Annotated in this window: 170 protein-coding genes, 1 tRNA gene and 1 pseudogene (1 of these 172 cut by a window edge); 97 read left to right on the forward strand and 75 right to left on the reverse strand. The window is 60.5% G+C overall.

What is annotated here, in order from left to right:
• The 9 genes from A9D60_RS16140 to A9D60_RS16180 all read right to left on the reverse strand — a co-directional run.
• A protein-coding gene (locus tag A9D60_RS16140; protein ID WP_083194234.1) for a glycosyltransferase crosses the window boundary here: on the reverse strand, positions 1-217 show its start. The gene continues 1,814 nt to the left of window position 1, outside the view; only the first 217 of its 2,031 coding nucleotides appear in the window; it begins with the start codon at positions 215-217; the stop codon falls past the left edge of the window.
• Between the two features lie 144 nt (positions 218-361).
• Positions 362-2,503: a polyribonucleotide nucleotidyltransferase gene (gene pnp, locus A9D60_RS16145; protein WP_065268542.1), complete on the reverse strand. Its 2,142-nt coding sequence runs from the start codon at positions 2,501-2,503 to the stop codon at positions 362-364.
• Between the two features lie 246 nt (positions 2,504-2,749).
• The gene (locus tag A9D60_RS16150; RefSeq protein WP_065268543.1) at positions 2,750-4,069 is read right to left on the reverse strand and encodes a M16 family metallopeptidase; all 1,320 of its coding nucleotides are present in this window, start codon (positions 4,067-4,069) and stop codon (positions 2,750-2,752) included.
• A complete protein-coding gene (locus A9D60_RS16155) occupies positions 4,066-5,409 on the reverse strand; it encodes a M16 family metallopeptidase (RefSeq protein ID WP_065268544.1) in 1,344 nt (447 codons plus the stop codon). Before A9D60_RS16155 ends, A9D60_RS16150 begins: the two co-directional genes overlap by 4 nt.
• Positions 5,410-5,584: 175 nt before the next feature.
• Positions 5,585-6,106, reverse strand: a complete 522-nt coding sequence (locus A9D60_RS16160; protein WP_065268545.1) for a DUF3035 domain-containing protein — start codon at positions 6,104-6,106, stop codon at positions 5,585-5,587.
• Between the two features lie 55 nt (positions 6,107-6,161).
• Positions 6,162-6,644, reverse strand: a complete 483-nt coding sequence (lspA, locus tag A9D60_RS16165; protein WP_065268546.1) for a signal peptidase II — start codon at positions 6,642-6,644, stop codon at positions 6,162-6,164.
• A 16-nt stretch (positions 6,645-6,660) separates the two neighbouring features.
• Positions 6,661-8,250 carry a bifunctional phosphoribosylaminoimidazolecarboxamide formyltransferase/IMP cyclohydrolase gene (purH, locus tag A9D60_RS16170; protein ID WP_065268547.1) on the reverse strand — a complete coding sequence of 530 codons (1,590 nt, stop codon included), beginning with the start codon at positions 8,248-8,250 and terminating at the stop codon, positions 6,661-6,663.
• A 24-nt stretch (positions 8,251-8,274) separates the two neighbouring features.
• Positions 8,275-10,017 carry a heparinase II/III family protein gene (locus A9D60_RS16175; protein ID WP_065268548.1) on the reverse strand — a complete coding sequence of 581 codons (1,743 nt, stop codon included), beginning with the start codon at positions 10,015-10,017 and terminating at the stop codon, positions 8,275-8,277.
• Between the two features lie 98 nt (positions 10,018-10,115).
• Positions 10,116-11,378: an RsmB/NOP family class I SAM-dependent RNA methyltransferase gene (locus A9D60_RS16180; protein WP_065268549.1), complete on the reverse strand. Its 1,263-nt coding sequence runs from the start codon at positions 11,376-11,378 to the stop codon at positions 10,116-10,118.
• A 77-nt stretch (positions 11,379-11,455) separates the two neighbouring features.
• Between A9D60_RS16180 and A9D60_RS16185 the strand changes: the two genes are divergently transcribed.
• On the forward strand, positions 11,456-11,647 hold the full coding sequence (locus tag A9D60_RS16185; protein WP_019295137.1) for a DUF1674 domain-containing protein: 192 nt from the start codon (positions 11,456-11,458) through the stop codon (positions 11,645-11,647).
• Between the two features lie 66 nt (positions 11,648-11,713).
• On the opposite strand, the gene dapB is transcribed toward A9D60_RS16185, so the two are convergent.
• Positions 11,714-12,523 carry a 4-hydroxy-tetrahydrodipicolinate reductase gene (gene dapB / locus A9D60_RS16190; RefSeq protein WP_065268550.1) on the reverse strand — a complete coding sequence of 270 codons (810 nt, stop codon included), beginning with the start codon at positions 12,521-12,523 and terminating at the stop codon, positions 11,714-11,716.
• Positions 12,524-12,609: 86 nt separating this feature from the next.
• Here dapB and rbfA point away from each other — a divergent pair, with 86 nt between their 5' ends.
• Positions 12,610-13,005 (forward strand): 30S ribosome-binding factor RbfA, encoded by a 396-nt coding sequence (gene rbfA / locus A9D60_RS16195; RefSeq protein ID WP_065268551.1) that lies wholly within the window; start codon positions 12,610-12,612, stop codon positions 13,003-13,005.
• Positions 13,002-13,751 (forward strand): phosphodiester glycosidase family protein, encoded by a 750-nt coding sequence (locus A9D60_RS16200; RefSeq protein ID WP_065268552.1) that lies wholly within the window; start codon positions 13,002-13,004, stop codon positions 13,749-13,751. The genes rbfA and A9D60_RS16200 overlap by 4 nt, the downstream gene beginning before the upstream one ends.
• Positions 13,752-13,757: 6 nt before the next feature.
• On the opposite strand, the gene rarD is transcribed toward A9D60_RS16200, so the two are convergent.
• The 6 genes from rarD to A9D60_RS16235 form a co-directional block, all read right to left on the reverse strand.
• Positions 13,758-14,660, reverse strand: coding sequence for an EamA family transporter RarD (rarD, locus tag A9D60_RS16205; protein WP_065268676.1), 903 nt, complete (start codon positions 14,658-14,660; stop codon positions 13,758-13,760).
• Positions 14,661-14,846: 186 nt separating this feature from the next.
• The gene (gene dnaA, locus A9D60_RS16210) at positions 14,847-16,253 is read right to left on the reverse strand and encodes a chromosomal replication initiator protein DnaA (protein ID WP_065268553.1); all 1,407 of its coding nucleotides are present in this window, start codon (positions 16,251-16,253) and stop codon (positions 14,847-14,849) included.
• 546 nt (positions 16,254-16,799) lie between these two features.
• A complete protein-coding gene (gene rpsT, locus A9D60_RS16220; protein ID WP_019295144.1) occupies positions 16,800-17,063 on the reverse strand; it encodes a 30S ribosomal protein S20 in 264 nt (87 codons plus the stop codon).
• Between the two features lie 211 nt (positions 17,064-17,274).
• Entirely contained in the window at positions 17,275-18,051 is a 777-nt protein-coding gene (locus tag A9D60_RS16225) for an enoyl-CoA hydratase (RefSeq protein ID WP_039184342.1), read from the reverse strand.
• Positions 18,052-18,114: 63 nt separating this feature from the next.
• Entirely contained in the window at positions 18,115-18,966 is an 852-nt protein-coding gene (mutM, locus tag A9D60_RS16230; protein WP_065268555.1) for a bifunctional DNA-formamidopyrimidine glycosylase/DNA-(apurinic or apyrimidinic site) lyase, read from the reverse strand.
• The gene (locus tag A9D60_RS16235) at positions 18,959-19,648 is read right to left on the reverse strand and encodes a hypothetical protein (RefSeq protein WP_065268556.1); all 690 of its coding nucleotides are present in this window, start codon (positions 19,646-19,648) and stop codon (positions 18,959-18,961) included. Before A9D60_RS16235 ends, mutM begins: the two co-directional genes overlap by 8 nt.
• Before the next feature lie 78 nt (positions 19,649-19,726).
• On the opposite strand from A9D60_RS16235, the gene ubiE reads away from it, so the two are divergent.
• The 5 genes from ubiE (at position 19,727) to A9D60_RS16260 (ending at position 27,329) form a co-directional block, all read left to right on the forward strand.
• Positions 19,727-20,473: a bifunctional demethylmenaquinone methyltransferase/2-methoxy-6-polyprenyl-1,4-benzoquinol methylase UbiE gene (ubiE, locus tag A9D60_RS16240; RefSeq protein WP_065268557.1), complete on the forward strand. Its 747-nt coding sequence runs from the start codon at positions 19,727-19,729 to the stop codon at positions 20,471-20,473.
• A 3-nt stretch (positions 20,474-20,476) separates the two neighbouring features.
• On the forward strand, positions 20,477-22,006 hold the full coding sequence (gene ubiB, locus A9D60_RS16245) for a 2-polyprenylphenol 6-hydroxylase (RefSeq protein ID WP_065268558.1): 1,530 nt from the start codon (positions 20,477-20,479) through the stop codon (positions 22,004-22,006).
• A gap of 321 nt (positions 22,007-22,327) precedes the next feature.
• Positions 22,328-22,717, forward strand: a complete 390-nt coding sequence (locus A9D60_RS16250) for a response regulator (protein ID WP_065268559.1) — start codon at positions 22,328-22,330, stop codon at positions 22,715-22,717.
• Between the two features lie 87 nt (positions 22,718-22,804).
• Positions 22,805-26,074 (forward strand): chemotaxis protein CheB, encoded by a 3,270-nt coding sequence (locus A9D60_RS16255; protein ID WP_254656713.1) that lies wholly within the window; start codon positions 22,805-22,807, stop codon positions 26,072-26,074.
• A 109-nt stretch (positions 26,075-26,183) separates the two neighbouring features.
• Positions 26,184-27,329, forward strand: a complete 1,146-nt coding sequence (locus tag A9D60_RS16260) for a sensor histidine kinase (RefSeq protein ID WP_065268561.1) — start codon at positions 26,184-26,186, stop codon at positions 27,327-27,329.
• Positions 27,330-27,341: 12 nt separating this feature from the next.
• On the opposite strand, the gene A9D60_RS16265 is transcribed toward A9D60_RS16260, so the two are convergent.
• Together A9D60_RS16265 and A9D60_RS16270 are read right to left on the reverse strand one after the other, a co-directional pair.
• The gene (locus A9D60_RS16265; RefSeq protein ID WP_065268562.1) at positions 27,342-27,728 is read right to left on the reverse strand and encodes a response regulator; all 387 of its coding nucleotides are present in this window, start codon (positions 27,726-27,728) and stop codon (positions 27,342-27,344) included.
• A 255-nt stretch (positions 27,729-27,983) separates the two neighbouring features.
• Positions 27,984-29,159 (reverse strand): acetyl-CoA C-acyltransferase family protein, encoded by a 1,176-nt coding sequence (locus tag A9D60_RS16270; protein ID WP_065268563.1) that lies wholly within the window; start codon positions 29,157-29,159, stop codon positions 27,984-27,986.
• Between the two features lie 198 nt (positions 29,160-29,357).
• On the opposite strand from A9D60_RS16270, the gene A9D60_RS16275 reads away from it, so the two are divergent.
• Together A9D60_RS16275 and A9D60_RS16285 are read left to right on the forward strand one after the other, a co-directional pair.
• Positions 29,358-29,924, forward strand: coding sequence for a helix-turn-helix domain-containing protein (locus A9D60_RS16275; RefSeq protein ID WP_065268564.1), 567 nt, complete (start codon positions 29,358-29,360; stop codon positions 29,922-29,924).
• A 528-nt stretch (positions 29,925-30,452) separates the two neighbouring features.
• Entirely contained in the window at positions 30,453-30,659 is a 207-nt protein-coding gene (locus tag A9D60_RS16285; protein WP_039184356.1) for a cold-shock protein, read from the forward strand.
• Between the two features lie 63 nt (positions 30,660-30,722).
• Here A9D60_RS16285 and A9D60_RS16290 read toward each other — a convergent pair whose 3' ends face one another.
• Positions 30,723-31,124, reverse strand: a complete 402-nt coding sequence (locus tag A9D60_RS16290) for a VOC family protein (protein WP_065268566.1) — start codon at positions 31,122-31,124, stop codon at positions 30,723-30,725.
• Between the two features lie 161 nt (positions 31,125-31,285).
• Between A9D60_RS16290 and A9D60_RS16295 the strand changes: the two genes are divergently transcribed.
• Both A9D60_RS16295 and tdh read left to right on the forward strand, forming a co-directional pair.
• Positions 31,286-32,470 carry a glycine C-acetyltransferase gene (locus A9D60_RS16295; protein WP_065268567.1) on the forward strand — a complete coding sequence of 395 codons (1,185 nt, stop codon included), beginning with the start codon at positions 31,286-31,288 and terminating at the stop codon, positions 32,468-32,470.
• 17 nt (positions 32,471-32,487) lie between these two features.
• Positions 32,488-33,516, forward strand: a complete 1,029-nt coding sequence (tdh, locus tag A9D60_RS16300; protein ID WP_065268568.1) for an L-threonine 3-dehydrogenase — start codon at positions 32,488-32,490, stop codon at positions 33,514-33,516.
• Positions 33,517-33,595: 79 nt separating this feature from the next.
• On the opposite strand, the gene A9D60_RS16305 is transcribed toward tdh, so the two are convergent.
• Positions 33,596-34,324, reverse strand: coding sequence for a metallophosphoesterase family protein (locus A9D60_RS16305; RefSeq protein WP_065268677.1), 729 nt, complete (start codon positions 34,322-34,324; stop codon positions 33,596-33,598).
• A 179-nt stretch (positions 34,325-34,503) separates the two neighbouring features.
• Here A9D60_RS16305 and A9D60_RS16310 point away from each other — a divergent pair, with 179 nt between their 5' ends.
• On the forward strand, positions 34,504-34,896 hold the full coding sequence (locus A9D60_RS16310; RefSeq protein WP_065268569.1) for a hypothetical protein: 393 nt from the start codon (positions 34,504-34,506) through the stop codon (positions 34,894-34,896).
• A 56-nt stretch (positions 34,897-34,952) separates the two neighbouring features.
• On the opposite strand, the gene serA is transcribed toward A9D60_RS16310, so the two are convergent.
• Together serA and A9D60_RS16320 are read right to left on the reverse strand one after the other, a co-directional pair.
• On the reverse strand, positions 34,953-36,548 hold the full coding sequence (gene serA, locus A9D60_RS16315; protein WP_065268570.1) for a phosphoglycerate dehydrogenase: 1,596 nt from the start codon (positions 36,546-36,548) through the stop codon (positions 34,953-34,955).
• 63 nt (positions 36,549-36,611) lie between these two features.
• Positions 36,612-37,766: a phosphoserine transaminase gene (locus A9D60_RS16320; RefSeq protein ID WP_065268571.1), complete on the reverse strand. Its 1,155-nt coding sequence runs from the start codon at positions 37,764-37,766 to the stop codon at positions 36,612-36,614.
• A 280-nt stretch (positions 37,767-38,046) separates the two neighbouring features.
• Between A9D60_RS16320 and serB the strand changes: the two genes are divergently transcribed.
• The 5 genes from serB to A9D60_RS16345 all read left to right on the forward strand — a co-directional run bounded on the left by serB (position 38,047) and on the right by A9D60_RS16345 (position 40,859).
• A complete protein-coding gene (gene serB, locus A9D60_RS16325) occupies positions 38,047-38,922 on the forward strand; it encodes a phosphoserine phosphatase SerB (protein ID WP_065268572.1) in 876 nt (291 codons plus the stop codon).
• An 8-nt stretch (positions 38,923-38,930) separates the two neighbouring features.
• Positions 38,931-39,689: a TSUP family transporter gene (locus A9D60_RS16330; RefSeq protein WP_065268573.1), complete on the forward strand. Its 759-nt coding sequence runs from the start codon at positions 38,931-38,933 to the stop codon at positions 39,687-39,689.
• A 65-nt stretch (positions 39,690-39,754) separates the two neighbouring features.
• Positions 39,755-40,075 carry an ArsR/SmtB family transcription factor gene (locus A9D60_RS16335; protein WP_065268574.1) on the forward strand — a complete coding sequence of 107 codons (321 nt, stop codon included), beginning with the start codon at positions 39,755-39,757 and terminating at the stop codon, positions 40,073-40,075.
• Positions 40,072-40,509, forward strand: a complete 438-nt coding sequence (locus A9D60_RS16340; RefSeq protein ID WP_065268575.1) for an SRPBCC family protein — start codon at positions 40,072-40,074, stop codon at positions 40,507-40,509. The genes A9D60_RS16335 and A9D60_RS16340 overlap by 4 nt, the downstream gene beginning before the upstream one ends.
• Positions 40,510-40,538: 29 nt before the next feature.
• A complete protein-coding gene (locus A9D60_RS16345) occupies positions 40,539-40,859 on the forward strand; it encodes a YciI family protein (protein ID WP_065268576.1) in 321 nt (106 codons plus the stop codon).
• Between the two features lie 35 nt (positions 40,860-40,894).
• Here A9D60_RS16345 and A9D60_RS16350 read toward each other — a convergent pair whose 3' ends face one another.
• The gene (locus tag A9D60_RS16350; RefSeq protein ID WP_065268577.1) at positions 40,895-41,893 is read right to left on the reverse strand and encodes an asparaginase; all 999 of its coding nucleotides are present in this window, start codon (positions 41,891-41,893) and stop codon (positions 40,895-40,897) included.
• Between the two features lie 181 nt (positions 41,894-42,074).
• Between A9D60_RS16350 and A9D60_RS16355 the strand changes: the two genes are divergently transcribed.
• The 4 genes from A9D60_RS16355 to A9D60_RS16370 all read left to right on the forward strand — a co-directional run bounded on the left by A9D60_RS16355 (position 42,075) and on the right by A9D60_RS16370 (position 44,781).
• Complete coding sequence (locus A9D60_RS16355; RefSeq protein WP_065268578.1) at positions 42,075-42,605, forward strand: invasion associated locus B family protein; 531 nt, start codon at positions 42,075-42,077, stop codon at positions 42,603-42,605.
• Between the two features lie 99 nt (positions 42,606-42,704).
• Positions 42,705-43,088 carry a lysozyme inhibitor LprI family protein gene (locus tag A9D60_RS16360; RefSeq protein ID WP_254656715.1) on the forward strand — a complete coding sequence of 128 codons (384 nt, stop codon included), beginning with the start codon at positions 42,705-42,707 and terminating at the stop codon, positions 43,086-43,088.
• A 95-nt stretch (positions 43,089-43,183) separates the two neighbouring features.
• Complete coding sequence (rlmN, locus tag A9D60_RS16365) at positions 43,184-44,371, forward strand: 23S rRNA (adenine(2503)-C(2))-methyltransferase RlmN (protein WP_065268579.1); 1,188 nt, start codon at positions 43,184-43,186, stop codon at positions 44,369-44,371.
• 200 nt (positions 44,372-44,571) lie between these two features.
• Positions 44,572-44,781: a hypothetical protein gene (locus tag A9D60_RS16370; protein WP_065268580.1), complete on the forward strand. Its 210-nt coding sequence runs from the start codon at positions 44,572-44,574 to the stop codon at positions 44,779-44,781.
• A gap of 30 nt (positions 44,782-44,811) precedes the next feature.
• Here the strand turns inward: A9D60_RS16370 and A9D60_RS16375 are convergent, their stop codons facing one another.
• Positions 44,812-45,660: a TIGR00730 family Rossman fold protein gene (locus A9D60_RS16375; protein ID WP_065268581.1), complete on the reverse strand. Its 849-nt coding sequence runs from the start codon at positions 45,658-45,660 to the stop codon at positions 44,812-44,814.
• Positions 45,661-45,808: 148 nt separating this feature from the next.
• Between A9D60_RS16375 and A9D60_RS16380 the strand changes: the two genes are divergently transcribed.
• The 4 genes from A9D60_RS16380 (at position 45,809) to A9D60_RS16395 (ending at position 49,835) form a co-directional block, all read left to right on the forward strand.
• Positions 45,809-46,729 (forward strand): threonine/serine dehydratase, encoded by a 921-nt coding sequence (locus tag A9D60_RS16380; RefSeq protein WP_065268582.1) that lies wholly within the window; start codon positions 45,809-45,811, stop codon positions 46,727-46,729.
• A gap of 38 nt (positions 46,730-46,767) precedes the next feature.
• The gene (locus A9D60_RS16385) at positions 46,768-47,367 is read left to right on the forward strand and encodes a GntR family transcriptional regulator (protein ID WP_065268583.1); all 600 of its coding nucleotides are present in this window, start codon (positions 46,768-46,770) and stop codon (positions 47,365-47,367) included.
• A 118-nt stretch (positions 47,368-47,485) separates the two neighbouring features.
• Positions 47,486-48,313 (forward strand): 2,3,4,5-tetrahydropyridine-2,6-dicarboxylate N-succinyltransferase, encoded by an 828-nt coding sequence (gene dapD / locus A9D60_RS16390; protein WP_065268584.1) that lies wholly within the window; start codon positions 47,486-47,488, stop codon positions 48,311-48,313.
• A gap of 154 nt (positions 48,314-48,467) precedes the next feature.
• The gene (locus A9D60_RS16395; RefSeq protein WP_065268585.1) at positions 48,468-49,835 is read left to right on the forward strand and encodes a formimidoylglutamate deiminase; all 1,368 of its coding nucleotides are present in this window, start codon (positions 48,468-48,470) and stop codon (positions 49,833-49,835) included.
• Here A9D60_RS16395 and A9D60_RS16400 read toward each other — a convergent pair.
• A complete protein-coding gene (locus A9D60_RS16400; RefSeq protein WP_065268586.1) occupies positions 49,832-50,365 on the reverse strand; it encodes a HutD/Ves family protein in 534 nt (177 codons plus the stop codon). The two genes, A9D60_RS16395 and A9D60_RS16400, sit on opposite strands and share 4 nt — an antisense overlap.
• 145 nt (positions 50,366-50,510) lie before the next feature.
• On the opposite strand from A9D60_RS16400, the gene A9D60_RS16405 reads away from it, so the two are divergent.
• The gene (locus tag A9D60_RS16405) at positions 50,511-50,858 is read left to right on the forward strand and encodes a hypothetical protein (protein WP_029204715.1); all 348 of its coding nucleotides are present in this window, start codon (positions 50,511-50,513) and stop codon (positions 50,856-50,858) included.
• A gap of 9 nt (positions 50,859-50,867) precedes the next feature.
• Here the strand turns inward: A9D60_RS16405 and A9D60_RS16410 are convergent, their stop codons facing one another.
• A complete protein-coding gene (locus tag A9D60_RS16410; protein WP_065268587.1) occupies positions 50,868-51,923 on the reverse strand; it encodes a transporter substrate-binding domain-containing protein in 1,056 nt (351 codons plus the stop codon).
• A 256-nt stretch (positions 51,924-52,179) separates the two neighbouring features.
• On the opposite strand from A9D60_RS16410, the gene dapE reads away from it, so the two are divergent.
• Genes dapE through rnr form a run of 4 tightly spaced genes read left to right on the forward strand, consistent with a single transcriptional unit; the run spans position 52,180 to position 56,641 of the window.
• Positions 52,180-53,325, forward strand: coding sequence for a succinyl-diaminopimelate desuccinylase (gene dapE, locus A9D60_RS16415; protein ID WP_065268588.1), 1,146 nt, complete (start codon positions 52,180-52,182; stop codon positions 53,323-53,325).
• Complete coding sequence (locus A9D60_RS16420; protein ID WP_065268589.1) at positions 53,322-53,747, forward strand: GNAT family N-acetyltransferase; 426 nt, start codon at positions 53,322-53,324, stop codon at positions 53,745-53,747. The genes dapE and A9D60_RS16420 overlap by 4 nt, the downstream gene beginning before the upstream one ends.
• Entirely contained in the window at positions 53,744-54,316 is a 573-nt protein-coding gene (locus tag A9D60_RS16425; RefSeq protein WP_065268590.1) for a TIGR04282 family arsenosugar biosynthesis glycosyltransferase, read from the forward strand. Before A9D60_RS16420 ends, A9D60_RS16425 begins: the two co-directional genes overlap by 4 nt.
• 51 nt (positions 54,317-54,367) lie before the next feature.
• Positions 54,368-56,641, forward strand: a complete 2,274-nt coding sequence (gene rnr, locus A9D60_RS16430; RefSeq protein ID WP_065268591.1) for a ribonuclease R — start codon at positions 54,368-54,370, stop codon at positions 56,639-56,641.
• A 32-nt stretch (positions 56,642-56,673) separates the two neighbouring features.
• Here the strand turns inward: rnr and A9D60_RS16435 are convergent, their stop codons facing one another.
• On the reverse strand, positions 56,674-57,096 hold the full coding sequence (locus tag A9D60_RS16435; RefSeq protein WP_065268592.1) for a DUF1801 domain-containing protein: 423 nt from the start codon (positions 57,094-57,096) through the stop codon (positions 56,674-56,676).
• Positions 57,093-57,791, reverse strand: coding sequence for a glutathione S-transferase family protein (locus A9D60_RS16440; RefSeq protein ID WP_065268593.1), 699 nt, complete (start codon positions 57,789-57,791; stop codon positions 57,093-57,095). The genes A9D60_RS16435 and A9D60_RS16440 overlap by 4 nt, the downstream gene beginning before the upstream one ends.
• Before the next feature lie 88 nt (positions 57,792-57,879).
• Here A9D60_RS16440 and A9D60_RS16445 point away from each other — a divergent pair, with 88 nt between their 5' ends.
• Together A9D60_RS16445 and A9D60_RS16450 are read left to right on the forward strand one after the other, a co-directional pair.
• On the forward strand, positions 57,880-58,584 hold the full coding sequence (locus tag A9D60_RS16445; protein WP_065268594.1) for a helix-turn-helix transcriptional regulator: 705 nt from the start codon (positions 57,880-57,882) through the stop codon (positions 58,582-58,584).
• Between the two features lie 98 nt (positions 58,585-58,682).
• Positions 58,683-60,011 (forward strand): lytic murein transglycosylase, encoded by a 1,329-nt coding sequence (locus tag A9D60_RS16450; RefSeq protein WP_065268595.1) that lies wholly within the window; start codon positions 58,683-58,685, stop codon positions 60,009-60,011.
• A 116-nt stretch (positions 60,012-60,127) separates the two neighbouring features.
• Here the strand turns inward: A9D60_RS16450 and A9D60_RS16455 are convergent.
• The 6 genes and pseudogenes from A9D60_RS16455 to A9D60_RS16480 all read right to left on the reverse strand — a co-directional run.
• Positions 60,128-60,973: pseudogene (locus A9D60_RS16455) on the reverse strand (ABC transporter permease); the annotation flags it as partial.
• Positions 60,974-60,987: 14 nt separating this feature from the next.
• Positions 60,988-62,259, reverse strand: coding sequence for an ABC transporter permease (locus A9D60_RS16460; RefSeq protein WP_065268597.1), 1,272 nt, complete (start codon positions 62,257-62,259; stop codon positions 60,988-60,990).
• An 80-nt stretch (positions 62,260-62,339) separates the two neighbouring features.
• On the reverse strand, positions 62,340-63,440 hold the full coding sequence (locus A9D60_RS16465; RefSeq protein ID WP_019295196.1) for an extracellular solute-binding protein: 1,101 nt from the start codon (positions 63,438-63,440) through the stop codon (positions 62,340-62,342).
• Positions 63,441-63,519: 79 nt separating this feature from the next.
• Positions 63,520-64,620 carry an ABC transporter ATP-binding protein gene (locus A9D60_RS16470; RefSeq protein WP_065268598.1) on the reverse strand — a complete coding sequence of 367 codons (1,101 nt, stop codon included), beginning with the start codon at positions 64,618-64,620 and terminating at the stop codon, positions 63,520-63,522.
• A gap of 354 nt (positions 64,621-64,974) precedes the next feature.
• Positions 64,975-66,369: an aspartate aminotransferase family protein gene (locus tag A9D60_RS16475; protein ID WP_065268599.1), complete on the reverse strand. Its 1,395-nt coding sequence runs from the start codon at positions 66,367-66,369 to the stop codon at positions 64,975-64,977.
• A gap of 66 nt (positions 66,370-66,435) precedes the next feature.
• A complete protein-coding gene (locus A9D60_RS16480) occupies positions 66,436-67,122 on the reverse strand; it encodes a GntR family transcriptional regulator (RefSeq protein ID WP_175392973.1) in 687 nt (228 codons plus the stop codon).
• A 142-nt stretch (positions 67,123-67,264) separates the two neighbouring features.
• On the opposite strand from A9D60_RS16480, the gene A9D60_RS16485 reads away from it, so the two are divergent.
• The 5 genes from A9D60_RS16485 (at position 67,265) to A9D60_RS16505 (ending at position 72,607) form a co-directional block, all read left to right on the forward strand.
• A complete protein-coding gene (locus tag A9D60_RS16485) occupies positions 67,265-68,353 on the forward strand; it encodes a polyamine ABC transporter substrate-binding protein (RefSeq protein WP_065268680.1) in 1,089 nt (362 codons plus the stop codon).
• Between the two features lie 114 nt (positions 68,354-68,467).
• Positions 68,468-69,595: an ABC transporter ATP-binding protein gene (locus tag A9D60_RS16490; RefSeq protein WP_065268600.1), complete on the forward strand. Its 1,128-nt coding sequence runs from the start codon at positions 68,468-68,470 to the stop codon at positions 69,593-69,595.
• Positions 69,595-70,476, forward strand: a complete 882-nt coding sequence (locus A9D60_RS16495) for an ABC transporter permease subunit (protein WP_065268681.1) — start codon at positions 69,595-69,597, stop codon at positions 70,474-70,476. Before A9D60_RS16490 ends, A9D60_RS16495 begins: the two co-directional genes overlap by 1 nt.
• Positions 70,473-71,288 carry an ABC transporter permease gene (locus A9D60_RS16500; RefSeq protein ID WP_065268601.1) on the forward strand — a complete coding sequence of 272 codons (816 nt, stop codon included), beginning with the start codon at positions 70,473-70,475 and terminating at the stop codon, positions 71,286-71,288. Before A9D60_RS16495 ends, A9D60_RS16500 begins: the two co-directional genes overlap by 4 nt.
• Positions 71,288-72,607 (forward strand): NAD(P)/FAD-dependent oxidoreductase, encoded by a 1,320-nt coding sequence (locus A9D60_RS16505; RefSeq protein WP_175392974.1) that lies wholly within the window; start codon positions 71,288-71,290, stop codon positions 72,605-72,607. Before A9D60_RS16500 ends, A9D60_RS16505 begins: the two co-directional genes overlap by 1 nt.
• Here A9D60_RS16505 and A9D60_RS16510 read toward each other — a convergent pair.
• From A9D60_RS16510 to A9D60_RS16520, 3 genes are all read right to left on the reverse strand, one after another.
• Complete coding sequence (locus A9D60_RS16510) at positions 72,580-73,395, reverse strand: phosphotransferase family protein (protein WP_254656716.1); 816 nt, start codon at positions 73,393-73,395, stop codon at positions 72,580-72,582. The genes A9D60_RS16505 and A9D60_RS16510 overlap by 28 nt on opposite strands.
• 109 nt (positions 73,396-73,504) lie before the next feature.
• Positions 73,505-74,182, reverse strand: coding sequence for a FlgD immunoglobulin-like domain containing protein (locus A9D60_RS16515; RefSeq protein ID WP_039184404.1), 678 nt, complete (start codon positions 74,180-74,182; stop codon positions 73,505-73,507).
• A 4-nt stretch (positions 74,183-74,186) separates the two neighbouring features.
• A complete protein-coding gene (locus A9D60_RS16520; RefSeq protein WP_083194236.1) occupies positions 74,187-75,923 on the reverse strand; it encodes a flagellar hook-length control protein FliK in 1,737 nt (578 codons plus the stop codon).
• 127 nt (positions 75,924-76,050) lie between these two features.
• On the opposite strand from A9D60_RS16520, the gene A9D60_RS16525 reads away from it, so the two are divergent.
• The 6 genes from A9D60_RS16525 (at position 76,051) to A9D60_RS26155 (ending at position 79,117) form a co-directional block, all read left to right on the forward strand.
• On the forward strand, positions 76,051-76,344 hold the full coding sequence (locus A9D60_RS16525; protein ID WP_083194237.1) for a rod-binding protein: 294 nt from the start codon (positions 76,051-76,053) through the stop codon (positions 76,342-76,344).
• Positions 76,337-76,696 carry a flagellar export chaperone FlgN gene (locus tag A9D60_RS16530; protein ID WP_065268605.1) on the forward strand — a complete coding sequence of 120 codons (360 nt, stop codon included), beginning with the start codon at positions 76,337-76,339 and terminating at the stop codon, positions 76,694-76,696. Before A9D60_RS16525 ends, A9D60_RS16530 begins: the two co-directional genes overlap by 8 nt.
• Positions 76,697-76,899: 203 nt before the next feature.
• Positions 76,900-77,709 (forward strand): flagellin N-terminal helical domain-containing protein, encoded by an 810-nt coding sequence (locus tag A9D60_RS16535; protein WP_039184407.1) that lies wholly within the window; start codon positions 76,900-76,902, stop codon positions 77,707-77,709.
• Between the two features lie 78 nt (positions 77,710-77,787).
• Complete coding sequence (gene flaF / locus A9D60_RS16540; RefSeq protein ID WP_019295211.1) at positions 77,788-78,159, forward strand: flagellar biosynthesis regulator FlaF; 372 nt, start codon at positions 77,788-77,790, stop codon at positions 78,157-78,159.
• 2 nt (positions 78,160-78,161) lie between these two features.
• Positions 78,162-78,566, forward strand: coding sequence for a flagellar biosynthesis repressor FlbT (gene flbT / locus A9D60_RS16545; RefSeq protein ID WP_019295212.1), 405 nt, complete (start codon positions 78,162-78,164; stop codon positions 78,564-78,566).
• Positions 78,567-78,751: 185 nt separating this feature from the next.
• Positions 78,752-79,117: a hypothetical protein gene (locus A9D60_RS26155; RefSeq protein ID WP_141117944.1), complete on the forward strand. Its 366-nt coding sequence runs from the start codon at positions 78,752-78,754 to the stop codon at positions 79,115-79,117.
• Between the two features lie 169 nt (positions 79,118-79,286).
• Here the strand turns inward: A9D60_RS26155 and A9D60_RS16555 are convergent, their stop codons facing one another.
• Positions 79,287-80,615: a FliI/YscN family ATPase gene (locus tag A9D60_RS16555; protein ID WP_065268607.1), complete on the reverse strand. Its 1,329-nt coding sequence runs from the start codon at positions 80,613-80,615 to the stop codon at positions 79,287-79,289.
• Between the two features lie 88 nt (positions 80,616-80,703).
• Here A9D60_RS16555 and A9D60_RS16560 point away from each other — a divergent pair, with 88 nt between their 5' ends.
• The 9 genes from A9D60_RS16560 to A9D60_RS16600 are packed head-to-tail and all read left to right on the forward strand — an operon-like array spanning position 80,704 to position 85,279.
• Positions 80,704-81,093 carry a FlgB family protein gene (locus A9D60_RS16560; protein WP_065268683.1) on the forward strand — a complete coding sequence of 130 codons (390 nt, stop codon included), beginning with the start codon at positions 80,704-80,706 and terminating at the stop codon, positions 81,091-81,093.
• Between the two features lie 12 nt (positions 81,094-81,105).
• Positions 81,106-81,498, forward strand: coding sequence for a flagellar basal body rod protein FlgC (gene flgC / locus A9D60_RS16565; protein ID WP_039184410.1), 393 nt, complete (start codon positions 81,106-81,108; stop codon positions 81,496-81,498).
• A gap of 31 nt (positions 81,499-81,529) precedes the next feature.
• Positions 81,530-81,826 (forward strand): flagellar hook-basal body complex protein FliE, encoded by a 297-nt coding sequence (gene fliE / locus A9D60_RS16570; protein ID WP_039184412.1) that lies wholly within the window; start codon positions 81,530-81,532, stop codon positions 81,824-81,826.
• Positions 81,827-81,829: 3 nt separating this feature from the next.
• Positions 81,830-82,102, forward strand: a complete 273-nt coding sequence (locus A9D60_RS16575; protein ID WP_039184413.1) for a flagellar biosynthetic protein FliQ — start codon at positions 81,830-81,832, stop codon at positions 82,100-82,102.
• Entirely contained in the window at positions 82,102-82,818 is a 717-nt protein-coding gene (locus A9D60_RS16580; RefSeq protein WP_065268608.1) for a flagellar hook-basal body complex protein, read from the forward strand. Before A9D60_RS16575 ends, A9D60_RS16580 begins: the two co-directional genes overlap by 1 nt.
• 10 nt (positions 82,819-82,828) lie before the next feature.
• Positions 82,829-83,614: a flagellar basal-body rod protein FlgG gene (flgG, locus tag A9D60_RS16585; RefSeq protein ID WP_039184415.1), complete on the forward strand. Its 786-nt coding sequence runs from the start codon at positions 82,829-82,831 to the stop codon at positions 83,612-83,614.
• Positions 83,614-84,036 carry a flagellar basal body P-ring formation chaperone FlgA gene (gene flgA, locus A9D60_RS16590; protein WP_065268609.1) on the forward strand — a complete coding sequence of 141 codons (423 nt, stop codon included), beginning with the start codon at positions 83,614-83,616 and terminating at the stop codon, positions 84,034-84,036. Before flgG ends, flgA begins: the two co-directional genes overlap by 1 nt.
• The gene (gene flgH / locus A9D60_RS16595) at positions 84,036-84,776 is read left to right on the forward strand and encodes a flagellar basal body L-ring protein FlgH (protein ID WP_065268610.1); all 741 of its coding nucleotides are present in this window, start codon (positions 84,036-84,038) and stop codon (positions 84,774-84,776) included. The genes flgA and flgH overlap by 1 nt, the downstream gene beginning before the upstream one ends.
• Positions 84,777-84,784: 8 nt before the next feature.
• Positions 84,785-85,279 (forward strand): flagellar basal body-associated FliL family protein, encoded by a 495-nt coding sequence (locus A9D60_RS16600; RefSeq protein WP_065268611.1) that lies wholly within the window; start codon positions 84,785-84,787, stop codon positions 85,277-85,279.
• Between the two features lie 77 nt (positions 85,280-85,356).
• On the opposite strand, the gene A9D60_RS16605 is transcribed toward A9D60_RS16600, so the two are convergent.
• The 9 genes from A9D60_RS16605 to A9D60_RS16645 all read right to left on the reverse strand — a co-directional run bounded on the left by A9D60_RS16605 (position 85,357) and on the right by A9D60_RS16645 (position 95,175).
• A complete protein-coding gene (locus A9D60_RS16605; protein ID WP_065268612.1) occupies positions 85,357-85,755 on the reverse strand; it encodes a hypothetical protein in 399 nt (132 codons plus the stop codon).
• Positions 85,752-86,843 (reverse strand): EscU/YscU/HrcU family type III secretion system export apparatus switch protein, encoded by a 1,092-nt coding sequence (locus A9D60_RS16610; RefSeq protein WP_039184420.1) that lies wholly within the window; start codon positions 86,841-86,843, stop codon positions 85,752-85,754. Before A9D60_RS16610 ends, A9D60_RS16605 begins: the two co-directional genes overlap by 4 nt.
• Positions 86,840-87,619, reverse strand: a complete 780-nt coding sequence (locus tag A9D60_RS16615) for a flagellar biosynthetic protein FliR (RefSeq protein WP_065268613.1) — start codon at positions 87,617-87,619, stop codon at positions 86,840-86,842. The genes A9D60_RS16610 and A9D60_RS16615 overlap by 4 nt, the downstream gene beginning before the upstream one ends.
• Positions 87,616-89,649 (reverse strand): flagellar biosynthesis protein FlhA, encoded by a 2,034-nt coding sequence (flhA, locus tag A9D60_RS16620; protein WP_441295059.1) that lies wholly within the window; start codon positions 89,647-89,649, stop codon positions 87,616-87,618. The genes A9D60_RS16615 and flhA overlap by 4 nt, the downstream gene beginning before the upstream one ends.
• Positions 89,650-90,152: 503 nt before the next feature.
• Positions 90,153-92,642, reverse strand: a complete 2,490-nt coding sequence (locus A9D60_RS16625) for a hypothetical protein (RefSeq protein ID WP_175392975.1) — start codon at positions 92,640-92,642, stop codon at positions 90,153-90,155.
• Positions 92,639-93,508, reverse strand: coding sequence for a flagellar motor stator protein MotA (gene motA / locus A9D60_RS16630; RefSeq protein ID WP_039184425.1), 870 nt, complete (start codon positions 93,506-93,508; stop codon positions 92,639-92,641). The genes A9D60_RS16625 and motA overlap by 4 nt, the downstream gene beginning before the upstream one ends.
• Before the next feature lie 78 nt (positions 93,509-93,586).
• Complete coding sequence (locus A9D60_RS16635) at positions 93,587-94,192, reverse strand: MotE family protein (RefSeq protein WP_065268615.1); 606 nt, start codon at positions 94,190-94,192, stop codon at positions 93,587-93,589.
• Positions 94,192-94,641: a hypothetical protein gene (locus A9D60_RS16640; RefSeq protein WP_065268616.1), complete on the reverse strand. Its 450-nt coding sequence runs from the start codon at positions 94,639-94,641 to the stop codon at positions 94,192-94,194. Before A9D60_RS16640 ends, A9D60_RS16635 begins: the two co-directional genes overlap by 1 nt.
• Before the next feature lie 9 nt (positions 94,642-94,650).
• Complete coding sequence (locus A9D60_RS16645; RefSeq protein WP_065268617.1) at positions 94,651-95,175, reverse strand: flagellar basal body-associated FliL family protein; 525 nt, start codon at positions 95,173-95,175, stop codon at positions 94,651-94,653.
• A gap of 119 nt (positions 95,176-95,294) precedes the next feature.
• On the opposite strand from A9D60_RS16645, the gene fliF reads away from it, so the two are divergent.
• From fliF to fliP, 4 genes are read left to right on the forward strand one after another with little or no spacing between them, the layout of a single operon-like run.
• Entirely contained in the window at positions 95,295-96,971 is a 1,677-nt protein-coding gene (gene fliF, locus A9D60_RS16650; protein ID WP_065268685.1) for a flagellar basal-body MS-ring/collar protein FliF, read from the forward strand.
• On the forward strand, positions 96,971-97,570 hold the full coding sequence (locus tag A9D60_RS16655) for a hypothetical protein (RefSeq protein WP_039184431.1): 600 nt from the start codon (positions 96,971-96,973) through the stop codon (positions 97,568-97,570). The genes fliF and A9D60_RS16655 overlap by 1 nt, the downstream gene beginning before the upstream one ends.
• Complete coding sequence (locus A9D60_RS16660) at positions 97,563-97,859, forward strand: FliM/FliN family flagellar motor switch protein (protein ID WP_065268618.1); 297 nt, start codon at positions 97,563-97,565, stop codon at positions 97,857-97,859. The genes A9D60_RS16655 and A9D60_RS16660 overlap by 8 nt, the downstream gene beginning before the upstream one ends.
• The gene (gene fliP / locus A9D60_RS16665; protein ID WP_065268619.1) at positions 97,856-98,599 is read left to right on the forward strand and encodes a flagellar type III secretion system pore protein FliP; all 744 of its coding nucleotides are present in this window, start codon (positions 97,856-97,858) and stop codon (positions 98,597-98,599) included. The genes A9D60_RS16660 and fliP overlap by 4 nt, the downstream gene beginning before the upstream one ends.
• Before the next feature lie 411 nt (positions 98,600-99,010).
• Here the strand turns inward: fliP and A9D60_RS16670 are convergent, their stop codons facing one another.
• The 5 genes from A9D60_RS16670 to A9D60_RS16690 form a co-directional block, all read right to left on the reverse strand.
• A complete protein-coding gene (locus A9D60_RS16670; RefSeq protein ID WP_065268620.1) occupies positions 99,011-100,117 on the reverse strand; it encodes a flagellar basal body P-ring protein FlgI in 1,107 nt (368 codons plus the stop codon).
• On the reverse strand, positions 100,114-101,121 hold the full coding sequence (locus A9D60_RS16675) for a flagellin (RefSeq protein WP_065268621.1): 1,008 nt from the start codon (positions 101,119-101,121) through the stop codon (positions 100,114-100,116). Before A9D60_RS16675 ends, A9D60_RS16670 begins: the two co-directional genes overlap by 4 nt.
• 3 nt (positions 101,122-101,124) lie before the next feature.
• Positions 101,125-102,573, reverse strand: coding sequence for a flagellar hook-associated protein FlgK (gene flgK / locus A9D60_RS16680; RefSeq protein ID WP_065268622.1), 1,449 nt, complete (start codon positions 102,571-102,573; stop codon positions 101,125-101,127).
• Between the two features lie 47 nt (positions 102,574-102,620).
• Positions 102,621-103,928: a flagellar hook protein FlgE gene (locus A9D60_RS16685; RefSeq protein WP_065268623.1), complete on the reverse strand. Its 1,308-nt coding sequence runs from the start codon at positions 103,926-103,928 to the stop codon at positions 102,621-102,623.
• A gap of 124 nt (positions 103,929-104,052) precedes the next feature.
• Entirely contained in the window at positions 104,053-104,889 is an 837-nt protein-coding gene (locus A9D60_RS16690; protein WP_065268624.1) for a flagellar motor protein MotB, read from the reverse strand.
• A gap of 295 nt (positions 104,890-105,184) precedes the next feature.
• Here A9D60_RS16690 and nirK point away from each other — a divergent pair, with 295 nt between their 5' ends.
• Entirely contained in the window at positions 105,185-106,309 is a 1,125-nt protein-coding gene (gene nirK, locus A9D60_RS16695; RefSeq protein ID WP_065268625.1) for a copper-containing nitrite reductase, read from the forward strand.
• A 75-nt stretch (positions 106,310-106,384) separates the two neighbouring features.
• Complete coding sequence (locus tag A9D60_RS16700; protein ID WP_065268626.1) at positions 106,385-107,179, forward strand: SUMF1/EgtB/PvdO family nonheme iron enzyme; 795 nt, start codon at positions 106,385-106,387, stop codon at positions 107,177-107,179.
• Positions 107,180-107,265: 86 nt separating this feature from the next.
• On the opposite strand, the gene hemN is transcribed toward A9D60_RS16700, so the two are convergent.
• Positions 107,266-108,621 carry an oxygen-independent coproporphyrinogen III oxidase gene (gene hemN / locus A9D60_RS16705; RefSeq protein WP_065268686.1) on the reverse strand — a complete coding sequence of 452 codons (1,356 nt, stop codon included), beginning with the start codon at positions 108,619-108,621 and terminating at the stop codon, positions 107,266-107,268.
• A gap of 217 nt (positions 108,622-108,838) precedes the next feature.
• Here hemN and A9D60_RS16710 point away from each other — a divergent pair.
• A tRNA-Leu gene (locus A9D60_RS16710) sits at positions 108,839-108,925 on the forward strand.
• 141 nt (positions 108,926-109,066) lie between these two features.
• Here A9D60_RS16710 and A9D60_RS16715 read toward each other — a convergent pair.
• Positions 109,067-110,542, reverse strand: a complete 1,476-nt coding sequence (locus A9D60_RS16715; RefSeq protein WP_065268687.1) for a heme biosynthesis protein HemY — start codon at positions 110,540-110,542, stop codon at positions 109,067-109,069.
• Between the two features lie 10 nt (positions 110,543-110,552).
• Positions 110,553-111,536 (reverse strand): COG4223 family protein, encoded by a 984-nt coding sequence (locus A9D60_RS16720; protein WP_141117945.1) that lies wholly within the window; start codon positions 111,534-111,536, stop codon positions 110,553-110,555.
• Positions 111,537-111,609: 73 nt separating this feature from the next.
• Here A9D60_RS16720 and A9D60_RS27025 point away from each other — a divergent pair, with 73 nt between their 5' ends.
• Entirely contained in the window at positions 111,610-111,912 is a 303-nt protein-coding gene (locus A9D60_RS27025) for a hypothetical protein (RefSeq protein ID WP_254656717.1), read from the forward strand.
• 27 nt (positions 111,913-111,939) lie between these two features.
• Here A9D60_RS27025 and A9D60_RS16725 read toward each other — a convergent pair whose 3' ends face one another.
• Complete coding sequence (locus tag A9D60_RS16725) at positions 111,940-112,665, reverse strand: uroporphyrinogen-III synthase (RefSeq protein ID WP_065268627.1); 726 nt, start codon at positions 112,663-112,665, stop codon at positions 111,940-111,942.
• 74 nt (positions 112,666-112,739) lie between these two features.
• Between A9D60_RS16725 and tsaD the strand changes: the two genes are divergently transcribed.
• The 6 genes from tsaD (at position 112,740) to A9D60_RS16755 (ending at position 116,591) form a co-directional block, all read left to right on the forward strand.
• Positions 112,740-113,837 (forward strand): tRNA (adenosine(37)-N6)-threonylcarbamoyltransferase complex transferase subunit TsaD, encoded by a 1,098-nt coding sequence (gene tsaD / locus A9D60_RS16730; protein WP_065268628.1) that lies wholly within the window; start codon positions 112,740-112,742, stop codon positions 113,835-113,837.
• A complete protein-coding gene (locus A9D60_RS16735; RefSeq protein ID WP_065268629.1) occupies positions 113,834-114,796 on the forward strand; it encodes an NAD(P)H-dependent glycerol-3-phosphate dehydrogenase in 963 nt (320 codons plus the stop codon). The genes tsaD and A9D60_RS16735 overlap by 4 nt, the downstream gene beginning before the upstream one ends.
• A gap of 1 nt (position 114,797) precedes the next feature.
• Entirely contained in the window at positions 114,798-115,070 is a 273-nt protein-coding gene (locus A9D60_RS16740; RefSeq protein ID WP_065268630.1) for a YciI family protein, read from the forward strand.
• A complete protein-coding gene (locus A9D60_RS16745; RefSeq protein ID WP_065268631.1) occupies positions 115,070-115,492 on the forward strand; it encodes an EVE domain-containing protein in 423 nt (140 codons plus the stop codon). The genes A9D60_RS16740 and A9D60_RS16745 overlap by 1 nt, the downstream gene beginning before the upstream one ends.
• A gap of 46 nt (positions 115,493-115,538) precedes the next feature.
• On the forward strand, positions 115,539-115,934 hold the full coding sequence (locus A9D60_RS16750; protein ID WP_065268688.1) for a DUF1761 domain-containing protein: 396 nt from the start codon (positions 115,539-115,541) through the stop codon (positions 115,932-115,934).
• 384 nt (positions 115,935-116,318) lie between these two features.
• Positions 116,319-116,591: a DUF4242 domain-containing protein gene (locus A9D60_RS16755; protein WP_065268632.1), complete on the forward strand. Its 273-nt coding sequence runs from the start codon at positions 116,319-116,321 to the stop codon at positions 116,589-116,591.
• Positions 116,592-116,656: 65 nt separating this feature from the next.
• Here A9D60_RS16755 and ahcY read toward each other — a convergent pair whose 3' ends face one another.
• On the reverse strand, positions 116,657-118,045 hold the full coding sequence (ahcY, locus tag A9D60_RS16760; protein ID WP_065268633.1) for an adenosylhomocysteinase: 1,389 nt from the start codon (positions 118,043-118,045) through the stop codon (positions 116,657-116,659).
• Between the two features lie 150 nt (positions 118,046-118,195).
• On the reverse strand, positions 118,196-118,510 hold the full coding sequence (locus A9D60_RS16765; protein ID WP_019295345.1) for a hypothetical protein: 315 nt from the start codon (positions 118,508-118,510) through the stop codon (positions 118,196-118,198).
• Between the two features lie 232 nt (positions 118,511-118,742).
• On the opposite strand from A9D60_RS16765, the gene A9D60_RS16770 reads away from it, so the two are divergent.
• Complete coding sequence (locus tag A9D60_RS16770) at positions 118,743-119,339, forward strand: HD domain-containing protein (protein ID WP_065268634.1); 597 nt, start codon at positions 118,743-118,745, stop codon at positions 119,337-119,339.
• A 337-nt stretch (positions 119,340-119,676) separates the two neighbouring features.
• Here A9D60_RS16770 and A9D60_RS16775 read toward each other — a convergent pair whose 3' ends face one another.
• Both A9D60_RS16775 and A9D60_RS16780 read right to left on the reverse strand, forming a co-directional pair.
• Entirely contained in the window at positions 119,677-120,231 is a 555-nt protein-coding gene (locus A9D60_RS16775; RefSeq protein ID WP_019295343.1) for an ActR/PrrA/RegA family redox response regulator transcription factor, read from the reverse strand.
• A gap of 79 nt (positions 120,232-120,310) precedes the next feature.
• Positions 120,311-120,931, reverse strand: coding sequence for an SCO family protein (locus tag A9D60_RS16780; RefSeq protein ID WP_065268635.1), 621 nt, complete (start codon positions 120,929-120,931; stop codon positions 120,311-120,313).
• A gap of 117 nt (positions 120,932-121,048) precedes the next feature.
• Between A9D60_RS16780 and regB the strand changes: the two genes are divergently transcribed.
• The 10 genes from regB (at position 121,049) to A9D60_RS16830 (ending at position 133,810) form a co-directional block, all read left to right on the forward strand.
• Positions 121,049-122,443, forward strand: a complete 1,395-nt coding sequence (regB, locus tag A9D60_RS16785) for a sensor histidine kinase RegB (RefSeq protein WP_065268636.1) — start codon at positions 121,049-121,051, stop codon at positions 122,441-122,443.
• A gap of 89 nt (positions 122,444-122,532) precedes the next feature.
• Positions 122,533-124,080, forward strand: a complete 1,548-nt coding sequence (locus A9D60_RS16790) for a PAS-domain containing protein (RefSeq protein ID WP_065268637.1) — start codon at positions 122,533-122,535, stop codon at positions 124,078-124,080.
• A gap of 49 nt (positions 124,081-124,129) precedes the next feature.
• Complete coding sequence (gene tsaE, locus A9D60_RS16795) at positions 124,130-124,606, forward strand: tRNA (adenosine(37)-N6)-threonylcarbamoyltransferase complex ATPase subunit type 1 TsaE (protein ID WP_065268638.1); 477 nt, start codon at positions 124,130-124,132, stop codon at positions 124,604-124,606.
• Positions 124,603-125,601, forward strand: coding sequence for an aminoglycoside phosphotransferase family protein (locus tag A9D60_RS16800; RefSeq protein ID WP_065268639.1), 999 nt, complete (start codon positions 124,603-124,605; stop codon positions 125,599-125,601). The genes tsaE and A9D60_RS16800 overlap by 4 nt, the downstream gene beginning before the upstream one ends.
• Positions 125,601-126,293 carry a nucleotidyltransferase family protein gene (locus A9D60_RS16805; RefSeq protein ID WP_254656718.1) on the forward strand — a complete coding sequence of 231 codons (693 nt, stop codon included), beginning with the start codon at positions 125,601-125,603 and terminating at the stop codon, positions 126,291-126,293. Before A9D60_RS16800 ends, A9D60_RS16805 begins: the two co-directional genes overlap by 1 nt.
• Positions 126,283-129,216: a double-strand break repair protein AddB gene (gene addB / locus A9D60_RS16810; RefSeq protein ID WP_175392976.1), complete on the forward strand. Its 2,934-nt coding sequence runs from the start codon at positions 126,283-126,285 to the stop codon at positions 129,214-129,216. Before A9D60_RS16805 ends, addB begins: the two co-directional genes overlap by 11 nt.
• Complete coding sequence (gene addA, locus A9D60_RS16815) at positions 129,213-132,566, forward strand: double-strand break repair helicase AddA (protein WP_065268640.1); 3,354 nt, start codon at positions 129,213-129,215, stop codon at positions 132,564-132,566. The genes addB and addA overlap by 4 nt, the downstream gene beginning before the upstream one ends.
• 62 nt (positions 132,567-132,628) lie before the next feature.
• Positions 132,629-132,949: a thioredoxin gene (gene trxA, locus A9D60_RS16820; protein WP_065268641.1), complete on the forward strand. Its 321-nt coding sequence runs from the start codon at positions 132,629-132,631 to the stop codon at positions 132,947-132,949.
• Positions 132,950-133,100: 151 nt separating this feature from the next.
• Positions 133,101-133,448 carry a Lin0512 family protein gene (locus A9D60_RS16825; RefSeq protein ID WP_039147543.1) on the forward strand — a complete coding sequence of 116 codons (348 nt, stop codon included), beginning with the start codon at positions 133,101-133,103 and terminating at the stop codon, positions 133,446-133,448.
• Entirely contained in the window at positions 133,445-133,810 is a 366-nt protein-coding gene (locus tag A9D60_RS16830; protein ID WP_065268642.1) for a Lin0512 family protein, read from the forward strand. The genes A9D60_RS16825 and A9D60_RS16830 overlap by 4 nt, the downstream gene beginning before the upstream one ends.
• 59 nt (positions 133,811-133,869) lie before the next feature.
• Here A9D60_RS16830 and A9D60_RS16835 read toward each other — a convergent pair whose 3' ends face one another.
• Positions 133,870-134,061, reverse strand: a complete 192-nt coding sequence (locus A9D60_RS16835) for a DUF1127 domain-containing protein (RefSeq protein ID WP_065268643.1) — start codon at positions 134,059-134,061, stop codon at positions 133,870-133,872.
• A gap of 232 nt (positions 134,062-134,293) precedes the next feature.
• Between A9D60_RS16835 and hslV the strand changes: the two genes are divergently transcribed.
• From hslV to A9D60_RS16855, 4 genes are all read left to right on the forward strand, one after another.
• Positions 134,294-134,857, forward strand: coding sequence for an ATP-dependent protease subunit HslV (hslV, locus tag A9D60_RS16840; RefSeq protein WP_065268644.1), 564 nt, complete (start codon positions 134,294-134,296; stop codon positions 134,855-134,857).
• 1 nt (position 134,858) lies between these two features.
• Positions 134,859-135,929: a hypothetical protein gene (locus A9D60_RS16845; RefSeq protein ID WP_065268645.1), complete on the forward strand. Its 1,071-nt coding sequence runs from the start codon at positions 134,859-134,861 to the stop codon at positions 135,927-135,929.
• A 13-nt stretch (positions 135,930-135,942) separates the two neighbouring features.
• Positions 135,943-137,256 (forward strand): ATP-dependent protease ATPase subunit HslU, encoded by a 1,314-nt coding sequence (gene hslU / locus A9D60_RS16850; RefSeq protein WP_065268646.1) that lies wholly within the window; start codon positions 135,943-135,945, stop codon positions 137,254-137,256.
• Between the two features lie 81 nt (positions 137,257-137,337).
• Positions 137,338-138,453, forward strand: coding sequence for an alpha/beta hydrolase (locus A9D60_RS16855; protein ID WP_065268647.1), 1,116 nt, complete (start codon positions 137,338-137,340; stop codon positions 138,451-138,453).
• Between the two features lie 6 nt (positions 138,454-138,459).
• Here A9D60_RS16855 and A9D60_RS16860 read toward each other — a convergent pair whose 3' ends face one another.
• The 3 genes from A9D60_RS16860 to A9D60_RS16870 are packed head-to-tail and all read right to left on the reverse strand — an operon-like array spanning position 138,460 to position 140,753.
• Complete coding sequence (locus A9D60_RS16860) at positions 138,460-139,047, reverse strand: Smr/MutS family protein (protein ID WP_065268648.1); 588 nt, start codon at positions 139,045-139,047, stop codon at positions 138,460-138,462.
• Positions 139,048-140,100, reverse strand: coding sequence for a murein transglycosylase A (gene mltA, locus A9D60_RS16865; RefSeq protein ID WP_065268649.1), 1,053 nt, complete (start codon positions 140,098-140,100; stop codon positions 139,048-139,050).
• A complete protein-coding gene (locus tag A9D60_RS16870; RefSeq protein WP_065268650.1) occupies positions 140,097-140,753 on the reverse strand; it encodes a Tim44/TimA family putative adaptor protein in 657 nt (218 codons plus the stop codon). The genes mltA and A9D60_RS16870 overlap by 4 nt, the downstream gene beginning before the upstream one ends.
• Positions 140,754-140,867: 114 nt before the next feature.
• Between A9D60_RS16870 and A9D60_RS16875 the strand changes: the two genes are divergently transcribed.
• Entirely contained in the window at positions 140,868-141,368 is a 501-nt protein-coding gene (locus A9D60_RS16875; protein WP_065268651.1) for an FxsA family protein, read from the forward strand.
• Positions 141,369-141,423: 55 nt separating this feature from the next.
• Complete coding sequence (secB, locus tag A9D60_RS16880; protein ID WP_019295322.1) at positions 141,424-141,912, forward strand: protein-export chaperone SecB; 489 nt, start codon at positions 141,424-141,426, stop codon at positions 141,910-141,912.
• A 72-nt stretch (positions 141,913-141,984) separates the two neighbouring features.
• Here the strand turns inward: secB and dnaQ are convergent, their stop codons facing one another.
• Genes dnaQ through A9D60_RS16900 form a run of 4 tightly spaced genes read right to left on the reverse strand, consistent with a single transcriptional unit; the run spans position 141,985 to position 144,725 of the window.
• Positions 141,985-142,713 carry a DNA polymerase III subunit epsilon gene (dnaQ, locus tag A9D60_RS16885; RefSeq protein WP_065268652.1) on the reverse strand — a complete coding sequence of 243 codons (729 nt, stop codon included), beginning with the start codon at positions 142,711-142,713 and terminating at the stop codon, positions 141,985-141,987.
• The gene (gene coaE / locus A9D60_RS16890) at positions 142,706-143,299 is read right to left on the reverse strand and encodes a dephospho-CoA kinase (RefSeq protein ID WP_065268653.1); all 594 of its coding nucleotides are present in this window, start codon (positions 143,297-143,299) and stop codon (positions 142,706-142,708) included. Before coaE ends, dnaQ begins: the two co-directional genes overlap by 8 nt.
• Complete coding sequence (locus A9D60_RS16895) at positions 143,296-144,129, reverse strand: shikimate dehydrogenase (protein WP_065268654.1); 834 nt, start codon at positions 144,127-144,129, stop codon at positions 143,296-143,298. Before A9D60_RS16895 ends, coaE begins: the two co-directional genes overlap by 4 nt.
• Positions 144,126-144,725: a Maf family protein gene (locus tag A9D60_RS16900; RefSeq protein ID WP_065268655.1), complete on the reverse strand. Its 600-nt coding sequence runs from the start codon at positions 144,723-144,725 to the stop codon at positions 144,126-144,128. The genes A9D60_RS16895 and A9D60_RS16900 overlap by 4 nt, the downstream gene beginning before the upstream one ends.
• Positions 144,726-145,135: 410 nt before the next feature.
• On the opposite strand from A9D60_RS16900, the gene A9D60_RS16905 reads away from it, so the two are divergent.
• From A9D60_RS16905 to A9D60_RS16935, 7 genes are all read left to right on the forward strand, one after another.
• Positions 145,136-145,591 (forward strand): CopD family protein, encoded by a 456-nt coding sequence (locus A9D60_RS16905; protein WP_065268656.1) that lies wholly within the window; start codon positions 145,136-145,138, stop codon positions 145,589-145,591.
• Between the two features lie 173 nt (positions 145,592-145,764).
• Positions 145,765-147,036 carry a transcription termination factor Rho gene (gene rho, locus A9D60_RS16910; RefSeq protein WP_065268657.1) on the forward strand — a complete coding sequence of 424 codons (1,272 nt, stop codon included), beginning with the start codon at positions 145,765-145,767 and terminating at the stop codon, positions 147,034-147,036.
• A gap of 30 nt (positions 147,037-147,066) precedes the next feature.
• The gene (gene mnmE / locus A9D60_RS16915) at positions 147,067-148,353 is read left to right on the forward strand and encodes a tRNA uridine-5-carboxymethylaminomethyl(34) synthesis GTPase MnmE (RefSeq protein ID WP_065268658.1); all 1,287 of its coding nucleotides are present in this window, start codon (positions 147,067-147,069) and stop codon (positions 148,351-148,353) included.
• Positions 148,354-148,366: 13 nt separating this feature from the next.
• The gene (gene mnmG / locus A9D60_RS16920) at positions 148,367-150,241 is read left to right on the forward strand and encodes a tRNA uridine-5-carboxymethylaminomethyl(34) synthesis enzyme MnmG (protein ID WP_065268691.1); all 1,875 of its coding nucleotides are present in this window, start codon (positions 148,367-148,369) and stop codon (positions 150,239-150,241) included.
• Positions 150,238-150,855, forward strand: coding sequence for a 16S rRNA (guanine(527)-N(7))-methyltransferase RsmG (gene rsmG / locus A9D60_RS16925; RefSeq protein WP_065268659.1), 618 nt, complete (start codon positions 150,238-150,240; stop codon positions 150,853-150,855). Before mnmG ends, rsmG begins: the two co-directional genes overlap by 4 nt.
• Complete coding sequence (locus A9D60_RS16930) at positions 150,848-151,657, forward strand: ParA family protein (protein ID WP_065268660.1); 810 nt, start codon at positions 150,848-150,850, stop codon at positions 151,655-151,657. Before rsmG ends, A9D60_RS16930 begins: the two co-directional genes overlap by 8 nt.
• A gap of 26 nt (positions 151,658-151,683) precedes the next feature.
• Positions 151,684-152,577 carry a ParB/RepB/Spo0J family partition protein gene (locus A9D60_RS16935; protein ID WP_065268661.1) on the forward strand — a complete coding sequence of 298 codons (894 nt, stop codon included), beginning with the start codon at positions 151,684-151,686 and terminating at the stop codon, positions 152,575-152,577.
• On the opposite strand, the gene A9D60_RS16940 is transcribed toward A9D60_RS16935, so the two are convergent.
• The 4 genes from A9D60_RS16940 to rph are packed head-to-tail and all read right to left on the reverse strand — an operon-like array spanning position 152,567 to position 155,396.
• Positions 152,567-152,920 carry a YbaN family protein gene (locus A9D60_RS16940; protein ID WP_065268662.1) on the reverse strand — a complete coding sequence of 118 codons (354 nt, stop codon included), beginning with the start codon at positions 152,918-152,920 and terminating at the stop codon, positions 152,567-152,569. The genes A9D60_RS16935 and A9D60_RS16940 overlap by 11 nt on opposite strands.
• A 4-nt stretch (positions 152,921-152,924) precedes the next feature.
• Positions 152,925-154,079, reverse strand: a complete 1,155-nt coding sequence (gene hemW / locus A9D60_RS16945) for a radical SAM family heme chaperone HemW (protein ID WP_065268663.1) — start codon at positions 154,077-154,079, stop codon at positions 152,925-152,927.
• Positions 154,072-154,686 (reverse strand): RdgB/HAM1 family non-canonical purine NTP pyrophosphatase, encoded by a 615-nt coding sequence (gene rdgB, locus A9D60_RS16950; protein ID WP_065268664.1) that lies wholly within the window; start codon positions 154,684-154,686, stop codon positions 154,072-154,074. Before rdgB ends, hemW begins: the two co-directional genes overlap by 8 nt.
• Complete coding sequence (gene rph / locus A9D60_RS16955; RefSeq protein ID WP_065268665.1) at positions 154,683-155,396, reverse strand: ribonuclease PH; 714 nt, start codon at positions 155,394-155,396, stop codon at positions 154,683-154,685. Before rph ends, rdgB begins: the two co-directional genes overlap by 4 nt.
• A 143-nt stretch (positions 155,397-155,539) precedes the next feature.
• Here rph and hrcA point away from each other — a divergent pair, with 143 nt between their 5' ends.
• Entirely contained in the window at positions 155,540-156,604 is a 1,065-nt protein-coding gene (gene hrcA, locus A9D60_RS16960; RefSeq protein WP_065268666.1) for a heat-inducible transcriptional repressor HrcA, read from the forward strand.
• A 9-nt stretch (positions 156,605-156,613) separates the two neighbouring features.
• Positions 156,614-157,177, forward strand: a complete 564-nt coding sequence (locus tag A9D60_RS16965) for a nucleotide exchange factor GrpE (protein ID WP_019295305.1) — start codon at positions 156,614-156,616, stop codon at positions 157,175-157,177.
• A gap of 71 nt (positions 157,178-157,248) precedes the next feature.
• Here the strand turns inward: A9D60_RS16965 and mutS are convergent, their stop codons facing one another.
• Entirely contained in the window at positions 157,249-159,879 is a 2,631-nt protein-coding gene (gene mutS / locus A9D60_RS16970; RefSeq protein WP_065268667.1) for a DNA mismatch repair protein MutS, read from the reverse strand.
• Positions 159,880-159,981: 102 nt separating this feature from the next.
• Positions 159,982-160,815 carry a flagellin gene (locus A9D60_RS16975; RefSeq protein WP_065268668.1) on the reverse strand — a complete coding sequence of 278 codons (834 nt, stop codon included), beginning with the start codon at positions 160,813-160,815 and terminating at the stop codon, positions 159,982-159,984.
• A gap of 297 nt (positions 160,816-161,112) precedes the next feature.
• On the opposite strand from A9D60_RS16975, the gene A9D60_RS16980 reads away from it, so the two are divergent.
• Complete coding sequence (locus A9D60_RS16980; protein WP_065268669.1) at positions 161,113-163,368, forward strand: NADP-dependent malic enzyme; 2,256 nt, start codon at positions 161,113-161,115, stop codon at positions 163,366-163,368.
• Between the two features lie 6 nt (positions 163,369-163,374).
• Positions 163,375-164,247, forward strand: a complete 873-nt coding sequence (locus tag A9D60_RS16985; protein WP_065268670.1) for a ribokinase — start codon at positions 163,375-163,377, stop codon at positions 164,245-164,247.
• 16 nt (positions 164,248-164,263) lie between these two features.
• Here A9D60_RS16985 and msrA read toward each other — a convergent pair whose 3' ends face one another.
• Positions 164,264-164,929, reverse strand: coding sequence for a peptide-methionine (S)-S-oxide reductase MsrA (msrA, locus tag A9D60_RS16990; RefSeq protein ID WP_065268692.1), 666 nt, complete (start codon positions 164,927-164,929; stop codon positions 164,264-164,266).
• Positions 164,930-165,077: 148 nt separating this feature from the next.
• On the opposite strand from msrA, the gene A9D60_RS16995 reads away from it, so the two are divergent.
• On the forward strand, positions 165,078-165,986 hold the full coding sequence (locus A9D60_RS16995) for a D-amino acid aminotransferase (protein ID WP_065268671.1): 909 nt from the start codon (positions 165,078-165,080) through the stop codon (positions 165,984-165,986).
• Positions 165,986-166,699: a branched-chain amino acid aminotransferase gene (locus tag A9D60_RS17000; RefSeq protein ID WP_065268672.1), complete on the forward strand. Its 714-nt coding sequence runs from the start codon at positions 165,986-165,988 to the stop codon at positions 166,697-166,699. The genes A9D60_RS16995 and A9D60_RS17000 overlap by 1 nt, the downstream gene beginning before the upstream one ends.
• Positions 166,700-166,710 lie beyond the last annotated feature (11 nt).

Genomic DNA, 166,710 nt, shown 5'->3' on the forward strand with positions numbered 1-166,710 from the left:
AAGCGCGTCCAAAGCCCAGGTTCTTCTTCGGTGTGAGCACCTTGACGGCGAGGCGGCCGCTTAAAGCTTCCAGGGCTTCCGCGTCTTCGCAGGCGTTGTCCACGATAATGACTTTTACGCCATCCGGCAGAGAGGCAATCATTCTTTCAAGAACAGGTGCGCTCTTGTAGCTGACTGAAACGACAGTCACGTTTGAAGGTGAAAAGGAAGAACTCATACGTCTTTCTCAGCTCGCTCGAAGTAGGGCAGCCGCGGCTGCGCAGGCAGAGCACGCAGAGCAGCCAATCCTTGAAAACAGTCTAAAAGAATTGCAGCGCACCCCGTTGCACGGGGTGCGCAAATTCATAGTCCGATGCCTAAATCAGGCGTCTTCGGCGTTCTTTTTCTCCGGCTGGATTTCCTCGCCGGTTTCCTGATCGACCACTTTCATCGACAGGCGGACCTTGCCGCGGTCGTCGAAGCCCAGCAGTTTCACCTTCACTTCCTGACCTTCCTTCAGAACGTCCGACGGATGGTTCAGGCGGCGGTTTTCGATCTGGGAGACGTGCACCAGGCCGTCACGCTTACCGAAGAAGTTCACGAAGGCGCCGAAATCGACGATCTTCACGACCTTGCCTGTGTAAACCTGGCCTTCTTCCGGCTCCGCCACGATCGAATAGATCATGTCATAGGCCTTCTGAATGGCGTCGCCGTTCGGGCTGGCGATCTTGATCACGCCGTCGTCGTTGATGTCGACCTTGGCGCCGGACACTTCAACGATCTCGCGGATCACCTTGCCACCGGAGCCGATCACTTCGCGGATCTTGTCGGTCGGGATCTGCATGGTTTCGATGCGCGGGGCATGGACCGAGAACTCGTTGGTCTCGGACAGCGCCTTGGCCATTTCACCCAGGATGTGCATCCGGCCGTCTTTGGCCTGCGCCAGGGCTTTCTCCATGATTTCCGGGGTGATGCCAGCCACCTTGATGTCCATCTGCAGCGAGGTGATGCCGTTTTCGGTACCCGCCACTTTGAAGTCCATGTCGCCCAGGTGGTCTTCGTCACCCAGAATGTCGGACAGGATCGCGTAGGAGCCATCGTCTTCCAGGATCAGGCCCATCGCCACACCGGCAACCGGTGCTTTCAGCGGTACACCTGCGTCCATCATCGACAGCGAGCCGCCGCAGACGGAAGCCATCGAGGAGGAGCCGTTGGATTCGGTGATCTCGGAAACCACGCGCACGGTGTAGGGGAAGTCGGTCGGCGCCGGCAGAACCGCCTGCAGCGCACGCCAGGCCAGCTTGCCATGGCCGATTTCGCGGCGGCCCGGGGAGCCGACACGGCCCACTTCGCCAACCGAGTACGGCGGGAAGTTGTAGTGCAGCAGGAAGTTGGATTTGAAGTTGCCGTGCAGCGCATCGATGAACTGCTCGTCGTCGCCGGTGCCAAGGGTGGTCACAACCAGGCCCTGGGTCTCGCCGCGGGTGAACAGGGCGGAGCCGTGGGTACGCGGCAGCAGGCCGGTTTCCGACACGATGTCGCGGATCTCGTCGGTCTTGCGGCCGTCGATACGCTTGCCGGTCTTGACCACGTCGCCGCGCAGGATGCCCGCTTCGAGCTTCTTCAGCGCGGAGCTCAGGTTGGCATCTTCCAGCTGCTCTTCGGTCAGCTTTTCCTTGATGGTCTCACGGGCAGCGGCAACAGCGGCGGTGCGCTCCTGCTTATCGGTGATCGCAAAGGCGGCGCGCATCTCGGTCTCACCTGCGGCTTTGACCGCCTCATAGAGGTCAGCGTAGTCCGGCGGGGTGAAGTCGAAGGGTTCGTTTGCGGCTTCTTCCGCCAGCGAGATGATCAGGTCGATCACCGGCTGGATCTGCTCGTGGGCGAACTTCACCGCACCCAGCATCTCGGCTTCGGACAGCTCGTAGGCTTCCGATTCAACCATCATCACCGCGTCCTTGGTGCCGGCAACAACCAGATCCAGGCGCTGCTCGGGGTTGAGGCGCAGGTCCTGCATATCGTCGACGGTCGGGTTCAAAACGTATTCGCCGTCTTCGAAGCCTACGCGCGCACCCGCGATCGGACCCATGAAGGGCGCGCCGGACAGAGTCAGCGCAGCGGAGGCCGCGATCATTGCTACGATGTCAGGGTCATTGACCAGATCGTGGCTCAGCACGGTGCACATCACCAGCACTTCGTTCTTGAAGCCTGGGACGAACAGCGGGCGGATCGGACGGTCGATCAGACGCGCGGTCAGGGTTTCTTTTTCGGTCGGGCGCGCTTCGCGCTTGAAGAAGCCGCCGGGCACCTTGCCCGCAGCATAGTATTTTTCCTGGTAGTGCACGGTCAGCGGGAAGAAGTCCTGGCCGGGCTTCTGCTGACGGGCAAAGGTCACGTTGGCCATGACCGAGGTTTCGCCCAGGGTGGCAATCACAGAGCCATCAGCCTGGCGGGCAACCTTGCCGGTTTCCAGTGTGAGCGTCTCTTCGCCCCACTGCATCGATTTTTTCGAAACGTTAAACATCTAGCGTATCCTAATTGGGAGCACTCCCGGCCCTCCGGGTCTCCCGTTTGCGTGGCGGCCCCATTGCCGCCGGCCCCATCTATCTTTCTTTCGCGTGCCGGGGCCCTGGCACATCGTCTCAGACAGGCCCGCCCATACAGGAGTTTCAGGCAAAATGAAAGAGAAAGCGGCAGGGTGCCGCCGCCGTGGGCGGCGGCGTGCTAAGCCGAGGCTGCTGGCGGAGACCCAGGCCGCGCCTGACCCGCGTCAGTTGGTGGTTTCCAGTCCTTCCGGGCGGCCTGCGATGGTGAAGTGCAGCCCGTCCGGATCCAGGAATTCCGCCGCAAAACGCTTCACATCTTCCAAGGTGACAGCGTTGATGCGGTCATTGCGGGTCTCCACATAGCTGATCGGAAGATCATCCATCTGCATTCCCGCAAGAATCGAGGCGATTTGGCTGTTGCCGTCGAACCGCAGCGGGTAGGCACCGGTCAGGTAGGTCTGGGCATCCTGCAGCTCTTTCTCCGTCACCCCTTCCTCTGCCATGCGGCGCCATTCATTGCGGATCACCTCCACCGCCTCAGCCATCTTGCCATTGGCGGAGGCCACTGACCCCATGTAAACGGCAGCGAGATCCCGCGGCACCAGATAGGAATAGACCCCGTAGGTCAGACCGCGCTTCTCCCGCACTTCGCTCATCAGCCGGGTTTCAAAGGAGCCTCCGCCCAGGATCTGGTTCATCACATAGGCGGTGAAAAAATCCGGGTGCTCGCGCTCGATCCCTTTCTGGGCGAACAATGCAACGGATTGCGGGGTTTCGAAATCGACAACGGTCACGCCGCCCTCAATCGTCACGTCGGCAGGACCCGGAATTGGCGCACCTTTTTCCGGCAGCGCGCCCAGAAGGCCATCCAGTAATCCGCCCAGTTCATCTGCCGTGATGTCACCAACGGCACTCACATAGAGCCTATCGCGGGCAAAAACGGCCTCATAGGCGTCGAAAATGTCCTGACGGCTGAGCGCGGCAACCGAGTCCAATGTCCCCTTGCCATCGCTGCCATAGGGGTGATCACCGTAGGCCATTCTGGCAAAAGCCAAACCGGCAATGTTGTTTGGGTTCTTGGCGTCGGAGCGCAGCCCGGCCAGAACCTGGGCCCGCACCCGGTCCAGCGCATCCTGGTCGAACCGTGGCTCAAACAGGGTCTGGCGCAGCAGCGCAATGGCATCATCGCGGTTTTCAGTCAGGAAGCGGGCGGAGATAGAAACCGAATCCTTGTCCGCATCATAGCTGAAGTCAGCGGCAAGGGACTCCAGCGCCCGCGCATAATCTTGCGCGCGAAGATCGCCCGAGCCCTCCTCCAGCAAACCTGTCATCAGATAGACTCCACCGCGCTTGCCCGGCGCATCCAGAGACGTGCCGCCGCGGAAACGCAGCTCAAGCGCAGAGAACGGTATCGAATGGTCCTCTACCAGCCATGCAGTGATGCCGCCGGGCGAGACCACTTCCTGGATCTCGATTTCGGCCCAGGCAGGCAGCGCCATGAAGCAAGCCACCAAAGCCCCCGCCATGTATTTCAGCATGCTCATTGGGTCACCTCCTGGCTGCGCGTCATCCAGCCTGTCACCGATGTTTCAGGGCGCAGAACTTCATTCGCGGCGGCAATGATCTCGTCCGCAGTGACTGATTGCAGGATCTTTGGCCAGTCCTGCACATCCTTCACCGTCAGCCCGATGCTGAGCGCCTGGCCATAACGGTTGGCGATCCCATTCACGTTGTCGCGGTCATAGATTTCGGCGGCGCGCAATTGCAGCTTGATCCGCTCCAGCTGGGCCTCGTCCACGCCCTCCTCCAGAAAACGGGCAAGGGTGGCGTCCAGCGCCGCCTCGGCCTGTTCCATGCTAATCCCTTCCGCAGGCACGATCAGCAGGGTAAACGACGTATCGTCCAGGGTGCTGCCCGAATAAAAGGCGCCCGTGTAAACGGCGACCTGCTGATCGAACTGCAAAGCGTTCGCCAGGAATGAGGTATTGCCCCCGCCCAAAAGCTCAGCCAGCAGGTAGAGCGCGCCGGCCTTCTGCTGATCACCGCTGTCACGCTCCGGCGCCAGATAGGACCGCTGAACATAGGGTTGCGCGACGCGCGGGTCCTCGAACGCAAGCCGGCGGGCGGCTGTTTGCGGCGGTTCCTGGCTGCGGAACCGTTCCGGCAAATCCGGGTTCGGCGGGATCGCGCCATAGTATTCTTCTGCCAGCACCTTCACCTCATCCGGCTGCACATCGCCGGACACCACCAGGATGGCGTTGTTGGGAGCATAATAAGTTCGGTAGAAGGACAGCGCGTCCTCCATATCCAGGCTTTCCATCTCATGCCGCCACCCGATCACCGGCTGGCCGTAACGGTGGTTCAGGTACTGCACTGCCCGCAGCTGCTCCCGGAACAGAGCAACTGGATCATTGTCAGTGCGCTGGTTGCGTTCTTCCAGAATGACTTCACGTTCGGTGGCAATATCCTCCTCGCTAAGGCGGAGGTTGGTCATCCGGTCGCTTTCCATCTGCATCATCAATTCCAGCCGGTCGGCAGCGACGCGCTGAAAATAGGCCGTGTAATCATAGCTGGTAAACGCGTTGTCCTGGCCGCCATTGGCGCGCACGGTGGCCGACAGCTCACCTGGTGCCAGCTTATCAGTGCCCTTGAACAGGAGGTGCTCCAGGAAATGGGCCACACCGGACTGGCCCGGCGGCTCATCCGCGGATCCCGCCCGGTACCAGACCATTTGCTGAACCACCGGTGCACGGTGATCCTCGATCACCACCACATCCATGCCATTGTCCAAGGTGAAGGCGGTAACTGCCTCGTTCTCTGCCCGTGCCGGGGCGGACAAGACAGCGCTCAGCGCCGCGGCGGCCAATGTGATCCTCTGGATCATCTGGCTTCCTCCAATTTCTGCACCTTTGCCCTTGCCCGACAGGGTGCGGTTACTGCTCTATTGTTCATTTTGATCAATGCAGCCACAATTCGCCGCCCATTGCCAGCAGAAAGACTGCTGTCAACCTACGTCGCGGCTGGCATCATGCAAGTGCGGCTGGCGGAAAAGTGAGCGTTCAGGACTCTTCTTCTGGCGGAGAAGACGGCGTTGCCGCCCCCGCCTTGCGGAACTGTTCGCTCACGGCAAACGGATCAATGCTGTGCTTGCGGTACAGCTGCTCGTAGCGGTCAACCGGCACGATCTTGATCCGGCCCAGGTGGCGGTTGCGGTGGCGGAATTTTGCATCTTCCGAGGCCAGCGTCTCCCGCACTCCCTGCTCAACCCCATACCGGCTGGAAGCGGTGACCAGCGCTGCATCGCCTGACGGCACGCCGGCAGCAGGAACAAGCGCTCCTGGCTTTCCGCCCAGAGCAGCGACAGCGTCAGCACTCGGATTGGGATCGGTCAGGTTGCTGCCGCCGGGGGTCGGTGCGGGCAGGGCCGCATAGCTGTCCGGTGTGCTCAAAGGTTTGGACGGCAAAATCAAAAACTCATCCGGGCCGGACCCTGGTTTCTGCAGGACGCGCAGCCCTTTTTGCGCGCAGCCGGACACTGCCAGCGCGCCTGCAAGAACAATCACTCCGAACGGGATCCGCATTGCCCCAAACTCCTGCCTGTTTCCCAGCGCTTTTAACGCAATTGCCTGTCGAGGTCTACGCAGGCTTTTTGCTGCGCCCGTCAAAGAAGATAAGCCCGGCCGCGCCGCCGAAAATGAAGATATCCGCGACATTGAACACAAACGGGTTCTGAATACCGCAGCAGGATGTGTTAAGGAAATCGAGAACGTAGCCGTAGAGCAGGCGGTCCACGACATTACCCAAGGCGCCGCCGATCACCAGCCCGGCCGACAACTGCATGCCTCTGGATTTGCTCTGCCCGCGCAATATCCACACGGCCAAAGCAATGCAGATCGCCACAGACAGCCCAATCAGGATCCAGCGTGCTGCCTCGTCGCCGCCACCGAACAGGCCGAAGTTGATGCCGGTGTTCTCGCCATAGCGGAAGTTGAGGAATGGCGGCAGCACGTCGATCCGGTGGCGCTGATCCAATCCCATCCAGTGGACCACCAGGTATTTACTGGCCTGGTCCGCCAGGAGGGAAAGGACCGCGCCCCAGATCATCCAACGTGCTGCCATGACTTAGCTGCCCTGCTTAGTGGCGGAAGTGGCGCATGCCGGTGAACACCATGGCGAGGCCTTTTTCGTTGGCCGCCTTGATCACCTCATCATCGCGCATCGAGCCGCCCGGCTGGATCACGCAGGCACCGCCCGCGGCGGCTGCTTCCAGCAGGCCGTCCGCGAAGGGGAAGAACGCATCCGAAGCCACCGCGCAGCCCTTGGCGAGGCTTTCTTCCAGCCCCAGTTCGGCAGCCATGCGGCCCGCCTTGGCTGCTGCCACATTGGCGCTGTCCAGACGGCTCATCTGGCCCGCACCGACACCGACCGTTGCGTTGTCCTTCACATAGACGATGGCATTGGACTTGACGTGCTTGGCGACCTTCCAGGCAAACAGCAGGTCCTGCATCTGTTCGTCAGACGGGGCCTTCTCGGTCACCACCTTCAGGTCTTCCATGCCGACGTAGCCAACATCCTTGTCCTGCACCAGCATTCCGCCTGCCACCTGCTTGTAGGCCACGATGGGCTTGCGCGGGTCCGGCAGGCCATCGGTCAGCAGCAGGCGCAGGTTCTTCTTGGCGGCAAAGATTTCCTTGGCTTCGTCAGACGCACCCGGGGCAATCACCACCTCGGTGAAGATCTCGGTGATCTTTGCAGCAGTGTCCGCATCCAGCGGCTGGTTCAGAGCCACGATACCGCCGAATGCCGAGGTGCGGTCGCAGTCAAACGCCTTCTGATAAGCTTCCGCCAGGGTTGCGCCTTTGGCAACACCGCAAGGGTTGGCGTGCTTGATGATCGCAACCGCGGGGCTGTCGGCCGGATCAAACTCCGCCACCAGTTCATAAGCTGCATCTGTGTCGTTGATGTTGTTGTAGCTCAGCTCCTTGCCCTGCAGCTGCACCGCGGTGGCAACACCCGGGCGGTTCGAACCATCAGTGTAGAAGGCCGCTTCCTGGTGGCTGTTCTCACCATAGCGCAGAGTCTGTTTCAGTTCACCGGCAAAGGCGCGGCGGCGCGGGGTCTTTTCTTCGATTGCAGAGGCCATCCAGTTTGACACCGCAGCGTCATAGGCAGCAGTGCGCGCATAAGCGGTCTGCGACAGACGCTGACGGAAGGCGTAAGAGGTCTGACCGTCATTGGCGTCCAGTTCAGCCAGCAGCGCCTCATAATCCTGGACGTCGGTCACCACGTTGACAAACAGGTGGTTTTTGGAGGCCGCGCGGATCATCGCCGGGCCGCCGATGTCGATGTTTTCGATCATCTCATCGTAATCCGCGCCGCGCGCCAGCGCTGCCTCGAACGGATAGAGGTTCACAACCAGCAGATCGATGGCGCCGATGCCATGCTCATTCATCGCAGCGACATGGGTGTCATTGTCGCGCAGCGCCAGCAGGCCGCCATGCACCATCGGGTGCAGGGTCTTCACACGGCCGTCCATCATTTCCGGAAAGCCGGTCACCTCAGAGACGTCTTTGACTGTCAGGCCTGCATCACGCAGCGCCTTGGCGGAGCCGCCGGTCGAGAGCAGCTCGACACCGCGCGCGGCCAGCGCCTGGCCCAGCTCGATCAGGCCGGTCTTGTCGGATACGGAAAGCAGCGCACGGCGTACGGGGTGAAGGTCGGTCATGGCAGGGCAGGTCCTTTTAAAGGCTCAGTCAAACGTCTCGGGTTCGTCCCGGTTCAGGTCTCGCACGGCAATGGCAGTCTCCTGCGCTTTGCTGAGCGTCCACCGGACGCGGGTGGCATATCCCATCGCCCGCCCGGATAAAACGATCTGCTTTGCCGCACGCGGCTTCAAGCGGGTCTTTTCCAGGAAAACGCTTGGCTCCAGCCGCAGATGGCAGGCGCCGTCATGACGGAACACCCAGATTTCCCCGCTCTTGAGCGCCATGGATACTGCTGCGCCGCCCAAGTCAAGGGTTGCATCCACCTCCGGGTGCAAATGCAGGCGGATATCAAAGCTGACACCGCCATCCGGGTTGTTTTTGCTGACCTTGTCAAAACGGGCCTTGGCCGCATCTTCCAGCGCCAGAAGCATGTCCTCCCCTGCCAGGGCACGGCCGTCAAAAGACAGATCGAGCGTGCGGGCATGGGTCAGGCCGAAATGCGCGGCATAACCGTTGTGGCCGCCCTGAAACCGGAAGCCGTCAGACAGTTCAGCGAGATCCAGCGGAACATCATCCGGCGCCTCAATCAGCTCCTCATGGCCGGTGGTCTTATGCGGAGCCGAAAGCCGGGCGCTGGAGTGGCCTTCGATACACAACGTGCTGTGTGAGGGCGTCGCCCGGCCGGCGCGGCGCCACTCCACACCAAAGGATTCGCCCGATCCGCAATTGACGATCAGCGGCCGCCGCCCGGAGGTCAGTTCAAAAGCCAATGTCGAGGCATGACCGTTGTACGAGGCCTTGCCCTTGGGCGGTGCCGAAGCATCCACGATAACCGAGGTCCGACGTGCCGACAGCCGGGCGAAGCCCATCGCCAAACCATCCGCATGGCGCTCAGCCACATGGCTGGCAGCCAAGGCGTGATCCAGCCGCCCCTCCAGCCCGCGGCCACCGCCGTGAAACCGCGCCAGCCCGCCATCGCTGTGGCGCAAGGTGCGCAGGGTCGGCGCGATCCGCTCGATGGCAGCAATGTGGGCAGGCGGCACCATCCGTCCCGCCTCGTGCAGGGCCGCAGCAGCCCAGGTCAGGAGGGTGAACACCTCCAGCAGTTCTTCCGGATTGCGGGTCGGCAGGCCACCCTGCTCATCGATCTGGGAGTCGCACTCCGCCGCCAGCGCCCTGACCGCCGGGTCCGCCAGTTCTTCGCGCCCCTGCAGGGCCAGACCGGCATAAATCAGCCCGCACAGCGCCTCAAACCGCGGCAGGCCCGGCGCAGCCCCTTGCCAGCGTTGCGCCAGGTACCAGGTCTGCCGCGCGAGGGAGCCATAGAAAGCCTCGGTCTCATCCTTGTCCTTGCCGCTCAGCAGGAACAGCGCGTGGTTGATCCAACGGATCACCCGGCGTCCGGTCAGATCCGGCAGCCAGGCCAGCCCGCTGCCGCGCCCGTGCTGTTCGATCCAGCCCCAGACCCACTTCTGCGCCTTTAGCCGCGCCTTGAAATCGCCAACAGCCGCCAGATCGTCGAGCCAGGCAAACCCATGCCGTTCCGCGTCAAAGGCCGTGTCTGGCGCCGCAACTTCCCACAGCCCGGTATCCGGCGATTCGACCAGGTAGCCGGCAAACAGCAGATTGCCCGCGACCAGCTGCCGCCCGCGGGCAAAACTGCCGATGGTGCGAGGCTCAGGCTGCGAGACAAAACCGGTTGCAGCCGGCTGGCTGCGTGCCCGCCAGGCATAAAACCGGTTCAGCAGCCGGGTTCCGCGGCCTGCCATTCTGTCAAAAGTGGACATGCTCTGTTGCCTCACGCCGGGTTTTCCAGGGCGTTTTGGCAGGAGCATAGCGTGGGGATTGGATCAAGTCACCGGCGAATGCCGGAGACGCCACACCGTCACGCGGATTTGCGCAGAAGGGCCATGTAGAAGCCATCCATGCCGCCGCGCTCCGGCCAGTAATCCGGGCGCAGGCGCAGGCCGCCTTCCTCGGTGATCCAGTCCGCATTGACGCCAGGCACTGTCAGCGCCTCACGGTCTGCGGCCATTTCCGGGAACATGTCCAGCGCCTCCTCGACCTGGCATTCGCCCTCATCCGGCAGCAGCGAGCAGGTGCAGAACATCAGACGTCCGCCGGGTTTCACCAATGTCCAGGCGTGAGCCAGCATCTGTGCCTGCAGCTCGATCAGCTCTCCGAATTCGCTGCCGTCTTTGGCCTGCGGCAGGTCCGGGTGGCGGCGGATCGTGCCGGTGGCTGAACAAGGCGCGTCCAGCAGCACGGCGTCATACTGGCCGGTCTGCGCCAGCGCGTCCCCCACGATCAGTTCCGCCTGCAACCCGGTGCGCTCCAGGTTTTCCTTGAGCCGGGCAACCCGGCCCTCTGAAACATCAACAGCTGTCACCTTTGCTCCGGCAGCTGCCATTTGCATGGTCTTGCCGCCCGGTGCCGCGCACAGCTCCAGCACGTTTTCTCCGGGCTGGACGTTCAGAATGGAGGCTGGGAGCGCGGCTGCGGCGTCCTGAACCCACCAATCGCCGGTCTCATAGCCCGGCAGAGCGGAAACCTGGCCCGCATTGGCGAGCCTGACAGAACCAGTTGGCAGCACCTCTCCGCCAAGCCCACCCAGGTCCGCTCCGGGCTTGCCGGTGATATCCAGCGGCGCACCGGCAAAATGCGCTGCCTCCATGCCCAGCATCACCTCAGCGCCCCAGGCCTGCACCAGGGGTTTCCGGATCCAGTTCGGCAGGCGCGGCGTGCGCAGTTTGGCCCATTCCGCCGGACCTTCGTCTGCGACCTTCCGCAGAACAGCATTGACCAGCCCCTTGAGCTGCCCGTGACGCCGGTGTTTCGAGACGATGGCCACCATAGCATTCACGACCCCATGCGCCGCGCCGCCCGAGCACAGCTCCACCGTCCCCAGCCGCAGGGTGTTCATGACGGTCAGAGGCGGCGACTTCTTCAGGTGCTTCTTCAGCACCCGGTCGGCGCGTTCCAGGCTGCGCAGGGTTTCCACAGCCAGCCGCTGCGCACGGGCGCGTTCATCCGGTGCCAGCTTTTCCAGCGCCCCGGCGGCATAGCATTCCGCCAACAGCCGCCCCTCTCCCAGCACCTGATCCAGCAGGTAGACCGCGGTGCGGCGGGCGTGGTTGGCATCTGACATGGGGTAACTCCTTAGGGCGCGCCTTGTGCACGCGGGACAGGGGCGTATATCATGCGCAAAGAATAAAGGAACCCGCGATGAGCGACGACACTGCGCCTGTGAAGAAAGACCTGCCGCCCGCCGCACAACGCGCGCTGGCGGAGGCCGAGGAACGCCGGAAAGCCGCCGAGGCTGAGGAACCGCGCCCCAAGGAGCTGGGCGGGCGCGATGGCCCTGATCCGGCACGTTACGGCGACTGGGAGAAGAAGGGAATCGCCGTCGATTTCTGATAAATCGCGGGTGCCAGCTCTCACGCTCCCCAAGGGCAGCGGCCCTTCTGGGCCGCCGTTCAGACTTTAAAGCCCCAGCACATCCACCATGTCGTACTGGCCCGGGCCCTTGTCCTGGCCCCACAGCGCGGCTTTCAGTGCGCCTCGGGCAAAGATTGCACGGTCAGTGGCCAGGTGGCGCAGCACGACGCGCTCGCCTGCTGCAGCAAACAGCACGTCATGCTCCCCCACGATGTCGCCGCCGCGGATAGCGGTGAAGCCGATGTCGCCGCGCTTGCGGGCGCCGGTAATGCCGTCCCGGCCGGAATCACGCACATCCGCCAGTTTCACACCGCGGCCCTCAGCAGCAGCTTCACCCAGCATCAGCGCGGTGCCGGAAGGCGCGTCGACCTTGTGGTGATGATGCGCCTCGATCACCTCGATGTCGAAATCCTCATCCAGCGCGGCGGCAACCGTTTTGGTCAGCTGCACCAGCAGGTTCACACCCAGGCTCATGTTGCCCGCGCGGATGATCACCGCGTGGCGGGAGGCCGGTTCCAGCTGGGCAATCTGCTCATCGGTCATGCCAGTGGTGCCGATCACATGCACCGCGCGGGCCTGCGCCGCCAGCTTGGAAAACGCCAGCGTTGCCTCGGGCGCCGTGAAGTCGATCACCGCCTGGGCCTTAGAGAATGCCTCCAGTGCGTCAGACGTCACGGTGACGCCAACCGGCGCGCCGCCCATTGCTTCGCCCACGTCGCGCCCGACCCATTCGTGGCCCTCACGCTCCACGGCTCCAGCCAGAGTGGCCTTGTCGCTCTCCAGCACTGTCTTGATCAGCATCTGCCCCATGCGGCCCGATGCGCCGGTTATCACGATCCCTGGTTTGTGAGTCATTGGCCCATTTCCTTGTTCAAGCTGGTTTTGTCCTACATCGCCGGGCAGCGCTTGGCAAAGACTGCGATCCGGCATAGATCGGAACTATGGCAAAGAACAAATTCCACGATGGCCCCGGCCCCTCCCAGCGCCAGCTTCGCGTCGGCGAACTGATCCGTCGCTCGCTCTCTGAAGTGCTGGCGCGCGGTGATGTGCATGACCCGGACCTGAACCGCATGTCGATCACGGTCGGTGAGGTCCGCACCTCCCCCGATCTGAAAATCGCAACCGCCTTTGTGCTGCCCTTGGGTGGCAAGGGGCAGGAGGACGTGCTGAAGCTGCTGGCCCGCAACAAAAGCGAACTGCGCCGGATGGTCGGCAAAAAGCTGGGCCTGAAGTTCACCCCGGACCTGCGGTTCCGCTTGGACGAAACCTTCGACCAGATGGACGAAACCCGCCGGATGCTGAGCCAGTACGCGGTGCGCCGCGACGTGGAAGAGTGATCCGCAAGGCCGCTTTTCTGCTGACAGCGCTGGGGACCGCTCCCGCGGCCGGTGCGGTCGAGTGCAGCGATGTGGCCTATGAGGGCAACCGGTACTCGATCTGCGAGGTGGACGCTGCCAAGGAACAGCTGCAGTTGTTCCTGAAGGATGGCGAAGGACAGGTTTACGGGCATTTCTCCACCTTGGAAGGGGCGCTGGCCGAGGACGGCAAATCACTGGCCTTTGCAACCAACGCGGGCATGTATCACACGGACCGCTCCCCCGTCGGGCTTTATGTCGATGAAAGCGGCGAGGCGATGCGGCTGGTGACCAATGCTGGTCCAGGCAACTTCGGCCTTCTGCCGAACGGCGTGCTGTGCATCCGTGATGGCAGGGCAGATGTGTTTGAAACCCTTGCGTTCGAGAAGGCCGCACCCGGCTGCACCTATGCCACACAGTCCGGGCCAATGCTGGTCATTGATGGCGAGCTGCATCCGCGCTTCCTGGCCGATTCCGACAGCTATTACATCCGCAACGGTGTGGGCACCTCAGCGGACGGCAGACGCGCGATCTTTGCTATCTCGCGCAACGCAGTGACGTTTCACCAGTTCGGCAGCTTGTTCCGAGACCACCTGAATCTGCCCAGCGCACTGTATTTCGACGGCAACATCTCACGCCTGCACGCGCCGCCGCTGGGCCGCAGCGACGCCGGTTTCATGATGGGCCCGATTGTGGGCGTGACCGAGGACAAGCAGCCGGCTGACTGAAACCCCTCAACCCGGGCGCTTGCGCATCTGCCGGATCATTGGCACCGAGTAGATCACCAGCGCAGCCCAGATCATCGGAAATGCAATCATCCGGGCGCGGCCGAATTCTTCGCCGAACAACAGCACCGCTGCCAGCATGATCATCGTCGGGGCAATGTATTGCAGGATCCCCATGGTCGAGAGCCGCACCAGCTTGGCGCCATTTGCATAGACGATCAGCGGCACAGCAGTCACCACGCCGCAACCTAGAAGCAGCCAGGTGTCCGTCAGCGAGACACCAAAACTGCTGCTGCCCGTGCCTGTCAGATAAGCGAAGTACCCCAGCGCCGGCGCCAAAAGGATCAGCACTTCAAGCAGAAACCCCTGGTTGGGCCCGATCGGCAGAGACTTCTTGAAGAAAGCATAAAAACCCCAGGACAGAGTCAGACCAACTGCCACCCAAGGCACCCTGCCCGCCTCCAGCGTCAGCACCAGCACTGCCGCCGCGGCCAGTGCGACGGCGGCCATTTGCGCCTTGCCAAGAGGCTCACGCAGCAGCAGCGCACCCAGCGCGATACTGAACAGCGGGTTTATGTAATAACCAAGCGCCGCATCCAGCGCCCGCCCGGCCGCGATAGACCAGACGTAGATACCCCAGTTAACAGAAATCAGTGCCGCAGTGATGCAGGCCATGCCGAGCATCCGCGGATTTTTCAACGCCGCGCGCAGGTCTTTGGTCCGGCGCAACACGATCAGCAGCGCGCCTGCCACCGGCACTGACCAGATCACCCGGTGCGTGACGATCTCAGCCGCCGGAATGTGTGAAAGCGCCTTCATGTAGAGCGGCAGGAAACCCCAAAGCAGATAGGCGGTGATGGCAAAGGCCAGCCCGCGGGGCGTATCCAAGTTCTGTGGGGTCTGATCTGTCATGCCGCGTTCCTCATCCAAGGCGCTGTTATGACCGGTTTTGCACGCAATGGAACTTCGTTTTCTGTGATACCGGGCATTCACCGCTGTTATGGGTCATCACTAGCGGCCCTGGTACACACAAAAAACGGCCCCGGAATCCGGGGCCGCAGTGCTAATTGGGGTTTGCAATTTCAGCTAACGCGGGTGTCAGGCTTCCAGAGACCGGCGCAGCATTTCGACGTCCTCGGCGATCTGGCCGTCAGTCAGCTTCAGCTCCTCGATGCGCTTCACACCATGCATCACGGTGGTGTGGTCGCGCCCGCCGAACCGGCGGCCGATCTCGGGCAGCGAGCGGCTGGTCAGCTGCTTGCACAGATACATCGCCACCTGGCGCGGGCGCGCATAGGAGCGCAGGCGCTTGGGGCCGATGATATCAGACATGCGGATGTTGTAATACTCGGAGACCTTGCGCTGGATTTCCTCGACGGTGATCTTGCGCTCGGAGGCGCGCAGAACGTCCGCCAGGCAGTCCTGGGTCAGGTCCATGTCGATCTCGCGGCCAACCAGCGAGGCAAAGGCGAACAGCCGGGTCAGCGCGCCTTCGAGAACACGCACGTTGGTTGAGATCCGGTGCGCCAGGAACTCCAGCACGCCGTCCGCAATGCGCAGGTCCGGATAGGTCTCGCGCTGCTGCTGAACCTTGGTCTGCAGGATGCCCAGACGCAGCTCGTAGTCGGTCGGGTGAAGATCCACCACCAGGCCGCACTGCAGGCGCGACTTCACCCGCTCCTCCAGATCCTTGATCTCGCCCGGCGCGCGGTCGGCAGAGATGATGATCTGCTTGTTCTGGTCCACCAGCGCGTTGAAGGTGTGGAAGAATTCTTCCTGGGTCGAATCCTTGCCGGCGATGAACTGGACGTCATCCACCATCAGCACGTCGACCGAGCGGAACAGGTGCTTGAAGTCCATCATCTTGCGCTCGCGCAGGGCCTGCACAAAGCGGTACATGAACTGTTCCGCCGACAGGTACAGCACGTTCAATGAAGGATTCTTTTCCTTCAGCTCCCAGGCGATGGCGTGCATCAGGTGGGTTTTACCCAAACCCACGCCGCCATACAGAACCAGCGGATTGAAGGTGACCGGACCACCTTCGCCAACGCGGCGCGCGGCAGCATGGGCCAGCTCGTTCGGCTTGCCGACGACAAAGCTGTCGAAGGTGAAACGCGGGTCGAGCGGTGCGGCCTGAAGGGCCTCCAAGGTGTCCTTGCCCGAGGAGGAAGAAGCCGCGGGCGCAGTCATCACGGCCACATCACCGTCAGCGCTGCCGTATGCCTCAGCCGCAGCGGCGGATTGCACCGGGCGCGCCGGGCTGTTCGCCGCCACCCGGAAGGCCAGGCGCTGCACTTGCTCGCCTGACATCGTCAGTTCATGCAGAATCAGATCTGCAAAGTTCTGGCTGACGTAGTTACCCATGAAATTGGTCGGCACTTTGAAGACGGCAACCCCACCGTCCACGGCGTCAAATTCAAGCGGCTCAATCCAGGTCGTAAAATTGTTTTGGCCGACCGTCTTCAACAGCCGGTTTCTGAGCTGTCCCCATTTTTCTTCTGTCATGCTGCGCCTCACGCATCCCCAAAAAAGCAGCGGCCCCTTTGCCGGGCCAATTCTATTCTTACCCCCAACCACCCGGGGGGCATTCACGCACAGGGTTACCGTGTACGGACCAGCAGTGGCCGCATTACCCGAAGGCATGACGTTCGCTTGGAACAGCAGAACAGACCGCAAAATGCGGCAGATTCGCCGTTACGAACAGTATCGCACACAATTGAGACAAGGCTGCTGACCATAACCGATACAGCAGTGGATCACGGCATGTTAGCGCATCAAGTACGCGTCATGCCGAGCAACTTGGCAATCTTGATGCCCGTCAAGATTGCCGCGAGCAGCCTGTCCCCCCAGCGAGTGAATCGCTGATACAGTGGTAGCAATTTGAGGGGGGCAGCGGCAACGAAACTATGATGTTGACTCTGTCTTTGGCGGCAAAGAATCTCCTGCGCCCAGCGAGTCCCGGCAAGGGTTTTCCCAAAAAACAAGGCGCTGCAATCTGCAGCGCCCTGACAACTTTTCAAAGGCCCGTGAGCCTGCTCAGCAGAGCGAATCTCAGGCCAGTGCCTTCACGCGCGCGGACAGGCGCGAGATTTTCCGGGAAGCGGTGTTTTTGTGATACACACCTTTGGTGACGCCGCGCATCAGCTCGGGCTGAGCCGCGCGCAGAGCTGCGGTTGCTGCTTCCTTATCGCCGGACGCGATGGCTTCTTCAACTTTACGCAGGAAGGTGCGGATGCGCGAACGACGGGCTTTGTTAACGGCAAAGCGCTTTTCGTTCTGACGTGCGCGCTTCTTGGCCTGGGGCGAATTTGCCATGGTGTCTGACCTTATCTTCGGGTTCTGTTTCAATCGGACGCAATGCCAGCCAGCCCCGGATCAGTCACCGGTGTGATTCTAGCCTGAGCGGGCTGCACGCGCATGTATGAGGGCGGCGTTTACCCAACTCTGCATGGAAATGCAAGTGCACCGGCCCGGAATGCAAAACGGCGGGCTGTGCAGCCCGCCGTTCCGGTTTCTGATGTGCCGCTTACTTGTCGCGGAACTGCGCTTCGCGCTTTTCCAGAAAAGCGGCCATGCCCTCTTTCTGGTCTTCGGTTGCAAACATCGAATGGAACACGCGGCGTTCGAACAGAATGCCCTCGCTCAGCGGCAGCTCATAAGAGCGGTTCACCGCCTCCTTCACTGCCATTGCAGTCAGCTGCGATTTCTCGGCGATCTTCTGTGCTGCCGCGGTGGCTTCCTCGATCAGCTTCTTCGCTGGCACCACGCGCGATACTAGGCCTGCACGCTCCGCCTCTTCGGCATTCATGAAGCGGCCGGTCAGATTCATGTCCATCGACTTGGATTTGCCCACGAACCGGGTCAGGCGCTGGGTGCCGCCGATGCCGGCCACAACACCCAGGTTGATTTCCGGCTGGCCGAACTTGGCAGTTTCGGCGGCGATGATGAAGTCGCACAGCATCGCCAGCTCGCAGCCGCCGCCCAGCGCATAACCGGCCACCGCAGCGATCACCGGTTTGCGGATCGCCGAAATGCGGTCATTGGCGTCGGCAAACAAATTGGTGGAAAACACCTCGGTGAAACTCAGTTCCGACATCTCCTTGATGTCGGCACCGGCAGCAAAGGCTTTTTCCGAGCCGGTCAGCACGATGCAGCGCACCTTGTCGCTGGCATCGGCCTCTTCCAGAGCATCGCAGAGCTCGCCAATGAGCTCCTTGTTGAGCGCGTTCATCGCCTCCGGGCGGTTCAGCTTGATAAGGCAAACGTGGTCCTGCACATCGACGGTGATCGTCTCGTAGGCCATGATTTCTCTTTCGGTTGTTCCGTTCAGATCCGAGTCCTTACCAAAAGGGTTCCTTTGATCAAGCTATCTTTGGCACTTTACACAGTAGAAGGTGGAACGCCCCGACTGGGTGATTCTGGCAATTGACCCGGCGCAACCCTCGCGGCGGCAGGCCTCGCCCTCGCGGCCGTAGGCATCGAAACTATGCTGAAAATACCCAAGTTCTCCAGAAGCTTGCCTGAAATCCTTGAGCGATGACCCGCCCGCGCGAATGGCATCCTGCAGCACGTCCCGGATGATCGGCACCAGCGCCGCCACCCGATGCGCGGCAATCTGCCCGGCCTTACGGCGTGGCGAAATTCCCGCACGGAACAGCGCTTCGCAGACGTAGATGTTACCAAGCCCTGCGATGATTCCCTGATCCAGTAATGCGGATTTCACCGGTGTGTTTCGTCCCTTGAAGGCGGCCACAAGATGATCCTCGTGGAAATCATTGCCCAAGGGCTCCGGCCCCAGCACCGACAGCAGCTTGTGGGTATCGGCGGTTGCGGTTTCCAGCAGATCCATCGCCCCGAACCGGCGCGGGTCATTGAAGGTGATGCGGGCGCCATTGTCCATGTCCAGAACAACATGGTCGTGCTTCTCCGCCTGCGGGTGCTCATGCACGAATTGCCCCAAAGGGTCGCCCGACACGGTCATACGGCCCGACATCCCGAGATGAATGAGCAGCGTCTCGTCTGTGTCGAGATCAGCCAGAATGTATTTCGACCGCCGCCTGAGGCCATTTACACGCGCCCCGGTCAGCCTCTCTGCCATCCGATCCGGGAACGGCCAGCGCAAATCCGGCCGATTCACCGCCGCCCTCACGATCACCGCCCCCTCCATCGCAGGCGCCAACCCGCGTTTCACCGTCTCGACCTCGGGGAGTTCAGGCATCGTTTACTTCCTGCATGCGGTTGCCGAACAGCTGGACCATCAGCCTTAACTTCGGATCATCCCTCGCGAGCAGTTCCAGAAGCTGGCGGTAGCCGGACATGCGCGGAACAACCCGCAGCCGCTGACCCTCGCCAAATTCAAGATAAACGCCGCCAGCAATCGTCTTGTTGATCGGGCGGACCTCTTGAAGTCGGGACAAAGGTAAAACCAGCCGTTTCCGAAAGAGAGCCTGCCGTTCGATTGTCTCGCCGTTGAAGATGATACGGGTAAAGGAAAACACGATCATCCAAAGGCTGAGAATGCTGAAACCGATCCCGACAACAACAGAAAACCAGGCCTTCCAGGACGGTTCTGGCTGCTGAAGCTCTGTCAATGCCATGAAAACTGCGCCGCCACCAAAGAAGAGCAGGCAGAAGAAGGCGATGGGCAGTAGTCTGATCGGCTTCATCACCAGCACATCCTGCTGGCCTACACCTGTGGGATGCGCCTGAGTAGCCCGCTTTGCCTCTGTGTTCCAACCTGCGTAGTTCTGCTCGTGGGAGGATCGGATGGCCCGGCCAACCAGCCGGTACTTGAGCCAAATCAACCCCAGCCCCACGGCCATGATGGCTGAAAACACGCCTGGGCTGGATTGAAATGCTGCCAAAAGGGTCATGAATTTCTGCGCGATTGCTTCAAACATCGATCCGCGTTGTTTTGTTCATTTGTCTATCCGGTCCGGACGCTATATCCCGGGCAAAAGTGAATCAAGGTGCGCCTCATGACAGAAAACAAGACCACCCATTTCGGCTTCGAAACCGTCCGCGAGGAGGAGAAGGCCGGCCGCGTGCAGGGGGTCTTCAATTCGGTCGCCTCGAAATACGACATAATGAATGACGTGATGAGCGTCGGTATTCACCGGGTCTGGAAGGACGCGATGATGGACTGGCTGGCGCCGCGTCCCGGTCAGCGGCTTTTGGATGTGGCAGGCGGCACCGGCGACATTTCCTTCCGCTTTCTGAAACGCGCAGGGTCCGGCCACTCCACCGTTCTGGATCTCACCCGCCCGATGCTGGAGGAAGGCCGCAAGCGCGCCGAAGCCGAGCAGATGGCCGACAGCCTCGACTGGGTCACCGGCGACGCTATGAAGCTGCCGTTCAAGGACAACACCTTCGACGTCTACACCATCTCCTTCGGCATCCGGAACGTGACCCGTCCGCAGGAAGCCCTGAACGAAGCTTACCGGGTGCTGCGCCCCGGGGGTCGCCTGATGGTGCTGGAGTTCTCGCAGCTGCCCAATGACGGCCTGCAGAAGCTTTATGACCTCTATTCATTCAATGTGATCCCGCGGATGGGCCAGATGATTGCGGGCGACTATGACAGCTACCAGTACCTGGTGGAATCGATCCGCAACTTCCCCGATCAGGAGACGTTTCTGAGCATGGTGAAACAGGCGGGCTTTGAGAACGCGAAGTACCGCAACCTGTCGATGGGCATTGCCTGCCTGCATTCCGGCTGGAAGATCTGACCCATGCGCGGCCCTCATAATATCCTGCGCCTGATCCGCACAGGCGCCACTTTCGAGCGCACCGGCGCCATGCATTCTGTGCTGGAGGCATTTGAGGCGCCAAAACCCCTGCGCATGCTGGCGCGTACTCTGGGCTGGCCCTTCAAGTGGCTGGGCTACAAGGGCGACCCCGCGATGCCGCCAGAGACCCGCGCGCTGAATGCGCTAGGACCGGCCTACATCAAGTTCGGCCAAGTGCTGTCGACCCGGCCTGACGTTGTGGGCAAGGATCTGGCTAACCAGCTGCGCGTGCTGCAGGATAAGCTGCCGCCATTTTCCCGCGCCCAGGCGCTGGCCGAGGTGGAAAAGGAGCTGGGCCGTCCGGTCTCCGAGATTTTCTCAGACTTCAGCGACCCGATCGCCGCCGCCTCCATCGCCCAGGTTCACCGCGCCACATTGGCAGAAACCGGCGAAGAAGTCGCCGTCAAGGTTCTCCGCCCCGGCATTGAACGCGCCTTCAACAAGGATGTGGACGCCTTCTATTTCGCGGCCCGCATCGTCGACCTTTTCGCACCCGGAGCCCGCCGCCYGAAGCCGATGGACGTGATTGAGCATTTCGATGGCGTGGTGCAGGGCGAACTGGACCTGCGGCTGGAAAGCGCCGCGGCTTCGGAATTCGCTGCCAACACAGCCAAGGACGAAGGCTTCCAGCTGCCGGAAATCCGCTGGGCCTATTCCGCCCGCCGGGTGATGACGATGGGCTGGGCAGACGGCATCCCGCTGGGCGACAATGATGCGCTGGATGCAGCCGGCCACGACCGTAAACTGCTGGCCAACCGGGTTCTGTCGTTGTTCCTGCGCCACGCGCTGCGCGACGGCTTTTTCCACGCCGACATGCACCAGGGCAACCTCAAGGTGGCAAGCAACGGTGATATCATCGCCTATGATTTCGGGATCATGGGCCACATCGACGAATACACCCGCAGGGTCTACGCCGAGATTCTCTACGGCTTTATCAAGCGCGACTACAAACGCGTGGCAGAGGTTCATTTCGAAGCCGGTTATGTACCTGCCAACCGCGATGTCGATGAATTCGCCCGTGCCCTGCGCGCCGTGGGCGAGCCGATCTTCGGCATGGACGCCTCGCAGATCTCGATGGGCCGCCTTCTGAACTACCTGTTCGAAGTCACCGAACGCTTTGGCATGGAAACCCGCACCGAGCTGATCCTGCTGCAGCGCACTATGGTGGTGGTCGAGGGCGTCGCCCGCTCGCTCGATCCGCATATCAACATCTGGGAAGCGGCCCGGCCGGTGGTAGAGGATTACATCAAGAAATCCATCGGCCCCCGCGCTGTTGTTACCGACCTGCTGGACACCGCCAAAGTGATGGCCCGCTTCGGCCCCCGCCTGCCTGCGCTGGTGGAACAGGCGCTGATCGCACAAGCCGCGCAGAATGGGGCACGGCCACGCAGCCCGCGAAGCTGGGTCGCGCCAGCGGTGCTGGGTGCAGCCGGCGCCACCGGCGTCTGCGCGGTGATTGCCTTGCTGGTCTGAACAAGAAAATCCTGACCACCATCACTTGCATCATCCCAGGCCGGGCCGGAAATCGAGCGGGCAGTCTAACGGATGCTGCGCCAATCAGTTCAGCTAATGCCCACTAGGAACTCGCCCACTGGGTGCAGATCAAGCGCTCCAGACACGTTGACCCGCAGGTTAAACATCACCATTATGAAAGCCGGAGACCTGACCGGATTTCCCGCATAAGTACTTGATGCAGCAGGAGCACTATAAAGCCCGCCAATTCATTCTTGCAGTAAGGCCGTGATGGAATGCTCTGTTCCTGACTTGAACCTGAAGCAACAACGGAACCAGTTGATGAACAACCCGCGCAAAGTTCTGCTCGTCGAAAATGACGAATTTACACGATACATGATGCGCGAGATCATCACTGCCCTTGGGGTCGAAGTCGGTATTGCAGAGAATGGCCAGACTTGCATCGACATGGTCAGCAGCGCCCCAAGCGAATACGGCCTGATCCTGATGGATCTTCACATGCCGCTGCTTTCGGGGATCGACGCAACCAAGAAGATTCGGGAAGCCCCGATGAATCCCCCCAACAATGTACCGATCATCGCGGTGACCGCAGATGCGGCGTATCACGACGAGGCGGTTGTCAAGAAGCTGGGCATGGACGGTTTTACACCTAAACCAGTTTCTCCGGGCCGGATTCTCAAAATAATCGACAAATTTTGCACTGCGGCATAGATCCCGCGCTTCACATCCCGGACAGCTTCGGGAGTGGATACATTCTTTTTGACATTTTTTCGAAGCGGCTGACGACAAATGGAAGATATGGATCAGAAGATGAGTGCTGGTACCAGCTCTGCCTCGCCGGAAGGAGAAGAGGAAAATGGCCTCCATGTGGTCGGCATCGCCGCTTCCGCCGGCGGGCTGGAGGCGCTGTCTTCCCTGGTGCAGAACCTTCCGCCGGCAGCCAACGCCATCTATGTCATCGCGCAGCACATGTCGCCCACTCACAAAAGCGTGCTGTCATCTCTGATTGCACGCGAAACCAAGCTGCCTGTCATGGAGCTGGGGCGCGAGACCCAGCCGGAAGCCGGCACAATCTACATCACACCGCCGGACACCGACGTGGTGCTGGAACATGGCGTCTTGCGGCTGCGCAATCCTGCTGGCCATCCCGCTTCCCCCAAACCCTCGGCTGACCGCCTGTTCAAGAGCATTGCCGAAGAATGCGCGGAGCGCTGCGTTGGTATCGTGCTGTCCGGAACGGGCAGCGATGGCAGCTATGGTGTGCAGGCCATCCGTGAATGCGGAGGCATCACCATTGCCCAGGATCCAGGTTCGGCAAAATACGACGGTATGCCAGTCTCTGCCATTGAAACCGGCTGCATCGACCTGAAATTGACACCGGAGCAGATCGGCCTGCAATTCGAAAAGATCCTGACCAGGCCGCGCAATCTGGCGCTGCTGCAGCCCGACGCGGATGAACCCAGCAAGCTGAGCGACCTGTTTGCCATCCTGATGGCCCGGACCCAGGTGGACTTTGCCAACTACAAGGAAAACACCATAAACCGGCGGGTGGCCCGGCGCATGACAGCGCTCGGCATTGAGAACTACGAGAGCTATGTCGACTATTGCAGATCAAATCTCGAGGAAGTCGACGCGCTGCACCGGGATCTGCTGATCTCAGTCACCCGTTTCTTCCGCGACCCGGAACAATTCCGCAAGCTGAACGACCAGTTGGAAAAGCAGCTGGCAAGTCGTGGCCCCGGCCCGATCCGGGTTTGGGTGGCCGGCTGCGCCACTGGAGAGGAAGCCTATTCAATTGCGATCCTGATCGCAGAACTGCTTGGCGGCCTGCACGCCCTGACCAAGAGCAACGTGCAGATCTTTGCAACTGACATCGACCAGAATGCTATCGAAATCGCGCGCAAAGGTATTTACCCGGCATCGGCAGTGCAGGATATTCCTTCCGCCTACCTGAAGGAATACTTCATCCTCGGTGAAGGCGACATCTCTGTCCGCCAGGAGCTGCGCAATGTCACGCTGTTTTCGCGTCACAATGTTTTCCAGGATCCCCCCTTCATCAATATCGACCTGATCACCATCCGCAACGTTCTGATCTATTTCAATCTGGCGCTGCAGGAACGCGTTCTCTCCCGGCTGCACTACTCGCTTTCCGCAAGCGGGCTGCTGTTCTTGGGAACGTCGGAAACCGTTGGTGAAATGGGCATCTACTTTGAAGCCCGGCAAGGTGCTGACAAGATTTTCGGCAAACGCCGCGGGATTTCCAGGGAACTAACGATCTCCCACAGCTCAACCGGTGGCGCCTACGCTCGATCTGCTGAGCTTCGTAAGACCGCAACGCAATCAGCGGCAGAGCAATCGGATCAGGTCAGCCTGTCGCTTGCCCGCTCTGTTGCGCCTAATGGGCTGATTTGCACCCGCAATGGTGACATCATCGAAGTACTGGGCGATATCAGTGTCTACAGCGAAATCCGCGCAGGCATGTCAACGTCGCTGAACGTTAAAATGCTGATCGATCCGCTGAGGAGCGAAGCTTCAAGCCTGATCGCGGTTGCCACACGCAAGGAAGAGCGCCGCGACGGGCGCTGGCACAATCTGTCTCTGCCCACCGGCAATCGGGTCCAATTGCAAGCCTTTCCATTCTTCAGCCACAAAGGTGGAGAACTACATTGCCTGCTGGTAATCAATTCCAAGTTTGAGGAGCAGAGGGAACTCAACCTGGAGGACATTTCAGATCGCGATCAGCGCGAATACGTTGAACGAATGGAGCAAGAGGTCCGGTCTACCCAAGAGGCGCTGCAGCAAACCATCGAAGAACTGCAGACCGCGAACGAGGAACTGCAATCCACAAATGAGGAATTGCAGTCAAACAACGAAGAATTCCAAGCCACCAATGAAGAGCTGGAAACGTCCCACGAGGAGTTGCAATCCACCAACGAAGAGCTGCTGACCGTCAACGAGGAATTGCAGATCAGTTCAGCGGAACGCCAGGCTCTGGCCTCAGAGCTGGAGGCGATGCTGGTGTCGTCGCCCTATGCGGTGGCGCTGGCGGATCAGGCGCTGATCATCCGGCGGCTTTCGCGCGTGGCACAGGACGTGCTTGGAATCGGCGAGCTTCCGCCAACCGGGCTGCACCTCAGTCAATGCCACCTGCCTGCCGGTTTCCCGGCTTTGGCGCCGATTGCAAACTCTGTGCTGCGGCTGCAGGAAACCCGACGCATTCCGGTTTTCTCAGGCAGCGAATACTACACTCTGATCCTGGCCCCAGTGCTTGATCAGCACCAGAAGCTGATCGGTATCTCGATCACCGTGTCCCGTTTCGATAACGAGCCCTTTAACCAAGTCCTGAAGCTGGTCAGCAAGGTCACCAACGTTGGTTTCTGGACGCAAAACCTGCAATCCAATGAGACTTACCTCTCCCCGGAATCCCACTCCATTCTGGGAATCGATGACTCCGAGGCAGGCCTCGATCTTGAGGAACTGCTGGCCCGGGTCCATCCGGAAGACCAGCCCCGCCTGCAAACGCGGCTGGAAAAGCTGATGAAAGAAGGAGGGTCTTTTGAGTACGAAGCCCGTTTCTTCGATGATGCGGGTAACACGCTTGGCATAGCGGGAAGCATGATGATCTTTCAGGATTCCCACGGCGAAAACTTCCAGCTGATTGGCGTGTGCTGGAACAAAGCGAAATTCGAAGAACGCAATCTGATGCTGGGGTCCAGCGCAGCAGTGCTGAACCACTTCTTAGTAGGCACTTTTTCCTTTGATGTCAGGAACAATGTGCCGCTCTGGAATGCGCCGATGTATAACCTGCTGGGGTGTGATCAGGACAAGGACGTGCCATCCGTGGAAACGCTGCTGGAGCGCCTCCATCCGGAGGATCGTGACTATGTGAACGACGGGCTGCAGGACGCGCTGACTGCAGGACAGCCCTTCCTGTACCCGATCAGGCTGAAGGGCGCAGATGGCAGCTACCAAAGCGGTGAGCTGTTTGCTCAAGCCCGTCAGGACGCAGCCGGCCGCACGACCCATGTCTTTGGCGGTATGAAGCTTTACCGGAGCGGACCAGAGTGAACCAGGCGCGCTTAAGAAAAATACGCCCGGAGCGCACGTGCGCCCGGTTTTGGCTTCGGCAGCTGTGCCTTCACTCAAAACGCCGTGAAACTTACGACGACCGGCTTTGATGCAGTTACCGGCGGGAAATGACGCCCTGAATGATGAACTTTTGGGGAGAGCCTATCTGGCCTCCCCCTACGCATCATTCATTCTCGATTGGAACGGCCGTATTCTTGTCTGCAACCGGCGGGCAGAGCGCAGCTTTGCCTCCGGCTCCCAGCCTGGCTGCGGTGCGCTGAACGGGACCTGTATCAGCGAGCTGACGACGCTGGAAGCCGAGCGCGTTGTCGAGCGGCTGCGGCATGGTACGGCCAAGGGTGCCGTAACCCTGCCCATGACTGCTGGCATCCGCACGGCAGCATCTCCGGATACGGAATTCCGCATTTCGTTGCTGCGCTCCAATGCACAGGGTGAGCGGCTGATCCTGCTGACCCACGACCAGCTCAGGGTGACCGCGAATTCCCTCCGGCAGATGAACGGGTTGCGTGGCAGGCTGACCAGCGAGCTGCACAGCGCTAAGGACGCCAACCTGAAGCTGCAGGAAACTCTGCTGTCGATGGAGGCCTTCGCCCACGCAGCCTCCCATGACCTTCGCACCCCCATCAGCACCCTCACCGGCTCTTTGCATTATTTCTGGGAGCATTACGCCGGCGACCTGCCCGAAACAGCGCGGGAGTTCCTGCGGCACATGACCCGGGCCACCCAGCAGATGGATCGGCTGACAACCGAACTGCTGGACCATTCCGTGTCGACGTCCGCCAGAATAAACTTTCAGGAAATCGCCATACGGGACGCGGTGTCTGAAGCATGCACATGCCTGACGCAGGAACTGCAAGCCTGCAGCGGGAAAATCCGTGTCAACGGTGACGGCTTCCGGCTGCATGCAGATCCGACGCTGCTGCAGCTGGTACTCATAAATCTATTGTCGAACGCAATCAAATACCGGCATCCTGACCGGCAGTTGCAGATCACAATTGATCTCAGCGGCACCAGGCGGGATCAGTGGAAAATTTCGGTTGCCGACAACGGAACCGGCTTTGATCCGCAAGACCGGCACATGATCCTTCAGCCCTTTCACCGGGCGCACCGCGAAATAGAAGGCAGCGGCATCGGGCTGTCGACTTGCGCTGAGATCTGCCGCCGCCACAACTGGCTGCTCACTGCGGATGCAGAACCCGGCAAGGGCGCAATCTTCACCATTTCTTTCGGTTAGGAAAAAACCGGCTCAGCAGGCCTCAGCTGTCACCACCTGACCGGCGACATAGTCGATCATGCTCACAAGATCAGGCAGGTTGACCGGCTTGTGCAGCACCCAGCGGATATTGCGGCTCAGTCCAAACAGTTCTCCGCCGGTGAACAGGCGGCTGCCGGTTATGCAGACAACCGGCATTTCCGGGCGCATCAGAGCAGCATAGTCAGCCACAGGCAGCGACATTTCTTCTCCAATCTTCAGGTCGAGGATCAAAATACCTGCGTCAATGTCGGAAAGCGCCGCAATCGCTTCGGCACAACTGGCAACAGGTTTTACGTCATATCCGGCGTCTTGCAGGGCCATTGTGAAGGTAAAGCGGACACCTTGGTCATCTTCCAGGAGCAGCACCTTTGTTTTCATTACGCCACCATTACCGGCCCGCTGACTGAAAGCTGGCCTTGCCTCGCCTTTTGGCTGGCATTCTCCCTACGGGGAGCAACCCAGCATTCTCATGGCAAGAAACAGGTTACTTTTGCGATTCTTGCCACATAAAAAAGCTACTTTTAATTGTATTTTCTGTATACCGCTGAACCGTAACCTGTCCGTAAAACCCCTTGCAGTTTGCCGGTTCAGGCAGGCATGGGGGCCGCTTGCCGACCCCCATGCCGTAATTCGTCAGAGGCGCTCAATTGCCAGAGCAATGCCCTGACCGCCGCCGATGCACATGGTGATCAGCCCCTTGGAGCCACCAGTGCGCTCCAGTTCATAAAGCGTTTTCAGGGTGATAATGGCACCGGTTGCGCCCACCGGGTGGCCTAGCGCGATGGCACCGCCGTTGGGGTTCACCTTGGCCGGATCCAGCCCCAGCTCCTTGTTCACAGCCAGGGCTTGGGAGGCGAAGGCCTCGTTGGATTCAATAACATCAAAATCTGCGGCGGACAGCCCGGTTTTCTCCAGGAGGTTGCGCACCGCAGGCACCGGGCCGATGCCCATCACTTCGGGCCGGACACCGGCGTGTGCATAGCCAAGAATCCGGGCCTTAGGTTTCAGCCCGGCCCGCTCAGCCGCCGCTGCGGTGGCCAGCACCATGGCCGCAGCACCATCGTTGATTCCGCTGGCATTTCCGGCAGTTACCCGGCCGTCCTTCTGGAACACCGCACGCAAGCCCGCCAGTGCCTCGGACGTGGTGGGCTTGGGGTGCTCGTCCACTTCAAACGGCACCAGATCGCGCTTCACCTTCACCTCGACCGGCGTGATCTGGGACTTGAAATACCCGGCCTCAATCGCCGCGGCAGCGCGGGTCTGGCTGGTGAGGGCAAATGCGTCCATCTGTTCGCGGGTAATACCGTGCTCATCAGCGACATTCTCTGCTGTCACGCCCATATGACCGGTGCCGAAGGGGCAGTTCAGGGCGCCAAGCATCATGTCGAGCGACTTCACATCGCCCATCTTGGCGCCCCAGCGGCTTTGCTGGATGATGTAGGGGCTGCGCGACATGTTCTCGGCGCCGCCAGCCAGGGCGAACTCCGCATCCCCCATGGCAAGCGATTGAAAAGCCGATACAATTGCCTGCACGCCAGAGCCGCAGAGGCGGTTCACATTCATCGCCGGCACAACGTCTGGCACCCCCGCCTGCATCGCCGCGACCCGGCTCAGGTACATGTCGAGGGGCTCGGTGTTGATAATGTGGCCGAACACCACATGGCCGATCTGGCCGCCTTCCACCCCGGAGCGCTCCAGCGCCGCCTTGGACACGGTGGCGGCCAGGTCGATCGGCGCGGTATTTGCCAGCGCGCCGCCAAAGGTGCCGATGGCGGTGCGGGCACCGTTCAGGATCACGATGTCTGTCATTGGTCTTACTCCTCAACTCCTGCGTTGGCACCATTATGCGCCCGCAGCATGGACCTGTCTGCCGGGACGTGCCGTCATGGAAACGCCGCGTCACTCCCCGTGCACCCCTTGTACACCCCCTGTGCACCGCCGCGGCGCAGCATCCGCGTTTTGCCGGATCAATTGACAAATGCCGCCCATCGGCGCAGAGAATCCGTCATGACGGAAAACACAGACGATATCCTGACCCTGCTGCCCGCCCGCCTGAAGGAGGCGCGCCGCGCGCAAGGCTTAAGCCTGGAGGCGGTAGCAAACCTGTCGGGCGTCAGCCGCTCGATGGTGAGCCAGATCGAGCGCGGCGAAAGCTCCCCCACCATTGCGACGCTGTGGAACCTGACGCGGGCCCTGCAGGTGGATTTTGCGGGGCTGCTGGAAGCGGGCGACATGCAGGACCGGATCGAGGTGCTGCGCGCGGGCGATGTGCCCAAGATCGAGAACATGGGCCAGGGCTGCCGCATCCGCATCCTGTCACCGCCGGAAGAGGCCGGGGGGCATGAGGTCTATGACATCCGGTTCGACCAGGGCGGCGCGCTGGTAAGCCAGCCCCACACCCGCGGCGCGGTGGAGCAGCTGACGGTGCTGGAAGGTGAGATTGCGGTCAGCTCCGGCAATGCCAGGGACCAGCTTCAGGCCGGCGACACCGCGCGCTATGCTGCCGATGTCGCCCATTCGATCACCGCACCGGAGGGGCCGGCGCGGGTGTTTTTGATTGTGAAGAATGCGTAGCAAGAATCTTGGCCTAAAAGACGTACTGTATGTATTGATTGGCTCGACGGCACATCTGCCGCTTGTGGTCATAGACTTGCTCGGAATCTTCTCGCCCTTTTGCCTTAGTGAGCCTCTCTTTTTTCTCGGCCTCTCATCCACTGCTGTTTTAATCCTCGTTGCAGCAGCATATCTTGCGGTACTTACGTTCCTGCCAGCCATTGCAGGAGCGGCGCTTCGAAGGCTGAGAATTTTCCAAGGGTAACAGCCGGTTTCATCCCCTGCTCTCGGGACCGTGCCCCATGCCTGGAAGGCCAGGCCTTTTCATGAAATTCGGAAACGGCATCCATCGGCTTAAAACCCCCACCTTGTGCCTTTTATGCACATTCCCCTTGAACGACTCGGGGGACCGGCCCATATGTGGTCCGCTAACGTTATTCTTGTCGATCCACTGTCTCCCGTTCTGCGGCGTTATCAGTCTCTCGATCCAGACCGACTACGCCAGGCTGCCGCAGTTCCGCGGGCAGCATCAAAAAGGAGACTACGGATATGGCCACCGGCACCGTAAAATGGTTCAACACCACCAAAGGCTACGGCTTCATCGCGCCCGAGGGCGGCAGCAAAGATGTGTTCGTGCACATTTCCGCTGTTGAGCGTTCCGGCCTGACCGGCCTCGCCGACAACCAGAAAGTCACTTTCGACATCGAGCCCGGCCGTGACGGCCGCGAGTCGGCGGTGAACCTGGAACTGGCATAAGCCAGACAGCTTTGCTGATTGGAAGCGCGGCTCCCCTTGGGGGCCGCGTTTTCTTTTGGGCGGTCAGCCCTTGTCCGTCTCATCCCAGAGCTTCGGCTCCCACAGCTCCACCTTGTTGCCTTCCGGGTCCATGATCCAGGCGAAGCGGCCGTTCTCATGGGTGTCCGGCCCTTTCAGGATGGCAATACCTGCGGCCTTGAGCTGCGCGATCATCCCGTCCATATCGTCGATCCGGTAGTTGATCATGAAACCCGCGGTGCTGGGGTCAAACCAGGTGCCGTCTGCGTCGGCAGTGGCCCAAACTGTGAGGCCGCCGTCCTCTGCCGTGTCGTCCTGCCAGCTCAGGACCGCACCGCCGAACTCCTGCAGGTCCAGTCCCAGATGCTCGCTGTACCACTGTGCCAGCGCCTTGGCGTCGCCGTGCGCCTTGATGAAAACCCCGCCTATTCCCGTGACTCTGGCCATGCCGTGCCCTCCCTGTTGCCGGGGCAGATAGTCCGGTTCGGCGGAATTTCACTTATGCATTCCAGTTTCACGGATTTTTTTCCGCAATGCTGAAATCCTGTATTCCGGAAACACATCCGCTATGATAGACACGCGACTCGAGACACCAAAGGAGTTTGCGCATGTCCACTGCTTTTCTGACCGACATCTCCAACACGCTGGCCCAGATTGAGGCTGAGGGGCTGTACAAGCGCGAACGAATGATCACCTCCCCGCAGGGGGGCGAGATCACCGTGGGCGACCAGCAGGTGATCAACCTGTGCGCCAACAACTATCTGGGTCTGGCCGACCACCCCGCCCTGATCAAGGCCGCCAAGGACGCGATGGAGCCGAAAGGCTTCGGCATGGCCTCTGTCCGGTTCATCTGCGGCACCCAGGACATTCACCGGGAGCTGGAGCAGCGGCTGGCGAAGTTTCTGGGCAAGGATGATGCGATCCTGTTCGCGGCCTGTTTCGACGCCAATGGCGGGCTGTTTGAGCCGCTGCTGGGGCCGGAGGATGCGATCATCTCCGACAGTCTGAACCATGCGTCGATCATCGACGGCATCCGGCTGTGCAAAGCCAAGCGCTACCGTTACCTGAACAGCGACATGAACGATCTGGAGGCCTGGCTGAAGCAGGCCCGCGAGGACGGTGCGCGGCATATCATGATCGCGACCGACGGCGTGTTCTCGATGGACGGTTACCTGGCCAAGCTGCCGGAGATCCGGGCGCTGGCGGACAAATACGATGCCATCGTGATGGTGGATGACTGCCACGCCACCGGCTTCATGGGCGCAACAGGCGCGGGCACGCCGGAGCATTTCGGGGTGGACGTTGATATCGTCACCGGGACATTGGGCAAAGCACTTGGGGGGGCCATCGGCGGTTATATCGCCGGGCCGCAGCCAGTGATCGACCTGCTGCGGCAGCGGGCGCGGCCCTATTTGTTCTCCAATTCGCTGCCGCCATCCATTGTTGCTGCCGGGCTGGAGGCGATCCGGCTGGTGGAGGAAGGGGACGGCCTGCGGGCGCAGCTGTTCGAAAATGCGAAATACTGGCGCGCGGGGCTGGAAAAGCTGGGCTTTGACCTGCTGCCGGGTGAACATCCGATCATCCCGGTGATGCTGGGCGAGGCGCAGCTGGCGCAGGACATGGCGGCGCGGCTGTTCGACGAGGGCGTCTATGTCTCCGGCTTCTTCTTCCCGGTGGTGCCGCGCGGCCAGGCGCGGATCCGCACCCAGATGAATGCGGCGCTGACGCGGGAGGAGCTGGACCGGGCATTGGCCGCCTTTGGCAAGGTGGGCAAGGAACTGGGGGTGATCTGATGAGCCGTCCGAACACGATGAAGGCGCTGGAAAAGAGCCATCCGCAGGAAGGCCTGTGGATGGTACAGGCGCCGGTGCCGGAAATCGGCCCCGACGAGGTGCTGATCAAGGTGAAGAAGACCGGCATCTGCGGCACCGATATCCATATCTGGAACTGGGACGAATGGGCGTCGCACACCGTGCCGGTGCCGATGATCACCGGCCATGAGTTTGCGGGCGAGATTGTCGAGATCGGGCGCAATGTCACTGATCTGGAGGTGGGGCAGCGCTGCTCCGGCGAGGGTCATCTGATCAAGACCGACTCGCGCCAGAGCCGGGCCGGGAAGTTCCACCTGGACCCGGGCACCCGCGGCATCGGGGTGAATGAACAGGGCGCCTTTGCCCAGTATCTGAAACTGCCGGCCTTCAACGTGGTGCCGCTGCCGGAGGATATCCCGGATGAAATCGGCGCCATCCTCGACCCGCTCGGCAATGCGGTGCATACCGCGCTGAGCTTTGACCTGCTGGGGGAGGACGTGCTGATCACCGGCGCCGGCCCCATCGGCATCATGGCGGCGGCCGTGGCGAAACATGCCGGCGCGCGGCATGTGGTGATCACCGACATCAACCCGGACCGGCTGAGCCTTGCAGAACATGTGGTGCCGGCGGTGCGTGCGCTGAACGTGGCGCAGGAAGACCTGCAGGACGTGGTGCGCGAGTTGGGCTTGAAACAGGGGTTTGACGTCGGGCTGGAGATGTCTGGTTCGCAGGCCGCGCTCGATCAGATGGTGGAGGCGCTGGTGATGGGCGGCAAGATTGCCCTGTTGGGCATTCCGCCGGGCAAATCGCCGGTCGACTGGTCGCGCATCGTGTTCAAGGCGATCACCATCAAGGGCGTCTACGGCCGCGAGATGTTCGAGACCTGGTACAAGATGATCGCGATGCTGCAGAACGGTCTGGATGTGAGCCGGGTGATCACGCACCGGTTCGGCGTCGATGATTTCGCCGAAGGCTTTGCGGCGATGAAATCCGGCTCCAGCGGCAAGGTGGTGCTGGATTGGACATGAGCGCTGCTTGAGGGGGCTTTGCCCCCTCGCGCCTTTGGCGCTCACCCCAAGAGTTCTTGTGGAAAGATGAAAAAGCGGGTCAGGGTTCTAGCGGGGCCCTGCCTGCTTCGGTCAGCAGCCAGCAGTCGCGGCCCTCGAACACCGCTGCGGTGAGCGGACGGCCGTAGCCGGCGCCGCTGTCGAGGTTGATGCGGTTGCCATAGTGGCCGGGCTTGTCCACGGGCGTATGGCCATGCACGATCAGCTTTGGATGCGCGCCGGTGTGATCGTGGAACGGCTTCCGGATCCAGACCAGATCGTTCTCATGCTGCCGGGCAAGCGGCACCCCGGGACGAATCCCAGCGTGCACGAAGGCAAGCTCCGGCGTTTCATATAGGGCTGGAAGGCTGCGCAGAAATTCGGCGTGCAGCGCAGGAATTACCTCCTTGGCCCGGGCATGAAGAGCGTCGAGCCGGGTGCGGTCCTCGAATGTCAGCCCGTAGCTGGCCAAAGTCTCCACCCCGCCGATCCGCTCATGCAGCCAATGGTAGCCGATCAGCAGATGCGGGTCGTGGCGGGGCGTGTCTTCCAGAAACCACTCAAACATCCGGTCATGGTTGCCCTTCAGGCAGATCCAGTCGCGGCCCGCGGCCTGCCCCCGCATCAGCCGTTCGATCACGCCGCGGCTGTCCGGGCCGCGGTCGGTGTAGTCGCCAAGGAACACGATGCGGGCATCCGCGCCGCCGTCGGCCTCAATCAGCGCCAGTGCCTGCTCCAGCATCTCAAGCTGGCCGTGAATGTCGCCAATGGCGTAGATCGGGGAAGTCATCACCTGTCCTTTGCTGCTGCTGTTTTGATGCCGGATCGAGCCTTGCATCTCAACCCCGCAGAAATACCCGTGCCGCCGAATTTCCCCAAAAATCAGAGAAGTATGCTAGGCTGGCACTTCGAAATCCGCGGAGTTCCGGTGATGGGAGATACGGAACCGCGTCATGGGAGGGACAAACGATGAATGGAATTGCACGGCCGTTCATGCTGATTGCAGTGGTATGCGCCCTGGGCGGTATGGTTTGGGGGATCCAGATGTCTGCAAGCCAGGATCATCTGCTGTCGCCAGCACATGGGCATCTGAATCTGCTGGGATGGGTCAGCTGCTCAATCTACGCATTTTATTATCACCTGGTGCCTGGTGCCGGTGAAGGCACGCTGCCGCGGCTGCATCTGGCTGCTACAGTGCTGTCACTGGCACTGCTGGTTCCGGGTATTCCGCTGGCTATTCTGGAGCAGACAGAGGTGCTGGCAAAAGCCGGGTCGCTGGCGGCGCTGGCGTCGATGCTCCTGTTCGGCTTTGTTGTCCTGCGCAGCCGGCCGGAAAAGGCGGCATTCGTGCACCAGAGATAATAGGAAAAGCCCCCGCAGCAATGGCGGGGGCTTCTGCAAGAGACTGTCTGAACAGGTCAGGCAACGTCGAACTGCAGCGGCTTGATCTGGTTGAACAGCCCGGTTTCCGCCAGCTTGGCGCGCACCTCTGCCGGAACCTCGTTATCCACGTAGAGAAGCGCGATGGCTTCGCCGCCGGCCTCGGACCGGCCTAGGGTGAAGTTGGCGATGTTGACGCCGTGATCGCCCATGGTGTGGCCCAGGGTGCCGATGATGCCGGGCACGTCCTCGTTGGTGGTGTACAGCATATGCGCGCCCACATCCGCCTCGATGTTGATGCCCTTGATCTGGATGAACCGCGGCTTGCCGTCGGAGAACACGGTGCCAGCCACCGAGCGTTCGCGCTTGGAGGTCACCGCGGTCACCTTGATGTAGCCGTCAAAGGAGCCGGACTTGTCCTGATTGGTGGTGGAAATCTGAACGCCGCGCTCCTTGGCAACGACCGGCGCGGAGACCAGGTTCACCTCCGGGTTGGAGCGTTTCATGATGCCGGCAATGACTGCACAGTTCAGCGCGTCCAGGTTCATGCCCGCTGCAACACCATCGTAGAGGATGTTGATCGCCTTCAGCGGCTCGTCGGTCATCTGGCCCACGAAGGAACCCAAATGGTCGGCCAGCTTGATCCAGGGGCCCATGACCTTGGCCTCCTCAGCCGTCACGCTGGGCATGTTGAGCGCGTTTTCAACGGCGCCGGTCAATAGGTAGTTGGACATCTGTTCTGCCACCTGCAGGGCGACGTTTTCCTGCGCCTCTGTGGTGGCCGCGCCCAGGTGCGGGGTGCAGACCACATTCGGGAGGCCGAACAGTGCGTTTTCCTTGGCCGGCTCGACCGAGAACACGTCAAAAGCGGCGCCTGCCACATGGCCGGAGGTCAGCAGTTCGGCAAGCGCGCCCTCGTCCACAAGGCCGCCGCGGGCGCAGTTGATGATGCGCACACCCTTCTTGGTCTTCTCCAGGTTTTCCTTGGACAGGATGTTGCGGGTCTGATCAGTCAGCGGCACGTGCAGGGTGATGAAGTCGGCACGTGCCAGCAGCTCGTCCAGTTCGACCTTCTCGACGCCCATCTTGTCGGCCTTTTCCTGGCTCAGATAGGGGTCAAAGGCCACCACCTTCATCTTGAGGCCGCGGGCGCGGTCGCAGACAATGCCGCCGATATTGCCGGCACCGATCACGCCCAGGGTCTTGGCGGTCAGTTCGACCCCCATGAACTTGGACTTTTCCCACTTGCCGGCATGGGTGGAGGCGGAGGCCTCCGGCAGCTGGCGGGCAACCGCGAACATCATCGCAATCGCATGTTCGGCGGTGGTGATCATGTTGCCGAACGGGGTGTTCATCACAATGACACCGCGCTTGGAGGCGGCTTCCTTGTCGATGTTGTCGGTGCCGATGCCGGCGCGGCCGATCACCTTGAGGTTTTCGGCGTTCTCCAGGATCTTTTCCGTCACCTTGGTGGCGGAGCGGATCGCGAGGCCGTCATACTGGCCGATGATTTCTGCCAGCTTGTCCTTGTCCTTGCCCACATCGGGCAGGAAGTCCACGTCAATGCCGCGGTCGCGGAAGATCTGGACGGCGGCCTCGGACAGTTTGTCGGAGATGAGTACTTTGGGAGCCATGTCTGTGGTCCTTGGAATGTCTGTGCTGGGACGGCGGGCGTCGCCGCCCGCCAAAAAGGTTGCTCAGGCCGCTTCGGTCTGCGCGGCGATCTCGGCCTCGAAGGCCCATTTGATCCAGGGCATCAGGGCGGCCACGTCCGCGGCCTCCACCGTGCCGCCGCACCAGATGCGCAGGCCCGGAGGTGCGTCGCGGTAGGCACCGATGTCATAGGCCACGCCTTCACCTTCCAGACGTTTGGCCAAGGCCTTGGCAAAGGCAGCGCCGTCCTGGATGCGCTCGTCGGTGAACTTGAGGCAAACAGAAGTGTTGGAGCGGTATTCCGGCTGTTCCGCCAGGAAGGCGATCCAGGGGTTGTCCTGCACAAAGCTTTGCACTGCGGCCAGGTTCGCGTAGGCGCGCTCACGCAGGCCTTCCATGCCGCCCACCGTGCGGGCCCAGTCGAGCGCCAGCAGGTAGTCCTCCACCGCAAGCATCGAGGGCGTGTTGATGGTGGCGCCCTGGAAGATGCCATCAATCAGCTTGCCGCCCTTGGTCAGGCGGAAAATCTTGGGCAGCGGCCAGGCGGGGGTGTAGCTTTCCAGCCGCTCCACTGCGCGGGGGCTGAGAATGATCATGCCGTGCGCCGCTTCGCCGCCCAGCACCTTCTGCCAGGAGAAGGTGGTTACATCCAGCTTGTCCCAGGGCAGATGCTGCGCAAAGGCGGCGGAGGTGGCGTCGCAGATGGTGAGGCCTTCGCGGTCTGCCGGGATCCAGTCGCCGTTGGGGACGCGCACACCGGAGGTGGTGCCGTTCCAGGTGAAGACGACGTCATTGGTGAAATCGACGGTGGAGAGGTCGACGATCCGGCCGTAATCAGCGGTCTTGACGGTGGCGTCCAGCTTGAGCTGTTTGACCGCGTCCGTGACCCAGCCGGAGCCGAAGCTTTCCCAGGCCAGCATCTCGACGCCGCGGGCGCCAAGCAGGTTCCACATCGCCATTTCCACCGCGCCGGTGTCGGAGGCGGGCACGATGCCGATCTTGTAACCGGCGGGGATGTTCAGGATTTCCCGGGTGCCTTCGATCGCTGCCTTCAGCTTCTCCTTGCCCACCGCAGCGCGGTGCGAGCGGCCCAGCGGCGCGCCTGCAAGTTTGCTCAGATCAAAGACGGGGGGTTTGGCGCAGGGGCCGGACGAAAAACGCGGATTGGCCGGCCGCGCGGCAGGTTGTTCAATAGCCATAAATGCTACCCTTCCAGATAAGCGCCCCTCGTTGGGGAGGGGTGTCCCGCCATCAGAGCTAGTGTGCTGCAGCGCGGCACGCAACAGAAATTTCAGAAAAATGCGGCTGTTCATCTGTTTTTTGCGACATGAATTTCCACCATCGGAAACAGCCGCGCTGAAATGGCGCAAAGGGCCGCTCCTTATGATGCCCGCTGATTTCAGCAGATTTTTGCTGTCTGGCTGTTCCCGTGGCAGGGCGTTATGACATGTGCAGATAGCGCCGGAACGGAGCCTGCCGATGTACACCGCCACCCTGCTTTGCAACCCTGCCCGTCCGGTGCTGGAACCCGCGCTGATCGAATCGCTGCGCAATGCCTGGGGTGGTGATGAGGCGGTGTGGCTGGCACTGGGGGCGGCGGCCGAGTTTCCGTTGAAGCAGATGCCGGACAACCGTTGGGACGTCTGGGCAGACCTGCAGGGGATGGGCGTGGATCTGGTCATTCAGCCCAGCGCCGGGCGGAAAAAGAAAATGCTGCTGGCCGATATGGACTCCACCATGATCCAGCAGGAATGCATCGACGAGCTGGCCGAGGAGGCAGGCGTCGGTGCGCGGGTGAAGGACATCACTGCGCGGGCGATGAACGGCGAACTGGATTTCGAGGGCGCGCTGACAGAGCGGGTCGGACTGCTGAAAGGGCTGCCGGAATCGGTGATCGCCAAGGTGCTGGAGGAACGCATCACGCTGATGCCCGGCGGCAAGCAGCTGCTGGCGACGATGAAGGCGGATGGTGCCTATGCGGCGCTGGTGTCTGGCGGGTTCACGGCGTTTACCGCACAGGTCGCGGCGGAGCTAGGCTTTGACGAGAACCGCGCCAACACGCTGCTGGCCCAGGACGGCAAGCTGACCGGCGAGGCGGGCCGGCCGATCCTGGGGCGGGAGGCCAAGGTGGAGGCGCTGGAGCAGATCAGCGCCCGGCTGGGGATCGCGGAGGCGGATGTGATTGCGGTGGGCGACGGCGCCAATGACCTGGGGATGCTGAAGCGCGCGGGCGCAGGCGTGGCGCTTCATGCCAAGCCCTCGGTTGCGGCGGAATGCGATATCCGCATCAACCACGGCGACCTGACGGCGCTCTTGTACATCCAGGGCTATGCCCAGGACGAATTCAAAGGCTGATCCTCAACATGCTGGAAGTGGGTATTGAGACCCTGCTGCTGTTGCTGGCGGCGGGGTTTGCCGCAGGGTTCATCGACGCGATTGCCGGCGGCGGCGGGCTGATCACGGTTCCGGTGCTGCTGCTGGCTGGGGCCAATCCGGTGACGGCGCTGTCGACCAACAAGATCCAGGGGCTGTTTGGCGCGGCGACGGCGGCGGCCACCTACGCGCGCGCCGGGCATGTTGACCTGAAGGCCCAGGTCGGGCCTGCTCTGATCGCCTTTGCGGCCGCAGTTGCGGGTGCGTTTCTGGTCGCCTACCTGCCCACCGAATGGATCCGGGTGATCCTGCCGGTGCTGCTGATCGGGATTGCCATTTTCTTTGCGCTGAAAAAGGGGCTGGATGATCTGGACCGGCAGCGCCGCCTGTCCCCTGCCCTGTTCACCGCCCTCATCGTTCCGCTGTGCGGGGCCTATGACGGGTTGCTGGGGCCTGGCGCGGGCAGCTTCTACATGCTCGCCTTTGTGTCGCTGGCGGGCTACGGCATCCTGCGCGCAACCGCCCATACCAAGCTGCTGAATTTCGCCTCTAATGCAGGGGGTCTGCTGGCGTTTTCCTTCGTTGCGACGCCCTGGTGGATTACCGGCCTGCTGATGGGCTGTGCCCAGATTGCCGGGGCGCGGGCAGGTGCGGGACTGGCCAAGAAGCAGGGGGCCAGGGTAATCAAGCCGCTGCTGGTGGTGACCTCTGTCTCGCTCGCCGCCAAGCTGCTGTGGGATATGATCTAAAGTCAGCTCTGGCTCCACCCTATATTTAACATTTCTATTAATTAACAATCATGCTAATAAATTGCATGACACCGATTCTGAAATCCTTTGCCGCGCTGTCGGACGAAACCCGCCTGATGATTGTGGATCAGCTGATTACTGAGGGCGAACTGCCCGCCGGTGATCTGGCCCCCGGCGCAGGCATTTCTGCGCCCGCAGTCTCGCGCCATCTGAAGGTCCTGCGCGAGGCCGGGCTGGTGACCCAGCGCGCCGAGGGCACCAAGCGGCTGTACTCCGCCTGCCCGGAAGGGCTGCGGATGATTGCTGAATGGACCCAATCACGCCGTGCCTTCTGGGAAGGGAGCCTGGACAGGCTGGAAGCGGCCCTGATGGAGGACGAGGCATGAGCGACCTGCAGCTGAAGCGGACATTTCCGGTCAGCCCGGAGAAACTGTTTGCCTGGGTGACAACGCCGGACAAGCTGCTGCAATGGTGGGGGCCGGAAGGGGTTACCATTCCGGAACATGACCTGAACCTGAGCCGCACCGGCCCCTGGTATTCGATCATGCAGAACAGCGACGGCCAGCGCTTCCATGTTTCCGGCCAGGTGACCCATGTGGATGCGCCGAAATCCGTCGGCTTCACCTGGGCCTGGCACGAAGACGACGGCAGCCGCGGTGCCGAGAGCCATGTGACCTTCACCATCGCTGCTGCTGGAGATGGCGCCCTGCTGCTGGTTGATCACCGCGATCTTGGCGACGACGGTATCGCCGCGCGCCACGAAGAGGGCTGGACCTCCACCCTGCGCAAATTGGAGGCGCTGCTAGCCGCAAAGACCTGATCCATCAACGAAACCAAGGGAGTAGATCAATGCCACAGTTCATTTTTGCCTATCACGGCGGCAAGACCCCGGAGAGCGAGGAAGAGGGGGCCAGGGTCATGCAGGCCTGGAAGGACTGGATGGGAGGTATGGGCGATGCCCTGAAGGTGCCGGGCGCCCCGGTTGGGATGTCCAAGACCGTCAGCGCCGGCGGGATTGTGGATAATGGCGGCGCCAATCCGCTGTCAGGCTATTCGGTGGTGGAAGCCGCGGATCAGGATGCCGCCTGCCAGATGGCCAAGGGCTGCCCGATGGTAGCAGACGGCAGCGGCTCAGTTGAAGTCGCTGAAATCATCGACATGGAAATGTAAGAAAATGCCCCGGTCCTGGACCGGGGCATTTGCATTTAGAACAGCAGTTCGGCGGCGGGGCGGATGGATCCGCATTCCAGCCCGCGGCGGCTGTAGAGCATTTTGTTCATGTATTTTGCGGTCTCGGGGTTATCCGCATCCAGCACGCCAAGGCTGACCATCAGCGCCGCAATGGCGCATTCGCTGGCGCGGGTACTACCATCGGAGATCTTCAGTGCGACGCCCAGTTTCTGCTCCGGCAGGATGGCGATGAACACCGCCTCAGCCCCGGTCTTGATCGCCACCTTGCCGCCCATGGCGCGCATCAGGTTGGTGCAGCAGCGGGTTTCGCCTGCAACCAGTTCGGGATGCGCGGTCATGGCCGCGACCAGCTGCTGCGCCGCCTCGGACGCTCGGTCGGAGCGGTCCGCGGCGCTGGCAAACCAGGCCATTGAGCGCGCCAGCCCGGTTACGGTAGTGGCAAAGTTCGGTGCCGAGCAGCCGTCGATGCCATAGGCCGGGCTGTCCTGACCGGTGGTTTCCTCAAACGCTGCAAGGCAGGCCTGCTGCACCGGGTGATCCACCTCGATGTATTCGGCATTGCCGCCCAGATACTGGTTCAGCGTCAGAAAACCCGCGTGCTTGCCGGAGCAGTTGTTGTGCACCTGGCAGGGGCTGCTGTCGGTCTTGATCAGCTCATTGCGGGCGGGAATGTCGTCCGGCAGCTGCGGGCCGCAGCGGAAATCGTCATCATTCATGCCCAGCTGATCCAGCCAGGCGTTGACCCGGTCGGTGTGGATATGCGCCCCGTTGTGAGAGGCACAGGCCAGCGCCAGCTGTTCCGGGTTCAGACCATAGCGCGCGGCAGCGCCGGAGGTGATCAGCGGCAGCGCCTGGATCATCTTGGCGGAGCTGCGCGGATAGATGACTGCGTCCGGATCGCCCCAGCTGCGCACCACCTGGCCGCTGTCGTCGCAGATGACGGCATGGCCCAGATGCAGGCTTTCCAGCAGCGGGCCGCGCCAGACTTCGGCCATGGGCACTGGATTCGGCATGATGTCTCCCCTCATGTTTTCTGGGCGAAATCCTGCCAAAACGCACTTTCGCCCGTGGTGCTAGTTACGTTAGTGTGCTTGTGTAGCGCAAGCGAAGGGATCGGGACCAGACAGCGGTTGAACGCTGCGGGCCCTTTGCTTGGTTTTGAGGTATGAAAGAACAGTCTTGGAGTCGGGACAAATGGCATTGAAACTCGCCCGCGTGGCCGCGGGCCTGTGTCTGGCAGCATTGGCAACCGCCGCAACAGCACAGGAAACGTCGAACAACCGGGTTGCGGCCAAGGTGGATTGGAGCGTTTTCGAGGGCAATGACCCGAACGAATGCTGGGGGGTTTCCGCACCGAAGGAGACCGTGAACACCCGCGACGGCCGCGTCGTTGCGGTGCGCCGCAGCGAGATCCAGCTGTTTGTCACCTTCCGCAGCAGCGATGCGCCCAAGGGCGAGGTGAGCTTTACCGGAGGTTATCCGTTTGCGCCGGGATCAACCGTGAACATGGCGATCGGCGAGTCCGAGTTCGAACTGTTCACCGAGGGCGAATGGGCCTGGCCGGCAACCCCTGCAGATGATGCCAAGATCGTCACCGCGATGAAGCGCGGCGCCGATGCGGTGCTGACCGCACGTTCGGCGCGCGGCACCCAGACCAAGGACACGTTCTCTTTGCTGGGGTTCACCGCAGCAGTGGAAGACGCCGAAAAGCGCTGCAGCAAGTAAGCCGCGGCAGGTGTGCAGACAGGGCAAACCCCGGCCATCGCCGGGGTTTTCTTGTTAAAGACCGGAGCGGCGCGTAACATGAGGCAGGAGGTGCCCGCCATGCTGCGCAAAGTTGCTTGTTGTTTTGCTCTGGCAGCAACGCCCGGATTTGCCGATCCCGCGCTGGAGTGCGGCGATGCCGGCTCTCAGGTGGAAATCGGCGAATGTGTTGCCGACGACGAGGAGCGTGTGGAAGCCGCATTGGCCGCGGCATTGCGTTTTGCGCTGGATGCCGCTGAAGAACTGGACAACGTCACCGAACGGGTTGTTGCGGTTCCGGCGCTTGAGGCAGGGCAAAAGGCGTGGGAAGCCTACCGTGAGGAGCATTGCGCCTTTGTCGGGGCAACATACGGCGGCGGATCCGGCACAGGCATTGCAATCCGCTCCTGCTGGACGTCGCTTGGCCGTGCAAGGGTTGATGAGCTGATGCGCTACGCCCAGTAGAGGGCTCTGCCCGCAATTTCACAGGATTCCTTTTGATCTCCGATCGAAATCCTATATAGAGCCGCATCCGCTCACCATGACCCGAGGCTTTTGCCATGACCGCCAGCGCGCCGATCACTCAGGACGTAATGACCCTGCCCCGCAAGGAGCCCGAGGGCGGCAAGATCAATCTTGTCGGCCTGACCCGCGAGCGGATGCGCGAAGTGCTGATCGAGCATGGCACGCCGGAGAAGCAGGCCAAGATGCGGGTCGGCCAGATCTGGCAGTGGATCTACCAATGGGGCAAGCGCGACTTTGCCGACATGACAAACCTGGCCAAGGCCTACCGCGCGCAGCTGGCGGAAACCTTTGAAATCCGCATCCCCGAGGTGGTGAGCAAGCAGGTGTCGACCGACGGCACCCGCAAATACCTAGTGCGGATCAACGGCGGCCACGAGGTCGAGGTGGTCTATATCCCCGAGGATGACCGCGGCACCCTGTGCATTTCCTCCCAGGTGGGCTGCACCCTGACCTGCTCCTTCTGCCATACCGGCACCCAGAAGCTGGTGCGCAACCTGACCCCGGCGGAGATTGTCGGCCAGGTGATGATGGCGCGCGACGATCTGGAGGAGTGGCCGGTGCCGGGTGCCCCAAAGGACGAGACGCGGCTGCTGTCCAACATTGTGCTGATGGGCATGGGCGAGCCGCTCTATAACTTCGACAACGTGCGCGACGCGATGAAGATTGCGATGGATCCGGAAGGCATCTCTCTGTCCCGCCGCCGGATCACCCTGTCGACCTCCGGCGTGGTGCCGGAAATTGCCCGGACAGCCGACGAAATCGGCTGCCTGCTGGCGATTTCATTCCACGCGACCACCAACGAAACCCGCGACGTGCTGGTGCCGATCAACAAGCGCTGGAACATCGACGAGCTCCTGCAGGCGCTGGCGGATTATCCGAAAGCGTCCAACTCTGAGCGGATCACTTTTGAATACGTGATGCTGGACGGGGTGAACGACAGCGATGAGGACGCGCACCGGCTGCTCGACCACATCAAGCGCTACAACATCCCGGCCAAGATCAACCTGATCCCGTTCAACGAATGGCCGGGCGCGCCCTACAAACGGTCCTCCAACAACCGCATCCGGGCCTTTGCCAATATCATCTATCAGGCGGGCTATGCCTCGCCGATCCGCAAGACCCGGGGCGATGACATCATGGCCGCCTGCGGCCAGCTGAAATCGGCCACCGAACGCGCCCGCAAAAGCCGCAAGCAGATTGAGGCCGAAGCCGGGATGAAGTGACCGATCCAGCTGTCTGCCGGCATGCCGGTAAATCTTCAGATCAGGCCGCCGCGGGCGGCCTTTTTTGTTTGCGCAGCGCGGGACCAATCCCATCCCGCAGGTTCCACCGCCCCAATTTTTCCCAATTCCAGCTCAATTTCCGCCGATTCCTGCAGACAGTTTCCAAATTACGGACAGTCAATTTCAAAAGGAATCAAAGGATGTCCCCGATGGAACAGAATACGGCCATGATCGAAGCTGGCGTGCTGGAACTGGTGCGCAGCGAACGCGAAAAAGCGCTGAGCCCGCGGGAATGGAAATTCCGCCTGCGCGGATACGGCTATGCGGTGAAAACCGTAGGCGGCGCCCAGGTTCTGACCCGGCTGACCACAGGCACGGCCCTGGGAAAACTGCCGCCGGAATTCAGCTGAACCCGGCAGCAGCAGACAGATTACCCTGACTTAGCGTTCGCGGCCCGGCAGGCTGTCGCGCGGCGGTGCGGGCTCCCAGTTTTCAATGATTTCCACCGCTTCCTGGGCGGTGTCGACCACACGAAACAGGTCCAGATCCTGATCGGAAATGGTGCCGGCATCGGCCAGCGCCTCCCAATTGACGATCTTGTTCCAGAAATCCTTGCCGAACAGCAGGAACGGCACCCGCTCCATGCGGCCGGTCTGGATCAGGGTCAGGCTCTCGAACAGCTCATCCAGGGTGCCAAAGCCGCCCGGGAACACGGTAATCGCCCGCGCCCGCATCAGGAAATGCATCTTGCGGATGGCGAAATAGTGGAAGTTGAAGCTGAGATCCGGTGTCACATAGCCGTTGGGCGCCTGCTCATGAGGCAACACAATTGACAGGCCGACAGAATGGCCGCCGGCATCCTGAGCGCCGCGGTTGCCCGCCTCCATCACACCCGGACCGCCACCGGTCACCACGACGTTATGGCGGCCGCCGCTCTCCTTGGACTTTTCGGTCATCAGCCGGGCAAACTCACGCGCTTCATCGTAGAAATGCGACAGGTCGGCCAGCGTCTGGGTGCGTGCCTTGTCCTTATGCGCGGGATCCGGAATGCGGGCGCCGCCGAACATCACGATGGTGCTTTCGATGCCATGTTCGTTCAGCATCAGCTCCGGCTTCAAAAGCTCCAGCTGCAGGCGCACCGGGCGCAGTTCATCCCGGCACAGAAACTCGTCATCCGCAAAGGCCAGCCGGTAGGCAGGCGCCTGGGTCTGCGGCGTAGCGGGCACATGTTCGGCCCGGTCCCGGTCGGAATGTGCGTCGCGGAAACGGCTGTGGCGATCTTCGGTCATTTGCAATCCAGGTAAGAAATAACAGGACTTCCTTTGTAACCCTCATTGGCCGTTAGCGCCAATCAAGAAAGCAGGAAACGCGCTGTTCCGCTTGCGCCCCGCCCCGGCGCGGCTAAGGTTCCGGCCAGGCAGGCAGGGAGGAATGCGCATGGACTGGCAAAGTGAAATCGAAGCGGCAGCAGAGCGCATCCGCCCTCACGTGCAGCAAACGCCCGTAATGGAGGCCCGCGGGTTCGGCCTGGACTACCCGGTGGAACTGAAGCTGGAGCACATGCAGCACACCGGCAGTTTCAAGGCCCGCGGTGCCTTTTACACGCTGCTGAGCCAGGAAGTGCCCGCGGCCGGGCTGGTTGCGGCCTCCGGCGGCAATCACGGGGCAGCCGTTGCCCATGCCGCGCATCAGCTGGGCCACAAGGCGCGGATTTATGTGCCCGAGATGGCAGGCCCCGCCAAGATCTCCCTGATTGAGCGCACCGGCGCCGATCTGCAAGTGGTATCCGGCGCCTATGCCAATGCGCTGGAAATGGCGCAAGCCTATGAACGGGAAACCGGGGCCATGCAGGTCCATGCCTATGATGCGCCGGCAACCGTGGCGGGCCAGGGCACCTGTTTTGCCGAGTGGCAGGCCCAGGGACTGCAAGCCGACACCCTGCTGATTGCAGTAGGCGGCGGCGGGCTGATCAGCGGTGCGCTGGCCTGGTTCCAAGGCGCCCGGAAGATCGTCGCCGTGGAGCCGGAAACCTCCTGCGCGCTGAACGCGGCGCTGGCAGCCGGGCAACCGGCGGATGTCGAGGTCTCAGGTGTGGCAGCCAACGCGCTGGGGGCAAAACGCATCGGCAGCATCTGCTTTGAGCTTGCCGCGGCGCAAGGTGTCACGTCCCTCACTGTGCCGGACAGCGCCATCACGGTGGCCCAGACAGCGCTCTGGCGTGAACGCCGGATCCTGGTGGAGCCCGCAGGCGCCACCGCGCTGGCGGCGCTTATGTGCGGCGTTTACCGTCCCGCCGCTGGAGAGCGCGTTGCAGTGCTGATCTGCGGCGGCAACATTGCCCCGGATCCTCTGGGATAACCCTTGCAGCAATCCGCAGGCAGCCCTATCGCAACACCATGTCCGCAACCATCGCCGATACAATCTATCTGAGCCTGAGCGAGCGCATCATCACCGGTGCGCTTCCGGCAGGCGAAAAGCTGCGCCAGGATCACATCGCGCGCGAGTTCGAAGCCAGCCATGTGCCGGTGCGCGAGGCGCTGTTGCGGCTGGAGGCGCACGGGCTGGCAGTTTCCGAACCGCGGCGCGGCACCAGGGTCAGCGCCCTGAACCCCGCTGAAATCCGCGAAGTGATTGAGATGCGGGTGGCGCTGGAGGTGCTGGCCCTGACCCACGCCTTCCCCCGCCTGACAGCCGAGGACATAGAAACCGCCGACGCCGCCCGCCTGGCCTGCGATGCAGCTGAGGACATGGCCAGCTGGGAACGGCTGAACCGCGCCTTTCACCGGGTCATCCTGGCGCCCTGCGCGATGCCGCGGCTGCTGGCCTCGATCGACGATCTGCATATTGCCGCTGCCCGGCATCTGTTCGCCAATTGGCAGCATCAATGGAGCCGCCGGGTGGACGCCGATCACGCCGCTATTGTTCAGGCGATGACCCGGCGCGATGCTGCCGGAGCCTGTGAAATCCTGCGCCGCCACTTGCGCCGGGTGCGCTGACCGGCAGGAACCCGGCAAAACGCCGTCAGGGGCGGCAATTTGGACGCAATCCGGACATGACCTGCAGGCAGTTTGCCGGTATGAAGCTCCGAATCTAACCAATGCCGGAGGAACATCCATGTCCAACGCCCAGCTGGAAGCAGCAATCGAAGCCGCCTGGGAGGCGCGCGACACCATCACCCCCGCCACCACCGGCGAGCAGCGTGAAGCCATCGAAGACACCCTGAACGCGCTTGACTCGGGCAAGCTGCGGGTGGCCGAGAAGCTGGAGAGCGGCGACTGGCACGTGAACCAGTGGGCCAAGAAGGCCGTGCTGCTGGGCTTCCGCATCAAGGACATGGAAATCCACGAAGGCGGCCCGCAGGCCGGCGGCTGGTGGGACAAGGTCGACAGCAAATTCAACGGCTGGGGCGAAGCTGACTGGAAATCCGCAGGCTTCCGCGCGGTGCCGAACTGCGTGGTCCGCAAATCCGCCTATATCGCGCCAGGCGCGGTGCTGATGCCCTCTTTCGTGAACCTCGGCGCCTATGTTGACGAAGGCACCATGGTGGACACCTGGGCGACCGTCGGCTCCTGCGCCCAGATCGGCAAAAACGTGCACCTGTCGGGCGGCGTCGGCATCGGCGGCGTGCTGGAACCGATGCAGGCCGGCCCCACCATCATTGAGGACAACTGCTTTATCGGCGCCCGTTCCGAGGTGGTCGAAGGCTGCATCGTGCGCGAAGGCTCGGTTCTGGGCATGGGTGTCTTCATCGGCAAATCGACCAAAATCGTCGACCGGGAAACCGGCGAAGTGATGTACGGCGAAGTGCCGCCCTACTCGGTTGTTGTCGCGGGTTCGATGCCGTCCAAGAACAACATCAGCCTCTACTGCGCGGTGATCGTGAAGCGCGTTGATGAGAAGACCCGCTCCAAGACAGGCATCAACGAGCTGCTGCGCGACTGACCCGCACCGCAAGCCTGAAGAAAAGAACGCGCCTCTTGCGGGGCGCGTTTTTCTTTTGTTTCTGGCGGCCGACGGCTTGCCCCCCAACTGCAAACCCCTTGCCGCGCAATAAACATGGCGCTAATGATATTATATCTACACATAAGAGAGTCAGATGCAGACCATTTTCGCCCAGCGCGCCCGCCTGCCCCAAGGATGGGCTGAGAACCTCCGGCTGACAGTAGACAACGGCCGGATTGCCTCAGTGGAAACCGGTGCCCAGCTGCAAGCTGGGGACGCGCAGGCAGACGTGCTTCTGCCGTCTCTGGGCAACCTGCACTCCCACAGCTTCCAGCGCGCCATGGCCGGAATGACCGAGTACCGAGCCGCCGGCAAGGACAGCTTCTGGACCTGGCGCGACCTGATGTACCGCTTTATGGACCGCATCACGCCTGATCAATACGAGGCCATTGCCGCGCTGGTGTTCATGGAGATGCTGGAGGCCGGCTACGCATCTGTCGGCGAGTTCCACTACGTCCACCACCAGCCCGGCGGTGCGCGTTTTGCGTCGGTGACAGAGCTGAGCGAGCGGGTGTTTGCGGCGGCCAGCCAGACTGGCATCGGCCTGACGCACCTGCCGGTGCTTTACACCTATGGCGGAGCAGGGAAACAGGCTCTAAGCGGGGGGCAGCAGCGGTTTGGCAATTCGGTTGGCGCGTTTTTCGAACTGGTTGAACGCGCCCGGGGCATTGCCGCGCGGGACCTGCCCCAGGATGCCCGCGTCGGCATCGCACCGCATTCGCTGCGCGCCACATGCCCGGAGGATCTGGCCGAGGTGCTGCAGATCCAGAACGGGCTGCCGGTGCACATCCACATCTCCGAGCAGCCCAAGGAAGTGGCCGACATCAGCGCCTGGCTGGGCGCGCGGCCTGTTGAATGGCTTCTGGAAAACACAGCCGTTGATGGCAAATGGTGCCTGATCCACGCCACCCATATGACCAGTGCTGAGACCATCGGCATGGCGCGCTCCGGCGCCATTGCGGGCCTCTGCCCGATCACTGAGGCCAATCTGGGCGACGGGCCGTTCAACGGGGTAGAATACTTGGCGCACGACGGGGCATTTGGGGTTGGTTCAGACTCTAATGTACGGATATCGCTGCCGGAAGAGCTGCGGACGCTGGAGTACTCCCAACGCCTGCGGGATCTGGCGCGCAATGTGCTGGTGCCGGGTGAGGGCTCGGTTGGCGAGACGTTGTACTTGGGAGCGGCAAAGGGCGGCGCGCAAGCGCTTGGGCGCGATGCCGGGCGGATCGAGGAAGGCGCGCTGGCGGATCTGGTGGCGATTGACAGCACAGTGTCGGCCCTCTGCGCGTTGAAACCGGAGCAGATGCTGGACGGTCTCTGCTTTGCGGCTGGCGATGACACTGTAACGGATGTCTGGAGCGCCGGCCGCCATGTGGTACAACAGGGCCGCCATATCGCACGGAACAGCGTGGTTGCAGCCTACAAGATGGCAATCAAGGAACTGCTGAACAGTCTCTAAACAGGCAGTATCCGCCCTTGGACAACAGTGCCGCCGCCGGTGATCAGCGCGGCGCCGGCGCCTTGTGTAACAATCCCTTCGCCGGGACCAAGCCGGCCTGTGCCCGCCGCCTCCAGGCTGCCCGAGACCACAAACAGCACGCTCAGCCCTTCGACCTCCGGCACCGGGCCATCGGTAAGAATATCAGGGGCTGCCGTCACCCGTGCCGGATCATAGATCACATTGAAGGCCTTGCAGGGCCCATCGCGCAACTGGCAGTCCAGCGCCACTCCGCCATCGAAACACAACGGATCAAGCGGCCGGGCCTCCAGCCGTACGGTTTCATTCGACAGGGTGTGTCCCGCCCCTTCGACGATGCAATGGATACGGGCGAGGCCAGGAAATGCAGAAAAAGGGCCGTTCCGGGTGATGTCTGCCAAGCTCAGCCGCCACGCCAGCTTTCCATCATCACTATGCGACGCCAGTTCCCGGGTCACGCCGCCGCCGTTCTTCCACGGCACGGGCTGGGCGGTCAGGGTAGAGAAGCGCATTGCAGGATCCTTGCAGCTGGTCGTTCAATCAAGGCATAAGTCCCGGATGCCTGGAACTGCAAGGTTTCCGTTACCCGCTCCTCCGGCCCGTGCCGCCCGCGCAATTTGATTGACCATGCCCCTGCCCCGGCGCTATGGCGGCGCCATGGAAAAGAAGAAACCCTCCCGCCAGCAAGTCTATACCCTGCTTGTCCAGATCGGACGCAAGGAGGGGGACGGCCTGCCCGATGGCGCCACCGGTGCTGCGCTGATGATTTATGCCTCTGGCATTGATGAAGCTGAGGCGGTGCGGGAAACGGTGGCGATCCTTAAACAGGCCGATACCGCACCGCTGGACGTGACCGGATACGGCACGCTGGAAGAGCGCGAGGCCGAAGGCCATGAAATCGGCGATGAGGAACGTGATCTGATGCAGCGGGCGCTGGAAGAAAACGCGGTGATTGTCGCTCAGATGACCCCGTTCTTCGACGGCGAAGAGCCGGTTTTCCACTAGCAGAAGACGTCAGTTCTGACTGCCGAACCATTTGCGGTAGAGGGCGTCATAGCTGCCGTCCTCCTGCATCGTCAGAAGCGCCTGATTAACATCCTCTACCAGCGGCGATCCGGCCGGGAAGACCAGCCCGTAATTTTCGCGCAGGAACGGCTGGCCGATGGTCTGCCCGTATTTATGCCCGCCCTGCTGCTCGTAGAACTTCAGCACCGGAGCATCGAAGACAACCGCCTTGATCTCAGACGCCTCAAACGCAGCGAGCATACCTTCCAAACCTTCGAAAGCGGCATAATCGATCTCGCGCCGGTCGAGGAACCCCGCAGCGGTGGAGCCGCCAATGGTGCCGACGGACCTGCCGTAGAGGTCATTGACTGAATTCACAGAGCCACTGATCGCCTCGACCGTCATCACCGCGGTGATCTTGGCAACAAAGATTGAAACGACGAACAACGAAGAGATCACCAGCAGCACGCCGAACATGCGTCCGACAGGCGTGCGCGGCACCCGTTCCTCAAACCCGCCATTCACCACCAGGTTCAACGCCCACCAGAAAGACGGAAACCAGGCCTCCTTCAGCGGGCGGTCGAAATAGGGCTGGGCGCGGCGTTCAAATGCCCACATCATCATGCCGCCCCCGAACAGCAGCAGAAAAGCGATGCCGATGGCGGCGGCAAGGTCCCAGGACAACAGCGCCCGCAACAGCGACGGCTCGCGGATATCATCGGCCTGCACCATGATCTGAAGGCCGCTTTCGAATATCGGATGGCTGAAGTCCATCTGGATCTCGCGGGATGCCGTGATCGAGATATTGGCCGCCGCCAGATCCGCCTCGCCGTTGCGGACGCCGTCCAGCATCTCTGCAAAGCTGCCGGTGCGGTTTATGCGGTATTCCAGATCCAGCCGCTCGGCCAGGATCTTGAACAGTTCAAGCGAGAATCCGGTGTCGCGGCCCTCTTCCACCATGGAGAACGGCGGCCGGGTCACGGTGTTGACCGTCAGAACCTGCGCAGAGAGCAATTGCCCCCAAAGCACAAAAAGGGCAGCGGTGATCAGGCGGAAGTACAGCACGGAAACGCTCGGATTGGCCTCTGATAGAGTTCCAACGTCCTTAGGCGGATCACCTTTTCCACGCAAGCGATTTGGCCGCAGAGGCAGAATTGCCGCCGGAACTGTGTCCGGCAGGCAGCCCGAGCGGCGGTTTTGAGGTACCTGGCGGCCTTCGCCTGTCTGGCGTTATCCTTCAGTTTCAGTGTCTGTGCTGTGAATTGCGCTGCGCCGCGATCCGGGCTAGGCCTGTGCCATCCGGAACCTGAGGAGCCAGCCGATGCCGCAAACCAACCCTGCCCGCCTGACCGCCGACTTGATCCGCTGCCCGTCGGTCACGCCTGAGGAGGGCGGCGCATTGGCTCTGCTGGAAAAACTGCTGAGCGAGGCAGGGTTCACCTGCACCCGCGCAGACCGGGGCGAAGTCAGCAACCTGTTTGCCCGCTGGGGGTCCAAGGCCCACGCCAGAACCTTCGGCTTCAACGGCCATACCGACGTGGTGCCGCTGGGCGATGAAGCTGCCTGGACCATGCCGCCCTTCGGCGCAGAGGAAAAGGACGGATTCATGTACGGGCGCGGCGCCACCGACATGAAATCAGGTGTTGCCGCCTTTGCTGCGGCGGCCGTGGACTTCGTGCAGGACACACCGCCGGACGGATCCATCATCCTGACCATTACTGGCGACGAAGAAGGCCCCGCCGTGGACGGCACCACCGCACTCTTGGACTATATGGACCGCGCAGGTGAACAGATGTCGGTTTGCCTGGTGGGCGAACCGACCTGCCCCGATGAGATGGGCGAGATGATCAAGATCGGCCGCCGCGGCTCCATGACGGCCTGGTTCACGGTGACCGGTGTGCAGGGGCATTCGGCCTACCCTCACCGCGCCAACAATCCGCTGAACGCAATGGCGCGGCTGATGGACCGGCTGGCAAGCCATGAGCTGGACCAAGGGACAGAGCATTTCGATGCCTCCACCCTGGCCGTAGTCACCATCGACACCGGCAATAGTGCGACCAACGTGATCCCGGCTCAGGCCACCTCTGCGGTGAATATCCGATTCAACGACGCCCATTCCGGCGCCGGCCTGACGGAGTGGCTGCAGGATGAGGCGGACAAGGTGGCAACGGAATTCGGTGTCGAAATCGGGATGGAGGTGAAAGTCTCCGGCGAGAGCTTCATTACCCCGCCGGGCGCGCTGTCTGATTTGGTCTCGAAAGCGGTTGAGGCGGAAACTGGCCGCAAGCCTGAACTGTCAACCACTGGCGGCACCTCCGACGCGCGGTTCGTGAAAAATCACTGCCCGGTGGTGGAATTCGGCCTGGTTGGCAAAACCATGCACCAGGTGGATGAACGAGTCGAGGTTGCCCAGATCCACCAGTTGAAAGCCATCTACACCCGCATCCTGCAGGATTATTTCGCATGAGCCTGAGCATTTCGATCACCGAGGAACTACAGACATGCTTTGCCTTGCGACACCAAGTGTTCGTGGAGGAGCAAGGTGTGCCGGTGGAGGAGGAGCAGGACGACCTGGACCCCTCTGCCACCCATCTTCTGGCGCTGCAGGACGGTGTGCCGGTTGGGACAGCGCGGATTGTGTTCAACGGTAACACCGCCAAGATCGGCCGGGTTTGCGTGCTGCCCTCTACCCGCGGCACCGGGCTCGGCGCCAAGCTGATCGAGGCCGCAGTGGATACCGCACGGGCGCATCCCGGCGTAACCAGGGCCAAACTTGGTGCGCAGATCCATGCGCTCAGGTTCTATGAGAAGCTTGGCTTCACCGCCCTTGGCCCGGTCTATGACGATGCCGGCATCGACCACCGGGACATGGTGCGCGATTTCACGTGAAACGCTGCCTGGTCATCATGGTCAAGGAACCGCGGCCCGGACGGGTCAAGACACGTCTGGGCCGCGACTTAGGCGTGATCCCGGCCACCTGGTGGTTCCGCCATCAATCCGCCCGGCTGATCCGGCGGCTGCGCGATCCGCGCTGGCAGATCGTGCTGGCAGTGGCGCCGGACACAGCTGTGTACTCCAAGGTCTGGCCCGCTGATTTGCCCCGCCTGGTGCAAGGGGGCGGTAATTTGGGAGAACGGATGAAGCGGATGCTGCGGTCCGTTCCTGGGCCTGTCTGCCTGATCGGCGCCGACATTCCCGGTATCACCCGCAGCCATATCTCTCGTGCGTTCTCGGCCCTCGGCAATCACGACGCAGTCTTCGGCCCAGCAGCAGACGGCGGTTATTGGCTGGTGGGCACCAATCATCCGTCCCGCCTGCCGCAAGGCATGTTTGAAAATGTCCGCTGGTCCAGCGAACATGCGCTGGCTGACACGCTGAACACCCTGCCCGGCTGGCGCATCGCGCTGACCGATACCCTGCGGGACGTCGATACCGCTGCGGATCTGCCGCGGTGCTGACGCTTCGCTTTTCACCATGACGCCGCCCCCGCGCCATGCTACGCGGGAAGTATGAGCCGTATTCCCTCCAAGGCCGAAATCCTCGACTGGATCTCCGCCAACCCGACCCATACCTCCAAGCGCGACATTGCCAAGGCCTTTGGCATCAAGGGCGCCGATCGCATCGACCTCAAGCGCATCCTGAAGGAGCTGGAGGCGGAAGGGCATTTGCAGAAGCGCAAGAAGACCTACCGCGACCCGGACCAGCTGCCGCCGGTGACGGTGCTGCAGGTGAAGGCACCGAACGAGGATGGCGACCTGTACGGGCGTCCGCTGGAATGGCATGGCGAAGGTGTAGAGCCGATCATCCTGATCCTGACCAAACCCTCGGACCCGGCACTGGGCGAGGGCGATAAGATCCTGGCCAAGCTGCAGATGGTCCCGGATCAGGACCACAATTACGAGGCGCGGCTGATCCGCCGGATCGGCACCAACCCCAAGCGGGTTCTGGGCATCTTCCGCAAAGGATCCGAAGGCGGGCGGATTGTGCCAATCGACAAGGCTGCGTCGAATGAATGGATGGTGGCGCAGGATGCGGTCAATGGCGCCAAGGACGGCGAACTGGTCGAGGCCGAGCAGGCTGGCCCCAAGGGCCGCATGGGCCTGCCGCGCGCGCGGATCGTGGAACGGCTGGGCGACCCGACCGCACCCAAGGCGGTGTCGCTTATCGCCATCCATCAGCACGGCATTCCCGACCATTTCCCCGATGCGGTGATGGCTGAGGCCGATGCGGCGAAACCGGTGGGCCTGAAGGGGCGAGAGGACCTGCGCGAGCTGCCCCTGGTCACCATCGACCCGGCAGACGCGCGCGACCATGACGACGCGTGTTTTGCCCACGCTGACGACGACCCGAAAAACCCCGGCGGCCATGTGATCTGGGTGGCAATTGCCGATGTCGCAGCCTATGTGCGCCCCGGCTCGGCGCTGGACCGCGAGGCGAAGAAGCGCGGCAACTCCAGCTATTTCCCCGACCGCGTGGTGCCGATGCTGCCGGACCGGCTGTCAGGCGACCTGTGCTCCTTGCACGAAGGCGTGCCGCGGGCCTGTATCGCTGTACGGATGCAGGTGGACGCCGAGGGAAACAAGCTGTCACACAAATTCGTGCGCGGTCTGATGCAATCTGTGGCTTCGCTCAATTACGCCGAGGTGCAGGAGGCGCAGGACGGCAATGCGAACGACAAGACCGCACCGCTGCTGGATGACGTGATCAAGCCGCTGTTTGCTGCATACCAAGCTCTAACAAAGGCAAGAGCCGCGCGGGAGCCGCTGGATCTCGACCTGCCTGAGCGCAAGATCGTGCTGGATGAGGATGGCAATGTGACCTCGGTTGCCTTCCGCGACAGGTTGGATGCGCACAAGCTGATTGAGGAGTTCATGATCCTCGCCAATGTGGCCGCAGCTGAAACGCTGATCAAGAAACGTTCGCCGCTGTTGTTTCGGGTGCATGAGGAGCCGGCACAGGAGAAACTGGAAGCTCTGCGCGAGACCGCGCAGGCAGCGGGCCTCAGCCTGGCCAAGGGTCAGGTGCTGCAGACACGGCACTTGAACGCGCTCTTGAACCAGGCAGCGGGCACGGATGATGCGGAGCTGATCAACATCTCCACCCTGCGGTCGATGCAGCAGGCCTACTACAATCCGGAGAACTTCGGGCATTTCGGCTTGGCGCTGCGCAACTACGCGCATTTCACCTCACCGATCCGCCGTTATGCCGACTTGATCGTGCACCGCTCTCTGATCTCCTCGCACGGCTGGGGGGACGACGGGCTTGATGAGGCCCAGATCGAGCGGCTGGAAGATACTGCCACCCATATTTCCGACACCGAGCGGCGCTCGATGATTGCGGAACGGGACACCACGGACCGCTATTTGGCCTCCTACCTCAGTGAGCGTGTGGGCAACGAGTTCGAAGGCCGGATCAGCGGCATCGCTCGCTTTGGCGCCTTTGTGAAGCTGGACGAGACCGGCGCCGACGGGCTGGTGCCAGTGCGCTCCATCGGGCGGGAGTTTTTCCACTTTGACGCCCAGTCCGGCACGCTGACAGGGGCGGACACCGGCATGACCCTGACTATCGGCCAGCGCGTGACGGTGCGGCTGACTCAGGCGGCGCCTGTCACCGGCGGGCTGGAACTGGAGCTGCTGGCGCTGGACGCGGTCCCGATGCCCGCAGGCGGAGGCCAGCGCGGCCGCCGCAGCCCGGCAGGCCGCACGGTGAAGCGCAAGGCGGCCAAGTCCAAGCACAAGGCTGCCAAGGTGAAGCGCAAAGTGGAGCGCAAGCGGCGCAAATAGAGTCTGCCCCGGTAGGGCAGACCTGATCGGGTCTATGCCGGAATATCCAGCGGCGCGCGGATCTTGTAGGTCAGCGCCCGCTTGATCAGCCAGCCGTGTCGCAGCGGCTCCACATCCTCCGGGTCGTTAAACAGCACGGCGCGGGTCCCCTCAAACCGGTCCCAGGCAGGGAATGCCAAGGCAAACTCAGGGATCAGGCGGCTTTGGCAATGCACGAAGAGCGCAAAGCGTGCGCCTTTCGGCACCCCCAGCCGGAGGGTGGAACCCGTCCCGGTTTCCGGCGTGACGTAAGACGGCTGACCCCAGCGCAGCACTTCCTCCACCCGACCCGCTTCCGGCGTTTCGGCGGCGGTTTCAAAGATCAGCTGCCGGAGCCTCAGCAGCCCCTCCCGCGCCAGCGGATCAGAGACCGCAAAGGCGGCCTCGATCTCTGGACTGGCAAAGGCAGGTTTCATGGCAAGGGCACCGTTTCGAACACACGGCTCAGATAGGCGCATAAAACCTTGTCGCCCCGCAAGCGTTTGCTGACTGCCGAAGCCTCAGAGGTGTGCAGCATGGAGATCAGGAACGGCGCCACGCTCAAGTCAGCAGAGGTGATGCTGCCGCCCATCAGGAACGGACGTTCACTGGCAAGCACGGAGATAGGTTTCAGGTCCTGCTCCAGCCGGTGCATCCGGTCCGCTTTGCTGAAGCGTGCGAGGCCCTGCCAGTGGAGCCCGGCCTGGATTTCCCTCCTGACCGGGGCGCTGATCTCATCACGCATGGGTTCGGGAACCGGCTGGAAGATCTGATCCCGAACCTCGGGCCAGACCGTATCGTCATTCCAGCGCATTTGCAGCAGGTGCAGGCCCAGGTGGTATTCCGCCAGCCGGACCCAGGCGCGGGCGTGGGCGCGTTCTGCGGTGTTCAGACCTGCGTCGAAATCGGCCCCCTGCCCTTCCAGCCAGTCGCGGATGCCGTCGCTGTCGGCGATCTGTCCGTCCGGGGTTGCCAATACCGGCAGTTTCCGGTGCGGCATTTCAGTGGGGTCCAGCATGTCACTGCGCTGCCAGGGCAGGCCGGACAGCTCCAGCATCATTGCAGCTTTGATGCAAAAGGGGCTCATGCTGAACAACCCGAAGCCCGCGGGGAAGGTGAGGAGGGAAAGCATTTGTCAAATCCTGTTCGTTGCGTTTGCCCGCCCTTCTCTAAACCCGCCTGATGACAGATAGTGTCAATAGGGCGTAGGATAGTCAGGCATGTCACGAACTCACCGCCTCTTCCAGCTGATGCAGGCCCTGCGCTTGGGACCCGGCCCGCATACCGCGGCGCGGCTGGGCGACGAACTGGGCGTGTCGGCCCGCAGCATCCACCGCGATATCGCCACCCTGCGCGAGATGGGGGCGGTGATTGATGGCGAGGCAGGATACGGCTTTACCCTGATCGAGGATAATGCGCTGCCGCCGATGGGGTTCCGGGACACGGAACTGGAGGCGCTGGTGCTTGGCCTGCGGGAAGTAGAGCTGATCGGCGACCCGGAGCTGGCCACCGCGGCCTCAGAAGCGTTGCGCAAGCTGCAGGCGCGGCTGCCGCCAAGGCAGGCACACCGGCTGCGCCATGCGGTGCTGGCACCTTACCGGTTTGAGCGCCCGATCCCGCCAGCAATCTCGGCGCAGGACCTGCGCCAGGCTGCCTGGGACGAGGTCGAGGTGAGTTTCGGCTATACAGACGGGTATGGTGCGGTGACCGAGCGGCAGGTGAAACCGCTAAGCGTGGTGTACTTCGACCGCTCGACCGTGCTGATCGCCTGGTGCTGTTTGCGCGACGCGGTGCGGGTGTTCCGGCTGGACCGGATGCGCGGCCTGCAAGTGACGGATCAAAGCTTTCGTCCGCACCGGGTGCCCATGCTGCGCGACGCCCTGGACCAGCTGCGGCAGGAACACAGGCAGGAGCAGCGGCAGTAGGGATGGCAGGCGGCGCCCCGCACACGCCGTGACTGGCCTCTTTACCCGGACCGCGCTGCCGCTAGACTGGGGCTGAGCAGTGAATAACGAGGTGCATCATGCGCAAATGGGTTGCCGTGTCGCTAGTGGCAGGCGGAGCAATGGCGGCAGAAGCCGCGCCAAACAAATCCCTGAGTGCCGGCGAGCAGCCAGGGGCCGTAACGCAAGAGGGGCAAGATGAAGGCTATCAGCTGGCGTCTGCCACATCCTTGAGACCTGTCGCCAGGCCAGCCGCGCTCCAGCAAGCCGCGGTGGAACAGGCTGCAGCTGAAGTCAGCTTCAAAGACTGGATCACGGAATTCAAAGACCGCGCAGGGGCACAAGGGATCAGTACGCCGGTGCTGGACAGTGCCTTTGACGGCGTGCGCTATGATCCCGACGTGATCCGCCGCGACCGCAACCAATCCGAGTTCACCAAAACGATCTGGGATTATCTGGACAGCGCAGCCTCGGACCTGCGGGTGAAGAACGGCAAGGCGGCGCTGCGCGATCAGCAGGCACGGCTGGATCAGATCGAGGCCAAATACGGCGTCGAGAAAGAGATCGTGGTTGCGATCTGGGGGCTGGAAAGCAGCTTTGGCACCTTCCGCGGCAAGATGGATGTGATCCGCTCCCTGGCAACCCTGGCCTTTGACGGGCGGCGCGGGGCGTTCTTTGAAGGCCAATTGATTGCCGCGCTGAAGATTCTGCAGGCCGGCGATGTTGCCGCCCGCAAGATGACCGGCAGCTGGGCCGGGGCGATGGGGCATACCCAGTTCATCCCGACGTCCTATCTGGACTATGCGGTGGATTTCACCGGTGATGGCAAGCGGGACATCTGGTCGGACAACCCGGCTGATGCGCTGGCATCTACTGCCGCGTATCTGAAGCAGTTCGGCTGGGTGAAAGGTCAGCCTTGGGGGGTGGAAGTGACCCTGCCCAAGGGGTTTGATTACACTCTGGCCGATCGCGACATTGAGAAATCGCCCTCCGACTGGGCAGCGCTAGGCATCAAAGGGCACGATGGGCGTACGGTAAAGGATCACGGACCTGCCTCAATCCTGCTGCCTGCAGGCAGCGAGGGCGCGGCCTTTATGATCTTCCACAACTTCGCTGTTCTGGAACGCTACAACACAGCGGATGCCTATGTGATCGGGGTCGGGCATCTGGCAGACCGGATCATGGGCGGTTCGCCGATCAAGGCGAATTGGCCGCGCGGTGACCGGGCGCTGACCCTGTCCGAACGGGAGGAAATGCAAGAGCGGCTGACAAGCGCCGGGTTTGACACAGATGGTATCGACGGAAAGATCGGGCCCAAGACCATCGGTGCAGTGCGCGCCTATCAGGTGGCAAACGGACTGACGCCGGATGGTTATGCCTCGCTGCATCTCTTGCAGCGCCTGCGGTAAAAGCGGCGGAGCGCACCCCTCCGCGGACAGGGACCAATCGCACGGCAAAATAGCTTCAGCAAAAAACAAAGGCCCCGCAGTGCGGGGCCTTCCTTGTTGATTGTTCTTTGCGGTGATCAGCTGGGAGACATCCCGCGCAGGCGCTCGGAGCGTCGGCGCAGCATTTCGACCGTGGCCAGCAGCATGATGGAGATCGCAACGAGGATCGTCGCCACCGCCAGGATGGTCGGCGAAATCTGCTCGCGCAGGCCGATGAACATCTGCCAGGGCAGCGTCTTTTGACCGGCCGAACCGACAAACAGCACCACAACCACTTCGTCGAAGGACGTGATGAAGGCAAACAGCCCGCCCGAGATCACCCCCGGCAGGATAAGCGGCATCTGCACCCGGAAGAAGGTGGTCACCGGATCAGCGCCCATGTTGGCCGCAGCGCGGGTTAGCGAGCGGTCGAAGCCCACCAGGGTTGCCGTCACCGTGATGATCACAAAGGGGATGCCCAGTGCGGCATGCGCCAGGACCACGCCGATGTAAGTCCCCTGCAGGCCGATGCGGCTGTAGAAAAAGTACATGCCGGCAGCGGAGATGATCAGCGGCACGATCATCGGCGAAATAAGGATCGCCATGATCGCCCGGCGGAACGGCACATGCGGCTGGCTGAGACCGATGGCGGCCAGCGTGCCGAAGGTGACCGAAACGATAGTCGCCATCGGCGCAATCTTCAGCGAGTTCCACATCGCAGACTGCCAGGAGTCATTGTTGAAGAAATCGCGGTAGTGCTTCAGCGAGTAGCCGTCCGGGTCCAGCCGCAGCATTTCCGGCGTGAAGGTGAAGAAATCCTGCGCGTTGAAGCTGAGCGGGATAATCACCACGATCGGTGCGATCAGGAAAAAGAAGACCAGACCGCAGATCACCCGGAAAGTGTAGTGCCAGGTGCGCTGGCCAACGGTCGCATAAGGAGGAAGTGCGCTCATATCGGTTATCCCAGCTTAACGTTGTCGATGCCGACGACCTTGTCGTAGACCCAGTAGAGGAGCAGGACGACCGCCAGAAGGATTGCACCCAGTGCCGCACCCAGGCCCCAGTTGCCGGAGGTCGAGATATGGTAGGCAATCAGGTTGGAGATGAAGGTGCCTTTGGTGCCGCCGACCAGGGCCGGGGTGATGTAGTAGCCCACAGCCAGGATGAAGACGAGGATCGAGCCTGCGCCGATGCCCGGAACGGTCTGCGGGAAGTAGACCCGCCAGAAGGCTGTCCAGTCAGTTGCGCCCAGAGATTTGGCGGCGCGCAGGTAGGACGGGTTGATGGTCTGCATCACCGAGTACATCGGCAGGATCATGAACGGCAGCAGGATGTGCGTCATAGCGATGATGGTGCCGAGCTCGTTATTGATCAGAACCAATCGGTTGGCATCATCCACCAGCCCGATCCAGACCAGCGTGTCGTTAATCACGCCCTGCTGCTGCAGCAGGATCTTCCAGGCGGAGGTCCGCACCAGCAGGGAGGTCCAGAATGGCAGCAGCACCAGGATCAGCAGAAGGTTCGCCTTGCGTGCAGGCAGGTTGGCCAGAATCCACGCCACCGGATAGCCCAGCAGGATGCAGCTGAAGGTGATGATCAGGGACATCCGCATGGTGCGGACCAGCATAGTGTTGTAGATCCGCTCGTTTTCAGGCCGGACTTCCGGGCCTTCCGCACCCAGCTGCATGTCAACTGCATTCAGGAAGTAGCCGGACGTGAAGGACCCGGAATAGGTCTTGATGGTGCGCCACAGTTCAACGTCGCCCCAGCCATCGTCAATTTCGATCAGTTTTTCACGGAACGGACCGTCGGTCGCGAGGTCCCATTTGCCGACTTTGCGGCCCGATTTGCGGAACACAGAGGACACGCCCGGGTTTTCATAGTTCAGGCGCTTGGCGACTCTGGTGTGTGTCTTTGCTTTGGCCGCAATCTGGAGGTCGGCGGCCATCGCGGCAAACACGGCCTCTTCAGGCAATTGCCCGGATGCGGGATCCCAGTCCGCCAGCGCTTCAACCGTTTGGGGCAGCGTGTCCTGGACAATCCGGTTCTCCACCGAGCGGAACAGCATGTCCGCCACCGGCAGGATGAAGGTCACAAGGATGAACAGCAGAAGCGGCGCAATCAGCATCAGCGCGCGCAATTTCTGCATCCGCAATGCCCGCGACAGGCTCCGCTTCAGCGGTGTGCCGTCCGCGGCCAGCACAGGGCCGGATTGGCTTATGTCAGTCATAGGGTTCCCCGTCGGGTCTTTATTTTTTTGGGCAAGGGGCCTGCACACAGCAGGCCCCCTGCAATCGTGGAAGGGTCAGATTAGTTTGCCAGCCATGCCTGGAACTTGGCGTCCAGATCATCGCGGTTGTCCGCCCACCATTCGTAGTCATAGACATGCACGTTGCCGGCGTTGGCCGGATCGGTCGGCATGTGCGGCGCCATGTCGATGCCCAGTTCGGCGTGCTTGCCAACCAGCGGCGCCGAGGAGGCACGGGCCGGGCCGTAGGAGATGTAGGCAGCCTGGTCAGCCAGACGCTGGGTGTCGGTTGCGAACTTCAGGAAGTCCATCACGCGGGCCTTGCGGTCCGCCGGCAGGCCTGCCGGAACAACCCAGCCGTCGAGGTCAAAGGACTGCATGTCCCAGAGCATGCCGATCGGCTGGCCCTGTTCGGCAATCGCCGAGAACAGACGGCCGTTGAAGGTTGAGCCCATCACCACTTCGCCGTCAGCCAGAAGCTGCGGGGTTTCCGCGCCTGCAGTCCACCAGACCACCTGGTCCTTGATGGTGTCGAGCTTGGCCAGAGCTTGCGCCACACCTTCGTCGGTGCCCAGAACGTCGTAGATCTCATCCTTGGCCACGCCGTCGCAGTAGAGGGCCCACTCCATGTTGTCGATCGGACGTTTCTGCAGCGAGCGCTTGCCCGGGTACTTCTCGGTGTCGAAGATCGCGCAAACCGAATCCGGCTGGTCGATCAGGTCGGTGCGGTAGCCGAAGGTGGTCGAGTAAACGATCTGCGGCACGAAGCAGTCGCTGACGATCAAGTCGCCGAAGTCTTCGGTGGCCGCGGTGCCATCCGGTGCCGCTGCCAGGTCTTCGTCATGGTTGATTTCTTCCGCCAGGCCTTCGTCGCAAAGACGCATGGAGTCGGAAGCCACAACGTCAACCAGGTCCCAGGTCACATTGCCGGCTTCGTTCATGGCGCGGATCTTGGCCACGGCTTCAGCCGAGCTTTCATCCCAAACCACCTTCACATCAGGGTTGGCCGCAATATAGGGCTCAACATAAGCCTTGTGCTGGCTGGTCTGATAGGCACCGCCCCAGGACACCAGGGTCAGCTCATTGGCCATTTCTTCGGCAAAGGCCGAAGGGGCGCAAAGGGCAGTTGTCATTGCCAATGCAGACAGTTTGCTGAGTTTCATAGAGAGTCTCTCCTTGTTGAAATTCACAGAAGTGAGGATCCCCCGGTCGTTCTTCTGCCGGGGGTTCGGCGCGCGCGGATCAGGCGTCCAGCGCGCGGCAGTCTTCCGGCAGCCAGCCGATTTCGATCTGCTGACCGGGCTGAAGACGGACTTGGTCCGGAGCGTTCCGGGTTTTGATGATGAACTCATCATTGCCGGCCACCCGCAGACGGGTGCGGAAGATGTCGCCCATGTAAATGAACTCCAGCACTTCCGCGTTAAGGGTATGCGCGCCTTCGCGCAGGCGGCTCTTGTTGTATTCCACCCGTTCAGGGCGGATCGACACACGGGTGCGCTCGCCGGGCTTGGAGACATTCACCGGCTTGCAATCAATCAGCTCGCCATCGTCCAGCTGAACCAGCGCGATGCCGTTGTTGATTTCCTTGACTGTGCCTTCGAGCGTGTTGTTTTCGCCGATGAACTGGGCCACGAAGCTGTTTTCCGGGCTTTCATACAGCTGGTCCGGCGGCGCGATCTGCTGGATGCGGCCATCGTCGAACACGGCAACGCGGTCGGACATGGTCAGCGCCTCGGTCTGGTCGTGGGTCACATAGACCACGGTGATCCCCAGACGGTGGGCGAGATGGGTGATCTCAAACTGCATCTTCTCACGCAGCTGTTTGTCCAGCGCGCCCAGCGGTTCATCCATCAGAACCAGTTCAGGTTCAAAAACCAGGGCGCGCGCCAGCGCGATCCGCTGCTGCTGGCCGCCAGAAAGCTGAGCCGGGCGGCGGCCGCCGAAGGCGCCCATTTCCACCATGTCCAGCGCCCGCTTCACCTTTTCCTCGCGCTCTGACTTGCCCATCTTGCGGACTTCCAGCGGGAAGGAGAGGTTTTCCGCAATCGTCATATGCGGAAACAGCGCGTAGTTCTGGAACACCATGCCGATGCCGCGCTTGTGCGGCGGGATGTTGTTGATTGAGGTCCCGTCCAAGCGGATATCGCCATGGGTTGCGGTTTCAAAACCAGCCAGCATCATCAAGCAGGTGGTTTTCCCGGACCCGGACGGGCCAAGCATTGTCAGGAATTCACCTTTGGGCATGGTGAGGTTGAGATCTTTGACAACGAGATTTTCGCCATCATAGCTCTTTTGGACACGTTCGAATTCAACGAACGCATCAACGTTTGACGCATCAGCCAAAGCAGGCTCCCCGTAGTTTTGTCATTCCGGCAGATTTGCTCTGCACTTATTCGAAGTTAATCACACCAACGCTACCAAGCGCTAGATATGAAAAAAATATTCTTTCACCGATGAGCGTACGAAATTCATACCTCGGCCGCCTTCAAATGGAGAAGAATACCCTAACGGAAGCCTAGTCCCGTTCCACGGCGCCTGATCGAACTTATTGCGACGCCCTTATGATATTTTGCGCCACATATGGCAAAACTCCGGCTGAAAACCGACCCATTTGAACCTGAAACCGAAGAAAAAAGGCCCGGCAAAAATGTTGCCGGGCCTATGTGAGTCGCAATGTGCGCGAGGCTCAGAAGGGAATCAGGCGCTGTGCAGCAGGTCCTGTTTCTTCAGTTCTGCGTAGCATTCATCCAGGGATTTTACGGCTCGCTCGATCAGCACATCGATCTGCTCCGGCGTGATCACCAGGGGCGGTGAGATGATCATCCGGTCGCCGACGTGGCGCATCACCAGATTGTTGGCAAAGCAGCGTTCACGGCAGATGTAACCGACAGTGCCGGCGTCAGATGCAAACGCGGCGCGGGTTTCCTTGTTCGGAGTCAAAGCAATCGAGCCCATCATGCCGGCGATCTTGGCCTCGCCCACCAGCGGGTGATCGGTCAGCGCTTCCCATTTTTGCTTCAGGTAAGGGGCCGCCACGTCGCGCACATGGTCAAGGATGTTTTCCTCCTCAAGGATACGCAAGTTTTCCAGCGCAACAGCCGCTGCCACCGGGTGGCCAGAGTAGGTGTAACCGTGGTTGAACTCATCCCCCGCGATCACTGACGCAATTTCATCGCTGACAATCGAGCCGCCGATCGGCGCATAGCCGGAGCTGAGACCCTTGGCGATGGTCATGATGTCAGGGCGGATGTTCAAGGTCTCGCAGCCAAACCAGTTGCCCGTGCGCCCGAAACCGCAGATCACCTCGTCCGCAATCAGCAGGATTTCGTACTTGTCACAGATCCGCTGGATTTCCGGCCAATAGCTGTCCGGCGCCACGATGACGCCGCCAGCACCCTGCACCGGCTCTGCTATGAAGGCTGCGACACGGTCTTCGCCGAGTTCCAGGATTGCCTCTTCCAGCTCGCGCGCACGCTGCAGGCCAAATTCTTCCGGCGGCATGTCGCCGCCTTCGGCCCACCAGTTCGGCTGATTGATATGGTGGATATCCGGGATCGGCATACCGCCTTGGGCGTGCATCCCGCTCATGCCGCCCAAAGAGCCGCTCCCGACAGAGGAACCGTGATAGGCATTCTTGCGGCTGATGATCACCGATTTCGACGGCTTGCCCTTCAGTGCCCAGTAATGGCGCACCATGCGGATGTTGGTATCGTTGGCCTCTGAGCCGGAGCCCGCAAAGAACACGTTGTTCAGATCGCCCGGCGCCAGCTCTGCAATCTTGGCGGCCAGCGCGATGGCCGGCACATGAGTTGTCTGAAAGAAAGTGTTGTAATACGGCAGCTCCCGCATCTGGCGTGCCGCCACTTCTGCCAGTTCCTCGCGGCCATAGCCGATGTTGACGCACCAAAGGCCCGCCATCGCATCGAGGATCTGATGGCCTTCGCTGTCGGTCAGGTGCACGCCATCAGCGCGGGTGATAATACGCGCGCCCTTTTGCGACAGCTCACCATTGGCAGTGAACGGATGCATGTGGTGGGCGGCGTCCAGAGCCTGCAGCTCGGCTGTCGGCATGTGATTGGTGATAACGGTCATGAGACTCGCTCCTGAGAATGACTGATTGGCACCAGAATATGATCAAATTCTCAGGTGTCAATCGAATCAGTTCGCAGCCCGCAATCCCTGAACCACATGCTCCATGCCCTCAAAAACATCCCGCTCCATCGCCAAAGCAGCCATCTCCGGGTCCTGCCGCCGCAGCGCATCAAGGATGTCCTTGTGGCGGTCCGGGAAGCTTTGCGTACCCAAGCGGCCGCTGACCACCCGGAGCGAGGGCCCGAAACGCAGCCAAAGCCGGTCGGCAATGTCGCTTAGGATGGGCGCGTTTGCGTGTGAATAGAGCGCGGTGTGGAAGCTGTAATTCTGCACCAGGTAGCCTGCGACATCGCCGGTCGCAATCGCCTTGTCCAGTGCATTATCGATGGTCACGAGCTCTTCGATATCTGCCGTGGAAATTCGCGATGTGGCCCTGCGTGCAAGCTCACATTCAATTGTTTTTCTTGCAAAAATGAGCTCCTCCAGATCCTGGGGCCCCAGCAGTGGAACTGACACCCGCCGGTTGCCCTGAAACATCAGGGCCCCATCTGAAATCAGCCGCCGGATCGCCTCGCGCACCGGTGTCATGCCGGCCTCCAGCGTCTCGACCAGACCTTGGATTGTCACGGCCTGACCCGGCACCAACTCCCCGAACAGGATCTGCGCTCTCAGCTTCTGATAAACGATCTCATGCGCAGGCAGTTTCGCCGGGTTTTCCTGCACCGCTGCGGGGGGTGAAGTGGTCTCTGTCACCTGGGGTTTTCCTCCTCGATTTTGGCCAGCTTGCACCATCCTGAGCCAAGTGAAAACATAAAGAGTATTGCCGAACGCGGCAAAACTTGATCAAATCCATTTACAGCCGGACCCGGAAGCCGGCATGCACAGGGAGAATTTCATGACACTTAAAACGATGACCATGACCGCCGTCGTTGCCATTGGCGCGGCTGCCGCCGCCACGGCGGAAGAGGTTCGCGTCTATAACTGGTCGGACTATATCGACGAAGGCCTGCTGGAGAAATTCGAGAAGGAAACCGGCATCGACCTGATCTACGACGTCTTCGACAGCAACGAGGTTCTGGAGACCAAGATGCTGGCGGGCGGTTCAGGCTATGACGTGGTGGTGCCGACCGGCTCTTTCATGGCGCGCCAGATTCAGGCCGGCGCCTTCCAGAAGCTGGACCCGTCGAAACTGCCGAACAAGGGGAACATGTGGGACGCGATCGAGGAGCGTACCGGAAAGTATGATCCCGGCAACGAATACTCCATCAACTACATGTGGGGCACCACCGGCATCGGCGTGAACGTCGCCAAGGTGAAGGAAGTTCTGGGCGATGACGCCCCGATCGACTCGCTGGAGCTGGTGTTCAACCCGGCCAATATGGAAAAGCTCTCAAGCTGCGGCGTGCATTTCCTGGATGCCCCGGATGAAATGATCCCGGCAGCGCTGAAATACATCGGCGAAGATCCCAACAGCATGGACGCGGATGTGGTCGCCAAGGCTGAACCGGTTCTGATGGGTGTGCGCCCCTACATCACCAAGTTCCACAGCTCCGAATACATCAACGCCCTGGCCAACGGAGACATTTGCGTGGCCTTTGGCTGGTCCGGCGACATTCTGCAGGCGCGTGACCGCGCGGCGGAAGCCGATAACGGTGTTGAGATCGAATACAACGCGCCCAAGGAAGGCGCGCTGATGTGGTTCGACCAGATGACCATTCCAGTTGATGCCCCGAACCCGGAAGGCGCCCACAAGTTCCTGAACTTCATCATGGACGCGCAGAACATGGCCGCTGCGTCCAACTACGTCTATTACGCGAACGGCAACAAGGCGAGCCAGGAGTTCCTGGAAGAGGACGTCATCGGCGATCCGGCGATCTACCCGAACGAAGAAACCGTCCAGAACCTGTACATCAAGGAAGGCTACCCTCCGAAAGTACAGCGCACAGCCACCCGCATGTGGACCAAGATCAAATCCGGCACCTGATCAGCAGTGCCTGACTCGCGGGGCGCTATGCCGCCCCGCTCATCCCAACGCGCCTGGGCTCTCCAAGCGCGGCCATCCAAACATCCCCGCGACACTTCGCAGAAGAGGCCCGGCTTGACTGCTTCCGTATTCGAACCCTGGAACGATCCTGAGGCTAAGCCCCTGATCCACTTTCAGAACGTCACCAAGCGCTATGGCGAGTTCACTGCCATCGACAATCTGACCATCGACATCTACGAGCGGGAATTCTACGCGCTGCTGGGTCCATCCGGCTGCGGCAAGACCACGCTGATGCGGATGCTGGCCGGGTTCGAAACTCCGACCGAGGGCAAGATTTTCCTGGCCGGGCAGGATATTGCACCGGTGCCGCCGAACAAGCGGGCGGTGAACATGATGTTCCAGTCCTACGCGCTGTTTCCGCATCTTTCGATCTGGGAAAACATCGCCTTCGGCCTGAAACGCGAAAAGATGCCTAAGCATGACATCAGTGACCGCGTTGATGAAATGCTGCGGCTGACCCGGCTGGAGAAATTCGCCCGCCGCAAGCCGCATCAGATTTCCGGCGGCCAGCGACAGCGTGTTGCCCTCGCCCGGTCGCTTGCGAAACACCCGAAGCTGCTGCTGCTTGATGAACCGCTGGGCGCGCTCGACAAGAAACTGCGCCAGGACACCCAGTTCGAATTGATGGATATTCAGGAGAAGACCGGCACCACCTTTGTGATCGTGACCCACGACCAGGAAGAGGCGATGACCGTCGCCTCCCGCGTGGCGGTGATGGATCACGGCAAGATCATCCAGGTGGCAAGTCCTGACCGGATCTATGAAAGCCCGAACTCCGTCTATGTGGCTGATTTCATTGGAGACGTGAATCTGATTGAAGGCACAGCAAAGCCCAACGGCAACGAAGCCTACGCCATGTCCTGGCACGAGGGCCACGAACCGCTGACTGTCAAATCGCCGAACGCGTTTTCCGACGGGCAAAAGTGCCATCTGGCGATCCGGCCAGAGAAAGTGGCGATCAGCGCCGAAAAGCCGGCCGACGCGGACAACGCTGTTCAGGGCCGCATTTTGGATATCGCCTATCTTGGCAACATCTCCACCTACCATGTGGAACTGCCCACCGGCGCGGTAATCAAGGCGCAAACCGCCAACACCCGCCGTATCGCCCGCCGCGCCTATACTTGGGAAGACACTGTCTGGCTGTCATGGACCGCCACGGCAGGCGTTCTGCTGGCCGACTGATGCGCCGCTTTGTCCTGATTGCCATACCATATGTCTGGCTGCTGGCGTTGTTTCTGGTGCCGTTTGCCATTGTCTTGAAAATCGCTCTGTCGGATGCCGCGGTGGCCCGGCCGCCCTACTTCCCTCAATTTGACTGGGCCGAAGGCATCGCTGCCTTCATCGCTGAGCTGGACTTTGAGAACTTCGTCTGGCTGACCGAAGATGATCTTTACTGGAAGGCCTACCTCAGTTCGCTGAAGATCGCGGTTATCTCGACCTTTTTTACACTGCTGGCCGGCTACCCGATTGCCTATGGCATGGCCCGTGCGCCCGAGGAGTGGCGCCCCACGCTGATGATGCTGGTGATTCTGCCCTTCTGGACCTCCTTCCTGATCCGCGTTTACGCGTGGATGGGGATCCTTTCGAACGAGGGGTTCTTGAACCAGTTCCTGATGTGGATCGGGGTGATCTCGGAACCGCTCACCATCCTCAACACCAATTCCGCAGTCTATATCGGCATCGTCTATACCTATCTGCCGTTCATGATCCTGCCGGTCTATTCGGCGCTCGAACGGCTGGACGGATCGCTTATCGAAGCTGCCGAGGACCTTGGCTGCTCGCGCCTCACGGCTTTCTGGCTGGTGACCATTCCGCTGTCCAAGACAGGCATCATTGCAGGCAGCTTCCTGGTCTTCATCCCGGTGCTGGGTGAATTCGTGATCCCGTCGCTGCTGGGCGGATCCGACACGCTGATGATCGGCAAGGTACTGTGGGAAGAGTTCTTCTCCAACCGAGACTGGCCGGTTGCATCCGCGGTGGCGGTGGTTCTGCTGCTGCTCCTGGTGATCCCGATTGTGCTGTTCCAGCGCAACCAGCAGAAACAGCAGGAGGCAGAGCAATGAACCGTATGAGCTGGTTTAACGCCGTATCGCTGACCCTGGGCTTCGCCTTCCTCTATATCCCGATGGTGATACTGGTGATCTTCAGCTTCAACGAAAGCAAGCTGGTCACCGTCTGGGCCGGGTTCTCAACCAAATGGTACGGCGAACTGATGCAGAACGAGGCGTTCCTGAATGCCGCCTGGGTGACCATCAAGGTGGCCGTGTTCTCCTCCACCATGGCGACTGTGCTGGGCACAATCGCGGCCTATGTGCTGGTGCGCGGCGGGCGGTTCATGGGGCGGACTTTGTTTTCGGGCATGATCTATGCGCCGCTGGTGATGCCCGAGGTAATCACCGGCCTGTCGCTGCTCCTGCTGTTCATCGGCATCGGCCTGGATCGCGGGGTGTTCACCATCGTGCTGGCTCATACCACTTTCTCCATGTGTTATGTCTCTGTGGTGGTGTCCTCCCGTCTGGTGACATTCGACCGCTCGCTGGAGGAAGCCGCACTGGATCTGGGCTGTTCGCCAGCAGAGGCATTCCGGCTGGTGACCCTGCCGATCATCGCACCTGCGGTGATTTCCGGCTGGCTGCTGGCCTTTACCCTGTCGCTCGACGACCTGGTGATTGCCTCCTTCACTTCCGGACCCTCGGCCACCACCCTGCCGATCAAGATCTTCTCTGCCGTGCGCCTGGGTGTCAGCCCCGAGATCAACGCGCTGTCGACGATCATGATCTCGATCGTCACCGTGGGCGTCATCACCGCCTCTCTTGTGACCAAGCATCAGGTGGCCCGGCAGAAGCGTGAGGAACAGGCCGCGGAGCGGGCCTGATGCGCCGGATCTTCTCCGGCTACGCCTATGGTCCCGGTCCGCGCAGCAACTGCTGGTGGGACGAGACCATCCCGGCACCTGACTGGCCCGTCCTGGAAGGAGAAACCTCCGCCGATGTAGCGATCATCGGCGGCGGCTTCACTGGAATGTCAGCGGCCCTGCATCTGGCTGAAGGCGGTGCCTCAGTAGTCCTGCTGGAAGCAGAAACTCCCGGCTGGGGCGCCTCCGGGCGCAACGGCGGGTTCTGTTGCCTTGGTGGTTCGAAACTGTCCGGCGGCACGATGCGCAGGGTATTCGGCAAGCCCGCTGCAGACACCTATGACGCCAGCGAAGTGGCCGCCGTGGGCCTTGTGAAAAAACTGCTTGAAACACACGGTATCGGCGCCGACACCCATTCGCGCGGGGAAACCCAACTCGCCCACAATGAGAAAGCCGCGCGCCGTCTGTCAGCCCTCGCAGAGGAGTTGCGGAAAACTGGTGAAGAGCCGGAGTTCCTCTCTCGTCATCAGCTGGCGGATCACGGGCTGAAAGGCCGTTTTCAGGCCGCGCTGACAACGCCGGCGGGCTTTGCGCTGAACCCGCGCAAATACCTGTTCGGCCTGGCATCTGCCGCGGCGGATGCCGGGGCAAGACTGTACCAGCGGAGCCCGGTCCTCTCTGTACGGCATGTGGGTGGCGGGCATGAAATAGAGACTAATAAAGGTCATCTGAAAGCATCCAAGGTCATCATTGCCACCAACGGCTATTCCTCGGAGGATTTGCCAGATTGGCTGGCCGGGCGGTACATGCCGGCACAATCCACGGTCATGGTGACCCGCCCCCTGACGGAAACCGAACTGCAGGCGCAGGGCTGGTTTTCGCATCAAATGGCCTATGACACCCGCAACCTGCTGCACTACTTCCGCCTGATGCCGGACAACAGGTTCCTGTTCGGGATGCGTGGCGGGCTGTTGTCTTCTCCGCGGGCCGAAGCCGGTATCCGGCGCAAGCTAAGACAGGATTTCGAGGCGATGTTCCCGGAGTGGCATCAGGTCGAAACCACCCATTGCTGGTCCGGCATGGTCTGCCTGTCACGCAACCTAGTGCCCTTCATCGGGCCGGTGCCCGGCCATCCCGGCCTGTTTGCCGGTCTCTGCTATCACGGCAACGGTGTTGCAATGGGCAGCTATGCCGGACGCCTGCTCAGTGATCTGGTGCAAGGTATTCAACCGGAGCTGCCTTATTCTCCGGCGGTGCAAAAATTGCCGCGGTTTCCATTTGGCCGCGCCCGCCGGGTCCTGATGCCGCCGGCCTATGCGGTTCTGGGCCTGATGGACTGAAGCGCTGCACGCTCCAGTTCATAGGCCTGCCAGTCCCGCACCCCGCCACGTTCTGCCCGCCACAGGCAATAGGCCGCCATCCGCCAGTGAAACCACGGCTTCAGTGCCAGGGTTCTGCCCGCAATCCGCGGATCAGGATAGGCCCGCAGAAAGCTATCTTCCTGCGATTTCGTCAGTGGCTCGCCCCGGTACATCAGCTGCATCGCCGGAGAAAGGAACAACGCGAGGTCTTCCGCCGGATCGCCGATTTGCGGACATTGCCAGTCAATCAGCGTCAGCGTGCCGTCATGCGCCAGCAGGTTGCCTGGCACCGGATCCCCGTGGATAAGCTGCGTTTGCTGCAATGGCGGAACCCTTCCTAGCGGACGCAGCTCGCCCAACGCTTTCACATCTTTACATTTTTTCAGAATACCCTGGGTCTGCCGCTCCAGTGCAGCGCTGCCGTTGACGCCGTCAGGAAGGCCAGGCGGCGCGGCCAAATCGTGCACCCGCCCCAGAAACCGCGCCACATGGGCTGTGTCTTCCTGCCATGGGCTGCCGTTGACATGCGCATAACACAGCCACTTTTTCCCTTCGAACGTCCCGGTCTGAACCAGCGGCGGCACCATTCCGGTACCGGAAAGCGCCGCCAGAATTGCCCCTTCCCGCGCTGGATCATTGGAGAACAGCGGATTGGCTCCGCCTTCCGCATACAGCTTGATAACCAGCGCCCCGGCCCGCCAGACATGGTTCGACCGCCCGCCGGTCAGACGCCGGGGGGCGGGAACATGCAGCCCGATTGCGGACAAATGCGCAAAGAAACTGGATTGGAACTGGACTGTCAGCGGTTGCAGGGCGGTCTCCGGAGTTTGGCCGCCCTGTTCTTAGACAGTTTTTCCGCCAGCGCCTACTCCCGGATTACCCGGCAGGTTCGCGCAGCGCGCTGACCGAAGAGGCCAGAACCACGGAACCGCCCGGAGTGATCAGACCCACGTCACCACCTTGCATCCGGGTCTCATTCACCTTGAAGTAGACTTCGGCATGTTCCGCAAGCAGCAGATCATCGCCTTTGCGGCTTTCAACAACAAATGTGTATTCGCCTGCTTCCAACGCATTTCCGTCATCGTCCAGCCCATTCCACTCATAGGGCTCGGCCGAGACCGGAAGTGTGACACGCTGCACTTCAGTGCCGTTTGAGTTCTTCACGACCAGTGTAACCGAATCCGCGGCTGCCGCCGGGTTAGGTGCAATAGTGACCGAGTTGCTACCGTCGAAATGGCCTGGCGCAACTGCGCGCGCCTCCATCCCGACCCAACCCGAGAGAGCTGCCATGTTAGCCAGGCCCAGCTGCGATTGCAGGCCTTCCAGAAGTGTATTGCTCTTGGTTTGCTGCTCGACCATCGAGAACTGCGCAAGCTGCGCGGCATATTCTGTCGAATCAAGCGGTTCCAAAGGATCCTGATTTGTCGCCTGCGCCGTCAGCATCTTTACGAATGTCTCGAAATCCGACGACAGCCCGGAAGTTTTCTGCGATGCCGCCGGCAACGGATTGGATTGCGCCGCGGTGCTGCCCGCGGAAGTAACTGCTGTTGTCATGTGGTCAAACCCTCATATCCACGCCGGCCGATCCAAGCCGGAGGTTTTGTGTTGTTTGCTCCCCGGCGGTCTCAGCGCTATTGGTTTGTGAACCCACTGCTCCGCCAGGTTGGCCGGCACCTTCGTCAGTGCCGTCGCCTTCTCCGCCGCTGCCCGCCTGGCCGCCGCTGAACTCGAACGAAATGTCCTCATAACCCATGCGGCGGAATTCCTCGGCCAGCTCATTGATGTGGCGGCGCATCAGATCACCGGTCTCCGGGCGCTCTGTCTGAATGATCATGGTAATTCCGGTTTCACTGGTCACCACGCGCATCTTGACGTGTCCGAGTTCCTGAGGATTCAGGCTCACCTCCACCTTCTGTTCGCCTTTGGCAGCGAAAGCTTCGGCGATCTGGGCTGCAATCATCCGGGGCATTTCCGGCCGGTGCACGGAGTGCGAGCCGAACGAAGCTTCGGTCAGAAGCTGGCTCAGCCCCGGGGCCTCTCCCGAAAGCCCAAGCGCGTGAAACGGCAAATCAGTCTCGCCGAAGGTCTCTGTCATTCCAGCAGCCAGCAGCGGCTGAAACATTACCGAAGCTTGCGGGACCGCCTGAATTGCTGGCACCATGTTGACCTGGCTGGCACGGGATGTCCCTGAACCCGGTTTTCCCTCTGCAAGAGCTTCCGCCGAAATATCCTCAGAAACCATGATGCTGACAGAGCCAAGTTCCGAATTGCGCGCTGCGTCCCGCGACGAAGACAACCCGGCTGCAAACGCCTGCACCGCGCCTTGCGCGCCAGCGGCAACAGCCCGGGTTCCGCCTTCGGGCTGCCGGACCGACAATTGTTCAACGGCCTGCTCATTTGGCTTTCCGGAAACTGTTTTGGCCGCCGAGGCTCCCTCAACGGCCTCGCCGCCAGGAACACCGCCGCTTGGGGCTCTGGTGCCCTTCTGTCCTGCAACGTCAATCTGAGAACGGCTGCCAGCACTTTCCGCAGCGGTCACCTTCTGGGCGTCAACAGTTTCCGGAACTGCCGCTGCACTGCCAGGGACAGCCGCCTTATCCTTGGCCGAATGAAGCTCATGCGGGGGGGGGCTGTTACCGGCGGTGCGCTCAGTTTCCTGAGCCTGGGCGGTTCCAGTCCTCATGTCAGGCTTCGGCGAATCGGCAGGCTGGCTGCCACCGGCCATCCGGCCTGCCGGTACTTGCTTCGCATCACCTTGCGCATCTGCTTTTGCCGTTTCGGTCCCTGTCTCGCCGGTTGGAAGGGCCGCCTGCTGGATCACTTTCTCCTGTGATGGTTGGCCGACTTCAGTGCTCTTAACGGCAATGGCATCTGCGCTTTCAGCCTTTTGTGCGGCACCGGCTGTGCGCTCAGCTTGGGCTTGGCCCGCCAATTCTGTCACGCCTGAAGCATTGGTAGCAGGCAGTTCTGGCACAGGAGCAGCAATATCGGGGGACGCTTCAGGAGCATCTTCAGAAGATGCGGGCAAGTCTGCCGTTTCTTCACCTTCAGACGAATTCTCTTTGCTGCCGGCCGTTTCAACGGGCTTCGCTTCCGCAATTTCTGCTGATTCCGATTCAGCAGATTCGCCTTCAGGCAAACGGACTGTGCCTGCCTCTTCGCTCGGCTCCGGTTCAGCCGTCATGTAATTTGAAAAATCGCTAGAACTATCTGATTTTGCTGAATTTCCTTTTGCAGAAGATGCCACATTCCCACCGGAAGCAGGTTCAATACCAAGGATCGAATTCATCATCATGTTCTGTTCCAGACATTCTATCTCGACTCGCAAAGACTTAGCCCAAAGCAGTTACGGCAATTTTAACCGGTTGCAGTGCAGTCTCGGAAAAATCGATGGAATTCGAGAGCAAACCGGAGAACCGGACATGACAGACTTGTTGCCTATCCCGCTGCAAAGCGCGTCTTCTACTGCCCCGGTGCGGCCCGTTAATAACGATCCGCTCCGCGAGGCTGCAATTGAGCTGGAAGCCTCCTTTCTTGCAGAAATGCTGAAGTCCGCCGGTCTCGGCGAAGCAAGCGAAGCCTTTGGCGGCGGTGCAGGCGAAGAGCAATTCTCCAGTTTTCTGATCCGCGAACAAGCCAACCAGATTGCCCGCTCCGGCGGCATCGGCCTGGCCGAATCACTTTATCACGCATTGAAGGAGACCGAAGGTGAGTAACCCGGACCCGCAACAACTCATTGATGATCTGGATCAGATCCTGGATCAGGAACGGACTGCCCTCATGGCAGGCGACCTAGCCAAACTGGAAGGTCTGCTCGCAAAAAAAGAAAAGATCATCGGCAAGCTGAACTCGGTTTCTGAACTCGAGCGCGAATCGCTGGAGCAGGTTCAAACCAAGCTGACACGCAACCAGGATCTCCTGGACAGCGCCATGAACGGAATCCGGTCTGTTGCAGCACGGATGGCCGAATTGCGCCGTATTCGCAAAGGCTTGGACGTCTACGATCAGTCTGGGCGCAGAACCCGCTATGGCACCCGCAGCGGCGCCAAACTGGAAAAACGGGCCTGAGAGCAATTTGGGGAAAATTCTAAAAAACCAAATTCCGCCATTAGCACTCCCTTAGCAAATCCTGCGCCAAAGTCGCCTTGCACCTGATGAAGGGTGGCGCGGAAACCGGACGGTGGAACGCACAGTCAGAAAGACGTCACACAGCGCCCCGGAGGGGCAAGTAATTCAGGGGCCAAAGCGCCCCGCAGCTAAAGGAAAAAGCTATGACCAGCATTCTGACCAACAACGGCGCAATGGTTGCTCTGCAGACCCTGAAGTCCGTGAACAACAATCTGGAAGAAACCCAGAACCAGATCTCGACCGGTAAAGAGGTCGGCATGGCGAAGGACAACTCCGCTGTCTGGGCCATCTCCAAGACCATGGAATCCGACATTCAGGCCTACGAAGCCGTGGGCGACGCCCTGAACTTCGGCGAGGCAACTGTGGCTGTCGCCTCCTCCGGCATGGAGCAGATCGTTGAAACCCTGAAGGAAATGCGTGAACTGGCTGTTGCCGGCGTTTCTCAGAACGTTGACCACGACAAGATCGAAGCTGACCTGGCCAAGAAAAAGGAACAGATCGAATCGATCATCGACTCCGCAAGCTTCAACGGTGCCAACCTGCTTGACACTGCTGTGACTTCGCAGCTCGACGTTCTCGGCGGCATCAGTGCGTCCGGCGATGTGATCACCGTTTCTGCAATCGACACCGGTGCATCCCTGGATACCAGCGACATCGACACTCTGACCTCCGCCAACGCTGCGGACGTTCTGACCCAGATCGAAGCCCTGCTGACCTTTGCGATCGACAGCGCGGCCCAGCTGGGTGCGGACAGCAACCGCCTGTCCGACCAGAACGACTTCGTGTCGAAACTGACCGACTCGCTGAAGTCCGGTGTCAGCACCATGGCAGACACCAACATGGAAGAAGCGTCGGCCCGGCTGAAAGCATTGCAGACCCAGCAGCAGCTGGCGGTGCAATCGCTCTCCATCGCCAACCAGGCGCCGCAGACCCTGCAGCAGCTGTTCCGTTAACAGCCCTTACCGGGGCGCTGATGGTGCCCCGGTCTTCCCCTCTCAGAGAACCTGAAGAATAATACGTTAGGAAAACACGTGAATGCCCTTCTGAAGGCGAAGAGTGCCTATTCGGCGGCAAAGACCCCGACCCGGACAGCTAAGAATTTCGAGTATGAAGTGATTGCCCGTATCACCCGCAGGATGATCACGGCGACGCAAAAAGGCCGCGGCGGGTTCAACGAGCTCGCGACAGCCCTGAACGACAACCGGAAACTCTGGTCTATTTTCACAGTAGACATCGCTTCGAAGGGCAATCCCCTGCCGGATGATCTCAAACAGAACTTGTTCGAACTGGGAGAATTCACGAGACAACACACCACCAAAGTGCTTCAGCGCAAGGCCGATGTCCGGCCGCTGGTGGAAATCAATACGGCCATCATGCGTGGCCTCCGCAGCGGAGCATCCTGAAAATGAGCGGACTTGTCCTGAAACTAGCCCCTAAGGAGCGCGTCCTGGTAAATGGTGCGGTGATTGAAAACGGCGACCGCCGCAGCCGCCTTTCCATTGTCACTCCAGACGCCAACATCCTGCGCCTTCGCGACGCAATCCATCCGGAAGAAGCCAATACGCCGGTGCGCCGGGTGTGCTACGCGGCACAGCTGATACTATCAGGTGATGCCGACCCCGAAGAAGAACGCCTGCCGATGCTGCGCCGGATCGAGGAGCTGAGCCAGGTCTTTACTGACCCGGACAGCCGCTCATCCATCGCCGAGGCTACTGACGCCTTGATCAGCAACAACCATTACCGCTGCCTGAAAGCTCTTCGCACATTACTGCCGCGTGAAGACCGTCTGTTTGCAGTCCGGCCGTCCTAAGTCCCGCCCGCCCCGGCAACCGATGCCAGGGCGGGTTTAAGCTTTCCTGTTTGTCCCATTCTAAAGGCAGTTTCACGCGGCAAGAAAACGTAGCTTGCCAAGGGCATAGGCAGAATTGGTGTCTAAAGCCCCGCCGGACACTCAGCAAAATTCAGGAGTTTGCAGCCTTCTGCGAACATGACATCTTGGGGGGTGCCTTCGGTCCAGCAGCAGTCCTGCCAGAAGCATTCTGCTCTGGCCAGCCGCACAACGCATCCGAATTTGGCAAGCAACGTTTTGAGGCGAACATTTGGCGCCGGATTCATGGTTCCGAACTCGCCGCCATTCAGTTTTTCCCGCAGCTATTAAAACTCCTGGCGACGCTTCACAAAGTTTCAGGCCGAGAAAAAGCCTTACGAAGTTTGCTTAAGAGATGCCGTGTCTTCCCCAAGAAATCGCCGCAGCTGGCAGAGCTGCATTTGCCGTTCAGACAAATGGCTTTAGGCGTTCCGGCTGTCGCTGCACGCCTGCTACCGACAGAACAGCTGAAGGCGATTGAGAAAGGACGGTAACTGTCGCCTCCTGGCCCGTAAACGGCCTTCGCAGACCCAAGCACACCGCGGTGTCAGTTCACTTCCGGATGGCAAATGGAGCGCAGATCGTTGGCTTGGCAGGATACACGCCACTGAAACGGTTCCTGAGCCTGACTTCGAATCATCTCTGTACGGACATGACCGAAATTCAGCGCCCGGCCTTGGCGCGGCGCAGCAAAAGCGTAAGCCGGTTGAAGCTGCTGGTGATTCCCTCTGGATCCTCGCGGCCAAAGAACGCATCCAGTTCCGGCCACAGTTTCACCGCCTGATCCAGCACAGCATCATTGCCTTCGGCATAAAGCCCGGCACGAATCATGACCTCGGACTGCTCATAGGCCCCCAGGAATTTCCGCACATCCTGAATGACTGTGTTCTCATCGGCGGAGGCCGCGGCAGGCAGGCTGCGCGAGACAGAACGGGAGACGTCAATCGCCGGAAACCGCCCGCGTTCGGCAATCTCGCGGTTCAAAACGATATGCCCGTCCAGAACACCGCGCAGGATATCGGCAATCGGTTCATCCATATCTGAACCAGCCACAAGAACACTGAAAACAGCAGTGATATCACCCTGACCATCCCCGCCCGGTCCGGCACGTTCGCAGAGACCGGTGATCAACGGGGTCACCGACGGCGGGTATCCGCGCAGTGCGGGTGCTTCGCCCGAAGCTGCGGAGATTTCCCGGTGCGCTTCTGCAAAACGGGTGACCGAGTCAGCCAGAAACAGGACGTTCTTGCCTTGGTCCCGGAAATGCTCCGCCACGGTCATCGCAGCCCAGGCGCAGCGGCGGCGAACCAAGGCAGACTGATCGGATGTTGCCGCCACCACAACAGCGCGGCGCATTCCCTCCGGTCCCAGCACTTGTTCGACAAAGTGATTCACTTCGCGCCCGCGCTCCCCGATCAGTGCCATCACAACGACATCGGCCTCCATGCTCTGAGCCAATTTGGCCAGCAGGGAGGACTTGCCGACACCGGAACCCGCAAAAAGGCCTACCCTCTGCCCCTGCACGATCGGGAGAATCGTGTTGAGTACCGCCTGGCCGGTGGCCAGCCGCTCCCCCATCGAGCGCCGTCCAGCAGCCTTGGGCGGAGGCGCCATCAGGTCGCGGGGCGTGGAGCCAGGCAGCATGGGACGGCCATCCAGCGGCTCTCCGAAGGGATCAATGACCCGTCCGATCCAATGATCACTGGGAGAAAACTCCGGCGACGGATGGAGCAAAACCGGATCACCGATGGCAGCCCCATCCGGCGCGCGATCAGGCAACATACTGATATTATTTCCACTAATTTTCAGAACTTCGCCATTCAGCGAATCCTGAGGACCGCGCCGCAACACCAGCCGATCGCCAATGCGTGCCACAGCCGCAAGCCCTGCGATCTCGATTTCCCCGCCGGAAATCCCTGTCACCCGACCGACTTGGGTTACCAGGCGTTTGCCGGCAATTTGACGGGTTAATGCTTGCAGCTCTGCTTTCATTGCAGCGGCCTCCCTTGATGTCCTGAAAACAATTTCTAAAGGAATCGGGGTTAAGCCTTGATTGAAATCGATCAAGGGAGAAGCCCTGGTGTTCACAGAATTGAACGTATTCAAAATCGCCTATTCCATGGCGACCCATGCCGGCACACGCCAGGCATTGGTTTCACAGAATATCGCCAATGCCGATACCCCGGGTTACCACGCCAAGGATATCAAACCTTTCAAAGAAGTTTTTGCCGCAGGCGCCCGCCCGGCGAGCATGATCGCATCCCGCGGCAGCCATTTGAATGGCACCTCAGGCAGCGGCCTGGATTGGGCTATCACCTCAACCGACGCTGGCAGTGACCCCAATGACAATTCAGTATCAGTCGAAACTGAATTGCTGAAGGGGGTTGAAACAGCGCGCCAGCATAAGCGCGCCATGGCGATCTACAAATCCTCCATGAACATTCTGCGCGCCAGCCTGGGCAAGACTTGAGGGGAATGACCGATGAGTGAATTTTCCAGAGCTCTCTCTGTCACCGCCAGCGGCCTCAAGGCTCAGGCCTCGCGGCTGCGGCATGTATCCGAAAACATCTCCAACGCCGACACACCGGGCTACCGCCGCAAAACCGTGCCGTTTGAAGCTGTTCGCGAGCTTCAAACCGATGTGGAGCACGTTCGCACAGGCCGGGTTACCCTGGACCGGCGCGACCTGGAGGAGGTGTATGATCCCTCGCATCCGCTGGCAGACGAAAGCGGGCACTACAAGAGCTCGAACGTCGATCTGATGATCGAGATCGCCGATGCCCGGGAAGCCCAGCGCAGCTACGAGGCCAATCTGAAAATGTTCGAGCAAACCCGCTCGATGTCAGCCTCGCTTATGGACCTTTTGAGACGATAACCGAAATAACCGAAATTTTTGGAGATCCAGAATGGATATTCGCAGTCTTTCCGCCGCCAGCGGCTACGCCGCCGCCCGCCCTGCCACCAAGGCCGACCCGAACCATGAGGCCGCCAGTGCAGGCGCACGGCTCAAGGAGAGTTTCGAGAGCTTTGCAACGACCTTGCAGAGCAGCGAGCAGGTTTCCGTGCAGGCTATGACTTCTCAGGCAGACCCGCACGCCCTCGTGCAGGCGCTTGCACAGACTGAACTGGCGGTTGAGACCGCCGTTACCGTGCGCAACAAGGTGGTCGAAGCCTACCAGGAAATCCTGAGAATGCCGGTCTGAGCCATGATGAGCGAAAGCCTCTTCTATGACACCCTGCGCCAGGCCATGTGGGCAGCCGTCACAATGTCGACGCCGATTCTGGTTGTCGCCCTGACCGTTGGCCTGTCCATCGGCCTGTTTCAGGCTCTGACCTCCGTGCAGGAAATGACACTGACCTTTGTGCCCAAGCTGACAGCCATCATTGTCGTGTTCTGGATGACGATGGGCTTCATGACACAAACCCTTGTGGCTTTTTTCAATGGCCACATTGTTCCGATGATTGCCGGAGGTTTTTAATGGAAGCCGCAGGTTACGCCACACTTTCCCGGCAATCGGGGCTGATGCGGGAAATGCGTGTCATCGCGAACAACATCGCGAACTCCGCTACCACTGGCTACCGCCAGGAGGGGCTGATTTTCTCGGAATTTGTACAGTCCGCTCCAGGCCAGGAGTCGCTGTCGATGTCACGCGCGAACATCTTCAACACCTCCATGGAGCAGGGTCAGCTTACCAAAACCGGCGGCACTTTCGATTTCGCTGTGGAAGGCGACGGTTTCTTCATGGTCGAAACACCTCAGGGCGAGCGCCTGACACGTTCCGGCGCCTTCTCCCCGAACTCTGCCGGCGATCTTGTGACCATGGATGGTTACCGGGTCCTGGACGCAGGCCGCGCACCAGTTTTCGTGCCTCCGGATGCCGGCAAGATCGAAGTGGGCGCCGACGGGTCGATCAGCGCAAACGGCCGCCTGCTGGGGCAGCTCGGGCTGTTCAAGCCGGTGGAGAACCACGCGCTGGTGCGCGAAGACGGGGTGATGTTCCGCGTTGAAGGTGAAATCGAGGAAACGCTCGACGCAAGTGTCCTGCAAGGCTTCCTTGAAGGGTCCAACGTGAACGCGATTTCCGAGGTGACCCGGATGATCGAAGTACAGCGCGCCTATGAGATGGGCCAAAGCTTCCTGGAATCGGAAGACGAGCGCGTCCGCAATGCCATCAAGAACTTGATCAAGACCTAGGAGAATCCAGATGCGTGCCTTGAAGATCGCCGCGACCGGCATGAGCGCCCAGCAGCTGCGGGTGGAGACAATCTCCAACAACCTCGCAAACATGAACACCACCGCCTACAACGCGCGGCGTGCCGAGTTCGCCGACCTGCACTATCAGCAAATCTCGCGGGCCGGCACGGTAAATGCTTCCGACGGCACCGTGCTGCCAACCGGCGTGCAGGTGGGGCTTGGTGTGCGCGCGGCTGCGGTGTCGGTGCATTTGGCACAAGGTGCGCTGCAGCAAACCAACAACGACCTGGATGTCGCCATCGACGGCAAAGGCTACCTGGAAGTGACCCTGCCCTCCGGCCAGAGCGCCTACACCCGGGATGGTGCGCTGAAGCGCACCGCTGAGGGCTTGATTGTAACTTCCGACGGGTTTGCCGTTTCTCCAGAAATCACCATCCCTGACGACGCCACCAGCATCTCGATCAATGCCGAGGGTGAAGTCTACGGATATTTCAACGAAACCACCGAAGGCCAGCTTCTGGGCCAGCTTTCACTTGCAAGCTTCACCAACCCCAAAGGGCTTGAAGCAATTGGCAGCAACCTGTTCACCGAAACCGAAGCCTCTGGCTCGGCCAGTGTGTCCACCGCAGGCGAAGACGGGCTGGGCACCTTCCGCCAGGGGTACCTGGAAGCCAGTTCGGTTGATGCAGTCCGGGAAGTCACCGAACTGATCGAAGCCCAGCGCGGCTACGAAATGAACGCCAAAGTCATCTCCGCTGTCGACCAGATGATGGGCGCAACCACACAGGTGCGCTGATGAAACTTGTCCTTGCCTGCCTGACTGCCGCCGCGCTCTGTGCCCCGCCTGCCTGGGCGGATTACCTGGTTCCGACGCGTACGATCCGCGCCAAAGCAGTTGTGAACGCTGAAGATCTGGCGCTGAAGAAAGGTGAAATCCTTGGCGCTCTGTCGGAACCTTCAGAGGTTATCGGTATGGAGGCGCGCGTGGCTCTTTACGCAGGCAGGCCCTTGCGCGCGGGTGATATTGGCCCGCCCGCTATCGTTGAACGCAACGACCTAGTGACACTGATTTTCCGCCAGGGCGGACTCTCCATCGCCGCAGAAGGCCGTGCGCTTGGCCGCGGTGCTGCCGGAGAGGCTGTCCGTGTCATGAACCTTTCGTCCCGCACCACCGTCACCGGCCGTATCGCTCAAGACGGCTCTGTTGAGGTAAACTGATGTCCAAGAAATTCTCTCCCGTCAAACCACTGCTTTTTGGCCTCGCCCTGCTGGGGGCCTGCGGCCGGATGGATCATTTGGGCAAGGCGCCCTCCTTCACCCCGGCAAATGAGTCGCCGGAGCATGTTGCAATGCTTTACCAGGGTCTGCCTGCGCAAACCCAGACCCGGCGCACCGTTGACAGCTCCTCTCTGTGGAGCGGTTCTCAGCAGTCACTGCTCGGAGACCGCCGCGCCATCAAGCGCGGCGACATCCTGACCGTTGTGATCGAGATCGACGAAGAAGCGGAGATTTCCAATGACACACAGCGGTCGCGCTCAGGCTCCGAAAGCATGAACATGCCGCACCTGCTTGGCCTGCCGCAACGCTTGGACGAGAAACTCCCGGACGGTGCGTCCTCCGCTGACGCGGTTGAGCTTGGCAGCTCCAGTTCCTCGGGCGGCAAGGGGTCCGTCAAACGCAGCGAGAAGCTGGAATTGCGGGTCGCGGCAACCGTTGTCGACGTGCTGCCCAATGGGGTTCTGGCAATCAGCGGCTCCCAGGAGTTGCGGGTGAATTTCGAACTGCGGGAGCTTCTGGTCACCGGCTATGTCCGGCCTCAGGACATCAGCCGCCAGAATGAAATCACATACGACAAGATCGCCTCTGCCCGGGTTTCCTATGGCGGCCGCGGCCAAATCACCGATGTGCAGCAGCCCCGCTACGGTCAGCAGTTGCTTGACGTTGTCCTGCCGTTCTGAGGGTTGTTATGCTGTCCAAACTTCTGCCAGTCATTTTGCTGATCATCGGAACCGCAGGCGGCATCGGCGCCGGCATTATGCTGGCGCCCGCACCTGAGGAAAACCACGCCGCCGTCATTGCCGAAGCGGCACCTGTCCCCGCCGCTGCAGAGGATCACTCCGAGGAAAGCGAAGAGGATCTGCGCGAATACGTCAAAATCAACAACCAGTTCGTGGTGCCGGTTGTTGATCGCGACCAATTGACCTCCCTTGTGGTGATCTCGCTCAGCCTGGAAACGGCCAAAGGCACCAGCGAAAAAATTCGGACCTATGAACCCAAACTGCGGGATGTCTTCCTGCAAGTTTTGTTTGACCATGCAAATATGGGCGGATTCCGCGGGGCATTCACGCGCTCTGACGTTCTTGAGCCGCTGCGCACCGCTCTGCGTGAGGCCGCGCAGAAACATGTCGGCAAAGGGATCTACGACGTCCTGATCATGGAAATCTCCCGTCAGGACGTCTGACCAGTCTGCATCTCACGGCAAAAAGGGCCGGTCCCGCAGGACCGGCCCTTCTTGTGTTTGAAAAGTACCCAGTGGTTTCAGCTGTCCAGCAGCTTGTCCATAAACGCTTTCGCCTGCGCAGCCTTCTGGCGCTTGCGCTCGGTTGCCGCCATGGTTTCCACGGCGTGCTTACGGCCAAATGCGGTGCGCAATTGATCCATCATCCTCAGCTTCTGAGCCGTCGCCTTGGCGAGGTCCATGTTCAATTGGCGCCGGGTGCGGGAGTGCCAGCCCTCCCACAAAAGATCTGCACCCAAAGCTTTCATCGCGTGATCGCTGCTTGCCTGTTCCCGCGCGGCCTGCACTTGCTCATTGAGTTTGGCCATCTGGCCGCGCAGCTCCGCTTCCCGCGCCAGCACAGGCTGGACTTTTGCGTGCTCCTGCATGTACTGCGCAGCGGTTACCGCCGCCATCTGGTCGAGCATCTTCTGCTTCATGTGATTTTCCCCTTGGCGCGCTTTCGCATTTCCTCGGCAAAGCGGATTGCCGCCGCAACCGGCGCATAGTGTTCTTCCAAAATCTCGTCACCGATTTCGACTGCAGCATGCAAAGCCCGGGCAGTGGGCGGGTCGCTGTGTATCGGTACCGCATTTTCATTGGCCACACGCCGGATCGCTGCAGCCACTTCATCAACCCCCTTGGCAACGCAAACCGGTGCAGCCCCCTTTTCGCGGCTCCATTTCAAAGCAACCGCATAGTGGGTCGGGTTGACGATCACCACGTCGGCATTCGGCACCTCGGCCAGCATCTGGCCCATTGCGATCTCCTGGCCGCGCTGGCGTCTCTTGCCCTTCACATGCGGGTCGCCCTCGGCGTCCTTCATCTCGTCCTGGATTTCCTTGCGCGACATCATGTTTTTGCGGCGGTGTTCAGCATGTTGAAAAACCGCGTCAACCACCCCGATCGCCAATGATATGACGAGAGCCAGGAACAGAAATTCCAGTGCGAGCTGCGACAGCATCAGCACGACCGATTGCGGCCCGGTGCCGGAGGACGAAATCATATCCGGGAGCCGATGGCTCAAATAAACACCCAGGCAAACGGAATAGAGCACCAGCTTCACAAAGCTCTTCAGGAATTCAAAGAGTCCGGCGCGGCCAAGCTTGTTTTTGGCATTGGATATGATCGACAGACGCGACAGTTTCGGTTCCAGCTTGCTGGGCGCAAAGACCATGGCACGCTGACCGATGATTGACAGCAGAACCAATGCAAACGGCACCAGGAACCACGGCAGAATTGGCCTTAGCAGACTGCTTGCAAAGCCACCTGAGGGTGCAGTTGCGGACCCGCCGTCAAAGAACAGCGGCGCCAGCCGGTCGGGCTGATCCAGAAAAGCCATCAGCGCGGTTCCCATCCCCTCCACACTAGCGCTTCCTGTCGCGTAGAAGGCAACAATGAGCCCCAGATAGGCAGCTGCCACGGACAGGTCGGTGGACTTTGCAACTTCGCCCTTCTCGCGCGCCTTGCGGAGTTTCTGTTCCGTCGGTTCAAATGACTTATCAGAATCGTCGTCTTCACCGCTCATGGCATTCCGGCTCCGGGGTTGGAAAGAAAAGTCATCAGGGCCCGGGTCCAGACATCCAAAATCATGGGACTGCCGACCATCAGGATAAACAGCCCGAAAAAGGTAATGACCGGCGCGCCGACCATCGCCACCATCAGCTGTGGCATTGCCCGGTTAATTACACCGAGCGCCAGGTTGTAGATAACAGCGGTAATCACAAAGGGTGCTGCGAGCGTGAACGCCATGGAAAAGCTCTCCGACACGCGAAACACGCCCCATTCTGTCAGTCCGGCCGCGGCAGGGAACTGACCGGCAGGAAACATCTGATAAGATCCGATCAACAGTTCCGCAATGCGGACATGAAGCCCCATCATGACCGCGAGGGTCACACCTGAAATCATCAGCACAGCCCCAAGGGCTGGCATAGGTTCAGCACCGATGCCGCCCAGAACCTGAGACAGAGAGGTGCTTTGCGCTGCCATCGTGCCGGCCGTCTGGAGCGCCAGAACAAACATTCGTGCGCCCACGCCAATCGACAAGCCGATAATCGCTTCGGTCACAGCAAACCGCGCATACTCCATAACCCCGTCCGGTTCAGGAAAGGGCGGCAGTGCGGGTGCCACCACAAAGGTAAATGCAACAGCAATCGCCAGTTTTACGCGGGTGGGAACATAAAGCTCCCCCATTGCGGGCAGTACTGAAACCATAGCCGACACCCGCAAGAAAACGATTGCCGCATGCCAGAATCCTGCCCCCAGCAGCAGCACCAGCTCCGGCGGCAGGAAATTCAGGTTCATGCTTGGACCATCCCAACCAGGGCAGGCCGCGCTTCGAGTCCGATTTCCTCGAAGGACAGGACGGGATTGGTGATGCCGCGCGATTTCAGGATCGTTTTCAGATACCGGCGGCGGCGGGTGGACGTCACCACTGCAGCAAAAACCCCCTGATCCGTGATCGTCCCCAGCTTGTCGCTGAGCCCGTCTGCAAGCCTGTTGAACAAATCGGGCGGCAAGGCGATATCCAGCCCGGCGCCCTGTGAATCAACCTGGTAGGTCGAGAACTTGTCTTCCCACTCCGGCGCCAGCTGGATCAGAGGAATGGTGCCGTCTTCACGCTTCATTTCGGCGACCAGCTGGAATCCAAGGCGCTGCCGCACATGTTCGCAAATCAATTCCGGCTGGGTGGTGTGCATCCGCGCTTCGGCAATCGATTCGAGGATCAGCGGCATGTTGCGGATCGAAACCCGCTCCTCCAGAAGCAACCTCAGAACCGCGTGCAAGGTATCCATCGGCACTTTGTCCGGCACCAGCGCATCCAGCAGCTTGCGGTTTGCCTCAGCCCGGAAACCGTCTGAGAGTTGTGTCATCTCATCCAGCAGACGGCGGAGCGACTTGAGCGTCAGCAGGCGGGAGAAGTTCTGCTTGATGATTTCAAGAAGATGGGTTGCCAGAATTTCCGGCGGCGTGACAACTGTTGCGCCGGCCAGCGCGGCCTGTTCCTGCGACTTGGCAGAGATCCAGCGGGCCGGAGCGCCGTAGACCGGTTCAGTGACGTCTGTTCCGGGCGGCAGCGCATCATGATTGTCCGGCATCAGTGCCAGAACCATTTCCGGATGCAATGTGCCGCGGACTTGCTCGACACCTTGCACCTTGATTACGTAAGTCCCCCGCTCCAGTTCATGCTGATCCGTCAGCCGGATTTCGGGCAAGATCAGGCCAAATGTGGTGGCGATATGAGACCGCATGTTGGCAATCCGCGCATCCAGCCCGGTACCAGCATCCAGTACCATGCTAACCAGATCCGGCGAGAACTCCAGATGCAGATCATCCAGATCCAGAATATCGCCCAGCGGGCGGGATGCCGACGGATCCGAGGCTTCTTCGATCTTTTCCTCGATATCGGCTTCCGCATCGTCCCTTTTTTTCTTGGCCATCCGGAATGCAGTGTAGCCCAGCGCACCGCCGCCGGTTACGAAAGGCAGGAACGGCAGCCCCGGGACCAATGCAAACAGCACCATCAGTACCGCAACTGTGATCAGCGCAGCCGGGTGACGGCCGAACTGATCGAACAGGGCAATATCCGTTGAGCCGGTGGTGCCGCCGCGGGCCAGCAGCAGTGCCGCCGCAATGGAAATGATCACCGAAGGGATCTGCGATACCAAACCGTCGCCCACGGTCAGGATGGCATAGGTCTCAAACGCGCTGCCGACCGGCATGCCATGGACAAGGACGCCCATGATCAGCCCCATCACCAGGTTCAGCAGCGTAATCAGCAGACCGGCAACCGCGTCACCTTTGACGAACTTCGATGCACCGTCCAACGAACCGAAGAATGTGGTTTCCTGCTGATCGCGCTCCCGGCGTTCTTTGGCGGTCTGGTGGTCGATGGCGCCTGCCGACATGTCAGCGTCAATTGCCAGCTGCTTGCCCGGCATCCCGTCCAGGGCGAAGCGGGCGCCCACTTCGGCCATCCGCGCAGCACCCTTGGTGATCACCATGAAGTTGACGATCAAGAGAACGCCAAATACCACAAGGCCCAGGAAAACGCTGCCGCCCATGACGAATTGGGCAAAGCCCTCAATCACTCCTCCCGCCGCGTCAGTGCCAGTATGACCCTGCCCGATGATCAGTTTGGTCGAGGACACATTCAGCGACAGCCGCAGCATCAGCGACGCCAGAAGGATTGTTGGAAAAGAAGAAAAATCCAACGGCCGTTCGATGAAAAGCGTGATTGTAAAAATCAGGATGGCCAGTGCAAAAGAGGCTGCTAGGCCGACATCCAGAACCCAGGCTGGCATCGGCAGGATCATCATCACAATGATCGCCATCAGGGCCAGAGCCAAAAGCACCGTCGGACTGAAAAGTTGCTCTGTCGTCAGCTTAGGCACAGTTCACGCCTCGCGCATTGAAGTTTCCGATCGCACGGCGGCACCAGCCAAACAGCCCTGTAAGCGCGCAGGCCAGGGCATCAACAGATCGGCATTTTCCATTCGGCGCCCGCAGCAGAGTAATACTCAGCCTGGATGCTACCCGCGTCATTCGGGAACCAGCCTCCCTCCGGCCGGCCGGCCAGCGGAGGGGTAAGATTGCTGTGAAGAGAAGTTCGACTTGCGCGCGCGTGCTTACTTCGGCTCTGCAGCCTGCGGCCGCCGCGCGCTGAAACAGCCCCTGCGGGCCAAGGAGTATGTAATTATCCGGCATTCTGCCCGTTCCAAATCAGGATTCACCCGTTTGTGACGTTACCGGCAGGCGGTTGACAAAGTGTTATCAGAACCAGCACCGGCTGCCCCATGAAAGAGGCAGCCGGTGAAACTTTGGTGCTGTGTTTGGTTTACTGATTACCGGCAGGCTGCGCGAGGCCTTTGCCGATTTGGTTCAGAAGATCGGCAATACCGCCCCGCGTTCCTTCGCTGCTTTCAACCAGCGCCCGGGCGTGGGCGAGCGGCGCCAGGCCCACAGGGTCCTGAGCGGTCTCGCCGATCTGCGAGGTTACCGAAGCAACGGGTCCGAAAGATTCTGCAGCGTCTCTACCAATTGCTTCGACCGCACCCAAGTTTTCAGAATGCCAGAACCCGCGGGCGGCAGCATCTGCCTCATCTTCAGCCAGAAGATATTCGCCTGCCCGTCCGTATTCTCCGTTCCGCCACAGGGCTTGTGCCCGCATCCGGTTGGCTTCGGCCCCTTCCAGACCCATCAGCTCCACAAGAGCCCGGTGCGGCTTATCAAGACCCAAGGCAGCTTCAGCCATCAGCAGGCGGCGGGTTTCGTCCTCCGATTCCAACGCGAGCTTTGTCAGCAGGTCCTGGGCCTGGCTTGCAAAGCCAAGGTTCAGCAGCCTGCGCGCCACCGGCGCTGCCACCGGTACCGCCTCAGCCGGCGTTGCCTGTTTGGAAAACACCAGGGAATACTGAAGGAATGTCACATCATCGGCACGCTCTGTCAGAAGCAGCATCAGCGGTTCCAGAGCCTCGGCCCGCGCAATCGGCCCGTCCCTGTCTGATACACTCTTCAATTCTTCGAACGCTTCGTGGAATTGCCCCATCAGCGCCAATGACGCGACCAGAGCGTGACGCAAATCCGCCCCCAGCTCAGTTTCCCGGTTTTCCAGTTCATAGGAAGCAATCAAATCCGGTACATCCGGTGACAATGCCTTACGCTCCTTGACGCTGAGCGCAACCAGGTCAATCAGTGCTGCAGGCGCGTTACCAGTCCGCTCGGCGACTTCGCTGGTAAGCTCCTCAGCCATTGTTTCGGTGTCACCTTCCAGTTCAGCAATTGCGGCTTCAGCCAGGTTAATCTCGGGAACTTCCTCCACTCCAGTCCGGTCCACCGACCGCAGCACGGCCTCGGCAACGTGATGATTGCCGACTTCGGCAAACATCTTGCTGACCCGTGGACCAAGATGCACCCTCAAGTGCACCGGAAGCTTGGAAAACGCTTGCTGAATGGCATCCGAGTTAGCACTGCGCTTCACAGCACCATCAGCCAATGCGCCCCACAACGCACTGTCGCTGTCACAGCGCTGCTGCCCGGAAAGCGCGTGGCTAACCGGCAAGGATGTGCCGTCCATCAGCATTGCCAATGTATCCAGCAATGCCACTTCCGGGCTTTCCTGCTGTTCAGGCGGCAGGAACGTCATGATCGAACGGGCCTCGGCTCCAAAGCTAAAATACAAGTAGAGCCGCGCAAGCGCCTGAACCGTTTCCGGGTTCACATCGTCAAATTCCCGAACCAGACCGCTGCGCAGAAGGGCCACTTGATCTGAAAACGGGCTTTCATCTCCCCAGTCCTGAATGGCGACATCCCGGTCCTTCAGGCAATGCGAATCTTCACCATTGTCATCCATCAAAGCAGCGATCAGCCCGGTTTCCCGGTCAATTGCCGAGGTAACGGAGATATGGTCCAGCGGATCAAGCGGCCTGCCGGTCCCGCCGAGCGGATCCAACCCTGCTGACGTTTCCCCGGAGGGAAGACCATCAAGCGTGACATTCAATAGACCTTGGTTGGCAGCGCGTCCTATTTGCTGCAGCAGCCGGCGTTCGGATTCGCCAACCGCAGCCGCGCGCTCAGATTCGTCCATATCGAGCAGCAAGCCTGTCTCGGGAATCCTGGCTGGTGCGGCCTCTTCCGCGACCTCTGTGTCAGGTTCCGGGGTCATTTCTTCTGCCCCGGTCTGACTTCCGAGAAGCGGCAGCTCCACGTCTTTCAGATCCGGCGCGGACCCCTCGGCCACGGCAGAAGCGGCAGCTGTGCTTGAAGGCGGCGGACCTGTCTCTTCGCCCGGCAGCGCTGCCTGCGTGCGTTCCCGTTGTCCAGAAACCGCCGCTGCGAGTTCAAGCGCCAGGCGGGCATCTGCTGCAGCCGGCTGGGAGAACCCGAACCGGTAGCCCGTTTCTGGAGCCGGGGTCATGAGCGGCAGAACGGATGCTGCCGAGCTGAACTGCGGTTTCGCAGCCGGCTTACCGCCGTCACGGATGTCGATCACCAGGTATCCGTCTTTCTGGACGTAGGATGTAACGGTGCATTCGCATCCCAACTGCAGGCGCAGAGGCTGGCCCGGACCGTTTTGCGCCAGTGATTGCAACCGTGTCCGGGGAATCAGGTTAAAGACGCGCGACGTATCAAAAACAGCTTCGGGCGCAGCAATATTCACCGTTGCGGTCATACCGCTTTGTGTCAGCGACCAGTCTGCCCCGTTTGGCAGCCGCATCACCAGACGCGTGAAACCCTTGTGCTCGCCTGAGCGGGTCACAATCGTCTGCGCGTGGACAGCACCCGATGTCAGCAGAAGAGCTGCGGTGGCAAATGCTCGCCAGATCATGCTGCGTCCTGTTTCACCGATTTGAGGGCTTCTTCAAGTTCCGAAAAGCCTGGACGGAAATGCGACGGAGTGTTCTGGCGGCCGACCTCGATGCAGATGGCCGCGGCGTGATTGTGAAGGTTGGCAACCAGTACTTCGCGGATCAGCTGATAAAAGTGGGAATCCTCTTCGACCACGGCCTTCACCTTGCCCGCAAAGGGCGCAACCAGGCCATAGGACAGGAAAACACCAAGGAAAGTACCAACCAGCGCGCCGCCAATCAGCTTGCCCAGAACTTCTGGCGGCTGGTCGATCGACCCCATGGTCTTGATCACACCCAGAACAGCCGCAACAATCCCCAGCGCGGGCAGACCGTCAGCCATAGTCTGCAGCGCGTGGCTGGAGTGCAGCGCGTGATGCAGGTTGGCCTCCATCCGCTTTTCGAGCACTTCCTCGACCTGGTGCGGGTCATCATAGTTCATCGAGGCCGAGCGCATGGTGTCGCAAATCAGGTTCACTGCTTCCTTGTCCCCCAGGATCTTGGGATACTTGTTGAACACAGAAGAGTTTTCCGGATCCTCGATATGCTGCTCCACTTCAACCGGATTGGCCCGCGCGATGCGGATCAGCGCAAACAGCAGGCAAAGAAGATCGCGGTAATCATCCGGCTTCCATTTGGGGCCCTTGAACACCTTCCCAATGTCCTTGAGCGTGTGCTTCACGCCGCCCATGTCATTGGCAATGAGGAAGGCGCCGACCGCAGCCCCGCCAATCATCATCATTTCAAACGGCAGCGACTTCAGGATGATCGCCATCTTGCCGCCGGCCAGAAGGTATCCGCCGAACACCATGGCAAAGATCACCACAATGCCTACAATCCCGATCATAGGTGCACTCCGAATTCCGTTGGTTTTTATTAGTTTAGGCGAGTCTTCCTAAGGAAAGACTAAGCCGCCGCGCCCAAGTTATTCCTTGGGCACGGATCCATTGCGTCCGGCCAGGACCACGCTGATCGTATAGGCAGCTTCAGGGCTGAGGCCTGCCATGATTCCCGCCGCCGCCTCTGGCTGCATCCGGGCCAGGAAACCCGCAGCAAATGCCGGGTCCATTTCCTCGAACAATGCTGAGGCTTCCTTGGGTTTCATCTGTTCATAAACCGTCGTCAGCCGGGATACATCCGCTTCCGTTGCCCCGTCAGCCAGCGCGAGGGTCGCGCGCAGATTCTCTTCCGCCTGCTCCAACGCCGCCAGTTTCATATCAATCGCCTGATCGGCAATTTCCAGCGCTTTCATCCGGTCCTCGATCTCCGCCTCACGGGCAGCCAAGACCTCTTCCCTCTGCTGAAATGCAGCCAGCATTGTCTGCAACTCTGCCGATGTCGGCATCGCGTCGCGCTGCGGCTGCCCGTTGTGCGTTGCCTCTTCTTGGCCCGCCTCCTTGAGGCTCGCCACTTCACGCGCAATTGCGGGCCCCGCCTCAAGCCCCAGCCGCACCACGGCAGAGCCCATCAGCAGCAGCGCCAGCATCATCAGAGTGCCGCTGCGCCGGAAGCGCTTGGTTTTCTTCGCCATCACGCCACCCGATTCTGGCTACGGTTGTGGCGCACAAACATCAAACCGGCAGACTTCGGTTCTTCCTGTGCCTCGGCAGCGGGCTGCGGATCGGCCTCATAGGCTGCTGCCATTGCCGCGTCCTCGGCAGCGGGTGCCGCTGGCGCAGGGGCCGCAGCACCGGCCTCGGGTATGTCGTGCATCGACGCCATCATCAGTTCCAGCCGCTGAGCCACAGATTCGGCCCGGCCGGTCAGTTGCTGCAGCGCCTTGCTGGACCCATCAGACACCTGCTGGGCCGATTGCAGCGATTTGTTCAGGTCATCAACCTGTGCAGACAGAACGGCGACCGCTCCGCCAACACCTTTTTCCAGGTCATTGAACCGCTTCAGCCGGCGCGACAGCACCAGACAATAGAATCCGGCGCCCAGCGCTCCGGCCGCAAGCAGGATATCAGCAATAATGTCCATCCTGTCCTCCTAGTTCAGTACGAAATCCATGATCAGCAGATCGCGCACACGGCCTTGACCGGTGGCAATGTTGATCCGCCGCAGCATCTGCGCCCTCAGTTTCGGCAGCGCCATCGGATCAGACAGATCCTCAAGCTCCAATGCTCTCAGATAGCTGTTCAGGACATCGACAACCCGCGGGAGGACTCTTTCGACTTCGGCCTGGTGTGCCAGGCTGACCTCTAGTTGCGCGCGGAACCTGAGATGCTTCAAACCGCTGGCTTTGCGCAGGGTAATCAGAATCGGGTCCATTTCGATGAAAGCAAGATTGGCGATATCATTCGCCGTCTCGCCTGTGTCCACGCCTTCTGGCGCCACTTCGGCCGCGGTCGCCGGTTCTGGCGCCGCTTTCTGACCAAAGGGAAGAAGGCCTGACTGAACGGCAAAGAATCCGCCGCCTGCCCCTGCCAGCGCCAGCACTGCCCCAATGATCAGGGGCAGTTTGCCTTTCTTGGCCGGGGTTTCTGCTTCGATATCTACTGCAGCGTCTGTCATGGCTATCCCTAAAACGTCGTGCAGCTTCTTCATAACCTGCGAGGAACTAACCGAATGTTAAGGCCGATCCGTCAAAACGGTTGCATGCCGGAGAGAACGCCGGTGCGACGGAGGTTAATGTGCAGCAGATCAAGAATGTCTGGGCAGAAATGGACATGAGAAAGCGTCTGATTGCCGTGGGAGCCACGGTGATCATGATTCTCAGCGTCATCGCGATGTCCCACGTGGCAAGCAAGCCAACAATGACACTGCTCTATGCCGGGCTGGAAAGCGGCTCGGCCGGGGATGTGGTGCGGGCGCTGGAACAGCGCGGCACCCAATTTGAAGTGCGCGGCGGCTCGATTTATGTGCCGTCCACACAACGCGATGAACTTCGTATGACACTGGCCAGCGAAGGCCTTCCTGCCAACGGCGGCAAGGGATACGAACTCCTTGATTCGCTTAGTGGTTTCGGCACCACCTCACAAATGTTCGACGCCGCATACTGGCGCGCGAAGGAAGGCGAATTGGCCCGTACAATCGTCGCCAGCCCGCATGTGAGCCAGGCACGGGTGCACATTGCAAATACAGGGTCGAATCCTTTTCAGCGGACTGTCGAACCCACAGCTTCCGTCTCCATTGTGCCGATGGGGTCTCCGATCACGCCCGCCCAGGCCAATGCAATCCGTTTTCTAGTGTCGTCCGCTGTTACCGGACTGGCAGTGGACAACGTGGCCGTTATTGATGCCAACGGTGCCCTGATCGGCTCCTCTGACACCACTGCAGCAGCTGCTGCGGGCACCGATGACCGCTCGCAAACGATTCGGGAACGCGTGCTGCGGCTTGTCGAGGCTCGCGTGGGCCAGGGCAATGCCGTTGTCGAAGTCAGTGTGGAAACCATCACTGACACCGAATCGATCCGCGAGAAGCTGGTGGACCCGAAAAGCCGTGTTGCTGTCAGCACCGATGTTGAAGAACGCGCTGATTCTTCCACGAACCAGTCCGGCGAGGTCACAGTTGCATCCAATATTCCTGACGGCGATGCAGCCTCTGGCCAAGGCTCCAAAGCAAACACCAGCGCCACCCGGGAGAGAATCAACTATGAGATCTCGGAAACTGAAAAGGAAATCCTTCGCGGCCCTGGTGCAATCAAACGCCTGACCGTTGCGGTCCTGATCAACGGAACTGCCGCCACCAACGAAGCTGGAGAATCCGTTTTCCAGCCCCGCCCTGAAGAAGAACTGGCAGCAATGCGAGAGCTGATTTCAGCGGCGGTCGGCTTTGACGCAGACCGTGGAGACGTGATCACGCTCAAATCCATGGAATTGCCGGCCGTTGAACCGCAGGGCGTCGTGGCGACTTCTTCTTTCATGGATAAGCTCAATTTTGACGCCATGTCGCTGATCCAAATCGCCGCTCTCGCCATCGTCAGCCTGATACTGGGCCTGTTCGTTGTGCGCCCGATCCTGTCGAACCAGGGAGCTTCGGCAACTGCGCTTCCAGCACCTGGCGGCGGGGCTGATGCACTGCCCGGGCTTCCCGGAATGGGCGGCGATGGTTTCATGACCGCACCTGACCTGGGCGCCGGACTGGCCCTGGATGGCGAGATTGAAAACAATGAAACCGGACAGTTCGAGCCGCTGGGCGGTCTGCCTGAGATGGGCACAGGGGATATGATGGGCGCTATCGGCCTGCCCGCCATGGGCGGCAGCACGGGTGATCCCGTCGACCGCCTGCGCAGCCTCATCGGCGAACGGCAGGAAGAAACCGTCCAAATCCTGCGCGGCTGGCTGGAAGAGAGTAAGGAACAGGCCTGATGACGATTGCACATTTGCTAGAAGACTTCGGTATGAAGACACCGGTGGAGCCTGCTCTGCCAGCAATTTCCGAGGAGCTCATAGAAGAACAGCGCCTGGCGTCCTTTGAGAACGGCTATAGTGCCGGCTGGGATGACGCGGTGACGGCAAAGGATCAGGAGAACACCCGGATCTCAGCCGAACTTGCCAGTTCGCTTGAGGACCTGAATTTCACCTACCAGGAAGCGCAAAGCCAGCTGCTCGACTCACTGGATCCGATGTTCAAGGTGCTGACCAGTGCGGTTCTTCCGGATGCGATGGCTGCTTCCTTCGGCCATCACATCGTCGACCAGCTGGCAGGCATGGCCAAGGGGCAGACCGACCAGCCGATGCAAATCGTGGTTTCTCCAGGCGAAGGCGCTGCAGTTCGCAGTCTGCTGCCGGAGAAGTTTTCCGTGCCAGTGACAGTTCGGGAAGACAGCGTTCTGTCGCCGGGCCAAGCGTATCTGAGCGTGGGCGGCGCGGAGTGTGAAATCAACTGCGACGCCCTTCTCGAGTCCATCCAGGATTCGATCGAAGCCTTTACCTATCACGCAAATGAGGACAGCCACTATGGATGACGCGGCCGATCTGAACAAGAAATCTGCCGATGCGAGCAACCCATTCGTTTCGGTTCCCGTTGAAGTGGTTGTCTCGGTCGGTAAGGCCCGGCCATTGATCCGCGACCTGGTCAGCCTGGGTGAAAACGCCATTCTGACCTTGGACAAGCGGGTCGAAGACCCGGTGGACCTGTATGTAGGTGACCGGCTTGTGGCCCGCGGCCAATTGGAAGAACTGGAAGGCGACCAGGCAGGACAGCTGGCCGTGCGCCTAACGGAAATTGCCGATCTGCAAAGCGGTTTGGGATGACACATACGACATTTGTGCGGGCGGCTCTGGTCTCAGTTCTGCTGCTGGCCCTGCCGCACACCGCTCTGGCTCAAGAAATGAGCCTCTCACTGGCTGACGGGCAGTCGATATCCGCCCGCTCTATCCAGCTGATCCTGCTAATTACTGTGCTCAGCCTGGCCCCGGGCCTGCTGATCATGATTACCTGCTTCCCGTTCCTGGTGACGGTTCTTTCCATCCTCCGCCAGGGCATCGGGCTGCAGCAGGCGCCCCCCAACATGCTGATGATCAGCCTCGCGCTTTTTCTGACCTATTTCGTGATGGAACCGGTCTTCACCGAAGCCTGGACCACGGGAATCAATCCGCTTCTGGAAGAGCGGCTGGAGCCCGGCGAAGCCATCACGCGCAGCTTGGAGCCGTTCCGGGCATTCATGGCAAACAGGCTGGACCCGGACACGTTTTATGCAATTGCAGACCTCAGGCCCGAGACACAGGGCCTGGACCCGGTGCCTGAGGCACCTTTGTCGGCTTTGGTGCCAAGCTTTCTGCTGTCAGAGATTGCCCGGGCCTTTCAAATCGGATTCCTGGTGTTCCTGCCGTTCCTTGTGATTGATCTCGTCGTTGCCGCGATCCTGATGTCGATGGGGATGATGATGGTCCCTCCAGCCATCGTTTCCCTGCCCTTCAAGCTGGCGTTCTTTGTTGTCGCCGATGGCTGGAGCCTGATCGCCACCGCACTGGTCCGCAGCTACTATCCCTGAACATTCCAATCCAAGCTGAAGACGCCGGGCACATTTTGTGTCCGGCATTTTTTTTGCGGAAAAGCCATCTGCAAACAGTACCAAAAAAGGAACCTGCTGCTGTCCGGCTGTGTTTGAACGCACATCCGGAAACATGGCCGCAAACGTCTCTTGAAATTATACGTGCCGCTTCGGACGTTCATCTTGATTCGGAACCGCACATATTGCTCAGCCAAGACGGTCAGTTTATGCAGCTCCCGTTGAACAAACATACCACCACAGGCAGATTCGGTCGCAAGTGAACGGATGAGAGCAAACCGGCCTTTGCTGAGCAGCTTTCTCTTCCAAAGCTGTGTCAGACGGCATCACCAGAAAGCAAAATACCCGGCCCTTACAAGAAAGGCCGGGGCAAGCTTCCCAAGAAGACTAGGGTCAGCGGACCACGAACTCCGCGTGAAGGGCTCCCGCCGCCTTGAGGCTTTTGAGAATGTCGATCATGTCCCGCGGCGATACGCCTAGGGCATTCAGACCGGCGACTACTTCAGACAGAGACGTTGTTTCGGGAACTTCTGCCAGCTGTATTCCTTCCTCTTCCTCGATAGCGGCGCCAGTACGCGGCACGACAACTGTCTCACCATCAGAGAAGGGGTTGGGCTGCACGACCAATGGTGTCTCCTCAATCCGCAAGGTCAGATTGCCTTGGGCCACGGCGACACGGGAAATCCGCACATCACTGCCCATCACAATCGTGCCGGAGCGCTGATCAACCACAACGCGCGCCTTGCGCTGGGGCTCAACCAGGATGTTTTCGATCCGTCCCACCGCATGAGCGGTCGAACGGGTGTTGGTGCGGCGAATGTCCACCTCAACCGTGCCGGAATCCCGCATCAGGGCGACGTTGCCGCCAAATTCCGCATTGATTGCCCGTTCAATGCGCCCAGCGGTGGTGAAATCCGGTTCCCGCAACGCCAGCCGCATGGAATTGAGCGACGCGAGGTCAAAGTCAATTTCCCGCTCAACCCGGGCGCCCGACGGAATTACCCCGGCAGTCGGCACCCCTTGGGTAACGACTGCTGCTTCTCCTTCAGCTACCGCGCCGCCAGCCAGGATCGTTCCTTGGGCAACGGCATAGATCTGCCCATCCGCCGCATTCAGCGGGGTCATGATCAGGGTGCCGCCCAGAAGGCTCTTGGAGTCGCCGATTGCCGACACTGTCACATCAATTGTGCTGCCGACACGAGCAAACGGCGGCAGCGTCGCAGTCACAAAGACCGCGGCAACATTCTTCGGCCGGAATTGCTCCCCCGTCACGTTGACGCCGAGACGTTCCAAGATGTTGGACATGATTTCTTCGGTGAAGGGCGAGTTTCGCAAACCGTCACCGGTGCCATCCAGGCCAACAACCAGACCGTAGCCGACCAGATCATTGCCGCGGACGCCATCAAACTCGACCAGATCCTTGAGCCGGATTGCATTGGCCTGCGCCACTGCAGGCAGCAGAAACAGGCATGTGATAAGAAGGCGGAGAATTCTGATCATGAGATGTACTTCAGCAGGGATAGCTGCGAGCTGCGCGCGGTGACCGTGTAAAGGCCTTCGAGCTGTGTCTGAGCTTCCTGCAGCCGGGTGTAGGTTTCATACGGGTCGGCAGAGACCAGGTTGTTCTTGACGATGCTCAGGCTGGTTTTCGAGGCCTCATTGCGAGTGTTGATTGCATCCAGGCGCCCTTCGATAAAGCCGACATCGGCCTGAACCTTGATCAACCGGTCTTCACTTTCCGTCAGCTCGCTGCTGGCCTCGATAACCAGGTCGATCTTTACATCCTCAGTCAAGCCGAGACCGGGCTCGTCGGCCAGCGCCGTGATCACATAGCTTTGCAGCGCATGTTTGAGGCTGGGGTCAGTGGCTTGGATGCCAAGGGAAACTTGTTCGCCCTCGCCCACTGTCACCGGCTGCAGCGCGGTTGCCGAGCCATTGTACATGACAGTGTCAAAGCCGGCCGGGTCATCAAACCAGTCCTTGACCGCCTGAATAATGTCGTTGGCTGTTGTCAGCCCTGATACTTCCGTCAGAATGGCGCTCATCAGCGTTCCGGAATTGTTGAGCGGCTTGGTATCCGTTGCCGTGCCGGCAAAGATGGTGCGGCCGCCGACTGAGGTGTTCAACAAATTGATGGCGCTCGACATCCTCTGCCTGGCCTGGCTTCCGAACTGCTCTGCATTGTACTCGTCCATTGCCGGCGAGAGCGTCAGGATATCATTGCGCATCGACTGAACCTGGCCTTGAACTTTTTCGAGGCTGCCCTGAATGGTGGTGGCAAACAGCTGCACTTCGCTATTGGTGACCATGTAGCTGTCGAGCCGGTTCAAATTGCTTTCCAGATCCGCCAGATACGTGAAATCTCCTCCCAGGCGTTCAGTCAGGTTGGAGGTTTTCCCGGTTGCGAACTCCTCTGAAAGAGTCGTGACGTTTTCCTTGAGCTCCGCATTCCGGCCGCGGAGAAAGAGGTGCTGCGCCATATCGCCATAAGAATTAATAATCATGCGTCAGATCCTCAAAAGCGTTTCCATAAGTTCGTCAACTACAGAGATGACCCGGGCATTGGCGGCATAGTATTTTTCCACCAGCATCAGGTTCTGCAGCTCGGCATCAGTATCGACCCCGAGTGCAAGCTCCGCCTGGCTCAGCTCATTGAAGCTGGTGGCCGCAAAGGCCGAGCCGCGCGAGGCTGTTTCATTGTCCTGCGCAAAACGCGACAACAGGTTCGCGCTTAGGGTGCTTGCTGTCAGGTCCGATGTCCCAAGACCAACCGAGGAGACCGTACGGGTGGTGTTCAGCGCGTCGGAATAGGCTTGCAACAGGCTCGAATCTCCGGGGTCGCCCGGCGCAGCGGAATAAAGCCCGTCGCGGAACCGCCAAGTCTCTGCGCTGCCCGTCAGGGACACCAGATCGTTCAGCTCGATCCGGTTGGATATCCCGACAGTATTGGCAGCATCAAAAAAGCCGCCGTCGTCAGTAAAGATACCTGCATCGGTCACCCCGATCGTGCCGTCCAGTACCGGGTCCTGGAAGCGCTCGATCAGATCCCGTGCCATCGCATCCAGGTCTTCCTGGGCTTCCACCGCGGTCACATCCCGGATTTCGAATTGCGCGGTCAGTGTGCCGCCCCGCAGCGGGCCGTCAGGGCTTGTGTCAATGACCCTTCCGTCGACCTCAAGCCCGGACAGCATGCCGTTGCCCAGTGTCATATGAGGCATGATATCCCGCGACGGGTTAAAGCTCAGCTCAGACGCTTTGCCATCCAGCAGCCTCACTCCGCCGGTTGAATACAGCGTAACCTGGCCATTATCGCGCCGGACCACATTGACCGGAATGATCTTGTTCACCTGATCGATCAGCTGGTCCCGCTGGTCGTGCATCGAGACGGCATCCATGCCGCCAGCTTCCACGACCATAATGCGCGCATTCAGCTTCTCGATTTCCTTCAACGCCTGGTTCACGGTATCTACCTGGCTATTGATCGCACTGTCCGCGTTGATCCGCAGGTCGCGCAACCCTTCTGCCGTTCTGGAAATCGAATCTGCCAGGGTCTCCGCTTTAACCGACAGATCATTGAGCCGGGGCTGCGAATCCGGGCGGGAAACAACCTCAATCAGAGAAGATTCAAACTCCGATAGCTGGGACGCCAGCGACATCTCGTCATCAACGGTGCCGACCAGATCCGACATCCGGTCGAAGAAATCGGCCTGGATCTTGGCCGCGCCGTATTCAGCCTCAGCTACCCTGCGGTTGGAAATCACCACCGGGTCGTTCAAGCGCTCAACATTGCCAATCCGGACCCCGGGCACGCCCGCACCAGGGCTGTTCAGATCCAGAACCCGGCGCGTGTAGCCCGGCGTTAGAGCGTTTGCGAGGTTCTCAGAAACGATCTGCGAAGACCGGCTGGCCGCAGACAGACCGCTCATCGCGCTGTTTAGGGCGGAATAGATTGACATTTTCAGCCTGCTTTCATGAAGCCTGTGTCAGGGGGCCATCAAGCGCCTTAGCGCTTGATGTTGGTGGTTTCCTGCAGCATCTCGTCAACGGTCTGGATGACCTTGGCGTTGGACGAATAGGCACGCTGGGTCTGGATCATGTCGGTGAGCTCGGTCGCGACATCGACTGCCGATTCCTCCTGGGCATAGCCCAGGATTTCACCGGTCGGGCCATCGCCGGCATCCCACAGGTAGAACGCCCCGGAGTCATCGGTCGGCTTGTAAGTCTGGGAATCCAGAGACTGCATGCCGTTCAGGTTCGAAACATCGGCCAGCGGCACCTGGTAGATGACCTTGGTGTCGCCCGAGTCATACTTCGCAATAACTTCCCCGGATTCGTTGATTTCAACGGACACAAAGGAGCCAACCGCGGTACCATCCTTCACGGTGGTGCCAGGAACGAACTCGTCACCCAGCTGGCTCATCCCGTTCTGTTCGCCAATGACCCCGATATTGATCTCAACCGGGCCGCTGGCAGTGGTGATGGTAACCGATCCGGCCGTGGCATCATAGGCGCCGCCGGTCGTGGTGGCCACGCTTTGGAGTGTGCCGGCAGTGGACGCACTGTCGTCAAACGTCAGGGTGTATTCGCCGATCACCGTGGCGCCAGTTGCCGAATCGACGATCTGCATCGTCCATTCATTGGTGCCGGTTGTTGCAGGTGCCACTGCAACCGTCGGTGTATAGGTGATCGCCAGTTCCTCGGACCGGCCCATGTTGTCAAAGTACTGAACAACATGTTCCACCGGATCGCCGCTTGCGCCAGGGTCAGTTTCCGAAGCCGGCAGGTTCGCGGTCAGGCTGATCTCGGTCGTCGGTTCCGCCGACAGTCGGTTCAGGTCAATCCGGATCGGCTCCAGAGAGTTGCTGGTATCACGCGCAACATCGGGAATAGTGCCGTCTGCCGCTGCTGGGAAGCCCATGAGAACCAGACCAGACTCGGTTGAGAGATACCCGTTCGAATCTGTCCGGAAGGACCCGGTTGAGGTCAGCAGCATTGACGGGTTGCCTCCGGCCTCCACCTCGGTGATCGAAGCCACCGGCAGCATGCCGCGGCCGCGGACGGCGAGGTCAGTTGCGTTATTGGTCGAGACCAGCGGCCCGCGCTCGTCAATCAGGCGGACATTGGTGGTGCGCACACCGCCCGCCGAATAGGTGCCGCCGGAACCGGACAAAACCATGGAATGGAAATCTGTCTCAACCCGCTTGTAGCCGCGAGTCGAGGAGTTGGCGATGTTGTCGGAGATGGAAGCCAACCGGCTGGCGTTGGCGCTCAATCCTGAAACGCCCGCGTTCAGCGACGAAGAAATGGTCATAGCACGCCTTTCTGCTGCATCTAATCATTCTGGATGCAACAGCTAGCGCATGAGCGATTAACGGGCGGCTAACAGATAAAATATGACTCATCCGTCAGCCGCCGGTTTTTTGGTTTTCAGCGTTTTATTCCCGCAAAAGGATGATTTCGATCCTGTCGTTGCGCGCCGCCATGGGGTTGCTGACCGCCAGCTTGCGGTCGGCGTGACCCGTCACGCGCTCAATTCGGGACGCCGCCATCCCGCCTGATTCGAGAAGCTTGCGGGTTTCATCCGCCCTGTCATGGGACAGTTCCCAAACCGGGTTCTTTGCCAGCACCACAGGATGCGACCTGATATGGCCGCCAACTGCGATGTGGTTGGTCACGCCGCCAGACACACGGGCAATCATTCTGACCAGGTCGCGGAACAGGGCCGTCGGGTCTGCCCCGCCCTCTTCGAACAGCGGTGCGTTCTCGCTGGCAAACAGCTCAATGATCAGCCCTTCGTCAGTGACCCGTGTCACGATGTGGCGCGCCATCACGGTGGACACCATACTCTCGCCGCCGCGCCCGGACAATTGTTCCTCGATCGCGCGGAACTTGTCGTCCTCCTGATCCCGTTTGTCGTCAGACTCAACACCGGTATCGCCCTGCGCCTTCTGAGCGTTCGCCGGGTTGATGTCAGTCGCCCCGGTTCCGGATTTCGGCTGGATATCCTCGGTGAACATACTGTCCCCTTGGAACGCACCGTTTCCGCCGCCGGAAATCCGGCTGAGCGGAATCGACGGCGAGAAATAATCCGCCAGTCCTTTACGTTGTTTTTCTGTCGTCGCGTTCAGCAGCCACATCAGCATGAAGAAGGCCATCATCGCGGTCACGAAGTCGGCGTAGGCCACCTTCCATGCGCCGCCGTGATGGCCATCGCCACCACTGACTTTTTTCCTCTTGATGATAATGGGCGCCACATTGCTCTGTGCGCTCATATCCACCACCACTATTTTCACCCATCACCGGGATAGCAGGCGGCCCGTTAATCCTGACTTAACAGTTAAATTTGCCGGCAGTTCCCCTGACTGCCGCACCAATTTCCTCGTGGCCCTTCTACGCTTTGCCTCAAGGACCGGTTCCCGCAGGGCAGGAGTAAATCCTGCATCTTAAAAACCTCTTATCTCGACTTCGAGAAAACTTATCGAAGGTTGATCAAGAACAATATCCCGCGCCGGCCACCGGACTAGGTTCCGGACGACACAGCATATGGGACACCGAAAGGAGATTATCATGCTGACCCGCAGAGCCGCACTGATGGGGGCAGCCGGCGTAGCAGCGCTGCCAGTACTTGCCAAAGCCGCCAAGGCCGAAAGCACCTCAGTTCACGAGGCCGCCGCGCCTGTGGACCTGTCCAGCCTGCAGCGTATCAAGCGCGAACTGGTTGCACCGCCCTTCGTGCATGAACACGAGCAGATAGCACCGGGTGGACCCCGGATCGTAGAATTCGAGATGAAGATCATCGAGAAAGAGATCGAGGTCGACCAGGGCGCCTATCTGCAGGGCATGACCTTTGATGGCTCCATCCCGGGTCCGATGATGGTGGTGCATGAAGGCGACTATGTTGAACTGACCCTGATCAACCCGCCGGAAAACATGCTGCAGCACAACATCGACTTCCATGCTGCAACCGGCGCCCTGGGCGGCGGTGCGCTGACCCTGGTGAACCCGGGCGAAAAGACTGTGCTGCGGTTCAAGGCCACCCGCCCCGGCACCTTTGTCTATCACTGCGCCCCGGGCGGCCCCATGATCCCTTGGCACGTCGCCTCGGGCATGGCTGGCACCATCATGGTCCTGCCGCGCGATGGCCTGAAGGACCACAATGGCGAACAGGTTCTCTACGATCGCGTCTACTATATCGGTGAAAATGAGTTCTATATTCCGAAGGACGAAAACGGCGACTACATCCGCTATGAGGACGTCGGCGAAAGCTATCCGGACACACTGGAAGTCATGAACGGGCTGATCCCCAGCCATGTGGTGTTCAACGGCAAGGTCGGCGCGCTTACCGGGGAAAATGCCATGAAGGCAAAACAGGGCGAGAAGGTTCTGTTTGTGCACAGCCAGGCCAACCGCGACAGCCGCCCGCACCTGATCGGCGGCCATGGCGACCTCGTCTGGGAAGCCGGCAAGTTCAACAACGTGCCGGACCGCGATCTGGAAACCTGGTTCATCCGCGGCGGCTCTGCCGGAGCAGCGCTCTATGAGTTCCTGCAGCCGGGTGTCTATGCCTATGTGAACCACAACCTGATCGAGGCTGTGAACCTCGGCGCAACCGCACACGTGGTGGTCGAAGGCGAGTGGAACAACGACTTGATGGAACAGGTGGTCGCCCCGACTGAATACTCCGGCTCCTGATTTTCGGCTGGATGTGAAACTGGACCGGGCGGCTGCACATTGCGGCCGCCCGTTTTTGCTTGAAGGGGCGCTGACATGAAACTTGAGCTGATTGCCGCCGGATTGGCCGCCGCCATTGGCGTTCCGGGCCTTTGGTTTTCTACGGCCAAGGATCCAGCTCCGCCGGCCGAAACCGTTTTCATCGCGGCAGACACCATCGCGTACCGTCCAATCGGGAATTTTCACAGAAACGGCAAGAGTGTGGTGCCGCCGGAACAGCAGCGCCACGTGGCCGCCTTTGAAATCATGAAAAGCCAGGTCTCCGGCAGCGAATACGCCGCCTGCGTGGCAGCGGGCGCCTGCAAGAAGGCAGACAGAGCACCGGCGGATAGCGGACAGGCACAGACACATGTCAGCTGGCACGACGCAACCTCCTATGCCCGGTGGTACGCCAAGGAAACCGGTCAGCGCTGGCGCCTCCCGGACGAGGCTGAATGGCAGCTGGCAGCAGCCGAAATCTTCGGTGATGAAGCTGTTGAAACGGATAGCGGAGACCCCGCCCAGCGCTGGCTGCGCCAATATGCGCGCGGGGTCACCCTGCGCGGACTGCCGGGGCCTGCGCAGGATCCCAAAAGCGAACCTGGTGCCAATAGCAACGGCCTCACCGGTCTTGGCGGCAACATCTGGGAATGGACGGACGGCTGCATGCAAAATGGCGAAGTGAACAAGGATGGCAGCCTGGAACTCGGCGAGCCCTATTGCAGCGCCCGCATCACCGGCGGCCGCCACCGGGCAGTGGTGATCGATTTCATCCGCGACGCAAGTGTTGGCGGCTGCGCTGTCGGGCTGCCGCCGGATTATCTCGGGTTCCGCCTGGTGAAAGCCCTTTGAGCAGTCAGCACGCCCGCTTCTGGCCGAACTGAAAAGGGGCCTCCGGCTGGAGGCCCGCAAACAGGCAGGATTGCTTCTATATTGGATCAGGACGCGCGGCTGTAGCGCACGCCATCAGGTACATGGGCATCAAAGCAGCTGGCAATAATCCGCGTCAGCGGCCGGCCCTCCGGCAGGATTTCCAGGACTTCCGCGTCCAAGCGCACAAATTCGCCAAACCGGGCCGCAATCTGCGCCAGATCCGCATCCAGACTTCCCGCCAGATCTCCAAAGCGCTGCCGCAGTTCGGCCCGGTCCAGCCGGAATTCACACATCAGCATTTCGATGGCACGGCCGCGCAGCAGATCCTCCTGGCTCATCACATGACCGCGTGCCCCAGTCAGCTGCCCTGCCTCGACCCGCTGCACATAGGCAGGCGTGGCCGCCGCGTTTTGGATATAGCCGTCGGCAAAGCGTGAGATGGACGAGGCACCGAACCCGATCAGCGTCGGGCAGGTGTCATCTGTATAGCCTTGGAAGTTCCGGCGCAGATGCCCGGTGCGGGCCGCTGCCTCCAGTCCGTCGCCAGGTTTGGCAAAATGGTCGATGCCGATTGCGGCGAATCCCGCCTCGGCGAACTTCTCCGCCGCCAGCCCGGCCAGATGATAGCGCGCCAGATCGTCCGGCAGTGTTTCTTCCTTGATCAGCTTTTGCCGTTTGGCCACCCAGGGCACATGCGCATAGCCGAACAATGCCAGCCGGTCAGGGCTCAGGCTCAGAACCTTCTCCACCGTATCGGCCATCCGCGCCTGCGTTTGGTGCGGCAGGCCGTAAACCAAATCAGCATTCAGCGAATTGATCCCCGCTGCACGCAAATCCTCGACACATGCCTTGGTCACCTCAAACGGCTGCTCCCGGCCGATCGCCTGCTGCACCAATGGATCGAAATCCTGGATACCGATACTGGCCCGGTTCATGCCTTCTGCCGCCAGTGCGGCGATCTTGTCCCGGTCCACCATGGTCGGATCGATTTCCACCGAGAACTCCCAGTCCTCCGTATGCGGAAAAACTGCCTTCACTGCCTGTGCCAGCCGATGAATCAGATGCGGCGGCAGGATTGTCGGAGTGCCCCCGCCCCAATGCATCCGCCCCATCCGCAAGCCCTTGGGCAACAGCGGCGCCACCAGCTTCAGCTCCTGCTCCAGTGTGCCGATGTAGCTTTCCACCGGGCTCAGCGTCTGGGTGCCTTGCGTGCGGCAGGCGCAGAACCAGCACAGCCGCTCGCAAAACGGAATGTGCAGATAGACGGAGACCGGCACCTCCGGATCCAGCGCCTGAAGTTCGCGGGCCTGCTCCGCGGCGCCAACGGCTGCGGAAAACACCGGCGCGGTCGGATAAGAGGTGTAGCGGGGCACCCGGCTGTCGAACAGTCCAAGGGCTTGAAGGCGGTCAATCTGTTTCATGACTTTGCTATGCCCCTTTTGCAAATCCTCCACTTTGCGCAGGATCAAACCAGCACGTGGATTTCTTCCAGCTCGAAATCCCGCGCGCTGCAACCAAGGCGCTGTATTCACACAATAAAACGCACTCCTGAGCAATTGCGAAAAAATTGTGATGTGGTGAGACTTTTCCGTTTGACGCTGCCTGCGACTCCGCTTATACGCCGGTTCCACGACACCTGCCCAGGTGGCGGAATTGGTAGACGCGCTAGCTTCAGGTGCTAGTGTCCGTATGGACGTGGAGGTTCGAGTCCTCTCCTGGGCACCATTCCCCAAACAGTCTGAATTTATGATTGCATGGATCGCCGCTGCTCCGGCATAGGCGTGTGCCGTGCGGTCATCTGAAATGAAAAAACGGCAGGACTCGCCTGCCGTTTTTCTTGGATAGCCGTCTGAATGGAAACCGGCTTCAGTTCACCGGTTTAACCGTTTCCTGAATCTCGCTCTCTGCATCCTCGGCGTCTTCGACAATCTCCGCATCCTCGACCGGTTCCGCGCTTTTGTCCTCAAGTGCGCCCGTGATCAGCGGCAGCATGTGTGCGGCAGCCACGCTGGCCACCTCCGGCGTCTCCGGCCGCTTCCAGGACAGGGTGTCAAAACTGGAGCAATGCTCGCAGACCGGCGCCCATTCGGCATGTATGTGGTTGCAGCTGTCGCAGACCCACTGGGGCCCGCGCGGTGCGGTCAGCGCCTTGGCCAGCCAGCCCTGCACCACCTTGTCGCTCGCGCCCTCGCCGCGCTCGATCGCGGCCATCAGCGTCAGCGCGCGGGCATCCGGCGCCCGTTTTGCCAGATCATGCAGCCAGCGGCGGGCTTCGGGGAAATCCTCGGCCACGATGTTCAGCTCCGCCATCACCAGCCGGGTCTCATCGTTCAGCGGCTTGATACGTGCCAGTTGATCGAACCGTTTGACGCGTTCAGCGGCGGTTTCCTCCGGTTCGATTTCAGCAAAGGCGTGGGCCAGATCCGGGTGCGGCTGGCTTTCCCAGGCTTTCTTCAAGAGCCGCACAGCCGGGCGCTTCTTGCCTTTGGCGATATAGGCGCGGGCCGCCATAGCAGCAGCCGGGACCAGATCCGGCGACAGGCGGTTGGCCTCGATCGCCTGTTCCTGCTGCTCAACCGTCGCGCCTTCGTCCAGCACCCCCTTGGAGGCCGACAAGGCCAGAACCGCATCGCGGCGCTTGTACACATCGCGCGGCAGGGTGCCGGTCTTAAGCTTGGTCGACAGCGTCTTGCGCGCGCCTGCCCAATCCTCAGCCTGGGCTTGCAGACGCAGCAGCGTGTCCTGAACCTCTTCATGCTTAGGACGCAATGCCAGCGCCTTTTCGGCCAGCTGGCGGGCGGTATCCGTATCGCCCTCGGACAGCTTCTGCTTCATGATCCCGCGCACGCCGACAAAGCGGGTCGGCTGGTTCGCCAGAAGGCGCTTGTACGCCTCAGCAGCCTTGTGGGTATCGCCGCTCATCTCAGCCGCCTGGGCCACCAGCAGATCGGTCAGTTCCGGCTTCTGCAGATACTTCTCCGCCCGCGCGGCCTTGGCCAGTGCCAGGCGCCCCTCGCCGGAGGCCAGAGCCATCAGACCGTCTGACAGCGCCTGATAGCCTTTACGCTCGCGGCCCTTGTCCCAATAGCGCGACAGGGCGGTTTCATCGCCATTCAGGAAATGCAAGGTGGCAACCAGCAGCGACAGCAGCTTCAGGAACAGCCAAAGGCCCACAACCAGCACGCCCAGCGCGATGACTGATTGCAGCGCGCCAAGGGTGTATTCCGTGCCGGCAACGGTGATCTGCACCCCGCCGGCTGTTTCCATCAGCAGGCCTGCACCAAAGGCCAGAAGCGCGACGATTGAGACAAATACGAGGATCTTCAACAACGACCAGAGCATGGCGGCTTCCTTATTTGGCTTGCAGGCTTTGGGCCAGTTCAGCAGCTGCGGTAACAGCAGCCGCCCGCGCATTTGCCGCGGCTTCCCAATTGGACAGGGCGGCACGGGCCGTTTCGGGCAATACAGATAGTTCGTTCAGCGCTTCCTGCAGCTTGCCTGCTGCCACTGCAGCCTCGGCACGGGACAGGACCGCATCCGGGCCGTCGCCTTCCTGCGGGGTTACAGAGCGCGCGCCCAGATGCCGGTTCACGTAGTCCAGCAATCCACCGCTGCCTTTGGTCTCTTCACGCGCCGCGGCCAGCGCGTCCCTGGCCGCCGGGGCAAAGCTGTCACGCAAGGATGAAATGGTGGCGACACCGCTGTCAGCCGGACCGGACAGGGCCGCGGGCACGTCCACGCCAAGGTTGGAAAGCTCCTGCACATTGGCGGCATAGCTGTTGCCGCTGTCCAGAGCGGAGCGCAGCTGCGCCAGCTGGGTCTGGGCGCTGGCAATCCGCGCGGCCTCTGCACTTGCGGCATCCATTGCCTGAGCTTCGGCCAGCATCTGTTCAACTTCAGAGCGCTGCGCGGCAAGGCTCTCCTGCAGCTTGGCCAGTTCGGTTTCAAACGCGGCCACTGCCTCAGGCGAAGTCCCTTCCGGCGGGCGGGTTTCCACTGCGGACAACCGGGCCGCCAGTGCGTCCAGATCCGCCCGCAAACCCGCATCCGGGGCCGGTGCGTTTTTGAGCGGTTCAATATCAGCGGCCAGGGTATCAATGCGGGATGCAAGCGGCCCAAGGTCGGGGACCTGATTGGCCTCCACCTGCTCTTTCAATGCGGCAAGGGCCGCCTCCAGCTCTGCCTGTCCGGTCTCAAGCGCGGTCAGGTCTACGCCGCCGCGCATGGATGCAGGCAGGACGCTGTCGAGCCAGCCGCCCTGGCCGGCCACAAAGCCGATCACCGCAGCCACGGCACCGCCCAGAACGGCGGAGCCGAACCCGCTGCGCTTTTCCACCACCCGTTCGATTTCGCGGGGCGCCTCAGATGCGGCAATCGGTTCAACCGACGCTTCTTCCCGCTCTGCAGCGGTGTCCTGTTCAAAAGACGAAATCCCGGTCTCGGTCTCGGTCTCGGTCTCGGTCTCGGTCTCGGTCTCGGTCTCGGTCTCGGTCTCGGTCTCGGTCTCGGTCTCGGTCTCGGTCTCGGTCTCGGGAAACCGGGGAATCTACATCATCAGAGGTGTCAACGGACTCAGAACCGGTTTCGTCCGCAGCATTCTGTTCCGAGGTTTTGGCAGCATCGTCAGCCGGCTTGGTTTCACCGGGGCCGGGTTCAATCACGTCTTCCGGATTTTTCTTGTCAGCCACGCCGGCCTCCCCCTCGATTCCTAAAATACATTCCTGCGAACACGCTGGACCCTACTCCGCGCGCCCCCTGTCCTCAAGCCGGGACAGCTGCGCTGCGGCATCAAGGACAGCTGCCGCCATGGCCGGTGCATCCGGGGCCTTACTTACGCGCAACGCCTTGCAATTCAAGCCTTTCAGCGGTTCTGCAACCGCCTCGCTAAAGGCAATCAGATACAAATGCGAGCCATCCCCGCAGAGATTGGCAAAATGGCGCGCAGTCCTGGGTGAAAATAGCGGCACGATCACATCATTTTGCGCAGAAAGCACGGTTTGCGCCTCCTCCGTAAGCGGCAGAAGCACCTGATCATACACGATTTGCTCGCCGCAGGGGAGGCCTGCATCCGTCAGACGCTGGGCAATACTGCCGCGGGCATGGGCACCGCGCAGATGCAAAAGGGGTGCCTCCGGCCGCCTTTGCATAAGGGTCGCCGCCAATTCATCCGCACAGGTGCCCAGCGCCTCCGCCTGCCAGCCCAATTCCGCCGCTGCCTGTGCCGTGCGTTCCCCGACGCAATAGGCAGGCAACCGAACCGCCGTTTCACGTGAAGCGGCCTCAACGCCGTTGGCTGAGGTGAAGATCACGCCCTTGATGCCTTGCATCCTGACAGGTGCCTGAACCACCTGGATCTCCATCAGCGGCGCATAGATCACCTGCAGCCCGGCCAGCGCCTCAGCAGGCAAGCTGGCGGCAAACCGCTCTGCCGCTTCCAGCGGGCGTGTCATCAGCAATGGCACCATCGCAGGGCTCCCGGGATTGTTTGCACCCCGCTTCGGTGGTAGCCCCGGCAACAATTTGATGCAACGGTAAGGCCATGACAAAGACCCTGACAATTCTGGGATTGGAAAGCAGCTGCGACGACACCGCCGCCGCCGTGGTGCGGCAGGCAGAGGGCGGGCAGCCTGAGGTTCTGTCCTCGGTCGTTTTCGGCCAGACCGAGCTGCACAGTGCCTTTGGCGGCGTGGTGCCGGAAATTGCCGCCCGCGCCCACGCCGAAAAGCTGGACATCTGCGTCCGCGATGCGCTGGCAGAGGCCGGGCTGAGCCTGAAGGACATGGATGCAGTGGCCGTCACGGCCGGCCCGGGTCTAATCGGCGGCGTGATGTCCGGTGTGATGTGCGCCAAGGGGATTGCCGCCGCAACCGGCCTGCCCCTCATTGGCGTGAACCACCTGGCAGGCCACGCACTGACACCGCGGCTGACGGATGGGATCATCTATCCCTATCTGATGCTGCTGGTGTCCGGCGGCCACTGCCAGTACCTGCTGGTGCGCGGGCCGGAGGACTTCACCCGGCTGGGCGGCACCATCGACGACGCGCCGGGCGAGGCCTTTGACAAGACCGCCCGCCTGCTTGGCCTGCCGCAACCCGGCGGACCGTCGGTGCAGGCTGAAGCGGAACAGGGTGATCCCAAGCGGTTCCGCTTTCCCCGGCCCTTGCTGGACCGGCCCGATTGCAACCTGTCGTTCTCGGGGCTGAAAACCGCGCTGATGCGGATGCGGGACCAGATCGTAGCGGAAAAAGGCGGGCTGACACGGCAGGACCGCGCCGACCTCTGTGCCGGATTTCAGGATGCGGTGGTGGATACATTGGCCGAGAAAACCCGCCGCGCGATCCGTCTGTATATGGAAGAACAGCCAGCGCAGCCAACCATCGCGGTGGCTGGCGGGGTGGCCGCAAACACAGCCATCCGGGCAGCATTAGAGACAGTGTGTGCGGAGGCAGGCGCTGCCTTTACCGCGCCGCCGCTGCGGCTGTGCACCGACAATGCCGCGATGATCGCCTATGCAGGGCTGGAGCGGTTCAAGGCGGGTGCGCGCGACGGGCTGGACCTGACCGCCCGCCCCCGCTGGCCGCTGGATCAAAGCAGCCCGGCATTGATCGGCTCCGGCCGGAAAGGAGCGAAGGCATGAGCATTTCGGTACTGGGTTCGGGCGCCTTTGGCACCGCGCTGGCCATTTCGCTGGCGGGGAACGGCCCGGTGACCCTGTGGGCGCGCAACCCGGTGAAGGCGCAGGCAATGCAAGACAGCCGCCGCAACGGCACCCGCCTGCCCGGTGTGGCGCTGCCGGAAGACCTCTCCGTCACCGCGGATTTTGCCGAGGCCTGCAAGTCCGAAGTCTTGCTCCTGGCGGTGCCGATGCAGACTCTGCGCGGTGTGCTGGAGGCGTACAAGGATCACCTGGCAGGAAAAACGCTTGTTGCCTGCTGCAAGGGCATTGAGCTGGAGACCGGGCTTGGCCCGGTTGCCGTCATCCGCGAACTTCTGCCGGATGCGCAGGCCGCACTGTTGACCGGGCCGAGCTTTGCGGCTGACATCGCCCGCGGTTTGCCAACCGCGCTGACGCTGGCGTGCGGGGATGCGGAACTGGGCAAGGACCTGCAGGAGCAGCTGACCACCGCCAACCTGCGCCTTTACCGGACAACGGACACCATCGGCGCGGAAATCGGCGGAGCGCTGAAGAACGTGATGGCTATCGCCTGCGGCGCCGTCATCGGCGCGGGCCTCGGCGACAGCGCCCGTGCAGCGCTGATGACCCGCGGCTATGCGGAGATGCAGCGGATGGCGCTGGCCAGCGGTGCCCAGCCGGAAACCCTGGCCGGGCTTTCGGGGTTCGGCGACTTGGCGCTGACCTGTACCTCGGATCTGTCGCGCAATTACAGGCTGGGCCTGTCCATCGGCCGGAGCGAGGATTTCGACCCCAGCATCACGGTGGAAGGCGCCGCCACCGCGCGGGCCGTGGCAGAGCAGGCGCAGCGGATGGCCTTGGATATGCCGGTCACGCTCACGGTAACCAATTTAGTAGATCAGCGCTTGACGATCAGCGAGGCAGCGGCACATTTGCTTAAAAGACCATTAAAAGAGGAATAAAATGCTCATCGCATTGATCGCCCGCGACAAACCCGGCCATTTGCAGACCCGGCTCGACAACCGTGACGCCCATCTGGCCTATATCAACGACACTGGCGCCGTGGCGCAGGCAGGCCCGCTCTTGGATCAGGATGGCAATATGGCCGGTTCCCTGGTTATTCTGGACGTCGAAGACATGGCAGCGGGCGAGGCTTGGGCCGAGAATGACCCCTACAACAAGGCCGGGCTGTTTGAAGCTGTCGAATTGATCACCTGGAAAAAGGTCATCGGCTGATGCGCTACTGGCTGTTCAAATCCGAACCTTCCACTTGGAGCTGGGATGACCAGGTTGCCAAGGGCGATGCGGGGGAGGAATGGGACGGCGTGCGCAACTATCAGGCGCGCAACTTCATGCGCGAGATGAAAATCGGCGACCGTGGGTTCTTCTATCATTCGCAGAAAGAGAAATCCGTGGTCGGCATCGTTGAAGTCTGCGCTGAGGCGCATCCCGACAGCACCACCGTTGATGAGCGCTGGGAATGCGTGGACATCAAGGCGGTGCGCCCCTTTGCCAAGCCGGTCAGCCTGGACCAGATCAAGGCCGACCCGCGGCTGGAGGAAATGGTGCTAGTGAAAAACTCCCGCCTGTCGGTGCAGCCGGTGAGCGAGGCGGAATGGGGTGCCATCTGCGCGCTGGGGGAGACAGACCCCACCTAATCTGCCACTCTGCTCTCAAGTGGCTGAAACCATTGAGGAGAGCATCATGGGATTTCTAAGCGTGATTGTTGCGGCGGCGGCTGCGTTTGGCCTTGGGGCCGCGTATTACGGTGCCCTTGCCAAGCCCTGGGTCGAGGCTTCTGGCGTCGAATGCGACGAGACCGGAAAGCCGAAAGGCGGGCAAAGCCCGATGATCTTTGCCATGGCCTTTGTGTTGCAGTTGATCGTCGTCGGCATGATGCGCCATGTCTTCAGCCTGTCCGGCATTGACACCCTGGGTGCGGGGCTGGTCGGCGGCGCGGGCATCGGCCTGTTTTTCATCAGCCCCTGGATTGCGCTCAATAACATGTACGGAATGCGACCGGTGAAACTGACGCTGATTGATGGCGGTTATGCCACTCTGGCCTGCGCGGCGGCCGGTCTGGTGCTGACGCTGTTTTGAGCGGTCACCCTTCTGAAATGAAAAAGGGAAGGACCTGAGGACAATCAGGACCTTCCCTTCCACCCCGCGTGCTCCACTATCCACCACACGCGTATGAAAATCTGGTTCCTGGCCGTCCTGGCCGGTTTCTTAGGTATAGGCCGTCCAGCGCCGATTCCGCAAAACAATAACCCGGACAATGCGAGCTAAATCAGAAGAGACGGGAAGCAATCCGGAAGGTTTCATCTTCCGGTATTGCCAGCTGAGCCGCGTCCTTCCTCCGGGTCCGCAGCTCCAGATCCCTCAATCGCGTTGCCGCCGCCTTTCACTGCCAGAGCGGATGCCTTTCCGGACCAGGGACCTATATCGAGGCCTGCGTACCAGTGACACGGAGGAGGTTATCCTATGCAAAGGTTTCTCATTGAACGGGACATCCCGAAGGTCGGCAGCATGAGCGGTGAAGAACTTGGCGGCGCGGCGCGCACCTCAAATGACGCGCTGGCCAAACTGGCCCCCCAGGTCCAATGGCAGCACTCCTACGTTGCCGGCGACAAAACATTCTGCATTTACCTGGCCGACTCCGAAGACGCGATACATGAACACGCGAAGCTGAGCGGCTTTCCGGCCAGTAAGATCACCAGAATCGAAACTGTCATCGACCCCACCACCGGCAATTAGGGTCAGGCAAAGAAGAACGCCGCCGGATTTCCCCGGCGGCGCTGTATTGTGTTCTGCTTTTCCGCTTAGTAGCGGTAGTGCTCCGGCTTGAACGGGCCCTCCGGCTTGACGCCGATATAGGCGGCCTGCTCAGCGCTCAGCTGGGTCAGCTTAACGCCGATGCGGCCCAGGTGCAGGCGGGCGACTTTCTCGTCCAGATGCTTGGGCAGGATGTAGACGTCGTTTTCGTAGTGATCGCCGCGGGTCCACAGTTCGATCTGAGCCAGCACCTGGTTGGTGAAGGACGCCGACATCACAAACGACGGGTGGCCGGTGGCGTTGCCGAGGTTCAGCAGGCGGCCTTCAGACAACAGGATGATGCGGTTGCCAGAGGGCATCTCGATCATGTCGACCTGGTCCTTGATGTTGGTCCATTTGTGGTTGCGCAGGCTGGCGACCTGGATTTCGTTGTCGAAGTGGCCGATGTTGCCAACAATCGCCATGTCCTTCATCTCGCGCATGTGCTCGATGCGGATCACGTCTTTGTTGCCGGTAGTGGTGATGAAGATGTCGGCGGAGCCAACCTCTTCTTCCAGCAGCACCACTTCGAACCCGTCCATCGCGGCCTGCAGGGCGCAGATCGGGTCGGCCTCGGTCACCTTCACACGGGCGCCGGCGCCGCGCAGGGAGGCTGCGGAACCTTTGCCCACGTCGCCATAGCCGCAGACCACGGCAACCTTGCCGGCCATCATGGTGTCAGTGGCGCGGCGGATGCCGTCGACCAGCGATTCCTTGCAGCCGTATTTGTTGTCGAACTTCGACTTGGTGACCGAGTCGTTCACGTTGATCGCCGGGAACGGCAGCTGGCCGTTTTTCTGCAGCTCATACAGGCGGTGAACGCCGGTGGTGGTTTCCTCAGAGACACCCAGGATGGCATCGCGGGTCTTGGTGAACCAGCCCGGGGAGGCTTCCATGCGCTTCAGGATCTGCGCCTTGATGACCGCTTCTTCCTCGGACTGCGGCACCGGGATGATGTCTTCGCCGGCTTCGGCGCGGGCGCCCAGAAGCACATAAAGGGTGGCGTCGCCGCCGTCGTCCAGGATCAGGTTCGCGCCTTCGGGGAACATGAAGGATTTGTCGAGGTAGTCCCAATGCTCTTCCAGGGTCTGGCCCTTGATCGCAAAAACCGGAATGCCGGCTTCGGCGATTGCTGCGGCGGCGTGGTCCTGGGTCGAGAAGATGTTGCAGGAGGCCCAGCGCACGTCCGCGCCCAGCGCTACAAGCGTTTCAATCAGAACCGCGGTCTGAATGGTCATGTGCAGCGAGCCGACAATACGCGCGCCTTTCAGCGGTTTGGTTTCGCCGTATTCCTCGCGCAGCGCCATCAGGCCCGGCATTTCGGTTTCGGCGATGTCCAGCTCCTTGCGGCCAAAGCCTGCCAGCGCGATGTCCTTGACGATATAATCCCCGGCCATAGTCTGCTCCATTCCGGTTACGAGTACACTTGCTGCAGGGCCTAGCACTGCAAAAGTTGATATTCAACGAAGATACCCGCAACCGGAGCCGATGGCTCAGGCTTTTCGTCATATGTCAGGCAGGAGGGGAAGCCTGTCAGGCGGCCAATGTCAGCTCGGCGTGCCTGGATCCGGCGCTTTTTCCGCAATGTGGAAAAACGAGGATCCGGTTGCGACAACGCAGCTGATCCCGTTTGCATGAGTAACGAGAACCGTAAAGGTGCCGGTTTCATCCGACGACCAAACTTCTATCACTGTCGCTTCGGGGCGGCTTTTCTGCAATCCGCCGGCGGTCAGCCGTTCAGAGTATCCGCTTTCCAGTTTTTGCGTCATGACCTCGCGGTCGCCGCAGCTGGCCGCCAGTGCTGGCGGCGCTGTTGCTGCCATGCCGAACAACAGGGAAAGACCAAGTAGACGCTTGAACATGACAAACTCCTTTCTGTTGCGTGCCACGTCGCAAAAGGGGTTTGCCGCAGGGAGGGGGCGGTGCCCCTTGTGTACCTATAATATTGGTGCGCGAGGAACCTTTTTCAAACTCACAAGGCGTAAACTGAGCGTATTCTCATGTGTTCGCGCAAACACTCAGCAACCAGCAAGCATTGCCCGTCACAGCCCCAGAAGGTAGTCAAAGGACAGTGTGAAGCGACAGGAAAATCCCATGCCCGCCAAACCCGCCCGCGCCTGGCAGCGAATGCTGTCCGGCCGCCGTCTGGACCTGCTGGATCCGACACCCGTGGATATCGAGATCGAAGATATTGCCCACGGTCTGGCTTTTGTGGCGCGCTGGAACGGCCAGACGATGGGGGATTTTGCCTATTCGGTCGCGGAGCATTCGCTGCTGGTCGAGGATATTTTCAGCCGGATGCAGCCCAAGGCACCGGTCAAATGGCGGCTGGCCGCGCTGCTGCATGATGCTCCGGAGTATGTGATTGGCGACATGATTTCCCCTGTGAAGGCCGCGGTTGGGCCGGGATACGGGGATCTGGATCAGCGGCTGACCGCGGCCATTCACCTGCGGTTCGGGCTTCCGGCGGCGCTGCCCAAAACGGTTAAGGCGCAGATCAAGCGGGCGGACAAAGTCAGCGCCTGGATGGAAGCGGTGCAGATCGCGGGGTTTTCAGAAGCGGAAGCCAGCAAGTTTTTTGGCCGTCCGAATGCTGAGGTTGCCAATGGCCTGGACATCCGCCTGCGCCCGCCGGTCGAGGTGCGGCAGGATTTCATTGCCCGGCACCAGGCACTGTTGCGGCAGATGTGACTGCAAAAAGCTTCTGCCCGGCCAGGACCGCTGCCCTGCCGGTGTTTCCAATCGTTATCCTGCTGCCTGTTCTGCGAAAAAGCGTATGCAAATCAAGTATGGCGGCGCCGCCAAGGGGCGGAGGCGGGACGGGAGTTTCCTCCCGCACGCGAAACGTCGTCTGTGCGTGCCCGTGCGAATGGGCCCTGTTCCAATGTGCCGGGGTGCCAGGCCCGGCGGTGACCGCGATCAATTGGGACTATGCCGCAGGCCGCTTAAGATCCCGTGAGACCAGCGTACGCAGGCTGCGCAACACCCTGCGGCTGACGGGCATAGCCCCTCATCTGAAGTGGAAGGCTCAGCGCGGGCTGCGTTTTGCCAAGATCCGCTGCAGGGTGCGGCGGTGCATGTTCAGCCGGCGGGCGGTTTCCGAGACATTGCGGTCGCACAGCTCATAGATCCGCTGGATATGCTCCCAGCGCACCCGGTCGGCGCTCATCGGGTTTTCCGGCGGCGGCGGCAACTCATCTCCGGTGGACAGCAGCGCATTCATGATGTCAGTGGCATCGGCCGGCTTGGACAGGTAGTCTGTTGCGCCGATTTTCACTGCCGCAACCGCGGTGGCAATGGCGCCATAGCCAGTCAGCACGACAACCCGGCTGTCCGGGCGTTTTTCGCGCAGCACCTCGACCACATCAAGGCCGTTGCCATCCTCGAGCCGCAGATCAACCACGGCATAGGCAGGCGGGCGGGCGGTTGCAATGGCGCTGCCTGCGGCGACGGATCCTGCAGTCTCCACCTCGAAGCCGCGTTTCTCCATTGCCTTGGCAAGGCGCCGCAGAAACGGCTCGTCGTCATCGACCAGCAGCAGTGTCTTGTCGGGTCCAATTTCCTGCAGATCAGTTTCGGCCATGCCCGGTCCTCCGCGCGGTTTTATCTATTGGCGCAAGAATATGTCCGGGCAGGGGAAAAGGTCAAACAGCTATCCTGCTTCAGATTTTCCCGACAAAGCAGGCGGTCTTGTCGGCCATCTGCTCTGCCGTTTCATCGCGGCGGAAGAACTCAACAAACCCTTCCTCGGGCAGCACCAGGTAGGAGAAGGTGGAATGGTCGACGAGATAGTAGTCCTCATCCCCTTCGTTCTTCTTGAAATAGGTCTTGTAGGCCTGGCTGGCAGCCTTCACCTGCTCCAGCGAACCGGTCAGCCCGATCATCTTCTCGTGCAGGTTGGCTGCGAAATCGCCAACGGCTTCAGGGGTATCGCGGTCTGGGTCGATGGAGATGAACACCGGCGTCACGCTGATGCCGCGCTCTGCCAGAACGTCGATGGCGTCTGCGTTTCGGGCGGCATCCATCGGGCAGACATCGGGACAGAAGGTGTAGCCGAAATAGACGATGGACGGCTCGGTGATCACATCCTTGTCGGTGACGGTTTCGCCCTTGGCATTGATCAGTTCGAACGGCCCGCCGATGGTTTCGGTGCCGCCTGCGATCTGGCTGCTGCGGCACTGCGCGAATTTGTCACCCCCGCCGCCCCCGCGTGTCAGAAACCAGGTACCGCCCACCAGGGCAGCGATAAAAGCAACAGCGAGGAGAGCAAAGACGCGGGTCATGGGATCACACTTTTCGTCAGGGAAGGGTTGTTGATCGTTTGCGGCGCCAGACCTATCAAGAAATACGGCCGATGCAACTGGCGCACGGCGTCACATCTGCGGGAGCACCGGAACCGGATGAACGATCGACTTTTCATGCTGGCAAGCAGCCACGATCACAGTCATTGGGTCCGGTTGCGGACGCTGATCCTGCTGCGCTGGGTGGCCATTGCCGGGCAGATTACCGCTATCGCGGTGGCACAGCACCGTTTCAACCTGCAGCTGGAACTGGGGCTGTGTTACCTGGCGATCGGCATCTCCGCGGCCGGCAACCTGATTGCCATCTTCGCCTTCCCGGAGAACAAGCGCCTCAGCGAGTTTGAAAACTTCCTGATGGTTCTGTTTGACCTGCTGCAGCTCGCCTTTCTGGTTTATTTGACCGGCGGGCTGAACAACCCCTTTGCCTTGCTTGTGCTGGGACCGGTGACGATTTCCGCGGCGGTGATGGGCCTGCGTTCCACCCTGATCATCGGCGCAACGGCCATCATCCTGGTCACGCTGATGGCTGAGTTCCACCTGCCGCTGCGGACCGAGCAGGGGTTCGTCCTGCGGATCCCGGATGTGTTCATTTTCGGCAACTGGATCGCCATCGTCATCGCGATTCTATTCATCGGTGCCTATTCCTTCCGTGTCAGTAACGAAATGCGGCTGATGTCGGACGCACTGAGCGCCACCCAGCTGGCCTTGTCGCGCGAACAGAAACTGACCGACCTGGGCGGCGTTGTTGCCGCAGCAGCGCATGAACTGGGCACCCCGCTGGCCACCATCAAACTGACCAGCGCCGAGCTGATCGAGGAGCTGGACGACCGGCCGGACCTGCGTGAGGATGCTGCGCTGATCCGCGAACAGGCTGACCGCTGCCGGGACATCCTGCGCGGCATGGGCCGGGCGGGCAAGGACGACCTGCACCTGCGCCAGGCCCCGCTGTCGACACTGGTGACGGAAGCTGCGGAGCCGCATATGCATCGCGGCAAGGCGGTTCTTTACCACGAGGAACCGCTGGAAGGCGGCAGCTTTCAGCAGCCGACAGTCCTGCGCAAGCCAGAGATCATCCACGGTCTGCGCAATCTGGTCCAAAATGCGGTCGATTTTTCGAAATCCACTGTCTGGATCAATGCGGCCTGGAACGACGAGCGTATCGTTCTGCTGATCAGCGACGACGGCCAAGGGTTCCCGCCGCATCTTCTTGGCCGCATCGGCGACCCGTTTGTGCGCCGCCGCCGGGGTGAAAGTGAACTGAAGCAGCGTCCTGAGTATGAAGGCATGGGTTTGGGGCTTTTCATTGCCAAGACGCTGCTGCAGCGCACCGGGGCGCGGCTGAAGTTCGCCAATGACTGGGACCAGATCCATAGTGCAGCGCATGCGCCCGAAGGGCGCGGCGCCATCGTTGAAGTGGTCTGGCCGCGCGAGAAAATCGACGCCATGGAAGCAGGAGGCCCTGTAACCGGTAAAAATTTACCTTTAGAAGTTTAACTATTCACTTTTGGGAAACCAATTAAACTTCATTTAACCATTTTTAGGGAACCATGAGGGCAAACGAGAGCTGAGCTAGGCAGGAAGACATGCAGGATTTCGCTTCGATCGAATGGTTCGTACTGGCCGCACTGTGTGCCGCCACGGCTGCAGCCGCAGTCTGGTGGCTGTCGCCCTCTCCGCGGCGCAATGGCATGGAACACGACTTGCTTGCCGCCGACGGCCGAACCGACGCCGTCTTTCTGTTTGACGACAGCAGCCTGATCGGCTGGTCCTCAGGCGCCCGCAAATTCATTGGCGACCAGGCGGAGAACTTTGACTGGAGCATGCTGCGCGACCAGCTGGCCCGCAGCTACCCCGGCCTGCCGCAATCGCCCGGTTTTCTCAAGGATGTGGGGCCGCTCGTGCTCTCCGGCACCGCCGCCGCCGAAAGCCGTGAGGCGCATTGCGAGTGGATTGACGGTGTCACCCGAGTGCAGCTGCGCCGCAGCACATTGGAAGAAAAGAACAAATCCCTGGATCAGGAACTGACCACCCTGCGCGCTGCAGTGCATCAGGCCCCCTACCCGGTCTGGCTGCAGTCGGAAGAGGGCAACGTCACTTGGTCCAATCTCGCCTACGATAATCTGAACCAGAAGATTCGCGGCCGCAGTGCAGAATTTGCCGACCCTTTGTTCACGGACCTCCACGATCCGATGACCAGCGGCAAGCCTGAGCGGATCCATATTCCGCTGCCAGACAGCGGCAAGAAGCTTTGGTACAATGTTTCAACCACCGAGACCGAGGCCGGCTGGCTGTGCCATGCGGTCGACGTGAACGCCGTCGTTGATGCCGAGGTTGCCCAGCGCAACTTTGTTCAGACCCTGGCCAAGACCTTTGCCCAGCTGTCGATCGGCCTGGCGATCTTTGACCGCAACCGCCAACTGGTGCTGTTCAATCCGGTGCTGATCGACCTGACCGCACTGCCTGCAAACTTCCTCAGCTCGCGGCCCAACCTTCTCACTTTTTTCGACCGGTTGCGCGACCAGCGGATGATGCCGGAGCCCAAGAGCTATTCCAGCTGGCGCCACCAGATGGCCGACCTGCTGGAGGCCGCTGCCGAGGGCCGGTACCAGGAAACCTGGTCGCTGCCGTCAGGCTCTGTCTACAAAGTCTCGGGCCGCCCGCATCCGGATGGCGCCATCGCCTTCCTGTTCGAGGACATCACCGCCGAAGTCACGCTGACCCGACAATTCCGCTCAGAGCTGGAAATGGGCCAGTCGATCCTGGACCAGATGGACGAAGCCATTGCCGTTTTTGCCAATGACGGCAGCCTGAGCTTTTCAAACAGCGCTTATGGCAGCCTGTGGCAGATGGACCCTGATTCCAGCTTTGCCAAAGTGTCTATCATGGACGCCAGCCGGATCTGGCAGGACACCTGCGCGCCGACCCCGGTCTGGGGCGAGATCCGCGACTTCGTGGCGGGCTGCGAAGGGCGCGAGGCCTGGTGGTCCCATGTTCAGCTGCGCAATGGCAACAGAATGATCTGCAAGGTAACGGCAATCCAGAACGGCGCCACAATGGTCAGCTTCCGAAAGCCGGACGCAGCTGCCCTTCCGGCGGGCCAGGAACGCTTTGCCGCCAACCCGCAAGACTAAAACTTGAAACCAGCTTGCAGCGGTAACGCGGCGGCGTCATTGTACCGCCATGACCACAAACACTGCGGCTTGCACGCTGAATTCGCCTGAGGAAACGGCCGACCTGGCCGCCCGAGTCGCCGGAGCCCTGCGCCCCGGCGATTGCTTGTTGTTGGAGGGCGTAATCGGTGCCGGAAAGACCCATTTCGCCCGTCACCTGATCCAGTCCCTGATGGACGTGCCCGAAGACGTGCCTTCGCCCACCTTTACATTGGTGCAAACCTATGAGGTGCCCGCCGGCGAGCTGTGGCACACCGACCTTTACCGGCTGTGCTCCTTGGAGGAGCTGGAGGAGCTGGGCCTGACCGAAGCTTTCGAGAACGCGATCTGTTTGGTCGAATGGCCTGACCGGCTGCAGGAACTGACACCTCCGCACGCATTGCATCTGACGCTGGCCCTGGACCCGGAACACGAAGACCGCCGCCGGTTGACGCTCCGCTGGAGCGACACAAAATGGCAGCCCCTGATGGAGCGCATCTGCGCATGACCGAGCGTAACACCCTGTGCGAAAGTTTCCTGTCGCAAACCCCCTATGCAAACTGGCAGCGCAGACCGCTGGCCGGCGACGCCTCCAACAGGCGTTATGAACGGCTGACAAACGCCGGTGGCGGGACTGCCGTGCTGATGGATGCACCGCCTGAAAAGGGCGAGGACGTCCGACCCTTTATCCGCATTGCAAAGTATCTGCGCACGCAGGGCCTCAGCGCACCCGAGATTCTGGCAAAGGATGTCGAGAACGGTTTTCTGCTGCTGGAGGATCTGGGCGACGATCTTTATGCCCGCGTCATTAAGCGGCAACCTGCACTGGAAAGGGAACTTTATGAGGCCGCCACAGACGCGCTGGTTGCCCTCCATCAGGCGCCGATGCCGGAATTGGAGCCCTATGGCCCGCGGCTGATGGCGGAAATGGCCGGGCTTGCGCTGTCGAAATACCGCGACGGGATTCAAGGCGGTCACGATCCGGAGCTGCAATCACGGTTCGAGAACCGGTTGGAGGACATTCTGCGCGAAACGGTTAAGGGTGATCCAGTCCTGGTGCAGCGGGACTACCACGCTGAAAACCTGCTGTGGCTGCCGGACCGGGACGGTGTCGCCCGCGTCGGTCTTCTGGACTTTCAGGACGCGCGGGCCGGCCACCCGGCCTATGATCTTGTTTCGCTTCTGCAGGACGCCCGCCGCGACGTGCCGGCCGGTATCGAGATGCAAATGATCAGCCGCTACATTGCAGCTGCCGGTGCCGATCAATCCGGTTTCCGCACCGCCTATACCGTTCTGGGCGTGCAGCGGAACATGCGCATTCTGGGTGTTTTTGCCCGGCTCAGCCTCGATTACGGAAAACCGCATTATGTGGATCTGATCCCGCGGGTCTGGGACCATTTCATCCGCGGGCTGGAGCACTCGGCCCTGGCCCCGGTGGCAGAGCTTCTGCGGGACAGCCTGCCTGCCCCAACCCCGGAAAACCTGAACAAGCTGAGGCCCTGATGCAGTGCTCACCCGAAGCCGTCATGCTGTTTGCCGCAGGCTTTGGCACCCGGATGCGGGAGCTGACCCGCGATAGGCCGAAGCCGATGATTAAAGTCGCCGGCAAGCCGCTGATTGCGCATGCTCTGAATTTGGCAAAAGAGGTTAAGCCCGCCCGGATTGCAGCCAATGTGCATTACAAGCCAGAACCGCTGAAGGCCTTTTTAGAGCCTGAAAACGTGCTGGTCAGCCATGAGATGCCCGAGATTCTCGATACCGGCGGCGGGTTGCGTCATGCTCTGCCTCTGCTGGGCAGCGGCCCGGTTTTCACCATGAACACGGATGCCATCTGGACAGGCCCAAACCCGCTGCAATTGGCGCAAGAGGTCTGGGACCCGGAGAGGATGGATGCGCTTTTGGTCTGTGTGCCGCTTGTGAATGCCATAGGCCGCAGTGGGCAGGGCGACTTTTCAGCCGATGCCGAGGGCCGTATCAGCCGGGGCGGAAATCTGGTCTATGGCGGGGTGCAGATCCTGAAAACACAAGGGCTGCAGGACGTTGAGGAGCAAGTATTCTCGCTTAATGTCCTATGGAACCGGATGGCGGCTGCCGGGCGGCTGTTTGCTCTGGAATATCCCGGCCGCTGGTGCGATGTGGGCCATCCTGAAGGGATCAAGCTGGCCGAGGATCTGATAGCTGCAGATGATGTTTGAACCATCCGCCAAACCGCGCGTCTTTGCCGTGCCTTGCGGCGTCGATTTCCCGCGCGCACTGGTCGAGGGACTGCGCGATCGTGCGCGCAGCTTGCCGCCAGAAACACTGGCCCGGGCCGAACTGATCGTCAACACCTCCCGCATGGCGCGGCGTATCCGCAGCCTGTTTGACGACGGTCCCGCAATACTGCTGCCGCGGATGCTGATGCTGACTGATCTGGCCCAGCGGGCCGCATTAGACGGGCTGCCGCCCGCCCTGCCCCCGCTGCGGCGCCGGCTGGAGCTGTCGCAGCTGATTGCCAAGCTGCTGGATGCGCAGCCTGACCTTGCCTCCCGCGCGTCACTTTATGATCTGTCCGAAAGCCTGGCAGCGCTGATTGACGAGATGCAGGGTGAAGGTGTCAGCACCGATGCCATCCGGGACCTGGACGTTTCGGACATGTCCGGCCACTGGGCACGGGCGCAAGCCTTCATTGGAATCGCGGATGAGTTCACTGGCCTGCATGAGGGCGCGATGGATGCCCAGGCGTGGCAGCGGCAGGTGGTGCTGAACCTGATTGAGGAGTGGCAGGAAAACCCGCCTGCCCACCCGGTCATTCTGGCCGGCTCCACCGGGTCGCGCGGCACCACCTTGATGCTGATGCAGGCCATTGCCCGCCTGCCGCAGGGCGCCGTGGTGCTGCCCGGTTTCGATTTCGACCAGCCCGACGGCGTCTGGCGCGGGCTGGATGACCCGATGATCTCGGAAGATCACCCGCAGTACAGGTTTCACAAGCTGATGAAGGACTTGGAACTGGCCCCGGACGACGTGCAGCCTTGGACGAATACTGCGCCAGTTTCACCCGAACGGAACCGGCTGGTGTCTCTGACCTTGCGCCCGGCCCCGGTGACGGACGCCTGGATGAGCGAAGGCCCCAAGCTGACCGGATTGGACAAGGCCACCGAAAACGTCACCCTGGTCGAGGCTACCAGTCCCCGTGCCGAGGCACTGGCCATTGCGCTGCGTCTGCGTCAGGCGGCAGAGGACGGGCAGACCGCCGCGCTGATCACGCCCGACCGGATGCTGACCCGTCAGGTCTCTGCGGCGCTGGACCGCTGGGACATCCTGCCGGATGATTCGGCCGGCCAGCCGCTGCAGCTGTCGCCGCCGGGCCGGTTCCTGCGCCACGTGGCAGGGTTGTTCTGCAAGCCGCTGGCCTGCGACAGCCTGCTAACGCTGCTGAAGCATCCGCTGACCCATGACGGCGCAGACCGGGGCAACCACCTGCGCCAGACCCGCGAGCTGGAACTGTTCCTGCGCCGCAACGGACCGCCCTTCCCCGATGTCGCTGCCTTTGGCAGCTTTGAAATGGGCCGTCAGCTGACAGCGGGCTGGACCGGCTGGCTGAGCGCCTGTTTCGCGGATCAGGAGATCGCCGGCACCCTGCCCCTGACCGATTGGGTCGAACGGCTGCGTGATCTGGCCGAGCGCATCGCCGCCGGCAGCCAGACGGATGGCGCCGGCACGCTGTGGGACAAGAAAGCAGGCCAGGTCGCGCTCGCCTGTATCGCTAACCTGGAGAGTGAGGCCCCCTATGGCGGCGAAATGACCGCCCGCGATTTCGCCGACCTTCTTGGCGCGCTGCTGAGCCAGGGTGAGGTGCGCGACCGCGATGCGCCCTATGGCTCTATCATGATCTGGGGCACCCTGGAGGCCCGGGTGCAGGGCGCGGATCTGGTGATTCTCGGCGGTCTTAATGAGGGCAGCTGGCCGGAGGCCGCCAGCCCCGATCCCTGGCTGAACCGCCAGCTGCGCAACCAGGCGGGCCTGTTACTGCCGGAGCGCCGCATTGGCCTGTCGGCGCATGACTTCCAGCAGGCCATTGCGGCGCCAGAGGTCTGGCTGACCCGCGCCGAACGGTCAGAGGAAGCCGACACTGTGCCGTCGCGCTGGCTGAACCGGCTGACCAATCTGCTGTCGGGCCTGCCGGAACAGGGCGGTCGCGTGGCACTTGACACCATGCGGGCCAAAGGCCGCCAGTGGCTCGGCTGGGCGGAGGCGCTGGAGGAGCCAGCGCCGATTCCGCAATATCCCCGCCCGTCCCCCTGCCCGCCGGTGGCGGCCCGCCCGCGGCGGCTCACGATCACCGAAATTCCGCTGCTGATCCGCGATCCTTACGCGATTTACGCGAAACATGTGCTGCGGCTAAAGCCGCTCAACCCGCTTGTGCAAGAACCCGATGCCCTGCTGCGCGGCATTGTTGTGCATGAGGTGTTCGAGCACTTTATTAAGGACGCCCAGGCCGACCCGTCGCTGCTGACGGCGGATCAGCTGATCGGCAAGACGCGAGACCTGCTGGAGACTCATGTGCCTTGGCCCGTCGCCCGCATCCTTTGGCACAGCCGCATCCGCAAGATTGCCGGCGACTTCGTCCTGGCCGAGCAGGAGCGCCAATCCCGCGCCAAGCCGGTCGCCTTCGAGGCCAAGGGCAGCGCCCGGCTGGATCCGCTAGATTTCACCATCGCCTGCCGCGCCGACCGGATCGACATGGACGACCGCGGCTTCCTGCATCTCTACGACTACAAGACCGGCACACCGCCCAGCGAGGCACAGCAGAAGAAGTTCGAAAAACAGCTGCTGATCGAGGCTGCAATGGCCGAGGAAGGCGCCTTTGACGACCTCGGCCCGGCGGAAGTGGCGCGTGCGCTGTTCATAGGATTGGGCAGTAAACTGAACGAAGTCCAGGCGCCTCTGGAGGATGAGCCTCCAGCCAAGGTCTGGGATGAGCTAAGTACACTGATCGGAGCCTATTTCGAGCCTAACCAAGGTTATTCGAGCCGCCGCATGGTGCACCGGGATGACATCGCCGGCGATTACGACCACCTGGCGCGCTACGGCGAATGGGACCGCAGCGCCGAACCGCAGCCGGAGGATCTGGCATGACTATCCGCGACGCCGCCTCCGAGGCGCAGTTCCGCGCCGCCCGTCCCGATGCCTCCACATGGCTGGCGGCCAACGCGGGCTCCGGCAAGACCAAGGTGCTGACCGACAGGGTGGCGCGGCTGCTGCTGAAGGGCGTGCAGCCACAACATATCCTGTGCCTCACCTACACCAAGGCCGCCGCCAGCGAGATGCAGAACCGGCTGTTCAAACGGCTTGGCGAATGGGCGATGCTGGGCGATCCGGCGCTGATCGCAGCACTGACCGAGCTGGGGGAGATCAACACTGCAGCCGGCGATCTGGCCAAGGCGCGCACCCTGTTTGCCCGCGCGATCGAGACGCCGGGCGGGCTGAAGATCCAGACCATCCACTCCTTCTGTTCGTCGCTGCTGCGCCGCTTCCCGCTGGAGGCCGGTGTCAGCCCGCAGTTTTCCGAGATGGACGACCGCGCAGGCCAATTGCTGCGGGCGGAGATCATGGAGGATTTCGCCCAAGGCGCGCAAGCACCGCAGGTCGACGCCCTGGCGCACCATGTCAGCGACAGCGATTTCGAAATGCTCACGTCTGCCATCTGCCAGCGCCTCGCCGATTTCGGCGAGCCGCTGGACTGGAACGGGCTGCTGGACCTGTTCGGCCTGCCCGCAGGTTTCGACGAAACCGCGCTGGAGGCGTTGGTTTTCCTGGGCGGCGAGGAAGAGCTGCTGCAGCGCACCCGCGGCATGCTGAGGCAGGGCGGTACAACCGATCAGAGGGCAGCGGCCAAGCTCGCCGGCATCACCAAGCCCACGCTCGCCGATCTGGACACACTCGAAAGCGTCTTTCTGACCGGCGCCAGCGCCAAGGAACCGTTCACCGCCAAAATAGACAAGTTCCCAACTAAGAAACTGCGCGAATCCCACCTGTCCCTGATGGATCAGCTGGAACCGCTGATGCGGCGGGTCGAGGATGCGCGCGCCAAACGCCTCGCCCTCACGGCCGCCCGCAAGAGCCACGACCTGCACCGCTTTGCTGCCGCCTTTCTGCCGGAATACGAGCGCCGCAAGCAGCTGCGCGGCTGGCTCGACTTTGACGACCTGATCCTGAAGGCCCGCCAGCTGCTGAACGATCCGGGCGTTGCTTCTTGGGTGCTCTACCGGCTGGACGGCGGCATCGACCACATTCTGGTGGACGAGGCGCAGGACACCAGCCCGGTGCAATGGGACGTAATCGAAAAGCTGGCCCAGGAATTCACCGCCGGCGAGGGCGCGCGCTCGGACGTGGAGCGCACCATCTTTGTGGTCGGCGACAAGAAGCAGTCGATCTATTCCTTCCAGGGCGCTGACCCGGATGCGTTTGACAGGATGCAAAAGGAATTCGGCAACCGGCTGGCGGAAACCGGGGCAGGGCTGCAGGATGCCTCGCTCGATTTCTCTTTCCGCTCTTCTGCGGCAATCCTGAAGCTGGTCGATCTGGTGTTCAAGGACAGCCCGCGCGCCGGATTCCGCAAGGACGCGCTGCATAGGGCCTTCAAGTCAGACTTGCCAGGCCGGGTGGACCTGTGGCCCGTGGTAGAAAAGGTTGCGGATGACGAAGATCCCGATTGGACCAGCCCCGTCGACCGCCCAAGCAGCCGCCATCACACGGTGATTCTGGCGGAACGGATTGCCGGGTCGATCAAGCAGATGATCGAGACAGGCGTCACCATCCCCGAGGACGGCCAAGAGCGCGGCACATTCCAGCGGCGGCCGGTGCAGGCCGGAGATTTCCTGATCCTGGTGCAGCGACGCTCCGACCTGTTTTCGGAAATCATCCGCGCCTGCAAAAAGGCGGAACTGCCCATCGCTGGCGCTGACCGGCTGAAAGTCGGGGCGGAACTGGCGGTCAAGGACATCGCCGCCCTGCTGCGGTTTTTGGCGCTGCCGGAAGACTCTTTGTCCCTGGCGGAGGCTCTGAAATCGCCGCTGTTCGGCTGGGATGAGCAAACATTGTTCGATCTCGCGCACCGGCGGGAGGCGATGTACCTGTGGCCGGCGCTGCGTGAACGGGCAGGGGAGTTTCCGGAGACCATGACGGTGCTGGATGACCTGCGCGCCAATGCCGATTTCCTGCGCCCCTTTGACCTGATCGAACGCATCCTGACCCGGCACGGCGGCCGCCAGAAACTGCTGGGCCGGCTGGGGCCGGAAGCGGAAGACGGTATCAATGCGCTGCTGTCGCAGGCTCTGGCGTATGAGCGCACCGATGTGCCCAGCCTCACCGGGTTTCTGGTCTGGATGCAGACCGATGATCTGGAGATCAAACGCCAGATGGGCGCGGCCGGCAATATGATCCGGGTGATGTCGGTGCATGGATCCAAAGGTCTGGAGGCGCCGATCGTGATCCTGCCGGACACCGCCAAACGCCAGGCCCCGCGGGACGCGGAGATCATGCTGGCCGAAGGCACACCTGTCTGGAAGCTGCCCAAGGACCAGATGCCTACTGCTATGCTGGCGGCCCGTGAATCTGCCCAGGAAAAGCTGCAGAATGAACGCCTGCGGCTGCTCTATGTGGCTCTGACCCGGGCGGAAAAGTGGCTGATTGTCGCTGCCGCGGGCGACGCGGGCGAACAGGGCGACAGCTGGTACCGCATGACAGAGGGCGCTTTGCGCGAGGGTGGAGCAGTGGAATTCGACTGTCCCGGCGGGGCAGGATTACGCCTGCAGCACGGGAATTGGGACGGGCTGCCTTTGGTTGCAACGCCGGTCGAGGAAGTTGTGAAACACAGCCTGCCCGAGGTTTTCAACCGGCCAGCCAGAGCCTATGCGGCCCCAGCGCCGGCACTCAGTCCTTCGGACCTGGGCGGGGCGAAGGCCTTGCCAGGTGACCTGGGCCTGGATGAGGAAGCCGCCAAGGCTCGCGGCAGCCGGCTGCACCTGCTGCTGGAGCACCTGCCGGGCCGGCCTGAAGACCACTGGCCGCAGCTTGCCGGCAACCTTCTGCAGGATGCCGAGGATACTGCAGAGCTGCTCGCCGAGGCGTCCGGTGTTCTGCAAAACGCCGGCTTGTCCCATATTTTCGCCCCTGAAACCCTGGCAGAAGTGCCCATCACCGCCGACCTGAACGAGGGCCGTCTGCATGGCATCATTGACCGCCTGATCGTCACACCTGACAGGGTTCTGGCGGTGGACTTCAAATCCAATGCCACCGTACCGGAAGTGCCGGAACAATGCCCCGAAGGTTTGCTGCGCCAGATGGGTGCCTATGCCCATGCGCTGGCACAGATTTACCCGGGCCGCACTATCGAAACCGCGCTTCTTTGGACCCGAACGGCCACGCTGATGCCGCTGCCGCACGAACTTGTGACAGCGGCGCTGATGCGGCGTCTGGAACCTTGACGATCCGTTAAGCCGTACATAGGTTCCAACTCCAGTTGCCACACACTCATGGAGACATGCATATGTCCACCGTAGCCGTCACCGACGCCACCTTTGACACCGAAGTCAAGAACTCCGATATCCCCGTTGTGGTGGATTTCTGGGCCGAGTGGTGCGGTCCCTGCAAACAGATTGGCCCGGCTCTGGAAGAGCTTGCCGCAGAATTCGGCGGCAAGGTGAAAATCGCCAAGGTCGACGTTGACAGCAACCCGAACTCCGCCGCTGCCATGGGCGTGCGCGGCATTCCGGCGTTGTTCATCTTCAAGGACGGCCAGGTGATCTCCAACCGTGCCGGCGCCGCCCCCAAGGCCGCGCTGCAGAGCTGGATCGAAGAGTCGATCTGAGCCGGATCCAAACCGGATTTCCTAGGGCTGTCCCCACGGGGACGGCCCTTTTTTGTTTTGAGCGCTGGCGTACCGGCTGGCGGCAAACTGGCACTGTCCTTTGAGCTGATACCCTGCGACGGTTCGCCTTGAGACAGGTAAAGGAGGCAAAATGGCCAAGACACGGGTACTGGTGGAATTCGGCATGGGCACGTCGCTGAGGCGCGAGGACTATACTGAAGCCGCTCGCCGGGCGATCAAGGACGCGCTGTGGCACAACTCCGTCAATATGGCGGAACTGTTTGATTTCCGTAAGGAAGACATGATCATCGACGCGGAGATCGGTGTGCAGAAACCAGAAGCGGTAGACAGGGACGCACTGCTGGAGATTTTTCCCTACGGCCAGCCCAGCATCCGGGTTGTGGAAGGCGGGCTCAACATTGAAAAACCGCAGGGCGGATGCACGGTGATAGCCAATGCGGCTGTGGTGGTTTCCTTTGACATGGAGACGGTGGAATGAGCGAGAAACGCATCATCCTGGAAATGGGCACCGGCAACGACCTTTACGGCCAGGATTACACCAAGGCGGCGCGGCGCGCGGTGCAGGACGCACTGCATCATTCGTCGATCACCCTGTTTTCCAAGCTTGGCATCGATCACAGCGAAATGCGTGTTGACGTGACCATCGGGGTGCAGCGGCCGGAGGCGGTGGATTGCGATCTGGTAGCGCAGGATCTGCCGCGGGGCAGGGCCAGTGTGCGGGCGGTCAACGGCGGGCTGGATGTGGAGGATGCAGAAGCCGGCAGCCGCCATGTTGTGGCCACCGCAGCAATTGAGGCCTGGCTGCCGGATCAGGCCGGGAAATACAAAATAGCCAACTAAAAATGAACAAAGCCGCCCGTTTCAGGGCGGCTCATTCCAAGTCTTCGACCATTTTAGTCTCAGATCTTGGCGATGTCAGCACGGCTCATGCCGATGTCGTCCAGCTGTGCGTCGGTCAGCCGTTCCAGAGCCTTGCGGGTCTCGCGGGCTTCATACCACTCAATGATGGAGCTTTTCACGCTGGTCATAGCGTCGACCACGCGGAGAACGGTGACTGCTCCGAGCGGCGCATGAATGTTTGCGGTCGTCATTTGCGCATATCCTTCTAAGAAACAGCCGACCCTGTGCCGGTTGTGAGCCCCATGTAGGATGAGCAGCTGAGTCCCGCAATTGCCGGTTCGACAGCCCCGCCTTGCACTTTCTGCATAGCAGCGAGACCCTTTGCAACCATTGCGCTGCGGCTGCAATGCCCGTGATCCGGGCCGCTCCCTTGTGCCGGCGGGGGGATGGTTCCATATAGGGGGCAACTAAACGGAGGCATAAATGGCAGACGATCAATTCCCCGGCTGGCACGGCACCACCATCATCGGCGTCAAGAAGGGCGGGCAGGTGGTCATCGCCGGCGACGGCCAAGTGTCGCTGGGGCAGACAGTGATCAAGGGCACCGCCCGCAAAGTGCGCCGCCTGTCGCCCGGCGGTTTTGATGTGGTGGCAGGTTTTGCCGGCTCGACCGCGGATGCTTTCACCCTGCTGGAGCGTCTTGAAGCCAAGCTGGAAGCAACCCCGGGCCAGCTGGCCCGCGCCAGTGTGGAGCTGGCCAAGGACTGGCGCACCGACAAGTACCTGCAGAAGCTGGAGGCGATGCTGATCGTCACCGACGGCACCGATATGTTTGTGATCACCGGCGCCGGCGATGTTCTGGAGCCTGAGCATGACGTGGCAGCCATCGGTTCTGGCGGCAATTTTGCCCTGGCAGCGGCCCGCGGCATGATGGACAGCGAGAAATCCGCAGAATCCGTAGCCCGCGACGCCATGGCCATCGCCGCCGATATCTGCGTCTACACCAATGGAAACCTGACCGTCGAAACCATTGGAAAGGAAGGCTGACGTGGGCAGGGTCAACCAGGATGATCTGCGCGCCGCCGTTGGCTCAGGCCTGCTAAGCGAAGCTCAGGCGGCCTCGCTGCTGGCATTGGCTGACAGCCGCCGGGGCGCCAGGGAAAACCTGGCTCCGGGCGATGAACCCTTTGAACTTTTTAAAGGGTTCAACGAGATTTTCATCGTCATCGGCCTGTTGATCCTGACCTCCGGCTGGATGGCTTTTACAGCTGTCGATCTGGCAGGCTCGCTGGGCGGCTATCAGCAGAAGGCGGTCTACTCTTCCATCGCTGGAGCCGCAGTTCTGTGGCTGCTGTCCGAATACTTCATCCGCCGCCGCCGCATGGTTGCACCCGCCATTGCTCTGTCGCTGCTGTGGGCCGGTAACGCAGGCACCGGGTTCACAGCGCATTTCTCGCAACCCTTCATGATCGCCCAGAACGACTTCTCCAGTCTGCCGCTGCCTGTTGCAGCTGCAACCGCTACAATCGCAATGTTCTGGATGCGCTTCCGGGTCCCCTTTGCCATGGCATTGATTGCTTTGGGGGTCTTTGCGGTTGCACTGCTGTCAGGCGCCATACGGGCCGGCACCCCTGCAGGAATAAGCGACCTGTTCCTGCTGTCAGCCAGTGGCCCCTTTGCCTGGATCACCCTGGCTGTCGGGTGCTGCGTTTTCGCGGTTGCGATGGTTTTCGATCTCAGCGATCCGCACCGGGTGACGCGGCGGTCGGCCCAGGGGTTCTGGCTGCATGTCGTTGCCGCGCCAGCCCTGGTCAACACCATTGCTCTCAGCCTTCTGGACAGTGGAACTTCCAATTCAAACTTTCTCTTGTTTGCCGTCCTTGTGCTGTTTGCCCTCATCGCAATCATCATCGACCGCCGGTCCTTCCTCATTGCCGCCATCGGCTACAGCGTCACCCTGGCCGGCACCGTGTTCAACGGCGAAGGCACCGCCGTCACCATACTGGCGCTTGGTGTGTTTCTGGTTGCCCTCGGCGCCTTCTGGAGCCGCATCCGAGCGGTCCTGCTTACCCCCTTGTCCGGTGTGCTGCCACTTGACCGGCTGCCGCCCTCACACTGAAACGGAAAGACCCATGACTGATCTGACCCCGCGCGAAATCGTTTCCGAGCTGGACCGCTTCATTATCGGCCAAAAGGAAGCCAAACGGGCCGTGGCAGTAGCACTGCGCAGCCGCTGGCGGCGCAAACAGCTGTCCGACGACCTGCGCGACGAGGTGTACCCCAAGAACATCCTGATGATCGGCCCCACCGGCGTCGGCAAAACCGAGATTTCCCGCCGTCTGGCCAAGTTGGCCCGTGCGCCTTTCATCAAGGTGGAAGCCACCAAGTTCACCGAGGTCGGCTATGTCGGCAGGGACGTGGAGCAGATCATCCGCGATCTGGTGGACAGCGCCATTGCCCAAACCCGCGAGTACATGCGCGAAGACGTAAAGGCCAACGCCCACAAGGCCGCAGAGGACCGGGTGGTGGAAGCCATCGCCGGCAGTGATGCCCGTGAAGCCACCCGCGAGATGTTTCGCAAGAAGCTGAAGGCGGGCGAACTGGACGACACGGTGATCGAGCTGGATGTGGCCGACACCTCCAACCCGATGGGCAACATGTTTGAAATCCCCGGCCAGCCCGGCGGCGGCAACATGGGGATGCTGAATCTGGGCGATCTGTTCGGTAAGGCGATGGGCGGGCGCACCACCCGCAAGAAGATGACCGTTGCCGAAAGCTATGAGGTGCTGATCAGCGAGGAAGCAGACAAGCTGCTGGATGACGAAACCGTCACCCGCACCGCGCTGGAGTCGGTGGAGCAGAACGGCATCGTCTTCCTGGACGAGATCGACAAGGTTTGCGCGCGCCAGGAAACCCGCGGCGGTGACGTCAGCCGGGAAGGCGTGCAGCGCGACCTGCTGCCGCTGATCGAAGGCACCACCGTCAGCACCAAGCACGGGCCGGTCAAGACGGACCACATCCTGTTCATTGCTTCCGGTGCCTTCCACATTGCCAAACCATCGGATCTGCTGCCGGAACTTCAGGGCCGCCTTCCGATCCGGGTGAACCTGCGGGCGCTGACCGAGAAGGACTTTGTCCGCATCCTCACCGAGACCGACAACGCGCTGACGCGCCAGTACACCGCGCTGATGGGGACCGAGGAAGTTGAAGTGACTTTCACAGAGGACGGTATCGCTGCGCTGGCCAAAATTGCGGCCGAAGTGAACCAGACTGTAGAGAACATCGGTGCCCGCCGGCTTTATACCGTGATGGAACGGGTCTTCGAAGAACTCTCCTTTACGGCACCAGACCGATCCGGTGAAGCTGTCACGGTTGACGCAGCTTTTGTGACGAAAAACCTGGGCGAGCTTGGCCGGTCTGCGGATGTCAGCCGTTACGTGCTGTAAACCGCCATCACAAGGTACAGCTACTGGACAATGGCGGCAGGTCGGATAGCCTGCCGCCATTTGAAATTGGGGACTGGCACAATGCAGGTTCTGCGCACGGTTTGCGTTTTTCTATTGATTGGGCTGGCAGGCTGTACGGACAGATCCTACTCACCTACAGTCCCCGAAGCCTTGAACGTTGGCAAACCCGCAACTGTCTTTGCAGCCACTAACCGGGAATCGTTGCCCGATGGCACATTCGGGTCTGAGAGAACCGACGGTATTAGCCTGCTGGAACTCACAGTTTCAATTCCGCCCGAACATAAACCTGGCTCATTGAAATTCGGTTATGCAAACCCGGACCCCTCGGCTGAGTTCACTATGGCGGGACGCAGGAAATTCCAAACGGAAGCAGCTTTTTCGTCTAGGCTTCGCCAAGAGCTGGCCAAGTTTCCTGCCAACGAGAGGGACGTGACCGTTTTTGTGCACGGCTTCAATTCTACTCAGGCGGAAACTGCATTCAGGGCCGCCCAGCTGACACATGACCTTAATGTTCCCGGCGCAACTGTCATCTATTCCTGGCCCAGCAAGGGCAAGGCACTTGGCTATGCCTATGACGGCGACAGCGTTCTGTTTGCACGTGACGGACTGGAGACGCTGCTGCGTAAGCTGCGCACGTCCGGCGCCGGCCGGGTTGTCGTCGTGGCACATTCCATGGGCGGGCTGCTGACCATGGAGACTCTTCGGCAGATTGAAATCAAGTCGCCAGGATGGACCGCCCGCAACCTGGGCGGCGTGGTGCTGATGTCACCGGATCTGGACGTGGATGTATTCAAATCGCAAATGACCCGCTTTGCCGAAGTCCCGCAGCCGTTTGCGATCTTTGTTTCGCAAAAGGACAATATCCTGACCCTGTCGCAGAGACTGCGCGGATTGGATGGGCGTGCAAGGCTTGGCAACATCAACAATGCCGAGGAGATCAGTGATTTGCCGGTGGAAGTTATTGATACTACAGCCTTTGCAGATGAGGCGGAATCACAGCATTTTGTTGCCGCCACATCACCGGCGCTGCTGGCACTGCTGAACGGTGCGAGGGAGACGGCACAGAGCTTTGAACACAGTCAGGACCGGCTGCGCAGGATTTTGCCCGGCCAGATCGTTATCCGGGACAACGCAGTTGAAATCGCCCTGGAAGGTCCCCCGTCAGACAATAGGTGACGGCCCTTAACGGCTGCGCCTGAGATAGACATAATAGGCACCTTCTCCGCCATGGCTGATATGCGCCGGCGTGACCTGCAGGACCGCCTGTGCCAAGGGCGGTAGGGCCAGCCATTGCGGCACCTTGTGACGCAGCACACCGCGCGGCACCGGCATCGGGCCCGGCTCATCCCGGTCCTTTCCCTTGCCGGTTACCACCAGAACCAGCCGCTTGCCCGACGCCTGGGCCGACAAGATAAAGCGCGTGAGAGCAGGATGCGCAGTGTCGATCCGCATGCCATGCAGATCCAGCTTGCCTTCGGGCCTGATCTTGCCGCGTTTCATGCGGCGGAAGGCCTTTTCGTCCATTTGCAGCGTATCATTGGAAAGGCTGCGGGCAATCGAAGGTTTCAGATTGTGTTTGAGGGGTTTCGCCTTGGCCCGGCTGCCAATCTCAAATGCCTCCAAGCGCGGCTCCGGCTGCTTAACCGGTTTTGGTTTGGGCATCGGCGAGGCTGGCGGTGAGGAATGGGCACCCGGATGCAAACGCTCTGTGTGCTTCACGACCTTGTGCCAAAGGTCGATTTCATCTCCTGTCAGTTTGCGCCGTGTCATTCAAATGTCTTCCGGCAGCATCGCATAGGCCCGCTGAATCGGCAGCAGCACCACCATTCGGCCCGGGTCTTTCATTGTTCCGGCGGTCTCGCCCGCTGCATCACCTGTTCCGACAAAAATGTCGGCCCGCTGCGCCCCCTTGATGGCAGAGCCGGTGTCCTGGGCCACCATCAGCCGCCGCAATGGCATATGCCCGTCCTTCTCCAACCAAACCGGTGCGCCCAGAGGAGTGTAAGCCGGATCAGCGGCAATGGTGCGCATGGGTGTCACCGAACGGTTCATCGCCCCGAGCGGACCCTTGGAGGCCGCCACTTTGCGCACCTCGCGGAAAAACACATAAGACGGGTTGTGGAACAGCAGCTCCTTGCCGTCCGCCGGGTTGCGCCGCACCCAGGACTTGATCACCTGTGCACTGACCTGATGGGCGCTGTAGACACCGCGGCGCACCAGCTCTTTGCCAATGGATTTGTAGGGGTGGCCGTTGGCGCCCCCATACCCCACGCGAATGGTTGACCCGTCCGGCAGGCGGATCCTGCCGGAGCCTTGAATCTGCAAGAAGAACAATTCCACCGGGTCATCGACCCACGCGATTTCCAGCCCGCGGTCCTGCATCACGTCGCTGGTCAGGATATCCCGGCGCGGCAGCCACAGATCAGTTGAACGCGCCTCTGGCGGCATCTTGTAGACTGGGTAGAGAAACCGGCCCGTAGGGTAACGTGAACCTGCCAGTTCCGGTTCAAAATAGCCGGTGAACAGGGCGGGGTTGCCGTCCTCGATCAGCACCGGACGGAAAAACAGCTCGAAAAACGCGCGGGCGCCATCAGGTGACTGGAAGCGAGCGGCCTTGCACAGTGCTGCCCAATCCGGATCCTTGAGATCCTGGCAGGTTTCCAGAAAAACCTCCAGCGCGGCTGCGTGATCGTCCTGTGCCCAGCCGTCCAACTGGGTGAATTCCAGAATGCTGGACACAGTTTCAGATTGCGCCCCGGAGGCGGTCATCGCGGCACCTGCAATTGCAACTGCCCCAAGTGCCCCCCGAAGCGCCGCAATCATGCGTCCGTCGCAACAAGCTGCCAGTTGGGATCATCACTGCCCATGTTGCGGGCAAAAATCCAAGTGTCTTTCTGGCGTTTCACGGCCTTGGGATCGCCCTCAACGATGTCGCCGCCACGGTCACGAACAACGGAAGTCAGCTCACCCACAAAACGCATGGTAATCTCCGCGCGGCCCGACTGAGCATCAAATTGCGCGTTAGCCAGAGTGGTTTCACGGACACCGATGAATTCAGCTTCGATCTTGTACCCTTGGTCCTCGCGATGTGCGACGGCTTCAACAAAGCTGTCGAACACATCTTCTGCCAGGAACGGCTGGATGTCGTCCAGATTGCCGTGCTCAAAACCCATCAGGATCATCTCATAAGCGCCGCGGGCACCTTGAACGAAATCCTGCACCTGAAACGACGGTTCAACACGTTTCATCGCAGCCAAGGCCTGGGCTTGCGGGCTATCCTCTGCCACGTAATCGGTTATATCGCGGTCCGGGCCGCCTTCGATCACTTCCAGATCCGGGCGGCGGCTTTTGGCTTCGGATTTCGGCAGCGGCGGTTTTTCAAACCCTTCGCGTGTTCCCAGTACGCTTTTCAAGCGCAGGATCAGAAACACAGCAATACCGGCCAGAACCAAAAGCTGAATCACAGGCGACTCCATGGATACCTCATGCTAGGCGTTCGTGCTTTGTTTGAAACCAAAGCGATCAGACCTTATGTAGGTGACGGGCGGGAGCAAGTCTACCGCCCGGACGTATGATCGCAAGGAAACCCCATGTATCTCTTCCTGGCCTTTCTGATGGTTCCCATCATTGAAATTGCATTGTTTATTCAGGTTGGCGGTGCCATCGGCCTTTGGCCGACCCTGGCCATCGTGGTAATGACCGCCGTGCTGGGCACGTGGCTGGTGAAGACCCAGGGACGGATGGCAATGGGGCAGCTGCGGTCATCCTTTCAGCAATTGTCCGATCCGGCTGAACCGCTGGCGCATGGAGCAATGATCCTGTTTGCAGGCGCTTTGCTGCTGACCCCCGGCTTCTTTACCGATGCTGCTGGATTTGCCCTTCTGATGCCGCCTGTGCGGCTGGCGGTCTACCGCTATCTGCGCGCCCGTATCACTGTGACACAGTTCCAGATGGGGCCCGGTAGCATGCAGGGCCGCCACTATCCCGGCGCCGCCGGCAGGCCGGATGATGTTATCGATGGCGATTATGAAGATGTGACGCCAGGGCAGCGGACCAGCGGCCCGTCAGGCTGGGTTGATGGCCCCCGTTGAGCTGGCCGGACCAAGCTGTTAAGCACGGTCCAAAGCATATTTCAGGAGTATCCCGATGGCCGAAAACGGCGAAGCCCAGCAGCAGCCGCAAGTCCAGATGAACGTTCTGGCACAGTTCATCCGCGACATGTCGTTCGAGAACGTGATGGCGCAAAAAGGCACCGGCGGCGAGGTTCAGCCCGACGTCAGCGTGCAGGTTAACCTGGATGCGAAAAAGCGCTCGACTGAGAACCAGTACGAGGTGATCACCAAGCTGACGGTCGAGTCCAAGAACAAGGAAGGCGGCAACGTCCTGTTCGTGCTGGAGCTGGAATATGTTGGCGTCTTCAACATCGTCGGCGTGCCGGAAGACCAGCTGCACCCGTTCCTGCTGATCGAATGCCCGCGCATGACCTTCCCGTTCCTTCGCCGCATCGTGTCCGATGTGACACGCGACGGCGGCTTCCCGCCGCTGAACCTGGACAACATCGACTTTGTCGGGATCTACCGCAACGAACTAGCGCGCCGCCAGCAAGAAGCGGCTGCCGCCGAACCCACACAGTAAAGTCTTCGGTCTATGAAGCAGAAAACGCCGCTGGTCTCAGCGGCGTTTTTTTCGTTTCCAACCAATTTAGAGTCAGGTGGCCTTCCACAAGGCATCTTCTCCCATTTTCCCGACAAAGGCCTCATGTGCCGCCAATTCATCGGCCGTGATCCGCGGAGGAAGCGGAGATTGCCGCGGGGCAGGGCGCCAGTCGTCCTCTGCTTTCGCAGTAGCGGAAGAGCTGGCTTGCGTGGAAAGACCAAAATCCGGCTGCCGGCCGCCAATCAGCTCCAGGTAGACGTCTGCAAGAATTTCAGAGTCGAGAAGCGCCCCGTGCAGGGTCCGGTTGGAATTGTCGATGTTGAAACGGCGGCACAACGCATCCAGAGTTGCCGGAGAGCCCGGAAACCGCTGGCGCGCCATGGCCAGCGTGTCAACCGCCTGATCCATCGGCAGCTTGGGCAGCCCCATCCAGTCGAGTTCCGCATTCAGGAACTTCATGTCAAAGCTGGCGTTATGAATAACCAGTTTGGAATCCTGCACAAAATCCAGAAACTTCTTGCCCACCTTGGCAAAGACCGGTTTGTCCCGCAGCGTCACCGCGCCGGGTTCCGGTTTCTGCGGTGGTTCCAGCAGGTCTGGACCGATGCCATGGACCGAGAACGCCTCTGCCGGCATTGATCGTTCCGGGTTGATGTAAACGTGAAACGTTTCCCCGGTCGGCATGTGATTGAACAGCTCCACCGCGCCGATCTCGACGATCCGGTCCCCTGAAAACGGATCAAATCCGGTGGTTTCGGTATCGAGAACGATTTCACGCATGGTCCAGCTTGCTCCTGATATCTGAGAGGATTTCTGCAACCTGCGCGGCAGCATGGTCGAGTGTGTCTGTCTCGATCACATAGTCGGCGCGGGCCATCTTTTCCTCAATCGGCATCTGTTTCTGCAAGATATGCCGGAATTGCTCAACCGTCATCGAGCCACGGGCAAGAACCCGCTCTTGCTGAGTCTGTGCATCCACAGTCACGCAAGCCACCGCGTCCATTTCCGCATTGCCCCCGGTCTCAAACAGAAGCGGGATGTCGAACACCAGAATATCGGTTTGCGCCGCCGCCCGGAACGCCGCCCGGTCCTGCGCGACCAGCGGATGCACAATTGCCTCAATACGTGTCAGCGCTTCCGGCTCACTGCCGATAATCCGTTTCAGCACCGCGCGGCTGACCTCGCCTTTCTCTACAGCTTCAGGAAAGGCAGCCTGCATAGGCTTAACGGCAGCGCCCCCCTTGCCATAAAGCCGGTGAACCGCTGCATCCGCATCCCAGACCGCGCAGCCCTGCGCCGCGAACAGCTGGGCCGTGGTGCTTTTCCCCATGCCGATGGAACCGGTGAGGCCAAGGCTGAATCTCATCCGAGCACCGCATCCCGCGTGGCAGCGTCAACTTCAGGACGGTGGCCGAACCAGCGCTCAAACCCCGGCACCGCCTGGTGCAAAAGCATGCCTAGTCCGTCGACCACAGTGCAGCCCGCGTCCTCTGCCGTTTGCAAAAGATCGGTTTTCAGAGGCGCATAGATAAGATCGGTCACTACTGCGCTGGGTTGCAAGCCATCAAACGGCACCCGCAGACGCGGTTTGCCCACCATGCCAAGCGAGGTGGTGTTCACGATCAGCGCGCCTTCTTCTATGATGTTGCCTGCCTGAAGCCACTCCACCACTTTTACTCGGCTTCCGAAATCCTTCTGCAGCTGATCTGCGCGATCCCGGGTGCGGTTGCTTAGCAGGATTTCCGGGACGCCTGCTTCCATCAGCGACGCAACAACCGCCCGGCAAGCACCTCCAGCCCCTAATACAACCGCAGGTCCGGATTGAGGATTCCAATCCGGCGCCCCCTGATGCAGGTTCGTAATAAACCCGTAACCATCTGTGTTGTCTGCCATGATAGTGCCGTCAGAGCGGAAAGTCAGCGTATTGGCTGCACCGATCAGCCGAGCCCGGTCCGTCACCTTGTCGGCGATCGCCATCACTGCTTCCTTGTGCGGGATGGTGACATTTGCCCCGACAAACCCCATTTTCGGCATAACCCGAAGGGTTTCGGCAAGGTCTTCCGGCTCTACATGTATGGGAACGTAGTGACCGGAAATACCATGCGTCTTCAGCCAGTGACCGTGGAGTTGAGGCGACTTAGAATGCGCCACCGGACTGCCGATCACGCCGGCAAGCGGGATTCTTGCGTCTGTCATTGCTCGATCACCCCCTGAAGTCCCAAGTAACTGATAAGCTCCATCAGCGGTAGTCCCAAGACATTAAAGTAGCTGCCCTCGATGCTGGCAAACAACCGCACGCCTTCCTCCTCCAACTTGTACGCACCGACCGCGTAGCGGATGCTGTCCCAGTTCCGGCTGACATAACTTTCCAGATAGCTGTCACTGCATTTGCGCATCACCAGCCGGACTTGCCCGACATGACGCCAGAGCGGTTTTCCATCACGGTAGATAACCGCGGCAGACAAGAGCATGTGACGTTTCCCGCGCATGTCCTTCAACTGGCGCAATGCTTCCTCGGAGCTGGCAGGTTTGGATAGGATACGACCTTCGAAATCAAGAACTTGATCACATCCCAGCACCAGTTTTTCTGGGTGCTTTCCGCTGATCTTGCGTGCTTTCGCCTCTGCCAGCGCATCGGCAATGTCCCGCGGCGGGGCTTGTTCAGCCAGCAACGCCAGCTTGATCGTCTCCTCATCCAGACGCGGCACGTCATGCTCGAACTCTATACCTGCCTGACGCAACAAATGCGCCCGGATTTCGGAACCGGAAGCCAGCACAATGTGGGCAGTCATGTGGAAAACCCCGTGGGAAAGACGCAGATCGTTTCAGGACGTTTTGTATGGTTTTCCGCGGTTAAGTAAAGTCTCCAGGGGTTGACGCAAATCTCAGGATTCTGCCGGCTGAGTCGTCCTTTGTGAGTCAGGATAACTTTGAGATCGTGGATATGCCGGCTCTCCCCGGTTCATCCCGCTGTTATCCCCAAGGCAAGAAAGGTAAACCGATCCTTAACAAGCCATATTTTATAGGCGTTAAGGAATTTTCCACGACTCCTGTCCCATGCACGCTGGAATCTTATCCCTGCTGGGGATAAGCGGAGGAAGATTCACTTATCCACTGGAATCCACGCACACTACAAAAACATCATCCTTCTAATAATTCTTTAATTATTAGGGTGGTCCTATCTGACCGGGGAGAACAGCCCATGGACCTGAGCGACCTGATGTTCACGCTCTACCCATATGCCAAGTCACTGCACATCATGGCCGTGCTTAGCTGGATGGCGGGTCTCTTCTATCTCCCGCGTTTGTTCGTGTATCATGTGGAGCAGGCTGAGAATGTGCAGGAAGCCATTCCGATCTTCCTGCAGATGGAAGAGAAGCTTCTCAGGATCATCATGCGCCCAGCCATGTACGTTTCCTGGGCGGCAGGACTGTTCATTGTGCTGACACCCGGCACTGTTGACTGGAGCTACGTCTGGCCGTGGACCAAGGGTGCATCGGTGATCGGTATGACCTGGTTCCATCACTGGTTGCTGCTTCGCTACCGGGATTTCCAAGAAGGCCGGAATGAACTGACAGGACGGCAGTTCAGGATGATGAATGAGGTGCCAACTGTGCTTATGGTGGTGATCGTGGTCTCGGTGATCTTCAAATTTTAACACAGCGGCGCTGGAACACGGCTTGCAGCGGCGGAACGCTTGCAGCCGGCGTTTGACTCATCTGAAACGAGTCCCTATGTATGGCTCTCAGCGGGCCCGTCCGGGCAGCCGTGTTTTCCAATCCTGTCGTGTGACCGACCCCCGGGTAAGCGGGGAGTAGAGGCCGTATCTATATGACCGTGCAATCCCTGAATCTGTCCGATCTCAAGGCGAAGAGCCCCAAAGCGCTGCTGGCAATGGCCGAGGAGCTGGAGATCGAAAACGCCTCGACCATGCGCAAGGGCGAGATGATGTTCCAGATCCTGCGGGAACGCGCGGATGAAGGCTGGGACATTGGCGGCGATGGCGTGCTGGAAGTGCTGCAGGACGGTTTCGGTTTCCTGCGCTCGCCTGAGGCAAACTATTTGCCGGGTCCGGACGACATTTATGTGTCTCCCGAAATGATCCGCCAGTATTCCCTGCGCACCGGCGACACAGTCGAAGGCCAGATAAAGGCGCCTCTGGAGACGGAGCGGTATTTCGCGCTGACCAACGTCACCAAGATCAACTTCGAGGAACCGGAAAAGGCCCGTCACAAGATTGCATTCGACAACCTGACGCCGCTTTACCCTGATGAGCGCCTGAAGATGGAAATCGAAGACCCGACCATCAAGGACCGCTCTGCCCGCGTGATCGACCTGGTTGCACCCATCGGCAAGGGCCAGCGTTCGCTGATCGTGGCGCCGCCGCGCACCGGTAAAACGGTGATCCTGCAGAACATCGCGCATTCGATCGAAAAGAACCACCCGGAGTGCTATCTGATCGTTCTGCTGATCGATGAACGCCCCGAAGAGGTGACGGACATGCAGCGCTCCGTGAAAGGGGAGGTTGTCTCCTCCACCTTCGACGAGCCGGCGACACGCCACGTTGCGGTCTCCGAGATGGTTATCGAAAAGGCCAAACGCCTGGTGGAACATAAACGAGATGTTGTGATTCTTCTCGACTCCATCACAAGACTTGGTAGAGCTTTCAACACTGTCGTCCCGTCCTCGGGTAAAGTTCTGACCGGTGGCGTCGATGCAAACGCCCTGCAGCGCCCGAAACGCTTCTTTGGTGCTGCGCGCAATATCGAGGAAGGCGGCTCGCTGACCATCATCGCCACTGCGCTGATCGACACCGGCTCACGCATGGATGAAGTGATCTTTGAAGAATTCAAGGGCACCGGTAACTCGGAAATCGTGCTGGACCGCAAGATTGCCGACAAACGTGTGTTCCCGGCGATCGACATCCTCAAATCCGGCACCCGGAAAGAGGATCTTCTGGTTGATAAGGGTGACCTGGCAAAGACCTTCGTGCTTCGCCGGATCCTTAACCCGATGGGCACCACCGACGCCATCGAGTTCTTGCTATCCAAGCTTAAGCAAACCAAGTCGAATTCTGAGTTCTTCGACTCGATGAACACCTGATCCGGGCCGGCAAGAGAGAAGGGCCACCCCATGGACACGATCTTTGCGCTGGCCTCCGCCCAAGGAAAGGCCGGGGTTGCGGTGATCCGCGTCTCCGGTCCGTTGGCGCTTGAGGCTGGCGCGAAGCTTTGCGGCGGCGACTTGCCGACGCGGCGCGCCAGCCTGCGTGTTTTGCGGGACGAATCAGGTGAACGGCTGGATGAAGCGCTGGTGCTGACTTTTTCTGCGCCCAAAAGCTTCACAGGTGAAAATACCGTTGAATTTCAAACACATGGAAGCACTGCAGTTGTTGCTTCGGTGCTTGAGTCGCTGGGGCAGATCAATGGTTTGAGAATGGCCGAACCCGGTGAGTTCACCCGTAGGGCACTGGAAAACGGCAATCTTGACCTGGCTCAGGTTGAAGGCTTGGCAGATCTGATCGACGCGGAAACCGAAGCGCAGCGTAAACAAGCGCAAGTGATTCTGGCTGGCGGGTTGGGCGAACTGGCCGAGAAATGGCGCGCAAACCTGATCCGGGCTGCGTCACTGATTGAGGTTACGATCGATTTCGCCGACGAAGAAGTGCCGGTTGATGTCACGCCCGAAGTTGCCGCACTATTAGCGGATGTCCAGGCCGGTCTGGAGCAGGAGACCGCCGGCGTCAAAATTGCTGAACGGATCCGCAGCGGTTTTGAGGTGGCCATCATCGGTGCACCGAACGTTGGGAAGTCTACGCTGCTGAATGCGCTTGCCGGCCGCGAAGCCGCCATCACATCCGAATATGCTGGCACCACCCGTGATATTATAGAAGTCCGGATGGATCTTGCCGGCCTGCCGGTTACTCTGCTGGACACCGCCGGCCTGCGCGATACTGAAGACCATGTTGAAGGGATTGGCATTGCCTTGGCGCGCAAGCGGGCGGAAGATGCGGACCTTCGCGTTTTTCTCGCCGACGATGATGAGGTCCTTGATGTTGAAATGCGGGCCGGCGACATTCGTTTGCGCCCAAAGGCTGATCTAAGGGATGATGCCGGCGATGCAATTTCCGGCCGGTCCGGGCAGGGGATAGACCGTCTTGTCGGACATGTTGCGGAAGTTTTGCGCGGCCGATCAGCACAGGCTGGGATTGCGACCCGCGCTCGGCACCGGGATGCGATGCTATCGGCCCTTGTATCGCTTAAAGAAGCCCAGGATATCCTGCAGCGAGGTCCTGAGTTTTATGATATAGCTGCTGAGGAAATGCGGTCTTCTATCCGGGCACTGGAAATGCTTGTTGGCCGGATCGGGGTTGAAAATCTCTTGGATGAGATTTTCTCCAGTTTTTGTCTGGGAAAGTGAAGGAGTGTTTCACGTGAAACATTCATCGTATGACGTGATCGTGGTCGGCGGCGGCCACGCCGGCACCGAAGCTGCCCATGCCTCAGCACGGATGGGCGCTTCAACCGCATTGGTAACTCTGGACCGTAGTGGAATCGGGGTGATGTCATGCAACCCAGCTATTGGAGGTTTAGGGAAGGGTCACCTTGTTCGGGAAATTGACGCGATGGATGGCGTCATGGGGAAGGTCGCTGATCTGGCAGGTATTCAATTCCGCTTGCTGAACCGCCGGAAGGGGCCCGCTGTACAAGGGCCGCGTGCCCAATCAGATCGCAGTATCTATCGGCAGGAGATGCTTCGACTGACAGAAGCACAGGAAAACCTGGATATCGTTGAAGGTGAAGTGACAGACTTTCTGATGTCCGGCCAAACTGTGGCCGGCGTGATCCTCGGCGACGGAAGCGAGATCCCGGCGAAGTCAGTGGTTCTAACTTCGGGCACCTTTCTTCGCGGTGTAATACATATCGGTGATGTCTCGAAACCCGGCGGCCGGATGGGGGACAAGCCATCGGTTAAACTGGCGGAGCGTCTTGATAGCTTCGAGCTGCCTCTTGGCCGTCTGAAGACAGGCACGCCGCCCCGATTGGATGGGAGAACCATAAACTGGGACACCTTGGATGCACAGCCAGGTGATGATGACCCTGTCTTCTTTTCCTTTCTTACAAAGGCGCTGAATGCAAGGCAGGTTTCCTGCGGTATTACCCATACGAACTCTAAGACTCACGATATCATTCGCCAGAACCTGGACCGCTCTGCAATGTACGGCGGGCATATTGAAGGTGTAGGCCCACGATATTGCCCCTCGATCGAAGACAAAATCGTTCGGTTTGCAGACAAGGAATCACACCAGATTTTCCTCGAACCGGAAGGTGTTACCGACCAAACGGTTTACCCTAACGGCATTTCTACTAGCCTGCCATTGGACGTTCAGGAGGATTATGTCCGCTCAATCGTTGGTCTCGAACGGGCTGTTATTCTCCAGCCGGGATACGCCATTGAGTATGATTATGTGGACCCGCGCGCGCTTCAGCTTGATCTGTCCCTGAAGGAGGTGCCAGGCCTTTATCTTGCAGGTCAAATAAACGGCACAACCGGCTATGAGGAAGCGGCCGCACAGGGGCTTGTCGCGGGATTGAATGCGGCGCGCCGGGCCATGGGTGACGAGGCCGTGAATTTCAGCCGGTCCAGCAGCTATATTGGCGTAATGATTGACGATCTGACGACAAACGGAGTCACTGAGCCCTACCGGATGTTCACATCCAGAGCCGAATTCAGACTGTCTTTACGGGCCGACAACGCAGACCAAAGACTTACACCGCTTGCAATCGAATTGGGATGCGTTGGTGAAGTGCGCCGCACTGCATTCGAGAGTAAATGCGAAAAGCTGGTTTCGGCTCGTCAACTGCTTGAAGCGCATAGCTACACGCCCAAGCAAGTCGCGTCTGCCGGGATCAGGGTTAACCAGGATGGTAATAAACGGACTGGTCTGGATGTTCTTGCCTTTCCGGATGTCAGTTTCGAGGATGTGATTCAGCTGATGCCTGACTTGGAGGAGGTGGATCAAGAGATCCGGCGGCAAATGGAACGGGACGCGTTGTATGCCAATTACATCGCGCGCCAAGAGCGGGAGATTTCCGCTATGAAGCGGGATGAAGGTCACTCAATTCCAGCTACCTTCGACTATGAGGGTATTGAGGGGCTGTCTAAGGAACTTCAGCAAAAGTTGAAGCGCGCCAGTCCGGAAACACTGGCTCAGGCAGCTCGTATTGATGGTATGACGCCGGCCGCGCTTGCTCTGATTCTCGCAAGGGTTCGCAAAGACAGGGTGCGACGGGAGAAAACTGCATGAGCAGTAAAGACCTTTTCGGTACGCTCAATGTTTCACGTGAAACAATGCAGCGCCTGGAAATCTTCGATACGGTCATTCGAAAGTGGAATCCAAAGATCAACTTGGTCTCCCGTTCCAGTTTGGATCAGCTTTGGACGCGTCATATAGCGGATTCGGTCCAAGTCTTCCGTTGTGTCGAAACACCGGGTCATTGGGTTGATATCGGCAGCGGCGGAGGGTTCCCAGGACTTATCGTGGCAATCCTGGCGGCGGACGAGGTACCGCAAATGAGAATTACGCTGATCGAGAGTGATCAGCGGAAATCTGCGTTTCTGCGTACAGCGGCAAGAGAGTGCGGGGCATCACTTACAGTGATAAGTGATAGGATTGAACAGGTTGAGCCCCAAAAGGCGAATGTGCTTTCTGCCAGGGCGCTGGCCAGCTTGGATGATCTTCTCGGTTTTGCAGAGCATCATCTGACAGCGGATGGTGTTGCTGTTTTCCCGAAAGGGGAGAACTGGAAAAAAGAAGTGGATAACGCGCGGCAGCGATGGCGGTTTGAGATGGAAACCGCTAGAAGTTTGACTGAGCCAGAAGCAGTAATCCTGAAGATCAGGGGAGTGGAACGTGTCTGATTTTTCCCGCCCGGAGGGGCCTCGTATCATCGCGGTCGCAAATCAGAAAGGCGGGGTAGGGAAGACAACAACAGCCATCAATCTCGCGGCGGCTTTGGTGGAGTGTGGCCTTCGAGTGCTGGTCGTTGACCTGGATCCGCAAGGGAATGCCTCAACCGGGCTTGGTATTGAACCCTCCGACCGGGATCTGACCACCTATGATCTACTGGTGGAGGATGCATCCCTGGCTGATGTCATCCGGCAAACCGAGATTGAGGATCTGTGCATAATTCCTGCAACCGTTGACCTGAGTTCTGCGGATATCGAGTTGTTCACCAATGAAAAGCGCAGCTTTCTTTTGCACGACGCGCTCCGCCAAATTGCAATGGACGAGTATGACTGGGACTATGTTCTGATTGATTGTCCGCCTTCTTTGAATCTTCTGACAGTCAATGCAATGGTCGCAGCACATTCTGTCTTGGTTCCATTGCAAAGCGAGTTTTTTGCGCTGGAAGGGGTGACACAGTTGATGCTGACGATTCGTGAAGTGCGTCAGTCTGCGAATCCCAACCTGCGGATTGAGGGGATCGTTCTGACCATGTTTGATCGGCGAAACAACTTGTCTCAGCAGGTCGAACAGGACGCACGCGACAATCTGGGTGATCTCGTGTTCCAAACGAAGATACCACGCAACGTGCGTGTGAGTGAGGCACCGTCTTACGCTCAGCCGGTTTTGAACTATGACAGCAACTCCCAGGGTGCACAGGCTTATCGCGCACTGGCAGAAGAAATCCTGAATAAGCATCACAAGATAGCGGCGTAAATGCAGAATACGAACCGGAGGCATCCATGGCAGACAAAAAAACAAAACCACGCGGGCTTGGCCGGGGATTGTCGGCGTTGATGGCGGATGTGAACCCCGCGCCAGTGAGCACGCAGGCGGAGGCGCCGCGGAACGCAGAAATACTGGTGCCAATCGAGAATGTTGTTGCCAATCCTAATCAGCCGCGTCGGCAGTTCCTGCAGGAAGACCTTGATGACCTGACTGCGTCCATAAAGGAAAAAGGCGTTCTGCAGCCGTTGATCGTCCGGCCCAGGGCAGGAGGAAAATACGAAATTGTCGCTGGTGAACGCCGCTGGCGGGCGTCCCAGGCGGCTCAGCTGCATGAAGTGCCGGTTCTGATCCGGGACTATTCTGATCTGGAAATGATGGAAGTTGCCATCATTGAAAATATCCAGCGCTCGGATCTGAACGCGATGGAAGAGGCGCAGAGCTATAAGCAGCTGATGGAGAAGTTCGGCCATACGCAGGAGAAAATGGCGGAGGCGCTTGGTAAAAGCCGAAGCCATATCGCCAACTTGGTACGCCTCCTGCATTTGCCGGAGGATGTCCAGGTCCTGGTTCAGGAACGGAAGCTGTCGGCCGGCCATGCACGTGCGCTGATTACGTCAGACAATGCGTCTGAATTGGCGACGAAGATTGTAAAGGGTGGTCTGTCTGTTCGGGCCACTGAAGCGCTGGTCAAAAAGGACGCAGCTGGGATTCAGCCGGGTGCAGCTAAAAAGCCCAGAAAAGCACCAGAGAAAGACGCAGATACGAGAGCGCTTGAGGGTGATTTGTCGGCGATGCTGAAAATGAAAGTCTCAATTGACCACAAGCCAGGCGGAGAATCAGGCGCAGTGACAATCAGCTACGATTCTCTTGACCAGCTGGACGAGCTTTGCAATCTGCTCAGCCGTTAGGACGAGTCCAGACAAATAAGAGAACAGCCGACAAAACTACTGCCTGAATGCCCAGCACATGAGCTGGAGCGTTTAGCAGCAAAGAAAGACCAAAGACGGCGGCAATCGAAGCGGTTGCCGCCTTTTTTGCGCGAGGCCGGATTGCACCATGGTCGCGCCAATCCATGATCATCGGGCCAAAAACGTTGTGGGCGACAATCCAGTTGTGCAGACGTTCCGAGGAGTTGGCAAAGAAGAATGCCGCTAGAAGCAGGAAGGGAACTGTCGGTAAAAGGGGAAGCACAATGCCTATGATGGCCAAGGCTACGCAGAACAGTCCCAAGCCGGCATAGAGGAAACGCATTGCTTCAATCCATCAAGAGTTCGCGGAGAACCGCATTCAATACCGCACGTCCCTGATCTGTCGCGCGAAGCCTTTGGCCAGAGATAGTCACCATGCCAAGCTCTACAAGGCTCTCCAGGCGTTTCTCGGACAATTCGTAATCCGACAACCTGGAAAAACGCACCATATCCATGCCTTCATCTAGGCGCATACTCATCATGATGTATTCAGACGCAGCATCTATTGCAGAAAGCGGTTCCCGGAGAGACTCACCATTTCCTTTGCTCACTGATTCCAGCCAGGCACCAGGGGAAAGATGGGTTTCGGTGGCAAAGCGCCTTTCGTTCAGGGTTATGCGGCCGTGGGCGCCAGGGCCGATACCGGCATAATCGCCATAACGCCAGTAGATCAAATTGTGACGCGACTCCGCACCTGGTTTGGCATGGTTGGAAATTTCATATCCCGCCATGCCAAAGGACGCGCAAATGTCCTGTGTCGCAAGGTACATGTCCGCTGCGGTGTCATCTTCAGGGAGACCGCGCAGTTTGCCGCGGGCGTAACGATCGCCGAAGGCGGTGCCGTCTTCGATCGTCAGCTGATAGAGTGATAGATGATCAATGGCCATCGACAGGGCTTCCCGAAGCTCGGTTGTCCATGCTTTCAGGTTTTGGCCCTGACGGGCATAGATCAGGTCAAAGCTCACCCGGTCAAAGCAATTCCGGGCAATGTCAAAGGCGGCTCTGGCTTCGGAGACAGTATGAATGCGGCCAAGACGGCGGAGGTCCTCATCGTTCAGAGCTTGAATGCCCATGGAGACCCTGTTCACGCCGGCTTCCCGGTAGCCAGTGAAACGCCCGGCCTCGACGGAACCTGGGTTGGCTTCAAGAGATATCTCTATGTCATTGGCAAATGGCCAGATTTCACGTGCCCTCTCAATAACCGCAGCCACCGTTTCCGGTTGCATCAGAGACGGGGTGCCGCCACCAAAGAAGATCGTGTTGAGAACACGGCCTGAAAGCTGCTCTGAGAGTCTGTCGAGTTCCTGAAGATAGGCACTAACCCATAGTTTCTGGTCTACTTTTGCGGAAACATGGCTGTTGAAATCGCAATAGGGGCATTTGGCCTGGCAAAAGGGCCAATGCACATAAAGGCCAAAGCCCCCATTGCGCCAGTCATCCACCGAAACAGCCCTGAACGAATTGGGCGACAGCCTTGCCGCGGTGGCTGATCCTGTTCTTTTCCGCCGGGTCCATCTGCGCACAAGTCACCTCGTAGCCATCAGGTTGGAACATTGGATCATAACCAAAGCCATGTTGGCCGCGGATCGGCCAGACCAGCTGACCCGGCATAACACCTTCGAATACCTCGTCGTGCCCGTCCGGCCAGGCGATAACGAGGGTACAGCGGAATTGGGCGGTGCGGGGTGCCTCTGCGCCTACGGCGGTCAATTCATCGTTGGCGCGGGTCATTGCCATCATGAAATCGCGGCCATTTGGCGTTTCCGCCCATTCGGCAGTGTAGACACCTGGGGCTCCGTTCAACGCATCGATGGTGATGCCAGAGTCATCCGAGAGCGCGGGCAGGCCGGTGGCCTTGGCGGCTGCATGAGCCTTAATGCGGGCATTGCCGACGAATGAGTCCTCGGTCTCCTCCGGTTCCGGAAGCTTCATCTCGCCGGCTCCAACGACCTGCACGCCGAAGGGTGCAAGGATCTCGGTTATCTCGTTCAGCTTGCCCTTGTTATGGGTGGCGACAAGCAGCTTGCCGCCTTCCAGTTTGCGGGTCATTTGCAGGCGGCCTTCTGCATTTCTGCCAGCTCGGAGGTGCCTTTGGCGGCCAGATCCATCAGCTGATTCATCTGGTCGCGGGAAAAGACGGAGCCTTCGGCGGACATCTGTACTTCGATCAGCTTGCCGGATCCGGTCATGATGAAGTTGCCGTCAACGCCGGCCTCAGAATCCTCGGGGTAATCCAGATCCAGCACCGGCTGGCCGGCATAGATGCCGCAGGAAACGGCCGACACGGGATCCACCAGCGGATCGATCTGCACGTCGCCGGCTTTCATCAGCTTATTCACTGCCAGGCGAAGGGCCACCCAGCCGCCGGTAATTGAAGCGCAGCGGGTGCCGCCGTCAGCCTGCAGGACGTCGCAGTCGATGGTGATCTGGCGCTCGCCCAGGGCAACGCGGTCGACGCCGGCCCGCAGCGCGCGGCCGATCAGGCGCTGGATTTCCACGGTGCGCCCGCCTTGCTTGCCAGAGGCTGCTTCGCGGCGCATCCGGGTGTTTGTGGCACGGGGCAGCATTCCGTATTCGGCTGTGACCCAGCCCAGGCCGGTGCCCTTGATGAAGGGCGGCACGCGGTCTTCGATGGTGGCGGTGCACAGGACATGGGTGTCGCCGGCCTTGATCAGGCAGGAGCCCTCGGCGTGTTTGGTGAAGCCGGTCTCGATGGAGACAGGGCGCATTTCATTCAGTTCTCGTCCTGAGGGTCGCATGGCACATCCTTTTGCTGTTGGCTTGGGGATATCCCTCTGACGCGGGGCTATGCAAGCCCGATTGACCTTTTCCCGCAGTGCTCTTTAATGACAACTTGGTGCCGCGTTCCTATGTTGAGACTGGAAGAAATGCTGGTAGGCTGATGAGCGATCCGAACAACATTCTGAAGGACCTGAATGACCGTTCACGGGATGTCTTCCGGGCGGTAGTAGAGAGCTATTTGGAGAGCGGCGATCCAGTTGGAAGCCGTACGCTGACCCGTTCATTAAGTGAGAAAGTCAGTGCAGCCACTGTCCGCAATGTTATGCAGGATCTGGAATATCTGGGCTTGCTGGATAGCCCGCACATCAGTGCGGGGCGGGTGCCAACGCAGATGGGGCTGAGGATGTTTGTCGATGGTCTTTTGGAGGTTGGCGACCTCAACGTGAAAGACCGGGAAAAGATTGATGCGACCCTAGGCCGGAATGCGGGCGACGTTGGCGGCATGCTGGACCGTGTCGGAGCGGCGCTGTCAGGGGTGACACAGGGTGCCTCTTTGGTACTTACACCCAAACATGAGGCGGAGATCAGGCATATCGAGTTTGTTTCCCTTGCACATGACCGGGCATTGGTTGTTCTGGTTTTTTCCGATGGCCATGTGGAGAACCGGCTGTTTACTCCGCCGCCGGGACAAACACCCAGCTCGATGCGAGAAGCTGCGAATTTTCTCAATGCATTGATTGAAGGCAAGACGCTGAGCGAGGTCCAGAGGCAGATCCAGAAGGAGATTTCGGCACGGCGTCAGGAAATTGACAGCTTGGCGCATGCAATGATTGAAAGCGGGCTGGCTGTCTGGGAAGACGAAGGCAGTGAACAAGCCCGGCTGATCGTGCGCGGACGCGCGAATCTTCTGGCGGAGACTGGTGCGGCGGAGGAGCTTGAACGGATCCGCACGCTGTTTGATGATCTGGAACGCAAGCGGGACATCGCTGAATTTCTGGAACTGACCGAGGAAGGCGAGGGCGTGCGCATTTTTATCGGGTCGGAGAACAAACTTTTCTCACTTTCGGGTTCCTCTTTGGTGGTGTCTCCCTATATGAACGCGGATCGAAAGATCATCGGTGCGGTCGGGGTGATTGGCCCGACGCGCCTGAATTACGGACGGATTGTGCCGATTGTGGACTACACGGCGCAGCTGGTCGGCAAGCTGTTGTCCGACCGGAGTTAGAGGTGAAATATGGCAGAGCTCAAGGACGAAGACTTTCTGGATGACATCGCCGCCGCTGAGGCTGAAGAGCTGGCAGCGCAGACCGAGGAATTTGATGATGCCTCGCTGGAACTCGATGCGCTCCGGGCGGAACGGGATGAGCTGAAGGACCGTTTCATGCGGGCGCTGGCTGATGCGGAAAACGCCCGCAAGCGCGGCGACAAGGCGCGCCGTGAGGCAGAAAACTATGGAGGTTCGAAGCTGGCCCGCGACATGCTGCCGGTCTACGACAACATGAAGCGCGCGATTGAAGCGGCCACCGACGAGCAGCGCGAAGTGTCCGCTGCCTTGATTGAGGGCGTGGAGCTGACCATGCGTTCGCTGCTTGGCGTGTTCGAGAAGCACGGAATCCGGATTGTGTCGCCCGAGGTTGGCGACAAGTTCGATCCGCAGGTACATGAGGCAATGTTCGAGGCGCCGGTGCCCGGCACCAAGGCGGGCGACATCATCCAAGTGTCCGCTGAAGGATTCATGCTGCACGACCGCCTGCTGCGCGCGGCGCAGGTTGGCGTGTCTTCAACTCCGGCGAGCTGATGTAGACAGACCCTCGCGGGAGGATTTCCGGTAAAGTACAAAGGCGGGTCCTGTTTAGGCCCGCCTTTCTTTTAACTTGCCGTCTCTTTGAGTTTGTAGAGCATTTCCAGTGCTTCCCTGGGAGAAAGCTCGTCGGGGTGAATGCTGGCGAGAAGTTCTTCGGCCGGCGAGGGTTCCGCCGGCGCCTTGGGTTGCGGCGGCGGAGCAGCTGCAAACAACGGCAGGTCGTCGATCTGGATCTTGGACCCGCCTTCGCGGCTGCCCTGTTCGAGCATGTCCAGCACATCGCGGGCACGTGCAACAACAGTGGCCGGAAGGCCAGCGAGTTGGGCCACCTGGACACCGTAGGACCGGTCGGCGGCGCCCTTGCGCACCTCGTGCAGGAAGATCACTTCACCCTCCCATTCCTTGACCGCTACGGTGGCGTTATCAACACCTTCCAGTTTGGCGGCAAGTTGGGTCAGCTCGTGATAGTGGGTGGCAAACAGGGCACGGGAGCGGTTCACCTCGTGCAGGTGCTCCAGCGTTGCCCAGGCGATCGAGAGGCCGTCGTAGGTAGCTGTACCGCGGCCAATCTCGTCAAGGATCACCAGCGCGCGGTCATCCGCCTGGTTCAGGATCGCGGCGGTTTCGACCATCTCGACCATAAAGGTGGAGCGGCCGCGGGCCAGATCGTCGGAGGCACCGACGCGGCTGAACAGCTGGCTCACCAGGCCGATGTGCGCGCCTTCAGCCGGGACATAGCTCCCCATCTGGGCGAGCAGGGCAATCAAGGCGTTCTGGCGAAGGAATGTCGATTTACCAGCCATGTTGGGGCCGGTCAGGAGCCAGACAGCAGCACTGTCTTGCGCAGTCAGATCGCAGTCATTGGCAACAAAGCTCTCGCCGCCTTGCTGACGCAGGGCTTGTTCCACAACCGGGTGGCGGCCGCCTTCCACGTGGAACGCGCGGCTGTTGTCGACCTTTGGGCGCGTCCAGTTTTCGCCGCGGGCCAAATCAGAAAGCCCAGTCAGAAGGTCCAGTTCTGCCAGCCCTCGCGCAGCAGTGTTGAGGCGCGCGGCGTTGTCCAGAATGGCGCCAGAAAGTCTTGCATAGAGCCGTTTTTCAGTCTCCAGCGCTAGGTTGCCAGCGTTCAGGATGCGAGTTTCGATCTCGCTCAGCTCTACAGTTGTGAACCGGACCTGGTTTGCTGTGGTCTGGCGGTGGATGTAGGTCTCATTGAGCGGCGGAGACATCATCTTGTCCGCGTGTGTCGCAGTGGTTTCGATGAAATAACCCAGCACGTTGTTGTGCTTGATCTTCAACGAGGCGACGCCGGTGTGCTCTGCGTATTTCTTTTGCATTGATGCGATGACAGAGCGCCCCTCATCGCGCAGGGTTCGGGCCTCGTCCAGTTCAGAGTCATAGCCGGCTGCAATGAAGCCGCCATCGCGGGCAAGCAGCGGTGGTTCCGCCACAAGGGCGGCGTCAAGCAGCGACAACAGATCATCGAACCCTTGCAGATCGGAGATAGCGCCGGAAATCAGGTCCGGCAGATCCAAACCGGTGCAGAGGTCCGCGATCACCTCGGCCTGCGACAAGCCGTTTCGGATGGCGGCCAGGTCGCGAGGGCCACCGCGTTCCAGCGCGAGACGCGAGAGCGCACGGTCAAGGTCCGGTGTTTTTCTCAGCGCCGCGCGCAGGTCTTCGGCGGTACGCGTATTTTCGACGGCAAAATCCAAGGCAGCAAGCCGCTGGTGAATGATGTCCAGGTTGCGCGATGGGCTGGACAGCCGCTGTTCCAGCAAGCGGGCGCCGCCGGGAGTGACGGTCCGGTCTACGACAGACAGAAGAGAACCGGCCCGGCCGCCGGATAAGGACCGCGTCAGTTCCAGATTGCGACGAGTGGCGGCGTCGATTTGGACCACCCGGTCCTGTGCTTCTTGCTGGGGGGGCTGCAGAAGCGGCAGTTTGCCCTTCTGGGTGATCTCCAGATAGTCGATCAGGGCGCCCATTGCGGAGACTTCCGCGCGGGTGAAGGTGCCAAAGCCGTCCAGAGCACTGACGTTGAACAGGGTGCAGATGCGTTTTTCCGCCGCGGTGCTGTCGAAGCTTGCTTTGCCCAGGGGGGTCAGCGGGATCTTGTATTCATCGGCCAGCGGGCGGGTGATTTCGCAGGCCGGGCCATCGGCAACGATCAGCTCTGACGGTGCGAGGCGGGCCAACTCTGGAGACAGGCGCACCCGTGCAACTGGCATCACGTGAAATGCGCCTGTGGAGATATCGGCCCAAGCCAGCGCGGCATCGTCCCGGAGTTCCGAATAGGAGACCAGGAAATTGTGGCGGCGCGCTTCCAGCAGGGAATCCTCGGTCAGTGTGCCGGGGGTGACCAATCGCACCACATCGCGTTTCACCACGGATTTTGAGCCGCGCTTCTTGGCCTCGGCTGGGCTTTCCAGCTGTTCACCCACGGCTACGCGGAAACCCTTGCGGATCAGTGTAAGCAGATACCCTTCGGCAGCGTGGACCGGCACACCGCACATCGGGATGTCCTCACCGTTGTGTTTGCCGCGTTTTGTCAGTGCGATGTCCAGCGCCTCGGCGGCATTGACCGCGTCCTCAAAGAACATCTCATAGAAGTCGCCCATCCGGTAGAAAAGCAGCGCATCGGCGTGCGCTTCTTTGATCTCGAGATACTGCGCCATCATGGGCGTTACTGTCATTGGAGGTCCCCCGGGGTCGTCTTTGCAAGACATCTACAATGGGGGCGGGGCGAGGAAAACCCGGATATGGCTGCCGCCGGGCGGCCCGGCGGCAGCCTGCTGTCAGTAGAGGTTTCGCAGAGTGTCGGGCATCGTGTTGACGATTGAGAGCGACACTGTGCTCAACTGCTGCTGCGCTTGGAGGGCCAGCAGCTTGGTTGCGGCTTCTTCTATATTGGTGTCGATCATGGAGCTGACCCCGCGGGTAAGCGCATCCGATTGTTTGCTGACATAGTCACCTTGGCCAGCAAGCTGATTGGCACTCGACCCCAAAGCCGCCGAACCTTCGATTGCGTAGGCAAGAAAGCCTTCGATTTCACCCAAAGCAGTCAGGGCGCTGGCACCGTCAGTAATTGTGGTCCGGCTGCCGAGATCGAACAGCGGGCTGCCTTCAAAGTCCACACCGTCCACGCTGAGAGTGCTGAGGCTGCCGTCGCTGGAAATCGCTGACGGTACCGTCAGCCCAGTGCCACCGGCCCCGTCGACATCGGTTTTCAGCAGGTTCACCCCGTTGAACCCCGAAGACGAAATGATCGAATTGATCTGCTCGGTCTTCTTCGACATGGCGGCCTCATACTTGCTGAAGTCACCCATGCCGCTGCTTGCCATAATGGCCAGTGACCGCATTTCAGTCAGGGTTTCTGTGATCTGCTCTGCCCCGGCTGAGGCAACGGCCACGGTAGCTTCGCCCAGCGACAAAGAGTCCGACACCGAGCGTAAGCCGGAAATATCCGAATCCATCAGTTCGGAAATTGCCCATAGGGCCGCGTTATCTTGCGCTGAATTTATGGTCTGACCGGTGGAGATGCTGTCTTGCGTTTGATTGAGCTGAGAATTGACTCCGCCCAATGTCTGCAAGGCCACCATCGCACCGGAATTGTTGTGGAAACTTATCATTCCTCACTTTTCCTTTGATCCTATGCCCTTTGCGGGCGGACAAACGCCGTTCTGACACTTGCTTGCAGGCCTCCGAATTCCAGGCCTCAGCGCCACCTGGAAGACAGGTGCGCGTTAATACCTATTAAGAAATTACAGCATTCCGCGGTCTGCTTTGAGGCGAAAACCTGACGGAATCTATCGTCTTTTAGCCGCTTTTTTCTAAAATCTGGCAACACAGATTCTTGAAACCGCGGATTGAGGGGCGCCGTGCGCTGGGCTAAGACGGTCCGCGACGAGGAGAGGACACGAGAATTTATGCCCAAGAACAAGATCACCGATGAAGAAGCCCTGGCGTTCCACCTGGAGCCGTCTCCGGGCAAATGGGAGATCAATGCCACTGTCCCGATGACCACACAGCGGGATCTTTCTCTGGCGTATTCTCCGGGTGTTGCAGTGCCCTGCGAAGCGATCGCGGAAAACCCAGAAACGGCCTACGACTATACCAACAAGGGTAACCTTGTTGCGGTGATCTCCAACGGCACGGCTGTTTTGGGGCTGGGTAACCTCGGCGCACTGGGCTCCAAACCGGTAATGGAAGGCAAGTCGGTCCTGTTCAAACGGTTCGCTGACGTGAACTCAATCGACATCGAGCTGGACACGGAAGACCCGGACAAATTCATTGAGGCTGTGAAGCTGATGGGGCCGACGTTTGGCGGCATCAACCTGGAAGATATCAAAGCGCCTGAGTGTTTCATCATTGAGCAGAAGCTCAAGGAAGAGATGGACATTCCGGTGTTCCACGACGACCAGCACGGCACGGCGGTGATCTGTGCTGCGGGTCTGATCAACGCGCTTCATTTGTCTGGCAAGAAGATCGAAGACGTGAAGATTGTCCTCAATGGTGCCGGCGCGGCGGGCATCGCCTGTATCGAACTGCTGAAGGCGATGGGCGCACGGCATGAGAACTGCATCGTCTGCGACACCAAGGGCGTTATCTATCAGGGCCGAACCGAGGGGATGAACCAGTGGAAATCGGCGCATGCAATCAGCACCGACCTGCGCACCCTAGAAGAAGCGATGCGCGGAGCCGATGTGTTCCTTGGCGTGTCGGTCAAGGGGGCGGTGACCCAGGAGATGGTCGCCTCCATGGCCGACAACCCGGTGATCTTTGCCATGGCCAACCCGGATCCGGAAATCACTCCGGAAGAGGCGCACGAAGTGCGGGTGGATGCCATTGTCGCCACTGGCCGGTCGGACTACCCGAACCAGGTCAACAACGTTCTCGGCTTCCCATATCTGTTCCGCGGCGCACTTGACATTCATGCCCGCGCCATCAATGACGAGATGAAGATTGCCTGCGCCCATGCTCTGGCGGCGCTGGCGCGCGAGGATGTGCCGGACGAGGTGGCGCTTGCTTATGGAAAGTCGCTGACCTTTGGCCGTGATTACATCATTCCGACCCCGTTTGATCCGCGGTTGATCCACCGGATCCCGCCAGCCGTGGCCAAGGCGGGTATGGATACCGGCGCAGCGCGGCGCCCGATCGTCGACATGGACGCCTATGAGGTAGGTTTGAAATCGCGGATGGACCCGACGGCGTCGATCCTGCGCGGCCTGAACGCCCGGGCACGCTCGGCCCAGTCGCGGATGATCTTTGCCGAGGGCGACGATCCCCGGGCCTTGCGTGCCGCAGTAATGTACCAGCGTTCTGGTTTCGGCAAATCGCTGGTTGTTGGCCGACAGGAAGATGTACGGGTCAAACTGGAGAAAGCCGGCCTGGGTGATGCAGTGCGCGAGCTGGAGATTGTCAACGCTGCCAACACGCCGCATTTCGAAATGTACAAGGATTTCCTGTACAACCGACTGCAGCGCAAAGGGTTTGACCGAAAGGACATCCACCGCCTGGTGGGCCGTGACCGGCATGTGTTCTCCAGCCTAATGCTGGCGCATGGGCATGGCGACGGTCTGGTCACCGGCGCAACCCGGAAGTCGGCGCATGTGCTGGACCGGATCAACCATGTGTTTGATGCCGATGCCGACCACGGTGTGGCAGGTGTGACCGCGCTGCTGCATAAGGGGCGGATCGTGCTGATTGGTGACACGCTGGTGCACGAATGGCCGGATGAAAACCACCTGGCGAATATTGCCGAGCGTGCTGCCGTAGTTGCCCGCCACATGGGGCTTGAGCCGCGGGTGGCCTTTGTCAGCTTCTCCACTTTCGGCTATCCGGTATCGGAGCGTGCGGAAAAGATGCATGTCGCGCCAACCGTTCTGGACCAGCGCGGTGTGGATTTCGAATATGAAGGCGAGATGACCGTTGATGTTGCCTTGAATGAGCGCGCGCAGCGGTATTACCCGTTCCAGCGCCTGACCGGCCCGGCCAACATCCTGATCGTACCAGCCCGCCATTCTGCTTCCATTTCAGTCAAACTGATGCAGGAAATGGGTGGCGCCACCGTGATCGGCCCGATCCTGTCCGGCATCGACAAGCCGATCCAGATCTGCTCGACCACTTCCACCACCAATGACATTCTCAATATGGCGGTGCTGGCGGCTTGCAACATCGGGTGATCTGATATGGCAATCTGGAATCTCGGTTCGGTCAATGCCGACATGGTCTATGCGATGCCGCATCTGCCGACGGCAGGGGAAACCCTTGCCGCCCGCAGCCTTGACCGCTTTCTTGGCGGCAAGGGAGCAAACATGTCGGTGGCTGCGACCCGGGCTGGCAGCGAAGTTCATCATATCGGCGCCGTTGGGCCAGATGGTGCATGGGCAATCGAACGGCTGAGGGGATATGGAGTAGGCACGGACCATATTGCACAAGTTGAAGTGCCAACCGGGCATGCGATTATCGCTGTGGAGCCTGAAGGGGAAAACCAGATCATCCTGTTCCCAGGTGCCAACCGGGCGTTGAGCCAAGTGCAGGTGGAAGAGGCTCTGTCTCTGGCGAAATCCGCTGACATCCTGGTCCTGCAGAACGAAACCAGTATGCAGGCAGAAGCAGCGCGGCTGGGCCGGCAAAAGGGGATGCGCGTTTGTTACGCCGCAGCCCCGTTCGACGCAGACGCTGTTCAGGCGGTTCTGCCTTATTTGGACTTCCTGATCCTGAATGAGGTCGAGGCACAGCAGCTTCAGGAGGCCACGGGAAAGGAGCCTGGGGCGTTGGGCATCAAGGACGTGATCATTACCTTGGGCGCCAAGGGCGCGCGGCACATTGAAGGAGATACGGGCACTGTGAGCGATGTTCCTGCCTTGCCGGTCACGCCAGTCGACACAACTGGTGCAGGCGATACGTTCACCGGCTACGTCCTGTCAGGTCTGGACTTGGGCCTTACTGTTGCAGAGTCAATAGAACAGGCAAGCCGGGCAGGGGCACTTATGGTCACCCGCCGCGGAACGGCTGATGTCATTCCCAGTTTGCAAGAAGTACAAGCGGCCCGGTTCTGACCTGGGATGCCTTGCCTCAATGGCCCGTGGCAAAAGATGCGGCGTCTCCCCATAGTTGCGCGACACGTGCGTCGCGACCGCAGGCTTGGCGGTAGCGTTTGTAAGCTGCCGCCTGCCGCTTGGGTCCGAACCGGGTGAAAACGAGGCTGTCGCCCTTGTAATAGTTCTGGTGATATTCTTCCGCTTTGTAGAAAGTTTGTGCTGCCAGAACTGGAGTGACAATTTTCTGTCCCAAGGCGTGCTCCGCTTCAGCTTTTACCTCTTTCGCTAGTGCCTCCTCTTCCAAGTTAGAGACAAAGATCGCGGTGCGGTAACTGTCCCCGCGGTCACAGAACTGGCCACCTGCATCGGTTGGATCAACAGATCGAAGAAACAACTCCAGCAGTCGTTTGCGAGATACTTTGGCGGGATCGAATGTAATTTGAACGGCCTCGTAATGCCCCGTTCCGCCCTTGGTAACGTCCTTATAAGTGGGATTTTGTGTTTTACCGCCGGTGTAGCCAGACACGGCTTCGATGACGCCAGGCACGCTTTCGAAATCGCTTTCAACGCACCAGAAACAGCCGCCAGCGACGGTCAGAATTTCTGTTGCCTGAGCGCGCACTGGATTGCTTTGCACGGCAAGGCAGATGGCAATTAGACTGATCAGTACAAAAGGTTTCAGTTTCTCCAGAACTTGCATTTCCGACTCCATGCTGCCTTGCTGCCAGCCTGCCGGCTGCAGAGGGTTCTCTCAACCCGGCAAGTCAGGATTTCACGGACTGGTGACAGCACGTTATCGTTTGGATTCCGGATCCAATCTTACTAACGTGCCGGCCAAGGAGGATCCCATGAGCGACAAAATGAGCACCCACCAGGCTGAGGAAGATCAACGCAATGAGGAGATCCTGATCTATTTGAATGGTGAAATTGTACCCAAGGCCGAGGCCAAAGTCAGCGTGTATGACAGCGGGTTCATGCTGGGTGACGGCGTGTGGGAGGGACTGCGTCTGTACAATGGCACTTGGGCGTTCATGGATGAGCATCTGGACCGGCTGTTCGAGGCGGCCAAGGCCATTGATCTGGACATTGGCCTGGACCGAAATGGTGTCAAATATGCTCTGTTAGAGACTCAAAAAGCCAATGGAATGACGACTGACGCTCATGCCCGGCTGATGGTGACGCGTGGCGTGAAAACCCGGCCGTTCCAGCATCCTTCCCTGTCGCGCCAGGGGCCGACGATGACCATTATCATGGAGCATTCCCGCCCTAATCTGCCGCGCCCGATCAAGCTGGCGACAGTGCCGCATATTCGCGGACTGCCGATGACGCAGGATCCCAAGCTCAACTCCCATTCCAAGCTGAACTGCATCATCGCCTGCATCGCAGCAGAGAAGGCAGGCGCGGATGAGGCGCTGATGCTGGATGTGAATGGCTTTGTGAATACCACAAATGCCTGCAATTTTTTCATCGTGCGCAAAGGGGAGGTTTGGACCTCCACTGGCGATTACTGCATGAATGGCATCACCCGGCAGAAGGTGATCGACCTCTGCCGCGCAAACGGCATTCCAGTCTACGAACGAAACTTCTCTCTGGTGGACACCTACGGCGCGGAAGAGGCGTTTCTGACTGGAACCTTTGGTGCGCAGACACCGGTTGGCAGCATTGATGGCCGCCAGATCGGCGAGGGGCAGATGGGACCGATGACAGAGCGCATCCGCGGCCTTTACAAGGCGCTGATCGAGAAGGAGTGCGCCTGATGCGGATCGCCATGTGGTCCGGGCCGCGGAACCTGTCGACGGCAATGATGTATGCCTTTGGCAACCGAGGCGATTGCGCGGTTGTGGATGAGCCTTTTTACGCGGCCTATCTGGCGATGACAGGCCTCGATCATCCGATGCACGCGGAAATCCTGGAAAGCCAGCCGCAGAACCCTGAAACCGTGGCGGAGACGCTTCTGGGGCCGGTGCCGGCGGCCAAGCCGTTCTATTATCAAAAACACATGACACAGCACATGATCCCCGGGGTTCCGCGGGATTGGATGCGGGATGTGACCAACGTCTTTCTGATCCGCCACCCGGCGCGGGTGATCGCGTCTTATGCCGCGAAACGGGAAAACCCGGTGCTGGAAGACATCGGGTTCCGCCAGCAGGCGGAACTGTTTGAGCTGGTACGCAGCTGGGGGCAGGTGCCGGTTGTGGTGGACAGCCATGACATCCGCGAAGACCCAGCGGCCAAGTTGGAACAGTTGTGTGAGATGACCGGGATGCCCTATTCACCGAAGATGCTGAACTGGCCCAAAGGCGGGCATAAGGATGATGGCGTCTGGGCGGAGCATTGGTATGGTGCCGTTTGGACCTCCACCGGATTTGCAGGCCCTGAAGGCCCTCTGCCGGACGTGCCGGAGGAATTGCAGCCGGTCTTGCAGGCAGCGATGCCCTACTACGAGCAGATGAGGGCTGCCAAGATCTGACGGGCCGGGAG

Source organism: Leisingera sp. JC1 (genome assembly GCF_001679925.1).
In the GTDB taxonomy this organism is placed as follows: Bacteria; Pseudomonadota; Alphaproteobacteria; order Rhodobacterales; family Rhodobacteraceae; genus Leisingera.

Bases quoted from the DNA above. Each gene is read 5' to 3' on its own strand.
- A9D60_RS16535 (WP_039184407.1), top strand. From the start codon at position 76,900: ATGACCAGCATTCTGACCAACAACGGCGCAATGGTTGCTCTGCAGACC.
- hrcA (WP_065268666.1), top strand. From the start codon at position 155,540: ATGAGCGATCCGAACAACATTCTGAAGGACCTGAATGACCGTTCACGG.
- A9D60_RS16685 (WP_065268623.1), bottom strand. From the start codon at position 103,928: ATGACCATTTCTTCGTCGCTGAACGCGGGCGTTTCAGGATTGAGCGCC.
- A9D60_RS16345 (WP_065268576.1), top strand. From the start codon at position 40,539: ATGCCACAGTTCATTTTTGCCTATCACGGCGGCAAGACCCCGGAGAGC.
- A9D60_RS16360 (WP_254656715.1), top strand. From the start codon at position 42,705: ATGCTGCGCAAAGTTGCTTGTTGTTTTGCTCTGGCAGCAACGCCCGGA.
- A9D60_RS16395 (WP_065268585.1), top strand. From the start codon at position 48,468: ATGCAGACCATTTTCGCCCAGCGCGCCCGCCTGCCCCAAGGATGGGCT.
- A9D60_RS16400 (WP_065268586.1), bottom strand. From the start codon at position 50,365: ATGCGCTTCTCTACCCTGACCGCCCAGCCCGTGCCGTGGAAGAACGGC.
- rpsT (WP_019295144.1), bottom strand. From the start codon at position 17,063: ATGGCAAATTCGCCCCAGGCCAAGAAGCGCGCACGTCAGAACGAAAAG.
- rnr (WP_065268591.1), top strand. From the start codon at position 54,368: ATGAGCCGTATTCCCTCCAAGGCCGAAATCCTCGACTGGATCTCCGCC.
- rph (WP_065268665.1), bottom strand. From the start codon at position 155,396: ATGCGACCCTCAGGACGAGAACTGAATGAAATGCGCCCTGTCTCCATC.
- A9D60_RS16860 (WP_065268648.1), bottom strand. From the start codon at position 139,047: ATGACACGGCGCAAACTGACAGGAGATGAAATCGACCTTTGGCACAAG.
- A9D60_RS16450 (WP_065268595.1), top strand. From the start codon at position 58,683: ATGCGCAAATGGGTTGCCGTGTCGCTAGTGGCAGGCGGAGCAATGGCG.
- A9D60_RS16495 (WP_065268681.1), top strand. From the start codon at position 69,595: ATGCGCCGCTTTGTCCTGATTGCCATACCATATGTCTGGCTGCTGGCG.
- A9D60_RS16500 (WP_065268601.1), top strand. From the start codon at position 70,473: ATGAACCGTATGAGCTGGTTTAACGCCGTATCGCTGACCCTGGGCTTC.
- A9D60_RS16750 (WP_065268688.1), top strand. From the start codon at position 115,539: ATGGGATTTCTAAGCGTGATTGTTGCGGCGGCGGCTGCGTTTGGCCTT.
- A9D60_RS16185 (WP_019295137.1), top strand. From the start codon at position 11,456: ATGAGCGACGACACTGCGCCTGTGAAGAAAGACCTGCCGCCCGCCGCA.
- A9D60_RS16525 (WP_083194237.1), top strand. From the start codon at position 76,051: ATGACAGACTTGTTGCCTATCCCGCTGCAAAGCGCGTCTTCTACTGCC.
- serA (WP_065268570.1), bottom strand. From the start codon at position 36,548: ATGGCTCCCAAAGTACTCATCTCCGACAAACTGTCCGAGGCCGCCGTC.
- A9D60_RS16635 (WP_065268615.1), bottom strand. From the start codon at position 94,192: ATGGCGAAGAAAACCAAGCGCTTCCGGCGCAGCGGCACTCTGATGATG.
- A9D60_RS16725 (WP_065268627.1), bottom strand. From the start codon at position 112,665: ATGGTGCCATTGCTGATGACACGCCCGCTGGAAGCGGCAGAGCGGTTT.
- serB (WP_065268572.1), top strand. From the start codon at position 38,047: ATGTACACCGCCACCCTGCTTTGCAACCCTGCCCGTCCGGTGCTGGAA.
- rho (WP_065268657.1), top strand. From the start codon at position 145,765: ATGACCGTGCAATCCCTGAATCTGTCCGATCTCAAGGCGAAGAGCCCC.
- dapB (WP_065268550.1), bottom strand. From the start codon at position 12,523: ATGACTCACAAACCAGGGATCGTGATAACCGGCGCATCGGGCCGCATG.
- A9D60_RS16465 (WP_019295196.1), bottom strand. From the start codon at position 63,440: ATGAAACTCAGCAAACTGTCTGCATTGGCAATGACAACTGCCCTTTGC.
- A9D60_RS16645 (WP_065268617.1), bottom strand. From the start codon at position 95,175: ATGACAGACGCTGCAGTAGATATCGAAGCAGAAACCCCGGCCAAGAAA.
- dnaA (WP_065268553.1), bottom strand. From the start codon at position 16,253: ATGACAGAAGAAAAATGGGGACAGCTCAGAAACCGGCTGTTGAAGACG.
- mltA (WP_065268649.1), bottom strand. From the start codon at position 140,100: ATGATTGCGGCGCTTCGGGGGGCACTTGGGGCAGTTGCAATTGCAGGT.
- addA (WP_065268640.1), top strand. From the start codon at position 129,213: ATGACTATCCGCGACGCCGCCTCCGAGGCGCAGTTCCGCGCCGCCCGT.
- A9D60_RS16150 (WP_065268543.1), bottom strand. From the start codon at position 4,069: ATGAGCATGCTGAAATACATGGCGGGGGCTTTGGTGGCTTGCTTCATG.
- A9D60_RS16520 (WP_083194236.1), bottom strand. From the start codon at position 75,923: ATGATGATGAATTCGATCCTTGGTATTGAACCTGCTTCCGGTGGGAAT.
- A9D60_RS16775 (WP_019295343.1), bottom strand. From the start codon at position 120,231: ATGGCCGAAACTGATCTGCAGGAAATTGGACCCGACAAGACACTGCTG.
- A9D60_RS16765 (WP_019295345.1), bottom strand. From the start codon at position 118,510: ATGTTCAAGCGTCTACTTGGTCTTTCCCTGTTGTTCGGCATGGCAGCA.
- hslV (WP_065268644.1), top strand. From the start codon at position 134,294: ATGGCAGACGATCAATTCCCCGGCTGGCACGGCACCACCATCATCGGC.
- A9D60_RS16340 (WP_065268575.1), top strand. From the start codon at position 40,072: ATGAGCGACCTGCAGCTGAAGCGGACATTTCCGGTCAGCCCGGAGAAA.
- A9D60_RS16600 (WP_065268611.1), top strand. From the start codon at position 84,785: ATGCTGTCCAAACTTCTGCCAGTCATTTTGCTGATCATCGGAACCGCA.
- A9D60_RS16605 (WP_065268612.1), bottom strand. From the start codon at position 85,755: ATGAAGCAGAAGATGCTCGACCAGATGGCGGCGGTAACCGCTGCGCAG.
- pnp (WP_065268542.1), bottom strand. From the start codon at position 2,503: ATGTTTAACGTTTCGAAAAAATCGATGCAGTGGGGCGAAGAGACGCTC.
- flgC (WP_039184410.1), top strand. From the start codon at position 81,106: ATGAGTGAATTTTCCAGAGCTCTCTCTGTCACCGCCAGCGGCCTCAAG.
- A9D60_RS16160 (WP_065268545.1), bottom strand. From the start codon at position 6,106: ATGCGGATCCCGTTCGGAGTGATTGTTCTTGCAGGCGCGCTGGCAGTG.
- mutS (WP_065268667.1), bottom strand. From the start codon at position 159,879: ATGACAGTAACGCCCATGATGGCGCAGTATCTCGAGATCAAAGAAGCG.
- A9D60_RS16740 (WP_065268630.1), top strand. From the start codon at position 114,798: ATGCTCATCGCATTGATCGCCCGCGACAAACCCGGCCATTTGCAGACC.
- A9D60_RS16615 (WP_065268613.1), bottom strand. From the start codon at position 87,619: ATGAACCTGAATTTCCTGCCGCCGGAGCTGGTGCTGCTGCTGGGGGCA.
- A9D60_RS16675 (WP_065268621.1), bottom strand. From the start codon at position 101,121: ATGATTATTAATTCTTATGGCGATATGGCGCAGCACCTCTTTCTCCGC.
- A9D60_RS16335 (WP_065268574.1), top strand. From the start codon at position 39,755: ATGACACCGATTCTGAAATCCTTTGCCGCGCTGTCGGACGAAACCCGC.
- A9D60_RS16660 (WP_065268618.1), top strand. From the start codon at position 97,563: ATGGATGACGCGGCCGATCTGAACAAGAAATCTGCCGATGCGAGCAAC.
- A9D60_RS16350 (WP_065268577.1), bottom strand. From the start codon at position 41,893: ATGCCGAATCCAGTGCCCATGGCCGAAGTCTGGCGCGGCCCGCTGCTG.
- A9D60_RS16435 (WP_065268592.1), bottom strand. From the start codon at position 57,096: ATGAAACCTGCCTTTGCCAGTCCAGAGATCGAGGCCGCCTTTGCGGTC.
- hslU (WP_065268646.1), top strand. From the start codon at position 135,943: ATGACTGATCTGACCCCGCGCGAAATCGTTTCCGAGCTGGACCGCTTC.
- A9D60_RS16250 (WP_065268559.1), top strand. From the start codon at position 22,328: ATGAACAACCCGCGCAAAGTTCTGCTCGTCGAAAATGACGAATTTACA.
- A9D60_RS16655 (WP_039184431.1), top strand. From the start codon at position 96,971: ATGACGATTGCACATTTGCTAGAAGACTTCGGTATGAAGACACCGGTG.
- A9D60_RS16770 (WP_065268634.1), top strand. From the start codon at position 118,743: ATGCCCGCCAAACCCGCCCGCGCCTGGCAGCGAATGCTGTCCGGCCGC.
- A9D60_RS16640 (WP_065268616.1), bottom strand. From the start codon at position 94,641: ATGGACATTATTGCTGATATCCTGCTTGCGGCCGGAGCGCTGGGCGCC.
- flhA (WP_441295059.1), bottom strand. From the start codon at position 89,649: ATGGCGATCATTGTGATGATGATCCTGCCGATGCCAGCCTGGGTTCTG.
- A9D60_RS16175 (WP_065268548.1), bottom strand. From the start codon at position 10,017: ATGTCCACTTTTGACAGAATGGCAGGCCGCGGAACCCGGCTGCTGAAC.
- A9D60_RS16270 (WP_065268563.1), bottom strand. From the start codon at position 29,159: ATGACAGACATCGTGATCCTGAACGGTGCCCGCACCGCCATCGGCACC.
- A9D60_RS16985 (WP_065268670.1), top strand. From the start codon at position 163,375: ATGGCAATCTGGAATCTCGGTTCGGTCAATGCCGACATGGTCTATGCG.
- A9D60_RS16715 (WP_065268687.1), bottom strand. From the start codon at position 110,542: ATGCTCTGGTCGTTGTTGAAGATCCTCGTATTTGTCTCAATCGTCGCG.
- A9D60_RS16260 (WP_065268561.1), top strand. From the start codon at position 26,184: ATGCAGTTACCGGCGGGAAATGACGCCCTGAATGATGAACTTTTGGGG.
- A9D60_RS16835 (WP_065268643.1), bottom strand. From the start codon at position 134,061: ATGACGACCGCAAACATTCATGCGCCGCTCGGAGCAGTCACCGTTCTC.
- tsaD (WP_065268628.1), top strand. From the start codon at position 112,740: ATGACAAAGACCCTGACAATTCTGGGATTGGAAAGCAGCTGCGACGAC.
- purH (WP_065268547.1), bottom strand. From the start codon at position 8,250: ATGACCGACCTTCACCCCGTACGCCGTGCGCTGCTTTCCGTATCCGAC.
- A9D60_RS16225 (WP_039184342.1), bottom strand. From the start codon at position 18,051: ATGGCCTACGAGACGATCACCGTCGATGTGCAGGACCACGTTTGCCTT.
- A9D60_RS16375 (WP_065268581.1), bottom strand. From the start codon at position 45,660: ATGACCGAAGATCGCCACAGCCGTTTCCGCGACGCACATTCCGACCGG.
- A9D60_RS16900 (WP_065268655.1), bottom strand. From the start codon at position 144,725: ATGACTGCCCACATTGTGCTGGCTTCCGGTTCCGAAATCCGGGCGCAT.
- A9D60_RS16355 (WP_065268578.1), top strand. From the start codon at position 42,075: ATGGCATTGAAACTCGCCCGCGTGGCCGCGGGCCTGTGTCTGGCAGCA.
- A9D60_RS16275 (WP_065268564.1), top strand. From the start codon at position 29,358: ATGACGGAAAACACAGACGATATCCTGACCCTGCTGCCCGCCCGCCTG.
- flgH (WP_065268610.1), top strand. From the start codon at position 84,036: ATGTCCAAGAAATTCTCTCCCGTCAAACCACTGCTTTTTGGCCTCGCC.
- A9D60_RS16935 (WP_065268661.1), top strand. From the start codon at position 151,684: ATGGCAGACAAAAAAACAAAACCACGCGGGCTTGGCCGGGGATTGTCG.
- A9D60_RS17000 (WP_065268672.1), top strand. From the start codon at position 165,986: ATGCGGATCGCCATGTGGTCCGGGCCGCGGAACCTGTCGACGGCAATG.
- A9D60_RS16700 (WP_065268626.1), top strand. From the start codon at position 106,385: ATGAAACTTGAGCTGATTGCCGCCGGATTGGCCGCCGCCATTGGCGTT.
- tsaE (WP_065268638.1), top strand. From the start codon at position 124,130: ATGACCACAAACACTGCGGCTTGCACGCTGAATTCGCCTGAGGAAACG.
- secB (WP_019295322.1), top strand. From the start codon at position 141,424: ATGGCCGAAAACGGCGAAGCCCAGCAGCAGCCGCAAGTCCAGATGAAC.
- hemN (WP_065268686.1), bottom strand. From the start codon at position 108,621: ATGAAACAGATTGACCGCCTTCAAGCCCTTGGACTGTTCGACAGCCGG.
- mutM (WP_065268555.1), bottom strand. From the start codon at position 18,966: ATGCCTGAACTCCCCGAGGTCGAGACGGTGAAACGCGGGTTGGCGCCT.
- rlmN (WP_065268579.1), top strand. From the start codon at position 43,184: ATGACCGCCAGCGCGCCGATCACTCAGGACGTAATGACCCTGCCCCGC.
- nirK (WP_065268625.1), top strand. From the start codon at position 105,185: ATGCTGACCCGCAGAGCCGCACTGATGGGGGCAGCCGGCGTAGCAGCG.
- A9D60_RS16735 (WP_065268629.1), top strand. From the start codon at position 113,834: ATGAGCATTTCGGTACTGGGTTCGGGCGCCTTTGGCACCGCGCTGGCC.
- A9D60_RS16255 (WP_254656713.1), top strand. From the start codon at position 22,805: ATGGATCAGAAGATGAGTGCTGGTACCAGCTCTGCCTCGCCGGAAGGA.
- coaE (WP_065268653.1), bottom strand. From the start codon at position 143,299: ATGAGATTCAGCCTTGGCCTCACCGGTTCCATCGGCATGGGGAAAAGC.
- dapE (WP_065268588.1), top strand. From the start codon at position 52,180: ATGCCGCAAACCAACCCTGCCCGCCTGACCGCCGACTTGATCCGCTGC.
- fliP (WP_065268619.1), top strand. From the start codon at position 97,856: ATGACACATACGACATTTGTGCGGGCGGCTCTGGTCTCAGTTCTGCTG.
- A9D60_RS16800 (WP_065268639.1), top strand. From the start codon at position 124,603: ATGACCGAGCGTAACACCCTGTGCGAAAGTTTCCTGTCGCAAACCCCC.
- A9D60_RS16790 (WP_065268637.1), top strand. From the start codon at position 122,533: ATGCAGGATTTCGCTTCGATCGAATGGTTCGTACTGGCCGCACTGTGT.
- rsmG (WP_065268659.1), top strand. From the start codon at position 150,238: ATGAGCAGTAAAGACCTTTTCGGTACGCTCAATGTTTCACGTGAAACA.
- motA (WP_039184425.1), bottom strand. From the start codon at position 93,508: ATGATCGGGATTGTAGGCATTGTGGTGATCTTTGCCATGGTGTTCGGC.
- A9D60_RS16870 (WP_065268650.1), bottom strand. From the start codon at position 140,753: ATGGAGTCGCCTGTGATTCAGCTTTTGGTTCTGGCCGGTATTGCTGTG.
- A9D60_RS16235 (WP_065268556.1), bottom strand. From the start codon at position 19,648: ATGTTTGAAGCAATCGCGCAGAAATTCATGACCCTTTTGGCAGCATTT.
- flgA (WP_065268609.1), top strand. From the start codon at position 83,614: ATGAAACTTGTCCTTGCCTGCCTGACTGCCGCCGCGCTCTGTGCCCCG.
- A9D60_RS16155 (WP_065268544.1), bottom strand. From the start codon at position 5,409: ATGATCCAGAGGATCACATTGGCCGCCGCGGCGCTGAGCGCTGTCTTG.
- A9D60_RS16980 (WP_065268669.1), top strand. From the start codon at position 161,113: ATGCCCAAGAACAAGATCACCGATGAAGAAGCCCTGGCGTTCCACCTG.
- ahcY (WP_065268633.1), bottom strand. From the start codon at position 118,045: ATGGCCGGGGATTATATCGTCAAGGACATCGCGCTGGCAGGCTTTGGC.
- A9D60_RS16805 (WP_254656718.1), top strand. From the start codon at position 125,601: ATGCAGTGCTCACCCGAAGCCGTCATGCTGTTTGCCGCAGGCTTTGGC.
- A9D60_RS16475 (WP_065268599.1), bottom strand. From the start codon at position 66,369: ATGACCGTTATCACCAATCACATGCCGACAGCCGAGCTGCAGGCTCTG.
- rbfA (WP_065268551.1), top strand. From the start codon at position 12,610: ATGGCAAAGAACAAATTCCACGATGGCCCCGGCCCCTCCCAGCGCCAG.
- A9D60_RS16460 (WP_065268597.1), bottom strand. From the start codon at position 62,259: ATGACTGACATAAGCCAATCCGGCCCTGTGCTGGCCGCGGACGGCACA.
- A9D60_RS16290 (WP_065268566.1), bottom strand. From the start codon at position 31,124: ATGGCCAGAGTCACGGGAATAGGCGGGGTTTTCATCAAGGCGCACGGC.
- A9D60_RS16975 (WP_065268668.1), bottom strand. From the start codon at position 160,815: ATGATAAGTTTCCACAACAATTCCGGTGCGATGGTGGCCTTGCAGACA.
- A9D60_RS16780 (WP_065268635.1), bottom strand. From the start codon at position 120,931: ATGACCCGCGTCTTTGCTCTCCTCGCTGTTGCTTTTATCGCTGCCCTG.
- A9D60_RS16895 (WP_065268654.1), bottom strand. From the start codon at position 144,129: ATGACAGACGCAAGAATCCCGCTTGCCGGCGTGATCGGCAGTCCGGTG.
- A9D60_RS16575 (WP_039184413.1), top strand. From the start codon at position 81,830: ATGATGAGCGAAAGCCTCTTCTATGACACCCTGCGCCAGGCCATGTGG.
- A9D60_RS16330 (WP_065268573.1), top strand. From the start codon at position 38,931: ATGCTGGAAGTGGGTATTGAGACCCTGCTGCTGTTGCTGGCGGCGGGG.
- A9D60_RS16905 (WP_065268656.1), top strand. From the start codon at position 145,136: ATGGACCTGAGCGACCTGATGTTCACGCTCTACCCATATGCCAAGTCA.
- A9D60_RS16440 (WP_065268593.1), bottom strand. From the start codon at position 57,791: ATGCTTTCCCTCCTCACCTTCCCCGCGGGCTTCGGGTTGTTCAGCATG.
- A9D60_RS16310 (WP_065268569.1), top strand. From the start codon at position 34,504: ATGAATGGAATTGCACGGCCGTTCATGCTGATTGCAGTGGTATGCGCC.
- A9D60_RS16420 (WP_065268589.1), top strand. From the start codon at position 53,322: ATGAGCCTGAGCATTTCGATCACCGAGGAACTACAGACATGCTTTGCC.
- A9D60_RS16380 (WP_065268582.1), top strand. From the start codon at position 45,809: ATGGACTGGCAAAGTGAAATCGAAGCGGCAGCAGAGCGCATCCGCCCT.
- A9D60_RS16825 (WP_039147543.1), top strand. From the start codon at position 133,101: ATGGCCAAGACACGGGTACTGGTGGAATTCGGCATGGGCACGTCGCTG.
- msrA (WP_065268692.1), bottom strand. From the start codon at position 164,929: ATGCAAGTTCTGGAGAAACTGAAACCTTTTGTACTGATCAGTCTAATT.
- A9D60_RS16385 (WP_065268583.1), top strand. From the start codon at position 46,768: ATGTCCGCAACCATCGCCGATACAATCTATCTGAGCCTGAGCGAGCGC.
- rarD (WP_065268676.1), bottom strand. From the start codon at position 14,660: ATGACAGATCAGACCCCACAGAACTTGGATACGCCCCGCGGGCTGGCC.
- A9D60_RS16625 (WP_175392975.1), bottom strand. From the start codon at position 92,642: ATGATCTGGCGAGCATTTGCCACCGCAGCTCTTCTGCTGACATCGGGT.
- A9D60_RS16180 (WP_065268549.1), bottom strand. From the start codon at position 11,378: ATGTCAGATGCCAACCACGCCCGCCGCACCGCGGTCTACCTGCTGGAT.
- A9D60_RS16940 (WP_065268662.1), bottom strand. From the start codon at position 152,920: ATGCGTTTCCTCTATGCCGGCTTGGGACTGTTCTGCGTAGCCTTGGCC.
- A9D60_RS16370 (WP_065268580.1), top strand. From the start codon at position 44,572: ATGTCCCCGATGGAACAGAATACGGCCATGATCGAAGCTGGCGTGCTG.
- rdgB (WP_065268664.1), bottom strand. From the start codon at position 154,686: ATGACCCGCAAACTGGAAGGCGGCAAGCTGCTTGTCGCCACCCATAAC.
- mnmE (WP_065268658.1), top strand. From the start codon at position 147,067: ATGGACACGATCTTTGCGCTGGCCTCCGCCCAAGGAAAGGCCGGGGTT.
- addB (WP_175392976.1), top strand. From the start codon at position 126,283: ATGATGTTTGAACCATCCGCCAAACCGCGCGTCTTTGCCGTGCCTTGC.
- fliE (WP_039184412.1), top strand. From the start codon at position 81,530: ATGGATATTCGCAGTCTTTCCGCCGCCAGCGGCTACGCCGCCGCCCGC.
- A9D60_RS16690 (WP_065268624.1), bottom strand. From the start codon at position 104,889: ATGAGCGCACAGAGCAATGTGGCGCCCATTATCATCAAGAGGAAAAAA.
- A9D60_RS16745 (WP_065268631.1), top strand. From the start codon at position 115,070: ATGCGCTACTGGCTGTTCAAATCCGAACCTTCCACTTGGAGCTGGGAT.
- tdh (WP_065268568.1), top strand. From the start codon at position 32,488: ATGAAGGCGCTGGAAAAGAGCCATCCGCAGGAAGGCCTGTGGATGGTA.
- A9D60_RS16610 (WP_039184420.1), bottom strand. From the start codon at position 86,843: ATGAGCGGTGAAGACGACGATTCTGATAAGTCATTTGAACCGACGGAA.
- trxA (WP_065268641.1), top strand. From the start codon at position 132,629: ATGTCCACCGTAGCCGTCACCGACGCCACCTTTGACACCGAAGTCAAG.
- A9D60_RS16965 (WP_019295305.1), top strand. From the start codon at position 156,614: ATGGCAGAGCTCAAGGACGAAGACTTTCTGGATGACATCGCCGCCGCT.
- A9D60_RS16505 (WP_175392974.1), top strand. From the start codon at position 71,288: ATGCGCCGGATCTTCTCCGGCTACGCCTATGGTCCCGGTCCGCGCAGC.
- dnaQ (WP_065268652.1), bottom strand. From the start codon at position 142,713: ATGCGTGAAATCGTTCTCGATACCGAAACCACCGGATTTGATCCGTTT.
- A9D60_RS16320 (WP_065268571.1), bottom strand. From the start codon at position 37,766: ATGGCTATTGAACAACCTGCCGCGCGGCCGGCCAATCCGCGTTTTTCG.
- flbT (WP_019295212.1), top strand. From the start codon at position 78,162: ATGAGCGGACTTGTCCTGAAACTAGCCCCTAAGGAGCGCGTCCTGGTA.
- lspA (WP_065268546.1), bottom strand. From the start codon at position 6,644: ATGGCAGCACGTTGGATGATCTGGGGCGCGGTCCTTTCCCTCCTGGCG.
- A9D60_RS16555 (WP_065268607.1), bottom strand. From the start codon at position 80,615: ATGAAAGCAGAGCTGCAAGCATTAACCCGTCAAATTGCCGGCAAACGC.
- A9D60_RS16515 (WP_039184404.1), bottom strand. From the start codon at position 74,182: ATGACAACAGCAGTTACTTCCGCGGGCAGCACCGCGGCGCAATCCAAT.
- A9D60_RS16485 (WP_065268680.1), top strand. From the start codon at position 67,265: ATGACACTTAAAACGATGACCATGACCGCCGTCGTTGCCATTGGCGCG.
- dapD (WP_065268584.1), top strand. From the start codon at position 47,486: ATGTCCAACGCCCAGCTGGAAGCAGCAATCGAAGCCGCCTGGGAGGCG.
- A9D60_RS16445 (WP_065268594.1), top strand. From the start codon at position 57,880: ATGTCACGAACTCACCGCCTCTTCCAGCTGATGCAGGCCCTGCGCTTG.
- A9D60_RS16755 (WP_065268632.1), top strand. From the start codon at position 116,319: ATGCAAAGGTTTCTCATTGAACGGGACATCCCGAAGGTCGGCAGCATG.
- A9D60_RS16670 (WP_065268620.1), bottom strand. From the start codon at position 100,117: ATGATCAGAATTCTCCGCCTTCTTATCACATGCCTGTTTCTGCTGCCT.
- A9D60_RS16875 (WP_065268651.1), top strand. From the start codon at position 140,868: ATGTATCTCTTCCTGGCCTTTCTGATGGTTCCCATCATTGAAATTGCA.
- A9D60_RS16265 (WP_065268562.1), bottom strand. From the start codon at position 27,728: ATGAAAACAAAGGTGCTGCTCCTGGAAGATGACCAAGGTGTCCGCTTT.
- flgK (WP_065268622.1), bottom strand. From the start codon at position 102,573: ATGTCAATCTATTCCGCCCTAAACAGCGCGATGAGCGGTCTGTCTGCG.
- regB (WP_065268636.1), top strand. From the start codon at position 121,049: ATGAACGATCGACTTTTCATGCTGGCAAGCAGCCACGATCACAGTCAT.
- A9D60_RS16305 (WP_065268677.1), bottom strand. From the start codon at position 34,324: ATGACTTCCCCGATCTACGCCATTGGCGACATTCACGGCCAGCTTGAG.
- flgG (WP_039184415.1), top strand. From the start codon at position 82,829: ATGCGTGCCTTGAAGATCGCCGCGACCGGCATGAGCGCCCAGCAGCTG.
- A9D60_RS16295 (WP_065268567.1), top strand. From the start codon at position 31,286: ATGTCCACTGCTTTTCTGACCGACATCTCCAACACGCTGGCCCAGATT.
- A9D60_RS16830 (WP_065268642.1), top strand. From the start codon at position 133,445: ATGAGCGAGAAACGCATCATCCTGGAAATGGGCACCGGCAACGACCTT.
- A9D60_RS16855 (WP_065268647.1), top strand. From the start codon at position 137,338: ATGCAGGTTCTGCGCACGGTTTGCGTTTTTCTATTGATTGGGCTGGCA.
- A9D60_RS16580 (WP_065268608.1), top strand. From the start codon at position 82,102: ATGGAAGCCGCAGGTTACGCCACACTTTCCCGGCAATCGGGGCTGATG.
- ubiE (WP_065268557.1), top strand. From the start codon at position 19,727: ATGACAGAAAACAAGACCACCCATTTCGGCTTCGAAACCGTCCGCGAG.
- A9D60_RS16995 (WP_065268671.1), top strand. From the start codon at position 165,078: ATGAGCGACAAAATGAGCACCCACCAGGCTGAGGAAGATCAACGCAAT.
- A9D60_RS16285 (WP_039184356.1), top strand. From the start codon at position 30,453: ATGGCCACCGGCACCGTAAAATGGTTCAACACCACCAAAGGCTACGGC.
- A9D60_RS16405 (WP_029204715.1), top strand. From the start codon at position 50,511: ATGGAAAAGAAGAAACCCTCCCGCCAGCAAGTCTATACCCTGCTTGTC.